The sequence below is a fragment of the Neisseria sicca genome (assembly GCF_017753665.1).
Taxonomy (GTDB): domain Bacteria; phylum Pseudomonadota; class Gammaproteobacteria; order Burkholderiales; family Neisseriaceae; genus Neisseria; species Neisseria flava.
On record NZ_CP072524.1, the window covers coordinates 1,152,988 to 1,383,107 of the forward strand.

A 230,120-nucleotide genomic window follows, 5' to 3' on the forward strand; every position below is an offset into this window, starting at 1 on the left:
TTCACGGCATCTTCGTAGCGGTAAGCATCGTTGCTCAATACGTTGGGCAGGAAGGTGTTGTAATGCAGGCTGCCGTCGCCCAAATGTCCGAAGCAGACAATTTGTATGCCGGGGAAACGGGCTTCCAAGGCGGGGGCGCATTGACGGACAAAGGCGGCGACTTGGGCAATCGGGACGGCGATGTCGTGTTTGATGCTGGTGCCGAGCTTGCGCTGGGAAGCGGAAATGTTTTCACGCAGCGTCCATAGATCGAGGCGCTCTTGTTCGGATTGCGCGATGATGCTGTTTTCTTGGCCGTTTTGATAGAGAAACTCGGCAAGTTTTTCGTCGAGCGCGGCATCGGGAACGGAGTCGGTCAGTTCGAGCAGAACGTGCCAGTTTGCATCCGTCGGCTGTTTAAGACAGCTGAACTCGGAAGACAATGCCAAAGCGTAGCGGCTGATCAGCTCGAAACTGGTCAGGCGTTCGGCAAAATGCCCTTGTACGGCCGTTAAAAGCTGTACGGCAGATTCGATGTCATCCAAACCTACCCACGCGGTCGCTATGGTTTGCGGACGGGCGAAGAGTTTGAGCGTGGCGGCGGTGATAATGCCGAGCGTGCCTTCGCTGCCGATAAAGAGGTGGCGCAGGTCGTAGCCGGTGGTATTTTTGTGTAGCGGCTGAAGATGGGAAACAAGTTCTCCATTGTGCAGGACGACTTCCAAACCCAATACCAAGTCGCGCATACTGCCGTAGCGTAAAACGTTTAATCCACCTGCGTTGCAGGCGATATTGCCGCCGATTTCGCACGAACCTTCGCTGGCAAGGCTGAGGGGAAACAGCCTACCTGCTTCGGCTGCCGCTTTTTGGACGTTTTGCAGGATTACGCCCGCCTCAACCGTGATGCTGTTGTCTGCAAGGTTGATTTCGCGGATGCGGTTGATTTTGGAGAGATTGAGCAGTACGCCACTGGAGGCTACCGCCGCGCCGCACAAACCGGTATTGCCGCCCTGCGGGGTAACGGGGATACGGTGCTCAAAACAAAACCGCATGATTTTTTGTACATTTTCTATGGAATGCGGTTGCAAGATGATGTCCGGTTCGGAAACAAAGCGGCGGCGCTGGTCGTTTAACAGGGCCGGAGTGGCTTCGAGGATTTCAGCGGGGGAAAGGAATTCAAGAAAACGGTCGTACAGATTGGGCATAACGGGAAGCAAGGATGGTTTATGTGTGTACGGAGGATTATATAGCGGATAAGGGGAACGAAAAACGGTAAAGGTCGTCTGAAAAATAAAAAAGCAGGATACAATCTGTATCCTGCTTTTTTAACTGTAAAAATATTATTTTGCAGCAGAAGCGGCTTCAGTAGCAGCAGAGGCAGCTTCGGTAGCGGCAGAAGCGGCTTCAGTAGCAGCAGAGGCAGCTTCGGTAGCAGCAGCTTCGGTAGCAGGAGCAGCAGCTTCAGTAGCAGCAGATGCTGCTTCAGTAGCAGCAGATGCAGCTTCGGTAGCAGCAGATGCAGCTTCAGAAGCGGCAGAAGCGGCAGTGTCAGCAGCTTTGTCGCCACAAGCAGCCAAAGCCAAAGAGAACAGAGCAGCAGCAATCAGAGATTTTTTCATTTTGAGAACCTTCTTTAAATCGATTTAAATAAAAACGGAACAACTGAAACGGCATTAAGCCGTTCCATTAGAGTAAAAATTCATTGCTGAATTTCCTGCATTATGCCCCACAGCATGGCTCGGTGCAACGATACAGACGAATTAGTAATTTTTTAGTAACTTCTAATCAATCCGGAATGGACGAAAGATGGGGATAAACCTAATCAACATAGGTTGTTATTCAGGCTCTATTCGAAATAGCCCATATCGTAAAATTTATTGATTTCATGTATTTACATTTAAACAATACGCAATCGGCTTCTATTTCTGATTTGTTTGAATAATCTAAACAAAATCATTATACACAGAAATAAAAGTTGTAAAAAAGTTACACCAGTATAAAAATTATCAAAATTTACGCTTTTGCATGATTTTAGTTAAATATTGTTTGTTTTTATTGATAATTGTTAATTTATGAATCTTTGAGATAAATCTCCGTGCATGACGGCGGTGTGTTAGAATATTTGAGATTTGTTGGCAGAGGGTTGTCAATAAAGCCTATTTTGATAAACGGTCATGATAAAGGATAAAAAATGACTATTAAAAAAAATTCCGTGGTTTCGCTTCACTATGAAATGTACGATGCGGACAACCAACTGCTGGACAAAACCGAAGAACCCATCGCCTATCTGCACGGCGGATATGACGGCATTTTCCCTTTGGTGGAAGAAGCTTTGCACGAAAAAAACGTCGGCGATACAGTTGAAGTTGCGCTGTCTCCCGATGATGCGTTCGGCGAGCAGGATCCCAGCTTGGTGCGCATTGAAGATGTCAGCGTGTTTCCGGTTGAAGTGGAAGTCGGCATGATGTTTGAAGCCGATGATCCTGAAACCGGCGATGTCTTGGTTTATCGCGTAACAGATGTGGCAGACGGCAAGGCCGTAGTAGACGGCAACCATCCGCTTGCCGGCATGAAAATTTTGTTTAAAGCGACAGTTGACGGCGTACGCGATGCGACTGAAGAAGAAATTGCACACGGTCACGTTCACGGCCCGCACGGTCATCATCACTAATTAAGTTGATTGACAATCTAAAAGGTCGTCTGAAAGCAGGATTGGGTTTCTGTTTTCAGACGACCTTTTTATATCCTGCAAACCCATATCCAAATATAGCTGAAACATTCCGAATATAGCTGAAACATTCTGACAACCATCAAAATCAAGCTGCTTCCCTATCGCCTAAAAATTTTGGGATAAGTCAAACTAAGCAGGGAAATCTGGGTCTGAAGGTTTGTTTTCTCTGAATTACGAGAAACATTCAATCCTATTTATATTAAGATTCGGTTTATTGTAAACAGGCGAATTGTATCATGAGCGAACATTTGGAAGAGCAGGCTCTGGGCTTGGGTATTGATTTGGGTTTCCACGACATCGGTGGAATTTATCATGCGACCAAGCCCGAGGTTTTGGAAGGGATTATTAAGGCTTTGCAGCAGGACGGTTTTTCAGACGACCTTTATACGGATACTTTGGTCGCGCATGAAAACGGTCGGGAATCTTTACAACTGCCTGCTGAATTTCATGGCGCGGTTGAAATTTGCTTGGAAGATGAAGCGGGCGGGCGGCAGGTTTTGGCGTTGAACCATGGCGAAAACGGTGTGCTTTGGGTGGCGCTGCCGGCTTTGGCTTGCGGTTATTACACATTGTTTGCAGAAGTAGAAGACATTGTCCGCAAGGTACGGCTGGTGGTTGCGCCGCAGTCGGTTTATCAGCCGAAAATGCTGGAACACGGTTTGCGCATGAACGGGCTGACGACGCATTTGTACAGCCTGCGTTCGCAGCGGAACTGGGGCATCGGGGATTTTACCGATTTACTGAATTTGATGGCGTTTGCGGCGGATAAGCAACTGGATTTTATCGGCATCAATCCGCTGCACGCGCTTTTTAGTGCCAAGCCTGCTTTTGCCAGCCCGTACAGTCCGTCTTCGCGCGAATGGCTCAATCCGATTTATCTGGATGTGGAGAAGGTTGGTGCGTTCTCCTACAACGAAAAGCTGAAAAACTGGCTCAAGCAGCCGAATATCTGCCAGCGCATTGCTGCGTTACGGATTACGGAAACCGTCGCTTATACGGCGGTTTGGGCGTTTAAGCGCGATGCTTTGCAAAAGGCATTTGATGCGTTTGAAAACGACGGATGCGAAGCCGCCAAACAAGAGCGGGCGGCATTTGACGCCTTTGTCGAAGAACGCGGCGAGGCTTTGGAAGGCTTCGGCTTATTTGAGGCGTTGGATCAGTATTACAACCGTTCCGGCGAAGTGGGTTGGCTGTCTTGGCCGTCGGAGTTTCATGATCCGCATGGCGAAGCGGTTCAACGATTTGCACAGGGACACCGCCGCGAAATCCGTTTTTATATGTGGCTGCAATGGCTTTGCGCGGAGCAGTTGCGCGAAGTGAACGAAGCGGCTGCGGCACGCGGCGTGAAGCTCGGAATTTACGGCGATTTGGCGGTCGGCGTGGCTCGCGGTAGTGCGGATACTTGGCTTAACCGTGCTGATTACTGCATGGATATGGCGGTCGGCGCGCCGCCCGATCCGTTCAGCCCGACAGGGCAAAATTGGGATTTGCCGCCGCTCAATCCGATGATGTTGAAGCACACGGGTTATGAGAAGTTCGTCCGACTTTTGCGTGAAAATATGCGGCTTTACGGCATCTTGCGCATTGATCATGTGATGGCTTTATGCCGTCTGTGGTGGGTTGCGGGCGAGACGGCGGACTTTGGCGCGTATGTGCATTACGACGCGGATGTGATGTTTGCCATCCTGGCTTTGGAAAGCCGGCGGAATCAATGCGTGGTCATCGGCGAGGATTTGGGGACGGTACCCGACCAAGCGCGGTATTTGCTGAACCGTTATCAGGTGTTTTCTTATAAGGTCGTGTATTTCAGCAAAGGCTGGCACGGCTTTGAATTGCCCGAAGAATATCCCGAACAGGCGATTACGGTGGTCAGCACGCACGACGTCGCGCCTTTGGCGGGCTATTGGACGGGCAGGGATTTGGATTTGATGTTCCGCTTGGGTACGATTCCCGATGCGGAAACTTTTCAGACGACCTTGGAAGCGCGCGAACACGATAAGGCGGATTTGTTCGATAAGTTGAAACACGCAGGCTGCCTGCCTTCCGACGCCGAGATGTCGTCTGAAATCGACGAAACACTGTTAACCGCCTTGCACCGGTATGCTGCCATGAGCCGCAGCAAATTGTATGCGGTGCAGCTGGAAAACCTACTGGGCATGAGCGACAACCTGAATGTGCCGGGCGTTTCCGAGGGTTATCCCAACTGGGCGCGCAAAATGCCCGTCGCGCTTGAAGATTTTCCCCACAACCGCCTGATGGGCGGCCAACTTGCCATGATTGGAGAGGTACGCATGAAGAAAAACAGCCGGATGAAGCCTTATCACGAGCTTGACCAAGTCGAACGCGACACGGTCGAAAGCCTGTTTCTTGCCACCCACAGCGATTTGTTCGCCTATCTGGGGCGACACCGCCTTGCCGAAGGCGACGAGGTCGTGCGAACCCTGATTCCGAACGCTTGGGGCGTGGATATTGTCAACCGTGAAAGCGGCGAGGTGATTACGTCGTCTGAAAAAGTCGATGAACGCGGATTCTTCGTTGCCGTGCTGCCCGAAGGCGCGCCCGATTACGCTTTGAACGTCCGTTATGCCGAAGATGCCGAGCCTGTGCGCGAAGAAGACCCATACCGCTTCGGATCCGCCCTGAAGGACATGGATTCTTGGTTGCTGGCGGAAGGCAAACACCTGCGCCCTTATGAAACTTTAGGCGCGCATTTTGCCGAAGTGGACGGCGTGAAAGGTGTGAGCTTTGCCGTATGGGCACCGAACGCGCAGCGCGTGTCCGTCATCGGCGAATTCAACCACTGGGACGGCCGCCGCCATGTGATGCGTTTCCACCGCGACAACGGCATTTGGGACATTTTCATCCCCGCCGTCAAACTCAACGCCCTCTATAAATTTGAAATCCGTGATGCCAACGGCGATGTGCGGCAAAAGACCGACCCGTATGCCTTTGGTGCAGAGTTACGTCCGAATACCGCGTCTGTCGTGCGCGGTTTGCCTGAAAAAGTGGAAGCACCCGATTTCCGCGCCCGTGCCAACGCCATTGACGCGCCGATCAGCATTTATGAAGTGCATTTGGGTTCGTGGAAACGCAATCCCGAAAACAACTTCTGGCTGACTTACGAACAGCTCGCCAAAGAATTGGTCGCATACGTCAAAGACATGGGCTTCACCCATATTGAGTTCCTGCCCGTTTCCGAATACCCGTTTGACGGCTCGTGGGGCTATCAGGCGACCGGATTGTATGCGCCGACCAGCCGTTTCGGTTCGCCCGACGAATTGCGCGCCCTGATTAAAGCCGCCCACGATGCAGGCATCGGCGTCATCCTCGACTGGGTGGTCGGACACTTCCCGACCGACGACCACGGGCTTGCCAAGTTTGACGGCACCGCGCTCTACGAACACGCCGACCCGCGCGAAGGCTACCACCAAGACTGGAACACCTTGATTTACAACTTCGGCAGGAACGAAGTCAAAAACTTCCTGCAAGGCAATGCCTTGTATTGGATAGAGCGTTTCGGTTTCGACGGTATCCGCGTGGACGCCGTCGCCTCCATGATTTACCGCAACTACTCGCGCAAAGACGGCGAATGGATACCCAACCAATACGGCGGTCATGAAAACCTCGAAGCCATCGCCTTCCTGCGCGATACCAACACCATGCTGAAAGAGGTCGCCCCGTCCGCCACCGAAATCGCCGAAGAATCCACCTCGTTTGCCAACGTAACCCGTCAAGAAGGCTTGAACTTCAGTTACAAATGGAACATGGGCTGGATGAACGACACCTTGCGCTACATGATGGAAGACCCCATCAACCGCAAATACCACCACAACAAAATGACCTTCGGCATGATGTACCAATACAGCGAAAACTTCGTCCTGCCGCTCTCGCACGACGAAGTCGTACACGGTAAACGCTCGCTGCTCGGACGGATGCCCGGAGACTGCTGGCAGCAATTCGCCAACCTGCGCGCCTACTACGGCTTCATGTACGGCTTCCCCGGTAAAAAACTCCTGTTTATGGGCAACGAGTTCGCGCAAGGCAGAGAGTGGAACTACAGCGAAGGACTGGATTGGTTCCTGCTCGACCAAGAAGGCGGCTGGCACAAAGGCGTACAAAACTTCGTGCGCGATTTGAACCACATCTATAAAGACACCGCGCCGCTTTACCAGCTCGACCAATGGCCGGAAGGCTTCGAATGGCTGGTTGCCGACGACGGCAATAATTCCGTCTTCGTCTTCGAACGCCGCGACCGCGAAGGCAACCGCGTCATCGTCATCAGCAACTTCACGCCCGTCGTCCACGACAGCTACCGCTTCGGCGTGAACGAAGCCGGCGAATACCGCGAAATCCTCAATTCAGACGACCCCGGTTACAACGGCAGCGGCGTATCCGCAGGACAAGCCCTGCAAACCGAAGAAATCTGGTCACACGGCAAACCCAACTCACTCGCCGTCAAAGTGCCGCCGCTGGCAACGGTTTACCTTTACAAAGCTGCTGAACAGAGCGCAATAGAGGCAGTAGATCAAGTAAAAGGCGAAGCGTGAGCTTGAATTGAACTTGTTTTTGAACATATCAAGACAAGTTTAAACAAACTGTTCTGCTTTTTTCAGGCGACCTTTCGATATGAAGGGGTCGTCTGAAATTTTTTTGGGATGGCAGATAAAGTTTGATATGCCCGATTACATCGGTTTTGACTGGTAAGGGATGTTGTGTAAAGACAAACGGATATGACAAAAGGTCGTCTGAAAATACTTTCCTCTTCATTGAGGCTGAGTTTTCAGACGACCTCGGTTCAAACCGCCACGCCCGCCAGTTTGCCGATAAGACCGGTTACCGCCAATGCCGCCACGCCCCACAGGCACACGCGCAAGACAGCGGGGACGACGGGTGCGCCGCCGAGTTTGGCGGAGGCGTAGCCCAGCGCGGCGAGTCCGCATAAAGTGGTTGCCGCCAGCGTAGGGATAAGGGCGGCGGGGCTGGTTAGTGTGACCAGCAGCGGCAGTATGGCGCCGGCGCAGAACGAACCTGCGGAGGCAAGCGCGGCCTGCATGGGCTTGGCGGCGGAGGTTTCGGTGATGCCGATTTCGTCGCGTGCATGGGCGGAGAGCGCGTCGTGTTCCATCAATGCTTGCGCGACTTCGGCGGCAAGCGCGTCGGACAAACCGCGGCGGCGGTAGATTTCGGTCAGTTCTGCCAGTTCGGCATCGGGATTGGCTTCCAATTCGTAGCGTTCTTTGTGTAAATCGGCTTTTTCTGTGTCCGACTGGCTGGATACGGAAACATATTCTCCCGCCGCCATCGAAACCGCGCCGCCGATCAGGGCGGAAACGCCCGTCAGCAGCAGGGTTTGGAAATCGGGGGCGGCTGCTGCGACGCCCGTCAGCAGCGAGGCGGTGGAAATCAGTCCGTCGTTCGCGCCCAATACGCTCGCGCGCAGCCAGTTGTTGCGGTTGCTGAAATGGCGTTCGCTGTGTTGTGAATACATGGTAAGTGTTCCGGCGGTGTTTTGCGTTATGGTAGCACCGTATCGGTTTATCGGGGGCGGCGTAATCATATGTTTGCAAGCTGAAAATCCGGTCATACTTGATAATAATTGTCGCTCAAACGGGTTTGTGGTATAAATCTTAGAAATTTAGCTCTAAACTCTAATAACCGCCCGATTAACCGAGAATCATGATGACACACACTGAATCAAGCGCGCAGCCGTCAACTATGGACACGGCTGCTTTTTTAAAGCACATCGAATCTGCATTCCGCCGCATTTTTTCAGACGACCTCAACCTCATGCAGTACCTGCCTGAAGACAAATGGCTTGCCTTGAAGCAGGCGGGTTTGCTGTTGCCCTTCCTCGACAAAAAACACGGCGGCCGCAAGGGTAGCCAGTTTGAAATTCAAGAAGTCCTGCGGATTGCGGGGCATTACGGCGTGCCCGTTACCCTGCGTACCGGCATCGAAGGCGCGCTGGTGTTGCAGCCTCTGCAAGAGTTTGGCGACGAAGCGCAAATCGCGCAAGGTTTGGAGATGATTTTCAAAGGCGAGGGCGGCGGTTTGGGTATTACCGAGCCCGAAACCTCCGGCGCGGCAATCGCCCGCGAAATGCAGTCCTACTACGAATATACCGACGATCAAACCATTTACGTCAATGCCACGAAATACTGGCAGGGCAACTCGCAAAGCGACTTCCTCCTCGTGGCCGCCAAAGAGCGTAAAAACGGCAAACTCTCCAAAGTCATCAACCTGCTGCTTGTTCCCAAGGAATACATACGCTACGAAGCCCTGACGTCCGAAGGTCTGCGCGCCGTCCGTTATGCCGTCAACCGCATTGATGCCGAAATGCCCTCCGCCGCCGTCATGAAACTCTCGCAGAGCGACGCCGCCGGTTTGCGCGCGTTTCAAAACATCTTTATCCGCAGCCGCCTGCAACTGATCGGCATGACGCACGGCATCATGGAATACATCCTTGAAAACTTGAACCAATACGTCCGCAACGACATCAAATTTGTTGATTACGAACGCCGCGAAATCCAACGCCGCCATCAGGTTTCCGAAATCCTTTACCGCTACGTCTGCCATTCCGTTTCGCCCGTCGCTCCCGTCGCCCATCAATTGATGGAGGCAAACATCATCAAAACCCTCGCCACGGAATACACTTACGCCGCCGCGCAAATGTTGCAAAAACTCTTGGGCGCGAAGGGTTTTGAACGCGGACACACCGCCAGCAATATCGCTATCGACATCCGTCCCTTCACCATCTTCGAAGGTCCGAACGATATGCTTTATGCCGAAATTTACGACCAGTTCGTCCGCGCTACCGCCGAAGAAAAAGAAGCAGGCATTAAGTTGGACAAAAACCAAACCCTGCTTGACCGCCTGCAAACCGATGCACGCTTTGCCGCCGTTGCCCGCGACTACACTTTGCCCGAAGACATCCGCAGCTTCCTGCAGGAACACACACTGACCGACGCCTGCGCCTTGCAAAAAGTCTTTATCGGCAAAATCATCGCCCGACTCTTCGTTTTCGTACAGACGGAACACGAAGACACCGCAGCTTTCCTGCTGAACGACATCCGCAAAGATATATTGGATTGCCGATATTGCGGTTGATATTTTCAACAAAACATAAGAAATTAAATAAAGGGACTGTCCCAGATAACGAGGACAGTCCCAAGAACGACTCCGATTGAGTAATTTATTAAACTATTCTTTTAGTTGAAACAGAAAAACGTTGTAAAAAAATCAGCCCGATGTATGCAATCATCGGGCTTCCATGCTCAAAAAGTCTTTTGAACCGCTTAAAAACCAGGTTTTTCTATTCCATTTCCATTCTTCATCCAATTGGTCAATAGCTTCTGCAATCCTGGTAAATCTTTGCGTTCTATCAATTCAATTTGAGCGCCTTTAGCTCTATCACGTATCGTATTTCTAGCACCATGCCCACCAGTTTCACGATAAGAAATCAGCGCAGCCCGGGTTTTCAATCCGCCTAATTTTTTTAGGGTTTCCAGCTTATAAAGGGCGTTATCAGCTTCTTTTTTATTGCTTGAAAAATTAGCAGTTTTACATTCCAGTACATGCAAAACATTATTGGCTAACACTACTACATCTAATTCATTATGTTGATTAGTATTTTTATCTGAATTTTTAATCTGTACATTTAAAGCAACATCTTGAACCCCTGGAATTTTGCGGATGACATCAAATACATAATCTTCAAACCAACCTCCAGCAACATACTTCTTAGTCTCTAAATCTGGAAAATGTAATTTTCTGTTTTGTTGGGATAGCAATTCATTTTCTTCCAAAAGACGTAATAAGTCATTGAAATTTTTTTGATGCTGATTTTCTACTTTTGGCATGTCTGTTGTTAAATCGTTTGAATGGGAAATAACATAATTCAATGCAGTCAAACCTTCTGCAAAATTATTGATTCCTTTTACCAATTCTTCCCATAACTTAGGCAGATTCCGTTGAGTCTGATGGTTAATCTTATAACCTTTTCGAACAGGATAGCCGTATAACTGCAAATAATCCTCAATTTTTATTTTTGAAGGCTGTAATACAAACTGCTCATTATTTTCTAAAAGCAAAATCCGATTATCCTTAGCTGTAAAATAAAATACGGGATAACCTTCATCACGAAACATGCCATAAGCCCCGATTGCCATTAATTTGGTGCCGTCTGTAACATTCAAAGCTACTTTTTGTTTATCAATGTCTAAGAGCAGGTTGAAAATCTCTTCACGCACACTCTGGATATCATATTCATCATTCAAATCAAATATTTGAACCTTAACACAGCAACGGTTTTTCATCACTTCGGCCAACGTTTCCGCCTTTTTTTCATTGGTTCCGTAGCCAATAAAATAACCTCTTGAGGGCGAAAATCTTCCGTCAAAACCGGAATAAAATTCGGTAACGCTTGATCCGATACCAAGCATACATGTACATCAAACTTTTTCATCCTTATTATTCCTTTCATTTCTTCATATATACAATCAATCCCACGCCCGAACATCAAAACGACGCAAACATGCGCCCATTCCGTTCATTTCATCGACAGAATATTCCGAACCCCGCAACTGTAATTTCTGCGGCAGTTGCAGAAAATAAAAAGCCGCACCCTTCTTACATACCTCTGCCGCCAAGTGCAAAGGCAACGTTCCCAATACCACATCACCGGCTTCGATCTTTACCGTATCCAAATGCGGCAGGAAGCAATCAACCTTCCACTCGGTTTGATGCTGAATCCACTCAACTGCCCCTTGATGACGTGATACAAAATAAATCATATTTTATATTTAACTTAACTCAAACAAAACGAATCAGATTCTCATCCGTCGCCAACCGGTAAGACTTATGATTATATTCGCCTATACTTTCAATAAAAAACAACGCTGCGCGTCCTTGCAGTTTGTCTTCAAGCCTCTTTTTTAAACGCGAGCTGACTTCTTGGACAACTCTTTTATCGGATTGAAATTTTTTTAACTGCCGTTCAACTTCCGCTTTAGCTTCAGCGGATTCCGAACGCAATTTCGGCTTTACCTTCACTAAAAAATTTAATACCTCGTCCGCAAAATCCACATCATCTTGTTTAGCCCGACCCGTTAAATGTAAACAACGGTTTGGCTGATGTTTTTTAAAATGAGCGAAAGCCGCATAAATAGCAAAATCTTGATGAGCCAGCTGAAAGACAGCTCCTCCGCAACAAATAGTGCGCTCCGCAACATTAATTTCCAAATCAAACTGCAAAAGATCGCGTTGCGTCAGCTCAACCGCTTCCAAATAATTCCAATCATCTTTCAACAGCGGCACAGATAAATTTTCACGCATCCGTACAAACGGAATATCTGCCAACATTACTTTAGCTTCCGCAGCATTCCTCATTCCCAATTTCGTATTTAGAAACCGGTCATCTTTATTCGGATAATAAAACTCAGGATGCTGTTCGAAAGCTTCCTCCACCAAAACATGCGATAAACGGTCTTGGCTTCTGCCAAACAAAGACAACGCATAGTCGATATAAAACCCCATTGATTTCCTACCGCCTGCAATCGATACATGCAATTCTGTTTCTTCATGGCTGCATAAATGATAAATAAACCGGACGATTTGATCGGCGGCCCAATCATTCTCTTCAGGAGTACGGATATCTGCCAAAGGAACATTTGATTTATCGGCAATGATCTGAATAGTATCTTCATCAAAACGAATGGCAGGCAGAGCATATTCCTCGCACAAACGATGGAAAAATCATGTTTTCCCAAAAGATTATCAACAATCTGCCTTTTGCCGATTGATGTCGTCAACACCCAAACTTCATTAGGAATCCAGCTTTTCTACCGATATAGCGCAAATAGTGTTTCCGTGATAATTTGTGGCGACATTCCCGTAACGGCAACCAAAATCTTCTTTTTATCCAATTTCACACCCCGAATAACGAATAATCATACACTCAAAATAAATCATATTCTGCCCTGTGGAAATTAGCCTGGCCCATAAATTTACAACACAAACGACAGGACTTTCGTACTCCAGCTAATATGCAATGCCGATAACAGATTCGAACCATTATCGACACCCTAAAAACAACTAACTCTCCAACGCCTCCTTAATCACTTCAGCCACCTTCTCCACAACCACCGCTGCAACAGCCTTCCAAAGAACATCCCACATATCTTTTATCCTTTCTAAACACCACCAATAAAACAAGTATTCTTATCTACCTTCAAATACAGCACCAATCCATTTTCGGCATTAAGTCCGACTATTTCCGGCTTAAAATATCCCTGCCGGTTCAATAATCTATCAACCTCTCAACTTTATCCGTCTAACAGCATTTCTTGCCGCGCTCCCGATGAAACGTATTATCCCGACAAGCCCGACTCCCCACATCAAGTACAAATTTGTTTTTTCATAAAAGCACGACAAAACACAGCCCCCAAAGCATGTATTCATAAGGATTTACAGCTGTCAGCTTCCATAGGACAAAAATAATTCCCATCTATCAAATTCATGGACGGGCATACCAAACAAACACACTACCGACTTTCAGACGACCTTTTGAACCAAGCTCAATCCCCAATGGTGGGGCTTTGTTTTTAATCAATAAGGAAGAAGAAATATCTTATACATTTGAGTCTTAATCCCCTAGTGATGGGGCTTTATTTTTAATCGCAGGGCTGTATTTCTCCTTTTAAAGTCAATAAGTTGAAAATGTGGTTCCAATATCCTTAAGGAGACCTTTGCAATAACATAGGTTACTAAAATTTTATGCTCAATCTCATTTTCAAAATTCAAAACCTTATTAGGAAGGTTTTAGTCAATTGAAAATTTTTTGGCGCATTTTTATGCGTCAAATTTCGTTAACAGACTATTTTTGCAAAGGTCCCTTAAGGTTTACAAAGTTAAACATGGATTAACCTCTTTTATCCTGTAACGTCCATAGCCGAATACGGTTTCTTTGCCTATGTGCAGCCATTGTCCGATGTGAAGCAACTGGCCGAACGGTAGCGGTAAGTCTTGAAATCGACAATTGCCTATGGCTCCGCCTAAGTTGATTTGCTGTTGCTGGCGGTTTGAGTAGCGGCTCCAGTCCAACCATTGCAGTTGATGGCTGCTTTTGATGTGTGCTGCGGCCTGCATCAAGCTTGGGTAATCAGCTTCCAAGCTCTGCCAGTATAGGGTGGCGAGTGTGGATGTGCGCCTGACCAGTTGTTTGAGTAGGATCTCGGTGGTAAGGCAGTTGATGCCTAATATGCTGTTTTGCTGCTGCAGGTGCAAGGGTGGTTTGGAAGGTGATTTCTATATCGGCAGGATAGAATGCGGGTAGGATTATGTTGTCGGTGTGGGGTTGGATTTGATTATTGCGGTTAACGGATTGCCAATAGCCGTTGTTCTCTACAGCAATGTCTTCCAATGTGCCCATTGTGTTGTTTTTTGTTATGCCACGCTTGAAGGCTTGACCAAAGGCATAGGCAATGAGCGGAAGCTGTTGTCTGACCGGACCGATCAATACGATATCGAATTGGTAAAGGCTGTCGGCGTATAGAAACCAGTAGCGTTGTTTACAGTATTTCCAGGAGAATACTGAAACATGAACATGCACAAAAACACCCGTCTCACCCCGCACCACCGCCAAGCCATTTGGCTGGCCTACACGCAGGGGAAAGAGAGCGTCACCTCCCTGGCACGCCGCTACCAAGTCAGCCGCGTCACCATTTACCGCGCCCTTAAAGCCGCAAGAGGCAGACTGCTCAAACCCCAAACCGGTACCAACAACCGTTTCAAACAGGCTAAGTACGGAATGAAACGCCTGGCCAAGGTAGAACGCGGCATTCAGGAAAAACTCAAAAAGCAGGCCAAACGCTACAATAAATCCTACCCCGGAGAACTGGTACATCTCGATACCAAACGGCTGCCGCTTCTCAAAGGGCAGAAAGCCACCGATAAGCGGGATTACCTGTTTGTCGCCATCGACGATTTCTCAAGGGAGCTATACGCCGCCATTTTGCCGGACAAAACCGCAGACAGTGCCGCCAAGTTTCTGACCGAACACCTGATTGATCCCTGCCCATATCTGATTGAGTGCGTTTACTCCGACAACGGTACGGAATATAAAGGCTCGGCCAACCATGCTTTCGGTGTAGCCTGTTACGAGAACGGGATTGGTCAAAAGTTTACCCGGGTTGCCCGTCCGCAGACCAACGGTAAGGCGGAACGGGTTATCCGTACCCTGATGGAGATGTGGCATGAGAAACAGTCGTTTGACAGTCCGGAACATCGGCAAAAGGAGTTGTGCCGCTTTGTTAATTTCTATAACACTGTGAAGCCGCACCGCAGTTTGAACGGCGATACGCCGTTTGAGGTCTTGCAGGCTTATTTTTCTCAACCTGTGGTGTAAACAACGCGACGTGTTCCTACAACATTCATATCGAAAAAATTTGAGGCTGTTTCGTCCTAAAAAATCAGAATGGTCTCGAATTCTCTAGTCGTAGATACGAAAAAACACCGCTGTAAGCGGTGTTTTGGTAATTGGCAGAGAGGAAGGGATTCGAACCCTCGATACGCTATTCACGTATACACGCTTTCCAGGCGTGCGACTTAAACCACTCATCCACCTCTCTGTGGAATTAAACATATTTTATTGCCTGATATTGTATCTTAATCAGACAAATAAATCTATTCAATAAAAAATCCGGATAAGCCGGATAATTGATTTGGTGCCCAGGAGAAGACTCGAACTTCCACACCCGTGAGGATACTAGCACCTGAAGCTAGCGCGTCTACCAATTCCGCCACCTGGGCAATCAGGATGGAGATAAGCAAAGCGTCAACCAAAAGGCTTGGTGCCCAGGAGAAGACTCGAACTTCCACGCCCGTGAGGACACTAGCACCTGAAGCTAGCGCGTCTACCAATTCCGCCACCTGGGCTTTGCTTTATTTCCTGTTTTGCGTTACAGTGATTGACTATTTCGCAAAGAAGCGGTCATTATATATTTTAGAAAAAGAATGTCAACCAATAAAATGAACAAAAATATTAAATCTTTAAATTTACGAGAAAAAGACCCGTTTTTGAAACGGGAGAAACAACGTTACGAACATCCGCTGCCAAGCAGGGAGTGGATCATTGAATTATTGGAGCAAAAAGGCGTGCCGTCGAAAATCGAAGTCTTGGCACGCGAGTTGTCGATTACGGAAGAAGAATACGAATTTTTCGAACGTCGTCTGAAAGCGATGGCGCGGGACGGCCAGGTTTTAATCAACCGTCGCGGCGCGGTTTGCGCGGCAGACAAATTAGATTTGGTCAAATGCCGTGTCGAGGCGCACAAAGACGGCTTCGGCTTCGCCGTACCACTCACGCCCACCAAAGACGGCGATTTTGTTTTATATGAACGCCAAATGCGCGGCATCATGCACGGCGACATCGTTACCGTCCGCCCTGCCGGCATCGACCGCAGAGGCCGCCGCGAAGGAACGGTTTTAGATATTGTCGAACGCGCGCAAAGCAAAGTGGTCGGGCGTTTCTATATGGATCGCGGCGTGGCGATTTTGGAAGCGGAAGACAAACGCCTGAATCAAAGTATCGTCTTGGAACCTGACAGCGTCGCGTATTTCAAACCCGAATCCGGTCAGGTCATTGTCGGCGAAATCGAGACTTATCCCGAGCAAAACCGCCCTGCCGTAGCTAAAATCATTGAAGTATTGGGCGATTATGCCGACAGCGGTATGGAAATCGAAATCGCCGTGCGCAAACACCATTTGCCGCACCAATTCAGCGAAGCGTGTACCAAAGCCGCGAAAAAAATCCCCGACCATGTTCGCAAAAGCGATTTGAAAGGCCGCGTCGATTTGCGCGATTTGCCTTTGGTCACCATAGACGGCGAAACGGCGCGCGATTTCGACGATGCTGTGTTTGCCGAGAAAGTCGGACGCAATTACCGTTTGGTCGTGGCAATTGCCGATGTCAGCCATTATGTCCGCCCCGATGACGCTATCGACACAGACGCTCAGGAACGCAGCACCAGCGTTTACTTCCCGCGCCGCGTGATTCCGATGCTGCCGGAAAACCTGTCCAACGGCATCTGCTCGCTCAATCCCGATGTCGAGCGTTTGTGCATGGTGTGCGATATGGTCATCACTTATGCGGGCAATATTAAAGAATACCACTTCTACCCTGCGGTTATGCGTTCGCACGCCCGTCTGACTTACAACCAAGTCTGGGATTGGATTTCAGACGACCTAGACCACCCGCACAAAGCCCAAATCGACACCCTTTACAAACTCTTCAAAATCCTTCAGAAAAAACGCTTCGAACGTGGCGCAGTGGAATTTGAAAGCGTTGAAACCCAAATGCTTTTCGACGACAACGGCAAAATCGAAAAAATCGTACCCGTGGTCCGCAACGACGCCCACAAGCTGATTGAAGAATGTATGTTGGCAGCGAACGTCTGCGCGGCAGAGTTCCTGATAAAGAACAAGCACACCGCCCTCTTCCGCAACCATTTAGGCCCGACACCCGAAAAACTTGCTACCCTGCGCGAGCAGCTCGGCTTATTGGGTTTGCAACTGGGCGGCGGCGACAACCCGACACCGAAAGACTATGCCGCACTTGCCGAACAATTCAAAGGCAGACCCGATGCCGAATTGCTGCAAGTCATGATGCTGCGCTCCATGCAGCAGGCAGTTTACGAACCGCATTGCGACGGACACTTCGGCCTTGCCTACGAGGCATACGCCCACTTCACCTCCCCCATCCGCCGCTATCCCGACCTGACCGTACACCGCGCCATCAAAGCCGTGTTGAACCAGCAAACCTACACGCCAAGCAAAAGCTGGCAGGCTTTGGGCGTGCATACCTCGTTCTGCGAACGCCGCGCCGACGATGCCAGCCGCGACGTGGAAAACTGGCTGAAAACCTATTACATGCGCGATAAAGTCGGCGAAATATTCGAAGGCAAAATCTCCGGCATGACCAACTTCGGCCTCTTCGTTACCTTGGACGGCATCCACATCGACGGCTTGGTACACATCAGCGATTTGGGCGAAGACTATTTCAACTTCCATCCCGAAATCATGGCGATAGAAGGCGAACGCAGCGGCATCCGTTTCAACATGGGCGACAAAGTCAGCGTCCGAGTGGCGCGCGCCGATTTGGACACCAGCAAAATCGACCTGACCTTGATCAGCGGCGGCACCAGCGGCAAAAAACGCCGCACTAAAACCACCGCCCCAACCGGCTCGAAAACCAAACGCAAACTGACGGCGAAAGAAATCGACGACGCGATGAAAACACCTGTAAAACAGGAAAAACCCGCCGCCAAACGCCGCAGCAAAGCCCAGCCTGCCAACGCACCGGCAACGTCATCTGAAAACGGCAAAAAGAAAACCGCCAAAGCCAAACCGGCAGCGGAAAAAGCCAAACGCAAAGACAAAAAGCCAAGCAAAAGCGTGAAAATCAAGGTAAAAACCCCGGATACCGCGGCAACCAAGCGCAAAGGTAGAAGCAAGGCTAACGGCTGATATTGCAACCCTAAGCCTTCTTCAATTACAAAAGGTCGTCTGAAATTTTCAGACGACCTTTTGCGTAACGACATTACTTTTGCAATAAATAAATGTCAGTAGTTTGGATATGTTTAATTTTTCCGACTCAGGCATTGTTTGATTTTCCGTAACGGATAAAACAATCATCATGGTCAAATTGTAAGACACGGGCGCGCTGTTGCTGCAACCACCCTCTCACTGTCCTTAATCCTGAACTCAGATAAGGTACGGCACTTTGTAAAATTTGCGGACGGATGAACATCACGTTGTAATGCGGCGTTACAGGTGTTTCGATATAAAAGGCGTTGCACAAAGGCGTTTTTTTAGAAACCGTCCGAAATCTTTCTACCAAATCATCAGGTAAATCAGGCATATCGCACGGTACAACCAAAAGCCAGTCGGCAGAGGCAATCTGCAAATCATTGGCAGCGGTACATAATGCAGCCAATCCGCCCAAATACCGCCATTGCCTTGCATCCGGCAACAGGTGCGGGCTTCTAAGGGCATAACTTTCCAAATTACGGTTGGCACTGATGGCGATATGGTCAACCTGCGGTTTAATCCTATCAATAACGCAATCAATCAGCGTCTTACCCTGCCAGGGACAGAGGCCTTTATCTACGCCGTCTGACTGTCCTCCTGACAATATCAACGCAAATATTTTCATATTTATCCTTTGTGAAGCGGTTTGGTTGCCCGATGTCGTCTGAAAGGTTTCATTCGCTCAAATGGGCTTATGATAAAATTCATATAATTTGAATTTTATCATAACATGATTTTACATTGAAACAGTGTCATCTCTATCTCTATTTGATAACAATCATTTCATAGGTCTGATTGCCTCCAATCCGAATGAATGATATGTTTACACCGTAACCGACCTCAAACTTTCAACGGCATATACCGTCTATGTCCTTCACATTCCGTTTTTTAAACCACCTGAGCCTGTCTTCTCGCTTGAAGCTGCTGACCGTATTATGGGTTAGCTCTGCCCTTTTGTCCGTCATCTTGACTTTGGTGCTCTCTTGGAGGCTGCAAAACGCCGCTACTGTCATCGAAGACGCAGGGAATTTGAGAACACAGGTTTACCGCCTTGCCTATATGGTCGGCGAACATGCCCCAAGGGCGCAGATTAACAACCAAATTCGCGAATTCGAACAAAATCTCAACCGTATCAGCCAGAGCAATGCCATTCACCCGCTGATGCCCTCAGAAACACCGCCGGCTTACGACCTGATACAGTCCGCACTGATTGAAGACTGGAAATCGAATATACAGCCCGTCTTGCGCCGTTACGAGCGTCCCGACCAAATCAAGCTCTACCGTTTTGCAGCCAATATCGAACTGTTTTTACAGGCGATGGAACATGCCAATGAAAAAAACACCTTATGGTTGCGCCGCTTTCAAATGATTATGATGGGGATGATCTTTGCGGCAGCAGGACTGATGATTATCTGGCACTACGCATGGATTATCCGCCCTCTGGAAACATTGAGGGACGGTGTAAAAACCATCAGCCAAGGCAGGTTCGGCGTTCAAATCGACACTGACCAGATAAGCGAGTTCGCCCAAGTCAGCAAAGGCTTCAATCAAATGAGCAGCCGGCTGAAAACACTTTATACCGATTTGGAAGGACAAGTGGCACGGCAAACTCAAGATTTGGCGCGCCAAAACCGCGACCTGACCCTGCTCTATCAAACCACCCGCGATTTGCATCAAACTTTCACTCCCCAACAGGCAGCGGAAGAATTCCTCAAGCGAACCCTGCCCGCTGTTTCCGCAGAAGCGGGCAGCATCCGCCTTTGGGATAACGAACGCAAACGCACAGATATAGTGGCATCCATCGGACTGCCTGATAATTCGGATGATGAGCCAGATACTGCCTCGGATAAATCAGATAAAACGGAATTCAAACACGCCGTTTTCCCCATCAGTTATCAGGAGGAAGAGTTGGGCGTTTTAAACCTGTATTTTTCAGACGACCTTAAACCTGATCACAACGACAACGAACTGCTGCGCACATTGAGCGGACAATTAGGCGTTTCCATCGTCAACAGCCGCCTTGAGCAAGAACGCCGCCTGCTTGCCGTTTTACAGGAGCGCAACCTGATTGCCCAAGGCCTGCACGACAGCATCGCACAAGCATTGACTTTCCTGAACCTGCAGGTTCAAATGCTGGAAACTGCGTTTTATGCCGACCAAAAAGAACAAGCCGAAGAAAACATCCGCTTTATCAAAGACGGCGTACAGGAATGCTATGAAGACGTACGCGAACTTCTGCTAAACTTCCGTACCAAAATCAGTAACAAAGATTTCCCCGAGGCCGTTTCCACCCTACTCGCCCGGTTCGAAAGACAAACCAAAATCAACGTGAGCGCCAAGTGGCGCGACGAAGGAGCAGCGTTAAACGACGACGAACAATTGCAGATTATCTTCATCCTTCAGGAGAGCCTGTCCAACATCCGCAAACACTCTCTCGCCCATAACGTTACCGTCAGCATTGACAACCGTCAGGACTTCACGCTGATCATCCGTGACGATGGTGTAGGCTTCGATCCCGCCCATCTGGACGCGCTTTCCGGCGAACATGTCGGCATGGGCATTATGCGGGAACGTGCCCAACGAATCCGTGCCGAACTGGAAGTCAGCTCCAAACCCGACGAAGGCACTACCGTTACCCTAACCTTACCCAAACAGAATAGAACATTCTCATGACTATCAAAATTATCCTCATCGACGACCACACACTCTTCCGCAGCGGCATCAAAGCCCTACTCTCACGTCAAAACGACTTCGAAGTCATCGGCGAAGCTGCCGACGGCTTATCCGGCGTCAAAATGGCGGAACAGCTCAAACCCGACGTCGTCTTACTCGACCTTGACATGCCCGTCATGAACGGACGCGAAGCACTGGCACAAATCTTGGGCGTCAACCCGAACCAAACCGTCATCATGCTGACCGTTTCCGAAGACAGCGACGATTTGACCGAATGTATGCGCATCGGCGCGCGCGGCTTTTTGCTGAAAAACATCAACGCCGACTTCCTGCTAGACAGTATCCGCAAAGCTGTCGACGGCGACAACGTCTTTTCTCCCGAAATGACCACGCGCCTCGTCCAGTCCCTGATTTCCCCGTCCGCACCGCGCACCGACCAGGCACTCTCCACCCTTACCCCGCGCGAACTCGAAATCCTAGGCTACCTCGCCGCAGGACACAGCAACAAAGTCATCGCCCGCCATTTGGACTTGGCTGAATCCACCGTCAAAGTCCACGTTCAAAACCTGCTGCGAAAACTTGACCTCAGCAGCCGCGTTCAAGCCGCTGTTTACGCTGTTCAGCACAAAGTCCCGCAGCCTGAAATCAATTAAACGGCTCAGGATAACGGTGCTTAAACGGTAAAAGACAAAAAGGTCGTCTGAAAACGGACAGGGCAAATTCCGCCCAAACCTTTTTCAGACGACCTTTCCCGTTCCAATCGGCTATGAAAAAGAGACAATCCGACGGGCATCATCTATCCGGCAGCCCGATAATCCACCCTCGTCGCGATAAAAACCATCGCAGCTTTTAATATAAATTAAGACCTATAAACGACTGCTGCGTTTATAATGCGCCTGTTTAACCCTTCCACTGAGAAGACGCCATGAAAAAACTCCTTTACTTCTTTACCGCCTTTTTTGCCCTGTGTTCCAGCGCGTTTGCTGTGAACGCCGATGATTTGCTGCCGCCTGAAAAAGCGTTCGTGCCGCAAGTGAACGTTACCGACAAAGGCATCAACGTCGAATTCAAAATCGCCGACGGCTACTATATGTACCAATCAAAAATCGTCGCCGCCACCGCGCCTGAAGACGTATTGGCCGAACCGGTTTTCAGCAAAGGCGAACTCAAAGAAGATGAGTTTTTCGGTAAACAAACCGTGTTCCACCGCGCCGCGCAGGTCAACTGGCCTTACAAAAAAGCCGCGCCGACCTACAAGCTGACGCTGACTTATCAAGGTTGTGCCGAAGCAGGCGTATGTTACCCGCCTGTGGACACATCTTTTGAGATTAAAGGCAACGGCCTGTACAAGTCGCAAAGCGACGAACCCATATCCGCCAAAGACCGCTTCCTACAACCGGATTCCGCCAAACCAGCCGCCGCCGCGCCTAAAGCCTCGCAAAACGACGACGGCAGCCGCTTCAAATTATCTTGGGAAACATTAAACGCCAACCTGTTGGCGTTTTTTATCGCAGGACTAGGCTTGAGTTTTACCGCCTGTATGTACCCGCTTTTGCCGATTGTTTCCAGTATCGTCGTCGGCGATAAAAACGCCGGCAAAAAGCGCGCTTTCGCCCTATCTATGGTCTATGTACAAGGTTTGGCACTGACCTACACACTGGTCGGCGTCATCGCAGGCCTGACGGGCGCACTTCTGACCGTATGGCTGCAACAGGCATGGGTCGTCCTTGCCGCCGCAGGCCTGATGGTCGTCCTCGCGCTCTCCATGTTCGGATTCTTCAACATCCAACTGCCTAACGCCATCCAATCTTATTTCCAAAACCAAAGCAGCAAACTCTCCGGTGGTAAAATCGCTTCCGTATTCGTCATGGGCATACTCTCCGCGCTGATCGTCGGCCCCTGCGTCGCTCCGCCACTGGCATTTGCCTTGGGCTATATCGGACAAACCGGCGATGCCGTTTTGGGCGGACTGGCGCTGTATGCCTTGGCACTCGGCACCGGCGTTCCACTGATCCTCATCGGCACATTCGGCGGCCACGTCCTGCCCAAAGCAGGCGACTGGATGAACGGCATCAAATACGCCTTCGGGTTCATCCTGCTTGCCGTTGCCGTCTATCTCGCCACGCCGCACCTGCCCTACTACCTCGTTGTCGCGCTTTACACCCTGCTCATAATCGTCCCCGCCGTCATGTTGCTGATTAAATCGGGCAAACAAAAAGGTCGTCTGAAAACCGCAGCCTCCGTTTTAGGCTTCCTTCTGCTCATCGGCGGCGCATGGTTCGGATGGCAAAGCGCAAACAAACAAACCACCGCCCTGCACCACTTCCTGACGCTGTCTCCCCCGTCCGAAGCAGGCAAAACCACCGACCACGGCAAAATGTTCACCGACGTCGCCGAACTCAAAGCCGCTATGGATGCCGCATTGAAAGCCAACCCCGACAAACCCGTCGTTTTGGATTTTTACGCCGACTGGTGTATTTCCTGCAAAGAAATGGCAAGCTACACGCTCAACCAGCCGCAAGTGCATGAAGCCGTCGATATGGAACGCTTCTTCCAAATCGACGTAACCGCCAACACGCCCGACCATCAGGCAATGTTGAAAGAATACGGCCTTTACGGTCCGCCGGGCATATTCGTCATCCACGCAGACGGCCGCCGTAGCGACCCCTTGCTTGGTTTCGCCAAACCGGACGAATTTATCAACTGGTACAAACAAAACGAAAAATAAAGACGAAAGGTCGTCTGAAAACCTGAAACAGGGTTTTCAGACGACCTTTTTGCAAACAACCGCACTATAATGCCCACTATCCCCTTTCAAAAAGGCAGCCTGATGCAAACTTGGCACGAAGCAATCGGCTCGGAAAAGTCCGAACCCTATTTCCAACACATCATCGAAACTGTCAAAAAAGAGCGCGGCATGGGGCGGATTATCTACCCGCCCGCCGAAGACGTGTTCAACGCCTTTAGAGCGACTGAATTCGGTAACGTCAAAGTCGTGATTTTGGGGCAAGACCCGTATCATGGCGCAGGACAGGCGCACGGGCTGGCGTTTTCCGTCCGCGAAGGCATCACCGTTCCGCCTTCGCTGGTCAATATTTACAAAGAATTGGCGGACGACATCGAAGGTTTCCAAATCCCGCAACACGGCTATCTGCAACACTGGGCGGAACAGGGCGTTTTACTGCTCAATACCGTCCTGACCGTCCGCGCTGGACAGGCGCATTCCCATGCCACTTTGGGCTGGGAACGCTTTACCGACGAAGTCGTCAACCAAATCAACCAAAACCGCGAACACGTCGTCTTCATGCTTTGGGGTAGTCACGCGCAGAAAAAAGGCGCGTTTATCGACCGCAGCCGACATCTCGTCCTCAGCGCGCCGCACCCCTCGCCGTTGTCAGCCTATCGCGGCTTCTTCGGCTGCAAACACTTTTCCCGCGCCAATGCCTATTTGCAGGAAAACGGCATGACGCCGATAGACTGGCAGGTATAAAACAGGTCGTCTGAAAACGGCAGCCATAGCAAACCGGACAATCCACCCACCGTCTGAACAAGCCTTCCTTTTTCAGACGACCCCTTTCCCAACCCCACAGGAGAACACTATGCAGGTAACGACTTCAGCCATCGTCAACGGCGAATTTGAAGACAAATACGGTAAGCGCGGCAGCCAGTTCAGCCCGAACAATATGCCGACCTACTCCATCCCCTTTGAAATCAGTGGCGCGCCTGAAGGTACGAAATCCTTTGCCGTCGTTTTGGAAGATAAAGACGCCATTACCGCCAGCGGATTTGTGTGGACCCACTGGCTGATTTCCGACCTCAAACGCACCTCCGTCGCCGAAAACGAAAGCCTGACTGCAACAGACTACACGCAAGGCGCAAACAGTTGGGCAAGCCTGTTGGGCAAGTTGGACATTGAAGAAGCCACAGGCTACGGCGGCATGTATCCGCCCAACTGCCGCCACCGCTACGAACTCATCGTTTACGCACTCGACACCGTATTAAACCTACCGCGCGGCTTCCGCTTCAACGACCTACACTTTGCCATGCAGGGACATATTTTAGACAGCGCAAGCGTGATGGGAACGTATGACGTATAAAGCCTAAGCAATTTGAGACCTTTGCTAAATTTTTTAGAAAACCCAATCTTAGAAACAGAAACGTCGTCTGAAACCTGTAACTAAGTTTTCAGACGACGTTTTTATTGAATCAGTTTAGAATGAACTGACGATTTGTTTCAAAAAATGTTTGTTTTAAATCTTTGCTTTGGAGTTTAAAAAGCAGATTCGTTTCAAACTTTAGGTTCTTTTTAGCAAGTCTTTAACCGATGATATTGGATGCGTTCAACCAGCTAATATCGAATTTGGCGAATACGGTGCTACTGTTTGAACCTGCCTCACTATAAGCAAGAGTTTGATGCTCTGTATCGAAGACGAGATAAGGACGGTCTTTGGGGAGGTAGATAGGGTCTTTGTTAACAACAAACATCTTTGACCAGCTTAAATTGGCGTTGCTGCCAGTCAGCAGTGAGCGCATACCAGATAGGTCGAGTTTGTCCGTATCAGCGTCAAAATCAACCAAACGATCTATGCTGCCTTCACGAATAAATATCTGATGCAGTAAAGGCGACGGTATCCTTGCCTTCACCTGTGATGATGGTGTCGCTACCCGAGCCGCCTGCAATATAGTCATTGCCATCTCCACCATAGAGCGAGTCGTCGCCGTCATCGCCTAAACAGGTCGTTACCAGCCATACCTTCTAGCTTGTCATTGCCGCGACCGCCGCTCAAGCGGTTATTGCCGCTGTTGCCTATCAGAATATTGTTAGAGTTGTTGCCAAATCCAAAGGTGTTGCTGTTACCTGTCAGTGCCAGATTTTCGACGTGGGTTGGTAAGGTAAAGGTTGTATCGGCGTAAACCGTATCATTGCCTTCATGTGCATATTCAACAATGGTGTCGCCTGCGTTCTTACTGTAATAAATATCGTTGCCTAATCCGCCGTCGAATGTGGTATGTCCGAGACTGCCATGTAAAACGTCATTGCGAGGCGTTCCTTTGAGGACGACGGGTTTATTATTTGCTGCGTTACCGGGTAAAGATTGCAATGTATCGGTCATGATAGCTCTCCTTATGAACAAGTTGCTGGGAAAAATAGATATAAATATCTATTTGACATTTATAGGTTTTTTCTTGTATGTTTGATGCTGATTGTATCGAGAAATAAAATGATGCAAAAGATATAATAATTTATATTATTGTTTTTTATATTAATTTAAAATAAGAAATGATATTTGATAGCATTCTAATTAACTGCCGATTGCATGGTGGCTCTTCAGTCGATCATGCTACAGCCGGAGCAGAATTACAAAAAACGCTTGCTTTAGACTGAAATCCAAAGTATAAACTGCTGTCATCTAGTCATTTTGTTAATGAGTTAAAGAGAAAAAATAATGGAAATCAAACAAACCAATTCAACTATCAAATCTCGCGCAGCGGTAGCATTCGCCCCAAATCAACCCTTACAAATTGTGGAAATCGATGTAGAAATGCCCCGCAAAGGCGAGGTGTTAATCCGCAATACCCACACGGGGGTGTGCCATACTGATGCATTTACATTATCAGGAAGCGATCCTGAAGGCGTATTCCCTGCGGTGCTTGGACACGAAGGTGCGGGTGTGGTCGTTGCTGTGGGCGAAGGTGTGTCAAGCGTAAAACCGGGTGATCACGTCATTCCGCTTTACACCGCTGAATGTGGCGAATGTGAGTTTTGCCGTTCAGGTAAAACCAACTTATGCGTTGCGGTACGTGAGACGCAGGGTAAAGGCCTAATGCCGGACGGCACGACGCGTTTTTCTTATCAAGGTCAGCCGATCTATCACTATATGGGCTGTTCGACTTTCAGCGAATATTCTGTTGTTGCGGAAGTTTCATTGGCGAAAATCAACCCGGAAGCCAACCACGAACAAGTATGTTTGCTCGGCTGCGGCGTTACCACAGGTATTGGTGCGGTACATAATACGGCAAAAGTGCAAGAAGGCGACTCTGTTGCCGTGTTTGGTTTGGGGGCGATTGGTTTGGCTGTGGTGCAAGGTGCGCGTCAAGCCAAAGCGGGTCGCATTATCGCCATTGATACCAATCCCGCAAAATTCGAGTTGGCAAAACACTTCGGTGCAACTGACTGTTTGAACCCGAACGATTACGATAAACCGATCAAAGACGTGTTGTTAGACATCAATAAATGGGGTATTGACCACACCTTTGAATGCATCGGCAACGTAAACGTAATGCGTCAGGCATTAGAAAGTGCACACCGTGGTTGGGGACAATCCATTATCATCGGCGTAGCAGGTGTAGGACAAGAAATTTCAACTCGTCCGTTCCAGTTGGTAACAGGTCGTGTTTGGAAAGGCTCGGCATTTGGTGGCGTGAAAGGCCGCTCTGAACTTCCGAAAATGGTGGAAGATTCAATGAAAGGCGATATCGAGTTAGAACCGTTTGTGACCCACACACTGACACTCGATCAAATCAATGAAGCCTTTGATTTAATGCACGAAGGTAAATCGATCCGCGCTGTTATTCATTACTAAGGTCCGCGATGAAACTGATTGAACAACATCAAATTTTCGGCGGTTCGCAACAAGTTTGGGCACATCATGCCCAAACGCTGCAATGCGAAATGAAATTTGCAGTCTATTTGCCGGATAATCAGGAGAATCGACCACTTGGTGTGATTTATTGGCTTTCCGGCTTGACTTGTACTGAACAAAATTTTATTACCAAATCAGGCTTTCAGCGTTATGCGGCTGAACATCAAGTGATTGTAGTTGCCCCCGATACCAGCCCTCGCGGAGAGCAAGTGCCGAACGATGCTGCTTACGATTTAGGGCAAGGTGCGGGCTTTTATCTGAATGCGACCGAGCAGCCTTGGGCGACGAATTATCAAATGTATGATTATATTTTGAACGAGTTGCCTCGTCTGATTGAGGAAAATTTTCCTACCAACGGCAAATGTTCCATCATGGGGCATTCAATGGGCGGACACGGTGCATTGGTATTAGCATTGCGAAACCAAGAACGTTATCAGAGTGTTTCTGCCTTTTCGCCTATTTTATCGCCAAGTCTCGTGCCTTGGGGAGAGAAAGCCTTTTCTGCTTATTTAGGAAAAGATTGCGAAAAATGGCAGCAATATGATGCCAACTCGCTCATTCAACAAGGCTATAAAGTGCAAGGTATGCGCATTGATCAGGGCTTAGAAGATGAGTTTTTGCCAACACAATTGCGTACCGAAGATTTTATTGAAACCTGTCGTGCGGCAAACCAGCCGATCGATGTGCGCTTCCATAAAGGCTATGACCATAGCTATTACTTCATCGCCAGTTTTATTGGTGAGCATATTGCGTATCATGCGGCATTTTTGAAGTAAGCCAAAGAAGTGATTCGTGAATCGATTAAACGTTGAAGTGAACGTTAATTTTTTCATGTTAATGAATTAAAAAGGCATCGGATTGATGCCTTTTGTTTTTATAAATGATAAAAAAGTGCTATTAAAATCAGATACCTCCTAGAATCAGCATGAAGAGACCTTTACAAAATTTCCTCACTCATTCTACTTAAATATCCCCCCATTCCAATCCAACCCGTTGTTGAGAGGTAAAAAACGAAAAGGTCGTCTGAAAACCTGTTTTCAGACGACCTTTTGTTGTTATCGAGAACTTTGCAAATAGCCCTTTTCACCCCCAACAGTCGAAACCCAAACACAGGTTTTCGGCTGTTTCGTTGCGGATTAAAAAAATAGTCAGGCATACCGCCCTGCTTAGTTTCGCCCTACATATTTTCCCTTGTGCAAAACCCACGCTTGTATATCGGAACTCCCGTATCATAGCAACAAACCGCCCGGCCGCCACCCGCATCCCACCAAGGCAAACAACCGTTGCGTAGCTCAGGGAGCGGTCGGGCAACCCATCGACACAATCGGACAGTTGCCAGACAACACAACCGAATGCAAGGCAGGTTTATGATGAGTACCCAACACAATTACGCAGGTATCGACATCGCCAAACGAAACTTCGTCATCGCCGTTTCGTCTTTGTATAAAACCAAAACCAAAACCAAAACCGAAACCAACAACCCGAAAGGTATCGCCCATACTATCGAGTACCTTAAAAAACACAACGTCGCCCTCGTCGTGATGGAAAGCACCGGCGGTCTCGAAATCCCCGCCGCCAAAGCCATCCACCGCTCAGGTATAGCCGTCATCATCGCCAACCCGCGTCAGACGCATCAGTTTGCCCAATCGCAGTCGCTGACCAAAACCGATGCCAAAGATGCCCAAATGCTCGCCTTCTTCGCACAGATGATGATGCAGAAAGAAGATTGGCAAACCATGCTCTACCACCCGCCCACCGAAGCGGAAGAAGTGTTGGAAGCATTGGTCAACCGCCGCAACCAACTGGTGGATATGCGGACTGCCGAGAAAAACCGTCTGCATCAGGTTCATGAAACGCAAGTCGAAAGCGTCAAACAACTGATTGCCCATTTTGACCGGCTGATTGACGAATTGGACAAACAAATCGACGACCACACCCACACGCATTTTGACGGCAAAGCCCAAGTGGCAGAGCAAATCAAAGGTATCGGTTCGATAACGACGGCTACGCTGATGGCGATGCTGCCCGAATTGGGACGGCTGTCGCACAAACGACTGGCGAGTTTGGTCGGTATTGCCCCACACCCGAGGGAGAGCGGGGAAACCAAATTCAAAAGCCGCTGCTTCGGAGGAAGGTCTGCGGTGCGTAAGGCGCTGTATATGGCTACCGTGGTAGCGACACGTTTCGAACCGCTTATTCGGGATTTCTATCAGCGCCTGCTGTCCAAGGGTAAGCCGTATAAGGTTGCCGTTACGGCATGTATGCGCAAACTGTTGACGATATTGAATGCCCGTATGCGTGATTATTTTACCGAAAACGGTACCACCGAAAATGGTATCCAAACGGCTTGATTTGAGTTTTGGTATTTTTGCCCGACGGGGTGAAAAATACAGTTGCTACGCTACCAATACAACAGGTTTGTTTGATTAATTTTTGACGGTTGATGGCAACTGATTCGTCAAAAACCAAAGAAGCCGGCGATATGCCTTATCCGCAAAAAAAGCAGCCCGTTTCAGGCTGCTTTTTGCGTTATGGGATATAGCGTATCAATCTTATACCACTTCGGCTTTGGTGATGACGACAGGTTCGGTCGGTACGTCGTCGTGGTAGCCGTGGCGTTTGGTGGCGACGCCTTCGATGGCATCGACTACATCAAAACCATCGACCACTTTGCCGAATACGGCGTAGCCCCAATCTTGGACGACGGTTTTGCCGTACAGCTCTTTAGAACGGAAGTTCAGGAAGGCGTTGTCGGCGGTGTTGATGAAGAATTGCGCGCTGGCAGAATGCGGGTCGGAAGTGCGCGCCATGGCGATGGTGTATTTTTCGTTGGGCAGGCCGTTGGACGCTTCGTTATGAATCGGTTCGCGTGTTTCTTTTTCGTTCATGTTTTCGTCCATGCCGCCGCCTTGAATCATGAAGCCTTTGATGACGCGGTGGAAGATTACGCCGTCGTAGAAGCCGTCTTTGACATATTGCTCGAAGTTTTTGGCGGTAACGGGGGCTTTGTCGAAATCGAGTTCGATTTTGATGTCGCCTTTGTTGGTGTGCAGGATGATCATGGGTTTCCTTTCGTTAAGAATCTTTTTAGAAATGGTGCTGGGCGGAAAAACTTCAAGGTCGTCTGAAAAATATTCTTTCAGACGACCTTGTGGTTATGGTTTTAAGGGTTTACGGCATCAGGACAAAGTAAGCCCACAGTGAAACCAACAAAATACAGAGGATGTTCAGCAGCAAGCCGACGTTCATCATTTCTCTTTGCTTAATCAAGCCTGTACCGAACACAATCGCGTTAGGCGGCGTGGCAACCGGCAGCATGAAGGCACAAGATGCGCCGATGCCGATGACGAATACCAAGACTTGTTCGGGCAACCCCATTTGCGTGGCGATGCTGGCGAAAATGGGCACGAGCAGCGCGGCGGAGGCGGTGTTACTGGTGAACTCGGTCAGGAAGATGATGAAGGCGGCAACCACGAAAATCACCAGCAATGCGGGCGAATGGGAGAAGGTAGAGGCGACCTGTTGACCCAATGCTTCGGACGCGCCGGAAGATTGCAGCAGCGCGCTCAAGCTGATACCGCCGCCGAAGAGCATCAATACACCCCAGTCGGTATTGCGGGCGACTTCTTTCCATTGCGCCACGCCAAATACGACGACGGAGACAGCGGCAATCAAGGCGATGACAGTATCGGGATTGGAAATGCCGAACGCTTCTTTGATTTTGGAGCTGAATACCCAAGCCACGGCAGCAGCCAAGAAAATCAACAGCGCGATCACGCGGTGCAGCGTCCACGGGATAGATTCGGCTTTGACTTCGACGCGCTCATTCAGATTAGGCTTGAGGATGACGTACATGGAGAACAGCATCAGCGGCAGAATGAACAGCAGCATGGGCAAGCCGAGTTTCATCCAGCCGACGAAGTCCAGATTCAGCGCTTTGGCGGCAATCATGTTAGGCGGCGAACCCACCACAGTACCCAAACCGCCGATACTGGCGCAGTAGGCAATGCCGAGCAGGACGAAAACGTAGGTTTTGCGTTCTTTTTCTTGGTCGAGGTGGCTCATCATACCCATTGCCAAAGGCAGCATCATGGCGGCGGTGGCGGTATTACTGATCCACATGGACAGGAAGGCGGTAACGATAAACAACATTAACACCGCGACTTTCATATTGCCGCGCGACAGGCGCAGAAGGCTGACGGCGATTTTGCGGTCGAGACGCTGCATATGCAGGGCGGTGGCAAGCGCGAAGCCGCCGAAGAAGATGTAAATCGTCGGATCGGCAAAGCCTGCCATCGCTTTTTTGATGTCCATATCGGGGAAGCCGAGTACGACGGCGAGAATCGGCACCATCAATGCAGTTACCGTGATGTGGACGGCTTCGGTGAACCAAAGCGCGGCAACGAAGATCAACAGCGCGATGCCTTTGTTGGCATCGGTGCCGTAGGGCAGGATGTGGTAAATGCCGAAACAGACGACGGCGGAGATGATGGTGGTCAGCAGACCTTTAAAGTCGGTAATCGGCTTTTGCGCGCTGAGTAACTCGACATTCTCAGGATGCTGGGTTTTGTCCTTTGCATGTAAGTCCATGAAGTATTCCTCTGAAACATAACGCGAAATCGTTAAAACCGCTGATGCCTAGGCTCATCGCCTGACATTGCTTTTTTATTGATTCCACTGAATCGGTTTTTCTTGTTTCCCGCGTCGGGACGTTCGCAGGCTTTGGATTTCGAGCAAACAAAGCCATACAGTATGGCGACGAGTATATTTGTAATCGCGTGTAGTGTAAATATAATGTTAACAATCGGGTGCGGTTTTTTACGAAAACGGATTGATGGGAAATGAAAATATCTTTTGATTTTCAGACGACCCGGCTTTCAACGAGGTCGTCTGAAAACCTTAATTCATACCGTTATCGTGATATGATGCCGCATCCTCAACCGGCGTCATGACGTCAATGAAAAAAATATTCAAAATCCTCCTGAAAGCCCTGTTGGCGTTTATCATCGCCGCTATCCTTTACTTTGCCGCCGCCTACATTCTCGGTAAAATTCCACAGGACGGCACTGCCTCCGACAGCGACGTAACCCTTTATCTGCACAGCAACGGCGTACACGCCGACGTCGTCATGCCGCTTTCAGACGACCTTTTTGACTGGACCAGCATCATCAACCCTGCCGACAGTCCCGCAGGGCAAGGCGATGCCCTCATCCGCTACGTCGGCATAGGCTGGGGCGAGCGCAATTTCTATTTGAACACGCCGCAGTGGTCGGATTTGACCGCCTCTACGGCAGTACAGGCGTTAAGCGGAATCAACAGCACGCTGATTCACGCCGTCTACTACCGCGAGCCGCCACGCGAAGGCGAAAATACCGTCAAATTCACCGTCAGCCGCGAACAATACCGCCGCCTGAGTGCCAACCTGATGCGTCATTTCAAATTGAAAGCGGGCAAAGCCATCCCCGTCGCCGGCGCGCATTACAGCGCTGACGACGCATTCTATGAAGCAGAAGGGCGTTACCATCTTTTCAATACGTGCAACAGCTGGCTCAACCGCCGTCTGACCGAAAGCGGCATCAACGGCGTCGTTTGGACACCGTTCCCCGATCCGCTGCTCGACAGCCATCGTACCAATACAGCAGAAAACCCATGAAAACCCTGACCATCCGCCATCTCACGCTCGGCAGCGGGCAGCCGAAAATCGCCGTTCCCTTAGTTGCCAAAGACGAAGCAGCCTTATCCGCCGCCCTGAAAAACCTCGAACACGCCTGTTTCGATATTATCGAGTTCAGAGCCGACTATTTCGTCCAAGCAGGCAATCCCGAATACCTGATCGCCCAAGCCGCAGCCGTACGCCGCGCGTTTCCCGAAACCCCGCTGCTGTTTACCTTCAGGCGCGCGGAGGAAGGCGGCGAATATCCTTGCAGCAAAGCGTATTATTTCGAGTTGCTCGATAAAGCCGCCGCTTCAGGCATTATCGACATCATAGACATCGAACTTTCCGCCGGTGAAAACGAAGTCCGCCAAGCCGTCGCCACTGCCAAAGCGCACAACACCGCCGTCCTGATGAGCAACCACGATTTCCATCAAACCCCTGCCAAATCCGACATCACAGGTCGTCTGAAAAAAATGGAAGAGGCAGGCGCAGACATCTGCAAAATCGCCGTGATGCCCCAAAGTCCCGCCGATGTCCTGACGCTTTTGGAAGCCACTTGGGAAACCCGTCAAACCGCAAGCTGTCCGATTGTTACCATTTCTATGGGCAAGCTCGGACTCGTCAGCCGCATCGCAGGCTCAACCTTCGGCTCCGCCATCACATTCGGCACGGCAGGAACCGCCTCCGCTCCCGGTCAACTTGATTCCGCCAACCTGAAAAACATTTTGGATGTTTTGGAAAACGGTAACACCGCCGGATAACAATAAATATAAAAAGACAAAAGGTCGTCTGAAACAGCGTTCAGACGACCTCGTTTTCTTTGTTTCAGCAATTTGGCTGGCAAATCTCCTGAGCGACGGATTGGTTTCGGACGACCTTTACAACGGATTGGCTTATAACAATCCAAATAAACCGTACCCGCTCCGCTACCCTGCCCTACCCAACATCAAACCAAACAAAACGTCGTCTGAAAACAGGCATAGCGTATTTCGCAAAACCGTTTTCAGACGACGTTTTCTCCGAATCCATCTTTTTATCTTCGCTCCTGCCTGCGTATCAGCCACACCGCGAGCAGGGCGAAGGCTATGGTGGGCAGTGCGCCGGCGAGGAAGGGCGGGACGCCGTAGAGTTGGCTGGTAAACCCGAAGAGCCGTCCGGCGAAGTGGAACAGCAAGCCGAGGCAGATGCCGCCGAAGAGCTTCAAGCCCATATTGCCGTGGCGGGTGGTTTGCGGGGTGAAGGCGAAGGCGACGAGTGCCATGACCCAGGCGGCGACGGGGTAAACCAATTTGCGCCACCAGGCGATGGCGTAGATCTGGGTGTTTTGGTTGTTGTTTTCGAGGTGGCTGATGTAGGTGGTCAGTTCGCCGACGGACATTTGGTCGGGTTTGACGAGCAATACGTCCATCAGGTTGCGCTTGACGGCGATCGGCCAGTTTTCTTCGGTGGCGGTCGAGACTTCGACTTTGTCTTCGCTAAGCGTGCTGCGGCGGATGTTTTTCAACTGCCAACTGCCGTCGTTGTTTAAAACGGCGGATTCGGCTTCCGTTGCCTGCGTCAGCTCGTTTTTGTCGTTGCGCACCCAAATTTTAATGCCCAGCAGGGTATGGTCGGGCAGCATTTCGCGCACGTTGATGATGCTGTTTTTTTCTTTGAGCCAAAGGCCGGTATTGCCGGTGCTGATTTTGCCGTTGATGGCGGCGGATTTGATGTTTTCGGCTTTTTGGCTGAGGACGGGGGCAATCCATTCGCCGAGCGCGGCGGTGGCGATGGCGAAAATCAGTCCGAACTGCGACAGGATCAGCAGCAGTTTTTTGGTGCTCATGCCGCTTGCTTTGATGACGGTCAGTTCGCTGCCGGCGGCAAGTTGGCTGAGGGAGACGAGTCCGCCGATGAGGACGGCGAGGGGCATGAGTTCGTAGGCGCGCGCGGGCATCTGCATGAGGACGTATTGCGCCATGGTTGCGCCGTTATAGCTGCCTTTGCCCAAGTCGCCGACTTCGTTGATGATCTCGAAAAAGCTGTACAGGGCGAGGAAGGCCAGGAGGGCGTAAACCGCCATAACCGCCATTTGGCGGATGATGTAACGTGAAATCAGGTTCATTTTCCTCCTTTCAATGTCAGACTTTTGCCAACCGCCCGCCAGAAGGGCTGGCTGGGCATACTGCGTACGCGCAGGAGTACGACGGCGATGGCGAACATGATGATGTGCATGGGCAGCAGTCCGAGCCAGAAATGGATTTTGCCATCTTCCACGGCATTGCGCAGGAAGGTCAGTCCGTTTTGGTAAATCAGGAAAAGCCCGATGGCGACGAGGATGTTGTAGGTGTGGCCGCTGCGCGGGTTGAAATAGGAAAGCGGCACGGCAAGCAGGCAGAGCAGGAGGACGCTGACGGTCAGCGAGATACGCCACATCAATTCTGCCTGATGTTGCGGGTTGCTGCTGCCGATAAGTTGGGATGTCGGGATGGTGCGGCGGTGGGAAACGGGGTCGATGAGCTTGGGCGTGGTGCTGATAATCAGGCTGAGGTTTTGGAAGGAAACACGGTTGTAGTCGGCTTTGCCGGGCGTGCCGCTGTAACGGTAGCCGTTGCGCAGGTCGAGCGTGCGCTTGTTGTCGTTCAGGGAGAAATTGCCTTCTTTGGCGAAGATTATGTTGTCGTTGCCGTTTTTGTCCTGTTCGCGCAGGAACAGGTTTTTCATGATGCCGGATTCGGTGTCAAAGGTTTCGACGAAGTAAACCCTGCCGTTGCGCTTGCCCAGGCTGTTGAACTCGCCTGCTTCCACCATCGACAATTCTTGTTTCTGCTTGAGGATTTCGGCGTATTCGCGGCTGCGCAGTTCCGCCCACGGCATCACCCAAAGCTGCATGACGGCAATCAGGATGGCAAACGGCACGGCAAACTGCATGACGGGGCGTATCCACTGTTTCAATGCCAATCCGCAGGAGAGCCAGACCGACATTTCGCTGTCGCGCCAGTAGCGGGTCAACACGGTCAGCGTGCTGATGAAAGCGGTCAGCACCAGCAAAAGCGGCGTCATGCCGATGACCCAGAAGCCGACCAATGCCAACACGGCATCGATGGCGACGCGCCCGTCGGCGGCGCGACCGAGCAGGTTGATTGCCTGAGTGGAGACCAACACCGCCAAGAGGACGACGAAAATGCCGACGGCGGTAAAAGAGAGTTCTTTGATGAAGTTTCTTTGATAAATCATAGAATCGCGGCTAGGAGCGGTAGCGGTTCGGCGCAGGCGGATTGTCTGCGCAAGGTTTCAGACGACCTCTCAAATGGAGTACAATCTTTCCAACCGTTTTCAGACGACCCCTTAATGCAAAGGGTCGTCTGAAACTACCCGAAACCATCTCAATCAGGAGAATAAACGTGGAATTTAGCACAAAAGCCGGAACCTTGCAGCCGCAACAGGCAGGCGCTCAGTTATTTGTCTGCACTGAAACCGCGCAATTAAACCACCCGACCGCCCTTGCCCTTTTGTCTTCGCTTGAAGAAGGTCAAACTTTTGCCGACACCAAAATCCCGACGGACAACGGTTTGCAGGCAGTCGCCGTCGTCCGCCTCGACAAAACCGACCGCGCCGCGCTGAACAAGGCCGCTGCCGAAGCCGCCAAATGGGCGCAAAATCAGGAAACGGTCAATGCGGACATCCATGCCTTCGATGAAGCGCAAGCCGCCGCCGTTGCCGAAGCCTTCGCCATCGCGTTCGGCAACGCCGCCTACCGTTTCGACCGCTACAAAAAAGAAGCCAAGCCCGCCAAATTCGCACGAGCCGTATTCCACACCGCACACGAAGCCGCCGTCAAAGAAGCCCTGCGCGTCGCCGAAGCGCAGGTTTACGGACAAAGCCTTTGCCGCGATTTGGGCAATGCCGCGCCCAACGAATGCACGCCCGAATTTTTAGCGCGCACCGCCAAAGCCGAAGCCGAAAAACTGGGCGCACACGCCAAAATCATCGAAAAAGACTACATCAAAGAAAACATGGGTTCCTTCTGGTCGGTCGCCAAAGGCAGCGTGGAAGACCCCTATCTGATTGAATTGAGCTACTTCGGCGCGGCGGACAAAGAAGCCGCCCCCGTCGTCTTGGTCGGCAAAGGCATCACCTTCGACACCGGCGGCATCTCCCTCAAACCCGGTCTGAACATGGATGAAATGAAATTTGACATGTGCGGCGCGGCAACCGTCATCAGCACCTTCTGCGCCGCCGTCAAACTGCAACTGCCGATCAACCTCGTCGCCGTCGTCGCCACCTGCGAAAACATGCCTTCCGGCGCGGCAAACAAACCGGGCGATGTCGTGAAAAGCATGAAAGGCCTGACGATTGAAGTGTTGAACACCGATGCCGAAGGTCGTCTGATTTTGTGCGACGCGCTTACTTACGCCGAGCAATTCAAACCCAAAGCCGTCATCGACGTCGCCACCCTGACCGGCGCGTGCATCATCGCCTTGGGGCATGACGTCAGCGGCGTGATGGGCAACAATCAGGATTTGGTCGACAGCCTGCTTGCCGCGTCCCGCAACGTGGACGACAAAGCATGGCAACTGCCGCTCTTTGAAACCTATAAAGACCAGCTCAAATCCAACTTCGCCGACATCCCCAACATCGGCACCCCTGGCGCAGGCACGATTACCGCCGCCACCTTCCTGTCTTACTTCACCGAAGACTATCCGTGGGCGCACCTCGACATCGCGGGTACGGCATGGAAATCCGGCAGCGAAAAAGGCGCGACCGGCCGCCCCGTTCCCCTGTTGCTGAACTATCTGCGCAACGTGAAATAAGCCTTGACGCCTGCGGGGCAAGCAACCGACCCCGCAGGTCGTCTGAAAACGGGACTGTATCAACTAATGCAGGCTGTTCGAAAACATATCGGGTTTGGTAACCCCATTATGCAGCGTTGTTGTTCATCGTCCAGCAGTCGGTAATCTTACCGTCTTTGATTTTCAGAAAATCCGTACCGACTTTGACGGCAGTTTGGTTACCGAGCGTAGCGGTTACACGCCAATATGCAGAAATTGTGTCGCCGTCGCGGAACGGACCGAGTACGATTTCATAATGCAAATCTGCTTTAGCACGAATGGTAGCTATCCAAGCCTTTGCACTGGCTATGTCAGTTACGGGTGCGGGTGGTGGAGTGGAATCAGCGGTCAGATGTGCTTTGAAGTTGTTTGACAGCAGTTCATCAGCAATGTTTAGATTGCCATTCCACATCTGTGTCCATGCAGTATAGATTTTTTGTGTTTCGGTCATGTTTTTGTCTCTTAACGATGTCGGGTAAAAAGGAAAATCCTGTGCTGAAAAGCTGGGAAATGATGCTATGCAATCTTACCTGTCGTCAATATTGATACAAACGCTACCTGAATGCAGCCTGCGCTTTATCTGCCCACCAAAAAACAAACGGAGAACCATGATGAAACCGCTATTTGCCGCATTGTCCGTCGCCTTTCTGCTCGGCACGAGCGTCAGCGTTCACGCCGCGGAACAGGCTAAACCTACCGACCGCAGCGTCCAAGTGTACAAAAAAGCCGATTTGGCGGAGTGGAACCGCGAAAACGCAGCCGGAGGCAAAGGCCCGCTGCTCGGCCGCTTCGCCTTCAACCGCCACCAGACCGCCGCTCAAGACGCGTTCAGAGAAATCGGCTGGCTGACCCTGCCGCCGGGCGCATCCATCGGCGAACACAAACACACCGACAACGAAGACGTTTACATCATCGTATCGGGCAAAGGCGTGTTCACCGACAGCACGGGCAAACAGACCCAAGTCGGCGCCGGCGACATTACCATTGCCCGCCCCGGCCAGTCCCATGCGTTGAAGAACATCGGTAAAGAGCCGTTGGTCTTCCTTGACTTGATTGCCGAAACCGCCGCCGCCCAAGCTGCCAAATAGCAGTCATCAAATCGACAAGGTCGTCTGAAAACCAATCTTGGGTTTCAGACGACCTTTTTTGTTGTTTAGGCAACATGATTCGTTCCAAGCAAACGAGGGGATGGCGTGCTGCCGCTGTTTCCGTCTTTTTTATCATTTTCAAGATATTGGGTTTCAGACGACCTTTGGTCTTCGCTGTTTGTATGGGTTTTGGTTTGGCTGTTTTGCCGCACCAAATGCGATTCGCTTCTTGAATTCTTGTCATATTAATGATGTGATGTTATATAATAACAATCTATTTGAAATATGACGGGAAACCCAAAATGACACAAGCCACGCTTAAACCTATTGTTTTATCTATTCTTTTAATCAGTTCCCCCATTCTCGCCCAAGCGCATGAAACCGAGCAGACGGTGGACTTGGAAACGGTCAACGTCGTCGGCAAAAACCGTCCGCGTGCCACTTCGGGGCTGCTGCACGCATCGACTGCCTCCGACAAAATCATCAGCGGCGATACTTTGCGGCAAAAAGCCGTCAATCTCGGCGACGCGCTCAACGGCGTGCCGGGCGTCCATGCTTCGCAATACGGCGGCGGCGCGTCCGCGCCTGTGATACGCGGGCAGACGGGCAGGCGGATTAAAGTGTTGAACCATCACGGCGAAACGGGCGACATGGCGGATTTCTCGCCCGACCATGCCCTGATGGTGGACACCGCCTTGTCGCAACAGGTCGAAATCCTACGCGGGCCGGTAACGCTGTTGTACAGCTCGGGCAATGTGGCGGGGTTGGTGGATGTTGCCGACGGAAAAATCCCCGAAAAAATGCCTGAAAACGGCGTATCGGGCGAACTGGGGCTGCGTTTGAGCAGCGGCAATTTGGAAAAACTCACGTCCGGCGGCATCAATGTCGGACTGGGCAAAAACTTCGTGTTGCACACGGAAGGGCTGTACCGCAAGTCGGGCGACTACGCCGTACCGCGTTACCACAAAGAAGAGGGTCGTCTGAAACGCTTGCCCGACAGCCATGCCGATTCGCAAACAGGCAGCATCGGGCTGTCTTGGGTGGGCGAGAAAGGCTTTATCGGCGCGGCGTACAGCGACCGTCGCGACCGCTACGGACTGCCTGCGCACAGCCATCTCTACGACGACTGCCACGCCGACATCATCTGGCAGAAGAGCCTGATCAACAAACGCTATTTGCAGCTTTATCCGCACCTGTTGACCGAAGAAGACATCGATTACGACAATCCGGGCTTGAGCTGCGGCTTCCACGACGACGATAATGCACACGCACATACCCACAGCGGCAGACCGTGGATAGACCTGCGCAACAAACGCTACGAAATCCGCGCCGAATGGAAGCAGCCGCTCCCCGGTTTCGAAGCCTTGCGCGTGCATCTGAACCGCAACGACTACCGCCACGATGAAAAAGCGGGCGACGCGGTGGAAAACTTCTTTAAAAACAAAACGCAAAACGCCCGCATCGAATTGCGCCACCTGCCCATAGGTCGTCTGAAAGGCAGTTGGGGCGTGCAATACCTGACCCAAAAATCCAGCGCGCTTTCCGCCATTCCCGAAACCGTCCAACAACCGATGCTGATCGACAACGATGTGCATCATTACAGCTTTTTCGGCGTAGAACAGGCAAATTGGGACAACTTCTCGCTTGAAGGCGGCGTGCGCGTGGAAAAACAAAAAGCCGCCATTCAGTACGACAAAGCCTTGATTGATCGGGAAAATTACTACAATCAACCCCTGCCCGACCTCGGCGCGCACCGCCAAACCGCCCACTCGTTCGCGCTTTCCGGCAACTGGTATTTCTCGCCATACCACAAACTCAGCCTGACCGCTTCCCATCAAGAACGCCTGCCGTCAACGCAAGAGCTGTACGCACACGGCAAACACGTCGCCACCAATACCTTTGAAGTCGGCAACAAACACCTCAACAAAGAGCGTTCCAACAACATCGAACTTGCGCTGGGCTACGAAGGCGACCGCTGGCAATACAATCTGGCACTCTACCGCAACCGCTTCGGCAACTACATCTACGCCCAAACCTTAAACGACGGACGGGGCCCCAAATCCATCGAAGACGACAGCGAAATGAAGCTCGTGCGCTATAACCAATCCGGCGCCGACTTCTACGGCGCGGAAGGAGAAATCTACTTCAAGCCCACACCGCGCTACCGCATTGGACTTTCCGGCGACTACGTCAGAGGTCGTCTGAAAAACCTTCCGTCGCTGCCCGGCAGGGAAGACGCCTACGGCAACCGCCCACTTATTGCCCAAGCCGACCAAAACGCCCCGCGCGTTCCCGCCGCACGGCTCGGCTTCCACCTGAATGCCGCGCTGACCGACCGCATCGATGCCCATCTTGACTACTACCGCGTGTTTGCCCAAAACAAACTCGCCCGCTACGAAACGCGCACGCCCGGACACCATATGCTCAACCTCGGCGCAAACTACCGCCGCCGTACCGGTTACGGCGAGTGGAATTGGTATGTCAAAGCAGACAACCTGTTCAACCAATCCGTTTACGCCCACAGCAGCTTCCTGTCCGACACCCCGCAAATGGGACGCAGCTTCACCGGCGGCGTGAACTTTAAGTTTTAAGGGGCGATAAACAAGAGAAAAGGTTTTCAGACGACCTCTGAAAACCTTTTCTATTCATTCCTTCATGTCATCCCAATCATTTGACTTCCGTCAAAGGAAATTGTTTTCATCCGTCTGATTTCACTATTAATCCAGCCTTTCCGCGCTCGTCATAAACCTTTGTAAACCAAATCATCCGACAGGTATCCGATATTCCTCCCCCCCTTCGTCCCAAACATCCCCCTACCCTACCATCTTCCATACATAAAATTTTTTTCTAAATAATATATACAGTTACCCCAAACACACCCACCACCCTAGATTTTAAAAAATTCCACATAAAACAATACGGTTACTCCTCTCCAAACTCTGTTCACAAGTAGTTTCTTAAAGTATGATAAGCCTGTCTCCGGCCAGCGTTCCCGCCGGAATCAGGCTTCCAAACAAATCCAACCTCAACTCGGAGTAAACATCATGTTGACCCAGACCCAACAGGTCGATTTGACCCTGCATCATCTCAAAGAGCGCGCCTTGGCAGAATACAGCCCCCAGCAGCGTGCGACCGTCGAAGCTTCCGAAGACTGGAAACAGTTTGACAGACGTTTGAACGAGCATTTTCCCAAGCTGATGCACGAGCTGGACAACGTTTACAACGACAACGAAGCCGTCCTGCCCATGCTGGAACAACTGATTGCACAAGCATGGCAAAGCTATTCCCAACGCGACAAGTCTCTGAAAGCCATCGATGCCGCGCGTGAGAATGACCCCGATTGGATTTTGTCCAATAAACAAGTCGGCGGCGTGTGTTATGTCGATTTGTTCGCGGGCGATTTGAAAGGCTTGAAAGCCAAAATCCCTTATTTTCAAGAGCTGGGGCTGACCTATCTGCACATGATGCCCCTGTTTAAATGCCCTGAAGGCAAAAGCGATGGCGGCTATGCAGTCAGCAGCTACCGCGACGTCAATCCGGCTTTGGGTACGATAGACGATTTGCGCGATGTCATTGCCGCGCTGCACAAAGCGGGCATTTCCGCCGTCGTCGATTTCATCTTCAACCACACGTCCAACGAACACGAATGGGCAAAAGGCTGCGCCTCCGGCAATCCGCTTTTCGATAATTTCTACTATATTTTCCCCGACCGCTGGATGCCCGACCAATACGACCGTACCCTGCGCGAAATCTTCCCCGATCAGCATCCGGGCGGATTCTCGCAACTGGAAGACGGACGCTGGGTATGGACGACGTTCAATTCCTTCCAATGGGATTTGAATTACAGCAATCCTTGGGTATTCCGCGCCATGGCGGGCGAAATGATGTTCCTCGCCAATTTGGGCGTCGACATCCTGCGCATGGACGCCGTTGCCTTCATTTGGAAACAGATGGGTACAAGCTGCGAAAACCTGCCGCAAGCCCATGCCTTAATCCGCGCGTTCAACGCCGTCATGCGCATCGCCGCACCTGCCGTGTTCTTCAAATCCGAAGCCATCGTCCATCCCGACCAAGTCGTCCAATACATCGGTCAAGACGAATGCCAAATCGGCTACAACCCGCTGCAAATGGCATTGCTGTGGAACACCCTTGCCACCCGCGAAGTCAACCTGCTCCACCAAGCCCTCTCCTACCGCCACAACCTGCCCGACCATACCGCATGGGTCAACTACGTCCGCAGCCATGACGACATCGGCTGGACGTTTGCCGACGAAGACGCATCGCAATTCGGCATCCACGGCTACGACCACCGCCAATTCCTCAACCGCTTCTTCGTCAACCATTTCGACGGCAGCTTCGCGCGCGGCGTCCCCTTCCAATACAACCCCAATACCGGCGACTGCCGCGTCAGCGGTACTGCCGCCGCCCTGGCAGGTTTGGCACAACACGACCCCCTCGCCGTTGACCGCATCAAACTCTTGTACAGCATCGCCCTGAGTACCGGCGGTCTGCCGCTGATTTATCTCGGCGATGAAGTCGGTACGCTCAACGACGACGACTGGTCGAACGACCGCAACAAGAGCGACGACAGCCGCTGGGCGCACCGTCCGCGTTACAACGCCGAGTTGTACGAACAACGCCACGACCCGTCAACCGCGGCAGGACAAATCTATCAAGGCCTGCGCCACATGATAGACATCCGCCAAAACAACCCGCGTTTGAACGGCGGCCGTCTGGTTACCTTCAACACCAACAACAAACACATCATCGGCTACATCCGCAACAACGCGCTTTTGGCGTTCGGCAACTTCAGCGAACACGCTCAAACCATCAGCGCGCACACCCTGCAAGCCATGCCCGCCCGCGCCAAAGACCTCATCAGCGGCGAAACCGTGGCATTGAATCAGGATTTGGTGCTGCGCCCCTACCAAGTGATGTGGCTCGAAATCGCCTGATGATTGAAGTGGCTTAAAAACGCAAAGGTCGTCTGAAACCGGTATTTCCCGTTTCAGACGACCTTTTTAAATAAAATATACGGCATCAAACCTGCCCAAGCGATGATACTTCACCCCCAACATCCGCATACCATGCGCCTCCCCATACATAGCTTAAAAATAAATTTCATTAATTACAACAAGTTGAAAAATTATTAATCAAATTTATCCATCAAGTATTGAAATTATTCGACTTTCTGCTTTAAACTTCGACGCATATATATTCAATATCCAGCGAAATACCGTCATGCAAACCGCTAAGCATTCAAACGCATTCTTCTATTGGTACCACACAAACGTGCGGTACTTTTTTGCGCTTGTCTGAAACAGACGGAAATAAACAGCAAAACAAGAGCCGCCCTGATTGAGCGGCTTTTTTTATATCCTTCATGGCCGCCAATCCCAATAAACGATGCGAACAGTTGCAAATAAAGGAAAAGCCATGAACCTCTCTGCAAATATCCAAAGACGTCCACAACCCCTCCACCGCTGCCATATGATTGTTGACGGCAACAGCCACAACACATTTTCAGACGACCCCGTTCCCCAAACTTCTGGCCTTATCAGCGAGGCCTTGATTCCGCAAATCCGCTTCCTCGCTACATTGATTGCAGCCGAACGCCACGACTTCAATTGCAACAGTCCCGCCGTGTTTACGGAAGAAGCCGACTTCTTCGCCGCACGCATCCTTATTTTAGGCGTTCGCCGCTTCCATCTCGACATCACCCTGATGCCCATGCTCAAAACCGCCAATCAGCGCGCACAAACATTTGCCAAACACCATCACCTCCCCTTCTCCCCCGCTGAAATGCACATGAGCCTGCATGCCCGCCGCCCCGACAAACTGCTTATTATGGAAACCGAACACGAAGTGAAACCTCAAGGAAATATTGTTGCCGACAGTCTTGCTTTTGCAGCCAAACTACCGAAACTCCCATTGTAAAAAAGAGCAACCTTGCTTGATAAATCCCCAAAACACACCATATGGCAGGCAGGCCACGAGCTTAGAACCACGCCGCCGACTTACATAAGACGGCATTAATGACAACCGACCAAGGAAACACACAACAATGAAAAAAATTATCGCCTTAGCCGCGCTCTCCGCTTTCGCCCTTGCCGCCTGCAAAGACAATACGCAAGCACAGCTTGAACAGCAGCAAAAACAAATCGAAGCCCTGCAACAACAATTGGCACAGCAAAACGGCCAGCAGGACAATACCGTTTACCAACTCACTCCCGAAGCCGTACAAGACACCATCCCTGCCGAAGCGCAAGCTAACGGCAACAACGGTCAACCCGTTACCGGCAAAGACGGACAACAATATATTTACGACCAATCCACAGGAAGCTGGCTGCTTCAAAGCCTGATCGGTACAGCCGCAGGCGCGTTTATCGGTAACGCGCTGGCAAACAAATTCACCCGTGCGAACAATCAAAACAGCCCGATTGCGCAGCGCGCACGTTCCCATTACTACCAATCGGCCCGTCCCAACGGCCGTACCAGCCAACAACTGAATACCCGCAGCATCCCTGCACAGCAGGCTCAACAACAACCCCGCTACCGTCAAACCACCCAACAACCTTCCAACTACCGCCGCCCGATGGGTCGCGGATTTGGTCGTCGCCGTTAATTCGGCAACAATGACAAAAGGTCGTCTGAAAATATTTTCAGACGACCTTTTTATTTCAAGCCAACCATTCCGGCTGACAGATTCCGTATCTCAATCTTTTTTATGTTCGATGTAAGCCTGCTGCTTCGTATCTGAATCTTCACCTGTTACCGTATATTCGCCCTCAATCACATCATCATCTTGTGCTTTAGTTGAAAACGGCCGTTGCCCGAACATATTCCCATCCATCTCCGCTTGTACGACCGGGCGGCCTTTAAACGGCAGCAACAGCAATAATGCCAATCCCGTCGAAATAAAGCCCGGACTCATCAGGCATACCGCTGCCACAGCATAACGTATCGGCCACAGCATTTGATAAAGCGAAACCTTTCCTCCGCTCCGTATCGTCGCACCTGCCAGTAAAATGCCGGACAGACCCGTATTGCGCAGCATAAATACGCCGGACACGAAACTGATGACCATCAACAGCAACGCCACGCTGCCGCCAAGCCAGTCGGCAACCCAGACAATCGACATGATTTCCAAAAAAATCAAAACCAAAAAACCGATACCGAAAAATTGCATAATTACTGTTCCTTAATCTCTAAGCCGAAGCGATTCTGACCAATCCGTATTTATATTCGAAGCCATAGCGGATACTAACATAAAGATAAAATCCCTGCTTTCAAGCAAGGAAAATGTGAAAAACGGTAAGTATTTCCCACCTTTTCAAACCCAAGCCGATAGATATATCGATAAGATGTTTATTATCCAAATGTTTATCCGAATCCCGGCGACTTCCCCGACAAAATCCGTGCATCCCTCCGAAAATTCCTCTATAATGCCTGCTCATTCGGAATGTAGCGCAGCCCGGTAGCGCACTTCGTTCGGGACGAAGGGGTCGGAGGTTCGAATCCTCTCATTCCGACCAAATATCAAAACCTGCTTTGATTTCGTGATCAAAGCAGGTTTTTTCCATATCATAGATTCGAGTATGGACACTGCCATTTTAATAGGTAGAAAATGACAGTGGATTGCCGGTGTATCCATCTATATCCCCTGTTTTGTTTTCAGACGACCTTTTTCTTTATGGTTTTCCCCTGAAAAATGCAAAATTCCTAGATATTTTCACTATACTGCTTTTTGATATTCAGTTAAGAACCGTTAATCCGTTCGCGTATAATTTCAAGTTTTCTCAATAAGGCAGATGGTGTTTTATGTCTTCCAACCAACCCCGTCAAACTTGGTCCAACCGTTTGACTTATATCCTTACCGTTGCCGGCGCGACTGTCGGTTTCGGCGCGACGTGGCGTTTCCCGTATTTGGTCGGTGAAAACGGCGGCGGCGCGTATGTGTTTTTATTCTGTATCGCCATGTTTGTTATCGGTATTCCGATGATTTTGGTGGAAAACGTCATCGGACGGCGCAAAGGTGTGAACGCGCTGGATGCGTTCGGCGGCTCGATGAACGGCAAACCTGTCGCCAAAATTTGGAAACTGGTCGGCTGGATGGGTTTGCTCGGCGCGTTCGGCATTATGGCTTATTACATGGTGCTTGGCGGTTGGGTGATCAGCTATATCGTTAATATTATTGGCGGAAATCTGGATATTTCCAGCCCGGTCAGCGGCGAACTAACGAAAAGCTTCTTTACCGAACACATCGAAAACAGCCCTTGGGAAATCGCGTTTTATACGCTGCTGTTTGTGGCGGTAAACCAATGGATTTTGGTCAAAGGCGTCATTGGCGGTATTGAAAAAGCGGCGAAATACCTGATGCCGCTGCTGTTTTTGTTCCTGATTGCCATGGTCGTGCGCAACGTTACCCTGCCGGGCGCGATGGAAGGGATTACTTTCTATCTGAAGCCTGACTTCAGCAAGATTACCGCCGAACTGTTCGTCTTCGTTTTGGGGCAAGTATTTTTCGCCCTGAGCTTGGGTTTCGGCGTGATGATTACCTTGTCCAGCTATCTGGATAAAAACGAAAATCTGGTTCAAACCGCAGTTATCACGGCAATTACCAATACCATCATCGCCGTACTGGCGGGCTTTATGATTTTCCCGTCGCTCTTCAGCTTCGGCGTTGCCCCTAATTCCGGTCCGACTTTGGTGTTCCAAAGTTTGCCGATTGTGTTCTCGAATATGTGGGCAGGACCTGTATTCGCCGTGATTTTCTTCTCGCTGCTCCTGATTGCCGCGCTGACAACTTCACTGACCATTTATGAAGTGTTGATTACAACGATTCAGGAGAAAACCAAAATCCGTCGTACAGCCGCGATTACGATTGTATTGGCTGCCATCTTCATTTTCGGCAACATCCCGTCCATTTTGAGCTATGGCCCGTGGAAAGACGTTTCCGTGTTCGGCAAAAATATTTTCGATGCCTTTGACTACATCAGCGGCAACATCTTGTTTATGCTGACCGCGCTCGGCTCCGCGCTGTTTGTCGGTTTCGTTATGAAGGACGAAGCGAAGGACGAATTGCTTTATAAAGGCAACCATACGACGGTCAATATTTGGTTTGCCTATGTGAAATACCTTGTGCCGTTGGTGATTTTGCTGATTTTCGTCAGCAACCTGTTCTAAAGTCTAATTAGGACAACAAGGTCGTCTGAAAACCTTTTCAGACGACCTTGTTTTATCAGAAACGGTAAATACGGTATAATTTGAACCAACACACATTACACCCGACGGATTGATTCCCCGTCGGTTTTCCCTTTTCAGACGACCTATACCGAATATCAAAAATCCATCCATGACCGCAAAATCCTCTAAAACCGCATCAAAGTCGAAAGCCAAAACAAACGCCAAACCGACTACACGCCGTCAAAGCCAAGCCAAGACGCAGACCGAGCCGAACAAGGTTTCCGAGCGTTTGAAGGCTGCCAAAGCGCTGCAAAAGAATGAAGAAAAAAAAGCGCGCCCCGAGCATGTCGTCAATCTGATTAACGACGCGCTGTGGCTCTTCGGGCTGATGGTGACGGTCTTCATCGCCATTTCCCTCGCCAGCTTCAAAATGACCGACCCCGCATGGTCGCGCAGCGTGCCGAAATCGGATGACATCGCCAATTTCGGCGGGCTGTTTGGCGCGTATGTTTCCGATGTCGGCTATTATCTTTTTGGACTGTCGTTTTGGTGGTGGATCGCCGCTTCGTGCGTTTTCCTCTATAAAAATTTCCGCCCGCTGCAAAAGCGCGAAAACTACAAATCGTACAACCACGGCGTTGCCGCGCTGGCTTTGTTCCTGCTTTTGGTGTGCAGCCCGATTCTCGAATATTTCACCCTTCAAAATACTTTGGACGAAACCCTGCCTGTCGGTGCGGGCGGTTTGGTCGGCGCTTTGGCAGGTTCAGGCTTGGCTTGGCTGTTGGGTAAATCCGGCAGCCTGCTGATTATGTGCGTCATGCTGCTGCTTTCCGTTTCCTTGCTGGCGCAAGTGTCTTGGCTGGAAGTCATGGCAAAAACTGGACGCAATACCGAAAGCCTGTTTTCGGGCATTTGGGGTCGTCTGAAAAAGGCATTGGGCAGACGCAAGGACGACGGCTCGACAGCCGAAGCCTTGGAAACGGAAAACACCCGCCGCATGGTGAAAGAAGCCAAAAACATCACCGCTACGCCAGTTACACCGCTTGCAGGCAGCACCAGCAACCGCAAATCTGTCGCGGTCTCCGTCGCGCCGCCGCCCAAAATTCAGGCTTCTTTGTTTGAAGACAACGAGCCGCAACAGACAGGCGAATACCACAAACCCGGCATGAACCTGCTGCGCCTGCCCAACGGCGAACCCGTCAGCATCAATCCTGCCGAATTAGAGCGCACTGCCGAATTGATTGAATCTAAGTTGGCAGAATTCGGCATCGGCGTGCAAGTCGTGTCCGCCACTTCCGGCCCTGTGATTACGCGTTATGAAATCGAACCCGCGCAAGGCATAAAAGGCAGCCAAATCGTTGCCCTGTCTAAAGATTTGGCGCGATCTATGTCGCTGCAATCCGTGCGCATCGTGGAAACCATCGCGGGCAAAAACACCATGGGCATCGAGTTGCCCAACGAAAAACGCCAAGACGTGATGTTGAGCGAAATCTTGTCTTCGCCCGTGTTTACCGAAGCCAAATCCAAGCTGACCGTCGCGCTGGGTAAAGACATCTCCGGTACGCCCGTCGTCGGCGACTTGGCAAAAATGCCGCACCTTTTGGTCGCCGGTATGACCGGTTCGGGTAAATCCGTCGGTGTGAACGGCATGATTATGTCCATGCTTTTCAAAGCCACGCCCGACGAAGTCCGCTTCATCATGATTGACCCGAAAATGCTCGAATTGAGCATTTACGACGGCATTCCGCACCTGCTTTGCCCGGTCGTTACCGATATGCGCGAAGCAGGGCAGGCGTTGAACTGGTGTGTCGCCGAAATGGAAAAACGCTACCGCCTGCTTTCCCACGCCGGCGTGCGCAACTTGGAAGGCTTCAACCAAAAAGTCGAAGCCGCCAAAGCATCGGGCAAACCCATGCCAAACCCGTTCAGCCTGAATCCGGACGACCCCGAGCCGTTGGAAAAACTGCCGATGATTGTGGTCGTTATCGACGAGTTGGCAGACCTGATGATGACCGAACGCAAAGCCGTCGAACAACAAATTGCCCGCCTCGCCCAAAAAGCGCGCGCCGCCGGTATCCATATGATTGTCGCGACCCAACGACCGAGCGTCGATGTCGTCACCGGCTTGATTAAAGCGAATATCCCGACACGTATGGCGTTTACTGTGCAAAGCAAAATCGACAGCCGTACCATCCTCGACCAAATGGGCGCGGACGAACTGCTGAAATACGGCGATTCCCTGTTCCTGCAACCGGGCAGCGCCGAGCCGACCCGCCTGCAAGGCGCATTCGTTTCAGACGACGAGGTGCATCAAGTCGTCAACTACGTCAAATCGCAAGCCCCCGCCGACTATGTCGAAGGTTTGCTCAGCGGTGAAGCCGCACTGGAAACCACCAACATCGTCAATCCGAATGCAGGCAGCGACGAATTGTTCGACCAAGCCGTTGCCTACATTTTGGAAAGCAAAAAAACTTCCATCTCCTCCCTGCAACGCCAGTTGCGCATCGGCTACAACCGTGCCGCCAACCTGATGGAAGCGCTCGAAAACGCCGGTGTCGTTTCTCCCGCCGACATCAACGGCAGCCGCAGGATTCTGGCGCAAAAAGACCAGTTGTAATCTCAATAATTACCAAAGGTCGTCTGAAAACCGAAATATTGGTTTTCAGACGACCTTTTTATCAAACATGAGTAAACTGTAGGAGCACGTCGCGTTGTTTACACCACAGGTTGAGAAAAATAAGCCTGCAAGACCTCAAACGGCGTATCGCCGTTCAAACTGCGGTGCGGCTTCACAGTGTTATAGAAATTAACAAAGCGGCACAACTCCTTTCGCCGGTGTTCCGGACTGTCAAACGACTGTTTCTTATGCCACATCTCCATCAGGGTGCGGATAACCCGTTCCGCCTTACCGTTGGTCTGCGGACGGGCAACCCGGGTAAACTTTTGACCAATCCCGTTCTCGTAACAGGCTACACCGAAAGCATGGTTGGCCGAGCCTTTGTATTCCGTACCGTTGTCGGAGTAAACGCACTCAATCAGGTATGGGCAGGGATCAATCAGATGTTCGGCCAGAAACTTGGCGGCACTGTCTGCGGTTTTGTCCGGCAAAATGGCGGCGTATAGCTCCCTTGAAAAATCGTCGATAGCGATAAACAGGTAATCCCGCTTATCGGTGGCTTTCTGCCCTTTGAGCAGCGGCAGCCGTTTGGTATCGAGATGTACCGGCTCTCCGGGGTAGGATTTATTGTAGCGTTTGGCCTGCTTTTTGAGTTTTTCCTGAATGCCGCGTTCTACCTTGGCCAGGCGTTTCATTCCGTACTTTGCCTGTTTGAAACGGTTGTTGGTACTGGTTTGGGGTTTGAGCAGTCTGCCTCTTGCGGCTTTAAGGGCGCGGTAAATGGTGACGCGGCTGACTTGGTAGCGGCGTGCCAGGGAGGTGACGCTCTCTTTCCCCTGCGTGTAGGCCAGCCAAATGGCTTGGCGGTGGTGCGAGGTGAGACGGGTGTTTTTGTGCATGTTCATGTTTCAGTATTCTCCTGGAAATACTGTAAACAACGCTACTAGTTTCTACAAGTAAACCTACCGTTCACCCGTAAGAAATGATTCTCATCCTTTCCTATGTTAAGATAAACGCCTTTACAACCTGATACAAAGGACAAGAATCATGAAAAAAATCATCTTCGCCGCACTCGCAGCAGCCATCGGTACTGCCTCCGCCGCCACCTACAAAGTGGACGAATACCATGCCAACGCCCGTTTCGCCATCGACCACTTCAACACCAGCACCAACGTCGGCGGTTTCTACGGTCTGACCGGCTCCGTCGATTTCGATCAAGCCAAACGTCAAGGCAAAATCGACATTACCATTCCCGTTGCCAACCTGCAAAGCGGTTCGCAACACTTTACCGACCACCTGAAATCTGCCGACATCTTCGATGCCGCCAAATATCCGAACATCCGCTTCGTTTCCACCAAATTCAACTTCAACGGCAAAAAACTGCTCTCCGTTGACGGCAACCTGACCATGCACGGCAAAACCGCCCCCGTCAAACTCAAAGCCGAAAAATTCAACTGCTACCAAAGCCCGATGGCGAAAACCGAAGTCTGCGGCGGCGACTTCAGCACCACCATCGACCGCACCAAATGGGGCGTGAACTATCTGGTTGATGCAGGCATGACCAAAACCGTCCGCATCGACATCCAACTCGAAGCTGCCAAACAATAAGCCGCGGCGCAACACAAAAGGTCGTCTGAAACGAAGCTTGCTGTATCCGTTTTCAGACGACCTTAAAATATTTCACAACGCCTTTTAGAGATTTCACATAAAATCCGCGATAATAACGTTTAATTTTCACACTACGAGAAACACTCCAATGAACAAAACCCTCAAACTCACTTTCGCCGCTCTCGCGCTTGCCGCAGCCTTCAACGCCCAAGCCGAGACACGCGCTGTCATCGAAACCAATATGGGCAATATCAACCTGTCGCTCGACGAAACCAAAGCGCCGAAAACCGTCGCCAACTTCGTCAGCTACGCCCGCAAAGGCTTTTACGACAACACCGTCTTCCACCGCGTTATCGACGGCTTTATGATTCAAGGCGGCGGCTTTACCCCGGACCTTACCCAAAAAACCACAGATAAAGCTGTTATCAACGAAGCGGACAACGGCTTAAAAAACACTGTCGGCACCATCGCCATGGCACGCACCGGCGATCCTAATTCCGCCACCAGCCAGTTCTTCATCAACACTGCCGACAATACATTCCTCAACTTCAAAAACAAAACCCCGCAAGGCTACGGCTATGCCGTCTTCGGCAAAGTAACCTCGGGCATGGATGTTGTACGCCAAATCAGCAAAACCCCGACTGAAACACGCGGCTTCCATCAAAACGTCCCAGTCAAACCCATTATTATCAAACGTATAACCGTCACCCAATAAATATCGCGAATCCAAATAAAAAGGTCGTCTGAAAAATCGAAATAACGGACTCCGATTTTCAGACGACCTTTTTTGTCTTAAATGGCTACGCCATAAAAATCAACTCAATGACTTACAACGATTTCAAGCGGTTCCAAAACGCCCTGACCTGACCGCTATATAAATCAGCGGACGTACAATACGCAATTTCCAAACCACATTGACCTTGCGTCCCATATTTTTTAATACATTGGTTCAACGCAGTCTGATGGACGCTTTTGAAACGCGGAGAAGTGATGGCAACCACATTTTCCGCCGTGAGGCCGCCTTGCGCTTTCGGATAAGCAAGCGCGATACAGGTATTGTGAAGCGGAATAACCGACTTACACCCCGTCGCCTGCCCCTGCTGCACGCCCGAAAGTGTATCTTGTGCGCGGCAAAAAGCCTCCAATTCGGCATTTGCTTCCAGTTGCGAAGCATTTTCTTTGGTTGTTTTGAGCTGTACGGCACTGCCGCCATCCGCAGGATTCTGCCACATGACCAAGTAGCCATAAGTATCCGCCGCCCCCGCAGTACCTGCACATACGGCAAGAAGCAATGCAATAACTGTTTTTTTCATATTCATCCCTGATTACTTTATTTACATCGGCTGTTGTCATTATAAAACAAAAGAACGGCATGATATATGCCCCTTTCAGACGACCTTATCCTGCTCGGACGGACTAAAGGTCGTCTGAAAGCTGCTTATCCTACGGCTGCTTTCTGTGTTTCACACATTCTGCGGCGTATTGCACGCCCCAACGGTGCATCGCCTCGATAACGGGCATCAATGTCTGCCCGAACGCCGTCAACGAATACTCCACCTTCGGCGGCACCTGCGGATACACTTCACGATGGACAATACCGTCGTTTTCCAGCTCGCGCAGCTGCAACGTCAACATCCGCTGGGTAACGCCCGCCAACAGACGCTGCAACTCGTTGAATCGTCGGATTTCCCCGTGTAAATAATATAAAATCAATACCTTCCACTTGCCGCCGATAATATCCAAAGTATTGACGACCGGACAGCAAGAGTCGTGCGGATGTTCTGTTTCCTCCATCATTGACCTCCGAATGACGGTATAAAAATTGTGCGTACTTGTTAATAAGTTTGTACCCCATATAATACATACAACAAAGTATGGCAACCACGACATTATTGATTTCATTACACAAAGGTCGTCTGAAAATTTTCAGACGACCCCACAAGAAGGAGCCTCATCATGCGCAATATCAGACAAATCTACCGTACCGACAGCCAACACTGGGTCGGTGACGGATTCCTCGTCCAACCCCTGTTCTCCCACATGGGCGACGACCGCGGCACCAATCCCTTCCTAATGCTCGACTACGCCGCACCGCATGAGTTTGCTCCCAACGAAACCCGCCACCCGCGCGGAGTCGGACAACATCCGCACAAAGGCTTCGAAACCGTTACCATCGCCTACCACGGCGAAGTGGCACACCGCGACTCCAGCGGAGGCGGAGGCATCATTTACGAAGGCGACGTGCAATGGATGACCGCAGGCTCGGGCATCATCCATGAAGAATTCCACTCCGAAAACTTCAGCAAAAAAGGCGGACTGTTTGAAATGGTTCAACTTTGGGTCAACCTGCCCGCCAAAGACAAAAACACCCCGCCGCGCTATCAGCATCTCGCCAAAGCCGACATTCCCGTCGTCGAGTTCCCTGACGAGGCAGGTTATCTGCGGCTGATTGCAGGAGAATACAAAGGCGTGAAAGGCGCGGCCGACACCTTCACTGAAATGAACGTCTGGGACATCGTTCTGAATGCCAGTAAAAAAACCGTATTGGAAATACCCGAAACCCACAACCTGTCCATGGTCGTCCTGCGGGGCAACGTTACCCTAAACGGCAAAGAGCAGGCCGGAGCTGGACAATTGGTCGGCTTTGAAAAAAGCGGCAGCAACGTACACATAGAAGCCGGCAGCGAAGAAGTCAAAATCCTTTTACTCTCCGGCGTCCCGATTGACGAACCCGTCGTCGGCTATGGTCCGTTTGTGATGAATACCACCGAAGAAATCCGCCAAGCCATCAGCGATTTCAAAAGCGGCAAATTCGGCGGTATAGATTAAACAGTTCAAAGAAATCTTAGCTATGGGCAGCCTACCTGCCTTCCATCTTAATTATATTTTTATTTAAGGTTGTCTTAATTGCTTGGGACAACCTCTTTTTTATCTATGAAACATAAAATATAGCTCGACTGAAATGATGCAAAACATAACATAAAAGCCTTATTAATATTTAATTACTTATATTAGTAAATTTATATAACCAGGCATACAAATATCTGATACTTATTCAAATATTACCTTATTTAAACAATGGGTTACATATTAAAATATTAGCATTACCGTTTGTTGGTATTCATACCATATTGATTTTTAGACTTCCCAAACACTCATAAAATAGTTTGCTAAACTCATAATATTGATATAAAATGAAAAAAATTAACCCAAACTAACCCTCTCTAAAGACAAGTGGATCTGTTATGTTGAAAAAAACTGTTTTGATGTCCCTCGTGTTATCTGCACTAGTCGGCTGTTCTCCCACCTATGGCAATATGCGCTTCTTACCTTCACCTGAACAAGAAGCAACAATGCGAGCTGATTCCCAAAGAGTTCAGCGCGATGAACGAGTAGAGCGTGCCGAACGCCGTCGCGAACGCCACGAGGAAATGATGGATGAAGCAGATGCCATCAAACGTGCTTACGGTAATCAAAAAATTTATATCCTCCACTAAATTTACAATACACCCGCTTAATTTTTTTACTAGGTAAAAATCATGAAAAAAACAATTGCTGCCCTGCTTCTTTCTTCTCTGGTAGTAACAGGTTGCGCTACTCAAGGAAGCTCCGTAGGTGACTTGGCTATCGGTGACGATTCCGCAGCCATCAAAGCAGGCCGTAACCGCGCCTCTGCCCAACTCTCCCGTGCGGAACTGGAACAACACCGTCGCCAACGTGCAAACGTTTCTGAAGAGCTGGCATTGGAACGTGAAAAACGCGCCAACAAACGAGACCAAATCAACGGTGCAATGGGCACTGCTGCCGGTGCGGTCGGTCTGATTGGCGGTATTGCAGGTACTGCTGCTCTGATCAAAGCTTGGTTCTAATTTAGCAGGTATTCGTAAAAACGACCGGTACAGCGTATCGGTCGTTTTTCTTATTCTCGGCTTCAAACTCATTCATCCCGAATAAAGTCATAAACAAAACCCAAAAGGTCGTCTGAAACTTGAAACCCAAGTTTCAGACGACCTTTATCTATTGAATATCATCAAGCCGCTTTGCGGTGGTAATGCCGTAGCGCGTGTTCTTTGCGCCGTCCGCTTGAGAAGGCGGATACGCGCTTCAGGTAGCCGATAACGCGGGTGCCGTAGTCGATGTCGTGCGAACCGCAGGCGGAACAAGCGTGCAGGGTGCGTTTGTCGATGTGGCCGCATTCGTTGCAGATGGTGATGCGCACGTTCACGCAGAAGTAGTTGCAGCCGGTTTGCGCGGCAATGTCCAAGAGCGAGCGGTAGCCGGATTCGGGCAGGGCTTCGTCGAGGTTCAGGTGCAGCGCGGAGCCGCCGTCGAGCCAGTCCACCAGTTCTTTGCCGTGCAGCAGGAACTTGTCGAGCGCGTTGATTTCTTCGTCTTCAACGACGTAGAAATAGGAGTTGTAGCATTCGCGGCTGACTTTGTAGCCGTCGGCTTTGTCCCATTTGGCGTTTTTCACGCCGAGGTTTTCGGCGGGAACAAACTCGGTGTTGAACTTCACGCCGTAGTGTTTGCTGGCAGCTTGGTTAGCTTCGAATATGGTTTTCAGACGACCTTGGACGAAGTTGATGTAGTCGTCGTTGTAGCCGACTTTGATGCCTTGCGATTCGGCGGCTTCCGCCATGCCATTGATACCGATAGTGAGGAACTGTTTGTCCAGCGTGATGAAGCCTGCATCGTAAACGGGCAGCATTCCGGCGGCTTGGTATTCTTCCATCAGTTTGCGGTAGGCGTATTGGTATTTGTGGATTTTGCCCACTTCGGCGGCAAGGTCGCGTCTGTCTTGTTCCAGCCGGTTCATGTTGATGGTGATGACGTTGATGGAACCGGTCGCCACGCCGCCCGCACCGAGGGTGTAGCTGAAGGTTCGGTCTTCGATGGCGTTGCGCAGGCGGCAGCAGGAAGCCAGCGAGTCGGGGTTGTCGGAAAGATAAACGAAGAAGGAATTTCCTTCCGCCAACTCTTTCGCCATTTCGTCGGCAAACACGGTGTCTTTGCATTTGCCGCCGTCGGTCAGCATCGCAGCGGTCACGACGGGGAAGGTCAAAACGGCTTTGGTGCGCTCCTGATTGAACCATTTGAGGAAGAAATTTTGCAGCTTCGCCACGCTCGCCCACACCGGTTTGCTGAAATCGGGGAAGACGAAATCGCCGAACATCGCGTCGAAATAGTATTGATCGTAAACGGAAATATTCCAAAACACGCTCTGATAACCGCGCGCGGCGGCGGGCTGGTTGATGCTGTACACCACCTGCTGCATGTGGTTGGCGATTTCTTTGCCGTGGGTTTCCAAATAATCGTCGCCGTAGTCTTTGCGGGCGAAGTAGTCGAAATAGGTCAGAAATTCCACCGTTGCCACCGCGCCGGCAAACTGCGCGCTGATGGCAAACACAAGATTGATAAACGAGCCGCAAAACGAAGCCAGATGTTGCGGTGCCTTAGATTCGCCGCCAAGTTTGCTTAAGCCGTCGAGCAGGAAGGGATACAGCGTAACCGACACACAATAAGGCTTGAGGCTGGTTTCGTCGTGGACATAAATCTCATGTGCCTCAATCTGGCGGATGTATTCGTCGGCAACGGATTGGTCGAAAATTTCGGCGATTTTGCGCGACACTTGGGCGCGGTTAATCTGCACGAAAAAGTCTTTCATGATTTCCGCTTCCATCGTGGCAATGTTTTTCTGGGTAACGTTGGCGTTGGCGTCCATTTTCGAGCCGTCCGCCGCGTTTTGCGCGCTGATGTAGTCGTGCATGAATTGCAGTTTGCCGTTTAACTGTTCGGGATGCAGCCGAATCATGTTAATTCCTCCTGTGTGGGTTGGATAAAAAAGCCTCAGGCCGTCTGAAAAGCCGCTGCCTGCGGCTGAGTCGTAATCGGGATGATTTTGGGCACGGGTTTGTCTTTGATAAACAAGCGGTTCAACACCTCGCCCGTGCGCAAATCGATAAACTTCTGATTAGTTGTCGGGCTGTCCAAGCCGCCCAGCTCCATCTGCCAGCGACCGGTTTTCAGATACGTCAGATAAGGCAGGATGCCGTCTGAAACCGCTTCCAGCTCCTCACGCTCCAAACCAGTGTACAAACAGGCTTTCAGACCCGCCTGCGTCACGATGCCCAACATTTTCTGCAAGGCTTCCGGCTGCCATTCCCCGCCCATAAACAACACGCAGCTAATCAGCCCGCGATAGCGTTTCAGACGACCTCTCAAATAATCCTCGGTCAATTCCGTGCCGACACCCTCTTTCCACGCATCGGCACTGTGGCAGCCCTTGCAACGCAACGGGCAACCTGAAAACAGAAACGCCAGCGACACTTCGCCCGGTACTTCCTGCCATACGATTTGCTCGATTGTGAATTTCAACGTTTTCATGATTTATCACACAAACACAACATATGGTGTGAATTAAATCACAAAGACACAAGATATGGTATTTTTATTTAACAATACAACAAACAGTGGTAATAGCTTTTTATAATTAGCTATATTGATTTTTCAAATTAAAAGCAGTGTGAATAAAGAACTCGTATCCACAACCACGGTTTAAAATACAAATCAAAAGATAAGCAAACTCCGTTGTAGCAAAACACTCAATAATCCTAAAACCAAAAATACAAAAAGTCGATTCCTTCGCAAAATTCCCTAACCTCTTCCCAAGATATTTAAGGGAGCTTTTCAAGAGCATCTGTTTCCAGCAAACCACACAAGCCATGATAAGATCTTCCATTATTGAACAAGAAAAATGATAATTTCGCTAAAGTACCAAACGAAATTCAGTTGCCATTTAAATAATTCCAATTTTTATCTTATAAATTCAATTAAGAAACACTATTTAATAACGGAATTTATTAAATAAACTTCATACTTTAATATGCCGTAAATATACTTAATCACATGATTTTAAACAAAGAAATAGAATAACCATACTTGACACATCACCGAAATGATTTAATATATCGTTTCTTTTAACCAAAATTCAAAAGAGAGACTCATGAAAACATCAGCTTTATTGGCAACTCTGCTAACCGCACTGTCTTTGTCCGCATGTGGCGGCAGCTCTTCTTCTGCTGTTTGCGACGAATACGAAAAAGCCTTTGCCGACATTACTAAAGGCGTTGATGCAGGCACAAAAGACCTGATGCAAAAATCATTTGAGCAAACTAAAGCAGCCTTGAAAGATATGCCTGCTGACCAAAGAGACGCTACCTGTAAAGCTGCTTTGGATGGATTGAAAGGTGATGCCCCTGCCGCTTCTCCTGAAGATAAAGCTGAAGAAGCAAAAGAAGCTGCCGAAGAAGCGAAAGACGCTACTGAAGAAGCCAAAAATGAAGCTGCGGCAGCAAAAGAAGAAGCTAAATAATACGAGACATCTTATAGCGAAAACGGATTCCGACTACTCGGAATCCGTTTTTTTATTTATACCTTTCAATCTGCAATTTGCTTTCAGACGACCTTAAAGGTCGTCTGAAAATTTAAAACGGCAAACCGTCAATTAGATAGCGGCATGCGTGGGTAGCGCACACACAATACCCGTCTGTTTTAAAGTTTATGCTGCCCGCAGCGGGTAGTTTTTTATAGCGTATTCACTCTCCAAAACTCATTACCGCCGTTTCTTTTGTTCCGCCCCAATCCAACGGCAGCCATCCATCCCGCACATAACGGTGAAACGACGAAAACGCCCAATCGCGGACATTGCCACACAATCCATGTTTGACGGGATTGAAATGGATGTAGTCCGCGCAACGTTGCAAATCCGTTTCGTCGCGCACGGTGTGTTCGTAAAAACGCCGTTGACAAATACCGCGTTCGTGCCGCCGCTGTTTGCTGGCAGACAGGTTTTCGGCACGAGGGAAATGGGCGGAGAATTTGGTTTTAATCAGCCGCCAGCGCAGGGAATAATCCGCATCGTCGGGCGGCAGCGTCCAAATGGCATGAATGTGGTTCGTTAGCACGCATACGGCGACGGTTTCAAAGGGATATTGTTTTTACACATCCATATAAGCCGCGCGCGAAGTCGATATGTTCGACAAGCAGGCGCGATTTTGGATCGGCGAGTTTGACGGTGAAAAAGAATGTGCCGCCGGCAATGAAGTTTCTGCGATAACGCGCCATAGGATTTTTGTTTTTTGTTTGGGGGTTAGGGAAGGAATGGTTTGTTGTTTAAGATTCTAGCTTTGTTAAATTTGACGTTTTCAGACGACCTTTGAGGTCGTCTGAAAGCGCTAGCTTCAACGAAGTTAAAAGTTGAAACGGCAAGCCGTCAATCAAGCAACCGCGTGCGTGCGTACCGCACACACCCTACACATTGGTTTTGAAGTTCCGCGTAATTCACAGGTAGGGTGTGTGGCGTAGTCACGCACGCGATCGGTTGAATATCCAGGCTACGGCTTGCTTACTAATTAATTTCATCTATTATAGGCTCAAGAGATTCTTTAATTTTCAGAAGCATACGTTTTAAAACCGAGTTATCCAATTTACAAATATCATCTGCTAATTTTTGTTTTTTTAAAACAGGAATAGTAACTTTTCTATTCCTACCCAATCCTGTTGGATATTCTTTCTCGTCTTCTTCAAAATAATCATCCATACAAAAATCAGTAGAGAATTCGATTAAATTCTCAATTCCACGAGTGATGTTTTTAGCATTGTTTTTGTTAAACTCGTGTGTCTTAACAAGTATTTTGTTTTCAATAGCAAATTTAGTTTGTTTTTCTGATAAATTTTTCCCATCATCGTTATCAAATAGAATACAAATTTTTTGTTTATATATAGTATGATTATCAGATAAGAATTCTAATGCTTTTTGTAGATTGCTTTCGCCACTTCCATTGTTTTTATTGGCTTTATAGCTACCAATAAACTTAACTTCAATATTATTTGCAGGCAAGTTAAATGTATCAATTGTTTTTTCAATATATTGCTTATCAGTTTTTCCTTCAACAAAAATAATATTTTTTTCTGTGACAAACATTTCTGTTGGTAATTTAAAAGCAGACTTAATTAATTCAGGTGATGTATAGTTATAAAATTCATTAGACTGTTTTTTCCTTACATTTCCATATTCATCGCGTTCAAGAATAACAACCTTATCTGTATCCAGATTAATATTGTGCAAAATAAAAGGCGAATGAGTTACTACAAATAATTGTGCTTCTAACTGATTAGTTATCTGATTAGTTAAAATATTTTTATAGAAATCTAAAATCTTAATTTGCCAATCAGGATGTAGACTAATTTCAGGCTCATCAATAAATACAATAGGATCTTCTAGGACTTTCTGATTTTGTAATAAAAATGAGCCTCGATAAATAATTTGTTTTTCACCTGAACTTAAATCATCAATGGAAATTTCTTGATTATTACGTAAATCTTCGAAAATAATTTGATGACTACCCTCCAATACATCTGATTTAACCATTTTTTTATTTTCAATTATTTTTTCAAAAGCTGATTTAAACCTGTTTATTTTTAGATCTAAATTAGCTCTGATTTCCCCACATTTTTTCTCAGGATTGCTGTTGTTTATCGCATTAGCTATTTTTGAATTATCTTGGCTGTATAAATCAATTAGTAACTGCTTTAGTATAGTAGGTGAATTTACTTTACTTCGAATGAGTTTCTCATGTTGAATATCATCAACTTGACTAGCTGTAATATTATAAATACCACTTGATTCAAAATTAATTTCAGTGTCTGAAAATATGCCTCTAATTTTATTTATATTATTTATGTAACTAAGTAAGTGAATATTCACATTATGGTTTAGTAAAGATTGCATTTCATTTTGATAAATGTTGCAATAATACTCACTTTTTTTAGTATTAAATTCTATTTTAATAACAAATTTATCTATTGATAATAGGGGTTTTAACTCTTCTTCAGAAATGCCTCTAAATAAAGTCTCTTCCATTTCTTTTTTCGAAAATTCAAATTCATAACTTCCCTGACCCAATAACTCACTAACTTCCTGATTGTTAATAGGTAGTTTTATTAACTCATATAATGTATTTAGTAAAACAGTTTTTCCAGCACCATTTTCTCCTGCAAAAATGATGGTATTAAAAACTTGGGAACTTTCATTAATAAATGAAAGTTCTAAATCTTTAAAAATAAAGTGATTTGTAAAATTTACTTTACGCAATTTCATTTTTTTGTCCTTTTAATATTCTTTTCAAATACTTACCAGTATAACTTCCCTTAACCTTCGCCACCTGCTCTGGACTGCCTTCAGCAATAATCCTCCCCCCCCCATCTCCCCCCTCGGGCCCCAAGTCCACAATCCAATCCGCGGTTTTAATTACATCCAGATTATGCTCGATAATCACAATAGAGTTGCCTTTGCCTTTCAGACGACCTATGACTTCCAGCAGCAGGGCGATGTCGGCGAAGTGCAGGCCGGTGGTCGGTTCGTCGAGGATGTAGAGCGTTCTGCCGGTGTCGCGTTTGGAGAGTTCTAGGGCGAGTTTGACGCGCTGGGCTTCGCCGCCGGAGAGGGTGGTGGCGGACTGTCCGAGGCGGATGTAGCCTAGGCCTACGTCCATCAGGGTTTGCAGTTTGCGCGATACGGTGGGGACGGCGTCGAAAAATTCGCGGGCTTCTTCGACGGTCATGTCGAGGACTTGGCTGATGTTTTTGCCTTTGTATTGGATTTCGAGCGTTTCGCGGTTGTAACGTTTGCCGTGACAGACTTCGCAGGGGACGTACACGTCGGGCAGGAAGTGCATTTCGACTTTAATCACGCCGTCGCCTTGGCAGGCTTCGCAGCGGCCGCCTTTGACGTTGAAGGAGAATCTGCCGACGTTGTAGCCGCGTTCGCGCGAGAGGGGTACGCCGGCGAAGAGTTCGCGGATGGGGGTGAACAGGCCGGTGTAGGTGGCGGGGTTGGAGCGCGGGGTGCGGCCGATGGGGGATTGGTCGACGTTGATGACTTTGTCGAGGTGTTCGAGGCCGCGGATGTCGTCGTATGGGGCGGGTTCTTCTTGGGCGCGGTTGAGTTCGCGGGCGGTGATTTTGGCGAGGGTGTCGTTAATCAGGGTAGATTTGCCGCTGCCGGATACGCCGGTGATGCAGGTAATCAAACCGAGCGGCAGTTCGAGGGTGACGTTTTTGAGGTTGTTGCCGCGCGCGCCTTTGAGGACGAGCATCCGGTCGGGATTGACGGGCGTGCGTTCAGACGGCACGGCAATGGATTTTTTGCCGCTGAGGTATTGTCCGGTAACGGAGTTTTCGCATTTGGCGACGTTTTCGGGCGTGTCGGCAATCAGTACGTTGCCGCCGTGTTCTCCTGCGCCGGGGCCCATATCGACGACGAAATCGGCTTCGCGGATGGCGTCTTCGTCGTGTTCGACCACAATCACGCTGTTGCCCAAATCGCGCAGACGTTTGAGGGTGGCGAGCAGGCGGTCGTTGTCGCGCTGGTGCAGGCCGATGGAGGGTTCGTCCAAAACGTACATCACGCCGGTCAGGCCGCTGCCGATTTGGCTGGCGAGGCGGATGCGCTGGGCTTCGCCGCCGGAAAGGGTTTCGGCGGAGCGGCTCAAGTTCAGGTAATCCAGCCCGACGTTGATCAGGAAGCCGAGCCGCTCGGTGATTTCTTTGAGGATTTTTTCGGCGATTTGTTTTTTGTTGCCGTCCAAATCCAGCGTTTCAAAGAATTGGTGGGTTTTGGTGAGCGGCCAGGCGGAGACTTCGTGCAAGGGTTCGCCACTGACGTAAACGTAGCGCGCTTCTTTGCGCAAACGTGCGCCGCCGCAGCTTGGGCAGGCGCGGTGGTTTTGGTATTCGCGCAGTTTTTCGCGCACGGTTTCGCTGTCGGTTTCGCGGTAGCGGCGTTCGAGATTGGGGATGATGCCTTCGAAGGCGTGGCTGCGGTTGAAGGTGGTGCCGCGTTCGGATAGGTAGGTGAAATCAATGACTTCTTTGCCCGAGCCGTGCAACACGACTTTTTTCACTTTTTCAGGCAGCGTTTCCCAAGCAGCCTGCACATCGAAACCGTAATGCCGCGCCAGCGACTGAATCATTTGGAAATAGAACTGGTTGCGCTTGTCCCAACCGTCAATCGCGCCCGTTGCCAGCGACAGTTCGGGATGGGCGACCACTTTTTCGGGATCAAAGAAATTGGTGTTGCCCAAGCCGTCGCAAGTCGGGCAGGAGCCCATCGGGTTGTTGAACGAAAAGAGGCGCGGTTCCAATTCGGGCAGGCTGTACGAACACACGGGGCAGGCGAAACGCGCGGAAAACCAATGTTCTTCGCCGCTATCCATCTCCATTGCCAGCGCGCGCTCGTTGCCGTGGCGCAGCGCGGTTTCAAAACTTTCCGCCAGCCGCTGCTTGATGTCCGCCTTCACTTTCACGCGGTCGATGACCACGTCGATATTGTGCTTGATGTTTTTTTCCAGCTTCGGCACTTCGTCCAACTGATAGACCTCGCCGTCCACGCGCACCCGCGCAAAACCCTGCGCCTGCAAGTCGGCAAAGAAATCGACAAACTCGCCCTTACGCTCTCGCACCGCCGGCGCCAAAATCATCACGCGCGTGTCTTCCGGCAGCTTCAAGACGGCATCGACCATCTGCGATACGGTTTGGCTCGACAGCGGCAAATTGTGTTCGGGGCAATACGGCGTGCCGACGCGGGCGTACAAAAGGCGCAGGTAATCATGGATTTCCGTTACCGTGCCGACGGTGGAACGCGGGTTATGGCTGGTAGATTTCTGCTCGATGGAAATCGCGGGCGACAGACCTTCGATCAAATCGACATCGGGCTTGTCCATCATCTGCAAAAATTGCCGTGCATAGGCGGAAAGGCTCTCGACATAACGCCGCTGTCCTTCGGCATACAACGTGTCAAACGCCAGCGACGACTTGCCGCTGCCCGACAGCCCCGTAACCACCACCAGCTTGTGGCGCGGAATGTCCAAATCAACGTTTTTCAAATTATGCGTGCGCGCGCCGCGGATGCGGATGGTGTCGTTGTCGCGGGCTTCTGAGTGGGGAGTTTTGCTGTCGTTTTGATGATGGTGGTTACACATGGTCGGACTGCCTTAAGCGGCTAAAATAAAACGGCTATTGTAACACTTTTCGCTTGGGTTTCAGATTGCGGGAGGTCGTCTGAAAAGCGGAGGAGACAGGTTTTCAGACGACCTTCTTTCGCATCCCGTCTGAAAAACGGGCGCACCCGCTAAAAGCGTATCGGATTCCGTTATAATGGCAGCGATTTGAATAAAATTTGAATAGAAAAGGATTAATTTATGAACCGTCTGTACCCCCACCCGATTATCGCCCGCGAGGGCTGGCCGTTTATCGGCGGCGGTTTGGTATTGAGTTTGCTGGTGTCTGCCTGCTGCGGCTGGTGGTCGCTGCCGTTTTGGATTTTCACCGTATTTGCCCTGCAATTTTTCCGCGACCCCTCCCGCGAAATCCCGCAAGACCCCGAAGCGATTTTAAGCCCCGTTGACGGACGTATCGTCGTCGTCGAACGCGCGCGCGATCCTTACCGTGATACCGAAGCGTTGAAAATCAGCGTGTTCATGAACGTCTTCAACGTCCACTCGCAAAAATCGCCTGCCGACTGCACCGTAACCGCCGTCGAATACAATAAAGGCAAATTTCTCAACGCCGATTTGGACAAAGCCAGTACCGAAAACGAACGCAACGCCGTACTGGCGACCACTGCTTCAGGTCGCGAAATCACCTTCGTCCAAGTCGCAGGCTTGGTTGCCCGCCGCATTTTGTGTTACACCAAAGTGGGTGAAAAATTGACCCGTGGCGAACGCTACGGTTTTATCCGCTTCGGTTCGCGCGTCGATATGTATCTGCCGGTTGATGCGCAGGCACAAGTTGCCATCGGCGACAAAGTAACCGGCGTGCGCACTGTTTTGGCGCGCCTGCCGCTCCAAGCTCCTGAAACTGCGGCACCGACTGAAACCACAACAGCCGCACAAACGGAAACAACCGCTCCGGCGCAAACCGCTGCCGAAGTTGCTCAATCCGAAATCGAAGCGGCTGCCGATAAAGTCCGCAATGCCGCAGAGCAGGCTTTAAAAGATTAACATTCCCACAAACAAAAAAGGTCGTCTGAAAATGAGTTGAGCGGGTCGCGCTCAAACTTTTCAGACGACCTTTTTAAATAAACTTCTCGCGGTTTATAGCCGTTTTCACGTGCCCAAGCTGCCAGCGTCTTACCGTCCTTTTCAAAATTTTCCTTTAATTTTTCAATAGTTATAGCCATAGATGGCCCTTTCTCTTTATGTTAAAATGCTGAACTAATACAGAACCAATCTCGGATTTGTTATATACATAATATGAACTTTAGTTCATATTTGCAAGGATTTATATATGAATAAAAGTTCAGAAATAGCTAATAGATTGAAAGATTTGAGAATTAAATGGAATAAAACCCAGACTGAAATGGCAAAAGACTGTGGAGTATCCCCTAGAATGTGGATTAAATATGAACAGGGTCTAAGTTTTCCTGGTGGTGAGATATGGTTAGCCTTGGCAATAAATGGAGCAGATGTGAATTACCTGCTTACTGGATGGGAGGTTTCAGACGACCCTCAAGACGTGAGCTTAAAAGAAGATGAACTCAAATTGATTGTTGACTATCGCCACTCAACTAAGAAAAGTAAGGAAATAATTTTGACAATTGCTGAAATGGTAGACAAGAAGCCAAATAAAAAAGAACCGGCATCTGATAATGACATTGCTCTATTTATTGCTGACTTAGAGTAACGAAACCCTCCCTAATCAACAGAAAAAACTGGGGTCTTAATAACTGAACCTTAATTCTCAGTTATTAAGACCTTTTCCTTTTGAATTAATACTATATTCATATATTATTGATTTTTATATTACTTTTATATAATAACTAGATTTTCAGGTTATTTAGATGGTTATTAGGAAGGTCTATACGCTCACCCCCGTCGACTTACGTAAATTTACCTTTATCCCGCGATACAGCGTGGAAGCGGCAGCAGGGCATGGACAAGCAGTGAATGATGAAAAACCATTATTCTGCATGGCTTTCCGGAGATACTGGATAGAAAACTACGTTACCCGGCAGACAGACAAGCTTTCTGTAATTGCCGTTAAAGGCGACAGCATGGAAGGCATCCTGAACCACGGAGACAACATCCTAATCAACCACGCCGAAACCGAGCCGCGCGACGGCCTGTACGTCCTACGCATAGGAAACGACCTGTTCGTCAAAAACATCCAACGCCTGCCCGGCCGGCTCTTGGTTAAATCCGCCAATCCTCTCTACGAACCTTTTGAAATCGACCTCACAGCCGACAACACCGATACAGCCATCATCGGCCGGGTAGAATGGTTCGGCCGTACCGTAAACTGATTTTAAAACCCGGCGGATTCGCATTTGAAGTGCAACTTTCCCTAACAGAAAAAGGCCAGTATGCGGTAGCATACGGCCTTTCCTGCAAGAAAGATTGCCATGAGCTACACACAACTGACCCAAGACGAACGATACCATATCCAATACCTGTCCCGCCACTGCACCGTCACAGAAATCGCCAAACAGCTTAACCGCCACAAAAGCACCATCAGCCGCGAAATCAGACGGCACCGCACCCAAGGGCAGCAATACAGTGCCGAAAAAGCACAGAAGCAGAGCCGGACTATCAAACAGCGTAAGCGAAAGCCCTATAAGCTTGATTCGCAGCTGATTCAACACATCGACACCCTTATCCGCCGCAAACTCAGTCCCGAACAAGTATGCGCCTACCTGCGCAAACATCACGGGATAACACTCCACCACAGCACCATTTACCGCTACCTCCGCCAAGACAAAAGCAACGGCGGCACCTTGTGGCAACACCTCAGAATATGCAGCAAACCCTACCGCAAACGCTACGGCAGCACATGGACCAGAGGCAAAGTACCCAACCGTGTCGGCATAGAAAACCGACCCGCTATCGTCGACCAGAAAACCCGCATCGGCGATTGGGAAGCCGACACCATCATCGGCAAAGGACAGAAAAGCGCATTACTGACCTTGGTCGAACGCGTTACCCGCTACACCATCGTCTGCAAATTGGATAGCCTCAAAGCCGAAGACACTGCTCTGGCAGCCGTTAGGGCATTAAAGGCACATAAAGCCAGAGTGCACACCATCACTATGGATAACGGCAAAGAGTTCTATCAACACACCAAAATAGCCGAAGCATTGAAGGCGAAAACCTATTTTTGCCGCCCCTACCATTCTTGGGAGAAAGGGCTGAATGAGAACACCAACGGACTCATCCGCCAATATTTCCCCAAACAAACCGATTTCCGAAACATCAGCAATCGGGAGATACGCAGGGTTCAAGATGAATTGAACCACCGGCCAAGAAAAACACTTGGCTACGAAACGCCAAGTGTTTTATTCTTGAATCTGTTCAAACCACTGATACACTAGTGTTGCACTTGAAATCCGAATCCAAGCCCTCTTAAAATAGTTTTAAAAATTTCCCAATCCCGTCAACTTCAAACAAAAAACCGCGCATTCCGGCGCGGTTTTGTGAAAAAGCTGGCGTAACTTTTCCGGATACAAAAAAACGCCGAAATCCACGTCTTTCGAAGATTTCAGCGTTTTTTACTCTATTTGTTCCTTGTGCAAAAACTAACAGTCCCCCACATTTATATGGTTGTAAAGTCAAAAGACATCCGTCCTTACCATCCACTGTCCGAATTTCCCGAACCTTGCGGAACAAAGTAACCGCCCTCTTCCGATGCAGGCGGATAAGAATCCGGATACAGACCGTCGTCTGAAACAGGACGGCGGTTTTTGCCTTTATCCTTTTCTCTGTTTTTCTTTTTGTCCCTGTCGGGAATGGCGGCATCAATGACTGCGCCCGTACCTTTGACGACAACCTTGCCCGCCGTCATGACGGTCGTTGCCGCCAAATCGACTGCCGCCCTGACGACGAGCCGTTCAGCGCAAGGCAGACCAAAGGCAGAAACAAGGTTTTCATCTTTATTTTCATGAATGCGAACATCCGCAATGACCGTCATGCCCTCCATCACAGCCCGCCGCGTGTTCGTGCCACGCGTCATCGTCGCCGTCAAACTCTTCCATTTCGTCAAACTCGCCGTTTTCGACCAATTCGACCAACTCTTCCAAACTTTGCGCCCCTTCCACCCAAAAACACGGAATATCGGGCGGCGTATCGGGTGCCAGCAGTGCTGCATTGCCCTCGTGCCAAGCTATCCAATAGCCGTTGGCCGTTTGAACAAATTGCGCGCCGGGATGAATGGTTTCGCCTTCTGTGCCAACCAGCATACGCTCGGCAATTTCAGTCTGATAAGGCAGGATGTTCATAATCTTCTTCCTACGGTCGGTAAAATACATATTGTAGCCGAAATTTCTACTTACTTTGCGCCCCGCTCATTCCTGCTTGAAGCTTTGTTTCGGGCGGCGCATAATCCCCGCTTATTTTCAATAAATTCACTGCAAAGGAAATCGGATGCAAAACTACCTGACCCCCAACTTTTCATTTGCTCCTATGATTCCCGAACGCGCCCTCGGCAGCCGCGTCTGGGATATTGAAGGTCGTGAATATATCGACTTGTCGGGCGGAATCGCGGTCAACGCGTTGGGACACTGTCATCCCGATTTGGTTGCCGCGCTGGCGGAGCAGTCGCAAAAATTGTGGCACATTTCCAATATCTACACGACCAAGCCCGCGCAGGAATTGGCGAAAAAGCTGGTAGAACATACCTTTGCCGACAAAGTCTTTTTCTGCAATTCCGGCGCGGAAGCCAACGAAGCCGCGCTGAAACTGGCACGAAAATACGGGCGCGATCATTTTGGCGAACACAAAACCGAAATCATCTCCTGCCTCAACAGCTTCCACGGCCGTACGCTGTTTACCGTATCGGTCGGCGGCCAGCCCAAATACAGCAAAGACTACGCGCCGCTGCCGCAAGGCATCACCCACGTTCCGTTTAACGATGTTGCCGCATTGGAAGCCGCCATCAGCGAAAACACCTGCGCCGTAATCATCGAGCCGATTCAGGGCGAAAGCGGCATCCTGCCCGCCACGCAGGAATATCTGCAAGCCGCGCGCCGTTTGTGCGACGAACACGGCGCATTGCTGATTTTAGACGAAGTGCAAACCGGTATGGGACACACAGGCAAACTGTTTGCCTACGAACATTACGGCATTACGCCCGATATTCTCAGTTCCGCCAAAGCCTTGGGCGGCGGCTTCCCTATCGGCGCGATTCTGACCACTGACAAAATCGCTCCGACCTTCGGACCGGGGACGCACGGTTCGACTTTCGGCGGCAATCCGATGGCGTGCGCCGTCGGCAGCCGCGCGTTCGACATTATTAATGCACCTGAAACCTTGGCACATGTCGAAAAACAAGGACAAAAATTTCAGACGACCTTGCGGGAATTGGGCGAGAAAACTGGCGTATTTAAAGAAGTCCGTGGTATGGGGCTGCTCATCGGCTGCGTGCTGGCAGACAAATACCAAGGTCGCGCTTCGGAAATTACTGCTGCCGCGCTGAAACACGGCTTGATGGTATTGGTTGCCGGATCCGATGTCGTGCGCTTTGCGCCCAGTCTGCTGCTAAACGATGAAGATATGGCGGAAGGTCTGAAACGCTTGGAGGCTGCATTAACGGAATGGATAGCCTGATTTAAGAAATTATGAGCCAAGGCTTTCTTGGCTATTTCAAAAACTTTTATCAATCACCGTGGCTTATTCACGTTAAAGGTCGTCTGAAAACAAGCAAAACAAGTTTTCAGACGACCTTTTTGCGTCTTCTCTTCATCACTTAAAACAACATTTTCCTACATAACCTGTCATTTGATGTTCGTTAAAAAATGCGTTGCCTATTCGTGTTACGCTTCGCAAACAAATTGATTTTTCAAGGGAAAGGAGCAGGGTATGCCGTCATTGAGAACGCAAATCGCCGGTTTTTCTTTTGACAACTGTTTGATGAACGCCGCTGGTGTGGCGTGTATGACCGTGGAAGAACTCGAAGAAGTTAGGCAATCCGCCGCAGGCAGCTTCGTCACCAAAACGGCGACGCTGGAAGCGCGTGCGGGCAATCCCGAACCGCGTTACCGCGATGTACCGCTGGGCAGCATCAATTCCATGGGGTTGCCGAATCAAGGCATTGATTACTATCTGGAATATTTGCTGAGCCTTCAAGAATCGCAGCCTGAACGGACATTTTTCCTCTCGCTGGTCGGTATGTCGCCCGATGAAACACACACGCTGTTGAAAAAAGTGCAAAACAGCGGTTTTAAAGGCATTACCGAACTCAACCTTTCCTGCCCGAACGTCCCCGGCAAGCCGCAAATCGCTTACGACTTTGAAGCAACCGAGCGGATTTTGGGTGAAGCCTTCGGCTACTTCGACAAGCCCTTGGGCATCAAACTACCGCCGTATTTCGACATCGTCCATTTCGACCAAGCGGCGGAAGTGTTCAACCATCATCCGCTGAAATTCGTCAACTGCGTCAATTCCATCGGCAACGGTATGTATATCGAGGACGAATCCGTCGTTATCCTGCCCAAAAACGGCTTCGGCGGCATAGGCGGCGAATACATCAAACCGACTGCACTCGCCAACGTCCACGCGTTCTACCAAAGATTGAATCCGTCCATCCAAATCATCGGCACAGGCGGCGTTTATACGGGGCGCGATGCGTTTGAACATATCTTGTGCGGTGCGAGCATGGTACAAATCGGCACGGCGCTGCATCAGCAAGGCGTCGAAGTTTTCGAACGCGTTTCGCTTGGCTTGAAAGCCATCATGGTGCAAAAAGGCTACGAGACGCTCGAAGACTTCAAAGGCAAACTGAAATATCTGGGGTAAGTCTGCTCAGATGAAGGGGAAAGGTCGTCTGAAAACCAGAATCGGGCTTTCAGACGACCTTAGTATTTTGGATTTAGAAATACTCTTCATCTCCCGAACCCGGGTAACTTGCCAAACAACCATTTTCTTTACATGCAAAGCTTTTCTGCGCTTTTTGATTGACATCCCATTCCCAAGAACAGTAAGCGGATCAACACCATCTACGAAAGCGAAACAAACCAATAAGAATCTTTTTCGCTGCCATATTTTTCTTTTACCCCACTAAAAGCGAAGTCATACTGAGCGAACCGGCAACAAGGTTGTCGTTGAAAAAAGTAATGGAATCATCGGGTTCGCGTAATGCCATGATGCAAAGAAAAGGCAGATAATGTTCCGGCGTCGGCACGGAGAGCATCGCCTTTTCGCCCAGCCGTTCGTAATGAATCAAAGTATCGTCATCCCGCTCGACAATCGCCTGATTGACCGCTTCGCGGAACGCAAACGCCCAATCATAGCCCGCACCGATTTGATTGATATGCGCCCTGCTCATCACGCCCAGATTATGGATAATATTGCCGCTGCCGATAATCAACACACCCTGTTCGCGCAAAGCGGGTAATTTTTTCGCCAAATTGAAATGCCATTCCGCCGACTGCAAACGGTTAAGACTAAGCTGCACCACGGGAATATCGGCATCGGGATACAGAAATTTCAACACTGCCCAAGTGCCATGATCAAAACCGCGCGTCGGGTTCAACTCCACATTTTCCGGTTGCAATAACGAGCGCACTTGCTCCGCCAACTCAAGCGAACCGGGCGCCGGATACCGCACCTGACTGAGTTCTTCAGGAAATCCGTAAAAATCATAAATCATTTCAGGCTGTTCGCCCGATGAAACTTGCAAACCGCTGCTGTACCAATGCGCCGAAATCATCAAAATCGCTTTCGGTTTGGCAAATTTTTGCGTAATCAGGCTGAGATTTTGGTTGAAAGGATTTTCCTTATCCAACACATTCATCGGACTGCCATGCCCGACAAACAATACAGGCATTTTTTTCATTGTTGCCTCCTTAAAATATTTGATGAGGCGGATTGTACGGATAAATGATTAAGCAATAAATCTCAATTTATGAACAATATAATTTCTAAATAGGAAATGATGAAATATTCTTTGGCTTTGCTAAAAAGTTAAAATCGAAAGGTCGTCTGAAAATGTTTTCAGACGACCTTTTAGTTTTAAATGGCAAGGGCGCATTGCATATACAAAAGAGCGGTCAGATTTTCAAAAGTTTTTGCAAATCCTCTTTTAAACCCAACTGCTTTCATCATCAAGCCCTGCCCGTACTCAAACCTGCTTTGCCGTTTTCCCACAAAGTTTTCAGCAATACTTTCCACGCCGACAATTTGAGATTGGGCTGTTTGCCTTGTCCGATCAAGTCCATTTGCGTCATATACCAGTTCATTTCCAGCATCGCGCCCGCTTTTTTATCAACCAACGCCACACCCGTTTGGATGCGGTCGGTTTGTACGGTTTGATAAGTACCGTTTTGCATTTTGTTTGCCAAATCAGGCACTAAGGCAAACGGGCGGGCGACGCCGACCAAATCCAAATGGCCGCTGGATAAGGCATCTTCCATGGCGTTTTGCGAACGGAATCCGCCGGTGATAATCAGCGGGGCTTGGCTGACTGCACGGGCTTTTTCGGCGTAATCGATGAAGAAGGCTTCGCGTTTGCGGGTGCTGTCTTTGGCGGCGAGCATTTGCGGGCTTTCGTAGTTACCACCGGAAACTTCAATAAAATCAATGCCCATTTCTGATAACTTTTGTACCACTTGCACCGATTCGCTTTCGTCAAATCCGCCTTTTTGGAAATCTGCCGAATTGAGTTTTACGCCCACCAAGAAATCTTTGCCCACAGCGGCGCGGATGGCGGTGTAGGTTTCCAAAAGGAAGCGCATACGGTTTTCCAAGCTGCCGCCCCATTGGTCCTGGCGGCGGTTGTGGTGCGGCGAGAGAAATTGGCTGATGAGATAGCCGTGTGCGGCGTGAATTTGTACGCCTGAAAAGCCTGCCTGCTCGGCAATTTTGGCAGTTTGTACGAATTGCTGAATCAGCCCGTTGATTTCATCGGCAGTCAATTCGCGCGGCGGGTTGATAAAGCCTTCCATACCCACCAACGGCACGGCGCTCGGTGCAAGCGGCGTTTTATTGACCACCGCAGGCGACTGTTTGCCCGCATGGTTGATTTGCATAATAAGCAGCGTGTCGTTTTGCGTGCCGGCTTTCGCCCATTTTTTCAGCATTTCAAGGCTGCGGTCGTCTGAAATCACCACATCGTTTATCGAACCTTTGCCGCTTTCGGCGACCATCACATTGCCCGTAACCAACACGCCCGCACCGCCTTGCGCCCAAGTGCCGTACAGGCGGACAAGTTTTTCAGACGGCTGGTCGTGTTGGGCAAGTTGTTCTTCCATAGCGGATTTGAGGATACGGTTTTTAGCAGTCTTTCCGTTTGGAAAAGTGAACGGGGTAAATAACATAATTCTTTCCTTTGAGTTGATAGGTTTAAAAATGTAAACGTATTTAGGTAAAAATAAAGGGTTAACGGATAACCCTATTTTGAAAGCGGGCAATTTTGAGCCATCAAATCAGCAAGTTGTTTCAACTTCGCCACCACATCCGCCATGGCAATACTGTAAAACCGCTCTTTGCCGACCTGCTCCACCGCCACCGCACCGGCTTGCAGCATGATTTTCAAATGATGCGACACCGCAGGGCGCGACAGATGCAGATGCTCGGTCAGCTCATTCACATTCATCCTGCCGTGTTCCCACAGCACGCGCAGGATTTGATGGCGGTTTTCATCGCTCAACACGGTAAAAATAGGAATGCATTCGCGCATTAGATTCATGGTTTGTTGCGGCATATTCGGTTTCTTGAGTTTATGCGTTTAAAAGCTTGAACGCATTTTAGAGGGAAAGATGGGGAATGTCAAAGGGAATTTTCAGAAGATGGTTTTAGTGTACAAATCACAGCGTTTTATCAATCATTATCTCAGTCTGCAAGCCGTTTCAGACGACCTTTTTCGTAATAAAGAGCGGTCAAATTTTTAAGTGTTTTGCAAATCATCTTAAAAATTTGACCACTTGCATCATTATCAAGACCGCAGCCGTCTGAAACATTGATAGACCGGTTACTGATGTCCGCTTTCTGCTACTTTTGTCCATTTTGCCAATGTCTGCTTCATCTGTGCCTGAGGGATGAAGCGGGCCATCCGTTCTACTTCCTTGCCTTGATAAAACAGCAGCCATGCAGGTGCGGTCAGCACGTGGAAACGTCCAGCCATTTCGGGTATTTCAGCAATATCGGCTTTTACGGCATACACATTTCCTTCCACCGCCAAAGCTGAGTCAAGCTGGGCGGCCACGACCGTACAAACACCGCAGATTGGGGCTTTGATGTACAGTGATACTAAAGGGTGTGTGGCGATGGCCTGTTCGATGTCTTTCAGAGTGTGCAGTTGTTGCATGTCATGTCCTCCTTTGAGCGATTCAGCACGTTTCTAGTTGTTCAGAAAAGGGGCTTTCAACGAAATGAAAACAAGAAAACGGTTTGAGTCGTCTAGATTTTTTCCACAACCACTTTTGCCCGCGCTTTCAGGCTGTTCAACACTGGGGAGTTGGCGGCGGAGCGGTCGGCGAAATTTTGCAGGGTAGGAAGGTCGGCGTCGGCTTTTACTTTTACGGTTAGCACCAGATTATCCAGTCCGCCGTAGCCATCTTCCATGCCGAACAGTTTGGCCATGTCAATACCGCCCCTTGCGGATATTTCAAACTGTTCCAGTTTCACGCCTGCCTGTGCTGCTTGCAACTCGAAACCTATGGAGCAGCAGCCTGCAGCAGCGCCGATCAGGTATTCCATCGGATTTGGGGCGGCGTTTTCACCGCCCATGTTTTTTCGGTTCGAGACCTTTGCAAAATACCCTTCTTCACCTGTTCCCTCAACAGCCGAAACCCAAAAACAGGTTTTCGGCTGTTTTCGTGCCAAATATCCCCGTTTTTCTTCCCGGATGCCTTATTATGGGGTATCCGGGGAGGATTAAGGGGGTATTTGGGTAGAATTAGGAGTGATTTGGGGCGAAAACAGCCGAAAACCTGTTTTTGGGTTTCGGCTGTCGAAGGAAGGGCTTTTTTGCAAAGGTCTCAGCCTGTTTCTATTCTGCCCAAGCCGCCTAACGCTCCTCCAGCCCGGCCAAAATCGCACAATCCGGGCAGTCGTCTCCCGCGCAGGCATCGTGCCAGCGTTGCAGCTCGGCCACCATGCCCTGCAAGCGTTCGATTTTGGCTTCCAGCTCGGCGATGTGCCGCGCGGTGAGCGTTTTCACTTCGCGGCTGGTGCGCTGCGGGTTGTGTTGCAGGCTCAAAAGCTGCCCGATCTGCGGCAGCGAAAAGCCCACTTCCCGCGCATGGCGGATAAAGCGCAGCCGGGCAAGGTCGGCCTGTCCGTAGCGGCGGTAGCCCGCTTCGCTGCGCGCGGCCGGGGCGATTAGGCCGTGCTTTTCGTAGTCGCGGATTTGTTTGGCGGAAAGGCCGCTCTCGGCCGCGGCCTGACTGATGTTCATCATGATGCTTGACCTTTACTTCGGGTGAAGCTTTATAGTGGCGGCACTTAGCGGGAAAGCAAGAGCCGACCCATCATTTCAGGCTACCTGAAAGCTTTGGCTGCAACGGGCTTTAAAACCTCAGCCTCATTCCAACAGAAAGGAAACCCTATGCAAACCATCACATTAAACATCGAAGGCATGACCTGCGGCGGCTGCGTGAAAAGCGTTACCAGCATCCTCGAAGGCGTAAACGGCGTGGACAAGGCCGAAGTGAGCCTGGAAAACAAGAACGCCGTCGTGGAATTCGACCCCGCCCAAACCAACCCCGCCGCGCTGATAGAAGCGGTGGAAGACGGCGGCTTTGATGCGGCTTTGTAAATCGAATCGCAACAAATCGACTGCAACACCCCAAAGGCTACCTGAAAACCCTGCTCCGTTTTTTTTCAGGTAGCCCAACCACATTCAGAAGGAAGAAACCATGCAACAAAAAGTCCGTTTCCAAATCGAAGGCATGACCTGTCAGGCCTGTGCTTCGCGCATTGAAAAAGTGTTGAACAAAAAAGATTTTGTCGAATCGGCTGGGGTGAACTTCGCCAGCGAAGAGGCGCAGGTGGTGTTTGACGACAGCCAAACCTCCGCCGCCGACATCGCCAAAATTATCGAGAAAACCGGTTACGGCGCGAAGGAAAAGACGGAAGACGCGCTGCCGCAACCCGAAGAAACCGCGCATGTAAGCTGGCGGTTGTGGCTTTTGCTGGCGATCAATATTCCGTTCCTGATCGGCATGGCGGGAATGATGATCGGTCAGCACGATTGGATGATTCCGCCGTTGTGGCAGTTCGCATTGGCGAGTGTGGTGCAGCTTTGGCTGGCAATCCCGTTTTACAAAAGCGCGTGGGCAAGCATTAAGGGCGGGTTGGCGAATATGGACGTGCTGGTTACCATCGGCACGGTATCGATTTACCTGTATTCCGTTTATATGCTGTTTTTCAGCCCGCACGCGGCGCACGGCATGGCACACGTGTATTTTGAAGTAGGCGTGATGGTGATCGGTTTTGTGTCGCTGGGCAAATTTTTGGAACACCGCACCAAAAAATCCAGCCTGAACAGCTTGGGCTTGCTGCTCAAACTCACGCCGACCCAAGTCAACGTGCAACGCGATGGCGAATGGAAACAACTGCCTATCGACCAAGTGCAAATCGGCGACCTTATCCGCGCCAACCACGGCGAACGCATCGCTGCCGACGGCATTATCGAAAGCGGCAGCGGCTGGGCGGACGAGAGCCACCTCACCGGCGAATCCAATCCCGAAGAGAAAAAGGCGGGTGGCAAAGTGTTAGCGGGCGCGCTGATGACCGAAGGCAGCGTGGTGTACCGCGCCACGCAGCTCGGCAGCCAAACCCTGCTCGGCGACATGATGAACGCGCTGTCCGAAGCGCAGGGCAGTAAAGCACCGATTGCACGCGTGGCGGACAAGGCGGCGGCGGTGTTCGTGCCTGCCGTTGTGGGCATCGCGCTTCTGACTTTCATCGCCACTTGGCTGGTTAAGGGCGATTGGACGGTGGCGCTGATGCACGCCGTTGCCGTTTTGGTGATTGCCTGCCCGTGCGCGCTCGGTTTGGCAACGCCTGCCGCGATTATGGTCGGCATGGGCAAGGCGGTGAAACACGGGATTTGGTTTAAAGACGCGGCGGCGATGGAAGAAGCCGCCCACGTCGATGCCGTCGTGTTGGACAAAACCGGCACACTGACCGAAGGCAGGCCGCAGGTTGCCGCCGTTTATTGCGTTCCCGATAGCGGCTTTGACGAAGACGCTTTGTACCGCATCGCCGCCGCTGTCGAACAAAACGCCGCCCACCCGCTCGCCCGCGCCATCGTCTCCGCCGCCCAAGTGCGTGGTTTGGACATCCCCGCCGCACAAAATGCGCAAACCGTCGTCGGCGCAGGCATTACCGCCGAAGTCGAAGGAGTGGGTTTGGTGAAAGCGGGCAAACTTGATTTTGCCAAATTAAGGCTACCTGAAAACCTTTCAGACGACGTCTGGCGCATCGCAAGCATCGTCGCCGTTTCCGCCAACGGCAAACCCATCGGCGCATTCGCACTCGCCGACGCGCTGAAAGCCGATACCGCCGAAGCCATAGGCCGTCTGAAAAAACATGGCATCGACGTTTACATCATGAGCGGCGACAACCAAGGCACGGTCGAATACGTCGCCAAACAACTGGGCATCGCACACGCCTTCGGCAACATGAGTCCTCGCGACAAAGCCGCCGAAGTGCAGAAACTCAAAACCGCCGGCAAAACCGTGGCAATGGTCGGCGACGGCATCAACGACGCGCCCGCACTCGCCGCCGCCAACGTCAGCTTCGCCATGAAAGGCGGGGCAGACGTTGCCGAGCACACCGCGTCCGCCACGCTGATGCAGCATTCGGTCAACCAACTCGCCGATGCCCTGCTGGTGTCGCAGGCGACTTTGAAAAACATCAAGCAAAACCTGTTTTTCGCCTTCTTCTACAATATCTTGGGCATCCCGCTCGCCGCACTCGGCTTCTTAAATCCCGTCATCGCAGGCGCGGCAATGGCGGCAAGTTCGGTTTCGGTGTTGGGTAATGCGCTGCGCTTGAAACGGGTGAAGATTGAGTAATATAGCTGCGTAATATGCATAATATAAAACAAAGGTCGTCTGAAATCCCCTCCCCTCTTTCAGACGACCTTTCTTTTCTAATATGCGGTTTCCAAACGCTTTTTGCGGTACAATACCGCCCTTAAATTTTCCTTATTTCAAAGCACAAACCGCCATGTCAAAAAAAACCAAACAAGAATTAGAGAACAACAAACTCAACAAACGCCTGCGCCACGCCGTCGGTGACGCGATTAACGATTTCAACATGATTGAACCGGGCGACAAAATCATGGTCTGCCTCTCCGGTGGCAAAGACAGCTACGCCCTATTAGACATCCTGCGCCAGCTCCAAGCCAGCGCGCCGATTGATTTCGAACTGGTTGCCGTCAATCTTGACCAAAAACAGCCGGGCTTCCCCGAAGAAGTGCTGCCGAACTATCTCGAAAGCATAGGCGTACCGTACAAAATCGTCGAAGAGGACACCTACTCCACCGTTAAACGCGTATTGGACGAAGGCAAAACGACTTGTTCGCTGTGCAGCCGCCTGCGCCGCGGCATTCTCTACCGCACTGCAAAAGAATTGGGCTGCACCAAAATCGCCTTGGGACACCACCGCGACGACATCCTCGCCACCATGTTTTTAAATATGTTTTACGGCGGCAAACTCAAAGCCATGCCGCCCAAGTTGGTGAGCGACAACGGCGAACACATCGTCATCCGCCCGCTGGCGTATGTGAAAGAAAAAGATTTGATCAAATATGCCGAACTGAAGCAATTCCCAATCATCCCTTGCAACCTCTGCGGCTCGCAGCCCAACCTGCAACGCCAAGTCATCGGCGATATGCTGCGCGATTGGGACAAACGCTTCCCCGGCCGTATTGAATCCATGTTCTCCGCCCTGCAAAACGTCGTACCCTCCCATCTTGCCGACCCCGAGCTTTTCGACTTCGTCGGTTTGGAACGCGGTCAAACCTTAAAACACGGCGGCGATTTGGCGTTTGACAGCGAAAAAATGCCCGAACGCTACTCCGACGGCAGCGAAGAAGACGAGAGTGAAATCAAAATCACCCCGTCCAAACCCGAACGCAAAGTCATCAATATTCTGGCAAACAAGCCGAAAACTTGCGGCGCATAAAACAAAAATCCGGATGCCTTGTCCGGATTTTTTATTTCTTTGCACAAACCTGCCTTGAATCATCAGGACGTGCAACCATAATACGGTAAGTCGCATAATACGGTAAGTCGTCTGAAAACTGGGATTTTACGGGAAAGACGATACAAACCGTTCCATTTTAATCCGCCGCAAAACAAGCTCAGCGTGCTTCGCATACCCTTTTCCCTTCCATCAAAAAAGGACTGTTATGACTGCCATTTTCATCCTGCTCGGTTTAATCGCCATCTGTGTCGGACTGCTCGGCACGGTTTATCCCGCTATTCCCGGATTGGGATTGATGTTCGGCGGCGCATGGCTGCTTGCCTATGCCGGCGATTATCAGATTTACGGTACAAATACTCTAATTTTTCTCGCCGTTGTCGCCGCTATCGGCACGGCGATGGATTATGTCGCAGGCGCATTAGGGGCAAAATATACGGGAGCCAGTAAAACAGCAGTTTGGGGAGCGCTAATCGGCGGTATTGTCGGCGCGTTTTTCTCCATTCCCGGGCTGTTGTTCGGTCCGCTCATCGGCGCGGGTACCGGGGAATTCTTGGCGCGCCGCGATATGTGGCAGGCGGGCAAAGTCGGGCTGGGGACGTTTATCGGCTTCATCATCGGTACGGTCGCCAAAATCGGTTGCGCCTTGACGATTGTAATGACCCTGCTCGTTATATGGGCGGCAAGCTGGTTTTAACCTGATCATTGTAAAGGTCGTCTGAAAACCTTTTTTCAGACGACCTTTTGATTTTTTACCTGATCGGAAAGTTATCCCTTACCGCAACAAGCTTTGTATTTTTTACCGCTCCCGCAGGGACAAGAATCGTTTCGCCCGATTTTTTCGCCTTCGCGACGTACGGTTTGCGGTTTGTTGATAATTGCCTGCCAATACCAGTAAATATCGAGCAGGACGTGCGGCAAGTCGGATTCGAGCTGTGAGAGTTCTTTTTCAGTCAGGTGCAAAATGATTTCGCCGTTTTGCTCTTCATCATAAATGCCGCCCAAAGCCATGATCGGATAGAACAGGTCTTCAAACTCCTCCTGATCGACCGCTTCAAACCAATCGGTCGGCACGACATCCAAGGCATACAGATAGGCGTTACACCAAGTGTACACGTCGGGATTGCCTGCTGCATCTTCGTAAAGCCACAAATCGGGCAACATTTTACTGACGAGCTTGATACGCAAATCAGCCGCCAGCGCCATCACCAAACGCTCGATTTCGGTACGCTCTTTCGCGTCAAACAATGATTCTTCACCCAACACTTCAGGCAGCCAATCGTTCGGATTCAAGGCATCGGGACCACTCAACAAAGCCATCATAAATGCCTGTACCTCATCGCAGCGCATGGTGTTGTGTTGTTCCGATTTGGCATCGAGCAGCTGTATCAGGCGCACGCGGGATGCTTCGTCAAATGCTTGTAATTGCATGGTTTTTCCTTATTTTCAATGATGTATCCGTTATCCGAAAGGCCGTCTGGAAACCATTTTCAGACGACCTTTTCATCAACCCGGCCTATTTCGAACTACTGCCGAACAAGCCTTTGAACCACAATACGATATCATCCCACATCCGTCTGAACCAGCTGCCTTCTTCAACGGAATGGAGGGCTACGACGTTTTTCTCGGTAATGACTTTACCGTCTTTGACAATTTTGAGTTTGCCCAAGCTTTGGCCTTTGCGTATCGGGGCGACAACGGGCTGGACGGTTTCTAAAATCGGTTTGATGTTTTGTCCGGCATTGTGGGGAATAGTGATGTACACGTCTTCCAGGAAGCCGACGTTCACCGATTTGCTGCTGCCTTTATAAACTTTGACCTTAGAAATGATTTCGCCGCTGTTGTAGAGCTTGGGCGTGTCGAATGCCTGCAATGCCCAGTTGAGCAGTTTGCCGCTTTCGGAAGCGCGGGCTTCGGTGGACTCAGTGCCTACGACGATGGACACGATGCGTCTGCCGTTACGTTTGCTGGAGGCGGCAAGGTTGTAGCCTGCGCTTTCGGAATGTCCTGCCTTCAGGCCGTCCACACTGGTGTCGCGGTAGAGCAGGAGGTTGCGGTTTGGCTGTTCGACATTGTTGTATTTGAAAGATTTAATCGAAAATACGGGATAGTATTTCGGATAATCGTGTATCAGCGCGGCGGACAAAATGGCTAAATCGCCGACGGTGGAAACGTGGCCTTCGGTAGCCAATCCTGTCGGGTTTTTAAAGTGGGTTTTGGTCATGCCCAAACGCTTGGCTTCTTCGTTCATTTGTTGGACGAACACGTCCACCGAGCCTCCTCCCATGGCTTCGGCAAGCGTGGTGGCAGCATCGTTGCCGGATTGGACAATCATGCCTTTAATCAAATCACTCACGCTGGCGGGGACTTTGGGATTGAGGAACATCCGCGAGCCTTCGATTTTCCAGCCTGCGTCAGACACGGTCAGCATTTGGTCGGCGCGCAATGTGCCGTTTTCCAAAGCCTTGAACGTGAGGTAGGCGGTCATCATTTTGGTCAGCGAAGCCGGTTCGATCTGCGTGTCGATATTGTTGGAGGCAAGCACTTGATGGCTTTGCAAATCGGTAACGATGTAGGCGGCAGCGGCAATGGCAGGCGGCGCATCGGGGCTGTTGATGCTGGGCATCATGGCTTCGGGCTGGGATGCGGCGGCAGGAGCCGGCTCGGAAGCGGCAACTGCGGGGGCTGCGTTGTTTTTAGCCGCTTGCGGCGCGGCTTGCGCGGCGGCAATCATCATCGCCGCGATCAATACGGATAATGTTTTTTTCATTGGAATGTGGTGCGGAAATAGAAATAAAAACAACCGCGTCGTGCGGTTTGGCACAAAAGGCAGTCATTATACCGCCCCATCTTCGCTTTGCTAAGATTTTTCTTGATTTCAGACGACCTCGAGGGTATGGTTTTACCTTTCCGCCGTTTTGTTGACAAAGTTTGACGCGGACGGCGGACACTCCTTTTGAAAATAATCCTCCGGCACACAAAACCATGAACAACCGCCCATCTTATTCCGATTACCTCATCCGCATCCTGACCGCCTCCGTTTACGACGTTGCCGTCGAAACCCCGCTCGAACCCGCCATCGGACTGTCAGGTCGTCTGAACAACAACGTCCTGCTCAAACGCGAAGACCTGCAACCCGTGTTTTCCTTCAAAATCCGCGGTGCGTACAACAAAATGGCGAAGCTGCCCAAAGAAGCGCTCGCCTGCGGCGTGATCGCTGCCAGCGCGGGCAACCACGCACAAGGCGTCGCACTTTCGGCACAGCGTCTAGGCTGCCGCGCCGTCATCGTCATGCCCGAAACCACGCCCCAAATCAAAATCGACGCCGTCAAAAGCCGCGGCGGCGAAGTCGTCCTCAAAGGCGTTTCCTACAACGATGCCTATGATTACGCGATGGAATTGGCAGAAAAAGAAAAACTGACCTACATCGCCCCTTTTGACGACCCCGACGTGATTGCCGGTCAAGGCACCGTCGGCATGGAAATCGTACGCCAACGTCCCGACGACATCCACGCCATCTTCGTCCCCATCGGCGGCGGCGGGCTCGCGGCAGGCGTTGCCGCGTTCGTCAAACAAGTCCGACCGAGCATCAAAGTCATCGGCGTGCAAACACACGACTCCTGCTGCATGAAACAATCCGTCGAAGCCGGAAAAGTCGTCAGCCTCAAAGACGTCGGCCTCTTCTCCGACGGTACCGCCGTCAAAGTCGTCGGCGAAGAAACCTTCCGCCTCTGCCGCGATCTCTTGGACGACATCATCACCGTTGACACCGACGCCATCTGCGGCGCCATCAAAGACATCTTCGACGACACCCGCAGCATCACCGAACCCGCCGGCGCGCTCGCCCTTGCCGGCTTGAAAACCTATGCCGCCCGCAACCGCATCCAAAACCAAACCCTCGTCGCCGTCACCAGCGGCGCCAACATGAATTTCCACCGCCTGCGCCACGTTTCCGAACGCAGCGAATTGGGCGAAGGCAACGAAGGCATTTTCGCCGTTACCATCCCTGAAGAGCGCGGCAGTTTCCTCAAATTCGTCAACCTGCTCGGCAGCCGCAACATCACCGAGTTCAACTACCGCTACGGCGACGACCAAAAAGCCCACATCTTCGTCGGCCTGCAAACCGCAGGTTCCCAAGACCTTGCCGTCATCAGCAGCCAACTGACCGAAGCCGGGCTGCCCAATGTCGATTTGACCGACGACGAAATCTCCAAAATCCACATCCGCTACATGGTCGGCGGACGCACAACAAAAGTCGCCCACGAACGCCTAATCAGCTTCGAGTTCCCCGAACGCCCCGGCGCACTCGCCCGCTTCCTCAACCATATGCAGGGCGGCTGGAACATTACCCTCTTCCACTACCGCAACCACGGCGCCGACTACGGCCGCATTCTCGTCGGCATCGACGTCCCGTCCACCGACGATGAAGCATTTGAAAACTTCCTCGAAAGCCTCGGTTACAGCTATCAGGACGAAACCCAAAACGCCGCATACCGCCTGTTCCTTGCTTGATAGGAAGGCAAAATAAAGGTCGTCTGAAACTCTTTTTATGGTTTCAGACGACCTTTCATCTTTCGGACAACCGACACGAATCCGTATCAACCATCCTGAATTTGATGTCCTTAACGCCAGTAGCGCCACCAAGGCATGTCGTTTGGCTGCCATTGGTGTTGCAGGAAGGGGCTTTGCGGGAAGTTGGTTTCCAAGACGCGGCGGGTGTCGGCGGCGAGTTGGGGTTTTTCCAGTTTCTTGTAGGCAAGCTCCATCATGGCGAGCGATTCTTCTACGTAGCGGGTGTTTTGGTAACGCTCGACGATTTTTTGGGCACGGTTAACAGCGGCAAGGTAGGCGCCGCGTTTCATGTAGTAGCGGGCAACGGAGATTTCGTTACCGCCCAATGCGTCCACCAGTTTTGCCATGCGCTCGGTTGCGTCGGCTGCGTATTTGCTCTCCGGATAGCGTTGTACCAATTCGGCAAATGCTTGGTATGCGCTGCGGTTGGCTTTAGGGTCGCGGTCGGACCAGTCTTGAGAAGCGAGTTTGTTGAGGAAGGATTGGTCTTCATTGAATAAAACCAAGCCTTTGAGGTAAAGCGCGTAATCCATATTCGGATGTTGCGGGTGATGGCGCTGGAAGCGGTCGATGGCGGCGAGGGCTTTTTCAGGCTCGTCGTCTTTGTAATAGGCGTATGCGGTATCCAGTTGCGCCTGTTGCGCGTAGCGGCCGTTGGGGAAGCGGGATTCTAAAATTTCGTATAACTTGATGGCTCGCGTATAATTGCTGCTGTTCAACTCGTCATGCGCTTCGGCATAGAGTTTTTCCACGTTCCAATCTTGTGTGATTTGCGCGTCTTTATCGACCGTACCTTTATTGCTTGCACAGGCACCGAGTGCCAGACTTAACGAAACTACTAAAAGAATTTTTTTCATGCAGAATACTTCCTTTGATAATGAAGCCGATTATAGCGACGATTTAGACTTTACGTCAGCCCCCGAAGCAGAAAGTTGTGTTAATTTGACTGTTCCGCTGGAGCTTGCGGGCGGGCGGCTGGATGCTGTGTTGGCAAAGCTCATGCCTGATTATTCGCGCAGCCGCCTGACATCGTGGATTAAAGAAGGCGCGGTTATTGTAAACGATAAGCCTGCCCAACCCAAAGACAAAATGATAGGCGGAGAATCCGTCAGCGTAACGGTACGTCCGAGCGAAGAGAATCTCGCATTCAAACCTGAAGCGATGGATTTGGATATTGTGTACGAAGACGATACCGTCATTGTCGTCAACAAACCCGCCGGACTGGTCGTCCACCCCGCCGCAGGCAACTGGACGGGGACGCTGCTCAACGGCCTGCTGGCGCATTGTCCCGAATTGAGCCAGATTCCGCGCGCGGGCATTGTCCACAGGCTAGACAAAGAAACCAGCGGTCTGATGGTAGTCGCCAAAACACTGCCTGCGCAAAATTCCCTCGTGCAACAGCTTCAAGAACGCACAGTCAAACGCATCTACCGCGCTGTCGCCAACGGCATCGTCCCCTTTGACGGCAAAATCGAAACCCAAATCGGACGCGATCCGCACAACCGCCTGAAAATGGCAGTCGTCAAATTCGGCGGCAAACCTGCCGTTACCCATGTCAAAGTGTTGGAACGCTATCTTGCCCACAGCTACATCGAATGCTCGCTCGAAACAGGCAGGACGCATCAAATCCGCGTCCATATGCGCGAAGCCAACCACCCGCTTGCCGCCGACCCCGTTTACGGAAATCTGCGCCATCCGTGCAGCGAACCGGTAAAAGAAGCCGTCAAAAGTCTGGGCGCGCGTCAGGCGTTGCATGCCTACCGCTTAAGTTTCGTCCATCCGAAAACCGGCGAAACCGTTTCATTCGAAGCCCCAATCCCCGACGATATGTATCACTTACTCTCCGTCCTGCGTCTTGAAGCAGGCTTAGATTCGTCTTTGAGCAACGAAGAAGAATGGCAGGACAAACTCGGCACGGATGACGACGATGATTGGAACGAAGACGACTACGATGTCGAAGTGGTTTATGTGAGGGATTAAATAGGTGTTTTCAGACGACCTTCATGCAGAAGGTCGTCTGAAAACAATATTCTGTTCAAGTTAACAAAATAGCAGATCAAATATGAATATAGAAATGTTTGACAGATTGTATCTTCAATTATTTCAAGAAAATAAAGAAATACTTGATCAGATCCGAGACACTGATGATGAAATTGGAGCAGTCCTAAGAATACATTTAATTTGTGAGCAGTTTTTAGAGATTTACATATGCAGCTTTTGCAACCAAGAAAAAATGTTTTGGTTTCAAGAAAAAGGGAATAGCGAAGAGCAAAAAATCACTATCAGTTTTGATCATAAATTAAAAATGGCTAAGTCTTTAAAACTGCCTGACTGGGGATACAATATATTCGCAAATGTAAATACTATCAGGAATCGGCTCGCTCACCGGATTAATGGTCAAATTGATTACACAAGATTAGAAAGCATTTTGAGCTTTATTAAATCAGATGTCGAACCGCTTATTCCATTTCATAAGCATTTTTTGGATAAATTCAGTCTCCCAGATCATTCTGAAGAAAGTGGTCTCTTTAAATTTCTAAATAAAATAAAAACATCTGAACCTAGAATGACATTAGTTCTATCTATTTATTACACATTAATATTCCTTAATTTAAATATTCGGGAAAAATATGAAACAAATGAATAAATCTTAACTCCAGCTGACTGAAAACCCGTTCCCGACATACCATGAAAACCATCACAGAAACCTTAAACCTCGCCCCGCAAGGCAAAAATTTCCTGACTGCCGACTGGCCTGCGCCTGCCAACGTGAAAACCCTGATTACCACACGCAACGGCGGCGTGAGCCAAGGTGTGTATCAAAGTTTGAACCTCGGTTCGCACGTCGGCGATGATCCTGATGCCGTGCGCCGCAACCGTGAAATCGTGCATGAACAGGTCGGGCTGCCCGTTGCCTATCTCAATCAAATCCACAGCACCATCGTTGTCAACGCTGCCGACGCATTGGGTAACGCGCCCAACGCCGACGCTTCGGTGGACAACACGGGCAAAGCCGCCTGCGCCGCGATGACTGCCGACTGCCTACCTGTCTTGTTCTGCGATAAAGCCGGGACGGTCGTCGCTGCCGCACACGCCGGCTGGCGCGGTTTGGCGGGCGGCGTGCTGCAAAACACCATAGCCGCGATGAATGTTGCGCCCGTCGAAATCATGGCATATCTCGGCCCTGCCATCGGCGCGGATGCTTTCGAAGTCGGACAAGACGTATTCGACGCATTTTGTACGCCCATGCCCGAAGCGGCGGACGCATTCGAAGACATCGGCGGCGGTAAGTATCTTGCTGACATCTACGCGCTGGCACGTTTGGTTCTGCGCCGCGAAGGTGTGGATATGATTTACGGCGGCACACACTGCACCGTCTTGGAACGCGACACTTTCTTCTCTTACCGCCGCGACGGACAAACCGGCCGCATGGTCAGCCTGATTTGGTTGGAACAGGCATAAAAGGTCGTCTGAAACGCCCTATCCTCTTTCAGACGACCTTTGTAAGACACAATCCGCCAACATTCAAATCCACCCCAATCTGCACCGCTCAAAAGGATATTCTCATGACTCAAAAAAACGAACACCGTTCCCACCCTCAAGGCGAGCTTTTGCTGCGCACCGTCGCCATGCCGCAAGACACCAATCCCAACCAAGATATTTTCGGCGGCTGGATTATGTCGCAAATGGATTTGGGCGGCGGCATTTTGGCAGCGGAAATCGCGCAAGGCCGCATCGTTACCGTCGCCGTTCAGGAAATGAACTTCATCCGCCCCGTTAAAGTGGGCAACGTGGTTTGCTGCTACGGACGCTGCGTGCGCGTGGGCAATACTTCGCTGCAACTGAAAATCGAAGTTTGGGTGAAAACGCTGATGAACGACCACCTGACTGAAGACCGCCAACTCGTTACCGAAGCCGTCTTCACCTACGTCGCCATCGACAGCGAAGGCAACACGCGCCCTATTCCAAAAGAAGGCAACCCGAAACTGCAAGGTCTGATTTAAACCCTGATTTAAGCAAAGGTCGTCTGAAAACCCATATTGGAGATTTTCAGACGACCTTTTGACTTAAGGCGATACAGGATTTGCTATTGACTGACAGGATGAAGCAGAAACTCTCACTCCGGATCGTCCGTAAACGCATTCGCCCGAAAAATCGGTACGAATGTCAACAGATAAAGCACGAACACGGCGGCGATCAGAATCGCGGGGACGGTGATGAAGAATATCGGGTTCACGTTCATTAAAACAGCACGCGAGACGGCGGCGGCGAAGAGGATGGGGACGGCGATGCGGCAGAGTTTCGGGTAGTCGAGTTTGGTAAAACCGCTGTGCCACAGTCCGGCAGTCAGCCACACCATCATCACGCCGCCCATCATGCCGCCGAGTGTAATCAGGTGCAGGGGCGCGGAGGCGGGCAGGTTTTGCAGTCTCGCCACGCCTGTCCACAGATAACCTGCGGCGGCAAAGAGTTGGAGCAGGTAATAAGTGCGGACGTAGTGTTTGCGCAGGAGTTCGTGATGGTGCAGTTCGCGCAGCTTGGCGAGCAGGATGAAACCGACGGCGAATGCGGTAAAACCGGCGGTCTGCGTGGGCAGCCAAAGTTCAGCGGCGGTGTGCAGCAGCAGGAAGGTGATGGCGATGTTTTTATAGACGACGTTGGGGATGAATACGGGGTCTTTCAGACGGCATTCTTTAAGGGCTTCCGCGCCCAAAAGGACACTGACGCGGACGGATACAAACATGACCGCCGCCATGTTCAAATGCACTTGCGCGCGCAACAGGTTCAAATCGCCGCTGACGGCATAGGCCGTCTGAAAAACGGTGAACGCGGCAAGCAGCATCAGCAGGGCGAAATTGTCGGTGTTGCGGTCGAGCCAAATCAGCCAGGTGCAGAACAGCAGCAACACCAGCCAATAAGCACCGACGAAAAACGAAGCGGTTTGCGGCGAAAACGGCAGCAGGACGGATGCGGCAAGCAACAGCGCCGCCAAGACGGTGGCAACGGGTTTCAGACGACCTTTATAACCCGTCCATTCGAGCATGGCGGCAGTCAGAAAACCGCCGTATGCCGCAGGCAGCATGAGTTCTAAGAAGATTTGGCGGTGCAGGACGATGGCGGCGGGACTGATGAAAAACACCAACGCGCCAAGTATGGCAAGCACCGCCGCGCCGACAAAAAACGGCCGCATGGGGTGGGTGAAAAATTTATTCATGGCTTGGCTTAATTCTGCATGAAGATGCTTTCGGATACGGATTTATTGGGCGGACAGGGCCGTATCTTTTGCCAAAGAGGCAAGCCTGCGGCTTGCTTGCCCTCTCCCTAGCCCTCTCCCACGGGGAGAGGGAATTGGGCTGTCGAGTCCGAACATTTTCAGGTTTACCTGCCATCTAATTCCCAATCCTGCACTCTTTGATTTTCAGCAACTTGATTCCCTCTCCCCGTGGGAGAGGGTTAGGGAGAGGGTAACGAACCGCAAGGTTTGTCAGATACTCAAATGCCCGTATCATTCATATTATTGATATTATTGTTTGAATTGTATGATTTTCAATAATAATAAATAACCCTAAACCAATATAAATAACAGCCATTATCCAACGACTAAACTTCTCTACAATTTCACCAACACCTGAAATATTAGCCAATCTTTGTGCTGTATATACTAAAACAAAAATCAATATTAAAAATACAAGAAGAGTAACTAATAAGTCGACAAGATCTAAAGTCACAAAGTAAGGAACAAAAAGTCCAATATTATCTGCACCACAACTAGCAACTGTAACCAAAGCAACAATACCGACTAATTTTGACAACCCTTTTTCATCCAATTCTTTTTTAGCTCTTTTTTCGCCCTCACAATCGTCGTAAATAGCAACTTTAATACCTAAGTAAATCGGTATTAAACCTAATAAACCCAACACCCATTTTTCCGGAACATAATTCAAAACAAAAGCTAGAAATAAACTAACTAATATTAAAATTACAGAACCTAAATATTGTCCGATATAAATATCTCGATATTCTTTTCTAGTATTTGCTCTAGCAAAAAATACTAATAGTATTACCAACAAATCTACTGCTGTAGCAATATATAAAACAGCAGCAGTAATCACAGTCGAAAACATAAAGCACCTCATAATGAATCCCCTGCCCCCTTGGCACCACGGCTTTTTCAAAAACCGAATCGCGTTCGGATAACAGATTCGTATCTTTCGCTAAAGAGGCAAGCCTGCGGCTTGCTTGCCCTCTCCCTAGCCCTCTCCCACGGGGAGAGGGAATCGGGCTGCCAAACCCTAACATTTTCAGGTTTACCTGACATCTGATTCCCAATCCTGCACTCTCTGATTTTCAGCAACCTGTTACCCTCTCCCCGTGGGAGAGGGTTAGGGAGAGGGTAACGAACCGCAAGGTTTGTCAGATACTCAGATCCCCTTATCACTCATAATAATGAATCCCCTGAAACTCCCTTGCCACGACTGCCTCTTCAAAAGCCGAATCGCGTTCGGACAACGGCGTGGGCAGGGTTATCACGTTTTGCACGTTCATGCCCTTAGTGGAAAGCAGCATGATTTCATGGCTCAGGCGCGCGGCTTCGAATCGGTCATGCGTTACCAGCATACACGCCATGCCCTGCCGCTCGATTTTTTCCACCAGCATGGCAACCAAAATATCGCGTAAATCGCGGTCCAAACCGACAAACGGCTCGTCCAGCAAAGCAAGGTCGCAACCACACAGCAGCAGGCGCAAAAATGCTACCCGTTTCGCCATGCCGCCGGACAATTCGGTCGGATATTTGTTCAAATCGCCCGCAGTCAGCCCGACTTTCGCCGCCAGCGCGACGATTTCGCCTTCATCGGGTTTGTCCATAAAAATAGCGATATTCTGCATCGCGGTCAAGTTTTCCGGCAGGCGGTTTTCCTGAAACAGAAAACCCGTTTTGCGGAAAGTATTGCGTATCGTGCCCGATTTCGGCGTTTCCAAACCCGCAATCAGCCGCAAAACCGTCGTCTTGCCGCAGCCGCTCGGCCCGAACAAAGCCTTCACTTCGCCATGTTGCAGGTTCAAACTGAAATCGCGCACGATGGGGTCGCGGAGAATTTCAAAACGCACGTTTTCAAGACAGAGCATCATCTCCTCCACGGCATAAACAAAATTTCCAAAGGCTTGGTAATCAGGTATTCAAACAGCGACACAAACACGATAACCAACACCACATAAGCCATCACCGTCGAAGTCTCCAGCATCGCCCTCGCATCCGCAATCCGCGCGCCCACGCCTTCGCTCGCGCCCAAGAGTTCCGCCATAATCACCACCTTCACCCCCATCGCCACCGCCACGCCGATGCTGGAAATCACATAACCCGTCAGATGCGGGATATACAGATAACGGATTTTTTTCAGGCGGCCTAATTTATAAGCGTCAAACAACTCCTCATGCTGCTTGTTCACGCTCGCCATCCCGACCGCCGCACTCGCAAACGTCAGCGGCGCAACCAACACAATGATGGTAAACAACACGCTCGGATTGCCGAAACCGAACCAAAACAGAGCCATCACCACCCAAATAATCGGCGGCATCGCCAACAAAATCGTAATCACAGGCTTAAGCAACGCCATCGCCGTCTTAAAACTACCCGCCACCAGCCCCGCCGCTAGTCCTGCTACCAAAGCAACCGAAATTCCCACCACCGACCGCCACAGCGAAATCCCGATTTCGTTTTCCTGAAAATGTTTCAATAAATCCAATGACTTTTGAAACACTTCCACCGGCGCTGGCAGCATAAACTCACCGAACACAGCGCTGCCCCACGCCCACAACGCCACCACCACCATCGCCACGCTTAGACCGGCAAAGCCGCTCCAAAGGTAGTCGATGATGTAAAACACCGCAGGCTGCGGTTTGCGGATTTTGTCGGTTTTAATCATGGTTTGGGTGTTGGTTGATGGGGATGGTTTGGGGCCGATAGGTCGTCTGAAAAATGGTTGATTGGGTTAGACGGAACACCGTAACCCAACGAAACGGTTTGATTTCCCAAATAGTGTTTTTCAGACGACCTTGGTTTGGGATTTCGGGGTTTCGTCGGGTTACGACTGCTGCTAAACCAACCTACGATTACTAATTAAAGTAAGGAACAGGATTCCGTCTATTAGCAACATGTTGAGTAAAATGTGTCGTTAAATTAAAGAACTGTATTAATGGAGGATTATGTACTCCATTATCAACCATAAACCTTTGAAAACATAAAGCTAATCTGGCTACGCGCTGATTACCTACATTAATATTAAAGTGGTTTGAAATAATAGTATTTATACTACGTATATCTGAATTATCAGGCACCTGCGTAGGATTGCTAACTAAATTAAACAATACACTTTCTAATGCTCCGCTAACATTATCCAAATTCCACATAAGACAAATCATACCTATTGCATCATAGAGTTCTTTAGCTATTGGATTCCAGTTTGGTACTTGTTGAACACCTCTTCCAACTCCTGCACGACCTACATTATTTGCATTTCCAACTTGACCAAAACCTGCCAATGGATCAAATAAAGGTAATCGATTTACTGCTGGATTTTGCCGTTGTATCAAATTAATAAAGTCATTAGCAACAGTTATTCCACAAACAAAAGTACCAGCATCGGCTTGATCTGCATAACTTTGATAACTAAAAACATAATACTCTCTGTCTAAAGTTGGTCCTGCACAGCTTTCCTTAGTTTGTCCATTCAATAATCTGACATGAGCTAAAGGTACAATTTCAAAATCATGAACAAGCTGTACACGGGTCGTTTCACCACGGCAATCATGAATAGGCATTTTTCTTCTCCTGTTTGAATAAAAAGACATTGATACTAAAACATCACAGCAAGCGTAGGTTGGGTCATGACCCAACATTTCAGACAGTTCAACGGTTTTGTTGGGGTTGACAACCTACGGTTATCACCCACCGTCATTCCCGCGCAGGCGGGAATCCAGAGGTTTGACGTTGCTGCAATTTTAAAACATTCCTGCAATATCAAAGACTGGATTCCTGCCTGCGCGGGAATGACGGCTTTTTGTGTACTGTTCTAACTATTATCTGATGGGTCGTCTGAAAAGGGTATATTGGATTCCCCAATACTACTACTCCCTTTTCAGACGACCTCTCCCCCCTTTTAAGCCAAGAAGAACCCGTTATCCGGCAGCTTGCCGCCCAGAAGTTTCGGGTTGAACTGCATCAGGATTTCGTAAAACTTCAAAATCTCGTTCTTCACTTCGCTGCCTTTGGTTACCGTCAGCCGCGCGCCGTCCAAGCCCATGACTAGGGCGGGTTCGGGGGCGGGGAGGTAGTTTTTGCCGATTTTCGCCGCGCTTTGGCGGTTGGCGAGTATCCAGTTGAGCGCGTTTTTCAAATCCTGATGGAAGAGGTCGAACTGCGCTTTGTGTGCGTGGAAATATTCCTCGTTAGCGATGATGCCCGCCATCGGAATCAGCGGCTTGGTGTCAAACGCCTGCCCCCATGCCTTCACCAAATCAAAGCCGCGCACGACGTTTACGCCCATGGTTTTGCCTTTGAGCATGCTGGCGCTTGCCATCGGTTCGGGCAGGATGGCGGCGTGGTAATCCTTGCTCAAAAACAGCCCCACCGCTTCGGGCGGCGTGGCGGTGTAAGTGATGCCGACTTTGTGCTCGTCGATTTTCAGTTTTTTCAACAAGGCTTGCAGCACGATGTCGGGCATGTCGTTTTTAAACGGCACGAGGATTTTTTTGCCGACCAAATCCTGCGGCGAGGCAATTGCGCTGCCTTTACAGACCAACTGCGTGATGCCGTTGGTCAAAATATTCACCATGCCGACTTTCTGCCCTTGGTTGCGCAGGTTCACGCCGACATTGCTCGGACTCATCATCACTTTAAATTGCCCGCTCGCCACGCCCGCGCGCAGTTGGTCGGGAGATCGCCAAATTTTCAGCGACACATCAGCCTGTTTCGCCAGCTTGCCTTGCAACGCCGCTACGGCAATGGTGACGCTGGGCATCGCCGGTGCGCCGTAAATGGTAAATTGCTCTTTCCCCGCCGCCAACAGCGAAGGCGAAACGCCTGCCGCAGCCAGCGCGGCGGTCATTTTTAAGAAATCACGTCTTTTCAGTTCCATTTTCCAATCTCCTGGTTAGGTAGCGCGGACTTCAGCCCGGCTGTTTAACAGAATCCCTCTAAGATGGGTTTGAGCTGCGCCAAACATAGGAATGGACACACCACAGCCTATCTAGACTCGCAACTCTGTTTTTCCATCCACATTCTGATAATAATTTTTATTCATTATGCTATTAAAGAAAATGGAAGTAAAGGCACGATTGTCCCTACATCCGTTTATATATAGAAACGCAAATCTTTTTCGGCATTACGCCTATCAATAATATCGAAATAAAAGGTCGTCTGAAAACGGTTTTCAGACGACCTTTTGTTCCCCAATACGGCTTAATTTGTGTTTTTTTGTTTTAAAGAACCAAGATAAATCGCTGACAAAGTCAAAACAACACCAAACCACTGCAAAGTGTTAATCGGCTTGTCCAACCAAAAATAATCAATCAGTAAAGCGGCAACGGGTTCGGAAAGCAGCAGCAAACCAGTTAAAGACAGGGACAGCAGCGGAATTGCATAGGCAATCATCCCCCATGCCAAACATTGCATGACTACGCCGTATATCAAGACTAAGCCTATATCGCGCCATTGCGTCGGGTATAGGGCGTTGCTGTCGAAAATCAGCGCAGGAACAATCAGGGACAACGCGCCGCCGAAACTCAAAACCATCATCAATGGAAAAAGCGCCACCCTTTCAACTTCATGCGTTTTGCGGACGAACACCATAGACAATGCCAAAAGCCCGCCCGACGCAATTCCGCTGGCAAAGCCCCATAAGGCGTGGGCATTGTGGTTGAACTCGGGACTGCCGATTAGGACCACCCCGCCAACCGCCAATATCAGGCTCAAAACTTGCAGGCTGTTCAAGCGTTCTTGAAAAAAGAAAAATCCAATGGCGGACAGGAAAAATATCTGTAAGCTGTTGAGCAATGTGGAAATCCCGGGTCCAACCGCATATACGCTTTCATGCCACAATGACAAATCAAACGCCAGAAATATGCCGGACAACATGGCATATTTGACCGCCCTTCTCCTTTTAGGCAGCTTTTGCCCGAAAAAACGGCAGAGCAGCCAAAACACGCCCGCCGCAATCAGCAGCCGCCAAAATGCAACTGCATACGGGCCTACGGGGACGAATCTGACGATCAGGCTTCCCAGCCCGAATAAGACGCAGCCGAAGATGAGGAATGGTGCAGCATAAGAGTCGGAACGGATATTCATGAACTTACTCCGCAACGGATTGGCATGAGGATTTAAAGTGATGAAAAGGATTGTGCATGGTAACGCGAATCCGAAAGAATAATAAGTAGGTGCAATATCTTATTTCCCTTCCGGCTTCTCCTGAGGAAAATCAGTACGTTTCAGAAATTTAACATACCGGCTGGGTTTCAAAATAAAGCCGCTTCCCGCATAGATAACTATAAATTGGCAATGATGGAAACCTGCTTTCAATTTATTCCGCCGAAAAGCCAAAGGTCGTCTGAAAATCAGCTTCCAGACGACCTTTGGTTTTATCGAAATAAAACGGGCAACTTAGTGGATACTGCTGCCGATACGGCTGTAATCGCCGAAGTTCATCCACACGAAGAAGGCTTTCCCGACGATAAGTTTGTCGTCCACAAAGCCCCAGTAGCGGGAGTCGGCGCTGTTGTCGCGGTTGTCGCCCATGGCGAAGTAACGGCCTTCGGGTACTTTGCAGGTAAAGCCGCTGCCGTCTTCGGCGTATTGACAGTGTTCCAAACCGCTTTGCTCTACGGAATAACCGTTTTCAGGCATGATTTCCATACGATATTTATCGAGCGCGGGGATCGAGATAGTGGGCTGTCCGGGCTCTTTCAGGATGTTGAAGCTTTTGCCGTTGAGGGTCGTCTGAAAAAGTTCGGGGCTATGAATCGCGGACGGCTCGGTATCGTCAGGGTAGGAGTAGATACCGTTCGGTTGGTCGGGGGCAACCTGTCCGTTGACGGTCAGGACTTTGTCGCGGTATTCGACGGTATCACCCGGCAGTCCGACGATGCGCTTGATGTAGTTCATTTCAGGCTGGACGGGGTAGTTGAACACGACGACGTCGCCGCGCTCGATTTGTCCGGTCGGAATCAGGACGTTGTTGATAATCGGGGTTCTGATGCCGTAGGCGAATTTGTTCACGAGAATGAAGTCGCCTTTAACCAAGCCAGGGCGCATGGAGCTGGACGGGATTTGGAATGGTTCGGCGATAAAGGTGCGCAGGATGAAGACAACGAGGATGATCGGGAAAAAGCCGCTCATGTAGTCGGTAAAGTGGGCTTTGTCCTGGTGCGACGGGTCTTTTTTCAGACGACCTTTGTGGATTGCCCAAACGATGCCGGTGAATACGACAAATATCAGCAATACGGCGGTAAAGCTCATGTAAAAAGACAGGATGCCGAAGACGCCGATCATGCACAAAAGATACGCCCATTGCAGGCCGGAGCTCCATTCTCCGTTTTCCTGACGTTCTTTGCTGCTTATGAAATAGAGGAAAATGCCGATAACGATGGCGGCAATCGCGCCGTAGATTAAATTTGTGCTCATTATTTGTCGCTCACTTGCAGAATCGCCAAGAACGCGCTTTGCGGAATTTCCACGTTGCCCACTTGTTTCATGCGGCGTTTGCCTGCTTTTTGTTTTTCGAGAAGTTTTTTCTTACGGGTAATATCGCCACCGTAACATTTCGCCAAGACGTTTTTACGCAGGGCTTTGACGTTTTCGCGGGCGATAATCTGGCTGCCGATGGCGGCCTGGACGGCGATGTCGAACATTTGGCGTGGAATCAGTTCGCGCATTTTCGATGCCAGCTCGCGGCCTCGGTGAACCGCGCTTTGACGGTGGACAATCAGGCTCAGGGCATCGACTTTTTCGCCGTTGACCATGATGTCGAGCTTAATCAAATCAGACGGTTGGAACTCTTTGAAATGGTAGTCCAACGAGGCATAGCCGCGGGAAGTGGATTTGAGTTTGTCGAAAAAGTCCATCACAACTTCATTCATAGGCAAGTCGTAAGTCAGCATGACTTGACGGCCCATGTACTGCATATTGACCTGTACGCCGCGCTTTTGATTACACAAAGTCATGACGTTGCCAACGTATTCCTGCGGCACGAGGATGGTCGCGGTAATAATCGGCTCGAGAATGGTTTCGATGCTGCCGATGTCGGGCAGTTTGGACGGATTTTCGACTTCGATTTTTTCGCCGCTTTTCAACACGACTTCGTAAACCACCGTCGGCGCGGTGGTAATCAAATCCATGTCGAACTCGCGCTCCAAGCGTTCTTGCACGATTTCCAAGTGCAACAGACCCAAGAAGCCGCAACGGAAGCCGAAGCCCAATGCCTGAGAAACTTCAGGCTCGAATTTCAACGAAGCATCGTTAAGCTGCAATTTTTCCAAAGCGTCGCGCAAGGCTTCGTAGTCGTGGCTTTCCACGGGATAGAGACCGGCAAATACTTGGCTTTGCACTTCTTGGAAGCCGGGCAGCGGCTCAGAAGCGGGGTTGGCAACCAAAGTAACCGTATCGCCGACTTTTGCCTGTCCCAATTCTTTCACACCGGTAATCAAAAAGCCCACTTCGCCGGCTTTGAGTTCTTGTTTTTGAACCGATTTCGGCGTGAATACGCCGAGCTGTTCGACCTGCGTTTCCGCTTTGGTGCTCATAAAGCGCACTTTGTCTTTCAGCTTGATGGTGCCGTTTTTCACTCGAATCAGCATGACCACGCCGACGTAGTTGTCAAACCACGAATCGACGATAACGGCTTGCAGCGGCGCGTTTTCGTCGCCGGTCGGTGCGGGGATTTTGGCAACGATTTCTTCCAAAACGTCTTCCACGCCGATGCCGCTTTTGGCTGAACATTGCACCGCGCCGACGGCATCGATGCCGATGATGTCTTCGATTTCCTGTTCCACGCGCTCGGGGTCGGCGGCGGGCAGGTCGATTTTGTTCAAGACAGGCACGACTTCCACGCCCAAATCAATCGCGGTGTAGCAGTTCGCCACAGTTTGCGCTTCCACGCCTTGCGATGCGTCAACAACCAAAAGCGCGCCTTCGCAGGCAGACAGCGAGCGGGAGACTTCGTAAGAGAAGTCGACGTGTCCCGGCGTGTCAATCAAGTTGAGCTGATACACCTGCCCGTCGCGTGCTTTGTAGTTGAGCGCGGCGGTCTGCGCTTTGATGGTGATGCCGCGCTCTTTTTCGATGTCCATGGAATCGAGCACCTGCGTACTCATTTCGCGCAAATCCAAGCCGCCGCAGTATTGGATGAAGCGGTCGGCAAGCGTCGATTTGCCGTGGTCGATGTGGGCAATGATGGAGAAATTTCGGATATTTTTCATATTGCTATTTTGAAAGATAAGCAGTGATTCTGAAAAGGTCGTCTGAAAATCAAATAGACCGTTCAGACGACCTTCAGGCAAAGTGAAATAGCCTGACATTCTAGCGGAAATTTACTGTTTCCGCATGATTTTATGCGTGTTTTACAGCGACGCGACAATCTTTTCCACCATTTTCGCCGAGCTTGCCGCCGCCGTTTTCAAAAACTCTTCAAAGCTGATGTCCGCTTTTTCGTCCGCCGAGTCGGACATCGCGCGGATCACGACGAAAGGCGTGTTCAACTGGTGGCAGGCTTGCGCAATCGCCGCCGCTTCCATTTCCACTGCTTTGACTTCGGGAAAATGGCTACGGATTTCCGCCACGCCTTCGCTGCTGTGGACAAAGCGGTCGCCGCTGACAATCAAGCCTTGCTCTACCGCCGCACCTTCAAACACTTCCGCCGCTTGTTTCGCCTTGCCGACCAAGAGGTCGTCTGAAACGAATACGGCGGGCAGTTGCGGCACTTGTCCCCAAACATAGCCGAACGCCGTGACATCGACATCGTGGTGCGCGATTTCCGTGCCGACCACTACGTCGCCGACTTTCAAACCCTTGCCCAACCCGCCCGCGCTGCCGGTATTGATGACGCAGTCCGGCGCGAATTGATGGATAACCCAAGCCGTTGAAACCGCCGCGTTGACCTTGCCGATGCCGCTCAATACCAACACCATGCGCTTGCCCGCCATTTCGCCTTCGTAGGCGGTAAACTTACCGAAAGACACGCTTTTGACATCATCCATCGCCTCGCGCAAAAGCTCGATTTCCTGTTCCATCGCACCGATGACCGCTACTGTTTGTACAGACATTTTTTACCTTTCCATGAAATTGTGGGCGGTATTATAACAGCAGCGGCGGCATTCCATACCCGTATTGAATCCGCCATATTGCCCGCCTGTCTTATTATCCGATACGGTAATCGTGCCATTTTTATGTATCATGATTTATTTGATATAATCCATTTCAATAAAATAACCACCGAAATTATCCAATATCATGATGACCAACCCTCCCAGCGCAAAAGACGAATTGTTCACTTGGCTGCGCCATATGAACAAATACAAAGGCTCCGACCTTTTTATCACTACCAATTTTCCGCCTGCTATGAAAGTGGACGGCAAAATTACGCCGATTACCGACGAGCCGCTGACCTCCGAAAAATGTATGGAAATCGCTTTTTCGATTATGTCCACCAAACAAATCGAAGAGTTTTCCTCCACCAACGAATGCAACTTCGCCATCAGCCTGCCCGACACCAGTCGCTTCCGCGTCAATGCCATGGTGCAGCGCGGCGCGACGGCGTTGGTGTTCCGCTCCATTACCAGCAAAATCCCGAATTTCGACAGCCTCAATCTGCCGCCCGTCTTGAAAGACGTGGTGATGAAAAAACGCGGCCTCGTGATTTTCGTCGGCGGTACCGGCTCGGGCAAATCGACCTCGCTCGCCGCGATGGTTGACCACCGCAACGAGAATTGCCAAGACCACATCATCACCATCGAAGACCCGATTGAGTTCGTCCATCAACACAAAAAAAGCATCATTACCCAGCGCGAAGTCGGCGTGGATACCGAAAACTGGTTTGCCGCGCTGAAAAACACCCTGCGTCAGGCGCCAGACGTCATCCTGATTGGTGAGATTCGCGACCGCGAAACCATGGACTACGCCTTGGCGTTCGCCGAAACAGGCCACCTCTGTCTCGCCACGCTGCACGCCAACAACTCCAACCAGGCGCTCGACCGTATCATCAACTTCTTCCCAGAAGAGCGCCGCACCCAGCTTTTGACCGACTTGTCGCTTAACCTGCAAGCCTTCATCTCGCAACGCCTGATTCCCCGCGAAGGCGGCAAGGGCCGCGTAGCCGCAGTGGAAATCCTGCTCAATTCGCCGATCATTTCCGAGATGATTCAAAAAGGCGAAATCCACGGCATCAAAGAAATGATGAAAAAATCGACCGCCATGGGCATGCAAACCTTCGACCAAGCGCTCTACGAGCTGTACGAACGCGGCGACATCAGCTTCCAAGACGCCATTAAAAATGCCGACTCCGCCCACGACCTGCGTTTGGATATCCAACTGCGCAGCCGCCGCGCCCAAAACGCCGGCCCAGATTTGGAACTGATTTAAAAGTTGTCGAAATGAGCAAAGGTCGTCTGAAAACTACTTTTCAGACGACCTTTTAAACAACTAATTAAATTACATAGTCCACAGCATAACGGCTTGCACAGGCCTTTTGGTTTCTAACCATATCAAACAGCTTTAATTAATCCAGCCAACAGAACTATAGGGGATTTTCTACACAGCCGTGTCGGTATTGTGTAGGAAATCGTCGCGTTGTTTTCACTCATATGCTTGTCAGGGTCTTTTACCGATGGGAACAGATAACGGCTATGTCCTGTCAGTTCGTTCCTTCAGTTCTACCGAAAGCTCAAGCGTCCAATCGGCAAGGGGGACGATATGCGGGACTTTCATCTGCATCTTAGCGGCGGGTATGCTCCATTCTGCCCCGTCTAAATCAAATTCGGGCCATTCCGCCACCCTAAGCTCTCCATTTCTGACAAAGGTCAGCATGATTAGCTGCATGGCTATTTTTGTTTGCTGTTCGGCTTGTTCCAGCATCAAAAGGCGATAAAACTCGGTCAGCTCGGATTACGGCAATGCGGGCTGATGTTTCTGCTTTGGGGCTTTAATTAAACCTACCAAAGGAACAGCGGGGTTGTTCTCTGCCCGCTCCGTCCGTATCACATAAGTGAAAACAGACTTGATACGCTACAATATCCGCCCCGCCGTTTCAAGTCTCCCCTTGCTGCCACCGCTTCAATCACTTCTTTTATAGTGGATTAACTTTAAACCAGTACGGCGTTGCCTTGCCGTACTATCTGTACTGTCTGCGGCTTCGTCGCCTTGTCCTGATTTAAATTTAATCCGCTATACTTGGCTAACTTTGATTTCACTGACGGGCAAACTGCCCAGCGTGGGGAAAATGTCCTTTTCCAAGCTGTCCCATACACGGGCGGCGTGATTGCCTGTCAATCCCGTTTCACGGTGTTTGTGCCATTCGGCGGCAATGTTCCGAAAGGTATTACTGACAGCAGCTTGCCGTTCGCGCTTTTCCTGTTGCTTGGCTTCGCTGGGATCTTGCCCCGATGCAAGTAAGCGGCGGGTGTTTTCGGCGGTTTGGCGGGCTTCTATCAGTGATACGGTCGGATATTTGCCGATTGAAAGCGTTTTACGTTTGCCGTTATGCGAAAAGTCAAACCGCCATAACTTCCCGCCGCTGGTATTGATATACAGATACAAGCCCTTGCCGTCATTCAGCTTAAACGGTTTTCGGCGAGCTTGGCGTTTTTGATTTGGCGGTCGTTCAGCTTCATTTTTACGGTATTTTTTCGAGGTATTTTTCAAATACCGCAAAAGATACCGTAAATTTTAGGTTACTTCAATTAAGCTGAATTAGACGGGATTAGATGATATATGGACACCGAAAACAGCGGAAAGCCTTGTCTTTCTTGGCTTTGGTTTACGGCGTTAGACTGTGATAGACAAAAAAATAACCGTTCTAAAAGCGGTTGTGGTGCCCGGAGCCGGAATCGAACCGGCACGGCCGGTTTAGGGCCGACGGATTTTAAGTCCGTTGTGTCTACCTATTTCACCACCCGGGCGCAGACTGTTCTATATTGAAATTTGGAGGCGGGGGCGCGGATTTGAACCGGCCTGTATAAGGGTTGCACCCCTTATAGCATAAACACTCTGCCACCCCGCCATAAAATGAGTGGAGGCGAGAGTCGGAATCGAACCGGCGTAGACGGATTTGCAATCCGCTGCATAACCACTTTGCTATCTCGCCAAACAAACTACTAGGTAGTATTCAAACTGGAGCGGGAAACGAGTCTCGAACTCGCGACCTCAACCTTGGCAAGGTTGCGCTCTACCAACTGAGCTATTCCCGCATATCCAAATGTGCCTTAAGGATGGAGCGGGAAACGAGTCTCGAACTCGCGACCTCAACCTTGGCAAGGTTGCGCTCTACCAACTGAGCTATTCCCGCATGGTACACATCTGAAAATTAAACTGTGGAGCGGGAAACGAGTCTCGAACTCGCGACCTCAACCTTGGCAAGGTTGCGCTCTACCAACTGAGCTATTCCCGCATCGGAGAAACTGAAGGGCAACTTAAGACAGGATTCGCTTGGAGCGGGAAACGAGTCTCGAACTCGCGACCTCAACCTTGGCAAGGTTGCGCTCTACCAACTGAGCTATTCCCGCCGAATGTCTGTTTCTTGCTGCTGTTTCTGAAGAAGACGCAATTATTATGGATTTAAAACTTGTCGTCAAGGGGTTTGTTTTATTTTTTATTTGATTTCCTGCCACGCCATTTTCAGATAATAGAACATTGACCAGAGGGTTAATACAGATGCGATAAACATCAATATGTTACCTGTCAGGTAAAAAATATTGTCAAATTGATTGGAGGCTAAGAGCAATAAAAATATGGCAACCATTTGCGCGGCGGTTTTAAATTTGCCGATGGTGGCAACGGCAACGCTGCTGCGTCTGCCCATTTGCGCCATCCATTCCCTCAAAGCGGAAATGGTGATTTCCCTGCCGATGATGATAATGGCGAAGATAACATAAGTACGACCAAGGCTGACCAGCAGCAATAATGCGGTCGCTACCATCAATTTATCCGCAACGGGATCGAGGAATGCGCCGAAATCGGAGGTTTGCTTCCAAAGCCTTGCTAAAAATCCGTCAAACCAATCGGTTACAGCGGCGAGTGCAAAGATGATAGCGGCGGTCCAATTGACGGTTTCCGGTGCAATCCACCCTTTTGGCAGGAAAAACAGCAACGTAAAGACCGGAATCAGCAAAACGCGCATCCAAGTCAGAAAAATCGGTATGTTCCAAGGCATGATTTACCTTTGATGTGGTTATGATAGTTAATTTGCCTATTATAACGGACTTGTCTGTCTGAAAGCATATGTTTTCACCATCTTTCAGACAGCAAAAGCCTTCAAGTCCGTTTGTTTTTTCGATAAACCCTGCATTGAGGCAGCCATTCTTTTTGGCACGGGTCGTCAATAAATGACTTTAAAACGCTTTGAAAAGTTTGATTTTGGGCGTTGTATATGTTGCCTTTTAGATAACACGACGCGTAATAATGCGCCAATAAATCCGCCTGCTGCTCCATATTCAGCATACTGAAATGACAAATATCGGACAGCTTGGGATAGAGATAGGCACGACGGCGACGGTAGCCTCCGCTAACGAACAAAAACAATCCGCCCAACCAGGTTTTAAATCCTTGCTGGTACTGCCAAACATGAGTCAATTCATGAATCATCCATATTTGATGGGACTCGGAAGCAAGGGCGAAGTCGTCAGGGCAGTTATTACGCGGGAAATAGATGTTCCCATTGGGCGAAACGGCAACCTGTATGGTAGGCAGACAAGGAATGCCGCGATAGATTTTGACGCGGGCGTAATCAATGCTGTCGGCAAAAATCAGCTTTGCCATTTTGATTTCGTTGTCCGTTAGCCTGCGCCAGCGTTTGCTCATATCTTGTCCTTGTTACTTTCATGAAGGCCGAGGTCGTCTGAAAACGGTTGTTCTGCCTTAACACTCATTCAGCTACGTTTACAAGCGATACTGCCATATCCCCTACCCGCTTTATAGTGGATTAACAAAAATCAGGACAAGGCGACGAAGCAGCAGACAGTACAGATAGTACGGAACCGATTCACTTGGTGCTTCAGCACCTTAGAGAATCGTTCTCTTTGAGCTAAGGCGAGGCGACGCCGTCCTGGTTTAAAGTTAATCCACTATATTTGCGCCAACATCATCACAAACCTTACAGTATGAAGGTCGTCTGAAATTTTTCAGACGACCTTTTGAGCCTGTCAAACTATTGTCCTGAATCTTTCGGCTTCTAATTGGCGTTCTCAAACAATTTGTTCATAGGGGTCAGATTGATTGCATTGCCTTGACTGACTATCCATTTATCTTCCACCCGCCAAACACCCGAGGTATCTTCCACGCGCAGATACCAGTGGTTGGTCGGCGGCAGGGGTTTGAAAGTCGCTTCATACTCCATACGGCCGTTTTGGGCTTCCGCGCCGACGGGGTGTAGTTTGACGGTTTGGTCTTCCGATTTTTTAGTCGGGTGCATCAAAAGGAGATTCAAAGGCTGCTTGGGATCGAATTCCCCGCTGACAAACACTTTTGCCGCATCTTTATCCGGACTAATCAGCACTTGCACCTGCATATGCCGCTTCACCGCCTCTTCATCGCGGTGAAGCTGGATGTCGATGTGTTTGCCGTCTTTGTAATAGTCGTCTGTCACCAAATCGGTTGCATGCTCTTTTGCGACAAAGAACATGGAGACACTGGCAATCACGACAAAAATAGGACCCGCCATCAACACCCACGGCCAAATGTGTTTGTACCAAGGTTTGACTTGTTTTTGTTCGGACACGTTTTATTCTCCGATAAAGGTTGCTTCTTCTTCCAAGATAGTGGGTTTGCCATCTGCTTTGCCGGTTTCGCGATAAGTGAAGGTAAACTCAATCGGATGGCTGCCCTTGTCGGCGTATTCGGGAATGGTGGAAACTTGGACAGGGATGGTCAACGTTTGGCGCGGTGCGATTTTCACGCCGCCTTCCGGCAGTCCGGTCAGGGCAATTTCTTCAAAGCCTTTGACTGTCGCAGTCATCACTTGTTCGTTTTCACTATTGTTGATAATGCGCAGGTTATATGCGTTTTCCAGCCAACCTTTGCTGTTTTCGCGCACCATCACGCCGCGGTCTTTCAAAATATCGACTTCGACCATTTTACGGGTGGAAAGTCCGACTAAGAAAGCGATAATAACCACCAGCAAAACAGCGCCGTATCCCGCCACACGCGGACGTTTCAAGCGTTTTTTGATGTCGCTTTCAGGATATTCGTGTTCCAACGCACCTTCGGTCGTATAGCGTATCAGGCCGCGCGGATAACCCATTTTGTCCATAATTTCGTCGCAGGCATCAATACACGCCGCACAGCCGATACATTGATACTGCAAACCGTCGCGGATATCGATACCGACGGGACAGACCTGTACGCACATGGTGCAGTTGATGCAGTCGCCCAATCCGCTGTCTTCTTTGTTGGCGGTTTTCTTGCGCGCGCCGCGCGGTTCGCCGCGTTCGGTATCGTAAGAAATAATCAGCGTGTCTTTGTCGAACATCGCGCTTTGGAAGCGTGCATACGGACACATATGCAGGCACACTTTCTCGCGCATAACGTGGGCAAAGAAGAAGGTCATGAAGCCGTAAAACGCTGCGGCAAACATCGCGCCGCCGCCCGCCGCTCCGGCAAACAAGTCGGGAACGAACTGGCGGATCGGGACAAACCAGCCCGCAAAGGTAATGCCTGTCCATGCGCAGACAAGGAAAATCAGCAGGGCTTTAGTTGCTTTGATGCGGATTTTAGTGAAATTCCACGGCGATTTTTCCAGCTTCAGGCGTTTGTTGCGGTCGCCTTCGACCAAGTTGTCGATCCATAGCATGATTTCGGTGTAAACCGTCTGCGGGCAGGAATAGCCGCACCACAAGCGTCCGGCAATAGTCGTCCACCAAAACAGCCCGAAGGCGCAAATCATCAGCAGCAGGGCAAGGTAAATCAAGTCGCCCATACCCAACGACAGCCCGAAAATGAAGAAATGCCGGTCCGGAATATTGAAGAGTACCGCCTGACGGTCGCTCCAGTTGAACCACGGAATCACATAAAACACAAACTGCGTCGCCAATACGGCGGCTATACGCAATTTGGCGAACCGCCCTTCCGCTTTTTTCGGATGGATGCGTTCGCCTTCGGGATGGATTTGGATGACGCTGGATTTGGGTTTTGAGGGTTTGGGCGGAGCGGTTTTTGCCGGTTTCTCGGACTGCTCTTTCGAGGCAGCGTTTTTTTCTTCTGACACAGCGTTTTCGGCTTGGTTTTCTGTTGACATTTTTCAGTGTTCCTTCGTGTGTTTGCGCGCAGGTCTTTTATTCTGATTACTGGTTTGATTGGTTTTTCAGACGACCTTTTATATGCGTCGGAATCATATCATTTGAGCTTGACCAAAGCAAAAAGCCCTACTTGGCTTTTATATGCCACCCGTTTTGATTTTTCCGTTGCCCAAGTCTGAAATCGGCGATATTCAAGCAGTTGCATATAACCGATGACGCTATGCTTATAGCGAATCGCTATATCTCCGATAAAAATTTATAAACTGCTGTTTCAAAACGGAATAACAGTTAATCTCATCTACTTTGCTTGTTTCAGACGACCCCTTATGCGGACAATTTTTAAAACAGGACAAAGCGAAGCCAGCGCCGTACTGATTCAAAGTGTTCCCAACAATATATAGTGGATTAAATTTAAATCAGGACAAGGCGACGAAGCCGCAGACAGTACAGATAGTACGGCAAGGCGAGGCAACGCCGTACTGGTTTAAAGTTAATCCACTATACAGAAAGGTCGTCTGAAAGCCGCCCATATCCTTGAAAGCCTGCCCGAATCGGGCGATAATCAACGGGATTTTCTTTACCGTTTCAAACCAATACAACAGCAAGGAAGGTACAAAATGTCTCAACTGGCAAACGCAATCCGTTTCCTCTCGGCTGATGCCGTTCAAAAAGCAAATTCCGGCCACCCTGGTGCGCCCATGGGTATGGCGGAAATGGCGGAAGTATTGTGGACGAAATTCCTGCACCACAACCCCGCCAACCCCAAATTCTACAACCGCGACCGCTTCATCCTCTCCAACGGCCACGCGTCCATGCTGTTGTACAGCCTGCTGCACCTGACCGGCTACAACCTGAGCATTGAAGACTTGAAAAACTTCCGCCAACTGCACAGCAAAACCCCCGGCCACCCCGAATACGGCTACACCGACGGAGTGGAAACCACTACCGGCCCGTTGGGACAAGGTATTGCCAACGCAGTAGGTATGGCATTGGCCGAAAAAATCCTTGCCGCCGAATTTAATAAAGACGGTTTGAACATCGTCGATCACTACACCTACGTCTTCATGGGCGACGGCTGTCTGATGGAAGGCGTATCGCACGAAGCCTGTTCGCTCGCCGGCACTTTGGGCTTGGGCAAACTGATTGTTTTATATGATGACAACAATATTTCCATCGACGGCAAAGTGGACGGCTGGTTTACCGAAAACATCCCGCAACGCTTTGAAAGCTACGGCTGGCACGTCGTTCCCAACGTAAATGGTCATGACACCGCCGCCATTCAAGCCGCCATCGAAGCCGCCCGTGCCGAAACCGGCAAACCGTCCCTCATCTGCTGCAAAACCTTAATCGGGAAAGGCAGCGCCAATAAAGAAGGCAGCCACAAAACCCACGGCGCACCTTTGGGCGCGGACGAAATCGAAGCCACGCGCAAACATTTGGGCTGGGCTTACCCCGCCTTTGAAATCCCGCAAGAAATCTATGCCGCATGGGATGCAAAAGAAAAAGGTGCGAAGCTTGAAGCGGAATGGAACGAGCTGTTCGCGCAATACCAAGCCAAATATCCTGCCGAAGCCGCAGAATTCGTGCGCCGCATGGATAAAAAACTGCCGGACAATTTCGATGCATACGTTCAAGCCGCATTGAAAGAAGTGTGCGCCAAAGCCGAAACCATCGCCACCCGCAAAGCCAGCCAAAACAGCATCGAAATCCTCGCCAAAGCGCTGCCCGAACTGGTAGGCGGTTCTGCCGACCTGACCCCGTCCAACCTGACCGACTGGTCAAACAGCGTCTCCGTTACCCGCGAAAAAGGCGGCAATTACATCCACTACGGCGTGCGTGAGTTCGGCATGGGTGCCATCATGAACGGTCTTGCCCTGCACGGCGGCGTGAAACCGTTCGGCGCGACTTTTCTGATGTTCAGCGAATACGAACGCAACGCCTTGCGCATGGCGGCACTGATGAAAATCAACCCCGTCTTCGTCTTCACCCACGATTCCATCGGCCTCGGCGAAGACGGCCCGACCCACCAACCCATCGAGCAAACCGCCACCCTGCGCCTGATTCCGAACATGGACGTATGGCGTCCGTGCGACACCGCCGAATCCTTGGTCGCATGGGCGGAAGCGGCAAAAGCCAAATACCATCCGTCCTGCCTGATTTTCAGCCGCCAAAACCTGAAATTCCAAGCGCGCAGCGAACAACAACTGAACGACATCAAACGCGGCGGCTACGTCATCAGCGAAGCCCAAGGCAACGCCCAAGCCGTCATCATTGCCACCGGTTCCGAAGTCGAGCTGGCTTTAGAAGCGCAAAAAGCCCTCGCCGCGCAAAACATCGCCGTACGCGTCGTTTCCATGCCGTCCACCAACGTATTCGACCGCCAAGACGCCGCCTATAAAGCCGCAGTCCTGCCCGAAGGTCTGCCGCGCGTTGCCGTAGAAGCCGGACACGCCGACGGCTGGTACAAATACGTCGGACTGAACGGCGCAGTCGTCGGTCTCAACCGCTTCGGCGAATCCGCCCCTGCCGAACTGCTGTTCAAAGAATTCGGCTTTACAGTGGAAAATGTGGTGGATACTGTGAAATCAGTTCTGTAAACGGCTGCCATCGCATCAAAGGTCGTCTGAAAACGGAAGATAAGGTTTTCAGACGACCTTTTTCCTTTAAAGCCGCCCAAACCGGTTTAACAGAAATCCAACCCATACAGTGGCGCAACCCTTCCTACGCCAACGAAGTTGCATAGAAACGCCGAATAAAGCAGCATCTGAAGCCCCTCCTATTCCTGATAATCTTTTGCCATATCTTGAAAGCCGCACCGCTAAACCGTAAAATTACACCTTACTAAATTTGATATAAATTTACATCTAACCCATCTTACCCGCCAATTATGATGACTCGCCTTGCTACCTATCGGAAAACCCTCCTCATCTGCCTGATTTTATGGGCATCCATCGTCGCTGTTTTCTCCGTCGAACGTTTCTTCATGCTGTACCATTTCGTTTCAGACGACATCCGCAGCCGTTACGCGGGCGATTTGGCGGCTTTGTTTGTCAAAGGGCTGCTGTTCGACATCAAAATCGCCTCCGTTGCCGCCGCCTTCCCCTTCCTGATCGGGCTGTTCGGACTGATTACGCAGAAAACCGCCGCCTTTACCCTACGCCTCCTGCCTACCGTCGCAACCGTCCTTTTCCTGACCGCCTTTGCCGCCGCGCTGGGTAACTGGTTCTATTACAGCGTTTACGACCGTCAATTTGACGTCTTTGTCTTCGGTCTAGCGGACGAAGACACCCGCGCCGTCCTGAAAACCGTCTGGTCGGACTATCCCGTCATCCCCTGTCTTGCCGCCTTGATTGCCGCAGCTTTCGTTTTCGGCAAAATATTCAGCCTCATCCGCCGCCGTACCCACTTTCAGACGACCTCATGGGGAAAAACCGCTTGGATTGCCGCCATCCTCTTACCCGTCCTCGCGCTTGCCGCAGGCATACGCGGCTCGTTCGGCAAATTCCCCCTGCGTCAGACCGCCATGCAGATTTCTGCCGCACCGCAAATCAACAAACTCGTTCCCAACGCCCTGACCTCCCTAAGCTGGGCAGTCAACGAATACCGCAACAGCAACGACTTCCACCCCGTCTCCGATGAAGACGGCAGCCGGCTCATCAGCACCCTGCTCGATAAAAAAACAAACGCCGACTTGACGCAGCTCTTTGCCCAAACCGCCGCAAACGCCGCCGTCGAAAAACACCGTCCCAACGTCGTTCTCACTGTCATGGAAAGCATGAGCGCGCATCTCTTGAACATGGACAATCCCGAACGGGACCTCTTGGGCGAACTCGGCAAACACTGGCAGCAAGACTGGGTGTACCGCAAATTCGTTTCCGAGGGAGACGGCACCAGCGACACCCTGCACCGCTTCTTCGTCCGCAGTCCGCGTCTCAACCTCAGCCAATCCCTTGCTAAAAACAAAACCTTCCCCGGCAATATGTTCAAACCCTATCTCGATGCCGGCTACCGCGTCGTCTATATTACGGCGGGCAACGGCGGCTGGCGCGATTTCGACACCTTCCTGCGGCACTTGGGCGTCAACGAAATCATCGATGAAAACACCCTCAAAACCCGCTATCCCGAAGCAAAATCCGAAACATGGGGCGTACCCGACGAATTCATGTTCCGTTATGCCGAAGAAGAACTCGCGCGCGCCGAAAAAAGCGGCACGCCCGTATTCATCATGATGATGTCCGTGACCAACCATCCGCCCTACCACCTGCCCGCACCGCATCAGGTCAAAAACTTCCGCTTGGACGAACAAGAGCAAAAACGCCTTGCCAACCTCGCCTCAGGCAAAGAGCTGAATGAAATTTTCAACACCTTCCGATACAGCAACGACCAACTCGGACGCTTTATCGGCAAAGTGAAAACCATCGCGCCCGACACCATTATCGCCGCCACCGGCGACCACAATATGCGCGCCATCGGCTATCCCGAATCCGCCGATGTCGCACTCGGTCACAGCGTCCCCTTCTATCTGTACGTTCCGCAAGCCTACCGCGGCAGCACCGAATATCATCCCGAACGCGCAGGTTCGCACAAAGACATCCTGCCGACCCTCTACAACTTAAGCCTGTCCAAATCGAGCTACTACCAAACCGGCTGCAACCTCACCGCCCCGCAACCCGATTCCGCATGGTGCGGCTACGGCTACAACCCCGAAGTCATCATCACCGAACGCGGCTTCTATCACCAACACAGCAAAGCATTCCACAAATGGGACAACCAAAACATCCAAACCGCTGAAAGCCGCCCAAGCACGCCGGACGGCGAAGACCAAGCCATTATCCGCCGCGCCTCAGCATATACACCGTTTCTTGAATGGCAGATAAACCGGATTGTCAGCACCCAATAAATCTGTTTATAAACATCAAAGGTCGTCTGAAAAGTTTCAGACGACCTTTTTATACCCATATAAACCGCCTTTGCTATAACGGTATTTACTTCACTTACCAAACTTGCCCACAAAACATTTTAAACCTACAATGCCGCTGTTTATCACATCTCCGAGCCCATCATGTTTTTCGTCCTTTCCCCCGCTAAAAACCTCAATGAAAAAGCCCCCGCACCCGTCAAAGAATTTACCCAACCCGACCTCTTGGCGGAAGCCGAAATCCTGATGCGTCAACTGCGTGAACTTGCCCCGCAGCAAATCGCCGAGCTGATGCATGTCTCTGACAAAATCGCCCTCTTAAACGCCGAGCGCAACGCCGAATGGCATACACCATTTACCCCCGACAACGCCAAACAGGCAGTCTTTATGTTCAACGGCGACGTTTACGAAGGCATCGCCGCAGACACCCTCAAACCCGAACAAATCCAATATCTGCAACAACACGTCCGCCTGCTTTCCGGCCTCTACGGCGTCTTACGCCCGCTGGATTTGATGCAGCCCTACCGTTTGGAAATGGGAACGGCGTTTGCCAACACGCGCGGCAAGAACCTGTATGAATTTTGGGGCGACACCATTACTGACCTGCTAAACGACACCCTTACCCAAGCCGGCAGCGACATATTGATCAACCTCGCATCACAAGAATATTTCAAATCCGTCAACACCCAAAAACTCAAAGCCCGCTTGATTACCCCCGTTTTCAAAGACGAAAAAAACGGCAAATACAAAATTATCAGCTTCTACGCCAAACGCGCGCGCGGACTGATGGTGCGCTATGCGGCGGAACACAATATTACCGACCCGGAAATGCTGAAAAATTTCGATTACGAAGGCTACTCATTTAACGCAGCGGCGTCCAATGAGTCTGAATGGGTGTTCATGCGCAAAGAACAAACCAAGTAAAAACAAAAAACTAAATACTCACCCCAAAATTTTGCTTGGCAAACCCGACAAATTTTATTATTATTTCCGCTTCAAGAGACGGAAGCGTGGCAGAGCGGTTTAATGCAACGGTCTTGAAAACCGTCGAGGGTTGATAGCCCTCCGTGAGTTCGAATCTCACCGCTTCCGCCATTTCTTGAAACAGCAAAACCAAGTAAAAATGAAGTGAAGCCCAGCCAACAGCATTTTTATTTGGTTTTACTTTATTCTAGGGAAACGCGGCAGAGAGGCTGAATGCAGCAGACTCGAAATCTGCTGAGGGTGCAAATCCTGCTCGAAGCTTCCCCAATCCCACCATATCGCTAAATTAAAATAATAAGCTACCGTAAAATGGTAGCTTTTTTGTTATCCGACTTATTGGTTTTTATTGTATATTCACATAGAAAATATTCACCTGCCGTCATTTCTGATTAAAAATAAAAGGTCGTCTGAAACCGTTTACTCCAACGTTTTCAGACGACCTTTTTAGTGTTTTAGTGTGTCCAAAGCTATATCACGAAATCCAGCAGATAAAAATCTTCTTTACCCACGCCGCATTCGGGGCATTTCCAATCGTCGGGGATGTCATCGAATTTGGTGCCGGGGGCGATGCCGTGTTCGGGGTCGCCGAGGTCTTCGTCGTAAATCCAGCCGCAGGGGCCGCACATATATTGTGCCATGGTGTGTTCCTTCTGATGGTTGAGGTCGTCTGAAAACGGTCGGCAAAAGGTTTTCAGACGACCCCTTGTTGGTCTGTTTCAGCCCTTATGCCGCTTCCAGCGCTGCGATTTCTTTGCGCAAGTGTTTCAACGCAGGGGTAACGATGGCGACAAACATGGCTTCGCGGACGCGGCGTTGGGCGGGGCTGCGCATGAGGTAGCCTTTGGCGCCGGCGTGTAAGGCGGCGGATTGGGCGGCGGCAAGCGTCAGCTCAGCGGCGGCGGCGCGCAGTTTCAGCGTGGCGAGGTTGTCGGGCGTGTTGTTCCAAGCCAAGTCTGCCAGTCGTTCGGTGGTTTGCCATGCTTCGTCCAAGGCGGCTTTGAGGCTGTCGTAGCTGTCGTCGAGATAGCTGTTGACCTCGGCGTTGACGACGTTGGCGATGCGGATGATGCCGAGGCTGCCGTCGATCACGCCCGCGCCGATGCCTATTTGCAGCAGGATGAAGCCGGACTTGATGGAGGCGATGTAGTCGGAGAACTGTTCGGGCGCGGCGATCACGTCTTCGTCAGGGATGAATACGTCTTTGAAATTCAGGCTGAACGTGCGCGTGCCTTCGAGGGCGCAGAATTCGGGGCAGGCTTGCAGGGTCACGCCTTCCCATTGTCCGCCGGTGATGAACATGACGTAGCCGTCGCCGATTTGGGCGGTATTCGCCCAGATGTGGTCTTCGCCGATGTTGGATACCCACGGCAGCGCGCCGTTAACTTTGTAGCCGCCGTCCACGCGCTCGGCTTGAAGGTTGTGTTTTTCAATGCCGGCGAGGTGTTTGACGGTATTGGACATGCCCGTACCCGCCAATACTTTGCCTTGCAGGATGTCGGTGAGGTATTTGTCTTTGACGGCTTGGTTGGGCGTCTGGTGCAGATACCAAGCGCAAGCCGCCTGACACCATGCGCTGAACGAAGTCGCGCCGCATTCTTTGCCGACTTCGCGCAAGACGGCGATTTGCGTCGCCAAACCCAAGCCGTTGCCGCCTTCCGCTTCCGTACCGACTGCGCCGAATCCGCCGATGGCGCCGAGTTCGCGCATAAAATCTTCGGGATACAAGCCATTGCGGTCGATTTCGTCCACTAAAGGTTTGAGTTTGGTTTTGACGAGTTCGGCAACTTGAGACAATAAGGTTTCACGGTTCATGGTCTTATCCTTGAAAATGTGTGCGGACGGCGCGGGAGCGTTCCGTTTGAGAAGGGATGCGGTCTGTTACAGGGACGGCATTTTTGAAAAAGGTCGTCTGAAAACGGGCAAATGGTTTTGCCGACGCTTTTCAGACGACCTTGGGTCAGAATCAGGCGAATGCCTGCAATTCAGGGTTGATGTCTGTTTGCGCGACGTTGTTGACGTAGTTGCACAAAGTCGCCAAGGCAACGCCCATTACGACTTCGACAGCCTGCTGCTGGTTGTAGCCTGCGTCGAAGAAGGCTTTGAGTTCGGCATCGGATACCGCGCCTTTTTTCGCCATCACGGCTTGGGTAAACGCAGCGAGCGCGCCCAGTTTGGCATCGTCAAATTCGCCTACCGCCAATGCGCGCGAGGCTTTGATGGATTGTTCGGACAGGAGTTTTTTCAGGGTTGCCAGTTTGGTGTGGCCTGCCACGCAGAAACCGCATTCGTTGGTGCGGGCGGCGATGATTTGGATGACTTCGACTTCACCGGGAGTCAGACTGTTGGCGGCGTTCAATTTGCCGACTTCTTGATAAAACGCCAACGCTTCAGGCGCGTTTGCCAATACGCCGATGAGGTTGGGGATAAAGCCATTGTTTTTCAGCGCGGCTTCGACGCGGGGTTTTGCTGCTTCGGGAGCGGTTTCGACGGTGTGTACAGTTAAGCGTGCCATATTTATACCTTTGTTTTCAGTGTATTGAACGGAATGTGGCATACTACTCCGATTGGCGTTTTTCGGGAAAGACTGATTGGTTATGTGCTGCAAACCAAAAGTTATAAGCAAAAAGGTCGTCTGAAAACCGAATGCAGTTTTCAGACGACCTTTCATTCACTTATACCATCCCGACCTTATCATTCAGCCCAGTTTTTCTTCTTACTGGTCTTACCTATGCCCGGATTGAAGCTGTTGGTCGGATCGAGTTTGCGGTAGAACTGCTTGAGCGCAGGTTTGGCCTCGTACAAATGTCCGACGTTGTGTTCGGCAGGATATTGCGCGCCGCGTTGGTCTAAGAGATGCAGCATTTCGTGTTCCAATGCCATGCAGTCGTTGCCTTTTTTGATGATGTAATCCTGATGGAAAACGTGGCACATGAAATGTCCGTAGTAGAGCTTGTGTATGATTTTATTGTCGATTTCCTGCGGCAGTTTTTCAAACCAGTCGCGGTCGTCGCGGCGCAGGGCGATGTCCAGCGCGACCAAATCTTCCACTTCGTCGTCATGCACGGCGCGGTAGCGGATGGCGGCGGAAGCGACGGCAAAACGGTGCAGCATGGCGGCTTGGGTTTCTTCGGCGTTGCATTCGAAAAACGCGCCGCCGTGGTGTGCAAAATACTCTTTCAGGAACGCGCGCGCTTCATCGACGCCTTTTCCGCCCATTTTCAAAATTAGATGGTGTTCGTATTTGTCGCGGTAATCGCGCATGGATTTGGGCAGGTGGTCGGGCAGGTATTTGCTGACGAACTGCATGACCTTATCGGAAAAATGTTTGGGAAGAAAGCTGACTTTTTTGCCGAATCTGTCAACTTTGGCTTTGAAATCAAATAATTTCGGCAGTTGGTGCGTACCGAATTTTTTGATGACGTAGAACGTGTCTTTGCCGTACACGTCGGCAATATCGAAAGCATCGCGATGGATGTATTCGCCAGAAACGGGCAGGCTTTCAAATTCGCCCAAGGCGGCGCGGCGGATGTCGGTCAATTCATTAATATCGTTGGTGCCGATGTAGAACACGGCAGTTTGCTTTTCTTGCGGGAAAGTGTCCAAACGGACAGCAAAAACCATCAGTTTGCCTGCGCAACCGGATGCTTCGTAATGGCGCGCCGGGTCGGCATTGAAACGCGCGGCGGTCGGCTCGTCCACTTGACGAACATGGTCGCAATAGGCGTGGTCGTGTCCTTTGCCTGCGTCTTGCGTGATGTCTTTTCTTTGATAGTGATGGCCTTGAAGATTGGTCAGGATTTCTTCGGGCGTGTCGCCCAAATCTATGCCCAAATGGTTAACCAACTCCAGTTTGCCCTCTTCGTTGATTTGTGCGAACAGCGCCATTTCTGTGTAGGCAGGGCCGCGCTGCACCAATGCGCCGCCTGAGTTGTTGCACACGCCGCCCAAAACGGACGCGCCGATGCAGGATGAACCAATGACCGAATGCGGTTCGCGCCCCAAAGGTTTCAGCAGCAATTCGAGTTGGTTCAGGGTCGAGCCAGGCAGGCAGACGACTTGTTCGTTGTTGTTGATGGTTTGGATGATGTTCATCCGCATGGTGTTCACAATCACGATGTCGCGGTCGTAATCGTTGCCATCGGGGGTCGAGCCGCCTGTCAAACCGGTATTCGCCGCCTGCGTAATCACAATCACATCTGCTTCAACACATGCCTGCAAAATTTTCCACATCTCCAGAATGGTTCCGGGGCGCACCACCGCCAATGCCCTACCCTCGCCGAAACGGTAGCCTTGGCGGTATTGTTCAGTTTTCGCGGGGTCGGTGATGATGTATTTTTCGCCGACGGTTTGGGTCAGGCTGCTGATTAATTGCGAGGCGGTCATGGCACTCTCCTAAATAGTCTGTTTATATTACTTCGGACATCGAAATCGAAACATTGTAGTAATGCCCAAGGGTAAAGTAAAGGTCGTCTGAAAACGAAATCCGGCTGGAAAACAGGCATCGTAAGCCTATTGAAGCCAAGTTCCGCCTTTTCAGACGACCTTTTGCCTTTTCAGCGCAAACTTTGTGGAGAATCAAATATGACATGGATGGCAGCTTGTCAGTAAAAATGTTTTAAAACATAATGACCCGGCCTCTTATCAATATAGTGGATTAACTTTAAATCAGGACAAGGTGACGAAGCCGCAGACAGTACAAATAGTACGGAACCGATTCACTTGGTGCTTCAGCACCTTAGAGAATCGTTCTCTTTGAGCTAAGGCGAGGCAACGCCGTACTGGTTTAAAGTTAATCCACTATAAAAAAATGCTTCACAACAATAACATCACTCTTCAGAAAGCCGCGCCTTTCTATTCTTCCAACTAAAATCTCAAGCGCGTCTTGACTGATGGCACGTTACTAAAACCGGCTGAAAACAGAAGTTTTGCCACCATTCCCGCCGCCATTCCGTTCCTGTTCGGCAGCATCGGGGCGGGTTGGGTATTCGTCTGCTTCACGGCGATGATGGTGTTGCAGCTCGTTTTCGTGATGACGATGATGCCGGAAACCAAAGGCGTGCCTTTGGAGGAATTGTCCAAATCGCTGATTAAAGAGGATTCTTAAATCGATATGAACGAAAAGGTCGTCTGAAATTTTCAGACGACCTTTTTCCCATCCCGAGTTCTGCAAAAGCAAAAACACCGAAGACCAATCGATCTTCGGTGTTTTTTAATAGGGTGGCGAGCCAGACCCCCGGCACTGGCTCATCAGAGTGGGCTGCTGGCTTCCGCCCCTGACCCGTTGTTCCGAATTACCATGCGGGGAGACCCGCCGTAAGAGAATGGCATTATAACTGTTTTACGGGAAAACTCAAGCGCGCCGGCGTCAAAGGTCGTCTGAAAAGTTTGTTTGCGGTAAAATTGTCAACAATATCCGCTTTTTTAAAAATCATTCCTATTGAAACATTTTTCACCTTCGACGTTGAAAAACATCGAAATTTAAACTACATTAACACTTTCTACCAAGTTGTCTGATTGGCTCGAAAATCGTTTTATAGTGGATTAACTTTAAACCAGTACGGCGTTGCCTCGCCTTGCCGTACTATCTGTACTGTCTGCAGCTTCGTCGCCTTGTTCTGATTTAAATTTAATCCACTATAACTTCGTTGAAGCTGCGCTTTCAGACGACCTTTTTCCTAAAAACACAGCGAAATCATGCCGCAGTTTTCCGCAGTTTCGCCGTACCAATAATCATACGGACACACCGCCACCATGACCACGACTACCGCCCCGCAGCGTATTCGGGAAATTCCCTACAACTATACTTCCTACACCGACCGCGAAATCGTCATCCGCCTGTTGGGCGATGAGGCGTGGCAAATCCTGCAGGACTTGCGCGGACAGCGCAGGACGGGGCGTTCGGCGCGGATGCTGTTTGAAGTGTTGGGCGATATTTGGGTGGTCGTGCGCAATCCGTATCTGGTCGATGATTTGCTGGAACATCCGAAACGCCGCGCCGCGCTGGTGCGGGAAATGCGCCACCGTTTGAACGAAATCCGCAAACGCCGCGACGACAATCCGCAAGTCGATGTATTGGTGGCGGCGGCAGAAAAGGCGGTTGAGCGTTTTGACGGCAGTTTTGACGAAACACGCCAAAAGCGGCGGCAGATTTTGGAGCGTTTGAGCAAAATCACCAAGCCGCACAATATTATGTTTGACGGGCTGGCGCGGGTAACGCACGTTACCGATGCGACCGACTGGCGCGTCGAATATCCGTTTGTGGTCGTCAATCCCGACACGGAGGCGGAAGTCGCGCCTTTGGTGCGCGCCTTAATTGAGCTGGATTTGGTCATTATCCCGCGCGGCGGCGGCACGGGTTATACCGGCGGCGCCGTGCCTTTGGATGCAAACAGCGCGGTCATCAATACGGAAAAGCTGGACAAGCATCGCGGCGTCGAATTTGTCGAACTGGCGGGTTTGGACGGCAAACATCCGATTATCCATTGCGGCGCGGGCGTGGTCACGCGGCGGGTGGAAGAAACCGCGCATCAGGCGGGTTTGGTGTTCGCCGTCGATCCGACTTCCGCCGATGCTTCCTGCGTGGGCGGCAATGTGGCGATGAACGCGGGTGGCAAAAAAGCCGTGCTGTGGGGGACGGCGTTGGACAACCTTGCCTACTGGCAGATGGTCAACCCGCAGGGTGAATGGCTGCGCATCGAGCGCGTGCGCCACAATTTCGGCAAAATCCATGACGAAGAAACCGCCGTGTTCGACGTTCACACGCTGGATTCAGACGGCATTAATGTCGTTAAAACCGAACGCTTGGAAATCCCCGGCCACAAATTCCGCAAAGTCGGTTTGGGCAAAGACGTTACCGACAAATTCTTGAGCGGTCTGCCCGGCGTGCAGAAAGAAGGCACGGACGGCATCATCACCAGCGTCGCTTTCGTGTTGCACAAAATGCCGAAATACACGCGCACCGTATGTATGGAGTTTTTCGGCACGGTCGCCACCGCCACGCCTTCTATCGTCGAAATCCGCGATTTCCTGCTCGCCCACGACAGCGTGCGGCTGGCGGGTTTGGAGCATTTGGACTGGCGTTATGTCCGCGCCGTCGGTTACGCCACCAAAGCGGCAGGCAAGGGGCGGCCGAAAATGGTCTTGCTGGCGGACGTGGTTTCAGACGACGAAGCCGCCGTAGAGGCAGCCGCCGAACACATCTGCAAACTTGCCCGCGCCCGCGACGGCGAAGGCTTTATCGCTGTGTCGCCCGAAGCGCGCAAAACCTTCTGGCTCGACCGCAGCCGCACCGCCGCCATCGCCAAACACACCAACGCCTTTAAAATCAACGAAGACGTGGTGATTCCGCTGGAGCGGCTGGGCGAGTATTCGGACGGTATCGAACGCATCAACATCGAGCTTTCCATTCAAAACAAACTCACCTTGTGCGCCGCATTGGAGCAATATCTGTCGGGCAAACTCCCTATCGACAAAATGGGCACGGACCTGCCGACCGCCGAACTTTTAGGCGAACGCGGCAAACACGCCCTTGCCCACGTTTCCGCCGTCAAAGAACGTTGGGACTGGTTGCTCGCCCATCTGGACACGCCGCTTGCTGACTACAAATCCCGCTACGGCGCAGCCGTCCATGCCGCGCCCGAAGCCAAAGACGACGAGAGCTGTTTCACCGCATTCCGTGATTTCCGCCTGCGCGTGTCCGTCAAAGACGACGTAATGAAACCGCTCGCCGAAATCTTCAGCGGCAAAACCGACACCAAAATCATCGAAGGCTTGGGCAAAATCCACGCCAAAACCGTACGCGGTCGCGTCTTCGTCGCACTGCACATGCACGCCGGCGACGGCAACGTTCATACCAACATCCCCGTCAATTCAGACGACGCCCAAATGCTTCAGACCGCCTACCGCTCGGTCGAACGCATCATGAAACTCGCCCGCTCGCTCGGCGGCGTGATTTCGGGCGAACACGGCATCGGCATTACCAAGCTCGAATTTTTGACCGATGAAGATTTGCAGCCGTTTTGGGACTATAAAAAACAAGTCGATCCAAAACACACCTTCAACCGTCACAAACTGATGAAAGGCTCGGACTTACGCAACGCCTACACGCCGTCGTTCGAGCTGTTGGGCGCGGAATCGCTGATTATGGAAAAATCAGACCTCGGCACCATCGCCGATTCCGTCAAAGACTGCTTGCGCTGCGGCAAATGCAAACCCGTCTGCTCCACCCACGTTCCGCGCGCCAACCTGCTGTACAGCCCGCGCAACAAAATCCTCGGCGTGGGGCTCTTGACCGAAGCCTTCTTATACGAAGAACAAACCCGACGCGGCGTTTCCATCAAACACTTTGAAGAACTCATGGACATCGGCGACCACTGCACCGTGTGCCACCGCTGCGTCAAACCCTGCCCCGTCAACATCGACTTCGGCGACGTAACCGTAGCCATCCGCAACTACCTTGCCGATTCCGGCCACAAACGCTTCGCGCCCGCCGCATCGATGGGCATGGCGTTCCTGAACGCTACCGGCCCGAAAACCATCAAAGTCCTGCGCGCCGCCATGATACAGACCGGCTTCCCCGCGCAGAACTTCGCCTACAAAATCGGCAAACTGCTGCCTGTCGGCACCAAAAAACAAAAAGCCGAACCCAAAGCCACCGTCGGCACCGCTCCGGTCAAAGAACAAATCATCCACTTCATCAACCGTCCTTTGCCCAAAAGCGTGCCCGCCAAAACACCGCGCTCCATGCTCGGCATCGAAGACGACAAAAGCATCCCCATCATCCGCAACCCCGCCGCGCCTGAAGATGCCGAAGCCGTGTTCTACTTCCCCGGCTGTGGTTCCGAACGCCTGTTCAGCCAAATCGGACTCGCCGTTCAAGCCATGCTCTGGCACGTCGGCGTACAAACCGTCCTGCCGCCCGGCTATATGTGTTGCGGCTATCCGCAGGACGCGGGCGGCAACAAGGCAAAAGCCGAACAAATGAGCACCAACAACCGCGTCGCCTTCCACCGCATGGCGAATACCCTCAACTACCTCGACATCAAAACCGTTGTCGTCAGTTGCGGCACCTGCTACGACCAGCTCGAAAAATACCGCTTTGAAGAAATCTTCCCCGGCTGCCGCATCATCGACATCCACGAATACCTGCTCGAAAAAGGCGTGCAACTGAACGGCGTGAAAGGTCAGCAATACCTCTACCACGACCCCTGCCACACGCCCATCAAAACCATGAACGCCACCCAAATGGCAAGCAGCCTCATGGGGCAGAAAGTCGTCTTAAGTGACCGCTGCTGCGGCGAATCCGGCATGTTTGCCGTCAAACGGCCCGACATCGCCACCCAAGTCAAATTCCGCAAACAGGAAGAAATCGAGAAAAACCTCAAAGAGCTGCCGCAAGGCGAACCCGTCAAAATGCTCACCTCCTGCCCCGCCTGCCTGCAAGGTCTGAGCCGCTACGCCGACGACAACGACATGCCCGCCGACTATATCGTCATCGAAATGGCGAAACATATCCTCGGCGAAAATTGGCTGGACGAGTTTGTGAAAAAAGCCAACAACGGCGGCGTGGAGAAAGTGTTGCTGTAAGGTTTGTAAGGTTTTCAGACGACCCCAAAGGTCGTCTGAAAACCTCATTTATTAAATCGGCGGAGATACTTTGGAAGGTTAGAGTGAAGACAGTTTTGATGCGCTAATTTGCCGAAAACAGTTTGACAAATTTCCTATATCTTCCAAGGCTGAAAAGGCGACGGCTCAGAAATTGGCTTTGCCTGTGAACTGTGTTCCCATCTCCTTTCGATTTTCAGACGACCTTTACGTTTGAAACAGATAAAATCCTATTCCTTCTTCAATTCTTTCCGACTATGAAAAAAGGTCGTCTGAAAACTTTGAACTGGCCCCCAAATCTTGGACACTCATAAAAGCCTATTCAGGCGCTCTGTGCAAGCTGGGTTCTGTATGCGACAGGACTCAGCTTTTTCAATTTCAAACTGCAACGCTCCCGGTTGTAGTAATCCATATAGTCATCTATCTGTTTCATCAATTCGTCTACCGTCAATTCTCCTGCGTTATAGAAACACTCCGTCTTCAACACCGCAAAGAAGCTTTCCATCGGCGCATTGTCCCAGCAGTTCGCCTTACGCGACATGCTTTGAACCATGGAATGCTCCGCAAGCAATTCCCTATATCCCGTTGTACGGTACAGCACACCTTGGTCCGAATGAAGCATCGTTCCTTCGCCGGTCAGCCGGGGTGCGGCTTTTTCGAGCATTTCCTTCACCATTTCGCTGTTAGCATTGCGGCTCATGGCGTAGGCGACGATTTCTCGGTTGAACAAGTCCAAGATTGGCGAGAGGTACAGTTTGCCGTCGCTCCCTTTGAGTTCGGTCACGTCGGTCAGCCATTTTTCGTTGGGCTTTTGGGCTTTGAACCGGCGTTTGAGGAGGTGTTCCGATATTTCGCCCATGGCGGGATGGCGGTAGGCTTTTTTCGCCCGTATTTTGGCTTTCAGCCCCATCTGTTTCATCAACCGAGCTGCTTTTTTGCGGTTCTAATCCAATGTTGCGGCAATGCGCCTTTGCCCGTAGCGTCCTTTATGCCGCCGGTAGGTTTCGACAAGGAGGGCTTTGTCGGCTGCGTCGGGGTCGGATCGGTCTTGGTGGTGGTAGTAAAAGCTGCTTTTGGGCAGGTTTGCGATGTGCAGTAGGTATTTGAGCGGGTGCTGCGCCCTCAGTGTTTGGACGGTTTGGCTTTGTCCTTTTCGGTCCGCTTTTGGCTGAGGGCTTTTAACTCCTTTAGGTAGGCGACCTCTGCGCGCATATAGCACAACTCTTCAATAAGCTCTGCCTGTGTTTTTTCGTGGTCGGGTTTGTCGGCGATGAAGGGGTTTTTGCGGTGGTCGGTCATGGTTTTGGATTGTGGATGTTCGAGTGCGCCGATACCGCCTTCCTGATAGGCGCGTATCCGTCGCCGCAGGTGGGTTCGGGAGATGCCGTAATGATCTGCGGTACGCTGTTGGCTGCGTATGTGCAGGTAGTGGAGTACGGCTTGGTATTTGAAGTGTAATGTATATTTGCTCATAAAAAAACTGCACCTTGTGAGTTGGAGGGGATGTGTCCAACTTTTGGGGTGCAGTTCACCTTAAACCAAGATTTTCAGACGACCTTTCTTTATCCAAGGCGGCAAATGTTTGACCAACTTAGCCAAAGTTACCGACGAAACCTACATCCCGCCATAATTCGGTCCGCTTGCGCCTTCAGGGCAAATCCAAGTGATGTTTTGCGTCGGGTCTTTGATGTCGCACGTTTTGCAGTGAACGCAGTTGGCGGCGTTGATTTGCAGGCGCGGACTGCCGTTCTCTTCGACGATTTCATACACACCAGCCGGACAATAGCGCGTTTCGGGCGAAGCGTATTCTTTGTAGTTCACGTCTATCATCGTTTGCGGATTTTTCAGCACCAAATGGTCGGGCTGGTTTTCTTCGTGCGCGAGATTGGCAAGGAAGACGCTGCTCAAACGGTCGAAGGTCAACACGCCGTCGGGTTTCGGATAATCAATCGGCTTGCACGCGGCGGCTTTTTTGAGCTGCTCGTTGTCTTTGCCGTGATGTTTCAAGGTCCACGGAGCCTTGCCTCTGAAAATCATCTGGTCGATGCCGGTATAGATTGAGCCGAGGTAAACGCCCCATTTGAATGACGGACGGACATTACGCGCGGCGTAAAGCTCTTGATACAGCCAGCTTTGTTCAAAACGTTGCTGATAATCCGCCGCCTCTTTACCGCTGTCGAAGCCCTCCACTTCTTCAAGGTTTTCCAACAAGGGGAACACGGCTTCGGCGGCGAGCATGGCGGATTTCATCGCGGTATGGATGCCTTTGATGCGCGGCATATTGAGGAAACCCGCCGCATCGCCGATTAAAACGCCGCCCTTGAACGAGAGCTTCGGCAGGCTTTGCAAACCGCCTTCAATCAGCGAACGTGCGCCGTAAGCGATGCGGCGACCGCCTTCGAAGGTTTTGCGGATTTCGGGATGGGTTTTGAAACGTTGGAACTCTTCAAACGGCGACAGATAAGGGTTTTGATAATCCAAACCGACTACGAAACCGACGGCGACTTTGTTGTCGTCGAAATGATAAACAAACGCGCCGCCGTAGGTTTTGCTGTCCAGCGGCCAGCCCGCGCTGTGTACCACCAAGCCGGGCTGATGTTTTTCAGACGACACTTCCCAAATCTCTTTGATGCCCAAACCGTAAGTTTGCGGCTGGCTGTTTTGGTCGAGTTGGAAACGTTCGATGACTTGTTTGGAAAGCGAACCGCGGCAACCTTCGGCAAACAGGGTTTGCTGCGCCCAAAGCTCCATGCCGGGCTGGAAACTGTCGGTCGGCTCGCCGTCTTTACCCACGCCCATATTGCCGGTTGCAATGCCTTTGACCGAACCGTCTTCGTGATACAGCACTTCGGCGGCGGCAAAGCCCGGATAGATTTCCACGCCCATATTTTCCGCCTGCTCCGCCAACCAGCGCACGACTTCGCCCAAGCTGACGATGTAGTTGCCGTGATTGTTGAAATTCGGGGTAACGGGCAGATTGAACGCTTTTTTCTCCGTCAGGAACAACACTTTGTCCTGCGTTACCGCGCGCGTCAGCGGCGCGCCTTTTTCTTTCCAGTCGGGAATCAGCTCATTCAGCGCAATCGGATCAATGACCGCGCCCGCCAGCGAATGCGCACCCACCTCCGAACCCTTCTCCACCACGCAAACGCTGATTTCGCGCCCGTTTTTTTCGGCAAGCTGCTTCAGTTTGATGGCGGCAGACAAACCCGACGGGCCTGCGCCGACAATCACGACATCGTATTGCATACTGTCGCGGGTGATGGATTCTGTCATGGCGGTTCCTGTATGTTTATTATTGAATTGCAAACTCGTGATTATACAACGGGAACATATAGTTACCAAATACAACAAAGGTCGTCTGAAACCATGTTTTCGGTTTTCAGACGACCTTTTCTTCAAGTCCAACTAAATTTCCACATATTATTCTACATATTGACGCAATACACTTTCCGAGACCTTTGCAAAATTCCCCAAAATCCCCTAAATTCCCACCAAGACATTTAGGGGATTTCTCATGAGCACCTTCTTCCGGCAAACCGCACAAGCCATGATTGCCAAACACATCGACCGCTTCCCACTATTGAAGTTGGATCAAGTGATTGATTGGCAGCCGGTCGAACAGTACCTGAATCGTCAAAGAACCCGTTACCTCCGAGACCACCGCGGCCGTCCCGCCTATTCCCTGTTGTCCATGTTCAAAGCCGTCCTGCTCGGACAATGGCACAGCCTCTCCGATCCCGAACTCGAACACAGCCTCATCACCCGCATCGATTTCAACCTGTTTTGCCGCTTTGACGAACTGAGCATCCCCGATTACAGCACCTTATGCCGCTACCGCAACTGGCTGGCGCAAGACGACACCCTGTCCGAATTGCTGGAACTGATTAACTGCCAACTGACCGAAAAAAACCTAAAAGTAGAGAAAGCATCCGCCGCCGTCATTGACGCCACCATTATTCAAACTGCCGGCAGCAAACAGCGTCAGGCTATAGAAGTCGATGAAGAAGGACAAGTCAGCGGCCAAACCACACCGAGTAAGGACAAAGATGCCCGTTGGACAAAGAAAAACGGCCTCTACAGACTCGGTTACAAACAACATACCCGTACCGATGAGGAAGGCTATATCGAGAAACTGCACATCACCCCCGCCAATACCCATGAGTGTAACCACCTGTTGCCTTTGCTGGAAGGAATAGCCAAAGACACAACCGTCTATGCCGACAAAGGCTACGACAGTGCGGAAAACCGGCAACATCTGAAAGACCATCGGTTGCTGGACGGCATTATGCGCAAAGCCCACCGCAACCGTCCGCTGACGGAAGTGCAAACCAAACGTAACCGATATTTGTCGAAGACCCGTTATGTGGTCGAACAAAGCTTCGGTACGCTGCACCGTAAATTCCGCTACGCCCGGGCAGCCTATTTTGGGCTGATTAAAGTGAGTGCGCAAAGCCATCTGAAGGCGATGTGTTTGAACCTGTTGAAAGCGGCTAACAGGCTAAGTGTGCCTGTTGCCGCCTAAAAGGCGGCCCGGATGCCTGATTATCAGGTATCCGGGGAGGATTAAGGGGGTATTTGGGTAAAATCAGGAGCAATTAGTGGCAGAAACAGCCGAAAACCTGTGTTTGGGTTTCGGCTGTCGGGGAAAGGGCTTTTTTGCAAAGGTCTCTTTCCGAATACCACTCTTCTTCATTTTTTGCCAATATGATAGAGCACACCTTCCTCAAAAAGGGTTTTATCCGATATTTCATCAATAAAAACAAAGCGTCCATATATAGATAGCATTTTATCTATCTTAGTAATATCTGTCAGACACAGAAAAAAATTGCAAGGAATACCGTTCAAATCCTCCAATAAATCGCATTGAAGCCTAAAGTAATCCAATTTCAACTGTTTTTTGTTTTTCTTGATAAATTCTAAATAAGTACGCTTATTGGCAAAATTTTCGGGATACACCCCTTTCTCTTCAGAGAAAGTATAAATCCAATCATATAAAGAAAAATTTTTATCTCCAATATGAAATAAAGTATTTTCATTATATTTTGAAAAACCCCGAATTTCCTTATTGTCCGGGATACTGAGAGTAATAATGAGCGCAGCAGACATAACAAATAAATGCAGCAAATAGAAAAAAGCCTAACCAAACGATGAATTGAGGTAAAACATCGCCCACATGACATCTATTCTTGTCTTTTCCCAAGAATAGACAAGAATGACCAGTATGACTGTCTAATGGATTGGAAATTCAAACTCATCACTAACAAAGGTCGTCTGAAAAAGTTTTCAGACGACCTGTCTGTCTGCAAACCGCTTACATTTCCATGCGGTAAAAACACCGCAAATCCAGCCTCAACCCCGCGCTGATTTGTGCAACGGATACCTTATTTTCCTTTATATGTTTCAAAACAAGCTTGGCAAAGTCTTCTTCGCCTTCCCGATGCCTCAAAAGCACATCAGAAAAAACAAAACTCCCACCGCAAAGCCCGTAAATCCATCTGAGCCACTCCGCCCCTTTTTCCGTCATACACGATTCAGTTTCGCTTCTTTCCGTATAAACACCGCCTTCGCAAAACCTGAAATAGACCCACAAATCAGTATTTTGCGCCACTAGGGCAAACGCTTCGCCACGCATTTTCGCCAGCATGGGGCAAGGGCGGGAAGCAGCAATCAAATAGGCAAAAGACATACAGATACCGTTTTGTTTATTTGTTCAAAATATATTTTTGTCCGAAGCCGACGCAAAAAAACGGCGCATCCGACAACGTCCCGCGCCCGATGCCGACTTCAGGCAAGTCCCCGAAATCCTCGGAACAGGCAAATTCCACATAGCGCAGGTTTTCCGACATAGAAACGATGACATCCCGCATGTCTTCCGACAAACAGAAAACTGACTCGCAAGGACATTTGTTTCTCAATTCCAATTTCAAATATTGCTTAAACAGCTTGGGGTTTCCCTTTTCCGTAATCCATCCTTCGGAAGACATATAGGCTTTTGACAGGAAATCGTCATCGCTATTCCATACCTTGCGGAAAAACGTATAAGCCGTATCCTCTTTTTCAACATAAAACCGCCTCTGCTTCAGCAAGTGGATGTACGGATTATCGGATTCGCAGACTGAAAAAACATCTTATTCCTAATTCTCAGTAATCCCAGATTTCTTAAGATGGCAGGTCATCCTGACGACCACGGTCAAATCGCCGGATACGGCAGCTGCCTGCATGACACATATAACGCGCCACGCCTGGTCGAAATCGGCTTCTGTTATTTAAAGTTTGTTATTTCTTTCAAAGATGAAAATGTCCTTATTACACAAAAGGCCGTCTGAAAACCTTGTATTTAATTTTCAGACGACCTTTTGAATTTTTCAATTCAAACCAATCAAGCGGTTTTATTTTTTCATCGCATCAGTCAAGGCTTTGACGTTGTAGCGGTACATGCCGATGTAAGTATTGGCAGGTGCGCCGCCGAGTGCGTCGGAGTAGAGTTTGCCGCTGACGTTGACGCCGGTTTCTTTGGCGATGCGGTCAACCATGCGCGTGTCTTTGATGTTTTCGGTAAACACGGCCTTGATGCCTTCGCGTTTGATTTGGCGGATGATGGAAGCCACTTGTTTGGCGGACGGCTCGGCTTCGCTGCTCACGCCTTGCGGGGCGATGAACTCGATATTGTAGCGTTTGCCCATGTAGGAGAACGCGTCGTGTCCGGTCAGGACTTTGCGCTTGGCGGCAGGAACGGCGTTAAACGCAGCTTGAGCGTCGCTGTGCAGTTTTTTCAGTTGCACTTGGTAGTTGCCCAAACGTTGTTGGTAATAGGTTTTGCCTTCGGGGTCTGCCTGAATCAGGGCATTGGCGACGTTTTGGGCGTAGGTCGTCATCAAAACGGGGTCGGTCCAGACGTGAGGGTCGAATTCGCCGTGGTCGTGGTGGTGGCCTTCGTGGTCGTGGTCATGATGATGACCGCCTTCTTCGGCTTTAAGCGCCTGTATGCCTTTGGTTGCTTCGGCGAAGGGAACTTTGCTTTGTTTGACGGCGCGCTGAACATCAGCCGCTTCCAAACCCAAGCCGTTGAGCAGGACTAATTTCGCACTGCGGATTTTTTTGATGTCGCCGCTGGTCATGTGATAGGCGTGGCTGTCTTGGTTGGCGCCGACCAAATTTTGCACTGCAACACGGTCGCCGCCGATTTGTTTGGTAACGTCGCCCAAAATGCTGAAGCTGGTAACGACGTTCATCGGGGCTGCGTAAACTGCGCCGGACATTAATGCAGCGATGACGCCGAGTTTCCAATGTTTCATGTTTTTCCCTCTCCAATTGATATAACGTAACAATCCGTCATTTTAAAACAGCAAGACGGAATCTTCAAGCAGCCCCACTTATAGATAATTCCCTAGCCTAAAAGTTTTTAGATACTGCAATTTTAAGTTTTCAGACGACCTTCGCACCTATTGTTTTCGTGGACGGAGTCCACGCTACGGCACTTGTGTTGCCGACAAACGTTGTAGCGTGGGCTTTGCCCACGAGCCACTCAAAAGATTTCAGACGACCTGTCCGACAATTATCTTCGTGGGTAGAAACCACGTTACAAATACAGCGCACACCAAAACTGATAAGCAGTTCAAGAATAAAAGGTCGTCTGAAAACCTACATCTACATCAGGTGTTCAGACGACCTTCGTATCTATCATTTTCGTGGACAGAGTCCACGCTACGGCGTTAGTGTTACCAGCAGGCACCGTAGCGTGAGCTCCGCCCGCGAATCATTAAAGATTCCAGTAAACAGCCCCTAAAATTTCAACAAAAAAAGCAGACCCATCAGGTCTGCTTTCAATCTTTCCGATTAATCCAGATTCAAGACGGCGGAGGTGTAAACGTCCTGCACGTCGTCCAAATCTTCCAAAGCATCAATCAGTTTCTGCATTTTGACGGCATCGTCGCCGGAAAGTTCGGTTTCGTTTTGGGCGCGCATGGTGACGTCGCCGTCAACAGATTTGTAGCCTGCGGCTTCCAATGCCGCTTTCACGCCCGCCCAATCGTTCGGGGCGGTGATGACTTCAATGGAGCCGTCGTCGTTGGCAATCACGTCTTCCGCACCGGCTTCTAGAGCGGCTTCCATCAACGCGTCTTCGTCAACGCCGGGTTCGAACACCAAATAACCTTGATGCACGAAGTTGAACGCTACGCAGCCGTCGGTGCCCAAGTTGCCGCCGTTTTTGGTGAACGCGTGGCGCACGTCGGCGACGGTGCGGGTTTTGTTGTCGGTCAGGCAGTCCACCATCAGCGCCGCGCCGCCGATACCGTAGCCTTCGTAGCGCAACTCGATGTATTCCACGCCTTCCAAATTGCCCGTACCTTTGTCGATGGCGCGTTGTACGTTGTCTTTGGGCATATTGTTTTCAGCGGCTTTTTCCAAAGCCAGGCGCAGGCGTGGGTTGGCGCCGGGGTCGCCGCCGCCCATGCGGGCTGCAACGGTGATTTCTTTGATCAAACGGGTGAAGATTTTGCCGCGTTTGGCATCTTGACGGGCTTTTTTATGCTGGATATTCGCCCACTTGCTATGACCTGCCATATATGGATTCCTTTCGATTTTCCGCCTTATCCGGCGGGCTCTTGCTCATTTTCAAAGGGCGCATTTTAACATAGGTTGGATATGCCTAAAATATTTCAGACGACCCCGCACCCTGCCAAAGGGTCGTCTGAAAACGCCGATAGCGCCCGACAAACGCAAAATTCTTGTCTTTGCCCAAACCTGATCTTTTTTTTCGTTTGCCTCACAAAAGGTTTACGGTATCATGCAGACCTGCTTCAGGATTGTTGACAACTTGGGGCAAAACGGACGAAGCCGGCCTGCTCGCCGCGCCGTCCGACACAACGGCATTCGACGGAGTAACCGCCGCCGGATGCCGTCATCTGTTCATTTTTCAATATAAGGTTTGTAATTATGGAAGAAACATTGTCTGCACTGGTGGGCGCAGTCAATCTGATTCTGTGGGATTACATGCTGATTTACGCCCTTTTGGGCATCGGCCTGTTTTTCACACTCTATCTTGGCGCGCCGCAGATTACCAAATTGGGGGCGGGGTTCAAATCCGTCTTCGGCGGTTTGTTTTCCAAAAAAGACAAAGATGATAAATCTTTGTCGCAATTCCAAGCACTCGCCGTCGCCGTCTCCGCCCAAATCGGTACGGGCAACGTCGCCGGCGTGGCAACCGCCATTACCGCAGGCGGGCCGGGCGCGATTTTTTGGATGTGGCTTTCCGCCGTTTTGGGGATGTCCACGATTTTTGCCGAAGCCTTGCTCGCGCAAAAATACCGCGTCGTCAGCCACGGCAAATACATCGGCGGTCCCGCGTTCTACATCACGCACGGCCTGACCCCGAAAATCGGGCGCGGCGCGGCGCGTTTCTTATCGGGCTTCTTCTCCATCGCCCTGATTATCGCGCTGGGCTTTATCGGCAACGCCACGCAGGCAAACTCCATCGCCTCCTCCGTGACCATCGCCTTTAACGTACCGGCATTGGCAGTAGGCATCGCCCTCGCCGTCCTCGCGGGCATGATTATCGTGGGCGGCGTCAACCGCATCGCCAACATCGCCCAATTCGTCGTGCCGTTTATGGCGATTATCTATATCTTGTGTGCGGTCGTTATCCTGTTCAAATTCTCCGACCATATCATACCGATGTTCAACCACATCTTTACTGCCGCCTTCAATCCTGAAGCCGTTTTAGGCGGCGCAGCGGGTATCGGTATGCGCGAAGCCGTCCGTTTCGGTGTGGCACGCGGGCTGTTTTCCAACGAAGCAGGTATGGGTTCGACGCCGCACGCGCACGCTACCGCCGACGTGAACCACCCCGTTCAACAAGGCTTGGCGGCATTTATCGGCGTATTCATCGACACCATCTTGGTCTGTACCGCCACTGCGCTGATTATCCTCCTGACCGATGCCAACCTTTCCGGCGAACAAGGCGCGGCGGTTACCCAATTCGCCTTCAGCAAAGCCTTCCCCGGCTTCGGTTCTCAACTGCTCGCCGTCTGCCTGACCTTCTTCGCCTTCACCACCATCATCGGCTGGTACTACTTCGGCGAGTCCAACATCCGCTTCCTCTTCAGAGGCAAACACTTGGGCATCTACCGCGCGCTCGTGCTGCTGGCTATCGTGTTGGGTACGCTGGGCAAGGTCGATTTGGTTTGGAGCCTGTCCGATATGTTCAACGGCTTCATGGTCATTCCCAACTTAATCGCCCTATTCCTCTTGCGCAAAGAAATCCGCACCGTTTACGACGATTATCTGGCGCAGAAAAAAGCAGGTAAAGACTTGTCCTACCAATATGAATTCCACGAATTCCACGACAAGGCCTAATCCGCAATCGTGAAAAAGGTCGGCGGATTCGCATTTGAAGTGCAACTTTCCCTAACAGAAAAAGGCCAGTATGCGGTAGCATACGGCCTTTCCTGCAAGAAAGATTGCCATGAGCTACACACAACTGACCCAAGACGAACGATACCATATCCAATACCTGTCCCGCCACCGCACCGTCACAGAAATCGCCAAACAGCTTAACCGCCACAAAAGCACCATCAGTCGCGAAATCAGACGGCACCGCACCCAAGGGCAGCAATACAGCGCCGAAAAAGCCCAGCGGCAAAGCCGGACTATCAAACAGCGTAAGCGACAACCCTATAAACTCGATTCGCAGCGGATTCAACACATCGACACCCTTATCCGCCGCAAACTCAGTCCCGAACAAGTATGCGCCTACCTGCACAAACACCACGGGATAACACTCCACCACAGCACCATTTACCGCCACCTTCGCCAAGACAAAAGCAACGGCGGCATGTTGTGGCAACACCTCAGAATATGCAGCAAACCCTACCGCAAACGCTACGGCAGCACATGGACCAGAGGCAAAGTGCCCAACCGCGTCGGCATAGAAAACCGACCCGCTATCGTCGACCAGAAAACCCGCATCGGCGATTGGGAAGCCGACACCATCATCGGCAAAGGACAGAAAAGCGCATTACTGACCTTGGTCGAACGCGTTACCCGCTACACCATCGTCTGCAAATTGGATAGCCTCAAAGCCGAAGACACTGCTCTGGCAGCCGTTAGGGCATTAAAGGCACATAAAGCCAGAGTGCACACCATCACTATGGATAACGGCAAAGAGTTCTATCAACACACCAAAATAGCCGAAGCATTGAAGGCGAAAACCTATTTTTGCCGCCCCTACCATTCTTGGGAGAAAGGGCTGAATGAGAACACCAACGGACTCATCCGCCAATATTTCCCCAAACAAACCGATTTCCGAAACATCAGCAATCGGGAGATACGCAGGGTTCAAGATGAATTGAACCACCGGCCAAGAAAAACACTTGGCTACGAAACGCCAAGTGTTTTATTCTTGAATCTGTTCAAACCACTGATACACTAGTGTTGCACTTGAAATCCGAATCCAAGGTCGTCTGAAAATTTTCAGACGACCTTTTTTAAATTCTGAACATTTATTTTGTTTTCAACCAAGCAAACCAAACCAATACGACAACGAAACAAAAATAAGCAATGCTCCAAACCGGCAGCGCGATACCCAAAAAATAATCCGGTACGGCGCAATTACCGAAGCCGCGCACGATGGGTTCGAACCAGTCAAACAACGGCCAGTCCTTCAGGCGGAACGTCCACGGAGCACCACAGGAAGGTGCTGTACCCGGCGGCAGGCTTTGCAACCACAACTGATAAGCCGCCGTCCCTATCCCGTACACCGCAGGCGCGCTGATAAGCAAAGCGGAAAATGTCCGCCCCACTTTAGAAGACTGACGGAAAAATACCGCCAACAAAGCCGCCACGCCTACCGCCAATACGCACAAACGCTGCACGATGCACAATACGCAGGGATTCATCCCTAAAACATATTGCGAAACAAACGAACCGCAGGCAGCCAATACGGACAAAACGAGCAAAAACAAGGCTGTTTTTCTAAAAAAATTCATAATATCAAAGCTCTTTGCAAATTTCAGACGACCTCTTCATGCCGTCGATCAGCGTCTATTTTACTACAAACCCACGCCCTTCCGAACAGCCCTGCCCATTCACCGAAATTCTAAAAAAGTACCCACACCGCCATTTCTGTTCGGGCGGCAATCCGCAATAATCGCTGAATCTTGCCGAAATCAGAAGCCCGGATTCACGCCTATACAGGAATGATGAAAATATTTTCTATTTTAACCTGCTATAAAATGCACCGAATCAAAACTTCTCGCGCATACTTTACGCCACACCCCGATACTTTTTCAGACGACATTTCCACAATTTCGTATAAAAAACAGGATTCAGCCGTGCAAAACAGATGAAACTGTGGCATAATCCGCCGGTCTTCACAAAAAGACTTCAGGAGTTTGAACGGGTTCGCGCTCGTCAAACTTGTCCGAACCGAATAACGGTTCTTTTATTTTTCGGAGTTATCCATCATGGCATTGACCGTAGAACAAAAAGCACAAATTGTTAAAGATTTCCAACGCAAAGAAGGCGATACCGGCTCTTCTGAAGTACAAGTCGCTCTGTTGACTTTCCGCATCAACGACCTGACTCCCCACTTCAAAGCCAACCCTAAAGACCACCACAGCCGTCGCGGCCTGTTGAAAATGGTTAGCCAACGTCGCCGTCTGTTGTCTTACTTGCGCCGTACCCAACCTGATACATACCGCAACCTGATCACCCGCTTGGGTCTGCGCAAATAATTTATGCTTTACCGGACACCGCTTGCAAAAGCGGTGTTTTTTTATAGAAAAGGTCGTCTGAAAACGTATTGGTAAAGTTTTCAGACGACCTATCTCTTATGCTTACGAGAGATTTAATCTATCCGTATATATTCCACCGACAAAATCTCAATCTCCTCGCGCCCTTCCGGTGTATTCAAGATGACTTCGTCCCCTTCCCTCGCTTTAATCAGACAACGCGCCAACGGAGAAATCCAAGAAATTTTGTTTTGCGCGGTATCGATTTCATCGACGCCGACGATTTTGACGGTTTGCTCGCGCCCGTCGCCGCGTAACAGTCCGACGGTTGCACCGAAAAACACTTGGTCGGTCGCTTCGCGCAATTCGGGATCGACGACGACGGCAGCTTCCAAACGCTTGGTCAGAAAACGGATGCGGCGGTCGATTTCGCGCATACGGCGTTTTCCGTAAAGATAGTCGCCGTTTTCGCTGCGATCGCCGTTGCTTGCCGCCCAGTTGACGATTTGGACGATTTCGGGACGTTCTTTATTGACCAGTTGATACAGCTCGTCTTTCAACGCCTGCCAACCAACGGGCGTAATGTAGTTTTTGGTTTCGTTACTCATGATATATATCTGATTATTTAGGATATACGGCAGTTTCAACAAAACTTCGAACTGCTGCATTGAAATGACTGATTCTACCGTCCTTAAGACGGAAGGTTCAAGCTGTCTATATTGATTGCAAAACCCTATCCATCGGCTTGAAAATGCCGCAAAGGTCGTCTGAAAGCCTACGATGCCCGTTTTCAGACGACCTTTATTGATTAAGTATTCGAATTTTAGGCTTTTTTTAAAAATTCCACTCCGCGCCCAACGACCATTGACGGCTGCTGCGCCGTGCATAAGGGGCATTGCTGCGGATGCGGCTGTATCCGTAATTCAAGGTCGGCGTGATGCCTTTGTAGGACAATTTATTATGGCTGAGGCTGACGAAGAGGGAACGCTCGCGGTTGCGTTGCGGCTCCGTACCGAATGCCATAATACCTTTATAGCGACGGTTGGCAAATGAAGCGGTCAGGCGGCTGTTCAGCCCGCCCAAAAACGGCCATTGCTGTATCCAGCCTATATTGAACCCGTTGCGGCGGTAGGCGGCATTGTTGACGGCATTGCGTATGTTTTTGTTTTCAGGAACAAAGCGGTTGTATTGCCAACCACCGAACAGGGTCGTTCTGCCGAAACGGCGCGCCAGGGAGAGATAGGTACTGTCGTGCCAACCGTCGTTGCGCAGCGCACGATCAGTTTCCCGATAGTTTTGGCGGTAGCGTTCCAGCGAGTAATAAAGTTGTGTCGCGTTGCCGAGATTGACCATATGCGAAAGCTGTACGCCAACCCCGTATGCCAGCATATACGGCGCGGCGCGGCGGTTTTTTTCTTTTTTGCTGTCAAATTCGCTGCTGCCCGCCAACTGTGCCTGATAAAACGGTAAAACGCTGACGGTTTGTTTGCCGTCCTTGCGCTGCCAGCCCAAATAAGCCCTGCCGAACGCATCGTCGTAAGCCGATTGGCGGTCGAAAAAATAGCTCGTTCCGCTGAGGTTGGCGCGGAATTTGATGGCGTGATGCCCGTACAACGGGGTGAGTTTTTCCGTGTTCAACTCGTAATTCAAGCCGTTGGCACTGACGGGCAAAGTAACGCTGCATGCGGTTTGCCCCCTTGTTTCGATGCAATAACGCGGAGCAGCATTGTTGGCATTATCGTTATGCACGGGACTGATTCCGCCTGACCATTTCCATTCCGTCTGCCGTCTGACGGCTTCTTGAAAACGTTTGACGTTTTCCAAAACGGGGGCAGGTATATCACGCTGCGCGGCATGGCGGAAATGCGCCGCCGCCTCGCCCAAACGATAATCCTGAAACTCTGCAGCCGCCAAATCCAATAATATGCGGTCGTCTGAAACGTCGGATTCATAAAGGGTACGATAACGCTCGACCGCTTCGGAAGTCCGCCCTTTCAACTTTGCCAGCAAAGCATCGGCACGCGTAATCAGCTTGGGATTGTGGTTGGGCTGTTTGCGGTAAAGGGCGGCAAGCGAAGAAACCAAATCTACGCTATTGCCGTTAAGTGCCCGAATCAGCGCGTCCTCAAGAATACGCGGGTTTGCCGCTAAAAAATCATCGCCGATCACAGTCGGTTTGCCGACATTCTCATTCTTTTCAGACGACCTTTCTTCTTCGGACAAAATATCCAGCCATTGTTTTTGCTGCACTTGTACGGCAGCATCCTGAGAAGGCGCATCCTGCCGGACACCACCTTCGGGCAATTGAGCCAAGACTGCGGAAGGCAACAGGCAACATAACGATGCCGAAACCATTTTTTGTTTTATTCTTAACATTCAAAATCATCCGAAATATATGTGTGTATATCGCAGGGGTAGCCAAATGCAAACCGTCATGCCCTACTGATTCAATCCCCAGTCATGGATTTACAGCTATCAAAGGTCGTCTGAAACTTTTCAGACGACCTTAGTTTTGCGTAAAAGCAACAGATTTGCATTAAGATGCAGCATTATAGAGGTAAATTTCCAAAACAAACATAACTGATTTATTTTTATGGTCTTATAAATTATTCAAATGTTATTCATCAGTAGATTCATGGGATTAATCAAGTCAACCCACTAAACACGCCTGCAATATATCTTGCGAATCCAAAGTAATAGTTTGATTACACTATAACCCGATATTCTTCATCAGTAATAGATAGCAGTATCAAATCAGATATTTAGAACAAATATTCAACTTCATGTCTTTAATTGATTTATTTCTTAATATTTACTTAAGAAATCATAAAAAATCCACGCGGATATTGCCAAAACACCATAATTATTACAAAATATTACAACAAAATTGGTAATCCTTATCATTAATTTATAAAATATCAATATTAAGAGAGATTCATCATGAAAATCAAAGTACCCGCAATTTCTGCGGCAGCGACCCTTATTCTGACTGCCTGCGCTGGAGGAGGAGCATCCGAACCCAAAGTCCCCGTTGCCATACCAACGGCGCAGCCCATCGCTAATGTCAAGTTGAGCGATGAAAGCAGTGCAATAAAAACCATCAACACCCTTTCCGGTAAAGGCGGCAGCCTGCATGAAGCGGAGCTCGAAGTGAAAACATCATGGGGCACCAGCTATACCGATAAACAATATGTCTATCAAACTCCATCCGGCAACTATTACAACATCAGCTCATATTCTGATCCGATTATTCCCTCATATTCCAGCCCTTCCTACAATCTGCGTACACGCCACGAAGGCCAGCCTTTATCCGAAGGTGGAAAGCTGTTTGTTTGTTGCAGCAATTCTGGTCAGTCCACCTACGTACCCGTAACCAAACATGACCACCTCAAATTCGGCGCATGGATAAGTTCAGACGGCACGGCAGACCTGTTCGTCGGCGGCAAACCCGTCGGCATAGTCAAAGATGCGACTGTCGAACAGAATACTGCCAAAGGCAAAACCACCTATGAAGTCTGGGCTGTACGCGTACGCAACGGCAATATCGTTACTTCAACCTACGATCCGGGCAAATCCTCCGGGTTGTCTGAAAAAACCGCTCCCAAACTTTCACTGCTGACAGCCAATTTCAACACCAACAAACTCGGCGGCACGATTTTGGGTAATGCGGATTACGGTCCGGACGTTGTGATGAAAGATGTAGGCATCAACGGCGTTGATTTCTCAGGCACTGCCGAATCCGACGGGAAAAACGGCAAAGTCGAAGGAAAATTCTTCGGTCAGTTCAACAGCGGCTATAAAACAGAAGTCAGCATAGGCGGCAAAGTTACCTTCGATGCCGATAAATCGTTGGATACCGTATTCGGCGGCGTAGAAAATTCATCAGACCGTAATACGACGGATACAAGTTTGACACCTGTCAGCAAGTAACCGCACATCAAACATCCCAATAAACCGATAATCAGTACATCTTTAAGAGGCAAAAAATGTCCTTCCCCTTCAAACCCGTACTGCTGGCAGCTATTGTCAGCCAAACTTTCCCTGCCTTCGCTGCCGACCCAGTACCACAAGCCCATCAGGACTTGAATGAAGTCAAAGTCATCGGCGGCCGCAAAGTCCAAAAACTCGGTGAAGAGAAAGTCCGCCGTCAGGCTTTGGATAAACAAATGGTCTCCGATGAAAGCGACTTGGTGCGCTACGATCCGGGCATCAGCGTCGTTGAAGGCGGACGCTCAGGTTCCAACGGTTTTACCATACGCGGTGTCGATAAAGACCGCGTCGCCATCAACGTGGACGGACTGGCACAAGCAGAAAGCAGGTCGTCTGAAGCATTCCAAGAGTTGTTCGGCGCATACGGCAACTTCAATGCCAACCGCAACACTTCCGAACCCGAAAACTTTTCGGAAGTAACCCTTAACAAAGGCGCGGACTCGCTTAAATCCGGCAGCGGCGCATTGGGCGGTGCCGTCAACTACAAAACCAAATCCGCAAGCGACTATGTTTCCGAAGAAAAACCCTACCACTTAGGCATTAAAGGCGGCTATATCGGACGCAACAGCCAAAAATTCAGCAGCATAACCGCCGCAGGAACCTGGTTGGGTTTGGACGCATTGATGGTCTACACCCGCCGTTTCGGTAAAGAAACCAAAAATCGTTCAACCGAGGGCGATATATCCATTAAAAATGAAAACGAATATGTCTTTGACCCGATTAATGGCAAACCCAGCAAGTATCTTACTTACCAGTCCACCGGTATCGCCCGTTCCCGGCCCGACCCGCAAGAATGGGTAAACAAAAGCACCCTGTTCAAGCTGGGCTACAATTTCAACGAACGCAACCGCATCGGCTGGATTTTTGAAGACTCGCGCACCGACCGCATCACCAAAGAACTATCTAATTTGTGGACGGGTACGACCACATCTGCGTCAAAGGGTGATACCCGCTCCCGACAAGACATTTCCTACCGCAAACGCATCGGTTTCGAATACAAAAACCAACTTGACAAAGGGCCATGGGACAGCCTCAACCTGCGTTACGACCGTCAAACCATCGACATGAGCACCTGGACTTGGGATTTGCCGACCGATTACGCCAAAAACGGTATCAATAGCGACGTGTACCATATGTTCCGCAACATCCGCCAGAAAACCCGCCAATGGGGTGCGGAAGCCGAGAAACAGCTTGATTTCTCCAAATCGGTTTGGGCTATGCAGTATGGCGTGGGCGGCAACGAAGGCAGCAACGCCAACCGCGACCATAGCTATTGGGTACGCCTATATGACCCGAAATACCAAACGTCCAACAGCCAAGAATTGGCAATGCTGGTCGAAAGCTCGTCTAAAAACCGTTTTGCCTACTGGAACAACACCTTCCAATTCGGCAACGACAACCGATACCGCCTGAGCGCAGGCTTGCGCCATGACAAAAGCAGCAGCAGAGCCAAAGACAATCCGAACTACTCGCCCGGCATCCGTGCCCAAATCCCCTATTTGGGCAGCGAACGCAGCCACAGCGGTTTCAGCTACGGCGTGAGCTTCGACTGGAAATTCACGTCGCATCTGAATCTTTTGGCAAAATACAGCACTGGCTTCCGTGCGCCGACTTCGGACGAAACCTGGCTATTGTTCCCGCATCCTGACTTCTACCTTAAAGCCAACCCCAACCTGAAAGCCGAAAAAGCCAAAAACTTTGAATTGGGTTTGGCGGGCAGCGGCAAAGCAGGAAACTTTAAACTCTCCGGCTTCCAAACCCGCTACCGCGACTTTATCGAATTGACGTATATGGGCGTTTCGTCAGACGATGAAAACAACCCCAGATACGCCCCACTTTCAGACGGCACGAAATTGGTCAGCTCACCCGTTTGGCAAAACCAAAACCGCTCCTCAGCGTGGGTGAAAGGTTTGGAATTTAACGGCACATGGAACCTCGACAGCATCGGTTTGCCGCAAGGCACGCACGCAGGTGTTAATGTCAGCTACATCAAAGGCAAAGCCAAACAAACCAACGGACAGGAAACCCCGATTAACGCCCTTTCCCCGTGGTCTGCTGTTTACAATCTGGGCTACGACGCTCCGTCCAAACGCTGGGGCATCAATGCATACCTGACACACACCGCAGCTAAAAAACCGTCTGACACCGTTCACAGCAGTGATGATTTGAACAACCCATGGCCATTTGCCAAGCACAGCAAAGCCTATACGCTTTTCGACCTGACAGGCTACGTCAACTTGGGCAAATACTTCACCCTGCGTGCCGGTGCGTACAATATCGGCAACAAAAAATACTACACTTGGGAATCGCTGCGCAGCATCCGCGAATTCGGCACAGTCAACCGCGTCGACAACAAAACCCATGCCGGTATAGAACGCTTCACCTCTCCAGGCAGAAGCTACAACTTCACGCTTGAAGCCAAGTTCTAAAAGCGTTTGAAGTAACAAGAAAGGTCGTCTGAAACTTGAAATCCAAGTTTCAGACGACCTTTTTCTATTGATATATAGTGGATTAAATTTAAATCAGGACAAGGCGACGAAGCCGCAGACAGTACAGATAGTACGGCAAGGCAACGCCGTACTGGTTTAAAGTTAATCCACTATAATGAACAAGACGCAGGCTGAAGCAAACGCCACGCTATACGCCCGCGCCGTTGAAACCCTTGCACGTCGTCTGAATATGGGAATCCGTGATTTTGATGCAGCCTACGGCGGCTTGAATGTGGTCGGAGAAAGCCTTTTAGACGACAGCGTATTGAATCAGGCGTTGGCAAGCACCCCGCCGCGCGGATGGGTGCACAGCACCAACCCGCAGGACGCAGCGGATTTATGGAACGGCAACAACAAAGCTGAAGCCGTGTTTTGGAATACCGGTAATACCCGATTGGAAGAACAATTTCCCGAAACGGCGGGCTATTCTGTATCTGTAAATCAAAGCGCGATTGAACACATCAAAAACAACCATAGCAACGCAGAAAGCGAGGCGAGACGCGGACAAACTGCCATCACAGCTGAAGACATCAGCCGAATCACTGATATTGTTTCAAACTATGACGCAATAGCCAGCGAGCCGATCAAAGGAACAAACAACAGATGCTTTGCATTTGCAAAACAGTTTGACGATGGACTGATTGTGTATCTTGCCGACAGCAGCAAAAAACGGCGCGATTTACGCACCGTTTCTATGTGGAAGTATCCCCAATCGGCTAATGCCCAAGACGTGTTACAACACGCCGTATCCCTATCAAACCTAACGCCCGAAGCGGAAGGGGGCATATCCCACAACCCAAATTCTACCCCCAACACCGACACCAATCAAGACATACTGTTTCAAGGCGGCGCAGACCGTGGAATGTTCAGCCGTGAGCATAACCTGATTGCCCTATTGAAAAACGCCGACGCTTCTACTTGCGTTCACGAACTGAGACATTTCTTCCTTGAGACTAACCCGCATCGCCCGCGACCTGACCGCCAAACCTGTCGAGAACCTGACCGGGCAGGAGCGGCAATTCCTGTCCGACGTTCAGACGACCTTGGATTGGTTCGGCGTGAAAGACCTTGCCGCATGGGACACGATGAGAATGAACGAGCAGCGCGAGAATCACGAGAAATGGGCGCGCGGTTTTGAAGCCTACCTGTACGAAGGCAAAGCACCAAGCGAAGAATTGCGCGGGTTGTTCCGCCGTTTCCGTTCATGGTTGAAACAGGTATATCACTCACTGAAAAACCTGAATGTCGAATTGACCAATGAAGTCCGCAGCGTGTTTGACCAAATGTTTGCCAACGACGAGCAGATTCAGCAAACCCAATATAGTCAATTAAAAACAAAATAGTACAATACTCAACTTTGAAGGTTTAACCATGGCATACTCTGCGGACTTAAGAAACAAAGCTTTAAACTATTACGAACAATGCAAAAACATCAGCCAAACCGCAGCAACGTTTAACTTGTCAAGAAACACACTTTACCTGTGGATTCGCCTTAAAAAACAAACAGGCAGCCTAAAACATCAAGTTACCGGTCTAAATGCCGTCAAATTGGATAGGCAAAAACTGGCCCAATATGTTGGGCAACACCCGGATGCCTATCTGCATGAAATCGCCAAACATTTTGATTGTACGGCAGCCGCCGTTTGCTATGCACTCAAACAGATGGGGATGACGCGCAAAAAAAGACCACCACTTACAAAGAACAAGACCCGGCCAAAGTAACGCATTATTTGACACAGCCGGCCGAATTTTCCGACTACCAACGTGTTTATTTGGATGAAACAGGATTTGACCGCTACCTGTTCCGTCCCTATGCCCGCAGCCTGAGAGGGCGAATAGTGAAAGCGCAGATAAGTGGAAAAAGATACCGACGCTTATCTTTGGTGTCCGCACAAGTTGGCAACCGGCTGATTGCTCCGATGGTTTATCAAAATACGATGACCGGAGTCTTTTTTGAAGCGTGGTTTCAGCAATGCCTACTGCCCGCATTGACTCAAAAATCGGTGATTATTTTAGATAATGCACGATTTCACCGTATGGGTGTCTTACGGGAAATGGCGGAAAAATTGGGCCATAAGGTATTGCCTCTTGCACCTTATTCACCTGAGCTCAATCCGATTGAGAAGGTGTGGGCGAATATTAAGCGGTATCTGCGAACCGTTTTGTCTGATTACGCCCGATTTGACGATGCGTTACTGTCCTATTTTGATTTTAATTGACTATACATTAACGGCATGGCTCCGTTGTCTGATATAGTGGATTAAATTTAAACCAGTACGGCGTTGCCTCGCCTTGCCGTACTATCTGTACTGTCTGCGGCTTCGTCGCCTTGTCCTGATTTAAATTTAATCCACTATAATAAGGCGTAAGCGAGCATGAACCAAGCTAAGCTGCCCTACCCCTTTCAGGCAACTCTCCATCAAGTTTCTTCTATCTTCCAAAATAAAAGGTCGTCTGAAAATTTCAGACGACCTTTTGTGTAGTATTCAAGCTAGGATTTATTTATCGCGGCTAAATACGATTTTGGTTGCTTGGATTGCTACGCAGATTGCACCGCCGATGAAGATCAAGTCGGCTGCTGTACGTACCCAGCGCAGGGTGTCGAGGATTTCCATTTGCAGGAATTCTTCGCTACGGGCATACCACAGGCCATGAGTGATGGAGGCGTATGCTTGAATGGCGCCGACAGGCAGCAGGCTGATGGCGATCATGCCGACCAAGCCGCCGTTGAGCAGCCAGAAGCCCCAAGTCATGAGCTTGTCGTCGAAATGTGCGTTTGGTTTCAGGTAGCGGGCAACCAGCAATACGAAGCCCAGTGCCAAGAAGCCGTACACACCGAACAAGGCTGCGTGTGCGTGAACTGCGGTAGTGTTCAGGCCTTGGATGTAGAACAGGGAAATCGGCGGGTTAATCAGGAAGCCGAATACGCCGGCACCGATCATGTTCCAGAAGGCAACTGCTACGAAGCACATCAGCGGCCAACGCAGGCGTTTCGCCCATTCGGACAGGTGTTGGTAAGACCAGTGTTCGTAAGCTTCACGACCCAGCAATACCAACGGTACGACTTCCAATGCGGAGAAGCAGGCGCCGATTGCCATAGATGCGGAGGTAGAACCGGAGAAGTACAGGTGGTGCAGCGTACCCGGGATACCGCCCAACATGAAGATGGCGGCAGCAGCCAGAGTAGAGGCAGTAGCGGTACTGCGGCGGACGAAGCCCATGTTGTAGAAGATGAAGGCAAAGGCTGCGGTAGCGAATACTTCGAAGAAGCCTTCTACCCACAGGTGAACTACCCACCAGCGCCAGTATTCCATGACGGCAATCGGGGATTTTTCGCCGTAGAACAGACCAGGTGCGTAGAACACACCGACACCGACCATAGAGGCAACGAAGATTGCCAGCAGGTTTTTATCCACGCCTTTTTCTTTAAAGGCGGAGACGGTGCAGCGCAGCATCAGGAACAGCCACAACAACAGACCGACCATCAGCAGGAGTTGCCAGAAACGGCCCAAGTCGAGGTATTCGTAACCTTGGTGTCCGAACCAGAAGTTGAATTCAGGTGGAATGACGTGGGTCAGGGCGAAGAAGTTACCTGCGTAAGAACCGCCGACTACGATGAACAGGGCGATGTACAGGAAGTTCACGCCGGCGCGTTGGAACTTGGGATCTTTGCCGCCGTTAACAATCGGAGCCAGGAACAGACCTGCTGTCAGGAAGCCGGTTGCAATCCAGAAGATGGCGGATTGGATGTGCCAAGTACGGGTCAATGCGTAAGGGAACCAGTCGGACATTTCGAAGCCCAGCGCTTCGTCGATGCCGTAGAAACCCTGACCTTCGACGGTGTAGTGTGCAGTCAGACCGCCCAGTAACACTTGTACCACAAACAGGGCGACTGTCAGGAAGACGTATTTGCCCAATGCTTTTTGGGAAGGAGTCAGCTGTACTTTGGAAATCGGGTCTTCAGTCGGAACTTCTACTTCTTCGTGTTTGGTCAGGAAGGAGTAACCCCACATCAGAAGGCCGATACCCATCAAGAGCAATACAACGCTGGTGAACGACCACATATAGTTTTCAGTAGTCGGTACGTTGTTGATCAAAGGCTCGTGCGGCCAGTTGTTGGTGTAGGTGAAAGTCTCGTCGGGACGGTTGGTCGAAGCAGACCATGAAGTCCAGAAGAAAAAGTTGAACAGTTTTTCGCGCGCTTCTTTACTTGGCAATGTGTTGTTTTTCATTGCGAAGTGTTCGCGTGTTTTCTGAAGGGCAGGATCATCGCCGTATACGCCGTGGTAGTAAGGCAGGATGCTCTCAATGGCTTTTACACGGGTATCGCTGATGACGACGCTGCCGTCTTCTTTAATACGGCTTTGGTTGCGGTATTCGTCGGCAAGGCGGGTTTTCAGCACGGCTTGTTCTTCGGGAGAAACTTCGTCGAATTTTTTGCCGTAAGTCTCTTGCGCGGTCAAATCCAACCATGCGACCAGCTCGCGGTGCAGCCAGTCGGCTGTCCAGTCGGGAGCTTGGTATGCGCCGTGTCCCAATACGGAACCGACTTCCATACCGCCGGTGGTTTGCCAGGCTGATTGACCTGCCAAAATATCGTCTTTAGTCATCAGCTGCGTGCCTGATGCCGAAACGACTTTCTCAGGATAAGGCGGGGCTTTTTTATAAACCTCGCTGCCCATGTAGCCAAGAATGGTAAAGCAGACTGCCAGGACGGCAAACAGCAAGTACCATAGCTTCTTGTACTGTCCCATTTCAGAACTCCTTATTTTGGTGAAAAGTGGTTGCTTATAAATTCATACTATATGAATGTTAAAGATTGTAGCACTCTTTTCAGGCAAAAGAAATATTCTCTTAACAACAATCTTTAAAAAACAGATATATAGTCAATAATAATTCTTATTATCAAAAATACGATGGCATTTTTGTAAAGAATTGGATAAAACATGTGAATAATAATAGACGATTTGATGTAGTTTTATCTAGTTATTAAGTAGTAAAACATGTAGTAAAAGTTCATCTTTGATGAATTAATTGATTTAGGTCAAGATATAGCGGTAAAACCACCTACATAATCCTACAAAAGTTCACAAGAGATGCCTTTCAGACGACCCGGAATAAGGCGGTTTGAAAGAGCCGAAAGCGGTATGCCGCGGACGACAAAGGTTGAAAAAATATACCCTGACCTTCTTAAAATAGTTATTAAAGGAAATGACAACTATGAAACGCCAAGCTTTAGCTGCAATCATTGCTTCAGTTTTTGCTTTAGCCGCCTGTGGTGAGCAAGCTGCCCAAAAACCTGCCGAGCAAACCGCTTCCGCTACTGCAACTGCCGAAGCTCCTGCTTCCAGCACTGAGGCTGCTGCCGAAACTCCTGCAGCCGATCTGCCTGTTATCGACGCGGTAACTACCCACGCTCCTGAAGTTCCACCTGCTATCGACCGCGACCATCCTGCACGCGTACGCGTCAAAATGGAAACCATCGAAAAAACCATGAAAATGGACGATGGCGTGGAATACCACTACTGGACATTTGACGGTGACGTTCCAGGCCGCATGATCCGTGTACGCGAAGGCGATACCGTAGATATCGAATTCTCTAACAACCCGTCTTCTACCGTACCGCACAACGTTGACTTCCACGCTGCTACCGGTCAAGGCGGTGGTGCAGAAGCCAGCTTCACTGCTCCGGGCCGTACTTCTACATTCAGCTTCAAAGCCCTGCAACCCGGTCTGTACATCTACCACTGTGCCGTTGCTCCTGTCGGTATGCACATCGCCAACGGTATGTACGGTCTGATCTTGGTTGAACCTAAAGAAGGTCTGCCTAAAGTGGACAAAGAGTTCTACATCGTACAAGGCGACTTCTACACCAAAGGTAAAAAAGGTGCACAAGGCCTGCAACCGTTCGATATGGACAAAGCCATCGCCGAACAACCTGAATACGTTGTATTTAACGGTCACGTAGGCGCTATCGCCGGCGACAACGCCCTGAAAGCCAAAGCAGGCGAAACCGTCCGTATGTACGTGGGTAACGGTGGTCCGAACCTCGTTTCTTCCTTCCACGTTATTGGTGAGATCTTCGACAAAGTTTACGTAGAAGCCGGCAAACTGATCAACGAAAACGTACAAAGCACCCTGATCCCTGCCGGTGGCGCAGCGATTGTCGAATTTAAAGCCGATATTCCGGGCAGCTATACTTTGGTTGACCACTCTATCTTCCGTGCGTTCAACAAAGGCGCGTTGGGTCAATTGAAAGTAGAGGGCGCAGAGAACCCTGAAATCATGACCAAAAAACTGGAAGACAAAGACTATGTAGGTAGCGGTGCAGCTTCAGCTCCTGCCGCTTCTGCTCCAGCTGATTCAGCAGCGCCTGCTTCCGCAGCATCTGCAGGTAAAGGCGGCTACTAATCCAGTCATCTCGGCATAGAAATAGAAAAAAGCCACTGCTGTTCCGGCTGATGCAAGGACAACAGTGGCTTTCTTCCACGACCAATCGAAAGATTGGTTTTTCAGACGACCTCTCAAGCATCGAAGGTCGTCTGAAAAACCGGTTTCAAGCATTCACGAACCCGACAAGCCAAAAACACAATAATCAGACGGCTTCTGAGGATTTTTATCCGGTTTCGCTATATAATCAAAGCCTAATAATCCCCGTATTCAGATTAGAAAGCCCGTTATGAAACTCATACCACTCATCGCCCTATTTACCCTTGTCGCAAGCGGCAGTGCAGCGGCGGCCGAAATGGCAAAAGTTGAAGGCGGCAGCTACCGCCCGCTCTATCTGAAAAAAGAGACAAACCTCATCAAAGTCAAACCTTTCCAAATCGACAAGTACCCCGTTACCAATGCCGAATTTGCAGAGTTTGTCAAAAAACATCCCCAGTGGCAAAAAGGTAAAGTCAGTTCCAAACAAGCCGAACCTACCTACCTGAAACATTGGGTTAAAACCGGCAGCAACAGCTACGCGCCCAAACCCAACGAACTGAAACATCCGGTAACCAACGTATCTTGGTTTGCCGCTAACGCTTACTGCACTTCACAAGGCAAACGCCTGCCGACCATAGACCAGTGGGAATTTGCCGGACTCGCCTCCGCTACTCAGAAAAACGGTTCTGCCGAACCCGGCTACAACCGCACCATTCTTGACTGGTATGCAGACGGCGGCAGAAACGGCTTGCACGATGTCGGCAAAAGCAAACCCAACTACTGGGGCATTTACGATATGCACGGTCTGATTTGGGAATGGACGGAAGACTTCAACAGCAGCCTGTTGTCGTCAGGCAATGCCGATACGCAAATGTTTTGCAGCGGCGCATCCGTAGGTTCCAGCGATCCATCAAATTACGCCGCCTTCCTGCGCTACGGCATACGCACCAGCCTGCAATCGAAATACGTCCTGCACAACTTGGGCTTCCGTTGCGCCTCGAAATAACCGGTTTCATCACCAAAGCAGCTTTGGCGGTACTGAAAGGTATCGCCTTTTTTTTGAGTTTGAGGTTAATTTGAAAATAGCGAATGGACAAAACCTCGTGCCTAACAAATTTAGCATGACCAAGTTTCTAACGGATTGAATATTCCAAGCAACTGGTCTATCTCTCTACCTCTTCCTAATTTTCATTAATAAATATACCAGCAAACCAAAGGTCGTCTGAATGTTTTTCAGACGACCTTTTTTGTTTATGCCTATCAAGCGGACTGTATCGGGATAATACGGTTTTGACTGCGTTTGGCACCGCCTTCGCAATAGTTGGTTTTGACGTATTCTTCGACAATTTCCAAGAATTCGGCTGCGATGTTGTCGCCTTTTAAAGTCACTTTACGCTCCCCGTCAACATAAACCGGTGCAACAGGGGTTTCGCCGGTTCCGGGCAGGCTGATGCCGATGTCTGCCAGTTTGCTTTCACCCGGCCCGTTAACGACGCAACCCATGACGGCGACGTTTAAAGACTCCACGCCGGGATAGATGGTGCGCCATACGGTCATTTTTTGACGCAGGTAATTTTGTACGTCTTGGGCGAGCTCTTGGAAGACCGTACTGGTGGTGCGTCCGCAACCGGGGCAGGCGGTAACCATAGGGGTAAATGAGCGCAGCCCCATGGTTTGTAAAATTTCCTGACCAACAATGACTTCCTGAGTACGTGAACTGCCGGGTTCGGGGGTGAGTGAAATACGGATGGTGTCGCCGATGCCTTCTTGGAGCAGTACGGCCAAGGCGGCGGTAGAGGCGACAATGCCTTTGCTGCCCATGCCTGCTTCCGTCAAGCCTAAGTGAAGCGGATATTGGCAACGGCTGCCCAGCTCGCGGTAAACTTGAATCAAATCCTGAACGGAGCTGACTTTGCACGACAAGATGATTTTGTCTTCGGGCAAACCTAACAAAACGGCTTTTTCAGCAGATTCCAGCGCCGAAATAATCAAGGCATCTTTCATGATTTCTTCAGGCGGTTTGGGCGATGAGGACGCCAGATTGGCATCCATCATGCGCTTGGCGAGGCTTTGGTCAAGCGAACCCCAGTTGACGCCGATACGGACGGCTTTGTCGTTTTCGGCGGCAGTTCGAATCATATAGGCAAATTTTTCATCACCTTTTGCGCCTTTGCCGACATTTCCGGGGTTGATGCGGTATTTGGACAAGGCTTTGCCGCACTCGGGAAATTCCGCCAACAGACGTTCGCCATTGAAATGGAAGTCGCCAATCAGCGGGGTGGTGTAACCCATGTCGTCCAAACGCTGGCGGATTTCGGCAACTTTGGAGGCGGCTTCCGGGCTGTTGACGGTAATGCGCACCATTTCTGAGCCTGCATCGCTCAATTCTTTGACTTGCAGGGCGGTTGCTTTAGCATCTGCGGTATCGGTATTGGTCATTGATTGCACGACAACGGGAGCATCTGAACCGACGGTGAGATGATCGATTTGTACTTGATGGGTTTGGCGGCGTTTGGGTATGTTCATCTTTATTTTTTTCCTGCTACAAAGGAAGCTGATTTTTCACCGGCAGCCCGGTATTCTGCCAGATTGATGGTTGTCCCGCCATAATTGGCTTGTGCGCCTGTGGCAATACCGATCCAGACATTGTAGGGCGCACCGCCTTTAAAACGCCTTTCGCTTCCTGCGGGAATGATCCGGCTGAAAATCATGGTACCTTTCTTGTCGGTGATAATCAGATTACTTCGGTATTGGACTTTAATCCAAAGCTCGTCTGAATCGACTTTGACTTCAGGTGCGGATGCCGCTGCTTCGGATGTGGCGACACTTGAAGCTGCTTTTTCGGCATTGGATATTTCTTGTTTGCCGTTTTCTGCCATATTGGAAACGGCAACATTTTCTTTTTTCAAATCCGGCGTCTGCATACTGTTACGTACTGCATCGCTGTTTTGCGCGACTTGTTGTTCGTTTTCATGATTGGACTTGCTTTGCCAAACATAAATACCGCCGCCAAGCAGGATGAGCGCCGCCATGCCCAAAACCCATTTGGGAAAACCGACTTTTTCACCATCTTGGTAGTTCAAGCCGGCATTTTGTTTGCGATCAACCAGATAGACATGGTCTTCTTCCGGCGCGGAAATGGCTTTCAGACGACCTGTAATGGTTGTTTCATCGATTTTCAACAGGCGGGCATAAGAACGCAGATAGCCCATAACGAAGACCAACCCTGAAAAGAAAGAATAGTCTCCTTTTTCAAGTGCTTCAATTTGTTCGGCAGACAGTTTCAACCGTCGTGCTACTTCATCAATATCCCAACCTGATTTGTGTCTGAGTTGTCCCAGCTCATCACCCAATGATTTGGCAGCTTGAATGTCGTATTCGTTTTTCTTTTGATTTTCCATGTGGTTACTTACCTGTGGTTACTGCCTGTAATTGTTCCGAGTAGGGGAAGTTTGCCCTTAACTGGGCTTCGTATTCGTAGGCTGCCTGGCTATTGCCCATAGCGGTCGCCAATTTCCAACCCAGCAGCAAATCATCTGCCTGCAAGACATCGACTTTGCTTTGATATTGGCGGAAATAATAATCCGCTTCGTTTAAATTGCCTGCCAGCATTTTGGTTCTTGCCAATTCTTTAAACGCAGGCGGGAACTGAGGTTGCGCGGCCAAAGAGCGTTCGAGATAAGCTTCCGCGAGCGAATATTGTCCCATTTTCGCGCTGCAAATGCCCTTGTTGAGGTTGGCGATAAACGGAGAAGGATAAGTCGGATCGGCTAGGGCTTTGTCAAAATAACTGATGGACTGGGCGGGATTATTCATCTCGCTGCACAAGAACCAGCCGTAGTTATTATTGATTTCCGCATTGTCAGGTTTCAAGGATAGGGCTTTTTGGAAGCTTTCCTGTGCTTTGTCGCGCACTTTGAGATATTGATAGATTTGCGCGCGAACCAGCCATGCATCTTCATTGCTGCTGTCCGCTTTCAATGCCTCTTCAATGCTTACCGTTGCTTGACGGTAATCGCCCCCGCGCATGTATTCGATAGCCAACTGCGTTTTGATATTGGCGACCTGTGTCGCACGTTCCGCTCTGCTTGGACCTTTTGTGCCGGCGCATGCACCTAAAACCAAAGTTAAAATAATGGGTTGCCAAATGTTCAGTTTCATAATCAGCTCTGTTGTTCGACCAAAATCTGCTGCCATTTTTGTTGGCGGCGTGTTTTATCTTGTACTTGTCCTGCTAATTGACCGCAAGCTGCGTCAATATCGTCGCCACGCGTTTTACGGACGGTTACCACGAATCCTGCCTGCTGCAAAATATCGCGGAAAACGCGGATATTTTCATTGGTAGAGCGTTCGTAGCCGGAATTTGGGAAGGGATTGAACGGAATCAGATTGAATTTGCACGGTACATCTTTTACCAACTCAATCAGTTCACGCGCATGCTGCGCCTTGTCATTGACTCCGTCTAGCATAACGTATTCAAAAGTAATGAAATCTCTTGGTGCTTTGACCAAATAGCGTTGACATGCCGCCATCAACTCTTTCAACGGATATTTTTTATTCAGTGGAACGATTTGATCGCGTACTTCGTCATTGGAAGCGTGAAGGGACACTGCCAGCGCAACAGGCATCGCATCGCGCAGCCTGTCCATTTGCGGCACCATACCCGATGTGGAAACGGTAACGCGGCGGCGGCTTAGACCGTAGCCATGATCGTCCAGCATGATGCTCAGCGCAGTAACGACGTTATCGAAGTTCGCCATTGGCTCGCCCATGCCCATCATCACCACATTGGAAATCACACGTTCGTTTTTCGGAGTAACGCCCATCGCTTTGTTTGCCCACCACAATTGCCCGATGATTTCGGCAGCGGTCAGATTACGATTGAAACCTTGGCGGCCGGTAGAACAGAAGGTGCATTCCAATGCGCAGCCGACTTGCGAGGAAATACACAACGTACCGCGTTCTGCTTCGGGAATAAACACCGTTTCCACGCCGTTGCCCGTTCCCACATCCAGCAGCCATTTGCGCGTACCATCGGTGGATTCTTGCGCCATCATCAGTTTGGGCACATCCACGCTTGCCTGTTCGTTGAGTTTCAGACGCAGAGATTTTGCCAAATCGGTCATTTCATCGAAACTTTGCGCACCGGCTTGGTGGATCCAGCGCATGACTTGTTTGGCGCGGAACGGTTTCTCGCCCATCTCGGCAAAATGATGGGTCAGACCGTTTAAATCGTAATTCAGCAGATTGGTTTTCATGTGGTTTATTTCTTGGTAAAGCTTTTGAATAAAGGCTGCCGTTGGTTATAAGTCTTGTGAATCTGATGGAGAAGGGAGCTTCGCAACAGTCTAGAAAATCTCCCCAATCCTTTTTTAGCAAACAACTTTTATTCTCAGCCCTCTTCTATCATATTTTCAGACGACCCCCATTTTAGAAAGGTCGTCTGAAAACAGATTGAGACAAACAATATCGACAAAACCGTCCAAACGCCCGAACCGGTCGGACGCTCGAACGGCATTTATCGTTAACGCGGGCAGATTTCGCTTTGGCTGAAGAAGTAGGCAATCTCGATTGCTGCGTTTTCCAGACTATCAGAGCCATGTACAGCGTTTACGCTCAGGGATTCTGCAAAATCCGCACGTATCGTACCGGGCGCTGCTTCGGCAGGGTTGGTCGCGCCCATCAGTTCACGGTTTTTTGCAACGGCATTTTCACCTTCCAGCACCTGAATCATGACGGGACCGCTGGTCATAAAGGCAACCAAGCTGTCGTAAAAAGGACGCTCTTTGTGCACAGCATAAAATTCTTGGGCTTCGCGCACGCTGAGGTGCTTCATTTTGGCAGCGACAATACGCAGTCCGTTGTCTTCAAAACGGCTGTAAATTTTGCCGATTACATTTTTACCTACAGCATCGGGTTTAACGATGGAGATCGTGCGCTCAATAGCCATATTATGTCCTTGTTTTTATTGCATTGTGCAATAGTCTGAGGTTGAGGAAAATGAACTGCTATTTTATCAAATTTCAGTTTACTTTGGGAAAAGCAGCACTTTTTTCTTCGTCCGAATCTTATTTTTTCAACGTCAGATGCGGCTGTTCCAAATAAACTTCCGATTGCATTTCCACCATACGGCTGGCAGTGCGGGTAAATTCTTCGGCAAAATCGCCCTCGACATAAATATCGTTTACGCCTACCGCGCTGGTGGCACAGAGTTTCACTCGGAAATCGTACAGTACATCAATCAGCCAAGTAAGGCGGCGCGCTTCGGCCTTTTCCTGCGGTGTCAAACGTTCCAATCCTGATACGAACACCATTTCATAATGTTCGGCCAGATAGAGGTAATCGGCTTGCGAACGCGGTCCAAAGCATAAAGCGCGGAAATCGAACCAAATGGCACGGTCGGATTGGGCTTTATGCGGAATTTCTCGCCCGTGTATCACGCTGACGCCGGGATTCAATTCGGCAATTCCCGCCATTTCTTTAAACAAATCAGCCAATTTTTGCTCATTTTCTTCGTTGTTGGGAACGAAGAAAATCTCGGCAGGACGTAAAGTGCGCAGACGGTAGTCTTCTCCGCCATCAACATTTAAGACGGTCAGGCTGGATTCAATCAGCGCAATGGTCGGCAGAAAACTGCTTCTGTTTTGACCTTGAGGGTAAAGTTCGGACGGGGCATAGTTGGAAGTTGCCACCAAAACTACGCCTTCGCTCAACAAGTTTTCCAGCAGGCGACCCAGAATCATCGCATCTGCAATATCGCTGACGTGGAATTCGTCAAAACACAATACACGGGTTTCTTTGGCAATCTCGGCAGCTACTGCCTTTAAAGGATTGGCTTCGCTTTTCAAGTCTTTCAAACGCTTATGGATTTCCGCCATAAAGGCATGAAAGTGGACGCGGCGTTTGCGGCGGTATGGCAAGCAGCCAAAAAAAGCGTCCATCAAAAAACTTTTGCCGCGACCCACGCCGCCATAAAAATACAAACCTTTCGGCACTTGAGGAGAGCGCAGGCTGCGTCCTAGAAAGCGATTGCGTTTGCGTTTGAACATCATCAGTTCCGTCCACAAACGATCCAAATATTCAATCGCCCGCGCCTGTGCTTCATCGCGGATAAAATTTGGTTGTTCGGCTGCAGCCTGATACCAAGTCAGCGGGCTGTGGTTCTCAAACGGAGGGGCGACAAACAGTTGACCTCTATCACTCATATCTGACCTTTATTATGTTTTTGGGTTTGACAATTATAGTGGATTAACTTTAAACCAGTACGGCGTTGCCTCGCCTTGCCGTACTATCTGTACTGTCTGCGGCTTCGTCGCCTTGTCCTGATTTAAATTTAATCCACTATACGTTTTATCAACGGGCAATCATTAAAAGAAACGTATTATAGATGATTTCAGACGACCCTATGAATTTTCCATTACAAATTCCGCCCAAATTACGAAAACAATAGAGAACCATATTTTCAGACGACAAAAAACGCCGCATTTCTGCGGCGTTCGTTTACTCAGGTTTAGTTGGCATTTTCTTGTAAAGCCAAGTCCACACGTTCACGCAATTCCTTACCGGGCTTGAAGTGAGGGACGTGTTTTTCAGGCACTTCCACACGTTCGCCGGTTTTGGGGTTGCGGCCGATACGGGCCGGGCGATGGTTCAAATCGAAGCTGCCGAAACCACGGATTTCAATACGCTGACCGCGAGCCAGCGAGCGGGTCATGGTATCAACCAAAACCTTTACGCTGTATTCGACGTCTTTTGCCAGCAATTGGTTACCGTTTTTCTCGGCAAAAACTTCTGCCAAACGAACCATTAATTCAGACTTCGTCATGTCTGCAACCTTATTCTTGGTCGCCGGACAGTTTGGCTTTCAGCAAGTCGCCGAGGCTGGTAGTACCGGCGCTGGCGGTTGCAGCAGCGTTGACTGAATTCAGGGCTTCGCGGTTTTCTTTGGCGTCTTTAGCTTTAACAGACAGGCGGATGCTGCGGTTTTTGCGGTCGACGGTAACGATAACGGCTTCAACCTCGTCACCTTCTTTCAGTTTGGTGGTCAGGTCTTCAACGCGGTCGGCTGCGAATTCGGAAGCAGGCAGGTAGCCTTCTACTTCGTCAGACAGGGCAACAACGGCACCTTTGGCGTCAACAGATTTCACAGAACCTTTAACCAAAGAACCTTTGTCGTTTACGCTGATGAAGTTACCGAAAGGATCGCCTTCCAGCTGTTTGATGCCCAAAGAGATGCGCTCTTTGTCAACGTCGATTGCCAATACAACGGCTTCAACCTCTTCGCCTTTTTTGTATTTGCGTACAGCTTCTTCGCCGGCTTCAGTCCAGGACAGGTCAGACAGGTGAACCAGACCGTCGATACCGCCAGGCAGACCTACGAATACGCCGAAGTCAGTGATGGATTTAACCGCACCGGAGATTTTGTCGCCTTTGTTGTGGTTGGCAGCAAATTCTTCCCAAGGATTGGCTTGGCATTGTTTCATACCCAAAGAGATACGGCGGCGGTCTTCGTCGATTTCCAGGATCATTACTTCAACTTCGTCGCCCAATTGTACGACTTTGCTTGGGTGTACGTTTTTGTTGGTCCAATCCATTTCGGAAACGTGTACCAAACCTTCAATGCCTTGTTCGATTTCAACGAACGCACCGTAGTCGGTCAGGTTGGATACTTTACCGAACAGACGGGTGCCTTGTGGGTAACGACGGGTCAGACCGCTCCAAGGATCTTCGCCCAATTGTTTCATACCCAGAGAAACACGTTGTTTGTCTTGGTCGAATTTCAGGACTTTGGCTTCAACTTCTTGACCGACTTCCAGAACTTCGCTCGGGTGTTTCACACGGCGCCATGCCAAGTCGGTGATGTGCAACAGACCGTCGATGCCGCCCAAGTCAACGAATGCACCGTAGTCGGTGATGTTTTTAACGATACCTTTGATGATAGAGCCTTCTTGCAGGTTTTCCAGCAGGGCTTTACGCTCTTCACCCAAAGTAGCTTCCAGAACGGCGCGGCGGGAAACCACGACGTTGTTGCGTTTTTTGTCCAGTTTGATGACTTTGAATTCGATTTCTTTGCCTTCAAAGTGGGAAGTGTCTTTAACGGGACGCACGTCAACCAGAGAACCCGGCAGGAATGCGCGGATGCTGTTGATCATAACGGTCAGGCCGCCTTTGACTTTGCCATTGATAACGCCGGACAGGATGTCGCCGTTTTCCATCGCTTCTTCCAAAGCGATCCAGTCGGCAGCACGTTTGGCTTTTTCGCGGGACAGTTTGGTTTCGCCGAAGCCGTTTTCAACAGATTCGATGGTAACGGTAACGAAATCGCCAACTTTAACTTCAATCTCGCCCTGAGCGTTTTTGAATTCAGCAACGTCAATCAGAGATTCTGATTTCAGACCTGCGTTTACAGTGACGAAGTTTTGATCAATGCCGACTACTTCAGCAGTAATCACTTCACCTGGGTTCATTTCTTGCAGGGTAAAGCTTTCTTCAAGCAGCTGGGCAAAATTTTCCATAGTCATATATACTCTTTTCGGTACACCGCCAAGGGGTGCGGGGTAGGTTGGAGAATGCCTGCCGCCCTTGGCGCAACAGGCTTTGAAAATAAATATTTCAGACGACCTTTAGATGCTCCAAAGGTCGTCTGAAACAAAACGCAGGGATTATACCCTAATTTTTAAACTTTATGATACCAATCAAGCACTTTTTTTACAGCTTCTTCGATACTCAGCCCGCTCGTATCCAAAAGCTCGGCATCGGGGAGCTGCTTTAAGGGCGCGACACTGCGGCGGCGGTCAGCTTCGTCCCGTGCTTCAATATCCGACAAAATCCGTTCAAATTCCAAGCCTTCGCACGGAATGCCAATTTGTTTGGCGCGGCGTTCCGCCCGTATTTTCGCACCTGCGGTCAGGAAAATCTTTAACGCCGCATCAGGGAAAACAACCGAACCCATATCGCGCCCGTCTGCGACCAAACCTTTTTCCGTCAGAAAATCACGCTGCCGCTGCAAAAGCGCGGCACGCACTTTCGGCAACTGCGCCACTGCAGAAGCGCCCATACCGATTGCTTCGCTGCGGATTTGTCCCGAAACGTCTTCATCATCCAAAAAGACCTGCGACCCTTCAAAGCGGGCGGGCAGATTTTCCGCCAACTCGGCAACCGCCTCTTCATCGCTCCATTCCACATCCCGTTTCTTCGCATACAGCGCGGTCAGGCGGTATAACGCGCCGGAGTCCAGATAATCGAACCCCAAAGCCTGAGCAACACGGGAAGCGACTGTCCCTTTCCCTGACGCACTGGGTCCGTCTATGGCGATGACTTTTTGTTTGGTATTCATATTTTGGCTTTCTGAAATGATGTAGAAGGTCGTCTGAAAACAGATACACCGGAAATATCTTAACTTTTGCGAATATACAGGTAATGGTTAAAGTTCCAGGAAGACCTGGAATTTTACGGGGGTAATGTTAAAAAGCAAATCTGACTATTCGTCAGTTACTTCACCAGGAAAGGTCGTCTGAAACCCTGTTTCCAGTTTTCAGACGACCTTCTTCTTACTTCATTCTCTTTAAGCCAACAGTTCCCGCCAGCGTTTCACTTGGAAGCGGACTTGCTCCGGCGCGGTTCCGCCCAAGTGGTTGCGCGCGTTCAGGCTGCCTTCGGGTGTCAGTACGCTGTATACGTCATCTGAAATCAGGTTGCTGAAGCCTTGCAGAACTTCGAGCGGCAGTTCGCTCAAATCAACCCCCGCTTGGTCGGCGTGGCGCACGGCTTGAGCGACGACTTCGTGACTGTCGCGGAAAGGCATGCCTTTTTTCACCAAGTAATCCGCCAAATCGGTGGCAGTGGCGAAGCCCTGCATCACGGCGGCGCGCATATTGTCGGGTTTGACGGTTACGCCGCGCATCATATCGGCGTAAATCCGCAGGGTGTCGATGAGCGTGTTGGCGGTGTCAAACAGCGGTTCTTTATCTTCCTGATTGTCTTTGTTGTACGCCAAGGGTTGTGATTTCATCAGGGTAATCAAGCCGATAAGGTGTCCGATGACACGGCCGGATTTACCGCGCACGAGTTCGGGAACGTCGGGATTTTTCTTCTGCGGCATGATGGACGAACCTGTGCAGAAACGGTCGGCGATGTCGATAAAGCCGAAACGCGGACTCATCCACAAAATCAATTCTTCAGACAGGCGGCTCAGATGAACCATAATCAACGAGGCTGCGGCGGTGAACTCGACGGCAAAATCGCGGTCGGATACGGCATCGAGCGAGTTTTGGCAGATTTGTTCGAAACCCAACAATTCGGCGGTGATTTCGCGCTGAATCGGATAGGTCGTACCGGCAAGGGCGGCAGCGCCGAGCGGCATACGGTTGACGCGTTTGCGACAGTCTGCCATGCGTTCGAAATCGCGTCCGAGCATTTCGACGTAGGCGAGCATGTGGTGTCCGAAGCTGACAGGCTGGGCGACTTGCAGATGGGTAAAACCGGGCATGACGGTTTCGGCGTTTTGCTCTGCCAAATCGACCAAAGCCGTTTGCAGGCTTCGAATCAGGTCTTGAATGACGGTAATCTGGTCGCGCAACCACAGGCGAATGTCGGTAGCGACTTGGTCGTTGCGGCTGCGTCCGGTATGCAAGCGTTTGCCCGCATCGCCGATTTTATCGGTCAGACGGCGTTCGATGTTCATGTGAACATCTTCCAAATCCAGCGACCAAGAAATAGTACCGTCCTTGATTTCTGCTATAATCTCCGCCATTCCCTGACGGATCGCCGCCAAATCTTCTTCACTCAAAACACCTGATTGAACAAGCATTTGCGCGTGCGCCAGCGAACCCTGAATGTCCCACTCGGCAAGCCGTTTATCGAAATCGATCGAACCGGTGTATTTTTTTACCAGTTCGGAAACAGGCTCGTTGAAACGGCCAGACCAGGTTTTGTCCTTACTCATGGTTTCATCCTCAGATAAAATAACAGAGCCGCTAAGGCTCGTATAAACGCATTAAAAGAAAACGGTTGGAAATATTTTATGTCTATTATACGTCAAATCAACAATACATTCGCCGCCCCGGACCTGCGCAATTCCGCGACGGTCGTGCGCCTTTTGATTATTGTCTTGGGCAGTCTGTTTTTTCTGCCCTTAATCAGCGATTCCTCACTCTCCTATTCCGCAGAGATTTACCACCACTCCAAATGGATATTTCCCGTACTTTTGGGCATTCTGGTCAAAGCCTATTTCGTCAATATATTCGTACCTTCCATCAAAGAAGCACCCTACGGCGTCATCATTACCTACCTTTTGAACCTGTCGATATTTGTGGTAGTTGATTTTGTCGTTTTACAAACGAATGGCAGATCGCTGTCACAACATTTTTTCCTGTTCAACCTATTCCTGCTCGGACTGATGTATTACGAAGGTTCGCGCCGCAACGGGCTTGCGCCTTCGGTTTCTGAAGCACGTCTCAGCGCGCTGACCGCCCGCATCCGCCCGCATTTCCTGTTCAACAGCCTCAATGCCGCCATCAGCCTGATCCGCCTGCGCCCGTATGACGCGGAAACCCTGTTGGAAAACCTTGCCAACCTCTTCCGCGCCCAACTGCGCGACGGCAGCCAAAGCAGCACTTTAGGACAAGAAATCGAGTGGGCGCAGGAATACATTGCCATCGAACAAATCCGTATGGGCCATATGCGCGTGCAAGTTATGTGGCAGCACCAAGCGCCCGATGACGCGGAAACGCCGCATCTCCTGCTCCAACCCCTTTTGGAAAACGCGGTCTTCCACGGCGTCGAATCGACCCACCGCCCCGGCATGATTACCGTGTTTACCAAGCTCAACAAATCATCCATCTACATCCGCATCGAAAACCCGTACACCCCGCCCGAAAGCAGCGAAAACGCCAAACCGCACAAAGGCAACTCAATGGCATTGCACAACCTCAAAGAACGCCTGACGCTGATGTACGACAACGATGCCAAAATCCAAAGCCGCCAACTCGACGGCATTTTCCGCGTCGACATCCGCCTGCCTTACCGCAAAAAAGCGTCTGATGTGAACAGGCTGTTCGGTTGAGAAAACATCGCCGAATATAACAACAAAGGTCATCTGAAAACCCGATTGAGAAGGGTTTCAGACGACCTTTTTGTTTTAAGTGTTTTGATTTATGCCACCGGCGGCATTTGGGTGGCGGTTTCCAGCATCCATGCCGTGGTTTCGGCGAAAGCGGGGCGGGCGAGATGTTTGGCGGCGTAGCGTTGCAATACGTCGGTTTCATCGGCAGGCAACACTTTCCAATTTTGCGTTAAGTGCAGAATCAGAGCGGAGCAGTACAAATCCATCGCGGTAAAGCTGTTGCCGACGATGTAGTCGCGGTTTTTCAAGTGTTCGCGCAATGTGTTCCATGCGGTATCAAAATCGCCGTAACCGATTTGGCGGCGGCACTCGGGTGTTTCGACCGGCAGGTTGTGCAGTTTGTTGAAGGCTGCGTATTCGAGGTGCATCAATATGCACATCCAGCGGTAGTATTCGCCGCGCTCCACCGTACCTGCGGCGGGGATGAGGTGTTTGTCGGGGAATTGTTCCGCCAAAAAGGTAATAATGGCGGTCGATTCGGTCAGTACGGCATCACCGAATTTGAGCGCGGGGACTTGCCCTTGTGGATTGATGGCGAGATATTCGGTGGATTTCATTTGCGTGCCGAACTGGACGGGAACGACGGTATATTCCGCGCCGCATTCTTTGAGCATCCATACGACGTATCTGCCGCGTGAAAAGGGATGGGTATAGAGCGTGATGTTGTGCATGTTTCTTCCTTTTGTACGATGAATGGTTTTGGCGAAACCAGCGCAGTGGGTTTTCAGACGACCTCATCAATAGGCGATGCTTTTTGCAGCTTCGTTCAAACCGTTTTCCAAAGATTCCAGCATGGCGGTATAGCCGTCGCCTTGTTGCGGGGTGGTAACGTCAAACGGTTTGTTGCGTCCGTCCGGCCATAGGGCGTAGCCGCTGACGGTAGTCTGCCCCTGATAGCTGCCTTGGAAGGCTTCGACATAGATTTTCAGGGTTTGGCCGCTTTGGCTGCGTGCGGCGGGGACAAAAGTATGGCGCGGGTTGAGGCGGTTGAGTTTGTTGCTGAAGTTCGCCGCCAACGCGCCGTCAAGCGGTGCCGCCCAAAGGTGGTTTTTCGCTAGATTCACATGATACGCGTCGGTTTGGTAAACGAGGCCGCCGTTGGCAAGCGGTTCGGCAAGGTTGACTTTGACCGCGATTTCGCTGCCTTGCGCCGCCGGCCGGATGTATTGGCTGTCGGGTAGGACGAAATATTGCGGGCTTTGCGCGGTGCCGCAGGCGGCAAGCGTCAGGGCGGCGGCAATCGGGAAGAGGCGCATTATCGGCTTCCTTTCGGGATGGGGTCTTTGCTGCTGCTGTTAAAAATCAGCGCGTTGGGTTTTTCTTTTAAAGTATTAATGACGGGCTGTACGTCTCTGAGGGTTTTGTCCAGGCTTTGCAGGGTGTTTTGTACGTCGCCATAAATAGGCGATTGCGGCGATACGCCTTGCAGGGTTTGGCGCAATTCTTTCAGGGTTTGGTTCAGCTCGTTCGGAATGTTTTGAGTTTGCGGTTTGCCGACCAGTTTGTCGATGGAACTCAGGGCGGCATTGGCAGATTTGAGGGTAGATTTGAGTTCGGTGAGCGAGCCGTTCAAGCCTGCAACGGTTTTATCCAACGGCAGGTTGTTGAATTTCTCTAACAAATCCGCCACTTTTGCCTGCAAATCGTCCAAACCGCCGCCTTGTGTGGCAATGACGGTATCGCCTGCGTAAACGGTGTGCGGTCGCAGCTTGGGTGAAGACGAAGGCTGGTCGGTCAATTCGACCATTTTGCTGCCGGTAATCAAATTGTTGCTGGAAATGGTGGCGGTCAGACCTTTACCCAAAGCTGCTTGAAATTGTTGTTTCCAATGTTCTTTGCTTTGTTCGTCGGCATTGATTTCCATACGCGACGGCTCGATGCGGATGCGCACGGGAATCCAGCCGTTTTCAAACAGATGCAGGCTGTCGTTGCGGTCGAAATAGGGAACGTCGGAAACAACGCCGACATTCAGTCCTTTATATTCGACGGGCGAACCGGCGGTCAGACCGCGCACGGACTGTTTGAAAAACGCGGTGTAATACAACGAACGGTCATCGGGCAGATTTGCCACTTCGCTGCGGCTGTCGTAAAGCGTGAAACTGTCTTCACTTTTCACATTTTTGCTGTTTTTGGTTTTCGGCGAATCAAACGAAATTGCGCCGGAAAGCAACGCGGGCAAAGGAGCGGAATTGAGTTTCACGCCGCTGCCTGTGGTTTCGATATTGATGCCGCTCTCCAGCCAAAAGCGGCTTTCCGAATTAATCAATTTGTCGTTCGGGCTTTGGATGAAGATGGTGTAATGCACGGTTTGGTCGGCAGGCTCGAAATGCGCGCTTTCTACCTGTCCGACCATAAAGTTTTCATAAAGTACGGGGCTGCTGACGTTGAGGATTTTATCGTTTTGACCGACCAGCTTCAGGCGCAGGCCGCTTTGTCCGATGGCGGCAATCGGCGGGATGTCCTGTACTTCAAATACATCCTTCGTTTCATTGTTTTTGCCGGGCGTAAACGCGATATACGAACCAGACAGGAGCGTGCTCAAACCGGTTACGCCGCTTTGGTCGATACGCGGTTTCACCACCCAAAACTGCGTATCGCTGCGGATGAGGTCTTTCGCATCGGCATTGAGTTGGGCGGTAACTTCCACGCCTTTTTGGTCGTCGCGCAGCTTGATGCGGGTAACGTGTCCGACATCGACGTTCAACACTTTAATCACCGTGTTGTTCACCTCAATGCCTTCCGCGCTGTCCATCAAAAGCGTGACGACCGGACCTCGGTTGCGGATGTCCTTTACCAGCAGCCAGCCGCCCGCAATCAGCGCAATCAGCGGAATCAGCCACACGATAGACGTGAAGACATTGGTTTTTTTGACGCGCGCGGGTGCGCGATGCGTTTGAGAAGAATCGTGTTTTTTCATTGTTTCTGGTTATCGTCGGAATCGGGGTCGTCTGAAAGCTGCTGCTGCCTGTCCCAAATCAGGCGGGGGTCGAAATAATAGGCAGACAGCATGGTCAATACCACCACCAGGCAGAAATAAACCGCCGCCCCGCCGGGGACAACGCGCGCCATATTGGTGTGGAACGAACTCATCAAAATAATAATCACAAAAATATCAATCATCGACCAGCGGCCGATGGATTCGGTAATCCGGTAAAGCACCGACATTTTCGGCGCGCTCATCGGCGGTTTGAAATAAGCAGACGCAATCAAAACCGCCATCGCGATAATCTTCAATACCGGCACCAAAATACTCGCGCTGAAAATAATCACCGCAATCAGCCTGTCGCCGTCGTTCCACATATACACAATGCCGTTGAAAATCGTATTGACTTCCAGCGCGGTAGGGTTCGACGAAATCATAATCGGCAGAATATTCGCGGGGAAATACAGGATAAACGCCGCAATCAAAAACGCCAGCGAAATGCTCAGGCTTTTCGGGCGGCGGCGGTACAAATCCGCACCGCAAACCTCGCAAGGCTGCTCGTCTTTATCGCGGAAATACAAGCAGCGGCTGCAACAGGTTTTGTCTTCGGATGCCGCTTGTACCGCATCCCCGCCCGTCAGCCTGTGGATTTTATAATAAACCCAATGCTGAGGAATCGAGACTGAAGTCCGAATCAGCATGACCGACAGCGCAAACATCAAATAAAATGCCGAGCCGAATTCAACCTCCGCCACAGACGAGAGCTTGATATACGCCACCAAAGTGGAAATAAAGAACACATCCACCATAATCGCATGACGCAGCCTGACCAAAACCCGCGTCGCAAACCGCAACGCAGGATACGCCCGCTCGCGCACCAACGCGGTATAAACGTACAAACAGAGCAGCAAAAACAATACCGGCGCGCCGAACGTGAGGACGAACATCACTTCCGCCAGAAAACCGTAATCCTGATAAATCAAAAGCCGCATCATTTCCGGCAGCGACAGGACGGATGTTACGCCAAAGAGTTCCACGCGGATATAAACCATGCTGTACGCAAACGCCATCAAAATCAGCGAAGTCGTCGCGTAAGCCAGCGGCGCAACATAAGGATTGTTTTCCACCTCGACCACTTCATGATTGCACACCGGACAATGCGCTTCCTGCCCCTGCCGCAGGCGCGGAATATCCATGCGGTTGCCGCAGTCCGGGCAATCCACCGTATGCGCCGGCAGCGATGCGTCGGGCAGGTAGGATTTATAACGCCACCAACGCGTATAGCTAGGAATCGGTTTCATGAAGAAAGGGAGACAGAAAAGTATATAGAAAGACTCAGCATTATAAGGGAAAACAGAAAGATAGCCTAACCTCACTAAATGTTAAGGCACCAAAAGGTCGTCTGAAAACATTGCTGTTTTTGCCTATATCCGATAAGCCAGAGCAAATCAAAACAGCAAATATAGTCAATTAAAATCAAAATAGGACAGCAGTGCATCGTCAAATCGGGCGTAATCAGACAAAACGGTTCTCAGATACCGCTTAATATTCGCCCACACCTTCTCAATCGGGTTGAGCTCAGGTGAATAAGGTGCAAGAGGCAATACCTTATGTCCCAATTTTTCCGCCATTTCCCGTAAGACACCCATACGGTGAAATCGTGCATTATCTAAAATAATCACCGATTTTTGAGTCAATGCGGGCAGTAGGCATTGCTGAAACCACGCTTCAAAAAAGACTCCGGTCATCGTATTTTGATAAACTGTAGGAGCAATCAGCCGGTTGCCGACTTGTGCGGACACCAGAGATAAGCGTCGGTATCTTTTTCCACTTATCTGCGCTTTCACTATTTGCCCTTTCAGGCTGCGGGCATAGGGACGGAACAGGTAGCGGTCAAATCCTGTTTCATCCAAATAAACACGTTGGTAGTCGGAAAATTCGGCCGGCTGTGTCAAATAATGCGTTACTTTGGCCGGGTCTTGTTCTTTGTAAGTGGCGGTCTTTTTTTGCGCGTCATCCCCATCTGTTTGAGTGCATAGCAAACGGCGGCTGCCGTACAATCAAAATGTTTGGCGATTTCATGCAGATAGGCATCCGGGTGTTGCCCAACATATTGGGCCAGTTTTTGCCTATCCAATTTGACGGCATTTAGACCGGTCACTTGATGTTTTAGGCTGCCTGTTTGTTTTTTAAGGCGAATCCACAGGTAAAGCGTGTTTCTTGACAAGTTAAACGTTGCTGCGGTTTGGCTGATGTTTTTGCATTGTTCGTAATAGTTTAAAGCTTTGTTTCTTAAGTCCGCAGAGTATGCCATGGTTAGACCTTCAAAGTTGAGTATTGTACTATTTTGTTTTTAATTGACTATATCTACATTGTTACCACCACCCTCCCCTGCAATTATTTCACCCCAAAATGTGTGATTCAAAAATCTGAGCTACTTTTCCACAATAAAATAAAAGGTCGTCTGAAAATAAGTTTTCAGACGACCTTTCAAACATATAACCCAATTAACCCAAATCAAACGCTTTGTGCAGGACGCGGGTGGCGAGTTCCATGTATTTCTCGTCAATCAAGACGGAAACTTTGATTTCTGAGGTAGAAATCATTTGGATGTTGATGCCTTCTTCGGCGAGGGTGCGGAAGATTTTGGCGGCAACGCCGACGTGCGAACGCATGCCTAAGCCGACTGCGGAGACTTTGCACACGGTGTCGTCGCCGTCGATGGCGGCTGCGCCGATGCTGTCTTGCAGTTTGGTCAGGATTTCGATGGTTTGTTTGTACTCGCCGCGCGGTACGGTGAAGGAGAAATCAGTGGTGCCTTCGCTGCCGACATTTTGGATGATCATGTCCACTTCGATGTTGGCATCGGCAACCGCGCCTAAAATCTGATAGGCGACGCCGGGTTTGTCGGGTACGCCGCGCACGTTGATGCGGGCTTGGTTTTTATCGAATGCGATACCGGTTACGGCAGCTCTTTCCATGTTGTCGTCCTCTTCAAAGGTAATTAAAGTGCCGTTGCCGCCGTCTTGCAGGCTGCTCAGTACGCGCAGGCGCACTTTGTATTTTCCGGCGAATTCTACTGAACGGATTTGCAAAACTTTCGAACCGAGGCTTGCCAGTTCGATCATTTCTTCAAATGTAACCGTATCCATGCGGCGCGCTTCAGGTACGACGCGGGGGTCGGTGGTGTAAACGCCGTCTACGTCGGTATAGATTTGGCATTCGTCCGCTTTGAGGGCTGCGGCGAGCGCAACGGCGGAAGTGTCTGAACCGCCGCGTCCGAGCGTGGAAATATTGCCTTCGCTGCTGATGCCTTGGAAACCGGCAACGATGACGACTTTGCCTGCGTCGAGGTCGGCGCGCATTTTTTCGTCATCGATGCTTTCGATGCGGGCTTTGGTATGTGAAGTATCAGTTTTGAGGGCAACCTGCCAGCCGGTGTAGCTTTTGGCATCCACGCCGATGTCTTTCAATGCCATTGCCAAAAGGCCGATGGTTACTTGTTCGCCGGTAGCTAAGACGACGTCCAGCTCGCGCGGATCGGGATGCTCCTGCATTTCGTGCGCCAGCGCAACCAAGCGGTTGGTTTCGCCGCTCATGGCGGATACGACGACAACGATGTCGTGTCCTTCGGCGCGGGCTTTGGCGACACGTTTGGCTACGTTTTTAATGCGTTCGGGTGAGCCTACTGATGTGCCGCCGTATTTGTGTACGATTAACGCCATGTTTCGTGCTTTCTGTTTGAGATTGGTAGGGCAGCGCGGTGCTGCAAAGTCGAAATCTTCCCGTCTGCTTGAGCGAGTTTTCACGCTGCGGCAAAAGGCGGGCAAATCTTTGTGTATTTTACTGTCGTTTACATGAATTTCAAAGATAAATTGGATTTTGGCGGCAAATAGGCCGTCGGATAGCGGAGGTCGTCTGAAAATATGGTTTCAGACGACCTTTTGCTGTAGAACCAATAGTTAAATCACGTTATATTTTCCCATTCAATTAGCACAAAAGCCTAATTGTTAAGAACTATTTAATTTGAAGGGATATTGAATTAATGCGTCTAGAAGCGGTATAGTGCCATTTATTCAGATTCAAATTAATAGACATAGGAAAGGAATTTCATTATGCAAATCAGCGCACGCAACCAATTCAACGGCATCGTTAAAGACATCCGCAACGGCGCGGTCAACAGCGAAGTAACCGTATCCCTGCCGACCGGACAGGAAATCGTAGCAGCCGTTACTTGCGAGAGCGTCAGCAACCTCGGCTTGGAAAAAGGCAAGGCTGTTGTGGTGCTGATTAAGGCGGGCAGCATCTTGATTGCCAACAATCTCGACAACATCAAACTTTCCGCACGCAACCAGTTGCCAGGCATCATCAGCCATATCGAACGCGGCTCGGTCAACAGCATCGTTGATTTGGACTTGGGCGATGGCTTGGCTTTGAGCGCAGGCATTACCGTGAAAAGCAGCGATTTGCTGAATCTGGTACCCGGCCAAAAAGCAACGGCTGTTTTCAAGGCAGGCGCGGTTATTTTGGGCGTATTGGCATAATCCGAACTGTCCGATTCAAAAAAGCCGTCTGAAACTTCAGGTTTCAGACGGCTTTTTTATCATTTGCAGGATACCGTTATCCGACAGAGCGAGATAGTTTTAATGCGTTTTGCTGATGCGCGGTTAACTCGGCAATGCCTTTTTGCGCCAGCGCAATCAGTTTGCCCAATTCATCGAGGCTGAACGGCGCGCCTTCCGCCGTGCCTTGGATTTCGATGATTTTGCCCGAAACGGTCATAACGATGTTGACGTCGCTGTCGCAGCCGGAGTCTTCGGGGTAATCCAAATCCAAAAGCGGTACACCGTTCACGACGCCTGCGGAGACGGCGGCAACGGCTTCGCGGATGGGATTTTCGCTGATGAGGTCGTCTGAAAGCAGCTTGTTGACCGCAATTTGCAGTGCGACGAATGCGCCGGTAATAGACGCGGTGCGCGTTCCGCCATCAGCCTGAATCACGTCGCAGTCAATTAGGATTTGGCGTTCGCCCAGTTTTTCCATATCTACGACGGCGCGCAGCGAACGCCCGATCAGACGCTGGATTTCCTGAGTGCGACCCGACTGCTTGCCTGCCGTGGCTTCACGGCGCATACGCGAGGCGGTGGACGCGGGCAGCATCCCGTATTCGGCAGTAACCCAGCCCTGCCCCTTGCCGCAAAGGAACGGCGGAACATTTTCGTCGATGGAAGCGGTGCAGATAACTTTGGTGTTGCCGCATTCGATCAGGCACGAACCGTCGGCGTGCGGCAGGAAGTGCGGGGTGATTTTGATGTCGCGCAGGCTGTCGGCAGCGCGTGAAGTGCGGGTGTAATTGCTCATGATTTGTCCTTTGGGGAAGCGGTGAAAATTTGTGGTCGGTATTATACGGGATTCGGTGGGATGGCTGTTTAAGGTCGTCTGAAATCGTTTTCAGACGACCTTATCCTATATTGTGTTATAGTCCCTCCACTTTCACTCGTATTTTGAAACGGAGTAAAACCATGACTCAATCCATCCATATCCACAGTATGACCGGCTTTGCCAATGCCGCAGGCGAATGCGGCGGCAAGCGCGTGAACTTGGAAATCCGCGCGGTGAACCACCGTTATCTGGATGTCCAATTCCGTATGCCCGAAGAATTGCGCCATCTGGAAGGCGCGTTGCGCGAGAAAATTGCGGCTTCAGCCGCACGCGGCAAACTGGAATGCCGCATTCAGTTGCAGGACGCGGCGGTCGGCGGGCAGAGTTTGGAAACCAATGAAGAATTGGTGAAACAGCTTGCCGACTTGAACAAAACTTGGCGCAAGGAACACGGTTTCGGTAAGCTGACGGTCGCTGAAGTATTGCGCTTTCCGGGGGTATTGGCAGGTCAAAGCGAAGACCCCGAGGCTTTGGCAAAAACCGTACAAGAACTGCTGGACGAAGCATTAAAAGAATTTGCCGCCGCCCGCAAACGCGAAGGCAAAAAACTCGGCGAACATTTGTTGCAACGTTTGGCCAGCATGGAAGAAATCATGGATGCCTTGAGCGAGCTGTTCCCCAGCCTGCTTCAGGCGCATATGGACAAGGTGAACGCACGCTTGGCGGAAGCGGTCGGCAATATCGACAACGACCGTTTGCAGCAGGAATTTGCGCTGTTTATCCAAAAATCGGACGTTGACGAAGAATTCAGCCGCCTGCGCACGCACATCGCCGAAGTCCGCCGCATCGTTACGGAAAACAAAGGCAGCGCGGGCAAACGCTTGGACTTCCTGATGCAGGAACTGAACCGCGAAGCGAACACGCTGGGCAGCAAAGCAATCGCGGCGGAATGCACGCAGGCTTCGGTCGAACTGAAAGTCTTAATCGAGCAAATGCGCGAGCAGGTTCAAAACATCGAATAAGCCTTCAAAAATAAAACAAAGGTCGTCTGAAAAGCCATTTTCTGCTTTTCAGACAACCTTTTTTGATACCGCAATCCGCACCCTACCCTATTATTCAACATACTGTCCCACCCTATTTACCGAACCTCCCTCCCCTGCTTTTCAGACGACCTCCTGCCCGCTATAATACGCTTGCAAATTATTTGCATTATCATTTAATTCAGGAGAAACGCATGAGCACCCGTACCGAACACGACACCATGGGCAATGTTGAAGTCCCGTCCGAAGCCTATTGGGGCGCGCAGACCCAGCGCAGCCGCAACAATTTCAAAATCGGCGGCGAAACCCTGCCGCAGCCGTTGATTTATGCTTTGGCGCTGGTGAAAAAAGCCGCAGCCGCCACCAATGTTTCCCTCGGCAGGATTAAGCCTGAGCAGGCGGATTTGATTACACAGGCGGCGGACGATGTGTTGAACGGCAAGCTCGACGGGCAGTTTCCTTTAGTGGTTTGGCAGACCGGCTCCGGCACGCAGTCCAATATGAACATGAACGAAGTGCTAGCAAACCGCGCCAACGAAATCGCCGGTACGGGTTTGGCGGCGTACCAGCCCGTCCATCCCAACGACCATGTGAACCACGCGCAATCGACCAACGACGCGTTCCCGACCGCCATCCACGTTGCCGCCGCGATTGAAATCAACCGCCACCTCATCCCCGCCGTGAAAGCCCTGCGCGACACCTTGGACAAAAAAGCCAAAGAATTCGCCCCCATCGTCAAAATCGGCCGCACCCACTTGCAGGACGCGACGCCGCTGACTTTGGGACAAGAGTTTTCCGGCTACGTTTCCCAGCTCGACCACGGCTTAGGCCGTCTGAACGACGCACTCAAAGGTTTATACGAACTCGCCTTGGGCGGCACGGCGGTCGGTACGGGCTTGAACAGCCATCCCGAATACGCCGAAAAAGCCGCCGCCAAACTTGCCGAATTGTCCGGCCTGCCGTTTGTCAGCGCGCCGAACAAATTTGAAGCCTTGGGCGGACGCGATGCCGCCGTTGCCGCTTCGGGCGCATTGAAAACGCTGGCGGCAAGCCTGAACAAAATCGCCAACGACATCCGCTGGCTGGCAAGCGGCCCGCGCTGCGGTTTGGGCGAAATCAAAATCCCCGAAAACGAGCCGGGTTCGTCCATCATGCCTGGCAAAGTCAACCCGACCCAATGCGAAGCGATGACCATGGTGTGCTGCCAAGTGTTCGGCAACGACGTTACCATCGGCATGGCGGGCGCGTCGGGCAATTTCGAGCTGAACGTCTATATGCCCGTCATCGCCTACAACCTCTTGCAATCCATCCGCCTCTTGGGCGACGCATGCAACAGCTTCGATGAACACTGCGCCGTCGGCATCGAACCCGTGCCGGAAAAAATCGACTATTTCCTGCACCATTCCCTGATGCTCGTTACCGCGCTGAACCGCAAAATCGGCTACGAAAACGCCGCCAAAGTCGCCAAAACCGCCTATAAAAACGACAAATCGTTGCGCGAAACCGCCGTTGAGTTGGGCTTGCTGACAGGCGAAGAGTTTGACGAACTGGTTGTTCCCGCCGATATGGTTCATCCGCGTTGATTGGCGGTTTGAAATACGGCAAAGGTCGTCTGAAAACCGGGATTGGTTTTCAGACGACCTTCTTTATCTCAACAGCCATATCGCCCGCTTTCTGCAATTTTCAGACGACCTTTCGATAATCCCGTTGCGAAAAGCATTATAATCACCGCAATCTCAGTTCAACCGCCCTACCCCGAAAGGTTCGCATGTCCACTTATTCCCTCTTCGTTACCTGCCCGCGCGGTCTTGAAGCCCCTTTATCCCAAGAACTCGAACAACTCAAATGCCAAGACATCCGCGCCGTTGACGGCGGCGTCGCGTGCAAAGGCGGTATGGAGCAGGTGTACCGCATCAACCTGCATTCGCGCACCGCAAGCCGAGTGCTGTTGCGCTTGACCAAAAGCGGCTACCGCAGCGAGCAAGACATTTATAAAGCGGCGAAAAACATCCGCTGGACGGATTGGTTCGACTTGGAACAAACCTTCAAAGTTAAAGTAGAAGGCAAGCGCGCCCAAGTCAAAAGTTTGGATTTCGTCGGGCTGAAAATCAAAGACGCCGTATGCGACGTGTTCCGTGACGCTTGCAGCGCGCGTCCCAGCGTCGGCAAAATCCGCCCCGACATCCGCATCCATGCCTTTATTGACGAGCGCGACATTCAAATTTTCATCGACACATCCGGCGAAGCCTTGTTCAAACGCGGCTACCGCCAAGACACGGGCGAAGCGCCGGTGCGCGAAAACTTGGCGGCAGGCTTGCTGCTGCTGGCAGGCTATGACGGCACGCAGCCTTTCCAAGACCCGTTTTGCGGCAGCGGCACCATCGTCATCGAAGCCGCGTGGATTGCCACCCGCCGCGCGCCCGGTTTGATACGCCGTTTCGGGTTTGAAAAGCTGAAAAACTTCGATGCCGCCCTTTGGAAAAAGCTGCAACACGAAGCCGAAACGCAAATCCGCCCCGCGCCTGCCCCGATTTCGGGCAGCGACAATGACCGCTATATGATCCGCGCCGCGGTTGCCAACGCCCAAGCTGCCGAAGTGGACACGTTTATCCGTTTTGAAGTCAAAGACGCGCAGGACACCCGTCCGAACGGAGAGGGCGGCATTTTGATTTCCAATCCGCCTTACGGCGTCCGCCTTGCCGAAGTCGAAGCCCTGCAAGCCCTTTACCCGCAGTTGGGCGCGTGGCTGAAGCAGCATTACGCGGGCTGGCTGGCTGGCATGTTTACCGGCGACCGCGATATGCCGAAATTCATGCGCCTTTCGCCCAAACGCAAAATCCCGCTTTACAACGGCAACTTAGACTGCCGCCTGTTTTTGATGGATATGGTCAAAGGGTCGAACCGATAAATATAATAAAAGTCGTCTGAAACAGATTTGGCGGGTTTCACCAAACGTTTCAGACGACCTTTTGACAAAAAATCAGTATTTCACCGAATCATTGCCGCTGTTTTTCTGAATAAACTCGATTTTATAGCCGTCGGGATCTTCAACAAAAGCAATAACGGTCGTGCCGTGCATCATCGGCCCTGCTTCGCGCACGACTTTTCCGCCCATCTCTTTTACACGTTCGCAAGCTTTATAAGCATCGTCCACTTCGATAGCGATGTGGCCGTAGGCGTTGCCTAAATCATAGCTTTCGGTATCCCAGTTGTGGGTCAATTCCAAAACCGTATTTTCAGTTTCGCTGCCATAACCGACAAAAGCCAGCGTGAAACGGCCTTCCGGGTAATCGTGGCGGCGCAAGAGCTTCATGCCCAAAACGTTTTGATAAAAATCCAAAGATTTTTCAAGGTTGCCGACGCGCAGCATGGTGTGGAGCAGGCGCATGATTGTGTTCCTTTTATATGTTGTTAAAACAGGATTTTAACACGAAACGCAAGCCCTAGCCCGTATCAACGGCAGCAAACATAAGCTTTCAGACGACCTTTACCGTAAAAGTAAACCATCCGCCGCAGCTATTGCCAGCCGTCAAAAAATTCGCTATAAGGGAATTATATGAAACATATTAACATTTATATACAGACAACCCAAAAAAGGATTCAGAGATGAAAATCGGTATCCCACGCGAGTCATTATCCGGCGAAACCCGCGTCGCCTGTACGCCTGCCACCGTTGCCCTGTTGAGCAAACTGGGCTTTGAAACCGTTGTCGAAAGCGGCGCAGGTTTGGCGGCAAGTTTGGATGATGCGGCTTATCAAGCAGCAGGCGCGACCGTTGCCGACAAAGCAACGGTTTGGGCATGCCCTTTGCTTTACAAAGTCAACGCGCCGTCCGAAGGCGAGCTGCCGCTGCTCAAAGAAGGGCAAACCATCGTCAGCTTCTTGTGGCCGCGCCAAAACGAGGCTTTGGTCGAAGCCTTGCGTGCCAAGAAAGTGAACGCGCTGGCGATGGACATGGTGCCCCGTATTTCGCGCGCACAGGCTTTGGACGCTTTGTCTTCGATGGCAAACATCAGCGGCTACCGCGCCGTGATTGAAGCCGCCAACGCCTTCGGCCGTTTCTTCACCGGTCAAATCACCGCCGCCGGTAAAGTGCCGCCCGCGCAGGTTTTGGTGATCGGTGCCGGTGTGGCAGGTTTGGCGGCGATCGGTACGGCAAACTCGCTCGGCGCAGTGGTCCGCGCGTTCGACACTCGCTTGGAAGTGGCGGAACAAATCGAATCGATGGGCGGTAAGTTCCTGAAACTCGACTTCCCGCAAGAATCAGGCGGCAGCGGCGACGGCTACGCCAAAGTGATGAGCGACGAATTTATCGTCGCCGAGATGAAGCTCTTTGCCGAACAGGCGAAAGAAGTGGACATCATCATCACTACCGCCGCCATTCCGGGCAAACCCGCGCCCAAGCTGATTACCAAAGAAATGGTGGAAAGCATGAAATCCGGCTCCGTCATCGTCGATTTGGCGGCGGCGACGGGCGGTAACTGCGAACTCACCAAACCGGGCGAATTGTTCGTAACCGACAACGGCGTGAAAATCATCGGCTACACCGACATGGCAAACCGCCTTGCCGGACAGTCTTCCCAGCTTTACGCCACCAACTTGGTGAACCTGACCAAGCTGTTAAGCCCGAACAAAGACGGCGAAATCACGCTGGATTTTGAAGACGTGATTATCCGCAACATGACCGTTACCCGCGACGGCGAAATCACCTTCCCGCCTCCGCCGATTCAAGTTTCCGCCCAGCCGCAGCAAACGTCGTCTGAAAAAGCCGCGCCTGCCGTCAAGCCCGAGCCGAAACCCGTTCCCCTGTGGAAAAAACTCGCGCCCGCCGTCATCGCCGCCGTATTGGTACTGTGGGTCGGCGCGGTTGCTCCCGCAGCATTCTTGAACCACTTTATCGTGTTCGTCCTCGCCTGCGTCATCGGTTACTACGTCGTCTGGAACGTCAGCCACTCGCTGCATACCCCGCTGATGTCCGTGACCAACGCCATTTCCGGCATCATCGTCGTCGGCGCGCTGCTGCAAATCAGCCAAGGCAACGGCTTCGTTACCCTGCTTGCCTTCATCGCCATCCTGATTGCCAGCATCAACATCTTCGGCGGCTTCTTCGTTACGCGCCGGATGTTGAATATGTTTAGGAAAGGGTAAAGCATGACTTTAGCCTATTGGTGCATCCTGATCGCATCGCTGCTGCCACTGTTTTGTTCCTTCATCGCCAAAGCGCAGGGCGGATTCCAGCCGTCGGACAATCGAAATCCGCGCGATTTCCTCGCTCGCACGCAAGGCTTATCAGCGCGCGCCAATGCCGCGCAGCAAAACGGTTTTGAAGTATTCGCTCCGTTTGCCGCCGCTGTTTTGGTGGCACACGCCACAGGCAACGCAGCGCAATCGACCATCAACCTTTTGGCAGTATCGTTCATCGCCTTCCGCATCGCTTATATTTTCAGCTATCTGAAAGACAAACCGAGCCTGCGTTCGGCAATGTGGACGGGCGGATTTGTCTGCACCATCGGGCTGTTTGTAGCCGCTGTCTGACAGCGGGGTCGTCTGAAAACTCGCTACGCTCGTTTTCAGACGACCTGGAAGTCAGTTTCCGAATATGAGGATTTCGATCATGAAAGCAAAATGCCTGTGCGGCAACGTATCTTTAGAAGTGGAACACGACAAACACGTCCACGCCTGCCATTGCTCAATGTGCCGCACTTGGGGCAGCGGCGCGACGTTTTCGCTGATTGCCGCCAAGCCGCCGAAAATCGACGGTGAAGCGAACATCTCCCGCTACCATTCGTCCGAATGGGCGGAACGCGCGTTCTGCAAAAACTGCGGTACACACCTGTTCTACCATTTCCTGCCGAACGACAGCTATTTCGTCTTCGCCGGACTGTTTGCCGACAACGCCGATTTCAAATTGGAAGAGCAGATTTACATCGACGCCAAAGCCCCGTATTACGAACTGGAAAACGATACGCCCAAGCTGACCGAAAAAGAGTTTTTGGCACAATTCGGCGGCGAATAGGAAACCCGATACAGAGGTCGTCTGAAAACTTAGCGGCAACTGAGTGACAGCGGATAATACCAAAATGCCCGCACCGTTATTTCCAACCGCTCAAACGGTTGACAGTTAAGCGAATCCGCCATCAAACCTTTCAGACGACCCGATTAAAAAACACAGTTACTTTCACAAATAATTGGAGAATCACCATGTCTTCAGGACTCGTTACAGCGGCGTACATCGTAGCCGCGATACTGTTCATTTTCTCGCTGGCGGGGCTGTCCAAGCAGGAAACCGCCAAGCAAGGATGTTATTCCGGCGTAGCGGGGATGGCGGTCGCCTTGTTCGTTACCGTGTTTTCCGAAAACACCCACGGACTGGGCTGGATCATCATCGCCATGCTGATCGGCGCCGCCATCGGCATCTATAAAGCCAAAAAAGTAGAAATGACCGAAATGCCCGAACTGATTGCACTTCTGCACAGCTTCGTCGGCTTGGCAGCCGTTTTGGTCGGCTTCAACAGCTATATCGAGCCGGGCAACGTTTCGCACGATATGCACACCATCCATCTGGTCGAAGTCTATTTGGGCATCTTCATCGGCGCCGTAACCTTTACCGGCTCGCTGGTCGCGTTCGGCAAGCTCAACGGCAAAATCAGCAGCGCGCCGCTACAACTGCCCGCCAAACACAAGCTCAACCTCGCCGCATTGGTTTTATCCTTTATCCTGATGCTGGTGTTCGTATCCGTTGACGGTAGCGGCTTCATCCTGATCCTGATGACCCTGATCGCCCTTGCATTCGGCTGGCACTTGGTCGCCTCCATCGGCGGCGCGGATATGCCCGTGGTCGTGTCCATGCTGAACTCCTACTCCGGCTGGGCAGCCGCAGCGGCAGGCTTCATGCTCTCCAACGACCTGCTCATCGTCACCGGCGCACTCGTCGGCTCTAGCGGCGCGATTCTGTCCTACATCATGTGTAAAGCCATGAACCGCTCCTTCATCTCCGTCATCGCAGGCGGCTTCGGTACCGACGGCTCCGCCGCAGCCTCAGGCAGCGAAGAAATCGGCGAATACCGCGAAGCCAAACCCGCCGAAGTCGCCGAGATGCTGCGCAACGCCAGCAGCGTCATCATCACCCCGGGCTACGGCATGGCAGTGGCGCAGGCGCAATACCCCGTTGCCGAAATCACCGAGCTTTTGCGTAAAAACGGCACTGAAGTGCGCTTCGGCATCCACCCCGTCGCCGGCCGCCTGCCCGGTCATATGAACGTATTGCTTGCCGAAGCCAAAGTCCCCTACGACATCGTTTTGGAAATGGACGAAATCAACGACGACTTCCCTGAAACCGACGTAGTGCTGGTCATCGGCGCGAACGACACCGTCAACCCCGCCGCCCAAACCGACCCGAACAGCCCGATTGCCGGCATGCCCGTATTGGAAGTGTGGAAGGCAAAAGAAGTCGTCGTCTTCAAACGCTCGATGAACACCGGCTACGCAGGCGTACAAAACCCACTGTTCTTCAACGAAAACAGCGTGATGTGCTTCGGCGACGCGAAGAAAACCGTTGATGAGATTTTGGCGGAATTGAAGAAATAACATCTGACGCTAAGATAAAAGGTCGTCTGAAAACCTGATTTCAAGGTTTTCAGACGACCTTTTCTTATGAACAAATCACGCCAAAAACCCCCTTCTGCCGTCTGGCGGAAGAAGGCTGGGGAGAGGGTGGCTCTATGGGCTGCACCAGTTTGATTTTGCCTAAAGCCACAAAGCCACCACCATCCTAACCTTCCCCCGCCGGACGGGGGAAGGAACAAAGTTGCTGACACGGCAAGAGGTCGTCTGAAACCGCAAACTTATTTTCAGACCTTTTTTATAAACAAACCACACCAAACACCCCACCGCCGTCATTCCTGCATAGGCGGGAATGACGGTAGTCGGACAGAAATTTATGCCGAGACGTGCAGCCTGCCCCCTCTCCCGTCCGGCGGGAGAGGGCTGGGGAGAGGGTGGCTTTATGGGCTGCACCAATTTGATTTTGCCTAAAACTGCAAAGCCACCCCCATCCTAGCCTTCCCCCGCCGGATGGGAGAAGGAACAAGATTGCTGCTATGGAAAAAGGTCATCTGAAACCAAAATCCCATTTTCAGACGACCTCTCTTCATCCTTCCGCAAAATCTCTAACGTCAAACGGCGCAATCTCAAAAGGACAATTTACCGCAAGCCGTTTGCGTCCAGCCATTTCTCCAAGTCTTCGGCGCTGATTTTGCCGCCGTTTTCTTCCAAATCAAGCTTGTTGACTTGTTTGCCTTTGCTGTATTTCGCTAGGACGGGTGTGCCGCCGAGTTTGTATTTTTGGCGGAACGCGGTCCATGCTTCTTTGTCTTGGTGCAGGCGGTGGACGTTGACGAAGTAGATTTTGCCGTTTAGGTTGCGGCTGGCGATGTAGCGTTTGAACATGGGTTCGAAGGCGTTGCAGTCGCCGCAGCTTGGTCTGCCGATGTAGGCGTAAACGGTGTCTCCGTTGGCGACGCGTTTTTTGAAGCTTTCGACGGTCAGGCTGTCGAGGTGGAAGTAGATGTCGGAATAGGTGTCTTCCAGCCGCTTGGTGTTTTCGGCGGAAAGGCGCACGGCGGTTTGCGCTTCGGACAGGCTGTTTTTCAGGGCTTCGGTTTCTCGGTCGGCGGCGCAGGAACACAAGAGCAGCGTGGCGGTCAGGACGGGCAGGATTTTCATGATTCGGCTCCTTGGTTGCGATAAGGAAAGTATACGCCTTTCGCGGCGGCGGGGTCGTCTGAAACGTGGGAAACGGTTTTTTTCAGACGACCTTTTGATGTATGGCAATGGGCGGGCGAAGTAGCGTTGTGTAGCGTGGGCTTTGCCCGCGATGGTTGAGGAGCGTCAGTTTGCTACGGGTTGAACTCGCGCTACGGGTAGTGTTTATCTCTCATTTAGCCGCCCTACCCCAGCCATCTCGTCAACAAAAGGTCGTCTGAAACCTAAGTTTTAGGTTTCAGACGACCTTTTATCTTACTGCGTTGCGTTCAACTTTAAACGCTGTCAACCAATTCAAACCAAACCCAGCTTTTTCAGCAGTGCGACGCTGCCTGCGTCCACAAGCCTGAATGTTTCGTCAAAGTCGCCAGTGTGCCACGGGTCGGGGACGTGGCGGTAGCCGCTTTCGGGGATGAGGTCGGTGAGTTTGAAGATTTTGTCAGGGTGTTTGCCGAACATTTTTTCCAGTTCGGCAAGGTTGTTGTCGTCCATGGCGATGATGAAGTCGAATTCATCGAAATCTTGGGAACGCACTTTGCTGCTGGTAAAACCTTGGTTGTCGATGCCGTGGGCGGCGAGGGTTTTGCGCGTGCCTTGGTGCATGTTTTCGCCGTCGTGCCAGCCGGATGTGCCTGCACTGTCGGTGCGGATGCGGTGGGCTACGCCTGCTTCGCGGGCGCGGTGGCGCAGGACGTATTCCGCCATGGGCGAGCGGCAGATGTTGCCGAGGCAGACGAAGAGTACGGAATGGTTTTTCATAGGCGGTTTAGGCGTGTTCGGAGAAGAATGGGTTGTGTCCGTCTAGGGACAGGGATTGCGCGTAGGTCGGCAGGTCGGCATTTTCCGGCAAAACGTCGTGCAGGATGCGGATATGCTCGACGCGGCATTCTGCCATCAGGTCGAGGAAGTTGTGTTGGATGACGGCGATGTTGTCGGAAGACGAAAGGTTCCACACGAACACTTGCGGGACGACTTCAAACGCGCTGTCGGTCGCGTTGAAGCCAAACAGAATCTGCCCGCCCGCCCTTGCGGCGATGACGACGCCGACGCGCGGACTTTGCATACGGATGGCGCGGATGGCATTGGTGGCGAACACGTCCATCGCCATGCGCTGACGGGTGTGGCTGCCATCGGTCAGGGCTTGGAGTGGGGTGTTCGGGGACAGCGGATTGGTGAAGAGGGTAACGCCGTCGGCGGCAAGGCTTTCCTGCCAAACCTGCATCAGCGGCAGGCCTGCTTGTTGCAGGTTGACGCCCAATGCGGTTTGCAGGTTTTTATCGCCGTAGCCCAGCGCGTAAACGACGTGGACAGATTGTCCTTCGGGGCAAATCAGCGGTTTGTCTTCAAAGGTTTGCAGGAACGCGGCGGCGGATTCGCTGTTTTGTTTCGCATTCCACCATTGTTCGGGCGTGATGCCGCTGAGGTCGTCTGAATGGGTGAGGAAGGGCAGCCATTGGGTGTTTTGCGTTAAGGCGCGCAAGTGCGGATAGTTGGACAGACAGGCGGTCAGTGCTTCGGTAGGCAGCGCCAGGGACAGCGTGCGCTCTTGTTTGCAACCGGCGACGATGACAACGGGCAGGGCAAACCATTGGGTTTCGTCGTCGTTTTCTGCGGATAAGACTTGGTTGATGCTCTGCATCAGCGCGTTGTAGGTCTCCGCATCGGGTGCCATGGTCATGGCGACGGACAGGTTGACGTAGTAGTTTTGTTGGAGCTGGCTGCGGATTTCGGCTTGCAACTGTCCCACAGCAATCTTGCGGGTTGCGGAGGTCGTGCCGTGTGCGAGCAGGGAGGCGTTTACCAGTAAATGGTTTTTAACCGGAGTTTGCGGATAAGGACGTGTGTCGTGGAGGATGAAGGTGTTCATATGGATATAAATCGGTGGTTGTCCGGACAGCTCGGATTATAACAATATCGCGATACGGATTGGGAAAAGGTCGTCTGAAAACGAAAAAAGGCGGGAAATACGCCCGCCTGCCCTCAATCAAAAATCATATGCCCCAGTTTGTCGGCTTTGGTGTGCAGATAACGTTCGTTTTCAACATTCTCGCCAACATGGAGCGGGATACGTTCGACGACATTGATGCCTGCATCTTTCAACGTCTGAATTTTTTCGGGATTGTTGGTCAGCAGCTTGACCGCGCGGATATTCAGATGGTCGTAGATTTGCTTGGCAAGCGTAAAATCGCGCGCGTCAACGGGTAGCCCGAGTGCAAGGTTGGCTTCGACCGTATCCATCCCCTCGTCTTGAAGCTTATAGGCACGGATTTTGTTGATTAAACCGATACCGCGCCCTTCTTGACGCAAATAAACGATGACACCGCGCCCTTCTTGCTGAACCGCTTTCATCGCCGCTTCAAGCTGCGGACCGCAGTCGCATTTTTTGGAAAACAGGGCATCGCCGGTCAAACATTCGGAGTGGATGCGGGTCAGAACGGGGAGGTCGTCTGAAAAGTCGCCCATCGTCAAAGCGATGTGTTCTTGTCCGTTCGGTTCTTCAAAACCGTGCATAGTGAAGTCGCCCCATTCGGTCGGCAGACGGCAGGAGGCGACGAATTTCAAGGTATTATTCATGTTCTTCTTCCTTGTCTTCGATGCCTGCCAATGCTTTCAGCGGTTCGGCAAGTGCCAAAGCCAGCGCCGACCAATCTGTTTGGGCTGCTTCATCGGCTTGATCTTTATCGGCAAATTCAACGTGAACCACGCCCAAAACCGTACCATTTTGAGTAGCCACAGGGATGGACAACTGGCTTCCGCTCCCCTCGTTCCGGCTGCCTTGGATTTCGTCAAGCGAAAGCCAATAGGCAATATCGTTGGCAATATTCATCCAACCGCTTTGCGCCGTACGGCAGGCAAGGTAAACCGTACCGTTTTCTTCATGCACCGCCAACAGGTTCTCCAAAGGCTCGCCTTGCGCCGCGATACGAACCAGCCTTGCATGCGGTTCGCCCGGAATGTGGATGTAAACCGCCACGCTTTTGACGGCTGTTGCACGGCTGAATACCGAATCCAAAGCCATGAAAACCTGTTTGAGCAAAACTTCATTTTCCGGCGTTTCTTCAATATAGTCTGCCAGCTTCCAGTCGTCTTCTTCACGCCACAAAACCGAGCGGTCAATCGAAGCATTGCCCATATCCATCACCGTCTTCGCGGTCAGATAAGCAATACGGAGGTCGTCTGAAGACAGCTTCAAACCCTGTGTCTGTAAAAAATCCTGAATCAGTAAAACAGGCATGATGTTCCTCTTTGATATTAGTGTGTTCCGGCAGATAACCGACCTGCCATTATATCGGTCGGAATAAAGCAATTACAAGCCAAAGGTTGTTTGCAGAGCAGGATACTTTGTGTATAATCCCCAGTTTCATCACGCGGACGTGGCGAAATTGGTAGACGCACCAGATTTAGGTTCTGGCGCCGAGAGGTGTGAGAGTTCGAGTCTCTCCGTCCGCACCAACATACAAAAACGCTTAGAAATTCTAGGCGTTTTTTTTTCGTTTAATCCCGTCTAATACCATCAACCAATCTCAATAAATACAAGGCTTTCAGGCTGATTGCTATCCTATTGTCTTCTTCCTGACTGTATAATTCCGTCTAATTCAGCTTAATTGAAGTAACCTAAAATTTACGGTATTTTTTGCGGTATCTGAAAAATACCTCGAAAAAATACCGTAAAAATGAAGCTGAACGACCGACAAATCAAAAACGCCAAGCCTGCCGAAAAACCGTTTAAGCTGAATGACGGCAAGGGCTTGTATCTGTATATCAATACGAGCGGCGGGAAGTTATGGCGGTTTGATTTTTCGCATAACGGCAAACGTAAAACGCTTTCAATCGGCAAATATCCGACCGTATCACTGGTGGAAGCCCGCCAAGCCGCTGAAAACGCCCGCCGCTTGCTTGTATCGGGGCAAGATCCCAGCGAAGCCAAGCAACAGGAAAAGCGCGAACGGCAAGCTGCCGCCTTAAATACCTTTGAATCAATCGCCCGCCGCTGGCATACCGACAATCTACACCGCTGGAAAGAAAACCACGCCGCCCGCGTGTTGAGATATTTTGAAACCGACGTATTCCCAGTCATCGGCGCAAGGGCGATACAGGAAATAAGGGTAAGCGATATTAAGGCGGTTATCGATGGCGTGATGGCGCGAGGCGTGAACAATACCGCTGAAAAAATCAGGGAATGGACAGGGGCAATATTTGACTATGCTGTCATGCTTGAAATTGTGGAAACCAACCCCGCCTATTCATTGCGGAAATACATCCCCGCCAAGCAGACCGACCATCGCCCCGCCCTGCCCCGTGAAGAACTGACCGAGTTTTTTCGCCGCCTGATACTGGCAGAGATTGAGCCGCAAAACAGAATAGCCCTGATTTTGAATATGCTGACCTTTTTACGAAGCACGGAACTAAGGGGCGGGCAATGGAATGAAATAGACTTTGATGTGGCAATATGGACAGTTCCCGCCCAGCGCATGAAGCACGAAAAGACCGCGCCGAAACCGCCCCATGCCGTCCCACTGGCTGACTGGACGCTTGAACTTTTGGCAGAACTGAAAGAACTCACAGGTAATACGCCGTTTCTGTTTCCGAGCAGAACCAAGACGGACGGTTTTATCAGCGACGCAACAATAGGTCGTATCATTGAGCGTATGGGCTACAAAGGCAGAGTAACCCCGCATGGTTTCCGTTCCCTTGCCAGCAGCGTTTTGAATGAACAAGGCTTCAACCCTGACGCGATAGAGCGACAGCTTGCCCACATTGAAAACAACAAGATCCGCGCCGCCTATAACCGCGCCGATTATCTAAACGAGCGCAAAGGGTTTATGCAATGGTATAGCGACTTTTTGCGGGAACGGTACCGCCAAGCATTACAGATGATCCAAGATGGCAAGACTGGTTAACAGTCGTTTGAAACAAGGTAATGAAAATGAACGCAACAATTAGCAATGAAGATTTATTGAAAGAAAGAATAGATTTTTTAGAATCGGAGAACCGGTCTTTAAAGGCTGAAATAGAAGAGCTAAAAGAAATTTTAGCTATTGAGATGGAACGGAGTTATATTCGAACTGAATTGAAAACAAATCGCTTGCTTAAACAAAATAAGCTAGAACGTCGAAAAAATAGGAGGACGGATAGAAAACTAGAAGATGCTGAACAAAAGTTAAAGCAGGCTTATAGTCTAGCAAAAAAAGAGCTTGCTACCAAAGCAGGTAAAGCCAAGCAAAGCCCCTATGAGAAAGCAGGAACGATAGCTGCCGTAAATCAGTTATTGGAAGAAAGAAAGGAAATGCTGAATGAAAAAGGGGGGAAAGCTAAATTAATCCGCCTTATTATCCGCAAAATTGAAAGCGATGAAATCCCAGCCCCCGATGTTCCGACAGAAAGAACGGTTACAGCTTGGGTAAACCAGTTTCAGAAAAATATGAAATCAACAAGCTGACTTCATGAAATCAACACGGTGTTTCATGAAATCAACACGCTACTTCCTTAACAGCCGCCCACATGGGCGGCTATATTTTTGCCTGTCATCTAATCCGACTGAAAGAAAGGCAAAGCATATGAATACTGTATTAAGAGTAAACGATACCGCCCGCGTTATGGGTGTTTCACGAGCGACTATTTGGAATTGGGCAAACCCTAAGAGCCGCCATTTCCGCCCTGATTTTCCTAAGCCTATCAAACTTTCCGCAAATGCGACGGGCTGGCTTGCGAGCGAGATTGACGACTATATCGGCAAATTGGCAGCCAAACGCGAAGAGCAGGCGATTTGATTTATCAGGCGCAAAACAAATGCCGCCTGAAAGGACATTCAGACGGCGGAAAGGATTATTAAGCATGAGCGATTATTTTACCAACGGCAAGGCAAAAATGCCAAGTCAAAGAGAGCGCGTTTTATCCCGATTGAAACAGGGCAGCGTTACATCATGGGAGCTTACCCAAATGGGCATATTAGGCTACAACACGCGCATCATGGAGCTTCGCAGGGCGGGGCATGACATCGTTACCGTGATGGAAGAAGTAACAAACCAATTCGGGGAAACCGTGAAACGCGGGCGGTTCGTATTAATCAATTAAATCAGGAGCTTTAACTATGAATATCGAATATACAAAGACAACTTTTGAGACCCGTCAAAAGTTACTGAAAGAAGCAGAAGACAAATGCAGCGAACTGACCGCCCAAATTGAAGCGGCAGAAGCTGGCGTTACAGAAGCGCAGGCGGTTATCAATGAATTTGCGGGGCTACGAAACAGACGCAAAGGCATATTTGCCAACCTGTTGAAAATGGGCAAACCCACAAACAGCGAAGAAGCCAAAGGGCTTGATTCAGAGATTACCGCCAAACGCGAAGAAGCAGACCGCGCCGCCGATATGCTGGAAGCGCAAAAAGAATTGTTGGAAAGCCTTTTTAATGAACGCCTTCAACATCTGAACCGCATTTCAGAGCTTCGCAATTTACTGGCTGTTTCCCGTTATGAGATGTTTATCATCGACATAGAAGAAACCCACTTGCCCGAGTATATAGAAGCCGCGCGCGCCTATATCAAAGCCGCCGCGAAATTGGTAGGAATCGGTAAAGCCTCCGCTGAGATGAGAGCGAATCTACTTGAAAACGGTTTGCGGGTTGATTGCCCGTCCTATGGGCAATCCCTGCCAAATCGGATCATTGATCTACGTTTACCCGGCTTCTTCAACATGATGGACGGCACAGGCGGGGAAGAAAACGCTATTTTCGACATCTTGGAAGACGTGGAGAAAGAAAAAGAAGCGGCTTTGGACAATTTGAAATAGCAACACTCAAACAACCGCCCAAAGGCTGAAAAATCGCTATTGGGCGGCGTTCTAAAAGGATTAAGGACATGACCCCGAAACAAGAACAGTTTGCCCGTCTGTATGTGGAAACGGGCAATGCAAGCGAAGCATATCGGCAAGCCTACAACGCTGACAACATGAAGCCCGAAACGGTAACGAATGAAGCCTATAAGCTGCTTCAAGACCCCGATATTTCCGCGATGGTAGATGACCTCAAGGCAGAGGCACGGCAACGACACGCGGTAACGGTGGACGACCTGTTGAGCGAATTGGAGCAGGCGCGGGCGGCCGCACTGTCAGCCCCTACCCCACAGAGCAGCGCGGCGGTATCGGCAACGATGGGCAAGGCAAAAATGCTGGGCTTGCTGGTGGATAAGGCGGAAATCAAGGCAGAAGCGGAAATCAGCACGAAACAGGAAGAGTACACTCCGCCGTTAACGGACGATGAAGTGCAGCAAGTCATAAAGTCTTTTTTCAATAAGCCGTACAGTGAAATCACGCTTGAAGACATCATCGGAACCGTTGGAGAAGATACAGAGCGCATCGGGTATGTAATAACCATGATCATCGTGGATAAAAAATTTTAGCCGCTTGATGCAAAAATCATTTGACAAATCGAGCCTTGAGAATCAGAATTTAGGTTCTCTCTCAAATACAGTTAGCCCAAATCAGCAGGGTAACGCTGATTTTTTATCGCCAAAATTCTTTTACGGGCGTTTGCAATGTTATCAAACGTTAGCATTTCAGACGACCTATCACGAGTTATGGCGGTGTGTGGTAACGGTAACGTCCACGCCTGACTAACTGCAGGAGAGAGCACCGCCCCCTATTTGGGCTTCTCAAATCTCAAACAGTTAGGAGCATTTCAAATGCAATCTTTAAATTCTATCCAAATCCAAGACATTCAATCTCAAGTAAAACAAGGCTTTTGCGCCGTCGTCCACGAACCGACCGCGTATTTAGCCGATATTGACGTTCATTCATGTACCGCCCGCCGTTTGGGCATCTATCCATCACACGCCGCCGCCGTTGCCGCCTGCCGGTCGTTTATTGCTTCGCTTTCAGACGACCTAAAAGCATGGGCAGCTTACAGCGTAACGACAGCCGAACAAATCCACTAAATCCCTGAAAAACACCCGCCTTTATGCCGCCCGTTTTGGACGGTATAGGGCAAACTTCGCCCTAGTGTTTTCATAAGTATTTGATTTTTCGATATTTGATATTTTTGGTGCGCTGGGGCATGGAGGACATGAAACCATGAAACCGACTGACAAAAACGACTGTTTCCGCCGCTATTTCAACCGCGCTTTGCTGGTGTTTGGGGTGTTGCTTTTGGCTTTGGTAGTCCGAGCCTGTAACCAGCCTGCCCATGCAAACACGGAGCAGGCAATACAGACAACACCGACCATATGGGAGACCGACCCGACGGCGGGGGTGGTTTTAGAACCTGTAACAGGGGAGACGCGGCAATGAAGACCATCACGGAGAAGCTGGCAAACCAGCTAAACAGCAAAGAGAAGGCAATCGCAGCGGTGGACGTTTTGACCGCCGTCTTGCTGATTGTGAACGACGGAGCAAGCCGAAAAGCCGCGATTAATACCGTAGCAGCCATAGCGCGTGAAGCGATGGGCAGATATGGGGAGGCAGAACAATGAAACCGACCTATCAAGACATCAAAGCCGCCGCGCAATACCGCTGGCAGGAAATCCACGCCGCCATCGGCATAGACCCGCGATACCTGAAAAACAAACACCAGCCTTGCCCTGCGTGTGGCGGTAAAGACCGTTTCCGGTATGACGACAAGGACGGTAACGGCACATTCATTTGCAGCCATTACAACAATGGCGCGGGCGACGGTTTCGGCTTGGTAATGCACTATCTGAATTGCGGTTTTGACGAAGCATTGCGCGCCGTAGCGGGCGTTTTGAACATGGGCGGGGCAAACCCCTTACCCATACCGCCCACGCGCCCGCAGACGCAGCCACGCCCCGAAAAAGACCATATCGGCAAATTTGCCGCATTGTGGAACGGGGCAGAGCCGATAACCGCCGATTCCCCTGCCGTGCAGTATTTGAAATCACGCGGTTTGGACATGGCGCAATTACCTGAAAACATCCGTTTTTTGAAAGGGGCGGATTATTGGACTAGGGGCGAAAATGCGCCGCTTTTTATCGGTCGTTTCCCCTGTATGGTTTGCGCCATCCGCGATACGGACGGAGAGCTTCAAGGCTTGCACATGACCTATTTTCAGACGACCTATGACACGCCATACGGAGAGGACGGACAACACGCCCCGCATTATCAAAAGCTGGCAACCAAACACCCCGAAACGGGCGAAGCCCTGCCCGCCAAGAAAATGCAAAGCCGCAAACAGGGCAGCATTTCAGGCATGGCGGTTCACTTGTTCCCCATCCCTGAAAACGGACGACTTGTTATCGCAGAGGGGATAGAAACCGCCCTTGCCGCCCGCGAACTGTTCCAAGCCCATGACTGGGGCTTATCCGCCGCTTTGAGCGCAAACAGCATGGCGAAATACCGACTTTCAGACGACCTAAAGGAAATCGTGATTATTGCCGATAACGACACGCCGCGCCCCGTAGGTTTCAAAGCCGCGCATGATTTGGCAGTCCGAGCCATCAAGCAGGGCATCAAGGCGCGCATATGGCAGAGCGACACACTGGGCTATGACGCATTGGACGAACTGAAAGAAGCAAAAAGGTCGTCTGAAGCCCAATCAGACGACCCTATCCAACAAAACAGAGGTGATACACCATGAAAACAAACGCAATTATAGACGCTAAAACCATTGAAGACTACAACATCGACGACATCGAACCATACCGCCCGCGCCCCCGCTTCGATACCGACCATCGGGGCGTATGGTGGATAAACGTCAGGACAGGCAAAGACGGTGAAGCCGTTGAAGCAGAGCCGCTATTGCTTTCCGATCCTATCGACATCATCGGCACGGGGCAGGACAACGACGGCGCGTATTACCGCGTTATCCGCTGGCAGGACAAAATCACACGCCAAACCAAGACTGCCGCCATCCCACAAGCGGAAATCGGCACGGTTCAGGGCTGGCAGCGTTTGCAGGGTTACGGCTTAACCGTCATGAGCGGGCGGGCAAAAAGGGAAAGACTAGCAGATTATTTGCAGACACAGGGCAGCCGTACCGCCTTTACCATTACCGACCGCGCGGGCTGGCACGGCGACACCTACATCATGCCCAGCGGCGAAACCATCACGGCAGACGGCAAAACCCCCGCCGTCATCTACAACGGCGACACCAGCCAAGCGGCGGCATACCGACCAAACGGAGAGCTTGGCGACTGGCAGCAAAATATCGCCCGATACGCAGCGGGAAACAGCCGCCTTTGCCTGGCATTGGGCGCGTCCTTTGCCGCCCCCTTGCTGTCCCTGTTGAGCGAAGAATCGGGCGGTTTCCATCTGACGGGCGATTCATCTGACGGCAAGACCACCGCCGCCAAAGCAGCCTTGAGCGTATGGGGCAGACCATCGGGCAGCCTGTTGTCTTGGAGCGGCACAAAAATAGGCTTTTCCAATACCGCCGCCGCGCGCAATGACGGCTTGCTGGTGTTGGACGAAATCGGGCAGGCAAGCCCGCACGTTATCGGCGACACCGTTTACAGCGTCATGAACGGAATCAACAAAGTACAGGGCGCAAAACAGGGCGGCAACCGCGCCTTGAGCCGCTGGAAAGTGATGATGTTCTCGACAGGCGAAAAGACCCCCGATTCCATCCTGAAACACCACAAAGGCGATTGGAACGCCGGGCAAGCCGCCCGTCTGCCCAGTATCAGAGCCGCCGCCCGATACGGTATTTACGATACCTTGCACGGCTTCGAGAGCGGCGCATTATTGAGCGAACATATCGCCCAATCCGCCGAACAATATCACGGGGCAGCAGGCAGGGCTTTCATCCGACGGCTTTCAGACGACCTAGAACAAGCCAAACAGCAGGCAAACGAGCGCATGACCGCATTTATGGAGACCGTCCCCGAATTGTCAGGGCAGGCGCGAAGAGTGGCAAAACGCTTTGCCCTTGCCGCCGCCGCTTTGGAGCTTGCCGCCCCAGTTACCGGCTTAGCCGCAGGCGTAGGCATGGCAGGCGTGAAAAAATGCTTTGATGAATGGCTGGAAACCAACGGGGCGGGGAAACACGAAGACCGCCGAATCATTGAGCAGGCAGAGGACTTTATCGACCTATACGCGTTAGGTATGAGGTTTACGGATTGGAGCGATAAAAGCACCAATAAAGACCATGCAGGCTATCGGAAACAGGAGGGGGAGAAATTGGAATTGTGGGTAATCCGCCGCGTCTTTGCCGATGAAATCGCCCAAAGTTTCGATGAACAGAAAGTATGCCGCGTGTTGTTAGATGTGGGATTGCTGAAATACAACCATAAAAACAAAGGCTACCAACACCAGCGCAAAGGTAGCGGCTGGTTTTATGTGCTGACCCCCGATATGGAACTGGACGACTGACCGTTTGCATGGGGTTAATTTAAAACGCCCACCAAGCCCGCCATGATCGATACAGGCGGGCTTTTTTGCGCCCATTACTTCAGACAACCCATTCAATCCGCCATAAAACCGATGGCAAGCCCCTAATTTTCTCGAATTAGGGCTATTCAGCCCCTACCTAATACCAATCCATACCCAAACGGCAAAACGCGCTTATAGCGCAATTACGCCCTGTTTCCGCTATGACCGACAAAGATAGACGAGGGATAAATAATTTCAAGACCAATACGCGCGCGTAAATAAAACCCTATGCGCGAAACAAAATCACTTGTTACCTTTGTTACCACAAAACTTAACATTTATAACTATATGAATATCAATATAAAAATAAAGAAAAAACGGTAACAAATGAACATAAATTTACTTGTTACCGATTTGTTACCTTTTGTTACCCCTTTATATTCAGATGGTTACTCTTAAAAAACAGGGGCGGTAACAAACGGTAACAAGGTAAAGATATGTGTTTTGCTACCACGAAATCCATGACTGGTAAGGCTTTCAGCCATTGGTAACAAGGTAACAAACGATTTTTGCGTTTTTTTGTGTATATACGCTTTTTTGTGTGGGCGCATGACCGACAGAGTCGATACAAACAAAAGCCACCCGAAAGGCAATATCGGACGGCTGGAAGAATAGGGCAAACACCAGCCCACAAGACGGCGCGTGATTGCTGGTGTTACAATCCGACCATATTTCACAGCTTGGCAGAAATACCACAAAACACCCCTGAAAAATTTTGACTTTGACAAATTTACGGTATTTTTTACGGTATTTTGCAATCTATTAAAAATTTAATTAAATAAAAACAATATATTATCTATTCAATTCAAGACTCTCCGTCGCCCAACATACAAAAACGCTTAGAAATTCTAAGCGTTTTTTTTCGTTTAATCCCGTCTAATGCCATTAACCAATCCTTGTAAATGCAAGGGTTTCAGACTTCTTTATATTCCATTGTTTTCTTTTGGGCTACATAACGCCGTCTAATTTAATCTAATTGAATCAACCAAAATCAGGGGGGATGATTCGGGGTATCTGAAAATACCCCCACTATGCCGCTGAATGACCGACAAATCAAAAACGCCAAGCCCGCCGAAACAGGGAAAAAGACCAAGATGTTTGACGGCGGCGGCTTATATCTTGAAGTTACCCCAGCAGGCGGGAAAGTTTTCCGCCTGAAATACCGTATAGACGGCAAAAAGAAAACACTGACTAAAAGCACTGAGACTGCTGTTCTTTGTGGCGTGTAGAACAATCAGAAAGAACCAATACTTAAATCCGCCTTACTTAGCCATTTGTCAGGGTTTTAAGGTAGGTATTTCTTGTACATCAGGTCAGTTAAATAAAGAACCGGCTACATCATCTTCGATTAATTTGATTAACAAAATTAAAAATGCCGTCTGATTTTTCAGGAGGCATTTTTAAATTGCTCATTCCTACTTCGGCGTATAACGTCCCGCCATCGCTTTATACACCATGTTTTCGTATTTCAGCGTTTCGTACCGCTGGTTCAATACGTTTTGGGCGGAGCCGTATTCTGTACTCAACGCTTCCAGCCAGTATTTCAGCTCGTTTTTGCCGTGTTGGTAGCGCACTTGGTAGTAGCGGCTGTTTTTCTTGTCCAAGGCGTAACGCTGCTCTTGGTTGTTAAGCGCGGCTTGGGCGTTTTGGTAGGCGAGGTAGTTGGTGTTGACTTCGTTCAGCGCGGTAGTCAGAGCTTTTTCAAAGTCGAGTTTGGCGCTGTCGAAATTGGCTTGGGTGGTTTTGTCTTTCCACTTCATGGTCTGCCAGTTGAGGAACGGCAGGTTGATGGTGGCGGAGCCGCCCAAGAGCGGGATATTAAACGTGCTTTTGGCTTTTTCAGACGACGTGCTCAAGCTTGCGCCCAAGGTAATCGAGGGATACCAACTGCGTTTTTGCGCTTCGACGGATTGGAGCGAGGATTGCAGGCGGTATTCGGCGGCGCGCAGGTCGGGGCGGTTCGCCAACACGGTAATCGGTACGTCGAGGTTCACGCCTTTGACGGACGGCAGGCGGTATTGCGCGGGGGCGGCGGCGATGGCTTCGTTCGGTTTGAGGTTGAGCAGGTTGCGTAACACCTGTTTTTGCGTGTCGAGGCTGTTTTTCAGGGAAATCAGGTTGTTTTGCGCGCTCAAGAGTGATTGTTTCGCCTGCGTCGGCTGGCTGGAATCGGCTCTGCCGTAGCGGAACTTGGCTTCGGCAATGCGGTTGATTTCCTGATATTGCTTGAGGGATTTTTGCGCCAATTCAATGGCTTCGTTGAGATAGGCGATGTTGAAATAGGCGTCGGCGACATTGTTAATCAAAGTCAGGCGCGTGTTCGCCATATCCTGCCGCGTGGCTTGGTATTCCCACACTTGCGCGTCGGCGGTGGCACTGAGTTTGCGCCACAAATCCAATTCGTAGCTCAAGCCGAGCTGGCTGCTGAAGGTGTTGCCGTGGCTGCCGGTTTTCAGATTTTTGGATGTGGACGCGCCCACCGAGCCACTGAACGACGGCACCAAATCCGCCCCCAAAATATTCGCCTGATACAGGGCTTTATTGACGCTGATGGCAGCCTGTTTCAAATCGATATTGTTTTCCAAAGCCTGCGCCATCAGGGCGTTGAGCTGCGGGCTTTGGTAGATTTCCCACCAGTTGCCGTTCACATCGTAGCGTTCGGCGGCCTCCGCCGCGCTCATCACCTGCCCTGTCGATTCTAGTGTGAGGTTTTGGTCGGCGCTGTGGACGGCGCACGCGCTTAAGGCAAGGGCGAGCGACAGGGATAATGCCTTCTGAAAAAAAGGTTTTTTCTGCATATCGTATCTTTCGGGTTAAGGTTTCAGACGACCTGAAAAGTAGCGAGGTCGTCTGAACAATCTCATTGGCTGCGTTTATTTATCGGCTAAAAACGCTTTTCGCTGTTCCGTGAAATGCCACCACGGCTTCGGTTCGTTCCCCTGCATAAAATCGACCAGCGACAGAAAAATGTCGATCATGCAGGGATCGTGTCGGGTTGCGGTCAGGCTGCACAGGCGGTCGTACATTTCGTAAGCGTCCTGCCCCGCCAAATCCTGCGGCTGCGTGATGCCGAGCAAAGCCAAATCCTCCGCCACGGCTTTGCCGACATTGGGCAGGTCGGTCAGCGTGTTCAGCTTGCTTCGTCGTACTTTGTCGGGGTTCATGTTTTAGCCTTTGGTTTGGAGGTCGTCTGAAAACCTGAAAGCGGATGTATAGTGGATTAAATTTAAACCAGTACGGCGCTGCCTCGCCTTAGCTCAAAGAGAACGATTCTCTAAGGTGCTGAAGCACCAAGTGAATCGGTTCCGTACTATCTGTACTGTCCATGGCTTCTTCGCCTTGTCCTGATTTAGTTAATCCACTATATGTTGTGGGTTCGGACGATCTTCGGTCTGTTTTCGCAATGTATTGTGTGAACTGTGTATTCGGTATCTCGTCGGGCAGCCAGACCCGACTTTTGCTGTTTTCAGACGACCTTATTTATCCAAACGCAGCAGCGGGCCGCCTGCTTTCTCTACCGCCGTTTGATAGGCGGGGTCGTTTTCGATGCGCTGCAAATAGGCGCGGATGTTGGGATAGTCCGCCAATCCGAAGCGGTCGGCGGCGGCTTGCAGCGGGTAACTCATCATGATGTCGGCGCCGCTGAGTTGGTTACTGACCAGCCAGTCTTTGCCGTTTAATTCGTTTTCGACATAGGCTAGATGCAGGGCGGCTTGCGGCTCGATAAAGCCGTTTTTGACGTTGCCGCTGATTTTGCGTGCGACGGGTTTAATGAAAAACGGTATGGGGGCGTTTTCTATTTTGCGGAACACCAGCCCGAGCAAAAGCAAGGGCATCAGCGAACCTTCGGCATAGTGCAGCCAGCGTTGGTAATGCCAGTAATCTTGGCTGCCGCGTTCGGGCATGAAGCGTCCGCCGCCGTAGGTTTGAATCAGGTAGTCGGTAATCGCGCCGCTTTCGTTGAGTATGAATCCGTCGTCGTCGATGACGGGGGACTTGCCCAGCGGGTGTACGGCTTTGAGTTCGTCGGGCGCAAGCAGGGTTTCGAGATGACGCGCGTAGGTTTTGATTTGATACGGTGCGCCGATGAGTTCGAGCAGCCAGACGATGCGCAGGGCGCGGGACTGTGCCAATACATGTAGGGTAATCATTAGGTTTTCCTCGGTGTGTGTATAGTGGATTAACTTTAAACCAGTACGGCGTTGCCTCGCTTTAGCTCAAAGAGAACGATTCTCTAAGGTGCTGAAGCACCAAGTGAATCGGTTCCGTACTATCTGTACTGTCTATGGCTTCGTCGCCTTGTCCTGATTTTTGTTAATCCACTATATATTCATTGTGATGACAATATCCAAACGGGATTTTCAGACGACCTTTGGGGTTTGGAGGTCGTCTGAAACTTTAATCCTTAGACAAGGCGTCAATCGGGTTGAGTTTGGAGGCTTTGTTGGCGGGCATAAAACCGAACGCCACGCCGATAGCTGTCGAGCAGACAACCGCGCCGATGACGGAGCCGATGGAAATTTCCATCGGAAATTCGGTGACGAAATGGTTGAACACAAGGCTGATGAGCGTGGACAGCCCTACTCCGACCAAGCCGCCGATGATACAGATTAAGACCGCTTCGATCAGGAATTGTTGCAGGATGTTGTTGCGCCGCGCGCCGATCGCCATACGCACGCCGATTTCTTTGGTGCGCTCGGTTACGGACACCAGCATGATGTTCATCACGCCGATACCGCCGACCACCAATGAAATCAGGGCGATGGAGGAAATCAGCAGTTTCATCGTGCCGGTAGTGGTTTCAACCATTTGCTTGATGCTGTCGCTGTTGTTCATGAAAAAGTCTTCCGTACCGTGCCGCGTTTTGAGCAGCTCGGTCAGTCCTTTTTCGGCGACTTGGGTGTTGGCGTCGTCTTTGATTTTGACGGTAATCGAGTTGGTGTGGCTCTCGCCGGTAATTTGGTGCATCACGGTCGTATAGGGCGACCAAAGCATCAATACATCGGAATTGCCAAAAGAGTTTTCTTCTTTTTGCATCACACCGATGACGGTCAGCGGGCGTTTGTTGAAGAGTACGGTCTTGCCCAACGGATCGACATCCGTGCCGAAGAGTTTTTCTTTGGTGTTTTGGTCAATCACGACGACTTGCGCGTCTTCTTTCACATCGCCCTCGTCAAACAGGCGACCTGATTCCAGCTTCAGCCCGCGCACGTCGAAATATTGTTCGCCCACGCCGTACAGCGAGGCGGTCAGGTCGGTGTTGCGGTAGGTCAGCGTGCCGCCGGAGGTCGTCTGCGGCGTGGCGGAAGCGACGTAGCTTTGCTTGGCGATGACTTTAGCGTCGTCAATGGTGAGGGTTTTAATCCTGCCGCTGCGCCTGTCGCCGAAACCGCGTCCGGGGAAGATGCTGATGGTGTTCGTCCCCATCGCGCTGATGTCGGAGAGGATTTTCTTCTCAGAACCGTTGCCCAAAGCGACGACGGACACGACCGAGGCAATGCCGATGATGATGCCGAGCATGGTCAGGAGCGAACGCATTTTGTGCGCCATAATCGCCTGCACCGACATTTTGAAGGCTTCAACGAATTGGTCGTAATAAAACAGCCACGAAGATTTTTCTTTGATGCGTTCGATTTTGCTTTCAGGGATTTCGGGATTTTTTGAACTGTCGGAGATGATTTCGCCGTCGCGGATTTCGATGATGCGGTTGGCGATGGCGGCGATACCGGGATCGTGCGTCACCATAATCACGGTATGCCCTTCTTTATGCAGCTTTTGGATGATTTCGATGACGTTTTTGCCGCTGGCGGTATCGAGCGCGCCGGTCGGTTCGTCAGCGAAGATGATTTCGCCGCCGTTCATCAGGGCGCGGGCGATGGAGACGCGCTGCTGCTGACCGCCGGAAAGTTCGCTGGGTCTGTTGCCTTCTTTACCTTCCAAACCCAAATCATGCAACAATTTTTCCGCACGATTAGAACGCTCTTTGCCGCCCATGCCCATATACACGGCAGGCAGGGCGACGTTATCCCGCGCCGTCAGCGAGCCTAACAAGTTGTAGCGTTGGAAAATAAAGCCGAAGCGTTCGCGCCGCAATGCCGCCAGCTCGTCCGGCTCCATTTTGGCGGTTTCGATGCCGTCGATTTGATACGAACCCGAAGTCGCGCTATCCAAGCAGCCGAGGATGTTCATCAGCGTGGATTTGCCCGAACCGGACTGCCCGATGATGGCGACGAAATCGCCCTTCTCTATCGACAGGCTGACATCTTTCAAAACATGAACGCGGTTCGCGCCGCTGCCGAAGTAGCGGTTGATGTTTTTACATTCGATTAAGCTCATAAGTGTTTCCGACCGATAATGATGTATGGAGTGGAAAGGTCGTCTGAAAGGGGAGTTTTGCTAACAAACAAAACTTTCAGACGACCTATTGCCTATTTATCTCGGCGGACCGCCCTGCATGGCGCGTTGTGCCGCTTCAGCCTGCTCCGCCGCGCTCATTTCCGACATCACTACCTTGTCACCTTCTTTCAAACCGCTTTTCACTTCGGTATTCATACTGTCTTTCAGACCGACCGTAATCTCGCGTTCCGAAGCTTTACCGTCCGCGCCCAAAACGCTGACAAACGATTTGCCGTCGTGTTTTTTAATCGTCAGCGTCGGCACGAGCAAAACGTTTTTCACGCTGTTGATTTCAATCGTATTCTGCGTGGTCATACCGATGGAAAGTTTGCCGTCGGGGTTAGGCACCAAAGCGCGGGCGTAGTAGTAAATCGCATTGGAAGTCGTGTCCGTGCTGGTGGTGTAGCTGCCCAGCGACATCGTGGTCAAGCCCGGGTCGACGCTGTCAAGCTTCGCCTTAATCGGCGTATCCGGTTCGGACAGAATCGTAAACGAAATATCCTGCCCCGCTTTGACCTTGGTAATATCGCCTTCGGCAATCTGCATTTTGTTCAACATCGTATCCAGATTCGCCAACTGGATAATCGTCGGCGTGGACTGTACCGCGTTCACCGTCTGTCCTTCTTCCACCGGAATCGCCACCACCGTACCGTCCATCGTCGCGGTAATGCGGGTATAGCCCAATTCCGATTCGGCGGTATTAATGGAAATTTTGGTTTGCTTGATGGAAGCCTTCAGCTCGGCAACGTTTGCCTTAGCCGCGGCCAGCGCATCCTTCGCGCTTTCCAAATCCTCTTTGGACGTCGCGTTTTCCTTCCACAAAGCCGCCTCGCGCTTGTATTTCTTCTCCGCGCTGTTCAGCGCAATTTCGGCAGAAACCAACTTCGCCTGATACGTTTCCAGCTTGGATTTTTCCGTATTCAGCGTGTTCACCTGAGTGGTCGAATTGATTTCCGCAATCAAATCGCCCTTTTTAACCTGCTGTCCGAGCTTGACGTACAGCTTCTTAATCTGCCCCGAAGCCTGCGCGCCCACCGACACCAGATTCGACGGCGAAATCTCGCCCGTAGCGGATACCGTCTGGCTGATGTCGCCGCGTTTGACCGTTTCCGTGATGTAAGAAGTTTGAGGTTCGGGCTGGAAATAAGACCACGCAGCAAACCCAAGCACCGCAGCAACCGTTATTCCAACCGTCCATTTATTAATGATTTTTGCCATAACTGACTTTCTGATTCATCCATTTCATCTGTTCAATCCGGCATCCGACTCATGTCGCATAATCCCAACACTTATCCGCCGAAAACGCGCCGAAAACGCTGAAAACGGGCAGATTTTACTGCAAGCCTTTACTCCAGCCAAGTCAACGGCAAATCAAATAAAATCATAATAAATTGTTTTATAATCATTTTATAAAAAACCATTTCCAAGATATTGCAACGCATTTACATATTTTCCCAATCCTGAAATTTATCCAAACATTCAAAATGGGAGAAAAGAACTATAATTACAGTCTGAATTCCCGCCCATACAATAAAAATTACGACATATCATGAAAAACACATTACAAAAAGGCTTCACGCTTGTCGAGCTGCTCATCGTCATCGTCATCCTCGCCATCCTTGCCACCCTTGCCTATCCGTCCTACGAACGCTTTATCCGTAAAAGCCGTTTGGAGAACGTCCGTTCCGAGCTCATGATCAATGCCCATAATCTCGAACGCTTCTACGCGCAAAACCGTACGTTTGAGAAGTTCCCGGCAACAGACCTGGTTCAAAACGAATACTTCACCATCCAGTTTTTCAACTATCAAAACACCCAAAAAGGGAAAGAGAATCCGTCCGCCTCGGGCTTCCTGCTCGAAGCCAAGCCGAATGACGGATACAAAAGCAAAGAGGCCTGCTCCGTCTATCTCGACAGCGACGGTATCTTTTGGGCAAGCAATGCAGATTGCCCCGGATATGAACACATAGATCAAAAATAATCCGAACCCTCTGCCGCTATTTTTATCCGTTCATAAAAAAGGTCGTCTGAAAAACTTGTTCAAGATTTTCAGACGACCTTTTCATCATCAGCTAAAATCCGCTATTTCCAAGTGAGGAAACCACATTATGAACATCACCCCTGTCAAAGCCCTGAACGACAACTACATCTGGATGATTCAAGACGGCAATCACGCCGCCTGCATCGATCCGTCCGATGCCACGCCGGTTTTGGTATTCCTCGTCCGCAACCGCCTGATGCTGGCGCAAACGTGGATTACCCATCTGCATCACGACCATATCGGCGGAGTTCAATCCCTTAAAAACGGTTTTATGGAATCGCCCGTGTACGGCGAGGCGGATATTGACTTGGCAACGCATACGGTTACGGCGGGTACGCAGTTTCCCTTCGGCGACGGGCTGGTTACCGTGTGGGCGACGCCCGGCCATACCGACCGCCACGTCAGCTATCTTTTGGAAAACGCCGAAGGTTTACACGTTTTCTGCGGCGACACATTATTCTCTGCCGGCTGCGGCAGGGTGTTTACGGGAACGATAGAAGAGTTGTACGACAGTTTCCAAAGATTCAATCAGTTGCCCAAAGACACGCTATTTTATCCTGCGCATGAATACACCGCCGCCAACCTGCGTTTCGCCGAATTTATCGAACCGGAGAATCCCGATATTCAAGCGGCTTTACGCGCGGCGGAACATACGCCGACCCTGCCCGTAACCCTTGCGCATGAACGCAAAATCAATCCGTTTTTACGGGTCGATTTGCCCCAAGTCCGCGAACGGGTTGAGGAATTGGCAGGGAAGCGATTGAACAACGGTTTGGAAGTGTTCGCGGCGCTGCGGGAATTGAAAAACCGGTTTTAGGTCGTCTGAAAACTCAATCCAGCCAATTCAAACCAAAGCAATTGATCCCTTATCCCGTCGCTGTATAAACACAGACGGGAATGACAGCCCTTTTATTTCAATCGGCCATAAAACCTGCGTTCCACTCTATTGCAGGGATTTTGAACATCTTTGCCCCGATAAACTATAATCGGCACATTCAGACGACCTTTCCCAAGCCATGACCCGACAAGTTTTCATCCTAGGCGACCAGCCGCTCCCCGAAGGCAGCAGTAAGCCCTATGCGCTTTTGACGGCGAATCCGACCAAGGAACACCACTATATCGCCCAAACTGAACAACGGCAGCATGCGCACAATCCCCAAGTCAGTCCGCAAAACCAAAATGTTTACCGGCTACCCCTATCCTTGTTTGGCACTCATCCCCATCAGCCGCATGATGAAAGGAAAAAACGCAAACACGCCGCCAAACCGGCCGCCCCGCCCGAAGTGGCAAGCGTCAACATCATCGGCAATCTGGCGGCAAAAAACCTCTACACGCTGACTTTCGTTGAAAACACCGGCAACCAATACAACCTCGAAAGCTGGTTTAACCGCCACGAAAGCGGCTACGAAGATGCCTGCGAACACCTGCGCACGCTGCCCGGATGTCGTCTGAAAACGAGCGAAGCGAGTTTCGCTAAAACGAGCAGAACGTGTTTGAATCAGACCGATTCAGTCAAAGTCCCCGATGCGCTGTGGCGCGTGCTGCGGCTCAAATTCCTCGGCATTTTGCGCAATCCCCGCAACCATCAAAACCCGTTTGCCTACCGCCTGCTTCAAGTCCTGCGTTCACGGCTCCCCGAAGCGGGATTCGAGTTCGTCAGCCTCATCAGCCGCCGCGACCCGAAACGCATCGAATCCATCATGCAGGATTTCCATTTTTCCTTTCTCGGCTATGTCAACTGGCTCTCAGGGCTGTATGGCATGTTGAGCGAAGGCGTTTCACAACCGTCGCTGTTTGAGCGGTTGTTCTGCGCCGTTTTTGCCGAACCTCAAGCCGTGAAAATCGAGCTGTTCCGCTATCCCGACGATACAGGGCTGTGCCTCTTCGGCGACAGCGGTTTCTGCCTTCAGGCATCGTCCGAACTCATCAGCATCGGCGTCAATATTTCCCACGATATGTTTGCCGTCGTCCACCTGCAAGCCGCACGCTGGCACGATTTTAAAAATACTTTCCATCATGACGCGCCGAAACTGCAAGGCAAAGTGAAGATTATCGACGGCGACCAAACCCAACGCGTCATGTTCAACCGGCTCTGTATCCGCCAATCGCACGAAGCCGTGTTCGGCAGAAGCCCGAACGTAAAAGACTACATCTGAACCATCAACAGCATGAATACTTCCCCCGACGCATCTATCTTAGGCCTAGGCTACCTCGGCCGTCCTTTGGCGCAGAAACTTTACGAAAACGGCAGCCGCGTCGCCGCCGTCAAGCGCAGCCTGACTTCGGACGATATTAATCTGCCCATACACCTCGACACCCTCGACCTCAATCAAGACAGCGTGTTTCAAAGCACGAACCTTGCCCGCGATACAAGCTTTTGGCAGCACCACGCCGACAAACCCGTTTGGTTCTGCCTTTTGCCTCCATCCTCGCTGACGCATTACGCCGATACCGTCAAACAATGGGCAGAACTTGCCCGAGCGTGCAATGTGCAGCATCTGATTTTCACCAGCAGCACCAGCGTTTACGGCGATAAAGCGCGGGAATGTGACGAAACTTCCGCACCCGATCCGCAAACCGAGTCCGCCCGCCAAATCGTCGCCGCCGAGCAATACCTGCTCGACAGCGGCGTGCCGAATATCGACATCCTGCGGCTGGGCGGGCTTTATTGCACCGAACGCCATCCCGTCAGCCGCCTCGTTCAAAAGCAAAACATTCGGGGCGGCAACCAGCCCGTCAATATCGTCCACCGCGACATCGCCGTCGAAACCCTGTTTCAGACGACCCTCCATCCAAACGGCAAACGCATCCGCAACATCGTCGAACCGCGCCACCCGACCCGCCGCGATTTCTACACCGCCGAAGCCGCCAAACTCGGTCTCCCACCGCCCGATTTCGCGCCCGACGGCACCGGCGGCGGCAAAATTGTAAATACCGTTTCCGCCGACGGATTAAGCCTGTAAAATTGGCGCTCCGCAACCGTTTCAGACGACCTTTCGGCAGCGGCAAAACCAAAACCAAAAAACACAGTCTTACTTAACGTAGTGAGTCGACAAAATCAGGATAAGGCGAAACATCGCCGCACAAATCAAGTTCACCCACTATACAACCCCAAGCCCGAAAGTATCGAGAACACCCTATGTCCGCCCTATTTCCCGTTATCAACCACCTGATACAGCAAAATCCGGAACATCAACAAGACCTGTCCCGCCTGTCAGGCAAAACCCTGAGCCTCAACCTCGCCGGATTCGGACTGACCGGACGCATCAATCACGACGGCTTCCTCGAAACCGCCGACCAACCCGCCGACACCCTCATCACCTTCCACCAAAGCGCCATCCGCAAAATCCTGACCGGACAAGAACCCGGCGTCGGCGACATCAGCCTCGAAGGCGACCTCATGCTCGGCATGACCGTCCTGCCCATACTCGGCAGCCTGCGCTACTACGCTTCAGACGACCTTGCCCGCATCTTCGGCGACTCACTCGCAGGCAGCATCAGCGAACGCGCCGCCAACATCGGGCAAACCGTCAAAAAAATCGGACAAAGCATAGCCGAGCAAATCAGCGACTTTTCCCGCGAACCCGAATCCCCCGTTATCGACGCCGCCACCCTGTCCGTCTGGATGGAAGAAGTGGACAAACTGCGCGACGACGTCGCCCGCCTCAACGAACGCCTCGACCGGCTCGAACGCGACATCTGGATAGACTAATTTTCAGACGACCCCATGCCTATGAACAGCCCGTTTCACAACATCGGTATCGTAACCCGCCCCAATACCCCCGAAATCCAAAACACCGCCCACACCCTCATCCACTTCCTGCAGGGACACGGCCTCACCGTCTATCTGGACGAAATCGGCATAGAAGAACGCTGCATCTATGTTCAAGATACCGTCGGCTGCCACATCGTCAGCAAATCCGACTTGGGCAAACACTGCGACCTCGTCATCGTCCTCGGCGGCGACGGCACCTTCCTCTCCGTCGCCCGCGAAATCGCCCCCCGCGCCGTACCCGTTATCGGCATCAACCAAGGGCATTTAGGCTTCCTCACCCAAATCCCCCGCGAAAACATGACCGAAGAGCTGCTGCCCGTCCTCGAAGGCAAATACCTGCCCGAAGAGCGCATCCTCATCGAAGCCGCCCTCGTCCGCGACGGACAAACCTTCCACCGCGCCCTCGCCCTCAACGACGCCGTTCTCTCGCGCGGCGGTGCCGGACAAATGATAGAGTTCGAAGTCTTCATCAACCAAGAATTCGTCTATACCCAGCGTTCCGACGGCCTCATCGTCTCCACCCCCACCGGCTCCACCGCCTACTCCCTTGCCGCCGGCGGCCCCATCATGCAGGCAGGCTTGCACGCCTTCACCCTCGTGCCCATCTGCCCCCAATCCATGACCAACCGCCCCATCGCCATTCCCGATACTTCCGAAATAGAAATCCTCGTTACCCAAAGCGGCGACGCCCGCGTCCATTTCGACGGACAATCCTTCATCGACGTACAAAATCTCGACCGCATCATCATCCGCCGCTACCACAACCCCCTGCGCATCCTCCATCCCACCGACTACCAATACTTCCGAACCCTGCGCCAAAAGCTGCACTGGGGCGAACAGCTCGTATAAACGCAAAAGGTCGTCTGAAACCCGATTCCCCAGTTTTCAGACGACCTTTAATAACCATCCGTTCAAATCCTAAATACGCATATCCCGTCATTCCCGCGCAGGCTGGAATAACAAAATTCATCAATCATTTACACTAAAAATTGATGATAAAAGACGATATAGTGGATTAACTTTAAACCAGTACGGCGTTGCCTCGCCTTGCCGTACTATCTGTACTGTCTGCGGCTTCGTCGCCTTGTCCTGATTTAAAGTTAATCCACTATAAAAATTACTGAGATACCTTTATCTGTTTCCCCACTTTTTCAGACGACCCCGCCATGCCCATCCTCGCTTGGAACACCCCGCCCGCCCCCGCCGAACTTGCCCGCGTGATTGAAACTCATCCCGCGCCTCTGCATCTGGTTGCCTGCCTGACCAAAAACCGCATGCCCGATTTTCCTTTGTCCGATGTCCCGACCGAGCTGGAAGGTCGTCTGAAAACCCGCCTCGACCAAGCCGTAAAATGCCTTCAGTTCGACAGTGTCAACTTTTTGGAAAACCTGTTGCCTGATGTGCATATCTGGCTTGTCCCGTCACACCGCGCCGACAGCCTGTACGAACATTTCGACCGTATCGAATGGCAGACCGAAACCATACCTCAAGCCGCGCCCAAGCCCGTCAAGCCTTGGTTCAGACGACCCCAATCTACCACCCCGCCCGAACACGCGCTGGTTATCGGCGCGGGCATTGCCGGCGCTGCGACCGCGCGCAAACTGGCGGAACACGGCGTGCGCGTTACCGTTTTGGAAGCGGGCAAAGCGGCGCAAGGCGGCAGCGGCAACCGCCAAGGGCTGCTCTACGCCAAAATCTCGCCGCACGACACCGAGCAGACCGAACTGCTGCTGGCCGGCTACGGCTATACCCGCCGCCTACTGCAAGACCTGTTGCCCGATTCCGACGCGTGGGGCGGCGACGGCGTGTTACATCTCAATTTCGATGAAACCGAACGCAAACGCAATCAGGCATTGGGTTTGCAACAACATCATGCCCACCTTTACCGCAGCGTGTCCACCGACGAAGCGGCGCAAATCGCAGGCATAGACGTCTTTTCAGACGGCCTCTACTGGCCGCAGGGCGTATGGCTGAACCCGCCCGCCGTCGTCCGCGCCTTGCTGAATCATCCGCTGATTGCGTTGCACGAAGACACGCCCTTATCCTCCGCCGAATATGACGGCGCAAACTGGACGGCGCACACGCCACGCGGCAGCTTCAGAGCAACCCACATCATTTACTGCATGGGCGCGCACAGCCCGAACGCCGCCGACGCCAACGTCTCCGCCCTGCCTTTCCGCCAAATCCGCGGGCAAACCGGCGTAACGGCGGCAAGCGGTTTTTCCACACGCCTGCGCTGCGCCTTATCCGGCGAAAGCTACATCAGCCCGAGCTGGCAAGGGCAACACTGCTACGGCGCAACCTTCGTCCTCAACAGCAACGACGATGCTTGGCACCCGCACGAAGAAGCCGCCAACCGCGCCGCCCTGCAACAACTCAACCCGCCATTGGCGCAATCATTGTTTGAGCAAAACTCGTTTGAGCGAAACTCTCTTTACTCGTTTTCAGACGACCTCTCTTCCCCGCCGCAAGGACACGCCGCCCTGCGCTGCGACAGCCCCGACCACCTGCCCGTCGTCGGCGCACTCGGCGACATCGCCGCCATACAGACCACCTACGCCAAACTCGCGTTGGACAAAAACTACCGCCTCGACAACGTCCCCTGTCCCTACCTGCCGAACGCCTACATCAACACCGCCCACGGCACGCGCGGCCTCGCCACCGCACCTATCTGCGCTGCCGCCATCGCCGCCGACATCCTCGGTCTGCCCCAGCCGCTGTCCCAACGCCTGCGTACCGCCTTGCACCCCAACCGCGCCGTCATCCGCGCCATCGTGCGGCAGCAGCCTTTGCTTTGATGCAACACACAGGTCGTCTGAAAGCGGATAAAGCACGTTCGCTAAAGCATGAAAACGAGTTTTCAGACGACCCCGGCACGACACCAACAACGCACCCATAAAATCATAAAAATATTAACAACCTGTTTTCAAAAATATCTTTCTTAACTTTAAAACCCAAAATTTACATATAAATATCAACCCTTCCCCTTGTTCATTTATATATTTCGTTTAAAATACCGACCTAAACAACAACTATTCTATATGGATAAAATGCGTCATTACGGAACCATCATCCGCTGGAACGACAACCGGAAGTTCGGAGCCATCCGGGAAGAAAACATGGGCAAGGAAATATTCGCCCCGCTCTCCGCCTTCACCACGCTGCCTCATCCGCCCGCCGAAGGCCAGCGCGTATCGTTTGAAATTATCAAAGGCAGACGCGGACGCGACGAAGCCGAAAACATCTGCTTCGCTTCCGACTGCATCGGTGAAGCCGACTTTTTCGCCCCCGAGCCCGAGCCTTTTAAAGCAGCCTTTTCCAAACTCCTGTGGATCATCCCCGTCATTGCCCTCTTTGCCGCAGGCGGATGGTTCGGCTGGAACTATTGGCAGAAATACCGCCGTCAGACACAGGAAGCAACTGCGGCTGCACCGGTTACAATGGTGTCCGAAGTTGCCGAAAAGATGAAAGCCGAACGCAAGGCATGGAAAGACGCGGCAAGCGGGCGTACTGCTTTCAAACACGGTTCAACTGCCTCAACCGGCTCCGCTGCTACCACTGGCACTACCACTGCATTCAAATGCGACGGTCGTCAGCACTGTTCTCAAATGAATTCTTTGGAAGAGGCGGAATTTTTTATCAAAAACTGCCCAAATACCAAAATGGACGGTGATCATGACGGTATTCCGTGCGAAAACGACAGCCGTTGGCATTAATCGCCCACAATGCAAAAAGGTCGTCTGAAAATGTTTTTCAGACGACCTTTTTAAATCGGCTACAATATCGCGCAATACAAACCTACCCTACCACCATGTCCAAAAAAATCCTCATCATCACCCCGAGCTGGATCGGCGACTGCGTCATGACCCAGCCGCTTTACCGCCGCCTGCACGAACTCCATCCCGGCTGCACCATAGACGCATTCGCGCCCAAATGGTCGATGGCGGTGTTCGAGCGTATGCCCGAAATCAGCCGCGTCATCGAAAACCCGTTCGGACACGGCGCGTTGGAACTGAAAAAACGCTGGCGCATCGGGCGCGAACTGGGCAAACAAGGTTACGACCAAGTCATCGTCCTGCCCGGTTCGCTCAAATCCGCCCTCATCGCCTTCGCCACCGGCATCAAACAGCGCACCGGCTACGTCGGCGAATCGCGCTATCTGCTGCTCAACGACATCCGCAAGCTCGACAAAGCCGCCCTGCCCCTGATGGTCGACCGCTACACCGCCCTCGCCCACCCGACACAGGCGGACTTCAACGGACATTCCGATAACCCGCGTTTCACCATTTCCCCCGAAAGCCGCGCCGCCGCGCTTGCGAAATATGGCTTAAACACGGACAAACCCGTTCTCGCCTTCTGTCCGGGTGCGGAATACGGCCCCGCCAAACGCTGGCCCGCGCGCCATTTCGCCGAACTCGGCCGCCGCTATCTGGCGGAAGGCTGGCAGGTTTGGCTCTTTGGTTCGCAAAAAGATTTCGACATCGCCGAAGAAATCAACCGACTTTCAGACGACCTCTGTACCAACCTTTGCGGCAAAACCAACCTGTCCGAAGCGATTGACCTGCTTTCCTGCGCCGACACCGTCGTCTGCAACGACAGCGGCCTGATGCACCTCGCCGCAGCCCTCGACCGCAAACTCGTCGCCACCTACGGCTCATCCAGCCCCGACCACACCCCGCCCTTGAGCCAAAAAGCCAAAATCGTCAGCCTGCACCTCGAATGCTCACCCTGCTTCAAACGCGAATGCCCGTTGGGACACACCGACTGCCTGAACAAACTCACGCCGGGCATGGTTCAAAAAGCGGCGGAAGAATTGGCGCAAACGCAATCCAAGTAAATACGGCAAAAGGCCGTCTGAAACCTGCTTTCCAAAACAGATTAAAATGGCAATACCCATGCCGTCATTCCCGCGCCGGCGGGAATCCAGAGTTTTGAAGCCGTACCAACCTTTAAACATTCTTAAAAATCAAGGTCTGGATTCCCGCCGGCGCGGGAATGACGGCATGGAGGCTTCTTGTTTTCATTCACCCTATCTTTTCAGACAGAAGTAGCGTGGGCTTTGCCCGCGAAATCTACCGATTCCCGATACAGTGTTTATCCACTCCCGTCCCTGCCTATGCAGAAGTGGGAATAACTGCCCGACCTACTGCCGCCTGAAACCCACTTTCAAATTTTCAGACGACCTTTCCACCATTGACCCCGAAACTCCATACTGCCGTGAAACAAACCGAAAGTTAGCCGCCTCCACCCTGTTTTGTATTGAATTCCCGTTCAGACGACCTTATCATCAAACCATTCCCACTTTTCCGCAGAAATACCATGCAAAACATCCAAGACTACGTCCGCCGCACCGCGTCCGCCGCCAAGCAGGCTTCCTATATTGTTGCCGCCGCCGAAACCGCGCAAAAAAACGCCACGCTCCTGCGCACCGCCGAACTCATCAAACACCATCAAACCGCCATCCTCGCCGCCAACGCCCAAGACATGGAACAGGCCGCGCAGAAAGGTTTGAACGACGCACTGCTCGACCGCCTGCGGCTGACCGAAAAAACCATAGATGCCATGTGCGAAGGTTTGCGCCAGATTACCGCCCTGCCCGACCCCGTCGGTGAAATGGACGAATTCCGCACCCGCGAAAACGGCCTGCAAATCGGCAAAATGCGCGTACCGCTGGGCGTTGTCGGCATCATTTACGAATCCCGACCCAACGTAACCGTCGATGCCGCCGCCCTCTGCCTCAAGTCCGGCAACGCCTGCGTCCTGCGCGGCGGCAGCGAAGCCTTCAACAGCAATATGGCGCTCTCTAAACTGATTACGCAGGCGTTAGTTGAAAACGGTCTGCCCGCAGCGGCCGTCAGCCTGATTGAAAACACCGACCGCGAAAGCGTCGGCGCCATGCTGCAAAGCCCCGAGTTTATCGACGTCGTCATCCCGCGCGGCGGCAAATCGCTGGTTTCCCGCATCGCCGCCGAAGCCCGCGTGCCCGTCATCAAACACCTCGACGGCATCTGCCACGTCTATATCGACCGCGCCGCCGACGCCGAAAAAGCCGTCAATATCGCCTTCAACGCCAAAACCTCGCGCTACGGCACCTGCAACACCATGGAAACCCTGCTCGTCCACCAAAGCCGCGCCGTCGAAATCCTGCCCGTATTGGCAGAGAAATACGCCGCCCGCGACGTCGAGCTGCGCGGCTGCCCGCGTACCCTTTCCATCCTGCCCCACATTCAGACGGCCTCCGAAGAAGACTGGGACACCGAATACCTCGCCCCGATCCTCTCCGTCAAAATCGTCGACAGCCTCGAAGAAGCCGTCGCCCACATCAACACCCACGGCAGCCACCACACCGACAGCATCGTAACCGAATCCTACACCGACGCCCGCACCTTCCTGCGCACAGTCGACAGCGCCAGCGTCATGGTCAATGCCTCCACCCGCTTCGCCGACGGCTTCGAATACGGCCTCGGTGCGGAAATCGGCATTTCCACCGACAAAATCCACGTCCGCGGCCCCGTCGGCCTGCACGGGCTGACTTCGCAGAAATGGATAGTGTTGGGCGACGGGCAGGTTCGGTCGTAATTCCTTCACTTTCTTGAGAAATAAAACGACAAAATGTCGTCTGAAAAACAGTTTTCAGACGACCTTTTCAGTTTTACTTTCCCTATTATCGGCACACCAAATGTCTCACCTAATTATTTCTAATTTTAAATTAACATATTAAACAATATCTTAAATTATTATATCTTATCCATTATTGTTTTCTCCGATACAATCGACATCATGCCATATAAGAAAAAATCTATTTAATGTCAAATAGATATAAATTTATTATTCACTCTTCCCATCCATTTTTCCACAGGAGAACTATTATGGCTGATACATTGCTTTCTTTAAAAAACAACCAATCCGTCGTTATTACCGGTACGGACCGTAATGATACTTTATATGGTAGTACGGGACATACCATATTCTACGGTGGTTTAGGGAACGATACTTACTACAGTAAAAATGCGGGCGATACCATCATCGAGCGTGAAAACGAAGGCCGCGATCTAATCTATAGCAGCACCGACTTTACCTTACCAGAACATGTCGAAGATCTGAAGTTGCAGGGCAACAGTATGTTAGGTATCGGCAATGATGCAGACAATGTTATATCGGGCAATTCCAACGGCAACCGTCTATATGGCAAAGGCGGCAATGATCTGATGCTTGGCGGAAATGGCAACGATTATCTATGGGGCGACGATGGTGATGACCGACTTGGCGGACTAGGTGGCAACGACGTTCTAAATGGTGGAAGCGGAAACGATTTTCTATCTGGGGATGACGGGGAAGATATCTTATATGGCGGTACGGGTATGGACACCATGCTCGGAGGAAAGGGAAACGATACTTTCTATGTAGATAATATAAAAGATACAGTCGTCGAAGACGCAGATGCAGGCTACGATACGATATACAGCAGTGTTACCTATACCGCGCCAACCCACGTTGAAAAACTGATTTTAGAAGGTAAAGACAATATCTTCGGCTTTGGCAACAATGCCGATAACAGCCTTATCGGCAACAGCGGCAACAATCGCTTGAGTGGCGGGCGAGGTAGCGACACGCTCTATGGCATGGAAGGTAACGACCTATTAATGGGTGGTGATGATCGCGACGAACTTTACGGCGGACAAGGTGATGACATCCTGCGTGGCGATGCAGGCAACGACCTGCTCGACGGAGGCTATGGCAACGATACTTTAGACGGCGGCAGCGGTGCAGACACTATGGCCGGCGGCTTGGGAAATGATGTCTATCATGTTGATAATGTGAACGATACGGTTATTGAGGAAATGAACGGCGGTATCGACACGATTTACAGCAGTATTACCTATACCGCGCCAACCCACGTTGAAAACCTAACGCTAACAGGCAACGACAATACCTTCGCATTCGGCAACAACGCCGATAATATTCTGACGGGAAACAGCGGCAATAACCGATTAAGCGGAGGACGCGGCAGCGATACGCTATACGGCAACGAAGGCAACGACCTGCTGATGGGAGGGGATGATAGAGATTTCCTATACGGCGGTAACGGAGACGACATTCTTCGCGGCGACGAAGGTAACGACCTGCTTGATGGTGGCAGTGGCAATGATACTTTGGACGGAGGCAGCGGTGCAGATACCATGTCTGGTGGGTACGGGAATGATATCTACCATGTAGATAATGTCAAAGATACAGTTACTGAGTGGTGGGGAGAAGGTGTCGATACGATATATAGTAGTGTTTCCTACACAATCCCAACCTACGTCGAACACCTGACCCTGACCGGCAGCAACAACACTTTCGGCATCGGCAATTACGGCGACAATACCATTACCGGCAACAGCGGCCACAACCAATTAAACGGGGATGGCGGCAATGATACCCTTTACGGCATGAGTGGAGACGACCTGTTGTCGGGCGGCAGCGGAAACGACTATCTCTACGGCGGCGACGGGGATGACAGGCTGAATGGAGGAGACGGGATCGATTACCTCCACGGCGGCGACGGCAACGACTACCTCACAGGCGGTTCGGGCAGCGATACCATCGTTACAGGTGCAGGCAAAGATACCGTCGCTTTCTCCACCTCAGACATCCGCGACGGCAGTATGGACCGTATTACCGACTTCAACCCTTATATGGACAAGCTTGACCTGTCCGGTATGCGTTCCCTGCTAAGCGGCAGCGAGGCAAATGTGAGCTGGTCGGAACTGTTCGTCAAAAATCCTTATTATTACGACACTGGCCGTTCTTACCTCGTCTTCGACTCTGTATCTCAAACCCTCGCCTACCGAGCGGCAGGTGCAAGCAGCAATACCGTGTTCGCCAAATTTGACGACAGTCAGGCGGCTTTGCTGAGCGCTTCCAATATCATCGGCTGAGCTGAGGCAAACCAGATTTTTAGAAGAAACCTGAGCGCAAACGTCGTCTGAAACCGAAAATCAGGTTTCAGACGACGTTTCTATTTGACGGGGAAAAAATAAAAACAGGATATTTTCAGCCATCCTTTTATCACAGGTTTGACGGTATATTGCCTGTTTCCCCACAAACCGTAGATATTTGAGAAAACTCTTTATCGGCTGGTAATTAGCCTGCTGCTTATCCCGACTCCGAGTTACTGTAATTTTTGATATGGCAAACATCCGAAACGTCGTTTGAAAACGGGCAATCCGTTTTCAGACGACGTTTTATCAAACACGATAAACCTCTTTCGACTACCCACGGATCAATCATCCCAGGCGTTCATCGTCCTCTCCCGCCAAACCGTGCAGCAACAATCCCAATATATCCTGCGGCAGTTTTTGCGGAGCAGCGGCATAAAGCGCGGCCAGTTGCGGATGGCGCATCAATATATCCGCCTGACGGATGAACAGGTCGATGAGTTCCACCGGCAAATCGGGCTGAATCAGGCGGCGTTGTTGCAGGGTGTGGAAGAAGCTGCGCATAAAGGCGTATTTTTCTTCGTTCAACTCATGGAAAAACCGCTCCAGCTCCAAATCGGTGTTTTCTTCGATGTCACGCAGGAAGGCGGCGGAATAGAGTTCTTCAAACGATTGTTTTTGTAGGACAAACACGGCTTCGGCGGCTTCGCGCAGGTTGCATTGCCGTGCAAGCAGCGCCTCAAATTCGGCACGGACGCGGTTTTTCTGTTCGGTAACGATTTCCTGCAAGAGCGCGTTTTTGCCGCTGTAATATTTGTAAAAGGTAACGCGGCTGACGGCGGCCTCGGCACAGATTCCGCCTACGGATACGGCGGAAAAGCCGTGTTCGCGGAACAGGCGGCGGGCGGTGTCGGCGATGGTTTGTTGTTTGCTGGCGGTCATGACGGTAGGAAGGTTTTGATTTTGTTCATAAAGGGTTCTCATTAAAGTTATCCGCAAGTCGGATACTCATCATATTTCCCCACGACGGCAATGGCAATACGGCGGCGTTTCAGACGACCTCTTTCCTTATCCCGCCGCTCCGCCCTGCGGACAGGGGGCTGTCGGATGCTTAGCAGGTCAAAATCATAAAGGTTACAGAATCGCCCTCCCCCAACCTTCTCCCGCCGAACGGGAGAGGGAATTGTTTTTTAGATGGTTCACTATAAAAAGGGGGGATGTAAAGTGAATGATAAATACTTGCATTCCTGTTTTTTGTTTCTTATACTTTACATTAATAGTTTGTTTTATGTAAATGTGTAAACAACAAATATTTGCATACTGATGGAGCGGTTGGATTGTCTGATGTTCAATCCGCTCCGACGTATGTCGTCTGAAAGGATAAGGAAATGCAGAAACCTACCCTCCGCCGCCTGCCGCTGCTGCTTGCTGCCGCTTTCGCCTCCGAATGGATTTATGCCGCCGATGCAGCGCAAGATGCGGAACAAGTGCAGTTGGAAGAAGTCGTCGTCACCGGCGAACGCACCAACCGCAGCGGCTTTGAAACCGCCACATCCAACCGCGTTTTCACCGCGCCGAACATCGACCGCAGCGGCCACAATCTTTCCGCAACCGACTTGCTCAAACAGACCGTGAACACGGTGGACTTGGGCAGCGGCAACGATCTGCCGACTGTGCGCGGTGTGGATGGTTCCGGCCCCGCCGTCGGCGCGGTGGCGTTTTTCGCGGGCACTCGGCCGCGCCTGAACCTGTCCATAGACGGCCGCTCCGCCACTTACAACGAATACGCCTTTGGCACGCAGTCGCTGTGGGACATGCAGCAGGTGGAAATCTTGCGCGGGCCGCAAAGCCATGTGCGCGGGCAGAACGCGGTGGCGGGCGCGGTGGTGATGCGTTCCAAAGATCCGACCAACGAATGGGAAGGCGCGCTGCGCTTGGGTTTGGGCAACCAAAAAACGCGTAATGTCGCCGGCGCAGTGTCCGGTCCGATTGTGAAAAACAACCTTGCCTTCCGCCTGAGCGCGGAGCGGCAGCAGCGCGAAAGCTACGAACCGTTCGTGTCCTACGAACCGACCGGCAACCCGCGACGCGTGGAAAACACCAACGTGCGCTTCAAACTCCTGCTCACGCCCGAAAACCATCCCGATTTTTACAGCCGCCTGACGCTGAACCATATCCGTTCGCGCGCACCGCAAAACGAAATCATGGGCAACACCGCCAGCCGCCGTTTTTTAAAAGAAAAGCCCGTGTTCGTAACCGGCTCGACATCGGGCATCTGGGACGTATCGTGGCAGCTTAACGACTATCTGAAACTGGAAAACAAACTGATTTACGGCCGCTACCACAACGAGCGGCTGCACCTGCCGATGACCGTCAGCCCGCAAGGCGTTCCCGCCGAACTCAAAGGCCGCGAACTGCAATGGGAGCCGGTATTGCATTTTTCCAACAAAGGCCGTCTGAAAGGCTTTGCCGGACTGCACTACTTCCGCAGCAAACAAGACGAATGGGTAGATATCCGCAGCGTCGGCGGCCGCAATACCTTTGACGACCGCAACAGCGTGCGCGCCCTGTTTGCCGAAACCACATACAGCCCCAGCGAAAAATGGGACATCACGGCCGCCGCACGCCTTGAAAAAGAAACGCACAAACGACGCGGCGGCAGCGGCGCACTGCACCTCGATTTAGACAAAGGCCAGACCGTGTTCCTGCCCAAAATCGACATCGCCTTCAAACCCACCGACCAATGGGTCAGCGGCATCAAAGCCGCGCGCGGCTACAACCCCGGCGGCGCGGGCATCACCTTCGGCCGCCCCGTCGTAACCTACACTTATGAGCCCGAATATGTGAACAACTACGAGTGGTACACCCGCTGGCGCAGCGCAGACCGCCGCCTGCAACTCTCCGGCAACCTGTTCCTGAACCACTACCGCGACATGCAGCTCCCCTTCTATCTCGGCACCAACTCCGTCGTCATCCGCAACGCCAAAAAAGTCCATACCTACGGCGCAGAACTTGCCGCCGACTGGCAGGCCACCGACAGCCTGAAACTCACCACCGGACTGGGACTGCTCAACACCAAAATCAAAAGCTATCCCAACAGCGGCATCGAAGGCAACAAACTCGGCCGCGCGCCCAAATACACCGCCAACATCGGCGTGAAATACCTGAACGACAAAGGCTGGGAAGCCGGCGGCGACGTGCGCTTCTACGGCGGCTACTATTCCGCCGCCGACAATGCCGAATCAGGCAAAATCGGCGCGTACAACCAAGTCAACCTCTACACCGCCTACAACTTCAAACAAGGCCGCGTCTCGCTCTACGCCGGCAACGTGTTCAACCGCCGCCGCCCCATATTCATTTCCAGCGCCGACCGCCAAGACGCGCTCTACCAACGCCCCAGAAGCGTAGGCGTGAGCGCGGAATGGAAGTTTTAGGCGAAGCTGAAATGATGGAGGCCGTCTGAAACAATCGTAGGTCGGGCATCAATGCTCTACCTACGGTGACTGGAATAACGAAGGTCGTCTGAAACGGCCGTAACAACCGATTATCGTCATTAGCTTACGCAAGTCCGCTTCGCTACCCCCGCGCAGGCGGGAATCCAGACCTATCCGCACAGAAACTTATCGGATAAAGAAGTGCCCTTGAGTCTCCATTCTGGATTCCCGCCTGCGCGGGAATGACGGCACAAGAAGTCTAATAAAAAGCCAAGCATAAATGCCCAACTATTGACCTACCCTGCTTCCCCAAAACACCCAAAGGAACCCCATGCACTACTTCACCCCCGCCAAAACCCTGCCCGAAGGCACCGTCTACCTGACCGACCTGACCCACGTCGCCGACTTTTCCGACTGGCTGGCCGAATTCGAAACCCTGTTAAACCAAAACCGCCGCTTCGCCACCGTCTGCACCCCCATGCGGCGGCAGGTAAGCGACGAACAGCGTATTGCCGACCGCAAAACCTACATCGAATGGATAAAGGCACACCGGCCGCAACTTGCCGAACGCTGCGCCGCCATGCTCCTCATCGAACCCGATGCGGCGCAACTGGCGTTCTTCCGCGAACAATCGTCCAAACTCGCTCCCGCGCTGGGCGTGAACTACATCGTCGAAGCCGACGAGCAAACCGCCCTGCAAAAGGCGGAAGAAGCGTTGAAGGTCGTCTGAAAACAGAATCCGTACTCCGGCAGCGGCTTTATAGTGGATTAACTTTAAATCAGGACAAGGCGACGAAGCCGCAGACAGTACAGATAGTACGGAACCGATTCACTTGGTGCTTCAGCACCTTAGAGAATCGTTCTCTTTGAGCTAAGGCGAGGCAACGCCGTACTGGTTTAAAGTTAATCCACTATATCATTCAGCCTTGCCTGCCCGATACGGATTTGAGCAAACCGACATTCTTTTGATAGCATGGGAAAACTCGGCAACTGACTTTCAGGAGTACAAAAATGTCATTTACCACAATCATTTATGCCCACCCGTACGATCAAAGCTTCAATCACGGCATTTTGCGGCGTGTGCAGCAACTGTTGGACGAAAAAGGCGAAAAATACCAACTGATCGACTTATACGCAGACGGTTTCAATCCCGCCTACACCAAAGAAGAGCTTGCCCTGTTCAACCAAGGCAAAGCCCTTGACCCGCTGGTTTCGCATTATCAGGAACTCTTGAAAACCACCAACCGCCTGATTTTCATCTTTCCGATCTGGTGGGCGGATATGCCCGCCATCGTCAAAGGATTTGAAGACAAAGTTTTTCTGAAAACATTCGCCTACGTCCCGACCGCCACAGGCTTGAAAGGCAACCTATCCCACATCAAAGAAGCACTGGTCATCAGCACGTCCACCGCCCCCACATGGTATCTGAAATGGTTTGGCGGCAACGGCATCGGCAAAGCGATGGTGGGACACACGCTCAAAGGCATCGGTATCGCCAAACGCCGTTGGCTCAACTTCGGCAATATGGACAAATCCACCGCCGAACAGCGGCAGGCATTTTTGGCAGATTTGAGCCGAAGCGTGTAATCTTCAGGCGGTCTCTTACTTCACCGCCGAATTTCCGCCGTCCGCAAACAACGCCGTACCCGTTACAAAACTGCCCATCGGGCTGACGAGGAACAAAATCGCGGCGGCAATTTCTTCGGGTCGGGCGATGCGTTTGACCGCATGCAGCCCTTCCGCCCATGCCCGCTGCTGCGGGTCGGTAGTCATCATTTCCGTATCCGTACCGCCGGGAAGCAGGGCATTGGCGCGGATACCTTGGGCGGCATAATCGGCGGTGATGCCTTTTGCCAGCGCGGAAAGTGCGGCTTTGGCGCAGCCGTAGGCGGTTTTGTTAGGCAGGGCACAACTGGTGCCGACAAAGCTGGACGTGAACACAATCGATCCACCGCCGCGTGCGAGCATAGCGGGAATTTGGCTGCGCGCGCCCAGAAAGGCAGCAGTCAGGTTTCCGTCCAGCGTTACCCGCCACTCTTCGGGCGAAAGTTCCGCCAAGGGTTTGTACGCTCCGATGATGCCTGCGTTGTTCACGGCGATATCCAAGCTGCCGAACTCTCGCTCTGCCGCATGGACGACGGCTTCGTGCGTTTCAGGCAGCACTGCGTCACCTGCCACGGCAACAGCCCGTCCGCCGCGTGCGCGTATCAGTGCGGCGGTTTCTTCCAGTTTGTCGGCACGGCGGGCACATAAGACAACGTTTGCGCCGTGCTCCGCCAACAGCAGTGCAACCGCGCGACCGATACCCGACGACGCGCCGATAACGGCGGCGGTTTTATTGTTCAAATTCAATAAGCTTGACATAACGTTCCTTACATATGCGGTTGAAGACGATGCAAGTTTAAGGAAGCCGCGATATAAAGACGACCCGATTATTGATGAATTTCAGACAGACAAACAATCTTTCCATCAATAATCGGGTCGTTTCTTGTCGGCTTTCAGGCTATCCTATCCCATACAACGACAGGATAATTTATGAACTTAAATCAAACCCGCCAATTCCTCCGTATTGCCCGCGCCATCGAATACCTTTACGACCATGCCGCCGAGCAGCCCGATTTGGCTCAGGTGGCGGCAGTGGTTCATGTCAGCCCCGAACATTTGCAGCGCGAATTTTCCGCATGGGCGGGCATCAGTCCGAAAAAAATGCTGCAACACATCAGTATCAGCCGTGCCAAAGAAGCCCTGAAAAACAGCGAAAGCGTGGCGGAAGCGGCGCACAGCGGCGGACTGAGCGGCACGGGGCGGCTGCACGACTTATTTGTCGGCATCGAAAAATGACCCCGGGCGAATACAAAAACGGCGGATCAGGCCTGCAAATCGATTACAGCCTGATTCCCAGTCCTTTCGGCGACCTGTTGGCAGCAGCAACAGACAAAGGCATCTGCTTCATGCGTTTTTCAGACGACCCTTCCGCCGCCCTGAACGAATTGCGCGCCGAATATCCGAACGCCCGCCTAATCGGGCAGGAAACCGTGTTTCACCGACAAGCCGCCGATATCTTCCGCACCCGGTGCGGTCGCGTTACCCTGCACATCAAAGGCACACCCTTCCAGCTCAAAGTGTGGCAGGCCTTGCTCGATATTCCCGCAGGCAGCCTGCAAAGCTACGGCACGGTGGCGCAGCGCATGGGTTCGCCCACCGCCGCGCGTGCCGTAGGGACAGCCATCGGGCAGAATCCCGTTGCATTACCCATCCCCTGCCACCGCGTTATCCGCGAAAACGGCATCATCGGCGGCTACCGCTGGCAACGCGGGCGCAAAATGGCGATATTGGCGCACGAATTGGGAGACGCTGATGACGCTTGACCTCTTCCCAGAAACCGCCAACCCGCACGCCAACCTCCTGCCCTACGACGGCATCGTCAGCAATTTCGGACGGATTTTCACCATCGCCGAAGCCGACCGTTATTTTGAAATTTTGCAGCGTGATATTCCCTGGCGGCACGACGAAGCCGTGATATTCGGCAAGCACATCATCACCGCCCGCGAAGTCGCGTGGTACGGCGACACACCCTACAACTACGGTTATTCCGGCGCAAACCGCATCGCCCTGCCGTGGAGCGGCGTCTTGCCCGAACTCAAAAACCGCGTGGAAGCCGCCATCGCCGACATCTGCCCCACCCGCTTCAACTCCTGCCTGCTCAACCGCTACAACAACGGCAACGAAGGCATGGCGTGGCACAGCGATGAAGGGCAGGGGCTGGTCAAAGACAGCGCCATCGCCTCCCTCAGCCTCGGCGCAACGCGCAAATTCGCCTTCAAACACAAAGAAAGCAAGGAAAAACGCGAAATGTGGCTGGAACACGGCCAGCTTATCGTCATGCATGGTGAAACGCAGAAACACTGGCTGCACACCATCCTGAAAAGCACCCGCATCCAAGAGCCGCGGATTAATCTGACGTTTCGGGTGATGAAAGGATAAAAAGGGGCTGCTTTTTTCCATTTCAGACAGCCCCCGAAAGTCGTCTGAAAAACTACTTGAAAATGTAAAACAGAAGAGCCGTAGGTCGTCTGAAACGTTTTTCAGACGACCTACCGCACCCGCATCATTCCCGTACACTCGCAATAGGGAGCCATCCATGTCCCAACAAACCCCAACATCCCCCGCCCCGCGCGACTGGCTGCTGCTTATCGGCGGCAGTACCTACAAATTCACGCTGACCGGTTTTTATCTGGTCGCGCTGGTCGCTATTTTGAAAAACCACGGTTACAGCCTGAACCAACTGAGCTGGATACATTTAATCGGCGGTATCGAAGCGGCGAAGGTGTTGTTTGCCGCGCTGATGGAGCGGCGGCCGGCGGGGCGGTTCGGGCGGTTTCGCGGCTGGCTGCTGGCGGCGACGCTGGGGCTTTCGGCAGTGTTCGGGCCGATGGCCTGTACCGACATCACGCAGAACTTCCCGCTGCTTCTGGCCTGCTGCGTTTTGCTCTCGGCAATGTCGGCGGTGTACGGCTGCGCGATGCTGGGCTTGTCGTGCATCGTCCTGCCGCACCGCGAACGCGGTTTCGGAGGCGTGATTCAGACGATGGCGGCGCGCGGCGGCAAGATGATCGGCGGCGCGCTGGCGTTGTGGCTGTATCAGGAATACGGGCAGACGGCGGCGGCGGGCTTTATGCTGGCGTTCACCCTGCTGATGCTGCTGCAACTCTTGTGCTACCGCGAGCCGGAAAGCCCGACGGCGCAAGGCGGTTTGACGGCGTTGGCGGCGCGGCTGGTCTCCTTTTGGCGGCGGCCTGAAACGGGCTGGCGGTGGCTGGTTTTGCTGTTTGCCGTTGCCGCGCCGTATGCGTTTGCGGCGGCGACTTTTGTGCCCAAGCTGGCGGATTTGGGCTTCACCCCGAAGCAAACGGGCGGGATTCTGGCGGTGGGTATTCCTGTTGCCTGCCTGATTGTTACGCCGCTGTCGGGCTGGTTTTCGCGCAATTATCCGCGCCGCAAACTCGTGTTCCTGCTCTACGCGCTGCAACTGCCGCTTTTGGCGTCCATGACCGCCATCGACGCGCTCGCCCGCGTCCATCCTTGGCTGCCGCCCGCGCAAATCATCGCCCTGAGCCTGAGCTACACGCTGCTACTGCCGGTAATACTGGCGTTGGTGATGGACAAATCCGACCGCGCCACCGCCGCACTCGACAGCAGCCTGCAATTTTCTGTGGTTCTACTCGGCAGTTACGCAGCGGGTTTCGCCGCCCTGCGGCTGGCAAAGGCGGTCGGCTATGCCGATGCGTATTGGGCGGCGGTGGGTCTGGCCGTATTGGCGGGCGGGCTGCTGTATACATGCCGAGGACTGTTTGATTCAGACGAGCCGTCATGAGAGATTGTCTGAAAACCTTCCTTTCCGATTTCAGACGACCTTTTACCATGCATCCAAATAAAAAATGCCATGCCGCGATTTCGTTATTTTAATTCACTGTAATTTTCCACCGCGTTGGATGAGGACAAAGCAAAGCCGCAGGGCTTAAAGCCGACCTGCCATGTTCCCTGCCTTAATCTTCCATACTAAAGAGGTCGTCTGAAAACCCTGTTTCGGTGTTTCAGACGATCTCTTCAATTCAAGATGCCCTGTTTTAAATTTCAAAACTGTCCGCTTGGTCTGCCTTGCGTATCATGCCTGCGGCGACGGTGTGGTTGGTGGCTTCGTCTATCAGGATGAACGCGCCGAGGGCATGGTTTTCTTCGTAGGGCGCGGCGGCGATCGGCTGCTGGGTTTTTAGGCTGACGCTGCCGATGTCGTTGAGTTTGAGCGTGTCGGCGGGTTCGACGCGGCTGAGGGTGTTCACGTCCCAAACGTAGGAAATCGCGCTGATTTTGACGGGCGTGGTTTGGGTGGTGTGTTTCAGCAGGTATTTGCGGCGCAGGTTGAGCGGGATGTCGTCGAACCAGCACAGCGCGGCTTGGAACTGCTGTTCGGGCGCAACGGGGCTGTCGGCGGCGGCGATGCTGTTACCGCGCGAGATGTCGAGGTCGGTGTCGAGCGCGACGGTCAGCACTTCGCCCGCTTCGGCGGATTCGGTTTTTCCGTTGGGATTGTAGATTTCGGCGATTTTGGCGGTGTGTCCGCTAGGCAGGACTTTGATTTCGTCGCCTGTTTTCAGACGACCTGCTTCCAGCCTGCCTTGATAGCCGCGGAAGTCGTCGCTGCTGCTGCCGTCTTGCCGTGCGACGCGCTGCACGGGGAAATGGGCGGCCTGGTCGGCGGCGTTTTGACGGTTGACAGGCAGGCTTTCGAGCAGGGGTAACAGCGGCAAACCTTGATACCACAAGGTTTGGTTGCTGGCGTTGACAATGTTGTCGCCTTTTAACGCGCTGATGGGCAGGAAGTGGATTTGGGCTTGGAGGCCGATTTGTTCCGCCAGCTTGCGGTAGGCGTCAGTGATGGCTTGATATTTGGTTTCGTCGAAGTCGAGCAGGTCGAGTTTGTTGACGGCGACGATGATGTTGGGGCAGCCCAAGAGTTTCAGAATCGCGCTGTGGCGTTTGGTCTGCGGCAGAAGGACGGGTTCGCTGCCGGAAAAATCGACGCGCGTTGCGTCTATCAGGACGATGGCGGCGTCGGCGGTCGATGCACCCGTTACCATGTTGCGGGTGTATTGTTCGTGTCCGGGCGTGTCGGCGATGATGAATTTGCGCTTGGGCGTGGCGAAATAGCGGTAGGCGACATCGATGGTGATGCCTTGTTCGCGCTCGGCGGCAAGGCCGTCGGTGAGGCTGGCGAAGTCGGGCGTTTCGCCGTTTTCGGCAGCGCGGTTGAGTTTGTCGAGCTGGTCGGTCAGCAGGGTTTTGCTGTCGTAGAGCAGGCGGCCGATGAGGGTGGATTTGCCGTCGTCGACGCTGCCGGCGGTAATGAAGCGCAAAAGCGGGGCGGTGGTTGCGGTCATGGTTCTTTCCTTAATTCTCGGATTGCACGTTACTTTAATGAGGTCGTCTGAAAATGGGAAAGAATGCTTGGTTTTAAAAAAAGATGATTTCGTTATATTCGTAAAAAAGCGGATTGGATTGAAAATACTGTAAGCCCCTATTCCGTACAGATAGGCATGAGCGCTGCCAAAATATTCCCTATCTGACAAAAAGGTCGTCTGAAAACCTGTACCGGTTTTTCAGACGACCTTTTGACTGTTAAGCAAGTTTGATTCGGAAAATTAACGCTCGCTCAATGCCTGTTTCATACGGGTAATCGGTTTGATCAGGTATTGGAAGATGGTTTTTTCGCCGGTTTTAATGTCCACTGTGGCAACCATGCCCGGAATAATCGGCATGTCTTTACCGTTTTTGTCTTTCAGGGCGTTGTTCTCAGTTTGGACGATGACTCGGTAGTAAACTTGGTTGGGGTCGAGCTTCAGATCGTTGGCACGGCTTTGCATGGAGTTGCTGACGGTATCTGCGCCGACAAGGGTAACTTTGCCTTCCAATCCACCGTAGATGGAGTAGTCATATGCGCTGACTTTGACCAGTGCGGGCTGTCCTGCGCGAACGAAGGCGATGTCTTGCGGACGGATATAGGCTTCGACAAGGAGTTTGTCATCAACGGGGACGATTTGCATGATTTCTTCGCCCGGGTTGACTACGCCGCCGATGGTATTAATTTTGATGTTTTTGACGATGCCGCGCATGGGGGAGCGTATTTGGGAGCGGTCAACCGGGTCGGCGCGCATTGCCATGTTTTCTTTGGATTGCGCCAGCTCGGATTCGGATTGCACGAGTTCGTTGTTGGCATCTGTTCTGTAACGGTTGCGGCGTTCGGCAATTTGCAGGGTCAGATCGCTGGATTCGCGGCGCATTTTGAGAAGCTCGACTTCGGACATGACACCTTGTGCCACCATGGGCGCTGTAATGGCGATTTCGCGGTCAAGTGCGGCTTTGCTTTGTACCAGACTTTGTACGGCATCGGTCATGGCTTGGCGGCGAGCATTATATGCGGCGGTTTCACGACGACGAAGTTCAGGGCTGACGTCTTTAGGGAAAGTAAGTTTGCCGCCGTAGGCTTCAGCTTTCAGACGGGCGATGGTGGCTTCGAGGTTTTGAACTTTGGCTTCACTCTCGCGTAAAACGGCAAGGCTGCGGGTGTCGTCGAGCTTCAGCAGAATTTGGTCTTTTTCAACCAAATCGCCTTCTTTAACCATCATTTGGGTAATCACGCCGGGGTCCAAACTTTGGATGACTTGTTCACGACTGCTGGGGATAACGTTGCCGTTACCACGGGTTACTTCTTCAACGGTGCTGTTGTATGCCCACACGACAAAGACGACAAGCAGCAGGAAAAACAGGATGATGACCCAAAATTGGCCGCTGTGTTTTTCTTTTTGCAAGGCTGCATTCAAATCGTTAATGAGATGCAGGTCTTTGGATTTAACGTTGTTTTCGCTCATAATGATGAATCTTCGGTATCTGTTTGTTGTTTTCAAAGAGGTCGTCTGAAACGCTTTCTACGTGTTTTCAGACGACCTTTTCCCTTTTCGTCATGCTTGCGCCGCTTCGCCGGGACGTTGGTTTTCCTGCGCTTGTTGTGCTGCTTTGACTTTGTTTTGCTCGTTTTGCATCAGTTTTTGCAAGACTAAATCACGCGGACCGTCCATAACGACTTTGCCGTTTTCCATCACGATGATGCGGTTAACGATTTGCAGCACTTGCGGACGGTGGGTTACCAAGAGCATGGTGCGGTTGCGTCCCCATTGGGCGATAGCGTTCAATGCCATGCGTTCGGTACCTTGGTCGAGACTTGTTGTCGGTTCGTCCAAAAGGACGACTTTAGGGTCGCGCAGCGTCATGCGTGCGAGGGCAATGATTTGTTTTTGACCGCCAGACAGACCCAAGCCGTCTTCACCCAAAGGCATATCCAAGCCTCTCGGATGGTTGCGGATGATTTGATCCAGACCGAAGCGTTTAAGTGCGGTCAGCAGGTCTTGGTCGGTTGAATAGCTGTCGGCACGCGCCAAATCCATGTTTTCGCGCAATGTGCCCAAGAAGAGGCGTGGAGATTGGCTAAACAGGAGGACTTGGTTACGCAGGAAGTTCGGATCGAGTTGGCGCATATCGACGCCGTCGAGGGTTACGTTGCCTTTTTCGGTATCGTACAGACCGCTCGCCAGCTTCAACATGGTACTTTTACCGCTGCCGATGCGTCCGAGAATACCGACTTTTTCACCGGGTCGGATGTTGATGCGCAACTCGTCAACCGCGTTGTTGCTTTCGTTTTTGTATTTGAACGTTACGTTTTCAAAGGCGATATTGCCTTGAACGTTATCCAAAGTGATGTATTTGCGCTCCGGGCTGCGCTCGATCGGACGGGAAACAATGTCGTTCACACCTCTTAACGCCAACTTAGCCTGTTGGAAGCGGGTAGCAAGACCGGCAACTTGAGCCAACGGCGCCAACGCGCGGCCGGATAGAATGACAGAGGCAATCAACGCACCCATGGTAATCCGTTCCGCATGGTTGTCGGCATGAATCAGATAGGTACCGACCACGACCAAAAAGACGGTATTGAGTTGCTGCATGGCAACGGCGAAGTTGACCATGAAATTGCTGGTGTCTTTAACTTTGATGGATGAAGCGGAGGTTTTGGCAGTGTATTCGTCCCAGCGTTGTTGCGCCCATGAAGTCGCGTTGTTGGTTTTCAGGGTTTCGATGCCTTCGATGGCTTCTACGGCAAGGCCTGAACGTTGCGAGCTTTCTTTCATGGATTCGTTAATGTGGCGCGACAAGGGGCGTTGGACGATGAAGCCGACAATGACGACAATCGGAATGATGGCCAAAGGAACCAAAGCCAATTTGCCACCGACTATCGAAATAACAAAGATAAACAGCAATAGGAACGGCAAGTCCACCAAAGTCAACAGGCTCGCGCTGGTCATGAATTCGCGTACGGATTCAAATTCGCGCAGGTTGTTGGCGTATGAACCGGACGAAGCGGGACGGTCGGCAAGGCGCAATGCCATCACGCGACGGAACAAGGCAGAGCTGATAATCAGGTCGGCCTTTTTACCGGCGATGTCGGTCAAATGGCCGCGTATCATCTTAGCGGCAAATTCGAACAAAATGGCGAGGACAACACCAATACTCAAAACCCACAAGGTTTCATAGGCTTGGTTGGGAATGACGCGGTCGTAAACGTTCATGACATACAACGAGCTGACCAAGGCGAGGAAGTTGATGATGACGGTCGCCAAAATCACTTGATAGTAATAGCTGCGGAAACGCCAAATGACTTTCCAAAACCATGCCTTGGGGAGGTGGTATTCAGGCAGTTCGGAACGCGTGTCCGCCGCCATTTTGGGCTTAATAAACCAGCAGTAACCCAGATACAGACCGGAAAGCTGGTCATGATCAAGCTGCTGCTCCAAGCCATCTACCTGACGGATATGATATTTCCTGTTCCGACCCGAACCTTCGATATTGGTAATGACGGCAGCCTCTTCGTTGTGAAGAATAATCATCACAGGAACGGCAAGCGATGGAATGTCTTCCAGATTGCGCTTGGACAATGTGTTTTCGAAGCCGTGGCTGCGCAAGACTTCGACGAGGGAATGATAGTTGACATTGAGTTTTTTATCCCGCACTACCTCTGCCGTCAGTGCGGCTTCCGACACAGGTGCCCCTAAGAGACGGGTAACCAACACAATATGTTCGATGATTGCTTTCATGATAATTAGCGTAATGAGTAATGATGTTAAGATTTTATGTTATTGCTTCAAGCCTGCCCAATTTGCCACTTGCGCCTGCGCAGATAAATAATCCAACGCGGCATCGCGGAAATCGTTGCGCGCTGAAATGTTTTCCTGCTCGATGCTGGACAATTCGTTGTATGCGCCCAAAACGTCGGTCAACGTGCGGCGGGCGATTTTGAATTGCAGTTCGTAAGTTTTAACCACGTCTTTTTGAGCGGCAATATGTTGCGCGGCAATATCGGCACGGCGTTCGCTCTCGCGCATGTCGATTTCGGCAGTTTGGGTTTTCTCGGTAATGTCGCGCATAATCTGCTCGGATTTCGATTCGGCAGCAATCAATGCATCAGCATTTTTCTGCACATTATGGCGCGCGGCAACGTCCAAGACATTCCATGCCACATTCAGATAAAGCTGTCTGTTGTCGCGGTTCGCATTACCTTCCAAATTTACGGCGGGTAGACGTTCTGCCTTGGAAACGTCTAAATCTGCCTTCACGCTGTCGCGTTCTGCTACCTGCGCCCGATAGGAAGGATTGGTGTTGTTATCGACGGTTTTGAAACGGCGAACCAATGATTCCGCGCTGTCGTTGGCAAACGGATCTTCCAAATCTTCTGCCGTCAACTGCCGTCCGGTGTAGCGTGACAAGCGGCTCAACGCCAATTCCATCGTACGCTGTTGTTGCGCGATTGATGATTCGACCTGCAACTGGCGCGCACGCGCTTCGATGAGTTCGGAACGGCGGCCGCTGTCGTATTTCACGATAATGTTCAAATCTTTCAGAAGATTATTGTGCCGAACTAGACTTTGACGGTTGATGCGCAGGATTTCTTTCGCGCGCAATGCGGTCAAATAGAGCTTGCCGATGTCGCTGCCCAAGCGTTCCTGATTTTCAAAATAGCGCTGATGATAGTATTGCTCTCTATTTTTATCGCGCCGTACCGCCGCATTGATGGCACCCCATGAATAAACATTCACAGTTCCGCGTATGCCAACACCGTCACTCATATCGCTGCTGGAATATTTGTTTTTCTGCGCCAAAACTTTGGTACCCGTCAGCGTCAACACAGGATAATGCCGAGCACGGGTTGCCTTTGTTGTGCTTTTTGCCGAATCTTCGGTCGCTTTCGCTTCCTTCACAATCGGATCGGACACCATGGCATCCCTTAAAATAGCCTGCAAAGGATACGCCTGCGCTGTTGTCGCACACACCGCCGCACAAACTGCGGCAGCAAGCTTGCCAGCGCGAAGGATGGATGACTCAGGACGATTCAAAAATGTTTTTTTCTTCATATTATTCACAGCAATACGGTTCGTCATTTATCTGATTGGCAGAGGCGCGGCCTTTTGCAAATCAATTCTTTGAGCATATTATCATTAATCGGAATCTCTGTTTTCAGATTGCGACAAAAGGTAGTTATATGCCCCTGAAAGTAACATGGATGATATTCCTAATATTGCTAAATCACGACACCGTATTAAGACGGACAAAAGGTCGTCTGAAAACGACCTCCTGTTTTACAGATGTCCGGCAATAATTTGCAGCATCTGCGCCAGCACTTTCGGATTGGCTGCCACAATATCGCCGCTTTCCAGCCAGCCTTCGTTACCGGACATATCGGTAACGATACCGCCCGCTTCCTGCACGATCAACGCACCTGCGGCAATATCCCAAGGTTTGAGGTTGAACTCGAAGAAACCGTCCAAACGGCCGGCCGCCACGGCACACAAATCCAACGAAGCCGCGCCTTCTCTGCGACCTCCGGCAGTTTTTGCCAAAAAGTCTTTCAATATCGCCAGATACTTCTCCATCATGCTTTGATCAACGACAGGAAAGCCGGTACCGATCAAGCAGCGGTTCAATTCAATGCGGGAAGAAACACGGATGCGGCGGTCGTTGAGCAACGCACCTTTGCCGCGAGAAGCCATGTAAACATCGTTGCGCTCAGGCGCGTACACCAAAGCTTCCTGCAACACGCCTTTGTGCAGCAGCGCCATAGAAATCGCGTATTGGGGATGGCCGTGTAAGAAGTTGGTCGTGCCGTCGAGCGGATCGATAATCCATTCGTATTCCGAAGAGGCTTTGCCGTGAGAACCGCCTTCTTCGCAAGTGATTTTGTGATGCGGATAGGCTTCTTTAAGCGCTTCCACCAAAATCATCTCGGAATTGCGGTCAACGTCGGAAACGAAATCGTTGAATGCCTTGCTGTCAACTTTGACGGCATCCAGATTGCCGCTTGCGCGGATCATCATCTGCCCGGCTTTGCGGGCGGCTTTGAAAGCGGTATTTAAAAACGGATTCATGGGTTTTCTTTCTAAATCAGGTAAAATACCGTCCGGCGCATCTACACCGAACGCAACGTTTGTACGTTTCCGACGTTGTTAAAGAACATTTCAGACGACCTCTCAAGCCCAAAGGCGAAAGGTCGTCTGAAAACAAAAAGATGGCGTATTATACCCGATTCCCGAACAAACCGAAAACAAAACATGACTTCAGCCAAACCTGAATTGCCCGACTATCTCGGCAATATCCGTATCATCCTTACCCGCACCAGCCATCCTGCCAATATCGGCTCCGCCGCACGCGCCATGAAGACCATGGGGCTGCACAATCTCACCATCGTTGCCCCGAATTTGATGTCCACGCCGATGACCGGACAACCGCCTGTTTTCAACCCCGAAAACCCGCAAGACTTCCAACTGCCGGAGGAAAGTTTCATTCTCGCTTCCGGTGCGGCAGACGTATTGCACAACGCCGTGATTGCCGCCACACTCGACGAAGCCCTCGTCAACACCACGCTCGCCTGCGCCCTTACCAGCCGCCGCCGCGAAATCACCGCCCCGCTGCAAACCCCGCGCGAACTGGTTCCCGAATTATTGCAGGCGGCACAACGCGGAGAACAAGTTGCCCTCGTCTTCGGCAACGAAACCTTCGGCTTAAGCATCGAAGAAGTGCAGGCCTGCAACCGCCTGATGACCATCAACGGCAATCCCGACTATTTCTCGCTCAACCTCGCCCAAGCCGTTCAGGTCGTGTGCTACGAAATCTTCAGTCAGACCGATATGCCCATGACCCACCTGCAACAAGAAGACCACGCCGCCACCCACGAGCAAATCAAAGGCATGGTCGCCCACATGGAAAGCGTCATGGACGACATCGGCTTCTTCAACCGCCGCAACAGCGAACGCCTGATGCGCCGAATGCAGAGTCTGTTCAGCCGTGCCAACACG

207 protein-coding genes, 13 tRNA genes, 1 other RNA gene and 5 pseudogenes (2 of these 226 only partly in view) are annotated in these 230,120 nt (G+C 51.1%); 106 read left to right on the forward strand and 120 right to left on the reverse strand.

The window, feature by feature from the left end:
* Nucleotides 1-1,184 carry the 5' portion of an FAD-binding oxidoreductase gene (locus J7445_RS05420; protein ID WP_209283282.1) on the reverse strand. It extends 184 nt beyond the left edge of the window, so 1,184 of the gene's 1,368 nt are visible here — the first part of the coding sequence; the start codon lies at nt 1,182-1,184; its stop codon lies beyond the left edge, outside the window.
* Nucleotides 1,185-1,319: 135 nt separating this feature from the next.
* Complete coding sequence (locus J7445_RS05425) at nt 1,320-1,598, reverse strand: hypothetical protein (protein ID WP_019269783.1); 279 nt, start codon at nt 1,596-1,598, stop codon at nt 1,320-1,322.
* A 572-nt stretch (nt 1,599-2,170) separates the two neighbouring features.
* On the opposite strand from J7445_RS05425, the gene J7445_RS05430 reads away from it, so the two are divergent.
* Both J7445_RS05430 and glgB read left to right on the forward strand, forming a co-directional pair.
* Nucleotides 2,171-2,650 carry an FKBP-type peptidyl-prolyl cis-trans isomerase gene (locus tag J7445_RS05430; protein WP_154885516.1) on the forward strand — a complete coding sequence of 160 codons (480 nt, stop codon included), beginning with the start codon at nt 2,171-2,173 and terminating at the stop codon, nt 2,648-2,650.
* A 296-nt stretch (nt 2,651-2,946) separates the two neighbouring features.
* Complete coding sequence (gene glgB, locus J7445_RS05435) at nt 2,947-7,257, forward strand: 1,4-alpha-glucan branching protein GlgB (protein WP_209283283.1); 4,311 nt, start codon at nt 2,947-2,949, stop codon at nt 7,255-7,257.
* A 248-nt stretch (nt 7,258-7,505) separates the two neighbouring features.
* Here the strand turns inward: glgB and J7445_RS05440 are convergent, their stop codons facing one another.
* Nucleotides 7,506-8,198 carry a VIT1/CCC1 transporter family protein gene (locus J7445_RS05440; protein WP_209283284.1) on the reverse strand — a complete coding sequence of 231 codons (693 nt, stop codon included), beginning with the start codon at nt 8,196-8,198 and terminating at the stop codon, nt 7,506-7,508.
* A 191-nt stretch (nt 8,199-8,389) separates the two neighbouring features.
* Here J7445_RS05440 and J7445_RS05445 point away from each other — a divergent pair, with 191 nt between their 5' ends.
* The gene (locus J7445_RS05445) at nt 8,390-9,817 is read left to right on the forward strand and encodes an acyl-CoA dehydrogenase family protein (protein ID WP_209283353.1); all 1,428 of its coding nucleotides are present in this window, start codon (nt 8,390-8,392) and stop codon (nt 9,815-9,817) included.
* A gap of 188 nt (nt 9,818-10,005) precedes the next feature.
* On the opposite strand, the gene J7445_RS05450 is transcribed toward J7445_RS05445, so the two are convergent.
* The 5 genes from J7445_RS05450 to J7445_RS12225 form a co-directional block, all read right to left on the reverse strand.
* Nucleotides 10,006-11,151, reverse strand: coding sequence for a Card1-like endonuclease domain-containing protein (locus J7445_RS05450; RefSeq protein ID WP_209283285.1), 1,146 nt, complete (start codon nt 11,149-11,151; stop codon nt 10,006-10,008).
* Between the two features lie 57 nt (nt 11,152-11,208).
* Nucleotides 11,209-11,502: a CRISPR-associated protein Csx16 gene (gene csx16, locus J7445_RS05455; RefSeq protein WP_101810683.1), complete on the reverse strand. Its 294-nt coding sequence runs from the start codon at nt 11,500-11,502 to the stop codon at nt 11,209-11,211.
* Between the two features lie 19 nt (nt 11,503-11,521).
* The gene (gene csm6 / locus J7445_RS05460) at nt 11,522-12,451 is read right to left on the reverse strand and encodes a CRISPR-associated ring nuclease Csm6 (RefSeq protein WP_209283286.1); all 930 of its coding nucleotides are present in this window, start codon (nt 12,449-12,451) and stop codon (nt 11,522-11,524) included.
* Nucleotides 12,452-13,609: 1,158 nt separating this feature from the next.
* Entirely contained in the window at nt 13,610-13,987 is a 378-nt protein-coding gene (gene cas6, locus J7445_RS05465; RefSeq protein WP_244969543.1) for a CRISPR system precrRNA processing endoribonuclease RAMP protein Cas6, read from the reverse strand.
* Nucleotides 13,869-14,318 (reverse strand): hypothetical protein, encoded by a 450-nt coding sequence (locus J7445_RS12225; RefSeq protein WP_244969546.1) that lies wholly within the window; start codon nt 14,316-14,318, stop codon nt 13,869-13,871. The genes cas6 and J7445_RS12225 overlap by 119 nt, the downstream gene beginning before the upstream one ends.
* Between J7445_RS12225 and J7445_RS05470 the strand changes: the two genes are divergently transcribed.
* On the forward strand, nt 14,307-15,113 hold the full coding sequence (locus tag J7445_RS05470; RefSeq protein ID WP_209283287.1) for an integrase core domain-containing protein: 807 nt from the start codon (nt 14,307-14,309) through the stop codon (nt 15,111-15,113). The two genes, J7445_RS12225 and J7445_RS05470, sit on opposite strands and share 12 nt — an antisense overlap.
* Nucleotides 15,114-15,245: 132 nt before the next feature.
* Here J7445_RS05470 and J7445_RS05475 read toward each other — a convergent pair.
* The 3 genes from J7445_RS05475 to J7445_RS05485 all read right to left on the reverse strand — a co-directional run bounded on the left by J7445_RS05475 (nt 15,246) and on the right by J7445_RS05485 (nt 15,643).
* Nucleotides 15,246-15,336: transfer RNA gene (locus J7445_RS05475), tRNA-Ser, on the reverse strand.
* Nucleotides 15,337-15,430: 94 nt separating this feature from the next.
* A tRNA-Leu gene (locus J7445_RS05480) sits at nt 15,431-15,517 on the reverse strand.
* 39 nt (nt 15,518-15,556) lie between these two features.
* A tRNA-Leu gene (locus J7445_RS05485) sits at nt 15,557-15,643 on the reverse strand.
* A gap of 93 nt (nt 15,644-15,736) precedes the next feature.
* Here J7445_RS05485 and rnr point away from each other — a divergent pair.
* Entirely contained in the window at nt 15,737-18,232 is a 2,496-nt protein-coding gene (rnr, locus tag J7445_RS05490; protein ID WP_209283288.1) for a ribonuclease R, read from the forward strand.
* Nucleotides 18,233-18,359: 127 nt separating this feature from the next.
* Here the strand turns inward: rnr and J7445_RS05495 are convergent, their stop codons facing one another.
* Nucleotides 18,360-18,920: a molybdenum cofactor guanylyltransferase gene (locus tag J7445_RS05495; protein ID WP_101810679.1), complete on the reverse strand. Its 561-nt coding sequence runs from the start codon at nt 18,918-18,920 to the stop codon at nt 18,360-18,362.
* A 242-nt stretch (nt 18,921-19,162) separates the two neighbouring features.
* On the opposite strand from J7445_RS05495, the gene J7445_RS05500 reads away from it, so the two are divergent.
* The 5 genes from J7445_RS05500 to J7445_RS05520 all read left to right on the forward strand — a co-directional run bounded on the left by J7445_RS05500 (nt 19,163) and on the right by J7445_RS05520 (nt 25,065).
* Nucleotides 19,163-20,968: a histidine kinase gene (locus J7445_RS05500; RefSeq protein WP_209283289.1), complete on the forward strand. Its 1,806-nt coding sequence runs from the start codon at nt 19,163-19,165 to the stop codon at nt 20,966-20,968.
* The gene (locus tag J7445_RS05505; RefSeq protein WP_019269764.1) at nt 20,965-21,621 is read left to right on the forward strand and encodes a response regulator; all 657 of its coding nucleotides are present in this window, start codon (nt 20,965-20,967) and stop codon (nt 21,619-21,621) included. Before J7445_RS05500 ends, J7445_RS05505 begins: the two co-directional genes overlap by 4 nt.
* 272 nt (nt 21,622-21,893) lie before the next feature.
* A complete protein-coding gene (dsbD, locus tag J7445_RS05510; RefSeq protein ID WP_209283290.1) occupies nt 21,894-23,696 on the forward strand; it encodes a protein-disulfide reductase DsbD in 1,803 nt (600 codons plus the stop codon).
* A gap of 102 nt (nt 23,697-23,798) precedes the next feature.
* Complete coding sequence (gene ung / locus J7445_RS05515; protein ID WP_209283354.1) at nt 23,799-24,458, forward strand: uracil-DNA glycosylase; 660 nt, start codon at nt 23,799-23,801, stop codon at nt 24,456-24,458.
* A gap of 109 nt (nt 24,459-24,567) precedes the next feature.
* Entirely contained in the window at nt 24,568-25,065 is a 498-nt protein-coding gene (locus tag J7445_RS05520; RefSeq protein WP_019270150.1) for a YbhB/YbcL family Raf kinase inhibitor-like protein, read from the forward strand.
* A 527-nt stretch (nt 25,066-25,592) separates the two neighbouring features.
* Here the strand turns inward: J7445_RS05520 and J7445_RS12525 are convergent.
* Both J7445_RS12525 and J7445_RS12235 read right to left on the reverse strand, forming a co-directional pair.
* A pseudogene (locus tag J7445_RS12525) lies at nt 25,593-25,697 on the reverse strand (calcium-binding protein); the annotation flags it as partial.
* Nucleotides 25,690-26,082, reverse strand: coding sequence for a calcium-binding protein (locus J7445_RS12235; protein ID WP_244969526.1), 393 nt, complete (start codon nt 26,080-26,082; stop codon nt 25,690-25,692). The pseudogene J7445_RS12525 and the gene J7445_RS12235, both read right to left, overlap by 8 nt.
* A gap of 333 nt (nt 26,083-26,415) precedes the next feature.
* Here J7445_RS12235 and J7445_RS05530 point away from each other — a divergent pair, with 333 nt between their 5' ends.
* From J7445_RS05530 to J7445_RS05540, 3 genes are all read left to right on the forward strand, one after another.
* Complete coding sequence (locus J7445_RS05530; RefSeq protein ID WP_003756741.1) at nt 26,416-27,552, forward strand: S-(hydroxymethyl)glutathione dehydrogenase/class III alcohol dehydrogenase; 1,137 nt, start codon at nt 26,416-26,418, stop codon at nt 27,550-27,552.
* An 8-nt stretch (nt 27,553-27,560) separates the two neighbouring features.
* Nucleotides 27,561-28,388, forward strand: a complete 828-nt coding sequence (gene fghA / locus J7445_RS05535) for an S-formylglutathione hydrolase (protein ID WP_003743063.1) — start codon at nt 27,561-27,563, stop codon at nt 28,386-28,388.
* Between the two features lie 576 nt (nt 28,389-28,964).
* Nucleotides 28,965-29,963: an IS110 family RNA-guided transposase gene (locus tag J7445_RS05540; protein ID WP_425326073.1), complete on the forward strand. Its 999-nt coding sequence runs from the start codon at nt 28,965-28,967 to the stop codon at nt 29,961-29,963.
* A gap of 201 nt (nt 29,964-30,164) precedes the next feature.
* Here J7445_RS05540 and J7445_RS05545 read toward each other — a convergent pair whose 3' ends face one another.
* Entirely contained in the window at nt 30,165-30,674 is a 510-nt protein-coding gene (locus J7445_RS05545; RefSeq protein WP_209283291.1) for a peptidylprolyl isomerase, read from the reverse strand.
* Between the two features lie 109 nt (nt 30,675-30,783).
* On the reverse strand, nt 30,784-32,202 hold the full coding sequence (locus tag J7445_RS05550; protein WP_209283292.1) for an SLC13 family permease: 1,419 nt from the start codon (nt 32,200-32,202) through the stop codon (nt 30,784-30,786).
* A 367-nt stretch (nt 32,203-32,569) separates the two neighbouring features.
* Here J7445_RS05550 and J7445_RS05555 point away from each other — a divergent pair, with 367 nt between their 5' ends.
* Nucleotides 32,570-33,265 (forward strand): TIGR02117 family protein, encoded by a 696-nt coding sequence (locus J7445_RS05555; protein ID WP_209283293.1) that lies wholly within the window; start codon nt 32,570-32,572, stop codon nt 33,263-33,265.
* Complete coding sequence (gene aroD / locus J7445_RS05560; RefSeq protein WP_209283294.1) at nt 33,262-34,029, forward strand: type I 3-dehydroquinate dehydratase; 768 nt, start codon at nt 33,262-33,264, stop codon at nt 34,027-34,029. Before J7445_RS05555 ends, aroD begins: the two co-directional genes overlap by 4 nt.
* A 272-nt stretch (nt 34,030-34,301) precedes the next feature.
* On the opposite strand, the gene lptG is transcribed toward aroD, so the two are convergent.
* Both lptG and lptF read right to left on the reverse strand, forming a co-directional pair.
* On the reverse strand, nt 34,302-35,372 hold the full coding sequence (lptG, locus tag J7445_RS05565; protein ID WP_049227124.1) for an LPS export ABC transporter permease LptG: 1,071 nt from the start codon (nt 35,370-35,372) through the stop codon (nt 34,302-34,304).
* Nucleotides 35,369-36,484, reverse strand: coding sequence for an LPS export ABC transporter permease LptF (gene lptF / locus J7445_RS05570; RefSeq protein WP_070496785.1), 1,116 nt, complete (start codon nt 36,482-36,484; stop codon nt 35,369-35,371). The genes lptG and lptF overlap by 4 nt, the downstream gene beginning before the upstream one ends.
* Before the next feature lie 167 nt (nt 36,485-36,651).
* Between lptF and J7445_RS05575 the strand changes: the two genes are divergently transcribed.
* On the forward strand, nt 36,652-38,061 hold the full coding sequence (locus J7445_RS05575; RefSeq protein ID WP_209283295.1) for a leucyl aminopeptidase: 1,410 nt from the start codon (nt 36,652-36,654) through the stop codon (nt 38,059-38,061).
* 106 nt (nt 38,062-38,167) lie between these two features.
* Here J7445_RS05575 and J7445_RS05580 read toward each other — a convergent pair whose 3' ends face one another.
* Nucleotides 38,168-38,530: a nuclear transport factor 2 family protein gene (locus J7445_RS05580; protein WP_045074377.1), complete on the reverse strand. Its 363-nt coding sequence runs from the start codon at nt 38,528-38,530 to the stop codon at nt 38,168-38,170.
* A 160-nt stretch (nt 38,531-38,690) separates the two neighbouring features.
* On the opposite strand from J7445_RS05580, the gene J7445_RS05585 reads away from it, so the two are divergent.
* From J7445_RS05585 to J7445_RS05605, 5 genes are all read left to right on the forward strand, one after another.
* Entirely contained in the window at nt 38,691-39,167 is a 477-nt protein-coding gene (locus J7445_RS05585) for a cupin domain-containing protein (protein ID WP_209283356.1), read from the forward strand.
* 302 nt (nt 39,168-39,469) lie between these two features.
* Entirely contained in the window at nt 39,470-41,758 is a 2,289-nt protein-coding gene (gene znuD, locus J7445_RS05590; RefSeq protein WP_209283296.1) for a TonB-dependent zinc receptor ZnuD, read from the forward strand.
* 453 nt (nt 41,759-42,211) lie between these two features.
* Complete coding sequence (locus J7445_RS05595; RefSeq protein WP_209283297.1) at nt 42,212-44,122, forward strand: alpha-amylase family protein; 1,911 nt, start codon at nt 42,212-42,214, stop codon at nt 44,120-44,122.
* 481 nt (nt 44,123-44,603) lie between these two features.
* Complete coding sequence (locus J7445_RS05600; RefSeq protein WP_209283298.1) at nt 44,604-45,104, forward strand: hypothetical protein; 501 nt, start codon at nt 44,604-44,606, stop codon at nt 45,102-45,104.
* Nucleotides 45,105-45,231: 127 nt separating this feature from the next.
* Nucleotides 45,232-45,792: a hypothetical protein gene (locus J7445_RS05605; RefSeq protein ID WP_019270136.1), complete on the forward strand. Its 561-nt coding sequence runs from the start codon at nt 45,232-45,234 to the stop codon at nt 45,790-45,792.
* Nucleotides 45,793-45,882: 90 nt separating this feature from the next.
* Here J7445_RS05605 and J7445_RS05610 read toward each other — a convergent pair whose 3' ends face one another.
* Nucleotides 45,883-46,356, reverse strand: a complete 474-nt coding sequence (locus tag J7445_RS05610) for an FxsA family protein (RefSeq protein WP_019270135.1) — start codon at nt 46,354-46,356, stop codon at nt 45,883-45,885.
* 269 nt (nt 46,357-46,625) lie between these two features.
* Between J7445_RS05610 and J7445_RS05615 the strand changes: the two genes are divergently transcribed.
* The 3 genes from J7445_RS05615 to J7445_RS05625 all read left to right on the forward strand — a co-directional run bounded on the left by J7445_RS05615 (nt 46,626) and on the right by J7445_RS05625 (nt 50,970).
* Nucleotides 46,626-46,702 (forward strand) — tRNA-Pro (locus J7445_RS05615).
* Between the two features lie 286 nt (nt 46,703-46,988).
* Nucleotides 46,989-48,353, forward strand: coding sequence for a sodium-dependent transporter (locus tag J7445_RS05620; RefSeq protein WP_203026506.1), 1,365 nt, complete (start codon nt 46,989-46,991; stop codon nt 48,351-48,353).
* Nucleotides 48,354-48,522: 169 nt separating this feature from the next.
* Nucleotides 48,523-50,970 (forward strand): DNA translocase FtsK, encoded by a 2,448-nt coding sequence (locus J7445_RS05625; protein ID WP_209283299.1) that lies wholly within the window; start codon nt 48,523-48,525, stop codon nt 50,968-50,970.
* 98 nt (nt 50,971-51,068) lie between these two features.
* On the opposite strand, the gene J7445_RS05630 is transcribed toward J7445_RS05625, so the two are convergent.
* Entirely contained in the window at nt 51,069-51,875 is an 807-nt protein-coding gene (locus tag J7445_RS05630) for an integrase core domain-containing protein (RefSeq protein ID WP_209283300.1), read from the reverse strand.
* Nucleotides 51,876-52,017: 142 nt separating this feature from the next.
* Between J7445_RS05630 and J7445_RS05635 the strand changes: the two genes are divergently transcribed.
* Together J7445_RS05635 and J7445_RS05640 are read left to right on the forward strand one after the other, a co-directional pair.
* On the forward strand, nt 52,018-52,578 hold the full coding sequence (locus J7445_RS05635) for a YceI family protein (protein WP_209283301.1): 561 nt from the start codon (nt 52,018-52,020) through the stop codon (nt 52,576-52,578).
* Nucleotides 52,579-52,726: 148 nt separating this feature from the next.
* Entirely contained in the window at nt 52,727-53,293 is a 567-nt protein-coding gene (locus J7445_RS05640; RefSeq protein ID WP_019270206.1) for a peptidylprolyl isomerase, read from the forward strand.
* 112 nt (nt 53,294-53,405) lie between these two features.
* On the opposite strand, the gene J7445_RS05645 is transcribed toward J7445_RS05640, so the two are convergent.
* Both J7445_RS05645 and J7445_RS05650 read right to left on the reverse strand, forming a co-directional pair.
* Nucleotides 53,406-53,891 (reverse strand): DUF4189 domain-containing protein, encoded by a 486-nt coding sequence (locus tag J7445_RS05645; RefSeq protein ID WP_039855981.1) that lies wholly within the window; start codon nt 53,889-53,891, stop codon nt 53,406-53,408.
* Nucleotides 53,892-54,021: 130 nt separating this feature from the next.
* The gene (locus tag J7445_RS05650; protein WP_154885740.1) at nt 54,022-54,372 is read right to left on the reverse strand and encodes a winged helix-turn-helix transcriptional regulator; all 351 of its coding nucleotides are present in this window, start codon (nt 54,370-54,372) and stop codon (nt 54,022-54,024) included.
* 162 nt (nt 54,373-54,534) lie between these two features.
* Here J7445_RS05650 and J7445_RS05655 point away from each other — a divergent pair, with 162 nt between their 5' ends.
* From J7445_RS05655 to J7445_RS05665, 3 genes are all read left to right on the forward strand, one after another.
* A complete protein-coding gene (locus tag J7445_RS05655; RefSeq protein WP_154885727.1) occupies nt 54,535-55,407 on the forward strand; it encodes a pirin family protein in 873 nt (290 codons plus the stop codon).
* Nucleotides 55,408-55,823: 416 nt separating this feature from the next.
* Complete coding sequence (locus J7445_RS05660; RefSeq protein ID WP_154885726.1) at nt 55,824-56,075, forward strand: hypothetical protein; 252 nt, start codon at nt 55,824-55,826, stop codon at nt 56,073-56,075.
* A gap of 42 nt (nt 56,076-56,117) precedes the next feature.
* Nucleotides 56,118-56,447 (forward strand): NGK_0946 family protein, encoded by a 330-nt coding sequence (locus tag J7445_RS05665; RefSeq protein WP_003743017.1) that lies wholly within the window; start codon nt 56,118-56,120, stop codon nt 56,445-56,447.
* Between the two features lie 161 nt (nt 56,448-56,608).
* Here J7445_RS05665 and nrdD read toward each other — a convergent pair whose 3' ends face one another.
* Nucleotides 56,609-58,390 (reverse strand): anaerobic ribonucleoside-triphosphate reductase, encoded by a 1,782-nt coding sequence (gene nrdD / locus J7445_RS05670; protein WP_154885725.1) that lies wholly within the window; start codon nt 58,388-58,390, stop codon nt 56,609-56,611.
* A 35-nt stretch (nt 58,391-58,425) separates the two neighbouring features.
* On the reverse strand, nt 58,426-58,962 hold the full coding sequence (gene nrdG / locus J7445_RS05675) for an anaerobic ribonucleoside-triphosphate reductase activating protein (RefSeq protein ID WP_154885724.1): 537 nt from the start codon (nt 58,960-58,962) through the stop codon (nt 58,426-58,428).
* 619 nt (nt 58,963-59,581) lie between these two features.
* Between nrdG and J7445_RS05680 the strand changes: the two genes are divergently transcribed.
* Complete coding sequence (locus J7445_RS05680) at nt 59,582-59,950, forward strand: DUF5339 family protein (protein ID WP_209283302.1); 369 nt, start codon at nt 59,582-59,584, stop codon at nt 59,948-59,950.
* Between the two features lie 223 nt (nt 59,951-60,173).
* Here J7445_RS05680 and J7445_RS05685 read toward each other — a convergent pair whose 3' ends face one another.
* The 4 genes from J7445_RS05685 to uvrA form a co-directional block, all read right to left on the reverse strand.
* A complete protein-coding gene (locus J7445_RS05685; protein ID WP_244969528.1) occupies nt 60,174-60,542 on the reverse strand; it encodes an REP-associated tyrosine transposase in 369 nt (122 codons plus the stop codon).
* Between the two features lie 16 nt (nt 60,543-60,558).
* Complete coding sequence (locus tag J7445_RS05690; RefSeq protein ID WP_209283383.1) at nt 60,559-60,702, reverse strand: hypothetical protein; 144 nt, start codon at nt 60,700-60,702, stop codon at nt 60,559-60,561.
* A 283-nt stretch (nt 60,703-60,985) separates the two neighbouring features.
* Complete coding sequence (locus J7445_RS05695) at nt 60,986-62,737, reverse strand: AAA family ATPase (RefSeq protein ID WP_209283303.1); 1,752 nt, start codon at nt 62,735-62,737, stop codon at nt 60,986-60,988.
* Nucleotides 62,724-65,618 carry an excinuclease ABC subunit UvrA gene (gene uvrA / locus J7445_RS05700; protein WP_209283304.1) on the reverse strand — a complete coding sequence of 965 codons (2,895 nt, stop codon included), beginning with the start codon at nt 65,616-65,618 and terminating at the stop codon, nt 62,724-62,726. The genes J7445_RS05695 and uvrA overlap by 14 nt, the downstream gene beginning before the upstream one ends.
* Before the next feature lie 219 nt (nt 65,619-65,837).
* Here uvrA and J7445_RS05705 point away from each other — a divergent pair, with 219 nt between their 5' ends.
* On the forward strand, nt 65,838-66,638 hold the full coding sequence (locus tag J7445_RS05705) for a phosphatidylserine decarboxylase (protein WP_101810773.1): 801 nt from the start codon (nt 65,838-65,840) through the stop codon (nt 66,636-66,638).
* Here J7445_RS05705 and J7445_RS05710 read toward each other — a convergent pair.
* The gene (locus J7445_RS05710) at nt 66,635-66,817 is read right to left on the reverse strand and encodes a helix-turn-helix domain-containing protein (RefSeq protein ID WP_209283305.1); all 183 of its coding nucleotides are present in this window, start codon (nt 66,815-66,817) and stop codon (nt 66,635-66,637) included. The genes J7445_RS05705 and J7445_RS05710 overlap by 4 nt on opposite strands.
* A gap of 107 nt (nt 66,818-66,924) precedes the next feature.
* Here J7445_RS05710 and J7445_RS05715 point away from each other — a divergent pair, with 107 nt between their 5' ends.
* The 3 genes and pseudogenes from J7445_RS05715 (at nt 66,925) to J7445_RS05725 (ending at nt 69,004) form a co-directional block, all read left to right on the forward strand.
* Nucleotides 66,925-67,320 carry a helix-turn-helix transcriptional regulator gene (locus J7445_RS05715; RefSeq protein ID WP_209283306.1) on the forward strand — a complete coding sequence of 132 codons (396 nt, stop codon included), beginning with the start codon at nt 66,925-66,927 and terminating at the stop codon, nt 67,318-67,320.
* Nucleotides 67,321-67,507: 187 nt separating this feature from the next.
* Nucleotides 67,508-67,939: pseudogene (locus tag J7445_RS05720) on the forward strand (S24 family peptidase); the annotation flags it as partial.
* 99 nt (nt 67,940-68,038) lie between these two features.
* The gene (locus J7445_RS05725; protein ID WP_209283307.1) at nt 68,039-69,004 is read left to right on the forward strand and encodes an IS30 family transposase; all 966 of its coding nucleotides are present in this window, start codon (nt 68,039-68,041) and stop codon (nt 69,002-69,004) included.
* A gap of 31 nt (nt 69,005-69,035) precedes the next feature.
* Here J7445_RS05725 and J7445_RS05730 read toward each other — a convergent pair whose 3' ends face one another.
* The 3 genes from J7445_RS05730 to J7445_RS05740 are packed head-to-tail and all read right to left on the reverse strand — an operon-like array spanning nt 69,036 to nt 69,907.
* Nucleotides 69,036-69,245 carry a hypothetical protein gene (locus J7445_RS05730; protein WP_209283308.1) on the reverse strand — a complete coding sequence of 70 codons (210 nt, stop codon included), beginning with the start codon at nt 69,243-69,245 and terminating at the stop codon, nt 69,036-69,038.
* Nucleotides 69,246-69,258: 13 nt separating this feature from the next.
* On the reverse strand, nt 69,259-69,600 hold the full coding sequence (locus tag J7445_RS05735) for a hypothetical protein (protein WP_342356187.1): 342 nt from the start codon (nt 69,598-69,600) through the stop codon (nt 69,259-69,261).
* Nucleotides 69,569-69,907, reverse strand: a complete 339-nt coding sequence (locus tag J7445_RS05740; protein WP_070442141.1) for a general secretion pathway protein GspG — start codon at nt 69,905-69,907, stop codon at nt 69,569-69,571. The genes J7445_RS05735 and J7445_RS05740 overlap by 32 nt, the downstream gene beginning before the upstream one ends.
* 145 nt (nt 69,908-70,052) lie before the next feature.
* Between J7445_RS05740 and J7445_RS05745 the strand changes: the two genes are divergently transcribed.
* On the forward strand, nt 70,053-71,234 hold the full coding sequence (locus tag J7445_RS05745; RefSeq protein WP_209283309.1) for an aspartate aminotransferase family protein: 1,182 nt from the start codon (nt 70,053-70,055) through the stop codon (nt 71,232-71,234).
* A 252-nt stretch (nt 71,235-71,486) separates the two neighbouring features.
* Complete coding sequence (locus J7445_RS05750) at nt 71,487-72,422, forward strand: dihydroorotate oxidase (RefSeq protein WP_209283310.1); 936 nt, start codon at nt 71,487-71,489, stop codon at nt 72,420-72,422.
* Nucleotides 72,423-72,675: 253 nt separating this feature from the next.
* Here J7445_RS05750 and ygiD read toward each other — a convergent pair whose 3' ends face one another.
* The 6 genes from ygiD to cueR all read right to left on the reverse strand — a co-directional run bounded on the left by ygiD (nt 72,676) and on the right by cueR (nt 77,025).
* Nucleotides 72,676-73,461 (reverse strand): 4,5-DOPA-extradiol-dioxygenase, encoded by a 786-nt coding sequence (gene ygiD / locus J7445_RS05755; protein ID WP_209283311.1) that lies wholly within the window; start codon nt 73,459-73,461, stop codon nt 72,676-72,678.
* Nucleotides 73,462-73,729: 268 nt separating this feature from the next.
* Nucleotides 73,730-74,941 carry an NADH:flavin oxidoreductase/NADH oxidase family protein gene (locus J7445_RS05760; RefSeq protein WP_070635939.1) on the reverse strand — a complete coding sequence of 404 codons (1,212 nt, stop codon included), beginning with the start codon at nt 74,939-74,941 and terminating at the stop codon, nt 73,730-73,732.
* Nucleotides 74,942-75,015: 74 nt separating this feature from the next.
* Complete coding sequence (locus J7445_RS05765) at nt 75,016-75,327, reverse strand: ArsR/SmtB family transcription factor (RefSeq protein ID WP_209283312.1); 312 nt, start codon at nt 75,325-75,327, stop codon at nt 75,016-75,018.
* A 267-nt stretch (nt 75,328-75,594) separates the two neighbouring features.
* The gene (locus J7445_RS05770; RefSeq protein ID WP_023887410.1) at nt 75,595-75,930 is read right to left on the reverse strand and encodes a thioredoxin family protein; all 336 of its coding nucleotides are present in this window, start codon (nt 75,928-75,930) and stop codon (nt 75,595-75,597) included.
* Nucleotides 75,931-76,022: 92 nt separating this feature from the next.
* Nucleotides 76,023-76,352, reverse strand: coding sequence for an OsmC family protein (locus tag J7445_RS05775; RefSeq protein ID WP_019270184.1), 330 nt, complete (start codon nt 76,350-76,352; stop codon nt 76,023-76,025).
* 280 nt (nt 76,353-76,632) lie between these two features.
* On the reverse strand, nt 76,633-77,025 hold the full coding sequence (gene cueR / locus J7445_RS05780) for a Cu(I)-responsive transcriptional regulator (RefSeq protein ID WP_003742986.1): 393 nt from the start codon (nt 77,023-77,025) through the stop codon (nt 76,633-76,635).
* 147 nt (nt 77,026-77,172) lie between these two features.
* Between cueR and J7445_RS05785 the strand changes: the two genes are divergently transcribed.
* From J7445_RS05785 to J7445_RS05800, 4 genes are all read left to right on the forward strand, one after another.
* Nucleotides 77,173-77,382 (forward strand): heavy-metal-associated domain-containing protein, encoded by a 210-nt coding sequence (locus J7445_RS05785; protein WP_003674677.1) that lies wholly within the window; start codon nt 77,173-77,175, stop codon nt 77,380-77,382.
* 100 nt (nt 77,383-77,482) lie between these two features.
* Nucleotides 77,483-79,648: a heavy metal translocating P-type ATPase gene (locus tag J7445_RS05790; RefSeq protein WP_209283313.1), complete on the forward strand. Its 2,166-nt coding sequence runs from the start codon at nt 77,483-77,485 to the stop codon at nt 79,646-79,648.
* Nucleotides 79,649-79,802: 154 nt separating this feature from the next.
* On the forward strand, nt 79,803-80,762 hold the full coding sequence (gene ttcA / locus J7445_RS05795; protein WP_203026279.1) for a tRNA 2-thiocytidine(32) synthetase TtcA: 960 nt from the start codon (nt 79,803-79,805) through the stop codon (nt 80,760-80,762).
* 226 nt (nt 80,763-80,988) lie between these two features.
* Nucleotides 80,989-81,477 (forward strand): DUF456 domain-containing protein, encoded by a 489-nt coding sequence (locus J7445_RS05800; protein ID WP_070635945.1) that lies wholly within the window; start codon nt 80,989-80,991, stop codon nt 81,475-81,477.
* Between the two features lie 71 nt (nt 81,478-81,548).
* Here J7445_RS05800 and J7445_RS05805 read toward each other — a convergent pair whose 3' ends face one another.
* Nucleotides 81,549-82,211, reverse strand: a complete 663-nt coding sequence (locus J7445_RS05805; RefSeq protein WP_209283314.1) for a YecA family protein — start codon at nt 82,209-82,211, stop codon at nt 81,549-81,551.
* Nucleotides 82,212-82,296: 85 nt separating this feature from the next.
* Nucleotides 82,297-83,550 carry a D-alanyl-D-alanine carboxypeptidase family protein gene (locus J7445_RS05810; protein ID WP_209283315.1) on the reverse strand — a complete coding sequence of 418 codons (1,254 nt, stop codon included), beginning with the start codon at nt 83,548-83,550 and terminating at the stop codon, nt 82,297-82,299.
* Between the two features lie 215 nt (nt 83,551-83,765).
* Between J7445_RS05810 and ilvA the strand changes: the two genes are divergently transcribed.
* Nucleotides 83,766-85,292 carry a threonine ammonia-lyase, biosynthetic gene (gene ilvA, locus J7445_RS05815; protein ID WP_070655696.1) on the forward strand — a complete coding sequence of 509 codons (1,527 nt, stop codon included), beginning with the start codon at nt 83,766-83,768 and terminating at the stop codon, nt 85,290-85,292.
* Nucleotides 85,293-85,402: 110 nt separating this feature from the next.
* On the opposite strand, the gene J7445_RS05820 is transcribed toward ilvA, so the two are convergent.
* Entirely contained in the window at nt 85,403-86,209 is an 807-nt protein-coding gene (locus tag J7445_RS05820; protein ID WP_070538918.1) for an outer membrane protein assembly factor BamD, read from the reverse strand.
* Here J7445_RS05820 and rluD point away from each other — a divergent pair.
* The 4 genes from rluD to yciA all read left to right on the forward strand — a co-directional run bounded on the left by rluD (nt 86,208) and on the right by yciA (nt 89,356).
* On the forward strand, nt 86,208-87,332 hold the full coding sequence (gene rluD, locus J7445_RS05825) for a 23S rRNA pseudouridine(1911/1915/1917) synthase RluD (protein ID WP_019270176.1): 1,125 nt from the start codon (nt 86,208-86,210) through the stop codon (nt 87,330-87,332). The genes J7445_RS05820 and rluD overlap by 2 nt on opposite strands.
* Before the next feature lie 82 nt (nt 87,333-87,414).
* Nucleotides 87,415-87,999 (forward strand): hypothetical protein, encoded by a 585-nt coding sequence (locus J7445_RS05830; RefSeq protein WP_019270175.1) that lies wholly within the window; start codon nt 87,415-87,417, stop codon nt 87,997-87,999.
* A 41-nt stretch (nt 88,000-88,040) separates the two neighbouring features.
* Nucleotides 88,041-88,814, forward strand: coding sequence for a peptidoglycan editing factor PgeF (pgeF, locus tag J7445_RS05835; RefSeq protein WP_209283316.1), 774 nt, complete (start codon nt 88,041-88,043; stop codon nt 88,812-88,814).
* A gap of 104 nt (nt 88,815-88,918) precedes the next feature.
* A complete protein-coding gene (yciA, locus tag J7445_RS05840) occupies nt 88,919-89,356 on the forward strand; it encodes an acyl-CoA thioester hydrolase YciA (protein ID WP_003742967.1) in 438 nt (145 codons plus the stop codon).
* A 113-nt stretch (nt 89,357-89,469) separates the two neighbouring features.
* On the opposite strand, the gene J7445_RS05845 is transcribed toward yciA, so the two are convergent.
* From J7445_RS05845 to J7445_RS05865, 5 genes are all read right to left on the reverse strand, one after another.
* Entirely contained in the window at nt 89,470-90,567 is a 1,098-nt protein-coding gene (locus J7445_RS05845) for an NnrS family protein (protein WP_209283317.1), read from the reverse strand.
* A gap of 295 nt (nt 90,568-90,862) precedes the next feature.
* Entirely contained in the window at nt 90,863-91,477 is a 615-nt protein-coding gene (locus tag J7445_RS05850) for a CadD family cadmium resistance transporter (protein WP_070538915.1), read from the reverse strand.
* A 310-nt stretch (nt 91,478-91,787) separates the two neighbouring features.
* Nucleotides 91,788-92,480, reverse strand: coding sequence for an ATP-binding cassette domain-containing protein (locus J7445_RS05855; RefSeq protein WP_209283357.1), 693 nt, complete (start codon nt 92,478-92,480; stop codon nt 91,788-91,790).
* Complete coding sequence (locus tag J7445_RS05860) at nt 92,480-93,277, reverse strand: ABC transporter permease (protein ID WP_049230919.1); 798 nt, start codon at nt 93,275-93,277, stop codon at nt 92,480-92,482. The genes J7445_RS05855 and J7445_RS05860 overlap by 1 nt, the downstream gene beginning before the upstream one ends.
* A 190-nt stretch (nt 93,278-93,467) precedes the next feature.
* Nucleotides 93,468-94,172, reverse strand: coding sequence for a hypothetical protein (locus J7445_RS05865; protein ID WP_209283318.1), 705 nt, complete (start codon nt 94,170-94,172; stop codon nt 93,468-93,470).
* Between the two features lie 66 nt (nt 94,173-94,238).
* Between J7445_RS05865 and J7445_RS05870 the strand changes: the two genes are divergently transcribed.
* Nucleotides 94,239-94,427 (forward strand): hypothetical protein, encoded by a 189-nt coding sequence (locus J7445_RS05870; RefSeq protein WP_209283319.1) that lies wholly within the window; start codon nt 94,239-94,241, stop codon nt 94,425-94,427.
* Between the two features lie 83 nt (nt 94,428-94,510).
* Here J7445_RS05870 and J7445_RS05875 read toward each other — a convergent pair whose 3' ends face one another.
* The 5 genes from J7445_RS05875 to J7445_RS05895 all read right to left on the reverse strand — a co-directional run bounded on the left by J7445_RS05875 (nt 94,511) and on the right by J7445_RS05895 (nt 100,664).
* Nucleotides 94,511-95,488, reverse strand: a complete 978-nt coding sequence (locus J7445_RS05875; RefSeq protein ID WP_209283320.1) for an ABC transporter substrate-binding protein — start codon at nt 95,486-95,488, stop codon at nt 94,511-94,513.
* A gap of 323 nt (nt 95,489-95,811) precedes the next feature.
* On the reverse strand, nt 95,812-96,696 hold the full coding sequence (locus J7445_RS05880; protein WP_070679764.1) for a DMT family transporter: 885 nt from the start codon (nt 96,694-96,696) through the stop codon (nt 95,812-95,814).
* 312 nt (nt 96,697-97,008) lie between these two features.
* A complete protein-coding gene (gene lepB, locus J7445_RS05885) occupies nt 97,009-98,028 on the reverse strand; it encodes a signal peptidase I (RefSeq protein WP_209283321.1) in 1,020 nt (339 codons plus the stop codon).
* Complete coding sequence (gene lepA, locus J7445_RS05890; RefSeq protein ID WP_002226499.1) at nt 98,028-99,821, reverse strand: translation elongation factor 4; 1,794 nt, start codon at nt 99,819-99,821, stop codon at nt 98,028-98,030. Before lepA ends, lepB begins: the two co-directional genes overlap by 1 nt.
* 141 nt (nt 99,822-99,962) lie before the next feature.
* Nucleotides 99,963-100,664 (reverse strand): 5'-methylthioadenosine/adenosylhomocysteine nucleosidase, encoded by a 702-nt coding sequence (locus tag J7445_RS05895; RefSeq protein WP_209283322.1) that lies wholly within the window; start codon nt 100,662-100,664, stop codon nt 99,963-99,965.
* A 187-nt stretch (nt 100,665-100,851) separates the two neighbouring features.
* On the opposite strand from J7445_RS05895, the gene J7445_RS05900 reads away from it, so the two are divergent.
* Entirely contained in the window at nt 100,852-101,979 is a 1,128-nt protein-coding gene (locus J7445_RS05900) for a PilT/PilU family type 4a pilus ATPase (protein WP_003742946.1), read from the forward strand.
* 261 nt (nt 101,980-102,240) lie between these two features.
* Here J7445_RS05900 and J7445_RS12240 read toward each other — a convergent pair whose 3' ends face one another.
* The 13 genes from J7445_RS12240 to ccoG form a co-directional block, all read right to left on the reverse strand.
* Nucleotides 102,241-102,471, reverse strand: coding sequence for a tyrosine-type recombinase/integrase (locus J7445_RS12240; protein WP_029609610.1), 231 nt, complete (start codon nt 102,469-102,471; stop codon nt 102,241-102,243).
* 309 nt (nt 102,472-102,780) lie between these two features.
* The gene (locus J7445_RS05910) at nt 102,781-103,266 is read right to left on the reverse strand and encodes a tyrosine-type recombinase/integrase (RefSeq protein ID WP_425326074.1); all 486 of its coding nucleotides are present in this window, start codon (nt 103,264-103,266) and stop codon (nt 102,781-102,783) included.
* Nucleotides 103,267-103,424: 158 nt separating this feature from the next.
* Nucleotides 103,425-103,514: transfer RNA gene (locus tag J7445_RS05915), tRNA-Leu, on the reverse strand.
* A gap of 23 nt (nt 103,515-103,537) precedes the next feature.
* A tRNA-Cys gene (locus J7445_RS05920) sits at nt 103,538-103,615 on the reverse strand.
* Nucleotides 103,616-103,625: 10 nt separating this feature from the next.
* Nucleotides 103,626-103,699: transfer RNA gene (locus J7445_RS05925), tRNA-Cys, on the reverse strand.
* 27 nt (nt 103,700-103,726) lie between these two features.
* Nucleotides 103,727-103,802, reverse strand: a tRNA-Gly gene (locus tag J7445_RS05930).
* Between the two features lie 22 nt (nt 103,803-103,824).
* Nucleotides 103,825-103,900 (reverse strand) — tRNA-Gly (locus J7445_RS05935).
* A gap of 26 nt (nt 103,901-103,926) precedes the next feature.
* Nucleotides 103,927-104,002: transfer RNA gene (locus tag J7445_RS05940), tRNA-Gly, on the reverse strand.
* A gap of 39 nt (nt 104,003-104,041) precedes the next feature.
* Nucleotides 104,042-104,117 (reverse strand) — tRNA-Gly (locus J7445_RS05945).
* An 86-nt stretch (nt 104,118-104,203) separates the two neighbouring features.
* Complete coding sequence (gene pgsA, locus J7445_RS05950) at nt 104,204-104,764, reverse strand: CDP-diacylglycerol--glycerol-3-phosphate 3-phosphatidyltransferase (RefSeq protein ID WP_019270169.1); 561 nt, start codon at nt 104,762-104,764, stop codon at nt 104,204-104,206.
* A 101-nt stretch (nt 104,765-104,865) separates the two neighbouring features.
* The gene (locus J7445_RS05955) at nt 104,866-105,411 is read right to left on the reverse strand and encodes a hypothetical protein (protein WP_019270168.1); all 546 of its coding nucleotides are present in this window, start codon (nt 105,409-105,411) and stop codon (nt 104,866-104,868) included.
* Nucleotides 105,412-105,781: 370 nt separating this feature from the next.
* Nucleotides 105,782-106,270, reverse strand: coding sequence for a FixH family protein (locus tag J7445_RS05960; protein ID WP_425326081.1), 489 nt, complete (start codon nt 106,268-106,270; stop codon nt 105,782-105,784).
* Between the two features lie 60 nt (nt 106,271-106,330).
* Nucleotides 106,331-107,842, reverse strand: coding sequence for a cytochrome c oxidase accessory protein CcoG (gene ccoG, locus J7445_RS05965; RefSeq protein WP_209283323.1), 1,512 nt, complete (start codon nt 107,840-107,842; stop codon nt 106,331-106,333).
* Between the two features lie 391 nt (nt 107,843-108,233).
* Between ccoG and J7445_RS05970 the strand changes: the two are divergent.
* The 5 genes and pseudogenes from J7445_RS05970 to J7445_RS05990 form a co-directional block, all read left to right on the forward strand.
* Nucleotides 108,234-108,347, forward strand: a pseudogene (locus J7445_RS05970) (IS5/IS1182 family transposase); the annotation flags it as partial.
* Between the two features lie 113 nt (nt 108,348-108,460).
* Nucleotides 108,461-110,440 carry a transketolase gene (gene tkt / locus J7445_RS05975; RefSeq protein WP_244969531.1) on the forward strand — a complete coding sequence of 660 codons (1,980 nt, stop codon included), beginning with the start codon at nt 108,461-108,463 and terminating at the stop codon, nt 110,438-110,440.
* 290 nt (nt 110,441-110,730) lie between these two features.
* Entirely contained in the window at nt 110,731-112,743 is a 2,013-nt protein-coding gene (locus J7445_RS05980) for an LTA synthase family protein (protein WP_209283324.1), read from the forward strand.
* 162 nt (nt 112,744-112,905) lie between these two features.
* Nucleotides 112,906-113,685, forward strand: a complete 780-nt coding sequence (gene yaaA / locus J7445_RS05985; protein ID WP_209283325.1) for a peroxide stress protein YaaA — start codon at nt 112,906-112,908, stop codon at nt 113,683-113,685.
* Nucleotides 113,686-113,765: 80 nt separating this feature from the next.
* Nucleotides 113,766-113,856: transfer RNA gene (locus J7445_RS05990), tRNA-Ser, on the forward strand.
* Between the two features lie 356 nt (nt 113,857-114,212).
* On the opposite strand, the gene J7445_RS05995 is transcribed toward J7445_RS05990, so the two are convergent.
* The 4 genes from J7445_RS05995 to dld form a co-directional block, all read right to left on the reverse strand.
* Nucleotides 114,213-114,383 carry a rubredoxin gene (locus tag J7445_RS05995; protein ID WP_003757556.1) on the reverse strand — a complete coding sequence of 57 codons (171 nt, stop codon included), beginning with the start codon at nt 114,381-114,383 and terminating at the stop codon, nt 114,213-114,215.
* Between the two features lie 85 nt (nt 114,384-114,468).
* Nucleotides 114,469-115,557: an acyl-CoA dehydrogenase family protein gene (locus J7445_RS06000; RefSeq protein ID WP_209283326.1), complete on the reverse strand. Its 1,089-nt coding sequence runs from the start codon at nt 115,555-115,557 to the stop codon at nt 114,469-114,471.
* Between the two features lie 151 nt (nt 115,558-115,708).
* Nucleotides 115,709-116,257, reverse strand: coding sequence for a carboxymuconolactone decarboxylase family protein (locus J7445_RS06005; RefSeq protein WP_019270161.1), 549 nt, complete (start codon nt 116,255-116,257; stop codon nt 115,709-115,711).
* A 179-nt stretch (nt 116,258-116,436) separates the two neighbouring features.
* A complete protein-coding gene (gene dld / locus J7445_RS06010; protein ID WP_209283327.1) occupies nt 116,437-118,128 on the reverse strand; it encodes a D-lactate dehydrogenase in 1,692 nt (563 codons plus the stop codon).
* Between the two features lie 499 nt (nt 118,129-118,627).
* Here dld and J7445_RS06015 point away from each other — a divergent pair, with 499 nt between their 5' ends.
* Nucleotides 118,628-118,849, forward strand: coding sequence for an MFS transporter (locus J7445_RS06015; protein WP_209283328.1), 222 nt, complete (start codon nt 118,628-118,630; stop codon nt 118,847-118,849).
* 112 nt (nt 118,850-118,961) lie between these two features.
* Here the strand turns inward: J7445_RS06015 and ffs are convergent.
* Nucleotides 118,962-119,058, reverse strand: an RNA gene (gene ffs / locus J7445_RS06020) — signal recognition particle sRNA small type.
* Nucleotides 119,059-119,496: 438 nt separating this feature from the next.
* Between ffs and J7445_RS06025 the strand changes: the two genes are divergently transcribed.
* A complete protein-coding gene (locus tag J7445_RS06025) occupies nt 119,497-123,330 on the forward strand; it encodes a DUF3683 domain-containing protein (protein WP_209283329.1) in 3,834 nt (1,277 codons plus the stop codon).
* 340 nt (nt 123,331-123,670) lie between these two features.
* On the opposite strand, the gene J7445_RS06030 is transcribed toward J7445_RS06025, so the two are convergent.
* From J7445_RS06030 to J7445_RS06045, 4 genes are all read right to left on the reverse strand, one after another.
* On the reverse strand, nt 123,671-124,267 hold the full coding sequence (locus J7445_RS06030) for an IS3 family transposase (protein ID WP_209283330.1): 597 nt from the start codon (nt 124,265-124,267) through the stop codon (nt 123,671-123,673).
* 24 nt (nt 124,268-124,291) lie between these two features.
* Nucleotides 124,292-124,567 carry a hypothetical protein gene (locus J7445_RS06035; RefSeq protein WP_209283331.1) on the reverse strand — a complete coding sequence of 92 codons (276 nt, stop codon included), beginning with the start codon at nt 124,565-124,567 and terminating at the stop codon, nt 124,292-124,294.
* Nucleotides 124,471-124,821, reverse strand: a complete 351-nt coding sequence (locus tag J7445_RS06040) for a helix-turn-helix domain-containing protein (protein ID WP_244969532.1) — start codon at nt 124,819-124,821, stop codon at nt 124,471-124,473. The genes J7445_RS06035 and J7445_RS06040 overlap by 97 nt, the downstream gene beginning before the upstream one ends.
* A gap of 141 nt (nt 124,822-124,962) precedes the next feature.
* Nucleotides 124,963-126,624 (reverse strand): electron transfer flavoprotein-ubiquinone oxidoreductase, encoded by a 1,662-nt coding sequence (locus J7445_RS06045; RefSeq protein ID WP_209283332.1) that lies wholly within the window; start codon nt 126,622-126,624, stop codon nt 124,963-124,965.
* 241 nt (nt 126,625-126,865) lie between these two features.
* Between J7445_RS06045 and J7445_RS06050 the strand changes: the two genes are divergently transcribed.
* Nucleotides 126,866-127,873, forward strand: a complete 1,008-nt coding sequence (locus tag J7445_RS06050; RefSeq protein WP_209283333.1) for an IS5 family transposase — start codon at nt 126,866-126,868, stop codon at nt 127,871-127,873.
* A gap of 167 nt (nt 127,874-128,040) precedes the next feature.
* Here J7445_RS06050 and J7445_RS06055 read toward each other — a convergent pair whose 3' ends face one another.
* The 5 genes from J7445_RS06055 to J7445_RS06075 all read right to left on the reverse strand — a co-directional run bounded on the left by J7445_RS06055 (nt 128,041) and on the right by J7445_RS06075 (nt 131,916).
* On the reverse strand, nt 128,041-128,457 hold the full coding sequence (locus tag J7445_RS06055; RefSeq protein WP_019271466.1) for a hypothetical protein: 417 nt from the start codon (nt 128,455-128,457) through the stop codon (nt 128,041-128,043).
* Nucleotides 128,458-128,662: 205 nt separating this feature from the next.
* Entirely contained in the window at nt 128,663-128,995 is a 333-nt protein-coding gene (locus J7445_RS06060) for a hypothetical protein (RefSeq protein WP_244969533.1), read from the reverse strand.
* A 58-nt stretch (nt 128,996-129,053) separates the two neighbouring features.
* Nucleotides 129,054-129,218: a hypothetical protein gene (locus J7445_RS12245; RefSeq protein ID WP_244969534.1), complete on the reverse strand. Its 165-nt coding sequence runs from the start codon at nt 129,216-129,218 to the stop codon at nt 129,054-129,056.
* 522 nt (nt 129,219-129,740) lie between these two features.
* Nucleotides 129,741-130,646, reverse strand: coding sequence for a metal ABC transporter solute-binding protein, Zn/Mn family (locus J7445_RS06070; protein ID WP_070540463.1), 906 nt, complete (start codon nt 130,644-130,646; stop codon nt 129,741-129,743).
* Between the two features lie 541 nt (nt 130,647-131,187).
* Nucleotides 131,188-131,916, reverse strand: coding sequence for a YebC/PmpR family DNA-binding transcriptional regulator (locus tag J7445_RS06075; RefSeq protein ID WP_019270986.1), 729 nt, complete (start codon nt 131,914-131,916; stop codon nt 131,188-131,190).
* A 372-nt stretch (nt 131,917-132,288) separates the two neighbouring features.
* Between J7445_RS06075 and J7445_RS06080 the strand changes: the two genes are divergently transcribed.
* Complete coding sequence (locus J7445_RS06080; RefSeq protein WP_209282732.1) at nt 132,289-133,707, forward strand: alanine/glycine:cation symporter family protein; 1,419 nt, start codon at nt 132,289-132,291, stop codon at nt 133,705-133,707.
* Between the two features lie 109 nt (nt 133,708-133,816).
* Nucleotides 133,817-134,782, forward strand: a complete 966-nt coding sequence (locus J7445_RS06085) for an IS30 family transposase (protein WP_209282733.1) — start codon at nt 133,817-133,819, stop codon at nt 134,780-134,782.
* Between the two features lie 70 nt (nt 134,783-134,852).
* Here the strand turns inward: J7445_RS06085 and J7445_RS06090 are convergent, their stop codons facing one another.
* Nucleotides 134,853-135,338 (reverse strand): disulfide bond formation protein B, encoded by a 486-nt coding sequence (locus J7445_RS06090; RefSeq protein ID WP_039856409.1) that lies wholly within the window; start codon nt 135,336-135,338, stop codon nt 134,853-134,855.
* 477 nt (nt 135,339-135,815) lie between these two features.
* On the opposite strand from J7445_RS06090, the gene rpsO reads away from it, so the two are divergent.
* Nucleotides 135,816-136,085 (forward strand): 30S ribosomal protein S15, encoded by a 270-nt coding sequence (gene rpsO, locus J7445_RS06095; protein WP_016687799.1) that lies wholly within the window; start codon nt 135,816-135,818, stop codon nt 136,083-136,085.
* A 113-nt stretch (nt 136,086-136,198) separates the two neighbouring features.
* Here the strand turns inward: rpsO and greB are convergent, their stop codons facing one another.
* Together greB and J7445_RS06105 are read right to left on the reverse strand one after the other, a co-directional pair.
* Nucleotides 136,199-136,690: a transcription elongation factor GreB gene (gene greB, locus J7445_RS06100; protein WP_029609802.1), complete on the reverse strand. Its 492-nt coding sequence runs from the start codon at nt 136,688-136,690 to the stop codon at nt 136,199-136,201.
* Nucleotides 136,691-136,916: 226 nt separating this feature from the next.
* A complete protein-coding gene (locus tag J7445_RS06105; RefSeq protein WP_209282734.1) occupies nt 136,917-138,458 on the reverse strand; it encodes a surface lipoprotein assembly modifier in 1,542 nt (513 codons plus the stop codon).
* Nucleotides 138,459-139,022: 564 nt separating this feature from the next.
* Here J7445_RS06105 and J7445_RS06110 point away from each other — a divergent pair.
* From J7445_RS06110 to J7445_RS06125, 5 genes are all read left to right on the forward strand, one after another.
* The gene (locus tag J7445_RS06110; RefSeq protein ID WP_209282735.1) at nt 139,023-140,012 is read left to right on the forward strand and encodes a Slam-dependent surface lipoprotein; all 990 of its coding nucleotides are present in this window, start codon (nt 139,023-139,025) and stop codon (nt 140,010-140,012) included.
* Between the two features lie 56 nt (nt 140,013-140,068).
* Nucleotides 140,069-142,501, forward strand: a complete 2,433-nt coding sequence (locus tag J7445_RS06115; RefSeq protein WP_209282736.1) for a TonB-dependent hemoglobin/transferrin/lactoferrin family receptor — start codon at nt 140,069-140,071, stop codon at nt 142,499-142,501.
* A 175-nt stretch (nt 142,502-142,676) separates the two neighbouring features.
* Complete coding sequence (locus J7445_RS06120; RefSeq protein ID WP_244969454.1) at nt 142,677-143,699, forward strand: PBECR3 domain-containing polyvalent protein; 1,023 nt, start codon at nt 142,677-142,679, stop codon at nt 143,697-143,699.
* Nucleotides 143,653-143,904: a hypothetical protein gene (locus J7445_RS12250; protein ID WP_244969455.1), complete on the forward strand. Its 252-nt coding sequence runs from the start codon at nt 143,653-143,655 to the stop codon at nt 143,902-143,904. The genes J7445_RS06120 and J7445_RS12250 overlap by 47 nt, the downstream gene beginning before the upstream one ends.
* Nucleotides 143,905-143,932: 28 nt before the next feature.
* Nucleotides 143,933-144,780, forward strand: a protein-coding gene (locus tag J7445_RS06125) for an IS630 family transposase (protein WP_209282737.1) whose coding sequence is annotated in 2 segments (ribosomal slippage) — nt 143,933-144,248 and nt 144,248-144,780 — 849 coding nt in all. Because the reading frame shifts where the segments join, the coding sequence is not laid out codon by codon here.
* A gap of 31 nt (nt 144,781-144,811) precedes the next feature.
* On the opposite strand, the pseudogene J7445_RS12530 reads toward J7445_RS06125, so the two are convergent.
* Nucleotides 144,812-144,919 (reverse strand): annotated as a pseudogene (locus tag J7445_RS12530) (IS5/IS1182 family transposase); the annotation flags it as partial.
* Nucleotides 144,920-145,059: 140 nt separating this feature from the next.
* Entirely contained in the window at nt 145,060-147,315 is a 2,256-nt protein-coding gene (locus J7445_RS06130; protein ID WP_209282738.1) for a nitric-oxide reductase large subunit, read from the reverse strand.
* A 466-nt stretch (nt 147,316-147,781) separates the two neighbouring features.
* On the opposite strand from J7445_RS06130, the gene nirK reads away from it, so the two are divergent.
* Together nirK and J7445_RS06140 are read left to right on the forward strand one after the other, a co-directional pair.
* Entirely contained in the window at nt 147,782-148,972 is a 1,191-nt protein-coding gene (gene nirK, locus J7445_RS06135; RefSeq protein ID WP_209282739.1) for a copper-containing nitrite reductase, read from the forward strand.
* Nucleotides 148,973-149,240: 268 nt separating this feature from the next.
* Entirely contained in the window at nt 149,241-149,996 is a 756-nt protein-coding gene (locus tag J7445_RS06140) for a formylglycine-generating enzyme family protein (RefSeq protein ID WP_146736136.1), read from the forward strand.
* A gap of 254 nt (nt 149,997-150,250) precedes the next feature.
* Here J7445_RS06140 and ispG read toward each other — a convergent pair whose 3' ends face one another.
* The 10 genes from ispG to argH form a co-directional block, all read right to left on the reverse strand.
* Nucleotides 150,251-151,516 carry a flavodoxin-dependent (E)-4-hydroxy-3-methylbut-2-enyl-diphosphate synthase gene (gene ispG, locus J7445_RS06145; protein WP_203026653.1) on the reverse strand — a complete coding sequence of 422 codons (1,266 nt, stop codon included), beginning with the start codon at nt 151,514-151,516 and terminating at the stop codon, nt 150,251-150,253.
* Nucleotides 151,517-151,518: 2 nt separating this feature from the next.
* Complete coding sequence (locus J7445_RS06150; RefSeq protein WP_203026655.1) at nt 151,519-152,391, reverse strand: helix-turn-helix domain-containing protein; 873 nt, start codon at nt 152,389-152,391, stop codon at nt 151,519-151,521.
* 4 nt (nt 152,392-152,395) lie between these two features.
* On the reverse strand, nt 152,396-153,151 hold the full coding sequence (gene pilW / locus J7445_RS06155; RefSeq protein ID WP_049229084.1) for a type IV pilus biogenesis/stability protein PilW: 756 nt from the start codon (nt 153,149-153,151) through the stop codon (nt 152,396-152,398).
* A 2-nt stretch (nt 153,152-153,153) separates the two neighbouring features.
* Complete coding sequence (rlmN, locus tag J7445_RS06160) at nt 153,154-154,248, reverse strand: dual-specificity RNA methyltransferase RlmN (protein ID WP_019271000.1); 1,095 nt, start codon at nt 154,246-154,248, stop codon at nt 153,154-153,156.
* A 266-nt stretch (nt 154,249-154,514) separates the two neighbouring features.
* Entirely contained in the window at nt 154,515-154,940 is a 426-nt protein-coding gene (gene ndk, locus J7445_RS06165; protein WP_003744626.1) for a nucleoside-diphosphate kinase, read from the reverse strand.
* 118 nt (nt 154,941-155,058) lie between these two features.
* A complete protein-coding gene (gene zapE / locus J7445_RS06170; protein ID WP_049229085.1) occupies nt 155,059-156,195 on the reverse strand; it encodes a cell division protein ZapE in 1,137 nt (378 codons plus the stop codon).
* Nucleotides 156,196-156,500: 305 nt separating this feature from the next.
* A complete protein-coding gene (locus tag J7445_RS06175) occupies nt 156,501-156,815 on the reverse strand; it encodes an integration host factor subunit beta (protein ID WP_003744632.1) in 315 nt (104 codons plus the stop codon).
* A gap of 10 nt (nt 156,816-156,825) precedes the next feature.
* On the reverse strand, nt 156,826-158,511 hold the full coding sequence (gene rpsA, locus J7445_RS06180) for a 30S ribosomal protein S1 (protein ID WP_003744633.1): 1,686 nt from the start codon (nt 158,509-158,511) through the stop codon (nt 156,826-156,828).
* 155 nt (nt 158,512-158,666) lie between these two features.
* Complete coding sequence (cmk, locus tag J7445_RS06185) at nt 158,667-159,326, reverse strand: (d)CMP kinase (RefSeq protein WP_209282740.1); 660 nt, start codon at nt 159,324-159,326, stop codon at nt 158,667-158,669.
* Nucleotides 159,327-159,554: 228 nt separating this feature from the next.
* Complete coding sequence (argH, locus tag J7445_RS06190; RefSeq protein WP_209282741.1) at nt 159,555-160,934, reverse strand: argininosuccinate lyase; 1,380 nt, start codon at nt 160,932-160,934, stop codon at nt 159,555-159,557.
* Nucleotides 160,935-161,012: 78 nt separating this feature from the next.
* Here argH and J7445_RS06195 point away from each other — a divergent pair, with 78 nt between their 5' ends.
* The gene (locus J7445_RS06195) at nt 161,013-162,053 is read left to right on the forward strand and encodes a sensor histidine kinase (protein ID WP_209282742.1); all 1,041 of its coding nucleotides are present in this window, start codon (nt 161,013-161,015) and stop codon (nt 162,051-162,053) included.
* An 89-nt stretch (nt 162,054-162,142) separates the two neighbouring features.
* On the opposite strand, the gene J7445_RS06200 is transcribed toward J7445_RS06195, so the two are convergent.
* From J7445_RS06200 to J7445_RS06225, 6 genes are all read right to left on the reverse strand, one after another.
* Complete coding sequence (locus tag J7445_RS06200; protein ID WP_209282743.1) at nt 162,143-162,784, reverse strand: glutathione S-transferase family protein; 642 nt, start codon at nt 162,782-162,784, stop codon at nt 162,143-162,145.
* A gap of 66 nt (nt 162,785-162,850) precedes the next feature.
* On the reverse strand, nt 162,851-163,369 hold the full coding sequence (locus J7445_RS06205) for a PqiC family protein (RefSeq protein ID WP_209282744.1): 519 nt from the start codon (nt 163,367-163,369) through the stop codon (nt 162,851-162,853).
* A complete protein-coding gene (gene pqiB, locus J7445_RS06210; RefSeq protein WP_209282745.1) occupies nt 163,369-165,030 on the reverse strand; it encodes an intermembrane transport protein PqiB in 1,662 nt (553 codons plus the stop codon). Before pqiB ends, J7445_RS06205 begins: the two co-directional genes overlap by 1 nt.
* Nucleotides 165,027-166,337, reverse strand: coding sequence for a paraquat-inducible protein A (locus J7445_RS06215; RefSeq protein WP_209282746.1), 1,311 nt, complete (start codon nt 166,335-166,337; stop codon nt 165,027-165,029). The genes pqiB and J7445_RS06215 overlap by 4 nt, the downstream gene beginning before the upstream one ends.
* Before the next feature lie 165 nt (nt 166,338-166,502).
* Nucleotides 166,503-167,350 (reverse strand): IS630 family transposase gene (locus J7445_RS06220; RefSeq protein ID WP_209282747.1). Its coding sequence is split into 2 segments (ribosomal slippage): nt 166,503-167,035 and nt 167,035-167,350, totalling 849 coding nucleotides; the frame shifts between segments, so codons are not numbered across the junction.
* A gap of 193 nt (nt 167,351-167,543) precedes the next feature.
* Entirely contained in the window at nt 167,544-168,761 is a 1,218-nt protein-coding gene (locus tag J7445_RS06225) for an aspartate kinase (protein WP_019271009.1), read from the reverse strand.
* Between the two features lie 390 nt (nt 168,762-169,151).
* Here J7445_RS06225 and J7445_RS06230 point away from each other — a divergent pair, with 390 nt between their 5' ends.
* Nucleotides 169,152-169,580, forward strand: coding sequence for a TOBE domain-containing protein (locus J7445_RS06230; RefSeq protein WP_209282748.1), 429 nt, complete (start codon nt 169,152-169,154; stop codon nt 169,578-169,580).
* Between the two features lie 76 nt (nt 169,581-169,656).
* Here J7445_RS06230 and rph read toward each other — a convergent pair whose 3' ends face one another.
* Nucleotides 169,657-170,397 carry a ribonuclease PH gene (gene rph, locus J7445_RS06235; protein WP_209282749.1) on the reverse strand — a complete coding sequence of 247 codons (741 nt, stop codon included), beginning with the start codon at nt 170,395-170,397 and terminating at the stop codon, nt 169,657-169,659.
* 161 nt (nt 170,398-170,558) lie between these two features.
* On the opposite strand from rph, the gene J7445_RS06240 reads away from it, so the two are divergent.
* From J7445_RS06240 to J7445_RS06250, 3 genes are all read left to right on the forward strand, one after another.
* On the forward strand, nt 170,559-171,440 hold the full coding sequence (locus J7445_RS06240) for a YicC/YloC family endoribonuclease (RefSeq protein WP_209282750.1): 882 nt from the start codon (nt 170,559-170,561) through the stop codon (nt 171,438-171,440).
* Nucleotides 171,441-171,652: 212 nt separating this feature from the next.
* Nucleotides 171,653-173,041 carry a class II fumarate hydratase gene (gene fumC, locus J7445_RS06245; RefSeq protein WP_209282751.1) on the forward strand — a complete coding sequence of 463 codons (1,389 nt, stop codon included), beginning with the start codon at nt 171,653-171,655 and terminating at the stop codon, nt 173,039-173,041.
* A 185-nt stretch (nt 173,042-173,226) separates the two neighbouring features.
* A complete protein-coding gene (locus J7445_RS06250; protein ID WP_070656779.1) occupies nt 173,227-174,366 on the forward strand; it encodes a THUMP domain-containing class I SAM-dependent RNA methyltransferase in 1,140 nt (379 codons plus the stop codon).
* Between the two features lie 72 nt (nt 174,367-174,438).
* On the opposite strand, the gene gloA is transcribed toward J7445_RS06250, so the two are convergent.
* On the reverse strand, nt 174,439-174,846 hold the full coding sequence (gloA, locus tag J7445_RS06255) for a lactoylglutathione lyase (protein ID WP_019271354.1): 408 nt from the start codon (nt 174,844-174,846) through the stop codon (nt 174,439-174,441).
* Between the two features lie 218 nt (nt 174,847-175,064).
* On the opposite strand from gloA, the gene J7445_RS06260 reads away from it, so the two are divergent.
* From J7445_RS06260 to pntB, 4 genes are all read left to right on the forward strand, one after another.
* Nucleotides 175,065-176,606, forward strand: a complete 1,542-nt coding sequence (locus J7445_RS06260; protein WP_209282752.1) for a Re/Si-specific NAD(P)(+) transhydrogenase subunit alpha — start codon at nt 175,065-175,067, stop codon at nt 176,604-176,606.
* 3 nt (nt 176,607-176,609) lie between these two features.
* Nucleotides 176,610-176,993, forward strand: a complete 384-nt coding sequence (locus J7445_RS06265) for an MAPEG family protein (protein ID WP_019271356.1) — start codon at nt 176,610-176,612, stop codon at nt 176,991-176,993.
* A gap of 79 nt (nt 176,994-177,072) precedes the next feature.
* Nucleotides 177,073-177,474 carry a GFA family protein gene (locus J7445_RS06270; protein WP_209282753.1) on the forward strand — a complete coding sequence of 134 codons (402 nt, stop codon included), beginning with the start codon at nt 177,073-177,075 and terminating at the stop codon, nt 177,472-177,474.
* A 185-nt stretch (nt 177,475-177,659) separates the two neighbouring features.
* Complete coding sequence (gene pntB / locus J7445_RS06275) at nt 177,660-179,045, forward strand: Re/Si-specific NAD(P)(+) transhydrogenase subunit beta (RefSeq protein ID WP_193617987.1); 1,386 nt, start codon at nt 177,660-177,662, stop codon at nt 179,043-179,045.
* Nucleotides 179,046-179,660: 615 nt separating this feature from the next.
* Here pntB and J7445_RS06280 read toward each other — a convergent pair.
* The 5 genes from J7445_RS06280 to J7445_RS06300 form a co-directional block, all read right to left on the reverse strand.
* The gene (locus tag J7445_RS06280) at nt 179,661-180,182 is read right to left on the reverse strand and encodes a thioredoxin family protein (RefSeq protein WP_209282754.1); all 522 of its coding nucleotides are present in this window, start codon (nt 180,180-180,182) and stop codon (nt 179,661-179,663) included.
* A 333-nt stretch (nt 180,183-180,515) separates the two neighbouring features.
* Nucleotides 180,516-180,980 (reverse strand): low molecular weight protein-tyrosine-phosphatase, encoded by a 465-nt coding sequence (locus J7445_RS06285; protein WP_101810953.1) that lies wholly within the window; start codon nt 180,978-180,980, stop codon nt 180,516-180,518.
* 7 nt (nt 180,981-180,987) lie between these two features.
* Nucleotides 180,988-182,088, reverse strand: a complete 1,101-nt coding sequence (locus tag J7445_RS06290) for a conjugal transfer protein (protein WP_209282755.1) — start codon at nt 182,086-182,088, stop codon at nt 180,988-180,990.
* 113 nt (nt 182,089-182,201) lie between these two features.
* On the reverse strand, nt 182,202-182,795 hold the full coding sequence (gene ribA, locus J7445_RS06295; RefSeq protein ID WP_209282756.1) for a GTP cyclohydrolase II: 594 nt from the start codon (nt 182,793-182,795) through the stop codon (nt 182,202-182,204).
* Complete coding sequence (locus J7445_RS06300; RefSeq protein WP_209282757.1) at nt 182,788-183,456, reverse strand: hypothetical protein; 669 nt, start codon at nt 183,454-183,456, stop codon at nt 182,788-182,790. Before J7445_RS06300 ends, ribA begins: the two co-directional genes overlap by 8 nt.
* A gap of 133 nt (nt 183,457-183,589) precedes the next feature.
* On the opposite strand from J7445_RS06300, the gene J7445_RS06305 reads away from it, so the two are divergent.
* The 13 genes from J7445_RS06305 to J7445_RS06365 all read left to right on the forward strand — a co-directional run bounded on the left by J7445_RS06305 (nt 183,590) and on the right by J7445_RS06365 (nt 192,830).
* Nucleotides 183,590-183,674: transfer RNA gene (locus J7445_RS06305), tRNA-Leu, on the forward strand.
* Between the two features lie 221 nt (nt 183,675-183,895).
* A complete protein-coding gene (locus J7445_RS06310; protein ID WP_209282758.1) occupies nt 183,896-185,122 on the forward strand; it encodes a tyrosine-type recombinase/integrase in 1,227 nt (408 codons plus the stop codon).
* Nucleotides 185,123-185,148: 26 nt separating this feature from the next.
* Nucleotides 185,149-185,661, forward strand: a complete 513-nt coding sequence (locus J7445_RS06315) for a hypothetical protein (RefSeq protein ID WP_141752039.1) — start codon at nt 185,149-185,151, stop codon at nt 185,659-185,661.
* A 118-nt stretch (nt 185,662-185,779) separates the two neighbouring features.
* Nucleotides 185,780-185,992, forward strand: a complete 213-nt coding sequence (locus tag J7445_RS06320; RefSeq protein ID WP_209282759.1) for a helix-turn-helix transcriptional regulator — start codon at nt 185,780-185,782, stop codon at nt 185,990-185,992.
* 64 nt (nt 185,993-186,056) lie between these two features.
* Nucleotides 186,057-186,296 carry a helix-turn-helix domain-containing protein gene (locus J7445_RS06325; protein WP_209282760.1) on the forward strand — a complete coding sequence of 80 codons (240 nt, stop codon included), beginning with the start codon at nt 186,057-186,059 and terminating at the stop codon, nt 186,294-186,296.
* A 16-nt stretch (nt 186,297-186,312) separates the two neighbouring features.
* Nucleotides 186,313-187,011, forward strand: coding sequence for a hypothetical protein (locus tag J7445_RS06330; protein WP_209282761.1), 699 nt, complete (start codon nt 186,313-186,315; stop codon nt 187,009-187,011).
* A 68-nt stretch (nt 187,012-187,079) separates the two neighbouring features.
* On the forward strand, nt 187,080-187,619 hold the full coding sequence (locus tag J7445_RS06335) for a terminase small subunit (RefSeq protein WP_080613917.1): 540 nt from the start codon (nt 187,080-187,082) through the stop codon (nt 187,617-187,619).
* Nucleotides 187,620-187,901: 282 nt separating this feature from the next.
* Entirely contained in the window at nt 187,902-188,153 is a 252-nt protein-coding gene (locus J7445_RS06340; RefSeq protein WP_209282762.1) for a hypothetical protein, read from the forward strand.
* 136 nt (nt 188,154-188,289) lie between these two features.
* The gene (locus J7445_RS06345; RefSeq protein WP_209282763.1) at nt 188,290-188,505 is read left to right on the forward strand and encodes a PTS sugar transporter subunit IID; all 216 of its coding nucleotides are present in this window, start codon (nt 188,290-188,292) and stop codon (nt 188,503-188,505) included.
* The gene (locus J7445_RS06350) at nt 188,502-188,687 is read left to right on the forward strand and encodes a polyribonucleotide nucleotidyltransferase (protein ID WP_209282764.1); all 186 of its coding nucleotides are present in this window, start codon (nt 188,502-188,504) and stop codon (nt 188,685-188,687) included. Before J7445_RS06345 ends, J7445_RS06350 begins: the two co-directional genes overlap by 4 nt.
* The gene (locus J7445_RS06355; RefSeq protein WP_209282765.1) at nt 188,684-189,808 is read left to right on the forward strand and encodes a DUF7146 domain-containing protein; all 1,125 of its coding nucleotides are present in this window, start codon (nt 188,684-188,686) and stop codon (nt 189,806-189,808) included. The genes J7445_RS06350 and J7445_RS06355 overlap by 4 nt, the downstream gene beginning before the upstream one ends.
* Complete coding sequence (locus J7445_RS06360; RefSeq protein WP_209282766.1) at nt 189,805-191,541, forward strand: DUF927 domain-containing protein; 1,737 nt, start codon at nt 189,805-189,807, stop codon at nt 191,539-191,541. Before J7445_RS06355 ends, J7445_RS06360 begins: the two co-directional genes overlap by 4 nt.
* A 1,091-nt stretch (nt 191,542-192,632) precedes the next feature.
* Nucleotides 192,633-192,830, forward strand: coding sequence for an Arm DNA-binding domain-containing protein (locus J7445_RS06365; RefSeq protein ID WP_019270684.1), 198 nt, complete (start codon nt 192,633-192,635; stop codon nt 192,828-192,830).
* Nucleotides 192,831-193,016: 186 nt separating this feature from the next.
* Here the strand turns inward: J7445_RS06365 and J7445_RS06370 are convergent, their stop codons facing one another.
* The 5 genes from J7445_RS06370 to J7445_RS06390 all read right to left on the reverse strand — a co-directional run bounded on the left by J7445_RS06370 (nt 193,017) and on the right by J7445_RS06390 (nt 199,215).
* The gene (locus J7445_RS06370; protein WP_209282767.1) at nt 193,017-194,399 is read right to left on the reverse strand and encodes a TolC family protein; all 1,383 of its coding nucleotides are present in this window, start codon (nt 194,397-194,399) and stop codon (nt 193,017-193,019) included.
* Nucleotides 194,400-194,474: 75 nt separating this feature from the next.
* Entirely contained in the window at nt 194,475-194,765 is a 291-nt protein-coding gene (locus J7445_RS06375; protein ID WP_070656535.1) for a helix-hairpin-helix domain-containing protein, read from the reverse strand.
* A 312-nt stretch (nt 194,766-195,077) separates the two neighbouring features.
* Complete coding sequence (locus J7445_RS06380) at nt 195,078-195,752, reverse strand: glutathione S-transferase family protein (RefSeq protein ID WP_101810519.1); 675 nt, start codon at nt 195,750-195,752, stop codon at nt 195,078-195,080.
* Nucleotides 195,753-195,999: 247 nt separating this feature from the next.
* Nucleotides 196,000-197,937, reverse strand: a complete 1,938-nt coding sequence (locus J7445_RS06385) for a MacB family efflux pump subunit (protein WP_209282768.1) — start codon at nt 197,935-197,937, stop codon at nt 196,000-196,002.
* A 96-nt stretch (nt 197,938-198,033) separates the two neighbouring features.
* Entirely contained in the window at nt 198,034-199,215 is a 1,182-nt protein-coding gene (locus tag J7445_RS06390; RefSeq protein ID WP_039407568.1) for an efflux RND transporter periplasmic adaptor subunit, read from the reverse strand.
* Between the two features lie 331 nt (nt 199,216-199,546).
* On the opposite strand from J7445_RS06390, the gene J7445_RS06395 reads away from it, so the two are divergent.
* From J7445_RS06395 to J7445_RS06420, 6 genes are all read left to right on the forward strand, one after another.
* The gene (locus tag J7445_RS06395) at nt 199,547-199,978 is read left to right on the forward strand and encodes a type IV pilin protein (protein WP_019270678.1); all 432 of its coding nucleotides are present in this window, start codon (nt 199,547-199,549) and stop codon (nt 199,976-199,978) included.
* A 127-nt stretch (nt 199,979-200,105) separates the two neighbouring features.
* A complete protein-coding gene (gene gloB, locus J7445_RS06400) occupies nt 200,106-200,855 on the forward strand; it encodes a hydroxyacylglutathione hydrolase (RefSeq protein ID WP_209282769.1) in 750 nt (249 codons plus the stop codon).
* Nucleotides 200,856-201,054: 199 nt separating this feature from the next.
* Nucleotides 201,055-202,194 (forward strand): hypothetical protein, encoded by a 1,140-nt coding sequence (locus tag J7445_RS06405; RefSeq protein WP_203026682.1) that lies wholly within the window; start codon nt 201,055-201,057, stop codon nt 202,192-202,194.
* A gap of 12 nt (nt 202,195-202,206) precedes the next feature.
* Nucleotides 202,207-203,001: an SDR family oxidoreductase gene (locus J7445_RS06410; protein WP_039407577.1), complete on the forward strand. Its 795-nt coding sequence runs from the start codon at nt 202,207-202,209 to the stop codon at nt 202,999-203,001.
* Nucleotides 203,002-203,177: 176 nt separating this feature from the next.
* Nucleotides 203,178-203,750, forward strand: coding sequence for a ubiquinone biosynthesis accessory factor UbiJ (locus J7445_RS06415; protein ID WP_039407578.1), 573 nt, complete (start codon nt 203,178-203,180; stop codon nt 203,748-203,750).
* A 21-nt stretch (nt 203,751-203,771) separates the two neighbouring features.
* Complete coding sequence (locus J7445_RS06420; protein ID WP_039407581.1) at nt 203,772-204,662, forward strand: NAD(+) kinase; 891 nt, start codon at nt 203,772-203,774, stop codon at nt 204,660-204,662.
* Nucleotides 204,663-204,818: 156 nt separating this feature from the next.
* Here J7445_RS06420 and J7445_RS12535 read toward each other — a convergent pair.
* Nucleotides 204,819-204,944: pseudogene (locus tag J7445_RS12535) on the reverse strand (IS5/IS1182 family transposase); the annotation flags it as partial.
* Nucleotides 204,945-204,979: 35 nt separating this feature from the next.
* Here J7445_RS12535 and mnmC1 point away from each other — a divergent pair.
* The 5 genes from mnmC1 (at nt 204,980) to J7445_RS06445 (ending at nt 212,734) form a co-directional block, all read left to right on the forward strand.
* Nucleotides 204,980-206,611, forward strand: a complete 1,632-nt coding sequence (gene mnmC1, locus J7445_RS06425) for an FAD-dependent 5-carboxymethylaminomethyl-2-thiouridine(34) oxidoreductase MnmC1 (RefSeq protein WP_209282770.1) — start codon at nt 204,980-204,982, stop codon at nt 206,609-206,611.
* 243 nt (nt 206,612-206,854) lie between these two features.
* The gene (locus J7445_RS06430) at nt 206,855-207,529 is read left to right on the forward strand and encodes an excalibur calcium-binding domain-containing protein (RefSeq protein WP_244969456.1); all 675 of its coding nucleotides are present in this window, start codon (nt 206,855-206,857) and stop codon (nt 207,527-207,529) included.
* A gap of 95 nt (nt 207,530-207,624) precedes the next feature.
* A complete protein-coding gene (gene waaF, locus J7445_RS06435; RefSeq protein ID WP_209282771.1) occupies nt 207,625-208,650 on the forward strand; it encodes a lipopolysaccharide heptosyltransferase II in 1,026 nt (341 codons plus the stop codon).
* 482 nt (nt 208,651-209,132) lie between these two features.
* On the forward strand, nt 209,133-210,392 hold the full coding sequence (locus J7445_RS06440) for a glutamate-5-semialdehyde dehydrogenase (protein ID WP_209282772.1): 1,260 nt from the start codon (nt 209,133-209,135) through the stop codon (nt 210,390-210,392).
* A gap of 290 nt (nt 210,393-210,682) precedes the next feature.
* Entirely contained in the window at nt 210,683-212,734 is a 2,052-nt protein-coding gene (locus J7445_RS06445) for a calcium-binding protein (RefSeq protein WP_209282773.1), read from the forward strand.
* 348 nt (nt 212,735-213,082) lie between these two features.
* Here the strand turns inward: J7445_RS06445 and J7445_RS06450 are convergent, their stop codons facing one another.
* Entirely contained in the window at nt 213,083-213,718 is a 636-nt protein-coding gene (locus J7445_RS06450) for a TetR/AcrR family transcriptional regulator (RefSeq protein WP_209282774.1), read from the reverse strand.
* Nucleotides 213,719-214,122: 404 nt separating this feature from the next.
* Between J7445_RS06450 and J7445_RS06455 the strand changes: the two genes are divergently transcribed.
* The 3 genes from J7445_RS06455 to J7445_RS06465 all read left to right on the forward strand — a co-directional run bounded on the left by J7445_RS06455 (nt 214,123) and on the right by J7445_RS06465 (nt 217,755).
* The gene (locus J7445_RS06455) at nt 214,123-216,168 is read left to right on the forward strand and encodes a TonB-dependent receptor (protein ID WP_209282775.1); all 2,046 of its coding nucleotides are present in this window, start codon (nt 214,123-214,125) and stop codon (nt 216,166-216,168) included.
* A gap of 331 nt (nt 216,169-216,499) precedes the next feature.
* Entirely contained in the window at nt 216,500-216,898 is a 399-nt protein-coding gene (locus J7445_RS06460; protein WP_070603220.1) for an extensin, read from the forward strand.
* A gap of 281 nt (nt 216,899-217,179) precedes the next feature.
* Nucleotides 217,180-217,755, forward strand: coding sequence for an NAD(P)H-dependent oxidoreductase (locus J7445_RS06465; RefSeq protein ID WP_209282776.1), 576 nt, complete (start codon nt 217,180-217,182; stop codon nt 217,753-217,755).
* Nucleotides 217,756-217,770: 15 nt separating this feature from the next.
* Here J7445_RS06465 and J7445_RS06470 read toward each other — a convergent pair whose 3' ends face one another.
* Nucleotides 217,771-218,532: an SDR family oxidoreductase gene (locus J7445_RS06470; RefSeq protein WP_209282777.1), complete on the reverse strand. Its 762-nt coding sequence runs from the start codon at nt 218,530-218,532 to the stop codon at nt 217,771-217,773.
* Nucleotides 218,533-218,703: 171 nt separating this feature from the next.
* On the opposite strand from J7445_RS06470, the gene J7445_RS12255 reads away from it, so the two are divergent.
* The 4 genes from J7445_RS12255 to J7445_RS06485 all read left to right on the forward strand — a co-directional run bounded on the left by J7445_RS12255 (nt 218,704) and on the right by J7445_RS06485 (nt 221,542).
* Nucleotides 218,704-219,009: a helix-turn-helix domain-containing protein gene (locus J7445_RS12255; protein ID WP_244969457.1), complete on the forward strand. Its 306-nt coding sequence runs from the start codon at nt 218,704-218,706 to the stop codon at nt 219,007-219,009.
* Nucleotides 219,006-219,536, forward strand: a complete 531-nt coding sequence (locus J7445_RS12260; protein ID WP_244969458.1) for a methylated-DNA--[protein]-cysteine S-methyltransferase — start codon at nt 219,006-219,008, stop codon at nt 219,534-219,536. The genes J7445_RS12255 and J7445_RS12260 overlap by 4 nt, the downstream gene beginning before the upstream one ends.
* Nucleotides 219,526-220,152, forward strand: coding sequence for an alpha-ketoglutarate-dependent dioxygenase AlkB family protein (locus J7445_RS06480; RefSeq protein WP_209282778.1), 627 nt, complete (start codon nt 219,526-219,528; stop codon nt 220,150-220,152). Before J7445_RS12260 ends, J7445_RS06480 begins: the two co-directional genes overlap by 11 nt.
* 157 nt (nt 220,153-220,309) lie before the next feature.
* Nucleotides 220,310-221,542 (forward strand): MFS transporter, encoded by a 1,233-nt coding sequence (locus J7445_RS06485; protein ID WP_209282779.1) that lies wholly within the window; start codon nt 220,310-220,312, stop codon nt 221,540-221,542.
* A 253-nt stretch (nt 221,543-221,795) separates the two neighbouring features.
* Here J7445_RS06485 and J7445_RS06490 read toward each other — a convergent pair whose 3' ends face one another.
* The 5 genes from J7445_RS06490 to J7445_RS06510 all read right to left on the reverse strand — a co-directional run bounded on the left by J7445_RS06490 (nt 221,796) and on the right by J7445_RS06510 (nt 229,193).
* Nucleotides 221,796-223,106 (reverse strand): sulfate adenylyltransferase subunit 1, encoded by a 1,311-nt coding sequence (locus J7445_RS06490; RefSeq protein WP_209282780.1) that lies wholly within the window; start codon nt 223,104-223,106, stop codon nt 221,796-221,798.
* Between the two features lie 261 nt (nt 223,107-223,367).
* Nucleotides 223,368-224,594 (reverse strand): HlyD family type I secretion periplasmic adaptor subunit, encoded by a 1,227-nt coding sequence (locus tag J7445_RS06495; protein ID WP_209282781.1) that lies wholly within the window; start codon nt 224,592-224,594, stop codon nt 223,368-223,370.
* Nucleotides 224,595-224,684: 90 nt separating this feature from the next.
* Nucleotides 224,685-226,868 carry a type I secretion system permease/ATPase gene (locus J7445_RS06500; RefSeq protein WP_209282782.1) on the reverse strand — a complete coding sequence of 728 codons (2,184 nt, stop codon included), beginning with the start codon at nt 226,866-226,868 and terminating at the stop codon, nt 224,685-224,687.
* 39 nt (nt 226,869-226,907) lie between these two features.
* Nucleotides 226,908-228,209, reverse strand: coding sequence for a TolC family protein (locus J7445_RS06505; protein ID WP_209282783.1), 1,302 nt, complete (start codon nt 228,207-228,209; stop codon nt 226,908-226,910).
* A gap of 198 nt (nt 228,210-228,407) precedes the next feature.
* Nucleotides 228,408-229,193 carry an inositol monophosphatase family protein gene (locus J7445_RS06510; protein WP_209282784.1) on the reverse strand — a complete coding sequence of 262 codons (786 nt, stop codon included), beginning with the start codon at nt 229,191-229,193 and terminating at the stop codon, nt 228,408-228,410.
* Between the two features lie 183 nt (nt 229,194-229,376).
* Here J7445_RS06510 and J7445_RS06515 point away from each other — a divergent pair, with 183 nt between their 5' ends.
* On the forward strand, nt 229,377-230,120 hold the 5' portion of the coding sequence (locus J7445_RS06515; protein ID WP_209282785.1) for an RNA methyltransferase. The gene runs 72 nt beyond the window's last position; the window shows 744 of its 816 coding nt (coding positions 1-744); it begins with the start codon at nt 229,377-229,379; the stop codon falls past the right edge of the window.

What these genes read in the sequence shown, in the direction of transcription:
- J7445_RS05425 (WP_019269783.1), bottom strand. Translation starts at nt 1,598, where the DNA reads ATGAAAAAATCTCTGATTGCTGCTGCTCTGTTCTCTTTGGCTTTGGCT.
- J7445_RS05430 (WP_154885516.1), top strand. Translation starts at nt 2,171, where the DNA reads ATGACTATTAAAAAAAATTCCGTGGTTTCGCTTCACTATGAAATGTAC.
- glgB (WP_209283283.1), top strand. Translation starts at nt 2,947, where the DNA reads ATGAGCGAACATTTGGAAGAGCAGGCTCTGGGCTTGGGTATTGATTTG.
- J7445_RS05440 (WP_209283284.1), bottom strand. Translation starts at nt 8,198, where the DNA reads ATGTATTCACAACACAGCGAACGCCATTTCAGCAACCGCAACAACTGG.
- J7445_RS05445 (WP_209283353.1), top strand. Translation starts at nt 8,390, where the DNA reads ATGACACACACTGAATCAAGCGCGCAGCCGTCAACTATGGACACGGCT.
- J7445_RS05450 (WP_209283285.1), bottom strand. Translation starts at nt 11,151, where the DNA reads ATGCTTGGTATCGGATCAAGCGTTACCGAATTTTATTCCGGTTTTGAC.
- csx16 (WP_101810683.1), bottom strand. Translation starts at nt 11,502, where the DNA reads ATGATTTATTTTGTATCACGTCATCAAGGGGCAGTTGAGTGGATTCAG.
- J7445_RS05470 (WP_209283287.1), top strand. Translation starts at nt 14,307, where the DNA reads ATGAACATGCACAAAAACACCCGTCTCACCCCGCACCACCGCCAAGCC.
- rnr (WP_209283288.1), top strand. Translation starts at nt 15,737, where the DNA reads ATGAACAAAAATATTAAATCTTTAAATTTACGAGAAAAAGACCCGTTT.
- J7445_RS05495 (WP_101810679.1), bottom strand. Translation starts at nt 18,920, where the DNA reads ATGAAAATATTTGCGTTGATATTGTCAGGAGGACAGTCAGACGGCGTA.
- J7445_RS05500 (WP_209283289.1), top strand. Translation starts at nt 19,163, where the DNA reads ATGTCCTTCACATTCCGTTTTTTAAACCACCTGAGCCTGTCTTCTCGC.
- J7445_RS05505 (WP_019269764.1), top strand. Translation starts at nt 20,965, where the DNA reads ATGACTATCAAAATTATCCTCATCGACGACCACACACTCTTCCGCAGC.
- dsbD (WP_209283290.1), top strand. Translation starts at nt 21,894, where the DNA reads ATGAAAAAACTCCTTTACTTCTTTACCGCCTTTTTTGCCCTGTGTTCC.
- ung (WP_209283354.1), top strand. Translation starts at nt 23,799, where the DNA reads ATGCAAACTTGGCACGAAGCAATCGGCTCGGAAAAGTCCGAACCCTAT.
- J7445_RS05520 (WP_019270150.1), top strand. Translation starts at nt 24,568, where the DNA reads ATGCAGGTAACGACTTCAGCCATCGTCAACGGCGAATTTGAAGACAAA.
- J7445_RS12235 (WP_244969526.1), bottom strand. Translation starts at nt 26,082, where the DNA reads ATGACCGATACATTGCAATCTTTACCCGGTAACGCAGCAAATAATAAA.
- J7445_RS05530 (WP_003756741.1), top strand. Translation starts at nt 26,416, where the DNA reads ATGGAAATCAAACAAACCAATTCAACTATCAAATCTCGCGCAGCGGTA.
- fghA (WP_003743063.1), top strand. Translation starts at nt 27,561, where the DNA reads ATGAAACTGATTGAACAACATCAAATTTTCGGCGGTTCGCAACAAGTT.
- J7445_RS05540 (WP_425326073.1), top strand. Translation starts at nt 28,965, where the DNA reads ATGCAAGGCAGGTTTATGATGAGTACCCAACACAATTACGCAGGTATC.
- J7445_RS05545 (WP_209283291.1), bottom strand. Translation starts at nt 30,674, where the DNA reads ATGATCATCCTGCACACCAACAAAGGCGACATCAAAATCGAACTCGAT.
- J7445_RS05550 (WP_209283292.1), bottom strand. Translation starts at nt 32,202, where the DNA reads ATGGACTTACATGCAAAGGACAAAACCCAGCATCCTGAGAATGTCGAG.
- J7445_RS05555 (WP_209283293.1), top strand. Translation starts at nt 32,570, where the DNA reads ATGAAAAAAATATTCAAAATCCTCCTGAAAGCCCTGTTGGCGTTTATC.
- aroD (WP_209283294.1), top strand. Translation starts at nt 33,262, where the DNA reads ATGAAAACCCTGACCATCCGCCATCTCACGCTCGGCAGCGGGCAGCCG.
- lptG (WP_049227124.1), bottom strand. Translation starts at nt 35,372, where the DNA reads ATGAACCTGATTTCACGTTACATCATCCGCCAAATGGCGGTTATGGCG.
- lptF (WP_070496785.1), bottom strand. Translation starts at nt 36,484, where the DNA reads ATGATTTATCAAAGAAACTTCATCAAAGAACTCTCTTTTACCGCCGTC.
- J7445_RS05580 (WP_045074377.1), bottom strand. Translation starts at nt 38,530, where the DNA reads ATGACCGAAACACAAAAAATCTATACTGCATGGACACAGATGTGGAAT.
- J7445_RS05585 (WP_209283356.1), top strand. Translation starts at nt 38,691, where the DNA reads ATGAAACCGCTATTTGCCGCATTGTCCGTCGCCTTTCTGCTCGGCACG.
- znuD (WP_209283296.1), top strand. Translation starts at nt 39,470, where the DNA reads ATGACACAAGCCACGCTTAAACCTATTGTTTTATCTATTCTTTTAATC.
- J7445_RS05595 (WP_209283297.1), top strand. Translation starts at nt 42,212, where the DNA reads ATGTTGACCCAGACCCAACAGGTCGATTTGACCCTGCATCATCTCAAA.
- J7445_RS05600 (WP_209283298.1), top strand. Translation starts at nt 44,604, where the DNA reads ATGAACCTCTCTGCAAATATCCAAAGACGTCCACAACCCCTCCACCGC.
- J7445_RS05605 (WP_019270136.1), top strand. Translation starts at nt 45,232, where the DNA reads ATGAAAAAAATTATCGCCTTAGCCGCGCTCTCCGCTTTCGCCCTTGCC.
- J7445_RS05610 (WP_019270135.1), bottom strand. Translation starts at nt 46,356, where the DNA reads ATGCAATTTTTCGGTATCGGTTTTTTGGTTTTGATTTTTTTGGAAATC.
- J7445_RS05620 (WP_203026506.1), top strand. Translation starts at nt 46,989, where the DNA reads ATGTCTTCCAACCAACCCCGTCAAACTTGGTCCAACCGTTTGACTTAT.
- J7445_RS05625 (WP_209283299.1), top strand. Translation starts at nt 48,523, where the DNA reads ATGACCGCAAAATCCTCTAAAACCGCATCAAAGTCGAAAGCCAAAACA.
- J7445_RS05630 (WP_209283300.1), bottom strand. Translation starts at nt 51,875, where the DNA reads ATGAACATGCACAAAAACACCCGTCTCACCTCGCACCACCGCCAAGCC.
- J7445_RS05635 (WP_209283301.1), top strand. Translation starts at nt 52,018, where the DNA reads ATGAAAAAAATCATCTTCGCCGCACTCGCAGCAGCCATCGGTACTGCC.
- J7445_RS05640 (WP_019270206.1), top strand. Translation starts at nt 52,727, where the DNA reads ATGAACAAAACCCTCAAACTCACTTTCGCCGCTCTCGCGCTTGCCGCA.
- J7445_RS05645 (WP_039855981.1), bottom strand. Translation starts at nt 53,891, where the DNA reads ATGAAAAAAACAGTTATTGCATTGCTTCTTGCCGTATGTGCAGGTACT.
- J7445_RS05650 (WP_154885740.1), bottom strand. Translation starts at nt 54,372, where the DNA reads ATGGAGGAAACAGAACATCCGCACGACTCTTGCTGTCCGGTCGTCAAT.
- J7445_RS05655 (WP_154885727.1), top strand. Translation starts at nt 54,535, where the DNA reads ATGCGCAATATCAGACAAATCTACCGTACCGACAGCCAACACTGGGTC.
- J7445_RS05660 (WP_154885726.1), top strand. Translation starts at nt 55,824, where the DNA reads ATGTTGAAAAAAACTGTTTTGATGTCCCTCGTGTTATCTGCACTAGTC.
- J7445_RS05665 (WP_003743017.1), top strand. Translation starts at nt 56,118, where the DNA reads ATGAAAAAAACAATTGCTGCCCTGCTTCTTTCTTCTCTGGTAGTAACA.
- nrdD (WP_154885725.1), bottom strand. Translation starts at nt 58,390, where the DNA reads ATGATTCGGCTGCATCCCGAACAGTTAAACGGCAAACTGCAATTCATG.
- nrdG (WP_154885724.1), bottom strand. Translation starts at nt 58,962, where the DNA reads ATGAAAACGTTGAAATTCACAATCGAGCAAATCGTATGGCAGGAAGTA.
- J7445_RS05680 (WP_209283302.1), top strand. Translation starts at nt 59,582, where the DNA reads ATGAAAACATCAGCTTTATTGGCAACTCTGCTAACCGCACTGTCTTTG.
- J7445_RS05690 (WP_209283383.1), bottom strand. Translation starts at nt 60,702, where the DNA reads ATGGCGCGTTATCGCAGAAACTTCATTGCCGGCGGCACATTCTTTTTC.
- J7445_RS05695 (WP_209283303.1), bottom strand. Translation starts at nt 62,737, where the DNA reads ATGAAATTGCGTAAAGTAAATTTTACAAATCACTTTATTTTTAAAGAT.
- uvrA (WP_209283304.1), bottom strand. Translation starts at nt 65,618, where the DNA reads ATGTGTAACCACCATCATCAAAACGACAGCAAAACTCCCCACTCAGAA.
- J7445_RS05705 (WP_101810773.1), top strand. Translation starts at nt 65,838, where the DNA reads ATGAACCGTCTGTACCCCCACCCGATTATCGCCCGCGAGGGCTGGCCG.
- J7445_RS05710 (WP_209283305.1), bottom strand. Translation starts at nt 66,817, where the DNA reads ATGGCTATAACTATTGAAAAATTAAAGGAAAATTTTGAAAAGGACGGT.
- J7445_RS05715 (WP_209283306.1), top strand. Translation starts at nt 66,925, where the DNA reads ATGAATAAAAGTTCAGAAATAGCTAATAGATTGAAAGATTTGAGAATT.
- J7445_RS05725 (WP_209283307.1), top strand. Translation starts at nt 68,039, where the DNA reads ATGAGCTACACACAACTGACCCAAGACGAACGATACCATATCCAATAC.
- J7445_RS05735 (WP_342356187.1), bottom strand. Translation starts at nt 69,600, where the DNA reads ATGACGGTCATTGCGGATGTTCGCATTCATGAAAATAAAGATGAAAAC.
- J7445_RS05740 (WP_070442141.1), bottom strand. Translation starts at nt 69,907, where the DNA reads ATGAACATCCTGCCTTATCAGACTGAAATTGCCGAGCGTATGCTGGTT.
- J7445_RS05745 (WP_209283309.1), top strand. Translation starts at nt 70,053, where the DNA reads ATGCAAAACTACCTGACCCCCAACTTTTCATTTGCTCCTATGATTCCC.
- J7445_RS05750 (WP_209283310.1), top strand. Translation starts at nt 71,487, where the DNA reads ATGCCGTCATTGAGAACGCAAATCGCCGGTTTTTCTTTTGACAACTGT.
- ygiD (WP_209283311.1), bottom strand. Translation starts at nt 73,461, where the DNA reads ATGAAAAAAATGCCTGTATTGTTTGTCGGGCATGGCAGTCCGATGAAT.
- J7445_RS05760 (WP_070635939.1), bottom strand. Translation starts at nt 74,941, where the DNA reads ATGTTATTTACCCCGTTCACTTTTCCAAACGGAAAGACTGCTAAAAAC.
- J7445_RS05765 (WP_209283312.1), bottom strand. Translation starts at nt 75,327, where the DNA reads ATGCCGCAACAAACCATGAATCTAATGCGCGAATGCATTCCTATTTTT.
- J7445_RS05770 (WP_023887410.1), bottom strand. Translation starts at nt 75,930, where the DNA reads ATGCAACAACTGCACACTCTGAAAGACATCGAACAGGCCATCGCCACA.
- J7445_RS05775 (WP_019270184.1), bottom strand. Translation starts at nt 76,352, where the DNA reads ATGGGCGGTGAAAACGCCGCCCCAAATCCGATGGAATACCTGATCGGC.
- cueR (WP_003742986.1), bottom strand. Translation starts at nt 77,025, where the DNA reads ATGATGAACATCAGTCAGGCCGCGGCCGAGAGCGGCCTTTCCGCCAAA.
- J7445_RS05785 (WP_003674677.1), top strand. Translation starts at nt 77,173, where the DNA reads ATGCAAACCATCACATTAAACATCGAAGGCATGACCTGCGGCGGCTGC.
- J7445_RS05790 (WP_209283313.1), top strand. Translation starts at nt 77,483, where the DNA reads ATGCAACAAAAAGTCCGTTTCCAAATCGAAGGCATGACCTGTCAGGCC.
- ttcA (WP_203026279.1), top strand. Translation starts at nt 79,803, where the DNA reads ATGTCAAAAAAAACCAAACAAGAATTAGAGAACAACAAACTCAACAAA.
- J7445_RS05800 (WP_070635945.1), top strand. Translation starts at nt 80,989, where the DNA reads ATGACTGCCATTTTCATCCTGCTCGGTTTAATCGCCATCTGTGTCGGA.
- J7445_RS05805 (WP_209283314.1), bottom strand. Translation starts at nt 82,211, where the DNA reads ATGCAATTACAAGCATTTGACGAAGCATCCCGCGTGCGCCTGATACAG.
- J7445_RS05810 (WP_209283315.1), bottom strand. Translation starts at nt 83,550, where the DNA reads ATGAAAAAAACATTATCCGTATTGATCGCGGCGATGATGATTGCCGCC.
- ilvA (WP_070655696.1), top strand. Translation starts at nt 83,766, where the DNA reads ATGAACAACCGCCCATCTTATTCCGATTACCTCATCCGCATCCTGACC.
- rluD (WP_019270176.1), top strand. Translation starts at nt 86,208, where the DNA reads ATGCAGAATACTTCCTTTGATAATGAAGCCGATTATAGCGACGATTTA.
- J7445_RS05820 (WP_070538918.1), bottom strand. Translation starts at nt 86,209, where the DNA reads ATGAAAAAAATTCTTTTAGTAGTTTCGTTAAGTCTGGCACTCGGTGCC.
- J7445_RS05830 (WP_019270175.1), top strand. Translation starts at nt 87,415, where the DNA reads ATGAATATAGAAATGTTTGACAGATTGTATCTTCAATTATTTCAAGAA.
- pgeF (WP_209283316.1), top strand. Translation starts at nt 88,041, where the DNA reads ATGAAAACCATCACAGAAACCTTAAACCTCGCCCCGCAAGGCAAAAAT.
- yciA (WP_003742967.1), top strand. Translation starts at nt 88,919, where the DNA reads ATGACTCAAAAAAACGAACACCGTTCCCACCCTCAAGGCGAGCTTTTG.
- J7445_RS05845 (WP_209283317.1), bottom strand. Translation starts at nt 90,567, where the DNA reads ATGAATAAATTTTTCACCCACCCCATGCGGCCGTTTTTTGTCGGCGCG.
- J7445_RS05850 (WP_070538915.1), bottom strand. Translation starts at nt 91,477, where the DNA reads ATGTTTTCGACTGTGATTACTGCTGCTGTTTTATATATTGCTACAGCA.
- J7445_RS05855 (WP_209283357.1), bottom strand. Translation starts at nt 92,480, where the DNA reads ATGCTCTGTCTTGAAAACGTGCGTTTTGAAATTCTCCGCGACCCCATC.
- J7445_RS05860 (WP_049230919.1), bottom strand. Translation starts at nt 93,277, where the DNA reads ATGATTAAAACCGACAAAATCCGCAAACCGCAGCCTGCGGTGTTTTAC.
- J7445_RS05865 (WP_209283318.1), bottom strand. Translation starts at nt 94,172, where the DNA reads ATGCCTATTCATGATTGCCGTGGTGAAACGACCCGTGTACAGCTTGTT.
- J7445_RS05870 (WP_209283319.1), top strand. Translation starts at nt 94,239, where the DNA reads ATGACCCAACATTTCAGACAGTTCAACGGTTTTGTTGGGGTTGACAAC.
- J7445_RS05875 (WP_209283320.1), bottom strand. Translation starts at nt 95,488, where the DNA reads ATGGAACTGAAAAGACGTGATTTCTTAAAAATGACCGCCGCGCTGGCT.
- J7445_RS05880 (WP_070679764.1), bottom strand. Translation starts at nt 96,696, where the DNA reads ATGAATATCCGTTCCGACTCTTATGCTGCACCATTCCTCATCTTCGGC.
- lepB (WP_209283321.1), bottom strand. Translation starts at nt 98,028, where the DNA reads ATGAGCACAAATTTAATCTACGGCGCGATTGCCGCCATCGTTATCGGC.
- lepA (WP_002226499.1), bottom strand. Translation starts at nt 99,821, where the DNA reads ATGAAAAATATCCGAAATTTCTCCATCATTGCCCACATCGACCACGGC.
- J7445_RS05895 (WP_209283322.1), bottom strand. Translation starts at nt 100,664, where the DNA reads ATGTCTGTACAAACAGTAGCGGTCATCGGTGCGATGGAACAGGAAATC.
- J7445_RS05900 (WP_003742946.1), top strand. Translation starts at nt 100,852, where the DNA reads ATGATGACCAACCCTCCCAGCGCAAAAGACGAATTGTTCACTTGGCTG.
- J7445_RS12240 (WP_029609610.1), bottom strand. Translation starts at nt 102,471, where the DNA reads ATGCTGGAACAAGCCGAACAGCAAACAAAAATAGCCATGCAGCTAATC.
- pgsA (WP_019270169.1), bottom strand. Translation starts at nt 104,764, where the DNA reads ATGCCTTGGAACATACCGATTTTTCTGACTTGGATGCGCGTTTTGCTG.
- J7445_RS05955 (WP_019270168.1), bottom strand. Translation starts at nt 105,411, where the DNA reads ATGAGCAAACGCTGGCGCAGGCTAACGGACAACGAAATCAAAATGGCA.
- J7445_RS05960 (WP_425326081.1), bottom strand. Translation starts at nt 106,270, where the DNA reads ATGGCGGGTCCTATTTTTGTCGTGATTGCCAGTGTCTCCATGTTCTTT.
- ccoG (WP_209283323.1), bottom strand. Translation starts at nt 107,842, where the DNA reads ATGTCAACAGAAAACCAAGCCGAAAACGCTGTGTCAGAAGAAAAAAAC.
- tkt (WP_244969531.1), top strand. Translation starts at nt 108,461, where the DNA reads ATGTCTCAACTGGCAAACGCAATCCGTTTCCTCTCGGCTGATGCCGTT.
- J7445_RS05980 (WP_209283324.1), top strand. Translation starts at nt 110,731, where the DNA reads ATGATGACTCGCCTTGCTACCTATCGGAAAACCCTCCTCATCTGCCTG.
- yaaA (WP_209283325.1), top strand. Translation starts at nt 112,906, where the DNA reads ATGTTTTTCGTCCTTTCCCCCGCTAAAAACCTCAATGAAAAAGCCCCC.
- J7445_RS05995 (WP_003757556.1), bottom strand. Translation starts at nt 114,383, where the DNA reads ATGGCACAATATATGTGCGGCCCCTGCGGCTGGATTTACGACGAAGAC.
- J7445_RS06000 (WP_209283326.1), bottom strand. Translation starts at nt 115,557, where the DNA reads ATGAACCGTGAAACCTTATTGTCTCAAGTTGCCGAACTCGTCAAAACC.
- J7445_RS06005 (WP_019270161.1), bottom strand. Translation starts at nt 116,257, where the DNA reads ATGGCACGCTTAACTGTACACACCGTCGAAACCGCTCCCGAAGCAGCA.
- dld (WP_209283327.1), bottom strand. Translation starts at nt 118,128, where the DNA reads ATGACCGCCTCGCAATTAATCAGCAGCCTGACCCAAACCGTCGGCGAA.
- J7445_RS06025 (WP_209283329.1), top strand. Translation starts at nt 119,497, where the DNA reads ATGACCACGACTACCGCCCCGCAGCGTATTCGGGAAATTCCCTACAAC.
- J7445_RS06030 (WP_209283330.1), bottom strand. Translation starts at nt 124,267, where the DNA reads ATGAAACAGATGGGGCTGAAAGCCAAAATACGGGCGAAAAAAGCCTAC.
- J7445_RS06040 (WP_244969532.1), bottom strand. Translation starts at nt 124,821, where the DNA reads ATGAGCAAATATACATTACACTTCAAATACCAAGCCGTACTCCACTAC.
- J7445_RS06045 (WP_209283332.1), bottom strand. Translation starts at nt 126,624, where the DNA reads ATGACAGAATCCATCACCCGCGACAGTATGCAATACGATGTCGTGATT.
- J7445_RS06050 (WP_209283333.1), top strand. Translation starts at nt 126,866, where the DNA reads ATGAGCACCTTCTTCCGGCAAACCGCACAAGCCATGATTGCCAAACAC.
- J7445_RS06055 (WP_019271466.1), bottom strand. Translation starts at nt 128,457, where the DNA reads ATGTCTGCTGCGCTCATTATTACTCTCAGTATCCCGGACAATAAGGAA.
- J7445_RS06060 (WP_244969533.1), bottom strand. Translation starts at nt 128,995, where the DNA reads ATGCTGGCGAAAATGCGTGGCGAAGCGTTTGCCCTAGTGGCGCAAAAT.
- J7445_RS12245 (WP_244969534.1), bottom strand. Translation starts at nt 129,218, where the DNA reads ATGCGGGATGTCATCGTTTCTATGTCGGAAAACCTGCGCTATGTGGAA.
- J7445_RS06070 (WP_070540463.1), bottom strand. Translation starts at nt 130,646, where the DNA reads ATGAAACATTGGAAACTCGGCGTCATCGCTGCATTAATGTCCGGCGCA.
- J7445_RS06075 (WP_019270986.1), bottom strand. Translation starts at nt 131,916, where the DNA reads ATGGCAGGTCATAGCAAGTGGGCGAATATCCAGCATAAAAAAGCCCGT.
- J7445_RS06080 (WP_209282732.1), top strand. Translation starts at nt 132,289, where the DNA reads ATGGAAGAAACATTGTCTGCACTGGTGGGCGCAGTCAATCTGATTCTG.
- J7445_RS06085 (WP_209282733.1), top strand. Translation starts at nt 133,817, where the DNA reads ATGAGCTACACACAACTGACCCAAGACGAACGATACCATATCCAATAC.
- J7445_RS06090 (WP_039856409.1), bottom strand. Translation starts at nt 135,338, where the DNA reads ATGAATTTTTTTAGAAAAACAGCCTTGTTTTTGCTCGTTTTGTCCGTA.
- rpsO (WP_016687799.1), top strand. Translation starts at nt 135,816, where the DNA reads ATGGCATTGACCGTAGAACAAAAAGCACAAATTGTTAAAGATTTCCAA.
- greB (WP_029609802.1), bottom strand. Translation starts at nt 136,690, where the DNA reads ATGAGTAACGAAACCAAAAACTACATTACGCCCGTTGGTTGGCAGGCG.
- J7445_RS06105 (WP_209282734.1), bottom strand. Translation starts at nt 138,458, where the DNA reads ATGTTAAGAATAAAACAAAAAATGGTTTCGGCATCGTTATGTTGCCTG.
- J7445_RS06110 (WP_209282735.1), top strand. Translation starts at nt 139,023, where the DNA reads ATGAAAATCAAAGTACCCGCAATTTCTGCGGCAGCGACCCTTATTCTG.
- J7445_RS06115 (WP_209282736.1), top strand. Translation starts at nt 140,069, where the DNA reads ATGTCCTTCCCCTTCAAACCCGTACTGCTGGCAGCTATTGTCAGCCAA.
- J7445_RS06120 (WP_244969454.1), top strand. Translation starts at nt 142,677, where the DNA reads ATGAACAAGACGCAGGCTGAAGCAAACGCCACGCTATACGCCCGCGCC.
- J7445_RS12250 (WP_244969455.1), top strand. Translation starts at nt 143,653, where the DNA reads ATGAACGAGCAGCGCGAGAATCACGAGAAATGGGCGCGCGGTTTTGAA.
- J7445_RS06130 (WP_209282738.1), bottom strand. Translation starts at nt 147,315, where the DNA reads ATGGGACAGTACAAGAAGCTATGGTACTTGCTGTTTGCCGTCCTGGCA.
- nirK (WP_209282739.1), top strand. Translation starts at nt 147,782, where the DNA reads ATGAAACGCCAAGCTTTAGCTGCAATCATTGCTTCAGTTTTTGCTTTA.
- J7445_RS06140 (WP_146736136.1), top strand. Translation starts at nt 149,241, where the DNA reads ATGAAACTCATACCACTCATCGCCCTATTTACCCTTGTCGCAAGCGGC.
- ispG (WP_203026653.1), bottom strand. Translation starts at nt 151,516, where the DNA reads ATGAACATACCCAAACGCCGCCAAACCCATCAAGTACAAATCGATCAT.
- J7445_RS06150 (WP_203026655.1), bottom strand. Translation starts at nt 152,391, where the DNA reads ATGGAAAATCAAAAGAAAAACGAATACGACATTCAAGCTGCCAAATCA.
- pilW (WP_049229084.1), bottom strand. Translation starts at nt 153,151, where the DNA reads ATGAAACTGAACATTTGGCAACCCATTATTTTAACTTTGGTTTTAGGT.
- rlmN (WP_019271000.1), bottom strand. Translation starts at nt 154,248, where the DNA reads ATGAAAACCAATCTGCTGAATTACGATTTAAACGGTCTGACCCATCAT.
- ndk (WP_003744626.1), bottom strand. Translation starts at nt 154,940, where the DNA reads ATGGCTATTGAGCGCACGATCTCCATCGTTAAACCCGATGCTGTAGGT.
- zapE (WP_049229085.1), bottom strand. Translation starts at nt 156,195, where the DNA reads ATGAGTGATAGAGGTCAACTGTTTGTCGCCCCTCCGTTTGAGAACCAC.
- J7445_RS06175 (WP_003744632.1), bottom strand. Translation starts at nt 156,815, where the DNA reads ATGACGAAGTCTGAATTAATGGTTCGTTTGGCAGAAGTTTTTGCCGAG.
- rpsA (WP_003744633.1), bottom strand. Translation starts at nt 158,511, where the DNA reads ATGACTATGGAAAATTTTGCCCAGCTGCTTGAAGAAAGCTTTACCCTG.
- cmk (WP_209282740.1), bottom strand. Translation starts at nt 159,326, where the DNA reads ATGAATACCAAACAAAAAGTCATCGCCATAGACGGACCCAGTGCGTCA.
- argH (WP_209282741.1), bottom strand. Translation starts at nt 160,934, where the DNA reads ATGAGTAAGGACAAAACCTGGTCTGGCCGTTTCAACGAGCCTGTTTCC.
- J7445_RS06195 (WP_209282742.1), top strand. Translation starts at nt 161,013, where the DNA reads ATGTCTATTATACGTCAAATCAACAATACATTCGCCGCCCCGGACCTG.
- J7445_RS06200 (WP_209282743.1), bottom strand. Translation starts at nt 162,784, where the DNA reads ATGCACAACATCACGCTCTATACCCATCCCTTTTCACGCGGCAGATAC.
- J7445_RS06205 (WP_209282744.1), bottom strand. Translation starts at nt 163,369, where the DNA reads ATGCGCCTCTTCCCGATTGCCGCCGCCCTGACGCTTGCCGCCTGCGGC.
- pqiB (WP_209282745.1), bottom strand. Translation starts at nt 165,030, where the DNA reads ATGAAAAAACACGATTCTTCTCAAACGCATCGCGCACCCGCGCGCGTC.
- J7445_RS06215 (WP_209282746.1), bottom strand. Translation starts at nt 166,337, where the DNA reads ATGAAACCGATTCCTAGCTATACGCGTTGGTGGCGTTATAAATCCTAC.
- J7445_RS06225 (WP_019271009.1), bottom strand. Translation starts at nt 168,761, where the DNA reads ATGGCGTTAATCGTACACAAATACGGCGGCACATCAGTAGGCTCACCC.
- J7445_RS06230 (WP_209282748.1), top strand. Translation starts at nt 169,152, where the DNA reads ATGCAAATCAGCGCACGCAACCAATTCAACGGCATCGTTAAAGACATC.
- rph (WP_209282749.1), bottom strand. Translation starts at nt 170,397, where the DNA reads ATGAGCAATTACACCCGCACTTCACGCGCTGCCGACAGCCTGCGCGAC.
- J7445_RS06240 (WP_209282750.1), top strand. Translation starts at nt 170,559, where the DNA reads ATGACTCAATCCATCCATATCCACAGTATGACCGGCTTTGCCAATGCC.
- fumC (WP_209282751.1), top strand. Translation starts at nt 171,653, where the DNA reads ATGAGCACCCGTACCGAACACGACACCATGGGCAATGTTGAAGTCCCG.
- J7445_RS06250 (WP_070656779.1), top strand. Translation starts at nt 173,227, where the DNA reads ATGTCCACTTATTCCCTCTTCGTTACCTGCCCGCGCGGTCTTGAAGCC.
- gloA (WP_019271354.1), bottom strand. Translation starts at nt 174,846, where the DNA reads ATGCGCCTGCTCCACACCATGCTGCGCGTCGGCAACCTTGAAAAATCT.
- J7445_RS06260 (WP_209282752.1), top strand. Translation starts at nt 175,065, where the DNA reads ATGAAAATCGGTATCCCACGCGAGTCATTATCCGGCGAAACCCGCGTC.
- J7445_RS06265 (WP_019271356.1), top strand. Translation starts at nt 176,610, where the DNA reads ATGACTTTAGCCTATTGGTGCATCCTGATCGCATCGCTGCTGCCACTG.
- J7445_RS06270 (WP_209282753.1), top strand. Translation starts at nt 177,073, where the DNA reads ATGAAAGCAAAATGCCTGTGCGGCAACGTATCTTTAGAAGTGGAACAC.
- pntB (WP_193617987.1), top strand. Translation starts at nt 177,660, where the DNA reads ATGTCTTCAGGACTCGTTACAGCGGCGTACATCGTAGCCGCGATACTG.
- J7445_RS06280 (WP_209282754.1), bottom strand. Translation starts at nt 180,182, where the DNA reads ATGAAAATCCTGCCCGTCCTGACCGCCACGCTGCTCTTGTGTTCCTGC.
- J7445_RS06285 (WP_101810953.1), bottom strand. Translation starts at nt 180,980, where the DNA reads ATGAAAAACCATTCCGTACTCTTCGTCTGCCTCGGCAACATCTGCCGC.
- J7445_RS06290 (WP_209282755.1), bottom strand. Translation starts at nt 182,088, where the DNA reads ATGAACACCTTCATCCTCCACGACACACGTCCTTATCCGCAAACTCCG.
- ribA (WP_209282756.1), bottom strand. Translation starts at nt 182,795, where the DNA reads ATGAATAATACCTTGAAATTCGTCGCCTCCTGCCGTCTGCCGACCGAA.
- J7445_RS06300 (WP_209282757.1), bottom strand. Translation starts at nt 183,456, where the DNA reads ATGCCTGTTTTACTGATTCAGGATTTTTTACAGACACAGGGTTTGAAG.
- J7445_RS06310 (WP_209282758.1), top strand. Translation starts at nt 183,896, where the DNA reads ATGAAGCTGAACGACCGACAAATCAAAAACGCCAAGCCTGCCGAAAAA.
- J7445_RS06315 (WP_141752039.1), top strand. Translation starts at nt 185,149, where the DNA reads ATGAACGCAACAATTAGCAATGAAGATTTATTGAAAGAAAGAATAGAT.
- J7445_RS06320 (WP_209282759.1), top strand. Translation starts at nt 185,780, where the DNA reads ATGAATACTGTATTAAGAGTAAACGATACCGCCCGCGTTATGGGTGTT.
- J7445_RS06325 (WP_209282760.1), top strand. Translation starts at nt 186,057, where the DNA reads ATGAGCGATTATTTTACCAACGGCAAGGCAAAAATGCCAAGTCAAAGA.
- J7445_RS06330 (WP_209282761.1), top strand. Translation starts at nt 186,313, where the DNA reads ATGAATATCGAATATACAAAGACAACTTTTGAGACCCGTCAAAAGTTA.
- J7445_RS06335 (WP_080613917.1), top strand. Translation starts at nt 187,080, where the DNA reads ATGACCCCGAAACAAGAACAGTTTGCCCGTCTGTATGTGGAAACGGGC.
- J7445_RS06340 (WP_209282762.1), top strand. Translation starts at nt 187,902, where the DNA reads ATGCAATCTTTAAATTCTATCCAAATCCAAGACATTCAATCTCAAGTA.
- J7445_RS06345 (WP_209282763.1), top strand. Translation starts at nt 188,290, where the DNA reads ATGAAACCGACTGACAAAAACGACTGTTTCCGCCGCTATTTCAACCGC.
- J7445_RS06350 (WP_209282764.1), top strand. Translation starts at nt 188,502, where the DNA reads ATGAAGACCATCACGGAGAAGCTGGCAAACCAGCTAAACAGCAAAGAG.
- J7445_RS06355 (WP_209282765.1), top strand. Translation starts at nt 188,684, where the DNA reads ATGAAACCGACCTATCAAGACATCAAAGCCGCCGCGCAATACCGCTGG.
- J7445_RS06360 (WP_209282766.1), top strand. Translation starts at nt 189,805, where the DNA reads ATGAAAACAAACGCAATTATAGACGCTAAAACCATTGAAGACTACAAC.
- J7445_RS06365 (WP_019270684.1), top strand. Translation starts at nt 192,633, where the DNA reads ATGCCGCTGAATGACCGACAAATCAAAAACGCCAAGCCCGCCGAAACA.
- J7445_RS06370 (WP_209282767.1), bottom strand. Translation starts at nt 194,399, where the DNA reads ATGCAGAAAAAACCTTTTTTTCAGAAGGCATTATCCCTGTCGCTCGCC.
- J7445_RS06375 (WP_070656535.1), bottom strand. Translation starts at nt 194,765, where the DNA reads ATGAACCCCGACAAAGTACGACGAAGCAAGCTGAACACGCTGACCGAC.
- J7445_RS06380 (WP_101810519.1), bottom strand. Translation starts at nt 195,752, where the DNA reads ATGATTACCCTACATGTATTGGCACAGTCCCGCGCCCTGCGCATCGTC.
- J7445_RS06385 (WP_209282768.1), bottom strand. Translation starts at nt 197,937, where the DNA reads ATGAGCTTAATCGAATGTAAAAACATCAACCGCTACTTCGGCAGCGGC.
- J7445_RS06390 (WP_039407568.1), bottom strand. Translation starts at nt 199,215, where the DNA reads ATGGCAAAAATCATTAATAAATGGACGGTTGGAATAACGGTTGCTGCG.
- J7445_RS06395 (WP_019270678.1), top strand. Translation starts at nt 199,547, where the DNA reads ATGAAAAACACATTACAAAAAGGCTTCACGCTTGTCGAGCTGCTCATC.
- gloB (WP_209282769.1), top strand. Translation starts at nt 200,106, where the DNA reads ATGAACATCACCCCTGTCAAAGCCCTGAACGACAACTACATCTGGATG.
- J7445_RS06405 (WP_203026682.1), top strand. Translation starts at nt 201,055, where the DNA reads ATGACCCGACAAGTTTTCATCCTAGGCGACCAGCCGCTCCCCGAAGGC.
- J7445_RS06410 (WP_039407577.1), top strand. Translation starts at nt 202,207, where the DNA reads ATGAATACTTCCCCCGACGCATCTATCTTAGGCCTAGGCTACCTCGGC.
- J7445_RS06415 (WP_039407578.1), top strand. Translation starts at nt 203,178, where the DNA reads ATGTCCGCCCTATTTCCCGTTATCAACCACCTGATACAGCAAAATCCG.
- J7445_RS06420 (WP_039407581.1), top strand. Translation starts at nt 203,772, where the DNA reads ATGAACAGCCCGTTTCACAACATCGGTATCGTAACCCGCCCCAATACC.
- mnmC1 (WP_209282770.1), top strand. Translation starts at nt 204,980, where the DNA reads ATGCCCATCCTCGCTTGGAACACCCCGCCCGCCCCCGCCGAACTTGCC.
- J7445_RS06430 (WP_244969456.1), top strand. Translation starts at nt 206,855, where the DNA reads ATGGATAAAATGCGTCATTACGGAACCATCATCCGCTGGAACGACAAC.
- waaF (WP_209282771.1), top strand. Translation starts at nt 207,625, where the DNA reads ATGTCCAAAAAAATCCTCATCATCACCCCGAGCTGGATCGGCGACTGC.
- J7445_RS06440 (WP_209282772.1), top strand. Translation starts at nt 209,133, where the DNA reads ATGCAAAACATCCAAGACTACGTCCGCCGCACCGCGTCCGCCGCCAAG.
- J7445_RS06445 (WP_209282773.1), top strand. Translation starts at nt 210,683, where the DNA reads ATGGCTGATACATTGCTTTCTTTAAAAAACAACCAATCCGTCGTTATT.
- J7445_RS06450 (WP_209282774.1), bottom strand. Translation starts at nt 213,718, where the DNA reads ATGAGAACCCTTTATGAACAAAATCAAAACCTTCCTACCGTCATGACC.
- J7445_RS06455 (WP_209282775.1), top strand. Translation starts at nt 214,123, where the DNA reads ATGCAGAAACCTACCCTCCGCCGCCTGCCGCTGCTGCTTGCTGCCGCT.
- J7445_RS06460 (WP_070603220.1), top strand. Translation starts at nt 216,500, where the DNA reads ATGCACTACTTCACCCCCGCCAAAACCCTGCCCGAAGGCACCGTCTAC.
- J7445_RS06465 (WP_209282776.1), top strand. Translation starts at nt 217,180, where the DNA reads ATGTCATTTACCACAATCATTTATGCCCACCCGTACGATCAAAGCTTC.
- J7445_RS06470 (WP_209282777.1), bottom strand. Translation starts at nt 218,532, where the DNA reads ATGTCAAGCTTATTGAATTTGAACAATAAAACCGCCGCCGTTATCGGC.
- J7445_RS12255 (WP_244969457.1), top strand. Translation starts at nt 218,704, where the DNA reads ATGAACTTAAATCAAACCCGCCAATTCCTCCGTATTGCCCGCGCCATC.
- J7445_RS12260 (WP_244969458.1), top strand. Translation starts at nt 219,006, where the DNA reads ATGACCCCGGGCGAATACAAAAACGGCGGATCAGGCCTGCAAATCGAT.
- J7445_RS06480 (WP_209282778.1), top strand. Translation starts at nt 219,526, where the DNA reads ATGACGCTTGACCTCTTCCCAGAAACCGCCAACCCGCACGCCAACCTC.
- J7445_RS06485 (WP_209282779.1), top strand. Translation starts at nt 220,310, where the DNA reads ATGTCCCAACAAACCCCAACATCCCCCGCCCCGCGCGACTGGCTGCTG.
- J7445_RS06490 (WP_209282780.1), bottom strand. Translation starts at nt 223,106, where the DNA reads ATGACCGCAACCACCGCCCCGCTTTTGCGCTTCATTACCGCCGGCAGC.
- J7445_RS06495 (WP_209282781.1), bottom strand. Translation starts at nt 224,594, where the DNA reads ATGAGCGAAAACAACGTTAAATCCAAAGACCTGCATCTCATTAACGAT.
- J7445_RS06500 (WP_209282782.1), bottom strand. Translation starts at nt 226,868, where the DNA reads ATGAAAGCAATCATCGAACATATTGTGTTGGTTACCCGTCTCTTAGGG.
- J7445_RS06505 (WP_209282783.1), bottom strand. Translation starts at nt 228,209, where the DNA reads ATGACGAACCGTATTGCTGTGAATAATATGAAGAAAAAAACATTTTTG.
- J7445_RS06510 (WP_209282784.1), bottom strand. Translation starts at nt 229,193, where the DNA reads ATGAATCCGTTTTTAAATACCGCTTTCAAAGCCGCCCGCAAAGCCGGG.